241 protein-coding genes, 3 tRNA genes, 3 rRNA genes and 2 pseudogenes (2 of these 249 cut by a window edge) are annotated in these 230,686 nt (G+C 27.6%); 99 read left to right on the top strand and 150 right to left on the bottom strand.

The annotated features are described in order from the left end of the window. From AELL_RS05325 to AELL_RS05310, 4 genes are all read right to left on the bottom strand, one after another. Nucleotides 1–559, bottom strand: partial view of a pentapeptide repeat-containing protein gene (locus tag AELL_RS05325; protein WP_118916951.1) — the 5' portion only. The gene continues 8 nt to the left of window position 1, outside the view; only the first 559 of its 567 coding nucleotides appear in the window; the start codon lies at nucleotides 557–559; the stop codon falls past the left edge of the window. Next, entirely contained in the window at nucleotides 552–1,238 is a 687-nt protein-coding gene (locus tag AELL_RS05320) for a 3'-5' exonuclease (protein ID WP_118916950.1), read from the bottom strand. Before AELL_RS05320 ends, AELL_RS05325 begins: the two co-directional genes overlap by 8 nt. Before the next feature lie 166 nt (nucleotides 1,239–1,404). After that, nucleotides 1,405–1,770, bottom strand: a complete 366-nt coding sequence (locus AELL_RS05315) for a RidA family protein (protein ID WP_118916949.1) — start codon at nucleotides 1,768–1,770, stop codon at nucleotides 1,405–1,407. 20 nt (nucleotides 1,771–1,790) lie between these two features. Continuing rightward, nucleotides 1,791–2,075: a putative quinol monooxygenase gene (locus AELL_RS05310; protein ID WP_118916948.1), complete on the bottom strand. Its 285-nt coding sequence runs from the start codon at nucleotides 2,073–2,075 to the stop codon at nucleotides 1,791–1,793. Between the two features lie 119 nt (nucleotides 2,076–2,194). Between AELL_RS05310 and AELL_RS05305 the strand changes: the two genes are divergently transcribed. Beyond that, entirely contained in the window at nucleotides 2,195–3,886 is a 1,692-nt protein-coding gene (locus AELL_RS05305) for a protein adenylyltransferase SelO family protein (protein ID WP_118916947.1), read from the top strand. A 215-nt stretch (nucleotides 3,887–4,101) separates the two neighbouring features. On the opposite strand, the gene AELL_RS05300 is transcribed toward AELL_RS05305, so the two are convergent. From AELL_RS05300 to nadB, 4 genes are all read right to left on the bottom strand, one after another. Next, on the bottom strand, nucleotides 4,102–4,563 hold the full coding sequence (locus AELL_RS05300) for a hypothetical protein (protein ID WP_118916946.1): 462 nt from the start codon (nucleotides 4,561–4,563) through the stop codon (nucleotides 4,102–4,104). Nucleotides 4,564–4,810: 247 nt separating this feature from the next. After that, entirely contained in the window at nucleotides 4,811–6,346 is a 1,536-nt protein-coding gene (guaA, locus tag AELL_RS05295) for a glutamine-hydrolyzing GMP synthase (protein WP_118916945.1), read from the bottom strand. A 133-nt stretch (nucleotides 6,347–6,479) separates the two neighbouring features. Beyond that, nucleotides 6,480–7,865: a sodium:proton antiporter NhaD gene (gene nhaD, locus AELL_RS05290; protein WP_118916944.1), complete on the bottom strand. Its 1,386-nt coding sequence runs from the start codon at nucleotides 7,863–7,865 to the stop codon at nucleotides 6,480–6,482. Beyond that, the gene (nadB, locus tag AELL_RS05285) at nucleotides 7,862–9,319 is read right to left on the bottom strand and encodes an L-aspartate oxidase (protein ID WP_118916943.1); all 1,458 of its coding nucleotides are present in this window, start codon (nucleotides 9,317–9,319) and stop codon (nucleotides 7,862–7,864) included. The genes nhaD and nadB overlap by 4 nt, the downstream gene beginning before the upstream one ends. 113 nt (nucleotides 9,320–9,432) lie before the next feature. Here nadB and AELL_RS05280 point away from each other — a divergent pair, with 113 nt between their 5' ends. Further along, the gene (locus AELL_RS05280) at nucleotides 9,433–9,849 is read left to right on the top strand and encodes a DciA family protein (protein WP_118916942.1); all 417 of its coding nucleotides are present in this window, start codon (nucleotides 9,433–9,435) and stop codon (nucleotides 9,847–9,849) included. Here the strand turns inward: AELL_RS05280 and AELL_RS05275 are convergent. After that, the gene (locus AELL_RS05275; protein WP_118916941.1) at nucleotides 9,833–10,426 is read right to left on the bottom strand and encodes a M48 family metallopeptidase; all 594 of its coding nucleotides are present in this window, start codon (nucleotides 10,424–10,426) and stop codon (nucleotides 9,833–9,835) included. The two genes, AELL_RS05280 and AELL_RS05275, sit on opposite strands and share 17 nt — an antisense overlap. An 86-nt stretch (nucleotides 10,427–10,512) precedes the next feature. Here AELL_RS05275 and AELL_RS05270 point away from each other — a divergent pair, with 86 nt between their 5' ends. After that, entirely contained in the window at nucleotides 10,513–11,682 is a 1,170-nt protein-coding gene (locus AELL_RS05270; RefSeq protein ID WP_118916940.1) for a pyridoxal phosphate-dependent aminotransferase, read from the top strand. Beyond that, nucleotides 11,682–12,569 carry a cation diffusion facilitator family transporter gene (locus AELL_RS05265; RefSeq protein WP_164967230.1) on the top strand — a complete coding sequence of 296 codons (888 nt, stop codon included), beginning with the start codon at nucleotides 11,682–11,684 and terminating at the stop codon, nucleotides 12,567–12,569. The genes AELL_RS05270 and AELL_RS05265 overlap by 1 nt, the downstream gene beginning before the upstream one ends. A gap of 21 nt (nucleotides 12,570–12,590) precedes the next feature. On the opposite strand, the gene AELL_RS05260 is transcribed toward AELL_RS05265, so the two are convergent. Continuing rightward, nucleotides 12,591–13,184, bottom strand: coding sequence for a hypothetical protein (locus AELL_RS05260; RefSeq protein ID WP_118916938.1), 594 nt, complete (start codon nucleotides 13,182–13,184; stop codon nucleotides 12,591–12,593). Nucleotides 13,185–13,353: 169 nt separating this feature from the next. Here AELL_RS05260 and abc-f point away from each other — a divergent pair, with 169 nt between their 5' ends. Genes abc-f through AELL_RS05245 form a run of 3 tightly spaced genes read left to right on the top strand, consistent with a single transcriptional unit; the run spans nucleotide 13,354 to nucleotide 16,945 of the window. Beyond that, nucleotides 13,354–15,303 (top strand): ribosomal protection-like ABC-F family protein, encoded by a 1,950-nt coding sequence (gene abc-f, locus AELL_RS05255; RefSeq protein WP_118916937.1) that lies wholly within the window; start codon nucleotides 13,354–13,356, stop codon nucleotides 15,301–15,303. A 45-nt stretch (nucleotides 15,304–15,348) separates the two neighbouring features. Beyond that, nucleotides 15,349–15,792: a GatB/YqeY domain-containing protein gene (locus tag AELL_RS05250; protein ID WP_118916936.1), complete on the top strand. Its 444-nt coding sequence runs from the start codon at nucleotides 15,349–15,351 to the stop codon at nucleotides 15,790–15,792. Nucleotides 15,793–15,823: 31 nt separating this feature from the next. Continuing rightward, entirely contained in the window at nucleotides 15,824–16,945 is a 1,122-nt protein-coding gene (locus tag AELL_RS05245) for a GGDEF domain-containing protein (RefSeq protein WP_118916935.1), read from the top strand. 13 nt (nucleotides 16,946–16,958) lie between these two features. On the opposite strand, the gene AELL_RS05240 is transcribed toward AELL_RS05245, so the two are convergent. From AELL_RS05240 to AELL_RS05210, 7 genes are all read right to left on the bottom strand, one after another. Further along, entirely contained in the window at nucleotides 16,959–17,522 is a 564-nt protein-coding gene (locus AELL_RS05240; protein ID WP_118916934.1) for a hypothetical protein, read from the bottom strand. Between the two features lie 74 nt (nucleotides 17,523–17,596). Then, entirely contained in the window at nucleotides 17,597–18,736 is a 1,140-nt protein-coding gene (locus tag AELL_RS05235; protein ID WP_118916933.1) for a sensor histidine kinase, read from the bottom strand. Next, nucleotides 18,726–19,385: a response regulator transcription factor gene (locus tag AELL_RS05230; protein ID WP_118916932.1), complete on the bottom strand. Its 660-nt coding sequence runs from the start codon at nucleotides 19,383–19,385 to the stop codon at nucleotides 18,726–18,728. The genes AELL_RS05235 and AELL_RS05230 overlap by 11 nt, the downstream gene beginning before the upstream one ends. After that, nucleotides 19,382–20,317 carry a cache domain-containing protein gene (locus tag AELL_RS05225; RefSeq protein WP_118916931.1) on the bottom strand — a complete coding sequence of 312 codons (936 nt, stop codon included), beginning with the start codon at nucleotides 20,315–20,317 and terminating at the stop codon, nucleotides 19,382–19,384. The genes AELL_RS05230 and AELL_RS05225 overlap by 4 nt, the downstream gene beginning before the upstream one ends. A 26-nt stretch (nucleotides 20,318–20,343) precedes the next feature. Then, nucleotides 20,344–21,342 (bottom strand): c-type cytochrome, encoded by a 999-nt coding sequence (locus AELL_RS05220; protein ID WP_118916930.1) that lies wholly within the window; start codon nucleotides 21,340–21,342, stop codon nucleotides 20,344–20,346. A gap of 71 nt (nucleotides 21,343–21,413) precedes the next feature. Continuing rightward, entirely contained in the window at nucleotides 21,414–21,782 is a 369-nt protein-coding gene (locus tag AELL_RS05215; RefSeq protein ID WP_118916929.1) for a hypothetical protein, read from the bottom strand. A 72-nt stretch (nucleotides 21,783–21,854) separates the two neighbouring features. Beyond that, entirely contained in the window at nucleotides 21,855–22,634 is a 780-nt protein-coding gene (locus tag AELL_RS05210; protein ID WP_118916928.1) for a TIGR02757 family protein, read from the bottom strand. 69 nt (nucleotides 22,635–22,703) lie between these two features. Here AELL_RS05210 and AELL_RS05205 point away from each other — a divergent pair, with 69 nt between their 5' ends. After that, complete coding sequence (locus AELL_RS05205; protein ID WP_118916927.1) at nucleotides 22,704–23,525, top strand: SDR family NAD(P)-dependent oxidoreductase; 822 nt, start codon at nucleotides 22,704–22,706, stop codon at nucleotides 23,523–23,525. Here AELL_RS05205 and AELL_RS05200 read toward each other — a convergent pair. From AELL_RS05200 to AELL_RS05180, 5 genes are read right to left on the bottom strand one after another with little or no spacing between them, the layout of a single operon-like run. After that, a complete protein-coding gene (locus tag AELL_RS05200) occupies nucleotides 23,522–24,163 on the bottom strand; it encodes a hypothetical protein (protein ID WP_118916926.1) in 642 nt (213 codons plus the stop codon). The two genes, AELL_RS05205 and AELL_RS05200, sit on opposite strands and share 4 nt — an antisense overlap. A 12-nt stretch (nucleotides 24,164–24,175) precedes the next feature. Then, nucleotides 24,176–24,976: an ABC transporter permease gene (locus tag AELL_RS05195; protein WP_118916925.1), complete on the bottom strand. Its 801-nt coding sequence runs from the start codon at nucleotides 24,974–24,976 to the stop codon at nucleotides 24,176–24,178. Nucleotides 24,977–24,980: 4 nt separating this feature from the next. Continuing rightward, nucleotides 24,981–25,574, bottom strand: coding sequence for a 16S rRNA (guanine(966)-N(2))-methyltransferase RsmD (rsmD, locus tag AELL_RS05190; protein WP_118916924.1), 594 nt, complete (start codon nucleotides 25,572–25,574; stop codon nucleotides 24,981–24,983). A gap of 20 nt (nucleotides 25,575–25,594) precedes the next feature. After that, the gene (gene rny, locus AELL_RS05185) at nucleotides 25,595–27,139 is read right to left on the bottom strand and encodes a ribonuclease Y (protein ID WP_118916923.1); all 1,545 of its coding nucleotides are present in this window, start codon (nucleotides 27,137–27,139) and stop codon (nucleotides 25,595–25,597) included. Between the two features lie 10 nt (nucleotides 27,140–27,149). Further along, on the bottom strand, nucleotides 27,150–27,689 hold the full coding sequence (locus AELL_RS05180; RefSeq protein ID WP_118916922.1) for a 5-formyltetrahydrofolate cyclo-ligase: 540 nt from the start codon (nucleotides 27,687–27,689) through the stop codon (nucleotides 27,150–27,152). 61 nt (nucleotides 27,690–27,750) lie between these two features. On the opposite strand from AELL_RS05180, the gene AELL_RS05175 reads away from it, so the two are divergent. Genes AELL_RS05175 through AELL_RS05165 form a run of 3 tightly spaced genes read left to right on the top strand, consistent with a single transcriptional unit; the run spans nucleotide 27,751 to nucleotide 30,121 of the window. Continuing rightward, nucleotides 27,751–28,308, top strand: coding sequence for a TlpA family protein disulfide reductase (locus AELL_RS05175; RefSeq protein ID WP_118916921.1), 558 nt, complete (start codon nucleotides 27,751–27,753; stop codon nucleotides 28,306–28,308). 8 nt (nucleotides 28,309–28,316) lie between these two features. Then, entirely contained in the window at nucleotides 28,317–29,372 is a 1,056-nt protein-coding gene (ftsY, locus tag AELL_RS05170) for a signal recognition particle-docking protein FtsY (RefSeq protein WP_118916920.1), read from the top strand. Nucleotides 29,373–29,386: 14 nt separating this feature from the next. Then, nucleotides 29,387–30,121 carry a hypothetical protein gene (locus AELL_RS05165; RefSeq protein WP_118916919.1) on the top strand — a complete coding sequence of 245 codons (735 nt, stop codon included), beginning with the start codon at nucleotides 29,387–29,389 and terminating at the stop codon, nucleotides 30,119–30,121. 31 nt (nucleotides 30,122–30,152) lie between these two features. Here the strand turns inward: AELL_RS05165 and AELL_RS05160 are convergent, their stop codons facing one another. The 6 genes from AELL_RS05160 to AELL_RS05135 all read right to left on the bottom strand — a co-directional run bounded on the left by AELL_RS05160 (nucleotide 30,153) and on the right by AELL_RS05135 (nucleotide 41,760). Continuing rightward, complete coding sequence (locus tag AELL_RS05160) at nucleotides 30,153–31,877, bottom strand: diguanylate cyclase domain-containing protein (protein WP_118916918.1); 1,725 nt, start codon at nucleotides 31,875–31,877, stop codon at nucleotides 30,153–30,155. Continuing rightward, entirely contained in the window at nucleotides 31,870–32,733 is an 864-nt protein-coding gene (locus AELL_RS05155) for a cytochrome-c peroxidase (protein WP_429698172.1), read from the bottom strand. The genes AELL_RS05160 and AELL_RS05155 overlap by 8 nt, the downstream gene beginning before the upstream one ends. Nucleotides 32,734–32,860: 127 nt before the next feature. Next, nucleotides 32,861–33,682 carry an alpha/beta fold hydrolase gene (locus AELL_RS05150; protein WP_118916917.1) on the bottom strand — a complete coding sequence of 274 codons (822 nt, stop codon included), beginning with the start codon at nucleotides 33,680–33,682 and terminating at the stop codon, nucleotides 32,861–32,863. Between the two features lie 3 nt (nucleotides 33,683–33,685). Next, on the bottom strand, nucleotides 33,686–34,411 hold the full coding sequence (locus AELL_RS05145) for a peptidylprolyl isomerase (protein WP_118916916.1): 726 nt from the start codon (nucleotides 34,409–34,411) through the stop codon (nucleotides 33,686–33,688). A 22-nt stretch (nucleotides 34,412–34,433) separates the two neighbouring features. Beyond that, a complete protein-coding gene (locus tag AELL_RS05140; protein ID WP_118916915.1) occupies nucleotides 34,434–41,102 on the bottom strand; it encodes an autotransporter domain-containing protein in 6,669 nt (2,222 codons plus the stop codon). Between the two features lie 94 nt (nucleotides 41,103–41,196). Then, nucleotides 41,197–41,760 (bottom strand): YqiA/YcfP family alpha/beta fold hydrolase, encoded by a 564-nt coding sequence (locus tag AELL_RS05135; protein ID WP_118916914.1) that lies wholly within the window; start codon nucleotides 41,758–41,760, stop codon nucleotides 41,197–41,199. 62 nt (nucleotides 41,761–41,822) lie between these two features. Between AELL_RS05135 and AELL_RS05130 the strand changes: the two genes are divergently transcribed. Continuing rightward, on the top strand, nucleotides 41,823–42,809 hold the full coding sequence (locus AELL_RS05130) for a lipid A deacylase LpxR family protein (protein WP_118916913.1): 987 nt from the start codon (nucleotides 41,823–41,825) through the stop codon (nucleotides 42,807–42,809). Between the two features lie 5 nt (nucleotides 42,810–42,814). Here the strand turns inward: AELL_RS05130 and AELL_RS05125 are convergent, their stop codons facing one another. Then, the gene (locus AELL_RS05125; protein WP_118916912.1) at nucleotides 42,815–43,291 is read right to left on the bottom strand and encodes a ribonuclease HI; all 477 of its coding nucleotides are present in this window, start codon (nucleotides 43,289–43,291) and stop codon (nucleotides 42,815–42,817) included. A gap of 97 nt (nucleotides 43,292–43,388) precedes the next feature. On the opposite strand from AELL_RS05125, the gene radA reads away from it, so the two are divergent. After that, complete coding sequence (gene radA, locus AELL_RS05120) at nucleotides 43,389–44,738, top strand: DNA repair protein RadA (protein ID WP_118916911.1); 1,350 nt, start codon at nucleotides 43,389–43,391, stop codon at nucleotides 44,736–44,738. Nucleotides 44,739–44,783: 45 nt separating this feature from the next. After that, nucleotides 44,784–45,203 carry an rRNA maturation RNase YbeY gene (ybeY, locus tag AELL_RS05115; protein ID WP_118916910.1) on the top strand — a complete coding sequence of 140 codons (420 nt, stop codon included), beginning with the start codon at nucleotides 44,784–44,786 and terminating at the stop codon, nucleotides 45,201–45,203. 24 nt (nucleotides 45,204–45,227) lie between these two features. Here ybeY and AELL_RS05110 read toward each other — a convergent pair whose 3' ends face one another. Next, a complete protein-coding gene (locus AELL_RS05110; RefSeq protein ID WP_118916909.1) occupies nucleotides 45,228–45,632 on the bottom strand; it encodes a Fur family transcriptional regulator in 405 nt (134 codons plus the stop codon). A 253-nt stretch (nucleotides 45,633–45,885) separates the two neighbouring features. Between AELL_RS05110 and AELL_RS05105 the strand changes: the two genes are divergently transcribed. From AELL_RS05105 to AELL_RS05040, 14 genes and pseudogenes are all read left to right on the top strand, one after another. Beyond that, nucleotides 45,886–46,545 (top strand): ferritin family protein, encoded by a 660-nt coding sequence (locus AELL_RS05105; protein ID WP_118916908.1) that lies wholly within the window; start codon nucleotides 45,886–45,888, stop codon nucleotides 46,543–46,545. A gap of 88 nt (nucleotides 46,546–46,633) precedes the next feature. After that, nucleotides 46,634–48,208 (top strand): endonuclease/exonuclease/phosphatase family protein, encoded by a 1,575-nt coding sequence (locus AELL_RS05100; RefSeq protein ID WP_118916907.1) that lies wholly within the window; start codon nucleotides 46,634–46,636, stop codon nucleotides 48,206–48,208. Continuing rightward, entirely contained in the window at nucleotides 48,208–49,509 is a 1,302-nt protein-coding gene (murJ, locus tag AELL_RS05095; protein ID WP_118916906.1) for a murein biosynthesis integral membrane protein MurJ, read from the top strand. Before AELL_RS05100 ends, murJ begins: the two co-directional genes overlap by 1 nt. 55 nt (nucleotides 49,510–49,564) lie before the next feature. Beyond that, nucleotides 49,565–51,274, top strand: coding sequence for an ABC transporter ATP-binding protein (locus AELL_RS05090; RefSeq protein WP_118916905.1), 1,710 nt, complete (start codon nucleotides 49,565–49,567; stop codon nucleotides 51,272–51,274). A gap of 44 nt (nucleotides 51,275–51,318) precedes the next feature. Next, nucleotides 51,319–52,383, top strand: a complete 1,065-nt coding sequence (locus tag AELL_RS05085; RefSeq protein ID WP_118916904.1) for a quinone-dependent dihydroorotate dehydrogenase — start codon at nucleotides 51,319–51,321, stop codon at nucleotides 52,381–52,383. After that, nucleotides 52,383–53,726, top strand: a complete 1,344-nt coding sequence (locus AELL_RS05080; RefSeq protein ID WP_118916903.1) for a M16 family metallopeptidase — start codon at nucleotides 52,383–52,385, stop codon at nucleotides 53,724–53,726. The genes AELL_RS05085 and AELL_RS05080 overlap by 1 nt, the downstream gene beginning before the upstream one ends. Beyond that, nucleotides 53,726–54,193, top strand: coding sequence for a globin domain-containing protein (locus tag AELL_RS05075; protein ID WP_118916902.1), 468 nt, complete (start codon nucleotides 53,726–53,728; stop codon nucleotides 54,191–54,193). Before AELL_RS05080 ends, AELL_RS05075 begins: the two co-directional genes overlap by 1 nt. Nucleotides 54,194–54,195: 2 nt before the next feature. Beyond that, a complete protein-coding gene (gene dapA / locus AELL_RS05070) occupies nucleotides 54,196–55,083 on the top strand; it encodes a 4-hydroxy-tetrahydrodipicolinate synthase (RefSeq protein WP_118916901.1) in 888 nt (295 codons plus the stop codon). After that, nucleotides 55,083–55,859 (top strand): enoyl-ACP reductase, encoded by a 777-nt coding sequence (locus AELL_RS05065; RefSeq protein ID WP_118916900.1) that lies wholly within the window; start codon nucleotides 55,083–55,085, stop codon nucleotides 55,857–55,859. Before dapA ends, AELL_RS05065 begins: the two co-directional genes overlap by 1 nt. Further along, nucleotides 55,859–56,401 carry a CDP-diacylglycerol--glycerol-3-phosphate 3-phosphatidyltransferase gene (pgsA, locus tag AELL_RS05060; protein ID WP_118916899.1) on the top strand — a complete coding sequence of 181 codons (543 nt, stop codon included), beginning with the start codon at nucleotides 55,859–55,861 and terminating at the stop codon, nucleotides 56,399–56,401. The genes AELL_RS05065 and pgsA overlap by 1 nt, the downstream gene beginning before the upstream one ends. A 9-nt stretch (nucleotides 56,402–56,410) precedes the next feature. Beyond that, a complete protein-coding gene (rseP, locus tag AELL_RS05055) occupies nucleotides 56,411–57,469 on the top strand; it encodes an RIP metalloprotease RseP (RefSeq protein ID WP_118916898.1) in 1,059 nt (352 codons plus the stop codon). Between the two features lie 11 nt (nucleotides 57,470–57,480). Then, the gene (locus AELL_RS05050; RefSeq protein WP_118916897.1) at nucleotides 57,481–58,164 is read left to right on the top strand and encodes a YggS family pyridoxal phosphate-dependent enzyme; all 684 of its coding nucleotides are present in this window, start codon (nucleotides 57,481–57,483) and stop codon (nucleotides 58,162–58,164) included. A gap of 802 nt (nucleotides 58,165–58,966) precedes the next feature. Beyond that, nucleotides 58,967–59,719: pseudogene (locus AELL_RS14470) on the top strand (methyl-accepting chemotaxis protein); the annotation flags it as partial. A gap of 9 nt (nucleotides 59,720–59,728) precedes the next feature. Beyond that, on the top strand, nucleotides 59,729–60,124 hold the full coding sequence (locus AELL_RS05040) for a PAS domain-containing protein (RefSeq protein WP_118916895.1): 396 nt from the start codon (nucleotides 59,729–59,731) through the stop codon (nucleotides 60,122–60,124). Between the two features lie 21 nt (nucleotides 60,125–60,145). Here AELL_RS05040 and AELL_RS05035 read toward each other — a convergent pair whose 3' ends face one another. Further along, nucleotides 60,146–60,358, bottom strand: coding sequence for a tautomerase family protein (locus AELL_RS05035; protein WP_118916894.1), 213 nt, complete (start codon nucleotides 60,356–60,358; stop codon nucleotides 60,146–60,148). Between the two features lie 93 nt (nucleotides 60,359–60,451). Here AELL_RS05035 and AELL_RS05030 point away from each other — a divergent pair. Then, a pseudogene (locus AELL_RS05030) lies at nucleotides 60,452–61,278 on the top strand (LysR family transcriptional regulator). 12 nt (nucleotides 61,279–61,290) lie between these two features. Here the strand turns inward: AELL_RS05030 and trpC are convergent. The 4 genes from trpC to AELL_RS05010 all read right to left on the bottom strand — a co-directional run bounded on the left by trpC (nucleotide 61,291) and on the right by AELL_RS05010 (nucleotide 64,463). Continuing rightward, nucleotides 61,291–62,082 carry an indole-3-glycerol phosphate synthase TrpC gene (trpC, locus tag AELL_RS05025; protein ID WP_118916893.1) on the bottom strand — a complete coding sequence of 264 codons (792 nt, stop codon included), beginning with the start codon at nucleotides 62,080–62,082 and terminating at the stop codon, nucleotides 61,291–61,293. Further along, a complete protein-coding gene (locus tag AELL_RS05020) occupies nucleotides 62,079–63,239 on the bottom strand; it encodes a tetratricopeptide repeat protein (RefSeq protein WP_192941214.1) in 1,161 nt (386 codons plus the stop codon). Before AELL_RS05020 ends, trpC begins: the two co-directional genes overlap by 4 nt. 131 nt (nucleotides 63,240–63,370) lie before the next feature. Next, entirely contained in the window at nucleotides 63,371–63,754 is a 384-nt protein-coding gene (locus AELL_RS05015) for a YkgJ family cysteine cluster protein (RefSeq protein WP_118916891.1), read from the bottom strand. Then, the gene (locus AELL_RS05010; RefSeq protein ID WP_118916890.1) at nucleotides 63,747–64,463 is read right to left on the bottom strand and encodes a tRNA1(Val) (adenine(37)-N6)-methyltransferase; all 717 of its coding nucleotides are present in this window, start codon (nucleotides 64,461–64,463) and stop codon (nucleotides 63,747–63,749) included. The genes AELL_RS05015 and AELL_RS05010 overlap by 8 nt, the downstream gene beginning before the upstream one ends. 296 nt (nucleotides 64,464–64,759) lie before the next feature. On the opposite strand from AELL_RS05010, the gene AELL_RS05005 reads away from it, so the two are divergent. The 4 genes from AELL_RS05005 to AELL_RS04990 are packed head-to-tail and all read left to right on the top strand — an operon-like array spanning nucleotide 64,760 to nucleotide 67,642. Further along, entirely contained in the window at nucleotides 64,760–65,083 is a 324-nt protein-coding gene (locus AELL_RS05005; RefSeq protein WP_118916889.1) for a 4Fe-4S dicluster domain-containing protein, read from the top strand. Nucleotides 65,084–65,092: 9 nt separating this feature from the next. After that, nucleotides 65,093–66,223 (top strand): 2-oxoglutarate synthase subunit alpha, encoded by a 1,131-nt coding sequence (locus AELL_RS05000; RefSeq protein WP_118916888.1) that lies wholly within the window; start codon nucleotides 65,093–65,095, stop codon nucleotides 66,221–66,223. 2 nt (nucleotides 66,224–66,225) lie between these two features. After that, nucleotides 66,226–67,059 (top strand): 2-oxoglutarate ferredoxin oxidoreductase subunit beta, encoded by an 834-nt coding sequence (locus AELL_RS04995; protein ID WP_118916887.1) that lies wholly within the window; start codon nucleotides 66,226–66,228, stop codon nucleotides 67,057–67,059. A 10-nt stretch (nucleotides 67,060–67,069) separates the two neighbouring features. Beyond that, nucleotides 67,070–67,642, top strand: coding sequence for a 2-oxoglutarate:acceptor oxidoreductase subunit OorC (locus tag AELL_RS04990; RefSeq protein ID WP_118916886.1), 573 nt, complete (start codon nucleotides 67,070–67,072; stop codon nucleotides 67,640–67,642). A gap of 27 nt (nucleotides 67,643–67,669) precedes the next feature. On the opposite strand, the gene AELL_RS04985 is transcribed toward AELL_RS04990, so the two are convergent. The 4 genes from AELL_RS04985 to rpe are packed head-to-tail and all read right to left on the bottom strand — an operon-like array spanning nucleotide 67,670 to nucleotide 70,264. Next, on the bottom strand, nucleotides 67,670–68,215 hold the full coding sequence (locus AELL_RS04985; protein ID WP_118916885.1) for an HD domain-containing protein: 546 nt from the start codon (nucleotides 68,213–68,215) through the stop codon (nucleotides 67,670–67,672). Nucleotides 68,216–68,219: 4 nt separating this feature from the next. Further along, nucleotides 68,220–69,038 carry a 3'-5' exonuclease gene (locus AELL_RS04980; RefSeq protein ID WP_118916884.1) on the bottom strand — a complete coding sequence of 273 codons (819 nt, stop codon included), beginning with the start codon at nucleotides 69,036–69,038 and terminating at the stop codon, nucleotides 68,220–68,222. Next, nucleotides 69,025–69,621 (bottom strand): phosphoribosylanthranilate isomerase, encoded by a 597-nt coding sequence (locus tag AELL_RS04975; protein ID WP_118916883.1) that lies wholly within the window; start codon nucleotides 69,619–69,621, stop codon nucleotides 69,025–69,027. The genes AELL_RS04980 and AELL_RS04975 overlap by 14 nt, the downstream gene beginning before the upstream one ends. A 1-nt stretch (nucleotide 69,622) precedes the next feature. After that, the gene (gene rpe / locus AELL_RS04970; protein ID WP_118916882.1) at nucleotides 69,623–70,264 is read right to left on the bottom strand and encodes a ribulose-phosphate 3-epimerase; all 642 of its coding nucleotides are present in this window, start codon (nucleotides 70,262–70,264) and stop codon (nucleotides 69,623–69,625) included. Nucleotides 70,265–70,385: 121 nt separating this feature from the next. On the opposite strand from rpe, the gene AELL_RS04965 reads away from it, so the two are divergent. Further along, a complete protein-coding gene (locus tag AELL_RS04965) occupies nucleotides 70,386–71,396 on the top strand; it encodes a phospholipase A (RefSeq protein WP_118916881.1) in 1,011 nt (336 codons plus the stop codon). Between the two features lie 4 nt (nucleotides 71,397–71,400). On the opposite strand, the gene AELL_RS04960 is transcribed toward AELL_RS04965, so the two are convergent. The 7 genes from AELL_RS04960 to AELL_RS04930 all read right to left on the bottom strand — a co-directional run bounded on the left by AELL_RS04960 (nucleotide 71,401) and on the right by AELL_RS04930 (nucleotide 77,013). Further along, on the bottom strand, nucleotides 71,401–71,850 hold the full coding sequence (locus AELL_RS04960) for a cytochrome c family protein (RefSeq protein WP_118916880.1): 450 nt from the start codon (nucleotides 71,848–71,850) through the stop codon (nucleotides 71,401–71,403). Continuing rightward, the gene (locus tag AELL_RS04955) at nucleotides 71,851–72,432 is read right to left on the bottom strand and encodes an NUDIX domain-containing protein (protein WP_118916879.1); all 582 of its coding nucleotides are present in this window, start codon (nucleotides 72,430–72,432) and stop codon (nucleotides 71,851–71,853) included. A gap of 50 nt (nucleotides 72,433–72,482) precedes the next feature. Then, complete coding sequence (locus AELL_RS04950; RefSeq protein WP_118916878.1) at nucleotides 72,483–73,667, bottom strand: sensor histidine kinase; 1,185 nt, start codon at nucleotides 73,665–73,667, stop codon at nucleotides 72,483–72,485. After that, the gene (locus AELL_RS04945) at nucleotides 73,660–74,319 is read right to left on the bottom strand and encodes a response regulator transcription factor (protein ID WP_118916877.1); all 660 of its coding nucleotides are present in this window, start codon (nucleotides 74,317–74,319) and stop codon (nucleotides 73,660–73,662) included. The genes AELL_RS04950 and AELL_RS04945 overlap by 8 nt, the downstream gene beginning before the upstream one ends. A gap of 62 nt (nucleotides 74,320–74,381) precedes the next feature. Further along, nucleotides 74,382–74,960, bottom strand: a complete 579-nt coding sequence (locus tag AELL_RS04940) for a hypothetical protein (RefSeq protein ID WP_226806019.1) — start codon at nucleotides 74,958–74,960, stop codon at nucleotides 74,382–74,384. Between the two features lie 278 nt (nucleotides 74,961–75,238). Beyond that, nucleotides 75,239–75,739, bottom strand: a complete 501-nt coding sequence (locus AELL_RS04935) for a YajQ family cyclic di-GMP-binding protein (protein ID WP_118916875.1) — start codon at nucleotides 75,737–75,739, stop codon at nucleotides 75,239–75,241. Nucleotides 75,740–75,780: 41 nt separating this feature from the next. Next, nucleotides 75,781–77,013 carry a uracil-xanthine permease family protein gene (locus AELL_RS04930; RefSeq protein ID WP_118916874.1) on the bottom strand — a complete coding sequence of 411 codons (1,233 nt, stop codon included), beginning with the start codon at nucleotides 77,011–77,013 and terminating at the stop codon, nucleotides 75,781–75,783. Nucleotides 77,014–77,133: 120 nt separating this feature from the next. Between AELL_RS04930 and upp the strand changes: the two genes are divergently transcribed. Continuing rightward, on the top strand, nucleotides 77,134–77,754 hold the full coding sequence (upp, locus tag AELL_RS04925; RefSeq protein WP_118916873.1) for a uracil phosphoribosyltransferase: 621 nt from the start codon (nucleotides 77,134–77,136) through the stop codon (nucleotides 77,752–77,754). On the opposite strand, the gene AELL_RS04920 is transcribed toward upp, so the two are convergent. From AELL_RS04920 to AELL_RS04870, 11 genes are all read right to left on the bottom strand, one after another. Further along, nucleotides 77,751–78,512, bottom strand: a complete 762-nt coding sequence (locus AELL_RS04920) for a Rossmann-fold NAD(P)-binding domain-containing protein (RefSeq protein WP_118916872.1) — start codon at nucleotides 78,510–78,512, stop codon at nucleotides 77,751–77,753. The two genes, upp and AELL_RS04920, sit on opposite strands and share 4 nt — an antisense overlap. Beyond that, nucleotides 78,513–78,896: a DUF423 domain-containing protein gene (locus tag AELL_RS04915; protein ID WP_118916871.1), complete on the bottom strand. Its 384-nt coding sequence runs from the start codon at nucleotides 78,894–78,896 to the stop codon at nucleotides 78,513–78,515. Nucleotides 78,897–78,911: 15 nt separating this feature from the next. Next, nucleotides 78,912–79,190, bottom strand: a complete 279-nt coding sequence (locus AELL_RS04910; protein ID WP_118916870.1) for a hypothetical protein — start codon at nucleotides 79,188–79,190, stop codon at nucleotides 78,912–78,914. A gap of 12 nt (nucleotides 79,191–79,202) precedes the next feature. Further along, on the bottom strand, nucleotides 79,203–79,649 hold the full coding sequence (locus AELL_RS04905) for a phosphoribosyltransferase (RefSeq protein WP_118916869.1): 447 nt from the start codon (nucleotides 79,647–79,649) through the stop codon (nucleotides 79,203–79,205). 13 nt (nucleotides 79,650–79,662) lie between these two features. Then, nucleotides 79,663–80,955, bottom strand: a complete 1,293-nt coding sequence (locus AELL_RS04900) for an NCS2 family permease (protein ID WP_118916868.1) — start codon at nucleotides 80,953–80,955, stop codon at nucleotides 79,663–79,665. A gap of 63 nt (nucleotides 80,956–81,018) precedes the next feature. Continuing rightward, nucleotides 81,019–81,094 (bottom strand) — tRNA-Thr (locus AELL_RS04895). Nucleotides 81,095–81,267: 173 nt separating this feature from the next. Then, nucleotides 81,268–81,383 (bottom strand): 5S ribosomal RNA (gene rrf, locus AELL_RS04890). A 204-nt stretch (nucleotides 81,384–81,587) separates the two neighbouring features. After that, nucleotides 81,588–84,500 (bottom strand): 23S ribosomal RNA (locus AELL_RS04885). A 319-nt stretch (nucleotides 84,501–84,819) separates the two neighbouring features. After that, nucleotides 84,820–84,895 (bottom strand) — tRNA-Ala (locus tag AELL_RS04880). A gap of 31 nt (nucleotides 84,896–84,926) precedes the next feature. Next, a tRNA-Ile gene (locus AELL_RS04875) sits at nucleotides 84,927–85,003 on the bottom strand. 81 nt (nucleotides 85,004–85,084) lie between these two features. After that, a 16S ribosomal RNA gene (locus AELL_RS04870) occupies nucleotides 85,085–86,602 on the bottom strand. Together the 16S, 23S and 5S rRNA genes with 3 tRNA genes alongside form the textbook arrangement of a ribosomal RNA operon. 538 nt (nucleotides 86,603–87,140) lie before the next feature. Here AELL_RS04870 and AELL_RS04865 point away from each other — a divergent pair. The 5 genes from AELL_RS04865 to AELL_RS04845 are packed head-to-tail and all read left to right on the top strand — an operon-like array spanning nucleotide 87,141 to nucleotide 92,035. Then, on the top strand, nucleotides 87,141–88,517 hold the full coding sequence (locus AELL_RS04865) for a phosphomannomutase/phosphoglucomutase (RefSeq protein ID WP_118916867.1): 1,377 nt from the start codon (nucleotides 87,141–87,143) through the stop codon (nucleotides 88,515–88,517). Nucleotides 88,518–88,519: 2 nt separating this feature from the next. Further along, a complete protein-coding gene (gene galU, locus AELL_RS04860; protein ID WP_118916866.1) occupies nucleotides 88,520–89,392 on the top strand; it encodes a UTP--glucose-1-phosphate uridylyltransferase GalU in 873 nt (290 codons plus the stop codon). After that, the gene (locus AELL_RS04855) at nucleotides 89,393–90,625 is read left to right on the top strand and encodes a glucose-6-phosphate isomerase (protein WP_118916865.1); all 1,233 of its coding nucleotides are present in this window, start codon (nucleotides 89,393–89,395) and stop codon (nucleotides 90,623–90,625) included. It abuts the gene before it with no gap. An 8-nt stretch (nucleotides 90,626–90,633) separates the two neighbouring features. Further along, nucleotides 90,634–91,122, top strand: a complete 489-nt coding sequence (locus AELL_RS04850; RefSeq protein ID WP_118916864.1) for a NanQ anomerase/TabA/YiaL family protein — start codon at nucleotides 90,634–90,636, stop codon at nucleotides 91,120–91,122. A 1-nt stretch (nucleotide 91,123) separates the two neighbouring features. Beyond that, a complete protein-coding gene (locus AELL_RS04845) occupies nucleotides 91,124–92,035 on the top strand; it encodes an AEC family transporter (protein WP_118916863.1) in 912 nt (303 codons plus the stop codon). On the opposite strand, the gene AELL_RS04840 is transcribed toward AELL_RS04845, so the two are convergent. Together AELL_RS04840 and AELL_RS04835 are read right to left on the bottom strand one after the other, a co-directional pair. Next, nucleotides 92,024–92,476 carry a GNAT family N-acetyltransferase gene (locus tag AELL_RS04840; RefSeq protein WP_118916862.1) on the bottom strand — a complete coding sequence of 151 codons (453 nt, stop codon included), beginning with the start codon at nucleotides 92,474–92,476 and terminating at the stop codon, nucleotides 92,024–92,026. The two genes, AELL_RS04845 and AELL_RS04840, sit on opposite strands and share 12 nt — an antisense overlap. Continuing rightward, entirely contained in the window at nucleotides 92,463–93,176 is a 714-nt protein-coding gene (locus AELL_RS04835; protein WP_118916861.1) for a sulfite exporter TauE/SafE family protein, read from the bottom strand. Before AELL_RS04835 ends, AELL_RS04840 begins: the two co-directional genes overlap by 14 nt. Nucleotides 93,177–93,272: 96 nt before the next feature. On the opposite strand from AELL_RS04835, the gene AELL_RS04830 reads away from it, so the two are divergent. Beyond that, nucleotides 93,273–93,521: a hypothetical protein gene (locus AELL_RS04830; protein ID WP_118916860.1), complete on the top strand. Its 249-nt coding sequence runs from the start codon at nucleotides 93,273–93,275 to the stop codon at nucleotides 93,519–93,521. After that, the gene (locus AELL_RS04825; protein ID WP_118916859.1) at nucleotides 93,521–94,309 is read left to right on the top strand and encodes an exodeoxyribonuclease III; all 789 of its coding nucleotides are present in this window, start codon (nucleotides 93,521–93,523) and stop codon (nucleotides 94,307–94,309) included. The genes AELL_RS04830 and AELL_RS04825 overlap by 1 nt, the downstream gene beginning before the upstream one ends. Here AELL_RS04825 and AELL_RS04820 read toward each other — a convergent pair. After that, on the bottom strand, nucleotides 94,306–95,961 hold the full coding sequence (locus tag AELL_RS04820; RefSeq protein ID WP_118916858.1) for a sensor domain-containing diguanylate cyclase: 1,656 nt from the start codon (nucleotides 95,959–95,961) through the stop codon (nucleotides 94,306–94,308). The two genes, AELL_RS04825 and AELL_RS04820, sit on opposite strands and share 4 nt — an antisense overlap. A gap of 90 nt (nucleotides 95,962–96,051) precedes the next feature. Here AELL_RS04820 and AELL_RS04815 point away from each other — a divergent pair, with 90 nt between their 5' ends. Beyond that, nucleotides 96,052–96,594: a hypothetical protein gene (locus tag AELL_RS04815; RefSeq protein WP_118916857.1), complete on the top strand. Its 543-nt coding sequence runs from the start codon at nucleotides 96,052–96,054 to the stop codon at nucleotides 96,592–96,594. Here AELL_RS04815 and AELL_RS04810 read toward each other — a convergent pair. After that, nucleotides 96,591–97,073 carry a MarR family winged helix-turn-helix transcriptional regulator gene (locus AELL_RS04810; RefSeq protein ID WP_118916856.1) on the bottom strand — a complete coding sequence of 161 codons (483 nt, stop codon included), beginning with the start codon at nucleotides 97,071–97,073 and terminating at the stop codon, nucleotides 96,591–96,593. The genes AELL_RS04815 and AELL_RS04810 overlap by 4 nt on opposite strands. A 101-nt stretch (nucleotides 97,074–97,174) precedes the next feature. Here AELL_RS04810 and AELL_RS04805 point away from each other — a divergent pair, with 101 nt between their 5' ends. From AELL_RS04805 to AELL_RS04795, 3 genes are read left to right on the top strand one after another with little or no spacing between them, the layout of a single operon-like run. After that, nucleotides 97,175–98,407, top strand: coding sequence for a TolC family protein (locus AELL_RS04805; RefSeq protein ID WP_118916855.1), 1,233 nt, complete (start codon nucleotides 97,175–97,177; stop codon nucleotides 98,405–98,407). Then, complete coding sequence (locus tag AELL_RS04800) at nucleotides 98,404–99,462, top strand: efflux RND transporter periplasmic adaptor subunit (RefSeq protein WP_118916854.1); 1,059 nt, start codon at nucleotides 98,404–98,406, stop codon at nucleotides 99,460–99,462. Before AELL_RS04805 ends, AELL_RS04800 begins: the two co-directional genes overlap by 4 nt. Before the next feature lie 2 nt (nucleotides 99,463–99,464). Then, the gene (locus AELL_RS04795) at nucleotides 99,465–102,593 is read left to right on the top strand and encodes an efflux RND transporter permease subunit (protein WP_118916853.1); all 3,129 of its coding nucleotides are present in this window, start codon (nucleotides 99,465–99,467) and stop codon (nucleotides 102,591–102,593) included. Between the two features lie 9 nt (nucleotides 102,594–102,602). Here the strand turns inward: AELL_RS04795 and ureG are convergent, their stop codons facing one another. The 12 genes from ureG to AELL_RS14235 all read right to left on the bottom strand — a co-directional run bounded on the left by ureG (nucleotide 102,603) and on the right by AELL_RS14235 (nucleotide 113,467). Continuing rightward, nucleotides 102,603–103,190, bottom strand: coding sequence for an urease accessory protein UreG (gene ureG / locus AELL_RS04790; RefSeq protein WP_118916852.1), 588 nt, complete (start codon nucleotides 103,188–103,190; stop codon nucleotides 102,603–102,605). Between the two features lie 9 nt (nucleotides 103,191–103,199). Continuing rightward, entirely contained in the window at nucleotides 103,200–103,886 is a 687-nt protein-coding gene (locus AELL_RS04785) for an urease accessory protein UreF (RefSeq protein WP_118916851.1), read from the bottom strand. A 1-nt stretch (nucleotide 103,887) separates the two neighbouring features. Continuing rightward, nucleotides 103,888–104,334 (bottom strand): urease accessory protein UreE, encoded by a 447-nt coding sequence (locus AELL_RS04780; RefSeq protein WP_118916850.1) that lies wholly within the window; start codon nucleotides 104,332–104,334, stop codon nucleotides 103,888–103,890. Nucleotides 104,335–104,343: 9 nt separating this feature from the next. Further along, entirely contained in the window at nucleotides 104,344–106,044 is a 1,701-nt protein-coding gene (gene ureC, locus AELL_RS04775; RefSeq protein WP_118916849.1) for an urease subunit alpha, read from the bottom strand. A gap of 1 nt (nucleotide 106,045) precedes the next feature. After that, a complete protein-coding gene (locus AELL_RS04770; protein WP_118916848.1) occupies nucleotides 106,046–106,723 on the bottom strand; it encodes an urease subunit gamma in 678 nt (225 codons plus the stop codon). 9 nt (nucleotides 106,724–106,732) lie between these two features. Continuing rightward, nucleotides 106,733–107,485: an urease accessory protein UreD gene (locus AELL_RS04765; RefSeq protein WP_118916847.1), complete on the bottom strand. Its 753-nt coding sequence runs from the start codon at nucleotides 107,483–107,485 to the stop codon at nucleotides 106,733–106,735. A 139-nt stretch (nucleotides 107,486–107,624) separates the two neighbouring features. Next, entirely contained in the window at nucleotides 107,625–108,323 is a 699-nt protein-coding gene (gene urtE / locus AELL_RS04760) for an urea ABC transporter ATP-binding subunit UrtE (RefSeq protein WP_226806018.1), read from the bottom strand. Further along, complete coding sequence (gene urtD / locus AELL_RS04755) at nucleotides 108,323–109,111, bottom strand: urea ABC transporter ATP-binding protein UrtD (protein WP_118916846.1); 789 nt, start codon at nucleotides 109,109–109,111, stop codon at nucleotides 108,323–108,325. Before urtD ends, urtE begins: the two co-directional genes overlap by 1 nt. Before the next feature lies 1 nt (nucleotide 109,112). Further along, on the bottom strand, nucleotides 109,113–110,222 hold the full coding sequence (gene urtC, locus AELL_RS04750) for an urea ABC transporter permease subunit UrtC (protein ID WP_118916845.1): 1,110 nt from the start codon (nucleotides 110,220–110,222) through the stop codon (nucleotides 109,113–109,115). A gap of 3 nt (nucleotides 110,223–110,225) precedes the next feature. Then, entirely contained in the window at nucleotides 110,226–111,803 is a 1,578-nt protein-coding gene (urtB, locus tag AELL_RS04745) for an urea ABC transporter permease subunit UrtB (RefSeq protein ID WP_118916844.1), read from the bottom strand. 50 nt (nucleotides 111,804–111,853) lie between these two features. Beyond that, a complete protein-coding gene (urtA, locus tag AELL_RS04740; RefSeq protein ID WP_226806017.1) occupies nucleotides 111,854–113,128 on the bottom strand; it encodes an urea ABC transporter substrate-binding protein in 1,275 nt (424 codons plus the stop codon). Between the two features lie 192 nt (nucleotides 113,129–113,320). Further along, the gene (locus AELL_RS14235; protein WP_164967259.1) at nucleotides 113,321–113,467 is read right to left on the bottom strand and encodes a hypothetical protein; all 147 of its coding nucleotides are present in this window, start codon (nucleotides 113,465–113,467) and stop codon (nucleotides 113,321–113,323) included. Nucleotides 113,468–113,571: 104 nt separating this feature from the next. Between AELL_RS14235 and AELL_RS04735 the strand changes: the two genes are divergently transcribed. Genes AELL_RS04735 through AELL_RS04725 form a run of 3 tightly spaced genes read left to right on the top strand, consistent with a single transcriptional unit; the run spans nucleotide 113,572 to nucleotide 114,549 of the window. Next, nucleotides 113,572–113,814, top strand: a complete 243-nt coding sequence (locus AELL_RS04735) for a type II toxin-antitoxin system CcdA family antitoxin (protein ID WP_046997876.1) — start codon at nucleotides 113,572–113,574, stop codon at nucleotides 113,812–113,814. After that, a complete protein-coding gene (locus AELL_RS04730) occupies nucleotides 113,814–114,119 on the top strand; it encodes a CcdB family protein (protein ID WP_118916842.1) in 306 nt (101 codons plus the stop codon). Before AELL_RS04735 ends, AELL_RS04730 begins: the two co-directional genes overlap by 1 nt. Nucleotides 114,120–114,132: 13 nt before the next feature. Then, complete coding sequence (locus AELL_RS04725; RefSeq protein ID WP_118918614.1) at nucleotides 114,133–114,549, top strand: NUDIX domain-containing protein; 417 nt, start codon at nucleotides 114,133–114,135, stop codon at nucleotides 114,547–114,549. Between the two features lie 140 nt (nucleotides 114,550–114,689). Here the strand turns inward: AELL_RS04725 and AELL_RS04720 are convergent, their stop codons facing one another. Both AELL_RS04720 and AELL_RS04715 read right to left on the bottom strand, forming a co-directional pair. After that, nucleotides 114,690–114,968, bottom strand: coding sequence for a DUF2721 domain-containing protein (locus AELL_RS04720; RefSeq protein WP_226806016.1), 279 nt, complete (start codon nucleotides 114,966–114,968; stop codon nucleotides 114,690–114,692). A gap of 55 nt (nucleotides 114,969–115,023) precedes the next feature. After that, the gene (locus tag AELL_RS04715; protein ID WP_118916841.1) at nucleotides 115,024–117,300 is read right to left on the bottom strand and encodes a response regulator; all 2,277 of its coding nucleotides are present in this window, start codon (nucleotides 117,298–117,300) and stop codon (nucleotides 115,024–115,026) included. 65 nt (nucleotides 117,301–117,365) lie between these two features. On the opposite strand from AELL_RS04715, the gene AELL_RS04710 reads away from it, so the two are divergent. Both AELL_RS04710 and AELL_RS04705 read left to right on the top strand, forming a co-directional pair. Then, on the top strand, nucleotides 117,366–118,424 hold the full coding sequence (locus tag AELL_RS04710; protein WP_118916840.1) for an ATP-binding response regulator: 1,059 nt from the start codon (nucleotides 117,366–117,368) through the stop codon (nucleotides 118,422–118,424). A 3-nt stretch (nucleotides 118,425–118,427) separates the two neighbouring features. Continuing rightward, nucleotides 118,428–119,090 carry a response regulator transcription factor gene (locus AELL_RS04705; protein WP_118916839.1) on the top strand — a complete coding sequence of 221 codons (663 nt, stop codon included), beginning with the start codon at nucleotides 118,428–118,430 and terminating at the stop codon, nucleotides 119,088–119,090. A 12-nt stretch (nucleotides 119,091–119,102) separates the two neighbouring features. On the opposite strand, the gene AELL_RS04700 is transcribed toward AELL_RS04705, so the two are convergent. Then, nucleotides 119,103–119,798: a SapC family protein gene (locus tag AELL_RS04700; protein WP_164967258.1), complete on the bottom strand. Its 696-nt coding sequence runs from the start codon at nucleotides 119,796–119,798 to the stop codon at nucleotides 119,103–119,105. 111 nt (nucleotides 119,799–119,909) lie between these two features. Continuing rightward, complete coding sequence (locus tag AELL_RS04695) at nucleotides 119,910–121,925, bottom strand: methyl-accepting chemotaxis protein (RefSeq protein ID WP_118916837.1); 2,016 nt, start codon at nucleotides 121,923–121,925, stop codon at nucleotides 119,910–119,912. Nucleotides 121,926–122,172: 247 nt separating this feature from the next. Between AELL_RS04695 and AELL_RS04690 the strand changes: the two genes are divergently transcribed. Genes AELL_RS04690 through AELL_RS04680 form a run of 3 tightly spaced genes read left to right on the top strand, consistent with a single transcriptional unit; the run spans nucleotide 122,173 to nucleotide 124,020 of the window. Next, nucleotides 122,173–122,649, top strand: coding sequence for a glutathione peroxidase (locus tag AELL_RS04690; protein WP_118918613.1), 477 nt, complete (start codon nucleotides 122,173–122,175; stop codon nucleotides 122,647–122,649). 53 nt (nucleotides 122,650–122,702) lie between these two features. Further along, nucleotides 122,703–123,275, top strand: a complete 573-nt coding sequence (pnuC, locus tag AELL_RS04685; RefSeq protein WP_118916836.1) for a nicotinamide riboside transporter PnuC — start codon at nucleotides 122,703–122,705, stop codon at nucleotides 123,273–123,275. Beyond that, on the top strand, nucleotides 123,265–124,020 hold the full coding sequence (locus AELL_RS04680; RefSeq protein ID WP_118916835.1) for a choline/ethanolamine kinase family protein: 756 nt from the start codon (nucleotides 123,265–123,267) through the stop codon (nucleotides 124,018–124,020). Before pnuC ends, AELL_RS04680 begins: the two co-directional genes overlap by 11 nt. Here the strand turns inward: AELL_RS04680 and AELL_RS04675 are convergent. After that, on the bottom strand, nucleotides 123,993–125,084 hold the full coding sequence (locus tag AELL_RS04675) for a response regulator (RefSeq protein ID WP_118916834.1): 1,092 nt from the start codon (nucleotides 125,082–125,084) through the stop codon (nucleotides 123,993–123,995). The two genes, AELL_RS04680 and AELL_RS04675, sit on opposite strands and share 28 nt — an antisense overlap. Before the next feature lie 232 nt (nucleotides 125,085–125,316). Here AELL_RS04675 and AELL_RS04670 point away from each other — a divergent pair, with 232 nt between their 5' ends. After that, nucleotides 125,317–126,615: a diguanylate cyclase gene (locus tag AELL_RS04670; RefSeq protein ID WP_164967257.1), complete on the top strand. Its 1,299-nt coding sequence runs from the start codon at nucleotides 125,317–125,319 to the stop codon at nucleotides 126,613–126,615. Here the strand turns inward: AELL_RS04670 and AELL_RS04665 are convergent. After that, entirely contained in the window at nucleotides 126,599–127,240 is a 642-nt protein-coding gene (locus AELL_RS04665; protein WP_118916832.1) for a GNAT family N-acetyltransferase, read from the bottom strand. The genes AELL_RS04670 and AELL_RS04665 overlap by 17 nt on opposite strands. 106 nt (nucleotides 127,241–127,346) lie before the next feature. Between AELL_RS04665 and uvrC the strand changes: the two genes are divergently transcribed. From uvrC to AELL_RS04650, 3 genes are read left to right on the top strand one after another with little or no spacing between them, the layout of a single operon-like run. After that, nucleotides 127,347–129,197, top strand: coding sequence for an excinuclease ABC subunit UvrC (gene uvrC, locus AELL_RS04660; protein ID WP_118916831.1), 1,851 nt, complete (start codon nucleotides 127,347–127,349; stop codon nucleotides 129,195–129,197). A 2-nt stretch (nucleotides 129,198–129,199) separates the two neighbouring features. Further along, nucleotides 129,200–130,222 (top strand): alanine racemase, encoded by a 1,023-nt coding sequence (locus AELL_RS04655; RefSeq protein WP_118916830.1) that lies wholly within the window; start codon nucleotides 129,200–129,202, stop codon nucleotides 130,220–130,222. Continuing rightward, nucleotides 130,219–130,887, top strand: coding sequence for a tetratricopeptide repeat protein (locus AELL_RS04650; protein ID WP_118916829.1), 669 nt, complete (start codon nucleotides 130,219–130,221; stop codon nucleotides 130,885–130,887). The genes AELL_RS04655 and AELL_RS04650 overlap by 4 nt, the downstream gene beginning before the upstream one ends. A gap of 1 nt (nucleotide 130,888) precedes the next feature. On the opposite strand, the gene AELL_RS04645 is transcribed toward AELL_RS04650, so the two are convergent. Beyond that, on the bottom strand, nucleotides 130,889–131,647 hold the full coding sequence (locus tag AELL_RS04645) for a competence/damage-inducible protein A (RefSeq protein WP_429698086.1): 759 nt from the start codon (nucleotides 131,645–131,647) through the stop codon (nucleotides 130,889–130,891). Between the two features lie 3 nt (nucleotides 131,648–131,650). Then, complete coding sequence (locus AELL_RS04640; RefSeq protein WP_118916827.1) at nucleotides 131,651–132,220, bottom strand: adenylate kinase; 570 nt, start codon at nucleotides 132,218–132,220, stop codon at nucleotides 131,651–131,653. Nucleotides 132,221–132,348: 128 nt separating this feature from the next. Between AELL_RS04640 and AELL_RS04635 the strand changes: the two genes are divergently transcribed. Continuing rightward, nucleotides 132,349–132,990, top strand: a complete 642-nt coding sequence (locus AELL_RS04635; protein ID WP_118916826.1) for an adenylate kinase — start codon at nucleotides 132,349–132,351, stop codon at nucleotides 132,988–132,990. A gap of 67 nt (nucleotides 132,991–133,057) precedes the next feature. Here the strand turns inward: AELL_RS04635 and AELL_RS04630 are convergent, their stop codons facing one another. The 6 genes from AELL_RS04630 to AELL_RS04605 all read right to left on the bottom strand — a co-directional run bounded on the left by AELL_RS04630 (nucleotide 133,058) and on the right by AELL_RS04605 (nucleotide 142,072). Further along, nucleotides 133,058–134,827 carry a YgiQ family radical SAM protein gene (locus tag AELL_RS04630; RefSeq protein WP_192941213.1) on the bottom strand — a complete coding sequence of 590 codons (1,770 nt, stop codon included), beginning with the start codon at nucleotides 134,825–134,827 and terminating at the stop codon, nucleotides 133,058–133,060. A gap of 71 nt (nucleotides 134,828–134,898) precedes the next feature. Next, on the bottom strand, nucleotides 134,899–137,484 hold the full coding sequence (locus AELL_RS04625; protein WP_118916825.1) for a chemotaxis protein CheW: 2,586 nt from the start codon (nucleotides 137,482–137,484) through the stop codon (nucleotides 134,899–134,901). Between the two features lie 105 nt (nucleotides 137,485–137,589). Then, a complete protein-coding gene (locus AELL_RS04620; protein WP_118916824.1) occupies nucleotides 137,590–138,369 on the bottom strand; it encodes a metal ABC transporter substrate-binding protein in 780 nt (259 codons plus the stop codon). 21 nt (nucleotides 138,370–138,390) lie between these two features. Continuing rightward, nucleotides 138,391–140,160, bottom strand: a complete 1,770-nt coding sequence (aspS, locus tag AELL_RS04615) for an aspartate--tRNA ligase (RefSeq protein WP_118916823.1) — start codon at nucleotides 140,158–140,160, stop codon at nucleotides 138,391–138,393. Nucleotides 140,161–140,204: 44 nt separating this feature from the next. After that, a complete protein-coding gene (locus AELL_RS04610) occupies nucleotides 140,205–141,407 on the bottom strand; it encodes a hypothetical protein (RefSeq protein ID WP_118916822.1) in 1,203 nt (400 codons plus the stop codon). Then, entirely contained in the window at nucleotides 141,404–142,072 is a 669-nt protein-coding gene (locus AELL_RS04605) for a uracil-DNA glycosylase (protein WP_118916821.1), read from the bottom strand. Before AELL_RS04605 ends, AELL_RS04610 begins: the two co-directional genes overlap by 4 nt. 127 nt (nucleotides 142,073–142,199) lie before the next feature. Here AELL_RS04605 and AELL_RS04600 point away from each other — a divergent pair, with 127 nt between their 5' ends. Next, a complete protein-coding gene (locus AELL_RS04600; RefSeq protein ID WP_118916820.1) occupies nucleotides 142,200–142,412 on the top strand; it encodes a hypothetical protein in 213 nt (70 codons plus the stop codon). A 162-nt stretch (nucleotides 142,413–142,574) separates the two neighbouring features. On the opposite strand, the gene infA is transcribed toward AELL_RS04600, so the two are convergent. From infA to rpsJ, 23 genes are read right to left on the bottom strand one after another with little or no spacing between them, the layout of a single operon-like run. Further along, a complete protein-coding gene (infA, locus tag AELL_RS04595) occupies nucleotides 142,575–142,793 on the bottom strand; it encodes a translation initiation factor IF-1 (protein ID WP_014473706.1) in 219 nt (72 codons plus the stop codon). Nucleotides 142,794–142,804: 11 nt separating this feature from the next. Then, on the bottom strand, nucleotides 142,805–143,569 hold the full coding sequence (gene map / locus AELL_RS04590) for a type I methionyl aminopeptidase (RefSeq protein WP_118916819.1): 765 nt from the start codon (nucleotides 143,567–143,569) through the stop codon (nucleotides 142,805–142,807). 2 nt (nucleotides 143,570–143,571) lie between these two features. Continuing rightward, entirely contained in the window at nucleotides 143,572–144,834 is a 1,263-nt protein-coding gene (gene secY / locus AELL_RS04585) for a preprotein translocase subunit SecY (RefSeq protein ID WP_118916818.1), read from the bottom strand. Between the two features lie 2 nt (nucleotides 144,835–144,836). Then, a complete protein-coding gene (gene rplO / locus AELL_RS04580; protein WP_118916817.1) occupies nucleotides 144,837–145,235 on the bottom strand; it encodes a 50S ribosomal protein L15 in 399 nt (132 codons plus the stop codon). A gap of 4 nt (nucleotides 145,236–145,239) precedes the next feature. Beyond that, the gene (rpsE, locus tag AELL_RS04575; RefSeq protein ID WP_118916816.1) at nucleotides 145,240–145,683 is read right to left on the bottom strand and encodes a 30S ribosomal protein S5; all 444 of its coding nucleotides are present in this window, start codon (nucleotides 145,681–145,683) and stop codon (nucleotides 145,240–145,242) included. Nucleotides 145,684–145,692: 9 nt separating this feature from the next. Further along, on the bottom strand, nucleotides 145,693–146,052 hold the full coding sequence (gene rplR / locus AELL_RS04570) for a 50S ribosomal protein L18 (protein ID WP_118916815.1): 360 nt from the start codon (nucleotides 146,050–146,052) through the stop codon (nucleotides 145,693–145,695). Between the two features lie 9 nt (nucleotides 146,053–146,061). After that, a complete protein-coding gene (rplF, locus tag AELL_RS04565) occupies nucleotides 146,062–146,598 on the bottom strand; it encodes a 50S ribosomal protein L6 (protein ID WP_118916814.1) in 537 nt (178 codons plus the stop codon). A 9-nt stretch (nucleotides 146,599–146,607) separates the two neighbouring features. Further along, the gene (rpsH, locus tag AELL_RS04560; RefSeq protein WP_118916813.1) at nucleotides 146,608–147,006 is read right to left on the bottom strand and encodes a 30S ribosomal protein S8; all 399 of its coding nucleotides are present in this window, start codon (nucleotides 147,004–147,006) and stop codon (nucleotides 146,608–146,610) included. Between the two features lie 12 nt (nucleotides 147,007–147,018). Further along, nucleotides 147,019–147,204 (bottom strand): type Z 30S ribosomal protein S14, encoded by a 186-nt coding sequence (locus tag AELL_RS04555; RefSeq protein WP_118916812.1) that lies wholly within the window; start codon nucleotides 147,202–147,204, stop codon nucleotides 147,019–147,021. Continuing rightward, nucleotides 147,204–147,752: a 50S ribosomal protein L5 gene (gene rplE / locus AELL_RS04550; RefSeq protein WP_034226929.1), complete on the bottom strand. Its 549-nt coding sequence runs from the start codon at nucleotides 147,750–147,752 to the stop codon at nucleotides 147,204–147,206. The genes AELL_RS04555 and rplE overlap by 1 nt, the downstream gene beginning before the upstream one ends. Before the next feature lies 1 nt (nucleotide 147,753). Beyond that, complete coding sequence (rplX, locus tag AELL_RS04545; RefSeq protein ID WP_014473697.1) at nucleotides 147,754–147,993, bottom strand: 50S ribosomal protein L24; 240 nt, start codon at nucleotides 147,991–147,993, stop codon at nucleotides 147,754–147,756. 1 nt (nucleotide 147,994) lies between these two features. After that, nucleotides 147,995–148,363 (bottom strand): 50S ribosomal protein L14, encoded by a 369-nt coding sequence (gene rplN, locus AELL_RS04540; RefSeq protein ID WP_014473696.1) that lies wholly within the window; start codon nucleotides 148,361–148,363, stop codon nucleotides 147,995–147,997. After that, complete coding sequence (gene rpsQ, locus AELL_RS04535) at nucleotides 148,363–148,614, bottom strand: 30S ribosomal protein S17 (RefSeq protein ID WP_118916811.1); 252 nt, start codon at nucleotides 148,612–148,614, stop codon at nucleotides 148,363–148,365. The genes rplN and rpsQ overlap by 1 nt, the downstream gene beginning before the upstream one ends. A gap of 10 nt (nucleotides 148,615–148,624) precedes the next feature. Then, nucleotides 148,625–148,816, bottom strand: coding sequence for a 50S ribosomal protein L29 (rpmC, locus tag AELL_RS04530; protein ID WP_118916810.1), 192 nt, complete (start codon nucleotides 148,814–148,816; stop codon nucleotides 148,625–148,627). Continuing rightward, complete coding sequence (gene rplP / locus AELL_RS04525; RefSeq protein ID WP_014473693.1) at nucleotides 148,803–149,228, bottom strand: 50S ribosomal protein L16; 426 nt, start codon at nucleotides 149,226–149,228, stop codon at nucleotides 148,803–148,805. The genes rpmC and rplP overlap by 14 nt, the downstream gene beginning before the upstream one ends. Nucleotides 149,229–149,230: 2 nt before the next feature. Further along, nucleotides 149,231–149,935 (bottom strand): 30S ribosomal protein S3, encoded by a 705-nt coding sequence (rpsC, locus tag AELL_RS04520; RefSeq protein ID WP_118916809.1) that lies wholly within the window; start codon nucleotides 149,933–149,935, stop codon nucleotides 149,231–149,233. Then, nucleotides 149,935–150,267 carry a 50S ribosomal protein L22 gene (rplV, locus tag AELL_RS04515; RefSeq protein ID WP_014473691.1) on the bottom strand — a complete coding sequence of 111 codons (333 nt, stop codon included), beginning with the start codon at nucleotides 150,265–150,267 and terminating at the stop codon, nucleotides 149,935–149,937. Before rplV ends, rpsC begins: the two co-directional genes overlap by 1 nt. A gap of 2 nt (nucleotides 150,268–150,269) precedes the next feature. Further along, nucleotides 150,270–150,545, bottom strand: coding sequence for a 30S ribosomal protein S19 (rpsS, locus tag AELL_RS04510; protein WP_118916808.1), 276 nt, complete (start codon nucleotides 150,543–150,545; stop codon nucleotides 150,270–150,272). 9 nt (nucleotides 150,546–150,554) lie between these two features. Further along, nucleotides 150,555–151,382: a 50S ribosomal protein L2 gene (gene rplB / locus AELL_RS04505; protein ID WP_118916807.1), complete on the bottom strand. Its 828-nt coding sequence runs from the start codon at nucleotides 151,380–151,382 to the stop codon at nucleotides 150,555–150,557. Nucleotides 151,383–151,394: 12 nt separating this feature from the next. Next, entirely contained in the window at nucleotides 151,395–151,676 is a 282-nt protein-coding gene (locus AELL_RS04500; RefSeq protein ID WP_118916806.1) for a 50S ribosomal protein L23, read from the bottom strand. Nucleotide 151,677: 1 nt separating this feature from the next. Next, nucleotides 151,678–152,289, bottom strand: coding sequence for a 50S ribosomal protein L4 (gene rplD / locus AELL_RS04495; RefSeq protein ID WP_118916805.1), 612 nt, complete (start codon nucleotides 152,287–152,289; stop codon nucleotides 151,678–151,680). Next, nucleotides 152,286–152,861, bottom strand: coding sequence for a 50S ribosomal protein L3 (gene rplC, locus AELL_RS04490; protein WP_118916804.1), 576 nt, complete (start codon nucleotides 152,859–152,861; stop codon nucleotides 152,286–152,288). Before rplC ends, rplD begins: the two co-directional genes overlap by 4 nt. Before the next feature lie 16 nt (nucleotides 152,862–152,877). Next, complete coding sequence (rpsJ, locus tag AELL_RS04485) at nucleotides 152,878–153,192, bottom strand: 30S ribosomal protein S10 (RefSeq protein WP_014473685.1); 315 nt, start codon at nucleotides 153,190–153,192, stop codon at nucleotides 152,878–152,880. A 308-nt stretch (nucleotides 153,193–153,500) separates the two neighbouring features. On the opposite strand from rpsJ, the gene AELL_RS04480 reads away from it, so the two are divergent. Continuing rightward, nucleotides 153,501–154,751, top strand: coding sequence for an NAD(P)/FAD-dependent oxidoreductase (locus AELL_RS04480; protein ID WP_118916803.1), 1,251 nt, complete (start codon nucleotides 153,501–153,503; stop codon nucleotides 154,749–154,751). Between the two features lie 23 nt (nucleotides 154,752–154,774). Here the strand turns inward: AELL_RS04480 and AELL_RS04475 are convergent, their stop codons facing one another. From AELL_RS04475 to ruvA, 6 genes are all read right to left on the bottom strand, one after another. Further along, nucleotides 154,775–155,992, bottom strand: a complete 1,218-nt coding sequence (locus AELL_RS04475) for an ABC transporter permease (protein ID WP_118916802.1) — start codon at nucleotides 155,990–155,992, stop codon at nucleotides 154,775–154,777. Nucleotides 155,993–156,082: 90 nt separating this feature from the next. Further along, a complete protein-coding gene (locus tag AELL_RS04470; protein WP_118916801.1) occupies nucleotides 156,083–156,571 on the bottom strand; it encodes an HIT family protein in 489 nt (162 codons plus the stop codon). An 18-nt stretch (nucleotides 156,572–156,589) separates the two neighbouring features. Continuing rightward, nucleotides 156,590–158,026 carry a Mur ligase family protein gene (locus tag AELL_RS04465; protein WP_118916800.1) on the bottom strand — a complete coding sequence of 479 codons (1,437 nt, stop codon included), beginning with the start codon at nucleotides 158,024–158,026 and terminating at the stop codon, nucleotides 156,590–156,592. Further along, nucleotides 158,013–158,732 (bottom strand): alpha/beta fold hydrolase, encoded by a 720-nt coding sequence (locus AELL_RS04460; RefSeq protein WP_118916799.1) that lies wholly within the window; start codon nucleotides 158,730–158,732, stop codon nucleotides 158,013–158,015. Before AELL_RS04460 ends, AELL_RS04465 begins: the two co-directional genes overlap by 14 nt. Before the next feature lie 3 nt (nucleotides 158,733–158,735). Next, complete coding sequence (locus tag AELL_RS04455) at nucleotides 158,736–159,776, bottom strand: D-alanine--D-alanine ligase (protein WP_118916798.1); 1,041 nt, start codon at nucleotides 159,774–159,776, stop codon at nucleotides 158,736–158,738. A 21-nt stretch (nucleotides 159,777–159,797) separates the two neighbouring features. Continuing rightward, nucleotides 159,798–160,361, bottom strand: coding sequence for a Holliday junction branch migration protein RuvA (gene ruvA, locus AELL_RS04450; protein WP_118916797.1), 564 nt, complete (start codon nucleotides 160,359–160,361; stop codon nucleotides 159,798–159,800). A gap of 96 nt (nucleotides 160,362–160,457) precedes the next feature. On the opposite strand from ruvA, the gene AELL_RS04445 reads away from it, so the two are divergent. Then, entirely contained in the window at nucleotides 160,458–162,647 is a 2,190-nt protein-coding gene (locus tag AELL_RS04445; protein ID WP_118916796.1) for a methyl-accepting chemotaxis protein, read from the top strand. A 24-nt stretch (nucleotides 162,648–162,671) separates the two neighbouring features. Here AELL_RS04445 and AELL_RS04440 read toward each other — a convergent pair whose 3' ends face one another. From AELL_RS04440 to AELL_RS04430, 3 genes are all read right to left on the bottom strand, one after another. Next, entirely contained in the window at nucleotides 162,672–163,025 is a 354-nt protein-coding gene (locus AELL_RS04440) for a hypothetical protein (protein WP_118916795.1), read from the bottom strand. A gap of 76 nt (nucleotides 163,026–163,101) precedes the next feature. Next, nucleotides 163,102–164,166 (bottom strand): tRNA pseudouridine(13) synthase TruD, encoded by a 1,065-nt coding sequence (gene truD, locus AELL_RS04435; RefSeq protein ID WP_118916794.1) that lies wholly within the window; start codon nucleotides 164,164–164,166, stop codon nucleotides 163,102–163,104. Between the two features lie 21 nt (nucleotides 164,167–164,187). Beyond that, nucleotides 164,188–165,009, bottom strand: a complete 822-nt coding sequence (locus tag AELL_RS04430) for a thiamine-phosphate kinase (RefSeq protein WP_118916793.1) — start codon at nucleotides 165,007–165,009, stop codon at nucleotides 164,188–164,190. Between the two features lie 143 nt (nucleotides 165,010–165,152). Between AELL_RS04430 and AELL_RS04425 the strand changes: the two genes are divergently transcribed. From AELL_RS04425 to AELL_RS04415, 3 genes are all read left to right on the top strand, one after another. Next, nucleotides 165,153–165,539: a class II SORL domain-containing protein gene (locus AELL_RS04425; RefSeq protein ID WP_118916792.1), complete on the top strand. Its 387-nt coding sequence runs from the start codon at nucleotides 165,153–165,155 to the stop codon at nucleotides 165,537–165,539. Between the two features lie 159 nt (nucleotides 165,540–165,698). Next, complete coding sequence (locus AELL_RS04420) at nucleotides 165,699–167,078, top strand: sensor domain-containing diguanylate cyclase (protein ID WP_118916791.1); 1,380 nt, start codon at nucleotides 165,699–165,701, stop codon at nucleotides 167,076–167,078. A gap of 63 nt (nucleotides 167,079–167,141) precedes the next feature. Then, nucleotides 167,142–168,239, top strand: a complete 1,098-nt coding sequence (locus AELL_RS04415) for a nitrous oxide reductase accessory protein NosL (protein WP_118916790.1) — start codon at nucleotides 167,142–167,144, stop codon at nucleotides 168,237–168,239. Nucleotides 168,240–168,291: 52 nt separating this feature from the next. Here AELL_RS04415 and ppnP read toward each other — a convergent pair whose 3' ends face one another. Beyond that, a complete protein-coding gene (ppnP, locus tag AELL_RS04410) occupies nucleotides 168,292–168,606 on the bottom strand; it encodes a pyrimidine/purine nucleoside phosphorylase (protein WP_118916789.1) in 315 nt (104 codons plus the stop codon). Nucleotides 168,607–168,722: 116 nt separating this feature from the next. Here ppnP and AELL_RS04405 point away from each other — a divergent pair, with 116 nt between their 5' ends. Next, on the top strand, nucleotides 168,723–168,986 hold the full coding sequence (locus AELL_RS04405; RefSeq protein WP_118916788.1) for a hypothetical protein: 264 nt from the start codon (nucleotides 168,723–168,725) through the stop codon (nucleotides 168,984–168,986). An 8-nt stretch (nucleotides 168,987–168,994) separates the two neighbouring features. Next, entirely contained in the window at nucleotides 168,995–169,609 is a 615-nt protein-coding gene (gene recO / locus AELL_RS04400) for a recombination protein RecO (RefSeq protein WP_118916787.1), read from the top strand. 1 nt (nucleotide 169,610) lies between these two features. Here recO and AELL_RS04395 read toward each other — a convergent pair whose 3' ends face one another. The 5 genes from AELL_RS04395 to AELL_RS04375 all read right to left on the bottom strand — a co-directional run bounded on the left by AELL_RS04395 (nucleotide 169,611) and on the right by AELL_RS04375 (nucleotide 175,736). After that, nucleotides 169,611–170,435, bottom strand: a complete 825-nt coding sequence (locus tag AELL_RS04395) for an HDOD domain-containing protein (protein WP_118916786.1) — start codon at nucleotides 170,433–170,435, stop codon at nucleotides 169,611–169,613. Nucleotides 170,436–170,506: 71 nt separating this feature from the next. Next, a complete protein-coding gene (gene ychF, locus AELL_RS04390; RefSeq protein ID WP_118916785.1) occupies nucleotides 170,507–171,610 on the bottom strand; it encodes a redox-regulated ATPase YchF in 1,104 nt (367 codons plus the stop codon). 121 nt (nucleotides 171,611–171,731) lie between these two features. After that, entirely contained in the window at nucleotides 171,732–172,952 is a 1,221-nt protein-coding gene (locus AELL_RS04385; protein ID WP_118916784.1) for a PepSY-associated TM helix domain-containing protein, read from the bottom strand. Between the two features lie 10 nt (nucleotides 172,953–172,962). Next, the gene (locus AELL_RS04380; protein WP_118916783.1) at nucleotides 172,963–173,628 is read right to left on the bottom strand and encodes a DUF4198 domain-containing protein; all 666 of its coding nucleotides are present in this window, start codon (nucleotides 173,626–173,628) and stop codon (nucleotides 172,963–172,965) included. 113 nt (nucleotides 173,629–173,741) lie between these two features. Beyond that, the gene (locus tag AELL_RS04375) at nucleotides 173,742–175,736 is read right to left on the bottom strand and encodes a TonB-dependent receptor domain-containing protein (RefSeq protein ID WP_118916782.1); all 1,995 of its coding nucleotides are present in this window, start codon (nucleotides 175,734–175,736) and stop codon (nucleotides 173,742–173,744) included. A 209-nt stretch (nucleotides 175,737–175,945) separates the two neighbouring features. Between AELL_RS04375 and AELL_RS04370 the strand changes: the two genes are divergently transcribed. Together AELL_RS04370 and AELL_RS04365 are read left to right on the top strand one after the other, a co-directional pair. Further along, on the top strand, nucleotides 175,946–176,686 hold the full coding sequence (locus AELL_RS04370) for a response regulator (protein WP_118916781.1): 741 nt from the start codon (nucleotides 175,946–175,948) through the stop codon (nucleotides 176,684–176,686). After that, the gene (locus tag AELL_RS04365) at nucleotides 176,673–177,836 is read left to right on the top strand and encodes a sensor histidine kinase (RefSeq protein WP_226806015.1); all 1,164 of its coding nucleotides are present in this window, start codon (nucleotides 176,673–176,675) and stop codon (nucleotides 177,834–177,836) included. The genes AELL_RS04370 and AELL_RS04365 overlap by 14 nt, the downstream gene beginning before the upstream one ends. Here the strand turns inward: AELL_RS04365 and AELL_RS04360 are convergent. From AELL_RS04360 to AELL_RS04320, 9 genes are all read right to left on the bottom strand, one after another. Beyond that, on the bottom strand, nucleotides 177,826–178,902 hold the full coding sequence (locus AELL_RS04360) for an alpha-hydroxy acid oxidase (RefSeq protein WP_118916779.1): 1,077 nt from the start codon (nucleotides 178,900–178,902) through the stop codon (nucleotides 177,826–177,828). The genes AELL_RS04365 and AELL_RS04360 overlap by 11 nt on opposite strands. Beyond that, nucleotides 178,899–179,579 carry a Fe2+-dependent dioxygenase gene (locus tag AELL_RS04355; protein WP_118916778.1) on the bottom strand — a complete coding sequence of 227 codons (681 nt, stop codon included), beginning with the start codon at nucleotides 179,577–179,579 and terminating at the stop codon, nucleotides 178,899–178,901. The genes AELL_RS04360 and AELL_RS04355 overlap by 4 nt, the downstream gene beginning before the upstream one ends. A gap of 80 nt (nucleotides 179,580–179,659) precedes the next feature. After that, nucleotides 179,660–181,819: a TonB-dependent siderophore receptor gene (locus tag AELL_RS04350; protein WP_118916777.1), complete on the bottom strand. Its 2,160-nt coding sequence runs from the start codon at nucleotides 181,817–181,819 to the stop codon at nucleotides 179,660–179,662. A gap of 107 nt (nucleotides 181,820–181,926) precedes the next feature. Next, the gene (hemP, locus tag AELL_RS04345) at nucleotides 181,927–182,061 is read right to left on the bottom strand and encodes a hemin uptake protein HemP (protein WP_118916776.1); all 135 of its coding nucleotides are present in this window, start codon (nucleotides 182,059–182,061) and stop codon (nucleotides 181,927–181,929) included. A 120-nt stretch (nucleotides 182,062–182,181) separates the two neighbouring features. Then, on the bottom strand, nucleotides 182,182–182,661 hold the full coding sequence (locus AELL_RS04340) for a hypothetical protein (RefSeq protein ID WP_118918611.1): 480 nt from the start codon (nucleotides 182,659–182,661) through the stop codon (nucleotides 182,182–182,184). 14 nt (nucleotides 182,662–182,675) lie between these two features. Further along, complete coding sequence (locus AELL_RS04335; RefSeq protein ID WP_118916775.1) at nucleotides 182,676–184,229, bottom strand: PepSY-associated TM helix domain-containing protein; 1,554 nt, start codon at nucleotides 184,227–184,229, stop codon at nucleotides 182,676–182,678. A 9-nt stretch (nucleotides 184,230–184,238) separates the two neighbouring features. Then, the gene (locus AELL_RS04330) at nucleotides 184,239–184,544 is read right to left on the bottom strand and encodes a hypothetical protein (RefSeq protein WP_118916774.1); all 306 of its coding nucleotides are present in this window, start codon (nucleotides 184,542–184,544) and stop codon (nucleotides 184,239–184,241) included. A 41-nt stretch (nucleotides 184,545–184,585) separates the two neighbouring features. Continuing rightward, the gene (locus AELL_RS04325) at nucleotides 184,586–186,712 is read right to left on the bottom strand and encodes a TonB-dependent siderophore receptor (protein ID WP_118916773.1); all 2,127 of its coding nucleotides are present in this window, start codon (nucleotides 186,710–186,712) and stop codon (nucleotides 184,586–184,588) included. A gap of 258 nt (nucleotides 186,713–186,970) precedes the next feature. Beyond that, nucleotides 186,971–187,657, bottom strand: coding sequence for a response regulator transcription factor (locus AELL_RS04320; protein ID WP_118916772.1), 687 nt, complete (start codon nucleotides 187,655–187,657; stop codon nucleotides 186,971–186,973). Nucleotides 187,658–187,726: 69 nt separating this feature from the next. On the opposite strand from AELL_RS04320, the gene AELL_RS04315 reads away from it, so the two are divergent. Beyond that, a complete protein-coding gene (locus AELL_RS04315) occupies nucleotides 187,727–189,421 on the top strand; it encodes a 7TM diverse intracellular signaling domain-containing protein (RefSeq protein WP_118916771.1) in 1,695 nt (564 codons plus the stop codon). A gap of 16 nt (nucleotides 189,422–189,437) precedes the next feature. On the opposite strand, the gene AELL_RS04310 is transcribed toward AELL_RS04315, so the two are convergent. Together AELL_RS04310 and AELL_RS04305 are read right to left on the bottom strand one after the other, a co-directional pair. Continuing rightward, entirely contained in the window at nucleotides 189,438–189,623 is a 186-nt protein-coding gene (locus AELL_RS04310) for a hypothetical protein (protein WP_118916770.1), read from the bottom strand. Between the two features lie 114 nt (nucleotides 189,624–189,737). After that, nucleotides 189,738–190,130, bottom strand: coding sequence for a hypothetical protein (locus AELL_RS04305; RefSeq protein WP_118916769.1), 393 nt, complete (start codon nucleotides 190,128–190,130; stop codon nucleotides 189,738–189,740). A 127-nt stretch (nucleotides 190,131–190,257) separates the two neighbouring features. On the opposite strand from AELL_RS04305, the gene AELL_RS14230 reads away from it, so the two are divergent. From AELL_RS14230 to AELL_RS04260, 10 genes are all read left to right on the top strand, one after another. Then, complete coding sequence (locus AELL_RS14230) at nucleotides 190,258–190,407, top strand: hypothetical protein (protein WP_164967266.1); 150 nt, start codon at nucleotides 190,258–190,260, stop codon at nucleotides 190,405–190,407. Beyond that, entirely contained in the window at nucleotides 190,407–190,856 is a 450-nt protein-coding gene (locus AELL_RS04300; protein WP_118916768.1) for a Fur family transcriptional regulator, read from the top strand. The genes AELL_RS14230 and AELL_RS04300 overlap by 1 nt, the downstream gene beginning before the upstream one ends. Nucleotides 190,857–190,937: 81 nt before the next feature. Then, the gene (locus AELL_RS04295) at nucleotides 190,938–191,252 is read left to right on the top strand and encodes a hypothetical protein (RefSeq protein WP_118916767.1); all 315 of its coding nucleotides are present in this window, start codon (nucleotides 190,938–190,940) and stop codon (nucleotides 191,250–191,252) included. After that, complete coding sequence (locus AELL_RS04290; RefSeq protein WP_118916766.1) at nucleotides 191,252–191,935, top strand: ferritin-like domain-containing protein; 684 nt, start codon at nucleotides 191,252–191,254, stop codon at nucleotides 191,933–191,935. Before AELL_RS04295 ends, AELL_RS04290 begins: the two co-directional genes overlap by 1 nt. A gap of 3 nt (nucleotides 191,936–191,938) precedes the next feature. Next, nucleotides 191,939–192,139: a hypothetical protein gene (locus AELL_RS04285; protein ID WP_118916765.1), complete on the top strand. Its 201-nt coding sequence runs from the start codon at nucleotides 191,939–191,941 to the stop codon at nucleotides 192,137–192,139. Beyond that, entirely contained in the window at nucleotides 192,136–192,498 is a 363-nt protein-coding gene (locus AELL_RS04280) for a magnetosome protein MamC family protein (protein ID WP_118916764.1), read from the top strand. The genes AELL_RS04285 and AELL_RS04280 overlap by 4 nt, the downstream gene beginning before the upstream one ends. Then, nucleotides 192,491–192,838: a YtxH domain-containing protein gene (locus AELL_RS04275; protein WP_118916763.1), complete on the top strand. Its 348-nt coding sequence runs from the start codon at nucleotides 192,491–192,493 to the stop codon at nucleotides 192,836–192,838. Before AELL_RS04280 ends, AELL_RS04275 begins: the two co-directional genes overlap by 8 nt. Before the next feature lie 2 nt (nucleotides 192,839–192,840). Further along, entirely contained in the window at nucleotides 192,841–194,949 is a 2,109-nt protein-coding gene (locus AELL_RS04270) for a heavy metal translocating P-type ATPase (protein WP_118916762.1), read from the top strand. Nucleotides 194,950–195,131: 182 nt separating this feature from the next. Beyond that, nucleotides 195,132–195,362 (top strand): hypothetical protein, encoded by a 231-nt coding sequence (locus AELL_RS04265; RefSeq protein ID WP_118916761.1) that lies wholly within the window; start codon nucleotides 195,132–195,134, stop codon nucleotides 195,360–195,362. A 66-nt stretch (nucleotides 195,363–195,428) separates the two neighbouring features. Then, a complete protein-coding gene (locus AELL_RS04260) occupies nucleotides 195,429–195,938 on the top strand; it encodes an ankyrin repeat domain-containing protein (protein WP_118916760.1) in 510 nt (169 codons plus the stop codon). 18 nt (nucleotides 195,939–195,956) lie between these two features. Here AELL_RS04260 and AELL_RS04255 read toward each other — a convergent pair whose 3' ends face one another. Genes AELL_RS04255 through AELL_RS04240 form a run of 4 tightly spaced genes read right to left on the bottom strand, consistent with a single transcriptional unit; the run spans nucleotide 195,957 to nucleotide 200,333 of the window. Beyond that, nucleotides 195,957–197,168: an ABC transporter permease gene (locus AELL_RS04255; protein WP_118916759.1), complete on the bottom strand. Its 1,212-nt coding sequence runs from the start codon at nucleotides 197,166–197,168 to the stop codon at nucleotides 195,957–195,959. Then, nucleotides 197,168–197,872: an ABC transporter ATP-binding protein gene (locus tag AELL_RS04250; RefSeq protein WP_118916758.1), complete on the bottom strand. Its 705-nt coding sequence runs from the start codon at nucleotides 197,870–197,872 to the stop codon at nucleotides 197,168–197,170. Before AELL_RS04250 ends, AELL_RS04255 begins: the two co-directional genes overlap by 1 nt. Beyond that, nucleotides 197,862–199,133: an efflux RND transporter periplasmic adaptor subunit gene (locus AELL_RS04245; RefSeq protein ID WP_118916757.1), complete on the bottom strand. Its 1,272-nt coding sequence runs from the start codon at nucleotides 199,131–199,133 to the stop codon at nucleotides 197,862–197,864. The genes AELL_RS04250 and AELL_RS04245 overlap by 11 nt, the downstream gene beginning before the upstream one ends. A 9-nt stretch (nucleotides 199,134–199,142) precedes the next feature. Continuing rightward, a complete protein-coding gene (locus AELL_RS04240; RefSeq protein WP_118916756.1) occupies nucleotides 199,143–200,333 on the bottom strand; it encodes a TolC family protein in 1,191 nt (396 codons plus the stop codon). A gap of 147 nt (nucleotides 200,334–200,480) precedes the next feature. Here AELL_RS04240 and exbB point away from each other — a divergent pair, with 147 nt between their 5' ends. From exbB to AELL_RS04225, 3 genes are read left to right on the top strand one after another with little or no spacing between them, the layout of a single operon-like run. Further along, the gene (exbB, locus tag AELL_RS04235) at nucleotides 200,481–200,915 is read left to right on the top strand and encodes a TonB-system energizer ExbB (RefSeq protein ID WP_118916755.1); all 435 of its coding nucleotides are present in this window, start codon (nucleotides 200,481–200,483) and stop codon (nucleotides 200,913–200,915) included. Next, on the top strand, nucleotides 200,896–201,273 hold the full coding sequence (gene exbD / locus AELL_RS04230; RefSeq protein ID WP_118916754.1) for a TonB system transport protein ExbD: 378 nt from the start codon (nucleotides 200,896–200,898) through the stop codon (nucleotides 201,271–201,273). The genes exbB and exbD overlap by 20 nt, the downstream gene beginning before the upstream one ends. Further along, nucleotides 201,270–201,998, top strand: a complete 729-nt coding sequence (locus tag AELL_RS04225; protein ID WP_118916753.1) for an energy transducer TonB — start codon at nucleotides 201,270–201,272, stop codon at nucleotides 201,996–201,998. The genes exbD and AELL_RS04225 overlap by 4 nt, the downstream gene beginning before the upstream one ends. Nucleotides 201,999–202,023: 25 nt before the next feature. Here the strand turns inward: AELL_RS04225 and AELL_RS04220 are convergent, their stop codons facing one another. The 4 genes from AELL_RS04220 to AELL_RS04205 are packed head-to-tail and all read right to left on the bottom strand — an operon-like array spanning nucleotide 202,024 to nucleotide 205,927. Next, nucleotides 202,024–203,442 (bottom strand): leucyl aminopeptidase, encoded by a 1,419-nt coding sequence (locus AELL_RS04220; RefSeq protein WP_118916752.1) that lies wholly within the window; start codon nucleotides 203,440–203,442, stop codon nucleotides 202,024–202,026. Then, nucleotides 203,432–204,133, bottom strand: coding sequence for a DedA family protein (locus AELL_RS04215; RefSeq protein WP_118916751.1), 702 nt, complete (start codon nucleotides 204,131–204,133; stop codon nucleotides 203,432–203,434). Before AELL_RS04215 ends, AELL_RS04220 begins: the two co-directional genes overlap by 11 nt. Nucleotides 204,134–204,144: 11 nt before the next feature. Further along, nucleotides 204,145–205,353, bottom strand: a complete 1,209-nt coding sequence (trpB, locus tag AELL_RS04210) for a tryptophan synthase subunit beta (RefSeq protein ID WP_118916750.1) — start codon at nucleotides 205,351–205,353, stop codon at nucleotides 204,145–204,147. Between the two features lie 16 nt (nucleotides 205,354–205,369). After that, nucleotides 205,370–205,927, bottom strand: a complete 558-nt coding sequence (locus AELL_RS04205) for an adenine phosphoribosyltransferase (protein ID WP_118916749.1) — start codon at nucleotides 205,925–205,927, stop codon at nucleotides 205,370–205,372. Nucleotides 205,928–206,062: 135 nt separating this feature from the next. Between AELL_RS04205 and AELL_RS04200 the strand changes: the two genes are divergently transcribed. Beyond that, complete coding sequence (locus AELL_RS04200) at nucleotides 206,063–206,866, top strand: DNA ligase (protein ID WP_118916748.1); 804 nt, start codon at nucleotides 206,063–206,065, stop codon at nucleotides 206,864–206,866. 3 nt (nucleotides 206,867–206,869) lie between these two features. Here the strand turns inward: AELL_RS04200 and AELL_RS04195 are convergent, their stop codons facing one another. The 4 genes from AELL_RS04195 to ispG all read right to left on the bottom strand — a co-directional run bounded on the left by AELL_RS04195 (nucleotide 206,870) and on the right by ispG (nucleotide 211,181). Continuing rightward, nucleotides 206,870–207,268 carry a type II secretion system protein gene (locus tag AELL_RS04195; RefSeq protein WP_118916747.1) on the bottom strand — a complete coding sequence of 133 codons (399 nt, stop codon included), beginning with the start codon at nucleotides 207,266–207,268 and terminating at the stop codon, nucleotides 206,870–206,872. A 68-nt stretch (nucleotides 207,269–207,336) separates the two neighbouring features. Then, on the bottom strand, nucleotides 207,337–208,581 hold the full coding sequence (locus tag AELL_RS04190; protein ID WP_118916746.1) for a nucleotide sugar dehydrogenase: 1,245 nt from the start codon (nucleotides 208,579–208,581) through the stop codon (nucleotides 207,337–207,339). A 96-nt stretch (nucleotides 208,582–208,677) separates the two neighbouring features. Beyond that, entirely contained in the window at nucleotides 208,678–210,120 is a 1,443-nt protein-coding gene (locus AELL_RS04185; RefSeq protein ID WP_118916745.1) for a replicative DNA helicase, read from the bottom strand. After that, nucleotides 210,120–211,181, bottom strand: a complete 1,062-nt coding sequence (gene ispG / locus AELL_RS04180; RefSeq protein WP_118916744.1) for a flavodoxin-dependent (E)-4-hydroxy-3-methylbut-2-enyl-diphosphate synthase — start codon at nucleotides 211,179–211,181, stop codon at nucleotides 210,120–210,122. Before ispG ends, AELL_RS04185 begins: the two co-directional genes overlap by 1 nt. Before the next feature lie 113 nt (nucleotides 211,182–211,294). Between ispG and AELL_RS04175 the strand changes: the two genes are divergently transcribed. From AELL_RS04175 to AELL_RS04105, 15 genes are all read left to right on the top strand, one after another. After that, a complete protein-coding gene (locus tag AELL_RS04175) occupies nucleotides 211,295–213,370 on the top strand; it encodes a sensor histidine kinase (RefSeq protein ID WP_118916743.1) in 2,076 nt (691 codons plus the stop codon). A gap of 56 nt (nucleotides 213,371–213,426) precedes the next feature. Next, the gene (locus AELL_RS04170; protein WP_118916742.1) at nucleotides 213,427–214,161 is read left to right on the top strand and encodes a CvpA family protein; all 735 of its coding nucleotides are present in this window, start codon (nucleotides 213,427–213,429) and stop codon (nucleotides 214,159–214,161) included. Between the two features lie 9 nt (nucleotides 214,162–214,170). Continuing rightward, nucleotides 214,171–215,691, top strand: a complete 1,521-nt coding sequence (gene lysS / locus AELL_RS04165; RefSeq protein WP_118916741.1) for a lysine--tRNA ligase — start codon at nucleotides 214,171–214,173, stop codon at nucleotides 215,689–215,691. A 22-nt stretch (nucleotides 215,692–215,713) separates the two neighbouring features. Next, nucleotides 215,714–216,976, top strand: a complete 1,263-nt coding sequence (locus AELL_RS04160; protein WP_118916740.1) for a serine hydroxymethyltransferase — start codon at nucleotides 215,714–215,716, stop codon at nucleotides 216,974–216,976. Between the two features lie 27 nt (nucleotides 216,977–217,003). After that, nucleotides 217,004–218,014, top strand: a complete 1,011-nt coding sequence (locus AELL_RS04155) for an SPOR domain-containing protein (RefSeq protein WP_118916739.1) — start codon at nucleotides 217,004–217,006, stop codon at nucleotides 218,012–218,014. Nucleotides 218,015–218,026: 12 nt separating this feature from the next. After that, nucleotides 218,027–219,436, top strand: a complete 1,410-nt coding sequence (locus AELL_RS04150) for an anthranilate synthase component I family protein (protein ID WP_118916738.1) — start codon at nucleotides 218,027–218,029, stop codon at nucleotides 219,434–219,436. A gap of 60 nt (nucleotides 219,437–219,496) precedes the next feature. Then, nucleotides 219,497–220,282, top strand: a complete 786-nt coding sequence (locus tag AELL_RS04145; protein ID WP_118916737.1) for a pyridoxine 5'-phosphate synthase — start codon at nucleotides 219,497–219,499, stop codon at nucleotides 220,280–220,282. Continuing rightward, on the top strand, nucleotides 220,275–221,213 hold the full coding sequence (gene pdxA / locus AELL_RS04140) for a 4-hydroxythreonine-4-phosphate dehydrogenase (RefSeq protein ID WP_118916736.1): 939 nt from the start codon (nucleotides 220,275–220,277) through the stop codon (nucleotides 221,211–221,213). The genes AELL_RS04145 and pdxA overlap by 8 nt, the downstream gene beginning before the upstream one ends. Next, on the top strand, nucleotides 221,210–222,277 hold the full coding sequence (locus tag AELL_RS04135; protein WP_118916735.1) for an ATP-binding protein: 1,068 nt from the start codon (nucleotides 221,210–221,212) through the stop codon (nucleotides 222,275–222,277). The genes pdxA and AELL_RS04135 overlap by 4 nt, the downstream gene beginning before the upstream one ends. A 56-nt stretch (nucleotides 222,278–222,333) precedes the next feature. Further along, a complete protein-coding gene (pyrH, locus tag AELL_RS04130) occupies nucleotides 222,334–223,041 on the top strand; it encodes a UMP kinase (protein ID WP_118916734.1) in 708 nt (235 codons plus the stop codon). A gap of 19 nt (nucleotides 223,042–223,060) precedes the next feature. Next, complete coding sequence (locus AELL_RS04125) at nucleotides 223,061–223,279, top strand: DNA-directed RNA polymerase subunit omega (protein ID WP_118916733.1); 219 nt, start codon at nucleotides 223,061–223,063, stop codon at nucleotides 223,277–223,279. 38 nt (nucleotides 223,280–223,317) lie between these two features. Next, the gene (locus AELL_RS04120) at nucleotides 223,318–225,462 is read left to right on the top strand and encodes a RelA/SpoT family protein (protein ID WP_118916732.1); all 2,145 of its coding nucleotides are present in this window, start codon (nucleotides 223,318–223,320) and stop codon (nucleotides 225,460–225,462) included. A gap of 19 nt (nucleotides 225,463–225,481) precedes the next feature. Then, nucleotides 225,482–226,690 (top strand): tyrosine--tRNA ligase, encoded by a 1,209-nt coding sequence (gene tyrS, locus AELL_RS04115; protein WP_118916731.1) that lies wholly within the window; start codon nucleotides 225,482–225,484, stop codon nucleotides 226,688–226,690. An 11-nt stretch (nucleotides 226,691–226,701) separates the two neighbouring features. Next, complete coding sequence (locus AELL_RS04110) at nucleotides 226,702–227,781, top strand: nitronate monooxygenase (RefSeq protein ID WP_118916730.1); 1,080 nt, start codon at nucleotides 226,702–226,704, stop codon at nucleotides 227,779–227,781. Nucleotides 227,782–227,942: 161 nt separating this feature from the next. Continuing rightward, entirely contained in the window at nucleotides 227,943–229,553 is a 1,611-nt protein-coding gene (locus tag AELL_RS04105) for an N-acetylmuramoyl-L-alanine amidase family protein (RefSeq protein ID WP_226806014.1), read from the top strand. Here AELL_RS04105 and AELL_RS04100 read toward each other — a convergent pair. Both AELL_RS04100 and AELL_RS04095 read right to left on the bottom strand, forming a co-directional pair. Continuing rightward, a complete protein-coding gene (locus AELL_RS04100; RefSeq protein WP_118916729.1) occupies nucleotides 229,516–229,962 on the bottom strand; it encodes an NUDIX domain-containing protein in 447 nt (148 codons plus the stop codon). The genes AELL_RS04105 and AELL_RS04100 overlap by 38 nt on opposite strands. 17 nt (nucleotides 229,963–229,979) lie before the next feature. Next, nucleotides 229,980–230,686, bottom strand: the 3' portion of a protein-coding gene (locus AELL_RS04095) for an LptF/LptG family permease (protein ID WP_118916728.1). Its footprint extends 361 nt past the window's final position; the window shows 707 of its 1,068 coding nt (coding positions 362–1,068); its start codon lies beyond the right edge, outside the window — the gene reads right to left on this strand; its stop codon occupies nucleotides 229,980–229,982.

Here is a 230,686-nt window from a genome sequence, read left to right as displayed (position 1 = left end):
TTTCAATAGGAAGTAATGAAAGAAAACTCAAAGCTTCAGGAAGAGAAAATGATGCTTTTGTCAAATCATTTTGTTTTGGGTCAATTAAATAGTTTTTTGATGTTACAAAGTTTGCTTTTTTTAGATTGTTTTTTATAAAAGATGATAACTGTAAATCACAATTATCAAAAAGAGTTTTTTCCATATTACACTCTTCAAAACCACTATCTTTTATAAGAGAATTAATAAATTTCATTTGTCGCAAATCCATAAGATGAAAAGAGTTTTGAGAAATATTACAAGATTCAAACTTCACATCAAAAGGCTCTTGACAAGAACTCCAAGAAATCCCAATAAGTTTACAATTTTCAAATATAACATCATTAAAAGTACAGGATTTTAATATAGATAAAGATAAATCACAATTTACAAATTTACACTCTGTAAACTTACAATTTTGCATAAGACTTTTTGAAAAGTCACATTTTATAAAAGTACAATCATCAAAATAGATAGAATCTAAGTTTTTATCTTCATACTCAAAAAACTCTTCTTCCCAATAATCGTTTGTTTTAAACATTTTTTTTCTTTTTTATTTCTTCTGATTTGTTGTTTGCTTCTTGAAAAAACTCAGGCATCATTTTCATCACAAAAGGGTATTGTTTTAAAATCTCATTCATCACATCATATACAACTGTTGCGTCTTCTGAAGCATATTTTATTTGTCCAGCTGTTAACTCTTTATTTTCCCAATTTGACCTTGAGATATTTTTTGATTTCTGTAATTTTTCATTTAAAATTATTGAAGCTGCTTTTTTAGCTCCAATTTGATTTTTAGAGGACAATTCTTTAAATATATCTTCAAGGTCAATCATTGATTTTACTCTTAGATTAAATTGTTTAAAAAGTGCGACACTATCGCCTTTTAAACCTGTGCCTATTTTTATTATTTTATCATCTTCTAAAAAATCAATAAGAGGTTTTAAATTTTTGATTTGTTTAATTTGAATAAGATAACACTTCTGTTTTGTCGCCAATTGAATAAGACAAACACCATTATCTGCTTGTCCTTTTTTAAATGTTGGCTTTTGTTCACTATCAAAACCTATAAAAGGAGTTAATAAAATTGTGTTCATAACTTTTTGCAATTGTTCGGAAGTATTGATAATTTCAATTGTTCTATTACCAATAGAATAAGGAGTTTGCAAATCACTATCAACACTACTTGAATTATCCATTAAATCGAAAAGTTTTATCATTGATTTTAAAGATGTAGAGCCATTTTCTAAAATATTTTTTAAGACATTTTCAACTTCATTTTCTAAATCATCTTCACAAAAATTTCGAATTAGTTTTAATCTATCTTGATTGGAAATTACATTTATTATTTTGATTTTAAACTCCTGTTTTGTATTAACTGATTAATTATGATTGAAATTTTTCACCAGCAGCAGCTGTAAAGGTCATTTCAACCAATAAATTTGGGTCTACTAATTCTGCTTTTACACAAGCACGACTAGGTGCACAATTTTCAGGGAACCAACTATCCCAAATTTCATTTAAACCATCGAAATTTGCAAAATCTGTAATATAAATCGTAACTGCTAAAATTCTTGATTTATCACTATCAACTAAAGCTAAACTAGCTTCTACTTGGTCAAATATCTGTTTTACTTGCCCTTTTATATCTGCACTTGTATCTGTGTCTGCAACTTCTGTAAAAGTTGCAATTCCATTAAAAACTGTAACATCTGACCATCTTTTGTTTGGGTTAATTCTGTGAATTTTCACTTTCTATCCTTTTTTTATTTTTATAAAACTTCAAGTTCAAAAGGTTCAATATGAGCATTGTATTGTTTGAAATTATTTATAAAATGTGAATAATGAGGAGTTTCATAATGTTTGTTTAAAGCTTCTTCACTTTCCCATGAATCAATCACGATAAATTCTACTGGATTAGTTTTTGTTTGGAAAACTTCATACATCAAACAACCTTCTTCTTTTTTTGTATCTTCAATTGTTGATTTTAGTAGTGCTTTTAGTTCTTCGATACAATCTCTTTTTGCTAAAAATATTATTTGTCTTGTTATTGCCATAATTATCACTTTAATTTCTGTTTTTTGTATTCTAATTAATAGTAGCTTTAGTTTCTATATTTAAGTACAAATTTACTATATTAAAATCTTAATAAATAAATTTATGGATAAATACAATAATGAATAAAAATAATATAGAAACATTTAATGAACTTAGCAATTTATGTGATTACTCTTTTGTGGACAAACTAAATAGTGACCCAGATGCAAAATATAGTGGAGATAATAAATCTCCAAGAGAGGTTTTTAGTGGACATTATGTGCCTGTAAAGCCGACTCCTATCAAAGACCCGATATATATTTCTCATAGCATTAACTTTTTTAAAGAGTTAGGCTTTAGTGAAAACTTACTAAAATCAGATGATTTTATCAAACTATTTTCAGGTGATATGTCAAATATTTCAAAACCTATGCAAAATATAGGTTGGGCAACTGGATATGCCTTATCTATTTATGGAACAGAATATTATGCCCAATGTCCTTTTCAAACTGGAAATGGTTATGGAGATGGTAGAGCAATCTCAGTTTTAGAAGCAGTGATAAATGGTAAAAGATGGGAGTTTCAACTAAAAGGTGGAGGGAAAACGCCTTATTGTAGAGGTGCAGATGGAAGAGCAGTTTTAAGATCAAGTGTAAGGGAGTTTTTAGCACAAGAGCATATGCACGCACTTGGGATTCCAACATCAAGGTCTTTGACTCTATTTACCTCTAAAAAAGAGCAAGTAACTAGACCTTGGTTTAGAGATAATTCATACTCAAAAGACCCCGAAGTTATGATAGAAGAAGATGTTGCAATTACTACTAGAGTTGCCTCTTCTTTTTTAAGAGTTGGGCAAATAGAACTTTTTGGAAGACGAGCTAGAAAAAATGAACATAAAAATGCTTTAAAAGAGTTAGAAATGATTGTTTTACATCTAATTGATAGAGAGTATAGTGAAGCAATCAATCAAGATTTAACTTTAGAAGAAAAGATAATACAACTAGCAAATGAGTTTCAAAATCGTCTTACTTCACTAGTTGCAAACTGGATAAGAGTTGGATATTGTCAAGGTAACTTCAATAGCGATAACTGCGCAGCTGGTGGTTTTACTCTGGATTATGGACCATTTGGATTTATCGAAATGTTTGACCCAAAATATCAATCTTGGACTGGTGGAGGAAATCACTTTTCATTTTTCAATCAGCCAACGGCAGCTTTTAAAAATTTTAAATCATTTTGTAGTGCATTAAAACCATTGCTTACTTTAAATAAAGAGACTTTAGAAGAACTAGAAAAAATCGAAAATAACTTTAGTAAAGTTATGCAAGAAAAAATGGAAAAGATGTGGACTAATAAACTTGGACTTGATAAGTTTGATGTTGAGTTGTTTGAAGAACTAATAAATCTTATGATTGATACAAAAGTTGACTATACTATATTTTTTAGAGAATTATCAAATATTCCTGATGAGATAAGTAGTCTTGAAAAAAGTTTTTATGGAACTCTAAAAGATGAGAATATCAAATTAAGATGGAATAATTGGCTTGAAATTTGGAAATTACAAATAAATGTAAATGATGAAAGCTCTAAAGAAAAACTTTCAAATCAAATGAAACTTACCAATCCAAAATACACTTTAAGAGAATGGCATTTAGTTTGGGCATATCAAGAAGCACAAAATGGAAACTATCAACCGGTGCAAGAGTTACAAAAAATCATGACAAATCCATACAATGAGCAAACAAAAGAAATAGAAGAGAAATATTATATTAAAAAACCTTCAGATTTTTTTGGAATAGCTGGAATATCGCATGTTAGTTGCTCATCGTAAATTTTAGATAATAATTAAGGGACAAGCTATAAACAAAGTTTTGTTCCCTTTTTCTTTTTCATTTATGAAAAATATATATTTCCTGCAACAGCGATAATTGTCAATACTTTTAATATCAAAATTTGTGCAATTTTACTCTCTTTTATTTTATCTATCAAAGTCTATCCTTTTATATTTTTAATTATTTACATCAAATAATTAGAATTATCTAATATTTATTTTAATGAATAATTAACCATAAACTCTTTTATCCCTGATGTTTTAATAGGAAATTGTTTTGAATATTTAATGATTTCTTCATCAAGGGTAGAAACACCTGCTTTTGTTTGAATTAAATAGATATTAAAAGTATCATTTTCTATGGTAAATTTAACATGGTTAAAATAAACCTTTGCCTCTTTGAAAATTTTATCCAAACATAAAGTATCTTTTCTAAAAAATGGAAAAGCTTGTCTTGCTTCTCCTAAAACTTCAGTTATAAGATAATAACCAAAAGTATCAATGCTTATATTATTTGTACAAACTCTTTTTTCTTCTTTACTAAAATATTCATCTATGAGCCTTATAAAAAATGAATAAGACATCACACCTATATCTTTTAGTATTTCACTATTGATATATTGATAAATTAAAGATGAGTTTTCTTTTATAAAAGCTTTTAGTTCATTTTCTTGCATTTAATATCCTATAAATTTAAAAGAGATAATCTTAACGAATATGTGGTTAAAAGTTAAATTTTAATCTTTTGAGAAATTGAAATAAACTAAATCATAAGATTAAAGTTTTGATAATATTAAATAAAGTTGTAGATTTTAGCTTCAGACAAGGAAAAGAAGAAAATCAACGATTGAGCATACAAAAGGTATGTGATTGAGTTGATTTTCTTATTTGACGCAGTATCAAGTTAAAAGATACTGCTTTATTTTATTCCCACTCGATAGTTGCTGGTGGTTTTGAGCTTATATCATAAACTACTCTATTGATTCCATCAACTTCGTTGATGATTCTTCTAGAGATAGTTTCTAAGATATCATGTGGAATATGAGCAAATGTAGCTGTCATACCATCTGTTGCTTCTACGATTCTAACACAAACAGTGTTATCATAAGTTCTGTTATCACCCATAACACCTACAGATTTTACGTTTAATAATACTGTAAATGCTTGCCATGTTTTATCATAATATCCAGTTGCATGTAACACATCTAACATGATAGTATCAGCTTTTCTTAATAGTTCTAAATCAGGTTTATTTACATCTCCCATGATTCTAATAGCAAGTCCTGGTCCAGGGAAAGGATGACGTCCAATCATAGATGCTGGAAGTCCAAGTTCTAATCCTAAAGCTCTAACTTCATCTTTAAAGATTTCTCTTAAAGGCTCAACTAATTCAAATTTCATCCAATCAGGTAATCCACCAACATTGTGGTGAGATTTGATAGTTTTTGAAGGACCTTTTACAGAAACTGATTCAATAACGTCTGTATATAAAGTTCCTTGTGCTAAAAACTCAATACCTTGGTGTTTTTTTGCTTCTTTATCAAATACTTCGATAAATGTTTCACCAATGATTTTTCTTTTTGTTTCAGGGTCTGTAACACCTGCTAATTTAGTTAAAAACTCTTCACTTGCATCAACAGTGATTAATTTTACACCTCTTGCTTTGAACATAGCTTCAACTTGTTCTCTCTCATTTGCTCTTAATAATCCATTATCAACAAATACTGGAATTACATTTTCACCAATTGCTTCAGCTAAAAGTGTTGCTACAACAGAGCTATCAACTCCACCTGAAACTCCACAAAGAACTTTTTTATTTCCAACTTGCTCTTGAATTCTTTTGATTTGCTCTTTAGCAAATGAACCCATATTCCAAGTTGATTCACAACCACAAATATGTTTTGCAAAGTTTTTTAATAATTTGCTTCCCTCAACTGAGTGATAAACTTCTGGGTGAAATTGGAATGCATAGATATTTCTATCAGTATTTGCAATAGCTGCAAATGGAGAGTTTTCACTTGTTGCAATTTTTTCAAATCCAGCTGGAATATGTTCAACTCTATCACCATGTGACATCCAAACAATTTGACCATCTGTTGTATCTTTAAAAATTGGATTTTCAACTTCAAATTTTAATTTAGCTTTTCCATATTCATGATGACTTGCAGGAATTACACTTCCACCAAAGTGTTGAGAAATTAACTGCATTCCATAACAAATACCTAAAATTGGAAGACCAAGTTCAAATATTGTAGTATCAGGATGATAAGCATCATCAGCATAAACAGAAGCAGGACCTCCTGAAAGAATAATTCCTTTTGGAGTTCTAGCCATAATATCTTCAATAGATTCACTATAAGGAACTATTTCAGAGTAAACACCAGCTTCTCTAAGTTTTCTAGCAATGATTTGAGTGTATTGACTACCAAAATCTAATACTACTATTGGTACATGTTTCATATATTGTTTTCCTTCATATTTCGCACAAAAGTGCTTGAATATTACAAATTTAAGTTAAATATTTTATCTAAAATAGAGTTAAAAAAGGATTAGTGAGAAAAAAGAAAAAGAAAAGGTGCAATTGCACCTTTTCTTAACCTATGTGATAGAAACCTAAAATTTCGTATTGAACATACCAAATTGAAACAGAAACAACATATCCTATGAATACAGTCCATGCAAATTTCATATGTGAACCAAAAGTATAAATTCCATGTAATTTACCCATTACTCCAACACCAGCAGCACTTCCAAAAGAGATTAAAGAACCACCAACACCAGCTGTTAAAGTAACTAACATCCATTGGTCAAGTCCCATATTTGGATTAGCTTTTAAAATCGCAGACATAACAGGAACGTTATCAACAATAGCAGATAAGAAACCTACTCCAATATTTGCCCATGTTGGTCCTAATATTTCAGGGTCATACACAACTGCTGCTAAAGCTAACCAACCAATAAAGTATAAAGCTCCAACTGCTGCTAAAATACCAAAGAAGAACATTAGAGTATTATTCTCTATTTTTGCCATTGAATGGAAGATATTAAAGTGTTCTTTTCCATATTTTTTACCTAAACCATAAGAATAAACTTTAAGTAAAGCAAGTCCAAACATCATACCCCACATAGCTGGTAAATGTAATACTTGATGAGACATTACGGCACAAAATATTGTAAATACTCCAAGGAACATTACCATTTTAGCACCTTCTGCCATTTTTGGTTTTACTTCTTTTGAAGCATCAAAATCAGGTTTTGTATTTGGAACAAATCTTGAAAGTAAAAACGCTGTTATCATATATCCACCAATAGAAGCTGGGAATAAGAATAAGAAGTCTGTAAATGTTCCTTTTCCTGCTGTCCATGCCATAAGTGTAGTAATATCACCAAATGGAGACCAAGCACCACCTGCATTTGCAGCTACAACGATATTTATAGCACCTGGTACTAAGAAATCTTTTCTTGTTTTTTCAATAGTAATTAAAACTGTAGATAAAATAAGTGCTGTTGTTAAGTTATCAGCAATTGGAGAGATAAAAAATGCTAAAAATCCAGTTACCCAAAATAGTTTTCTATATGTATAACCTTTTGAGATTAGATTATATTTTAATCTATCAAATACTCCCATATGGATTAATGACTCGATATATGTCATTGCTACAAATAAGAAAAAGAAAATTCCAGCTATTTCTAAAATTAAATGATTAGCTTCTGTATGAACTAGATTCAAATCTAAATCATTTAACACATAATATAGTGCAACTAAAATAAACATAAATGTACCTATAAATAAAGCAGGTTTTGCTTTATCTATTGTATATTTTTCCTCTGCAGCTACAAAATAGTAACCAACAACAAATATAAACAGACATGCAAAACCAACCCATGTCATAGTTAAATCAGGATTTTCTCCAGTACTTGCAGCACTTGCAAATAGTGATAAAGACCCAAAGATTAAAGTCATTAAAACTTTTATCATTCATTCTCCTTAATATAATGTGCACCAAGTGATTTTTTACGCTCTAATGCAGATTTTAGAATAGATTTTGCCGTAAGTAGCCTTAAAAATAGCAATCTACCGACATTTTGCTTTAAGTAGCCTTCTATTATTTCAAGAGATTTTTCTAAATTTTTTGGTTCTCGCACTATTCCTGCATGAGTCCACATAATCTCTCTTAAATTATCTTTTATATCTTTATCAATCTCTTTATTTCTAACATAAGTAATAATAGGTTTATCATAATTTTCAGGGTTGATTTTAAAATTTTCTTTTAGAGATGTTTCAACTGCAATTTCTGAAAAAACCAATCCTTCAAGTAAAGAGTTTGAAGCTAATCTATTTGCTCCATGAACTCCTGTACAAGCTACTTCTCCTATTGCATAAAGATTTTTCATTCCTTTAACTTTTGCTTCAAGTGTTGTCTCTATTCCACCCATTGAATAGTGGAAAGCAGGACTTATTGGAACTCTTTCAAAAGGTAATTCGTATCCTAACTCTTTTAAATTTGAATAAATATTAGGAAATCTTTTTTTAAAAGCTTTTTTCTCAAATGTTTCAAATGATAAAAAGACTCCTAAACCTGTTTTTTTATTGTAATCAAAAATTGACCTACTAACTACATCTCTTGGGGCTAATTCACCATCTTTATGATAATCAAATAAAAATCTATAACCATTTTCATCAACAATATAAGCGCCCTCACCTCTTAATGCTTCACTTAAAAGTGGTTTTCTAGCAAAATTTGTACCTCTTACAACTGTTGGGTGAAACTGCATCATCTCCATATCTTTTAAAGGAAGTCCCTTTTCTGCAATAATTCCTTGAACTTCCCCTGCATTTGCAGTTGAATTTGTGTGGTATCTATAAATAGAACCAACTCCACCACTTGCAATTATTGTATTATGTGCATAAACAACTTTTTGTTCTGTTTCACTTGTAAAATATTGAACACCATAACAAATATCATCTTTTATAAGTAAATCACAAACAACTGATTGAGTAAGAATAACGTGTTCACAATGTTCTAGTAAAAACACATGCATCATTCTTCCAGTTGCATCACCATCTGCATGTAAAATTCTGTTTCTACTGTGAGCTGCTTCTTTTGTATAAGCTAATTCACCCTTTTCATTTACATCAAATTTCATTCCAGCAGCTATTAAATTTTTAATAGTTGAAATTGATTTTTTACTTAAAAGTTCAACAGTTTTTTTATCATTATAATTTACACCGGCTGTTAAAGTGTCATTTATATGAATTGGAATATCATTTTCATCAACAGCACTTGCTATTCCACCTTGAGCCCAAAATGTATTACAATTCCATGTTGACATTTTGCATAAAATCAACACTTTTTTATCTTTTGGAATTAATCTTGCTGCATTAAGACCAGCAACACCTGTCCCAATTATCACATAATCATAAATTTTCATTTTGAAACTTCGTCTTTTGTTTGAGAAACACTTGAATCAGATTGTAGATAAATAGGATCACCTTTGTAACCACAACCATTAAAAGATAATATAAAACCTGCTATAATTAGCGTATGAAAAAAATTAATGAAATACTTAGTCATCTTAAAAATAATCCTGAATTTAGAAAGATTAATACCTCTTTTTTAATAATGAAGTTCATTGATGTACTTCCTTTAAAATTAAAAAAAGGTGTAAAATTTGGATATATCAAAAACCAAACTTTATACTTTGTATTAACTCATCCTGTATATAAAATGGAATTTGAGTATAACAAAGCAGATATAAAATCATTATTAAAAAATTTTAAGATTGCAAATGTTGAAGATATAGGATTTTTCGTTACAAACATAATTGAAAAAAAAGAAGATAAAGAAGAAGAAAAACCTTTATATATTGAACGTTCTTATGGAATTTTTGAAAACAGAGCAAAAGATGAAAAGATTTTTAAAAAATTTGAAAAGATAAGAGAGATTATAAAAAATTCTTAAAATTTCTCTCTATTTCTTTATAATTTGGACAATAAACTGCAACTAAACTCCAAAAATCCCTAGAATGATTTTTATGTTTTATGTGAGCTAACTCATGAACAATCACATATTTCATCACTTCAATTGGAAATTTCATAAGTAAAATATTAAAATTTAATCCATTTTTATAATTACACGAACCCCACGTTCTTTTATTTTTTCTAAAACTCAAAGATGTTGGAAATAGTTGCATTTTTGATGAAAATTCTTCAAGAAAAATTGGCAAAATTTTTTGAATCTCTTTTTTGTAAAAAAGGTCTAAATTTTTTATTTTAAAATCATCAAGTTTTCTTATCTCACCTAAATATAAAAACTCATCTTCTTTTATCAAATTCTTTGATAATTTTTTTATTGAAGCTTCAATCCAATCTAGTTTTTTTTCAACTAATTTTTTAGCATCATAGATAGTAAAATAGGCATTTGCTCGAATTTGTATCAAATCATCTTTTAAAATTCTCATATAACAATGTTTCATATTTTTTCTATTTTCTAATTTTACTGTTACAATTTTTTCATTTATTTCTATTTGAAAACTCAAACTATTAATTCCTTAAGTATTTATTTGATAAAATCCCGCACTATTATATCAAAAGTATAATTTTAATTTTATTGAGGAACATGCTAATGAAAATTGCAAACAGAATGGAGAACCTATCTCCATCGGTTACTATGGCAATAACTGCCCTAGCAAGAGAGCTTAAAGCTCAAGGTAAAGATATACTAAGTTTTAGTGCAGGTGAACCTGACTTTGATACTCCTGAATTAATTAAACAAGCTGCAATCAAAGCTATTAATGAAGGACATACTAAATATACAGCCGTAGAAGGTATTATCGCTACCAAGCAAGCAATTATTAATAAATTAAAAAAAGACCACAATTTAGATTATAAATTAGAAGGTATCGTAATTAGCAACGGTGCAAAACACTCATTATTTAACCTATTCCAAGTTCTTGTTGAAGAGGGTGATGAAGTGATTATTCCAGCACCTTATTGGGTTACATATCCAGAGCAAGTTAAATTCTCAGGTGGAGTTCCTGTATTTATTGAAACAGATGACTCAACAGAATTCAAAATTACACCAGAGCAATTAAAAGCTGCTATTACACCTAAAACAAAAATTTTACTTTTAAATACTCCATCTAACCCAACTGGTTCAGTATATTCTAAAGAAGAATTACTTGCACTTGGAGAAGTTTTAAAAGGAACAGATATTATCGTATTATCAGATGAAATGTATGAAAAAATCATGTACAACGGTAAAAAATTTACTGCATGTGCTGAAGTTTCTGAAGATATGTACAAAAGAACAGTAACTATCAACGGTTTAAGTAAAGCTGTTGCTATGACTGGATGGAGATTTGGATATATTGCAACTCCAGATGTTGCACTTGCAAAAGCTTTAACAAAACTTCAAGGTCAAGTTACTTCAAATATCAACACTATGACTCAATATGCTGCTATTCCTGCACTTGAAGGTGAAGCAGACGAAACTATTGAGATGATGAGAGTTGAGTTTGAAAAAAGAAAAAATTATGCTGTTAAAGCATTTAATGAGATCAAAGGTTTATCTTGTGTTGAGCCTGATGGTGCATTCTACTTATTTGTAAACATTAAAAATGTTACACCAGATTCTATGAAATTCTGCGCAGATTTATTAGAAGAAAAAGGTGTAGCTTTAGTTCCTGGTCTTGCTTTTGGAACAGAAGGTTATGTTAGATTCTCTTTTGCTACAGATTTAGCAACCATTCAAGAGGGAATCAAAAGAATTAAAGAGTTTGTAGAAAGTAAATAATGACTTCTCAAAAGAAAGCTACCGTTGTTTCATCTAGTGTTGCAGCGGTACTTACTCTAATAAAACTTGTTATTGGATTTGCTAGTGGTTCAGTAGCAGTTTTAGCTTCCGCTGTTGATTCTGTTTTAGATATGTTTGTATCTATTTTTAACTATTTTGCTATTTCAAAATCTGAAAAACCTGCTGATAAAACTTTTAATTATGGTCGAGGAAAAATTGAAGCTTTAGCTTCTGTAATTGAAGGTACAATTATTACTATTTCTGGACTTTTTCTTCTTTATCAAGCAGTTAAAAAAGCTATTTTAGGGGAAGTTTCACAATATTTAGATATCTCTATTTATGTGATGATTATCTCTATAATAATAACTATTTCTTTAGTAACTTATCTAAATATAATTGCAAAAAAAACTAACTCGATGGTAATAAAAGCTGATGCACTTCACTATAAAACTGACGTTTTTAGTAATCTTGCTGTTTTAATCTCTCTTTTATTGGTAACATTTACTGGTTATGAAATCATTGATGTTTTTGTAGGTGGAGGAATTGCAATTTATATTATATATTCTGCTTATGAATTAATTCATGAAGGTGTACTTGTTTTATTAGATAGAGCTGTTGATGAAAATTTAGTAGAAAAAATAGAAGAGATAATAAAAGCAAATGACAAAGTAAACACTTATCATTTATTAAAAACAAGAGAAGCATCAAATCAAACTTTTGTTGAAGTTCATTTAGTTTTTGATTGTTTAATAACTCTAATGGATGCCCATAGAGCAAGTGATTCTATTGAAAATAAAATAAAAAAATTAGATGAAAAAAGAGAATGGATTATAAATATTCATATGGATCCGTATGATGATTTCAAAATGAATGATTTACATCACTAAAGATTATAAAGAAGAGTAAAACTACTCTCCTTTTAATGAATTTATTTTTTCATCAATCAAAGCTAAAGTTCTTTCTTGTGTTTTATATGAAATTTCAGGAAGTTCTCCTCCAAACATTTTTTTTGCCTCTTCAAATCCTTGAACAATTCCTTCTCTTCCTTTTTGTAATAACTCTAAATCATCACCTGCAAAACTAAATACAAAATTTGAAACCCTATCAGAAGTTTGTGTTACACCAAAAAAACCATCATCACTAATAAGTTCTTTTGCTTCATCTTGAGTTAGTTCAGTTATAGGTTTTCCTTCATAACCAATATTTTTAAGACTCATCCCACTTGAAGTCTCTTTTCCACTTAAAAAATCCAAAACTTCTTGTTGATTTGTACTTAAACCAGCTTGTGTTAGAGTATTTCCTTCTGCTAAAGAAGAGGCGTTCATAGCAAAAAGAATATATTGAGCATTCATTGAAATACTAACTTTTACAGCTGATTCATTTATAGTTTCTTCAAGAGATTTTTCACTAACTTTTTCTTGTTTATTTTGAATATTTGCATTTACATTTTGATTTTCTTTAAATGCATTTAGAGCTACATTTGTACTATTTTGAACTTGCATGGGAAACTCCTTGTTTTTTTAAATTATACATTTCTTAAAATTAAGTTAAACTTTATTTTTTATTAATAGTTAAAAATTAATTAAAAGTAAGTTTTAACCGAGTTTTAGATATATTATTACTTAAATTAATAAAAACAAATTTCGATTTTATGGGAAAGAAGAATAGAATATGGCTTTAATAGACCTACAAAACATTTCAAAACAATATGACACAAAAGTTATTTTAAAAGATGCAAATTTTACTCTAAATCAAGGGCAAAGAATAGCCGTGATTGGACAAAATGGACAAGGAAAATCTACACTTTTTAAAATAATTATGAGACAAACTGAGCCAGATAGTGGTGATATGGCTATTGATAAATCTTTGAAAATAGAGATGCTTGACCAACAACCAAAATTTAAAGCAAATCTAAATGTAAGAGATGCCATAGAAAATCAGTTGGTTGAATTAAAATCAGCAAAAAATGAGTATGAAAAAATCACAAATCAATTAATGACAGATTATGAAAATGAAGAGCTTATTAGAAGACAAAGTGAACTTGCTTCTTTTTTAGAGTTTCATAATGCTTGGGATTTGGATAATATGATTGAACGAGTTTTAGTAGAATTTCAACTAAAACAATATGAACATAAAGATGTAAACCTTTTAAGTGGAGGAGAACAAAGAAGAGTTAGTCTTGCTGGATTAATTTTAAAAAAACCTGATGTTTTACTACTTGATGAGCCTACAAACCACCTTGATGTTTATATGGTTGAGTTTTTAGAGCAATTACTTTTAAAAAATAACTTTACCCTACTTTTTATCTCACACGATAGATATTTTATTGATAATATTGCAACTTCTGTTGTTGAAGTTGATGGTGGAGTTTTACGAAAATTCAACGGTGGATACTCTTCTTATTTAGAACAAAAATCTCAAATATTAGAAAATATGCAAAAAGAGCATGAAAACTTACTGAGAATGGTAAAACGTGAAGCTCATTGGATGCAACATGGAATTACTGCAAGAAGAAAAAGAAATGAAAGAAGAAAAGCAGAATATTTTGATTTAAAACAAAAAGCACGTTCAAATCCAGCAGCTATTAGAAAAATGTCTTTAGAGTTACAAAGAGAACAAAAAGCTTTTAATACAGAAGAGAAACAACAAAATAAAAGAAAAATGCTTTATGAGTTAGATAATGTGTGTAAGACTTTAGGAGATAAAGAGTTAATCAAAGATTTTACAACTAGAATCCTACAAAAAGATACTATTGCAATAGTTGGACCAAATGGAAGTGGAAAATCTACACTTTTAAAAATCTTTATGGAAAAAATGAAAATTGATAAAGGAACATTTAAAAAAGGTGATTTCCAAATAGGATATTTTGACCAACAAAGGGATACTTTAGATGATAATAAAAATCTAATGGAAACATTTTGTCCAAATGGAGGAGATAGAGTTATTCTTGATGATGGAAGAAATATGCATGTTTATGGATATTTGAAAAACTTTTTATTTCCAAGAGAATATTTAGATAAAAAAGTTGGTGTTTTAAGTGGTGGAGAAAAAAATAGAGTTGCCCTAGCTTTACTTTTTACTAGAAAAGTTGATTGTTTAATCCTTGATGAGCCAACAAATGATTTAGATATTCCAACAATTAATATTTTAGAAGAGTATTTACAAAACTTCCAAGGTGCATTGATATTTGTATCTCACGATAGATATTTTGTAGATAAAATTGCTAAAAAACTTTTTGTATTCCAAGGAAATGGAAAAATTATGGAAAGTTTCCAACCATATACAGAATATTTAGAGATTGAAAAAGAGTTAAAAGAATTAGATTCTCTTGAAAGCGAAATAGCAAAAGAACAAACAACTCCAAAGCCAACTACAACGGTTAAAAAACAGACTAAATTATCATATAAAGACCAAAGAGAATATGATAATTTACCAAAAGAGATTGAAGATTTAGAGTTAAAACTTGAAGAGATAAATGCTTGTTTGATGAATCCAAAATGTTATGAACAAAAAGGTATTGTTTCTATGTCAAAAGAGTTGGAAGAGACAAAAGATATTTATGAACAAAAAGTTGAAAGATTTTTAGAATTAGAAGAGTTAATAGAAAGCTTTAATTCTTAAAAAGATATAATTTAGTAAATTAATAACTATAAACAAGGACTTTATATGAGTTTAAAAGAGCAATTAAACGAAGATTTAAAAACTGCAATGAGAAACAAAGAAGTTGTAAAAAGAGATTCAATTAGAGCAATCAATACAATGATTAAACAAATTGAAGTTGATGAAAGAAAAGAGTTAACTGACGAAGACGTTATAAAACTTATTCAAAGAGGTATAAAACAAAGAGAAGAAGCTATTGCTCAATATAAAGCTGCTTCAAGAGATGATTTAGTTCAAAAAGAGCAAGAACAAGTTGATGTATTTATGTTATATCTTCCAGCTCAATTAAGTGATGAAGAGTTAGAAGCTGGAATGAAAGAAATCATTGCCAAAACTGGTGCTAGTTCTATGAAAGATATGGGAAAAGTTATGGGAGCTGCTACTAAAACTTTTGCAGGTGTTGCAGATGGAAAAAGAATTAATGAAATGGTAAAAAAACTGTTAGCATAAAACATAAATATAACTTAGGACTACCAAAAATATGGAATTTAACAATATTTTAAATCAACTAAATGAACAAGAAAGAAGTATAGTAAAATCAAATAATATTGATTCACCTATTCAATTAATTCCGCTTTTATTAAAAAGAGTTCATCCTTCAAATGTAGATGTTTTAGCAATGATTATTAAACAATCTTTGCTTCCATCAATTTGTGAAAAAACAAATGAAGAGATAGATAAACTTTTTGCCAAAATAGATAAAGAGCCTAATCTTTTATTTGATAAAGATGTTCAACAAAAAATTGAAGAGTTCACTACAAAAAGATTTGAAAGAGATAAACAAGTAGTTATTGAAAGAACTTCTGATATTTCAAAACTTGTTATACTTATGGAGGATTACTTAAATGAAGCTATATCAAGTAGTGGTTCTGGAAGTAAAAATGTTTTAAATATAAAAGGAAAAATTGAAGCCATTAAAATCAATGAAAATGGGTTAGAAGCACTTACAAAATTACAAAATGAATTAATAAATGCTGCTAATTCAATTGAAAAAGAGATGGATAATGTATCTAGCAAATTAGAATCTGGAAAATCAAAAATCCAAGAACTAGAAGAAAAAGTTAAAACATTAGAAGATGAATTAACAAGAACAAAAACTGAAAATATGAAAGACCATTTAACTGGTCTTTTAACAAGAAAAGCATTTAGTGATGAAGTAAAAAGAATAGAGAGTTCTTATGTAAGAATAAATACTCAATATGCAGTTGTTTTCTTTGATTTAGACCATTTTAAAACTTTAAATGATACTTATGGTCATGAGTGTGGAGATGTTGTACTTTCTACTTTTGGAAAAATTCTAAATAAAAGTGTTAGAGATATAGATATTGTTGGAAGATATGGTGGAGAAGAGTTTATTGCTATTATTCATTTCAATCTAAATAGAGAACTTTTACAATTTTTAAAAAGAATAAAAACTATTGTTACTGAAAATAGTTTTTTATACAAAGATAAAAAAATCAAAGTGACTTTTTCAGCTGGTGTAGCTATAAGAAGTAGTTATCCAACGTATGAAAACACTCTACAAAAAGCTGATATGCTTTTATATCAAGCAAAAGAATCAGGTAGAAATAAAATCATTTTAGAAAATGGAATGGAAATCTAAATAAAATAATCTCTTACGCTCTATAAGCTATATTAGCGTAAGAGAAATCTATTTTGTTTATATATTTTGTGTTACTTATTTTTCTTAAAGAGTTTTTTTCAATCTCTTTTCTATTTTTACAAATATATTCTAATAAACTTAAATCTTGTTTTTGAATTAAATTTAATAGTGCTAATTTCATAGAAGTAACTACTTCAAGATTTCTATCTTTTTCACTTTTTTCAAATAATTCTTTATCTGATTTATAAATCGCTTCTGCAATTTTTTCAATAACTATTTTGTTACTATTCTCTTTATATATTCGTTCTAATATATATAACAAATTTTTTGCTATTTTAAAATTTGTTATATGTTTTACTGTTTTATAAAATTTAATTGCTAATTCAAAAAAATGAGTTTGATTACCTAATTCTTCTATTTTATTTATTTTTCCCGTTTTAATAAACTCTTCTAATTCATTATTTGTAAAGGCATAATTTAATAAATCAAAGATTTTTCTTTTATCTTGTTTTGTCCATTTATAGTATGTTGGTGATGAGAACTCAAAAAGTTCAGTCATAATCTTTTCTCGTGTCATTACACTTTTCCTTAAAATTTATTTTAAAGATATCATTATATACACAAATATATAACGATAAGCTAAAAAAATTATTAAAATATATACATAAAAGAACTTCCTTTATTTATTTGTGAATCTACTTCTATTTTAATTCCATTTTTTTCACAAATATTTTTTACTATACTAAGCCCTATTCCAAAACCACCTGTTATTTTATCACCTCTAAAATATCTTTCAAAAATTTTTGAAGTATCTTTTATACCAACTCCTTCATCTTTAAAACATAGTTTTATAGAGTTTTGCTCTTTTTGCAAAGAGATAGTTATATTTGAGCTATCTTTTGAATATTTTATTGCATTTGAAAGATTATTATCTATGATTCTATAAAGTTCGATTTCATTAAAATTTATAATGATATTTTGTTCTATAAATTTGTGAAATGTAATATTTTTTGAAATTGCTAAATCATTAAAAAACTCAACTCTTTTTTCTAAAAATCCAGAAAAATCTATATCTCTTTTTTCATCTTTTACAGCATTTTGTTGCATATAATATTCTAAATCTTCATATATAACTGTCATATTTTTTAGTGCTGATTTTATTCTTAGAATATTTTTATCATTTTTAAGTCTTAGTTGTAACATATCAACATTTATTCTTGCTACACCAATTGGAGTTTTTAGTTCGTGCATCGCATCTTTTAAAAACTCATCTAAATATTGATTTAGTTTTTTATATGGTTCAATACTTTGTTTAATCACAAAAAAAGAGGATAAAAAGATAAAAAAACTAATTGTTAGAAGTAAAATTATAGCGTTGTAAATAACTTGTGAATTATCAATATCTTTACACACAATTAGAGTTCTAGCTTTTAAAATATTTTCTAATAAATACTCTTTATAACAAATCTCATTTTGACTTTTTTTAAACTCTTCATCAAAATAAAAATTTTTATTTTTTAAAAGTGAAAAAATCTCTTTATTGTTTTTATCAAAAATAGCTGAACTAAAGATATTTGACCTTGGATAATAAAAAACTTCGCTATTCTCTTTTTCAAAATTCTCTATTTTTGAAACAATAGAATTTGCATAATTTTTCAAATCCATTTTATCTTTTATAGATTGATTTTCAAAAGAAGCATCCAAATAAAAATATATTGGAATAAAAGCAATAAGTAGAGTTAAAATAACTTGTATTAAAATATATTTTATTTCATATTTATTATTTATCAATCTTATATCCTACAAATCTCTTTGTTTTTATAAAATCTTTGCCTGTTTTTTCTCTAATTCTTTTTATACACATTCTAATATCTGAATATGAAATCTCTTTATTTTCCCAAATTCTTTCATGTAAAGTTTCAATAGAGACAAAAAAACCTCTATTTAATACCAATAAAGCAACCAATTCACTCTCTTTTTGAGTTAAATCAATAAGAGTATCATTTTTATAAAGGAGTAATTTTTTTACATCAAATCTAAAAGAATAAGGTAAATTTATACTATCTTCATTTGTTTTAAAAGAGGTTTTAATAAGTTGTTCAATTCTAAATTTTAGTTCAATCATATCAAAAGGTTTTCTAATATAATCATTACAACCAAGTTCATAACCTCTACTTAAATCTGAAATATCAGTTAAAGAAGTTAAAATAATAATTGGAACATCAAGTTTTTCTTTTCTTACATATTCAACTAAAGAAAAACCATCCATTCCAGGAACTCGTATATCTAAAAGCAACAAATCATAAGAGTTTTCAAATATAGCATCAAGTGCAAAATCGCCATTTTCAAAATCATCAACAACAAAATCAAGTTCTTCTAAAAACTCTTTTATAGAGATTTTGTACAAATAATCATCTTCTAAAAGTAAAATCTTTATCACTTTATTATAATCTCTCTTTTTTCTTTTTCTTCAATATTTTTCAAATTTGATTTTATATTTATTTCGCCCAAATACTCATATTTTGGTAGATAATTAAAATTTTGTTCATTTTTATCAAAACAAATAACCATCACACCAACACTTTGTTCATCAATATTTCCAAGAGGAATTTGAGTGATGATTCTATTTTTATTTTCATAATAGAATTTTTCATTTGACAAATACTCTTTATGTGTAAACAAAAAATCATATAATTTTTTATCATATTGTTGTTGAATTACGACAAAATCACCTAAAGTTAAACTCTCTTTATAGGATTGTGCTATATCTAAATATTTTTTTTCCAAAAGTGGAATTATCTCTATTCCTAAATATTTTAATCTATTTTTTAAATCACTATAATCCATTATAACTTCAATAGTTCCAATATATTCATCATTATTATTAAAAATTGGAGAAATAGCTTTTATATTAAATCTTTTTCCTAACTCATTTGATACATATGGCTCTTTTGTCTCTTTTACTTTTACCAAACCTTTTCTAAAACTCTCTAAGTTTAATCCACTATCTTTATCTTCCCAACTTCGTACAAAAACTTTTAAATCTTTTGTATGAATTTGTACTTGAATACTGTTTTGATTTGTATATGTTTTTATATTGTTTATTAGTTTTAAAAGCTCATCTTTAAGCTCTTTTGCTCTATTTTGTTCTAAATTATTTATTATATTTTGATTTTTTGAAAATAAAATTGCCAAAGACAAGGCTTGATTTTTTTGATTTGTTAATTCATTTTGTACTATTTCAACTTTGTTTGAAACTAAAATATCTATTTGATTTTGATGAATGATATTATTATATTTATTTAGAAAATATAGAAGAGTGATTATAACTATTATAAAAAGTAAAATGAAGTTTTTATATGTTTTATTCATAAGAGTATCCTTTTAGATACTCTTTCTTATTTATTAGATTTAATAAATGGTCCAAATGGTCCAACTTGTTTTTCAATTGGGTCTTTTCCTTCAATATATGTATCAGGAGCTTTTACAGCTGCATCTGGGAAATCTTTTTCTCTATTAACTTTTTCTGGTCTTTTATGCTCATTCATATTCATAAAAGCAGCAACATTATAAGCTTCTTCATCTGTTAAAATAGGATTTTCATGTGTTGCACCTAAAGGCATATTTGCTTTAATAAAATCCATAGCTTTTAAAGTTCTGTACATTCCAGCACCTTTATTATAGCTATCATCTCCCCAAAGTGGTGGATAAATATATCCATTTGCCTTACCTTCATTTTTAACACCTTCACCATTTGAACCATGACAAGATGCACATTGTGTATCATATACAACTTTCCCTTTAGTTGTATCGGCTTTAGTTGTTTGTATCATTTTTCTATTAACTTCAGCTAAACTTGAACCTTCTACCTTAGCACCCACTGGAACACCCTGACTTAACCAGTACATATAAGCTTCAAAAGCTTTCATCTCTTTACTATCAAGAGGAAGAGGCTTTCCGTTCATACTTCTTTCCATACAACCATTGATTCTATCTGCTAAAGTTCCAATTGTATTTTCTCTTGGTCTATATTGTGGAAAATTAGCAAATACTCCAATAAATCCAGCTGAATATGCTTTTGTTCCAGCATCTAAGTGACAACTTTGACATGAAAGATTATTTCCTGCATATCTCATATTTTTATCTTCAACTTCAGGTCCTATGTATTTGTACGTATGAGTTACCAACTCTTTTCCATATTTGATTAAATCACCAAATTGGTTATTTGGAATAGTATTCTCATCTGGAACTTTCCACTCTATTTTTGGTCCCTCATATTTGTATCCAATATTGTTTCTCTCTTTGATAAGACTTTTATCAAATTTAACAACTTCATCAGCAAATAATGAACTTACTGCCAATAGGCTTAATGTTGCAATAGTTACAATCTTTTTCATAAATAATTTTCCCCCTACTATTTAGATAAAAAATTATAACATTTATATATAACTTGAAAGTAACAAAATTATTACTTTAAATCGCATTTTGATGCATCACCTTGTGCATCTAGATATCCCCAAGTTGTAAAACCAATTCCTGAACTATATTTTACATTTCTAACAACATTTGCATTGAGTTTTTTTGCTTTTTCAGATAATAAAAAATCTGCTTGTTCTTTAGTTGGATCTTTATGAAAAACTGTTAATTTTTTTACACTAACATCAACATGTTCTATTGTTTTACAATTCTTATCATTATAACTTTGTTCTGTAATCAAAATATCTGATTTTAAATTTATACTCTCTGGTAAACTTTCCCCTGATTCACTTCTATATGCACATCCTGTTAATCCTAATCCTAAAATTAAGATAACGGAAAAATTAAATATTTTTTTCATGTTATTCCTTTTATTTATATAAACGATTATTATACATATGAAATAACTCTCAAATTACTCTTTTTATAATTTTTACATTATTTTCTCTTGACCAATTCTATAAAGCGAAAAATCGTACTTTATTGGGTCAAACTTATCAAACTCTTTTAATTTATTAGTTATCATCAATGCTGATTTTAAATCATAATTTTTTCTATCCAATAAACCTAATTTTTGAGAAACTTTGAAAGTATGAGTATCAAGTGGAAGTATCAAGTCTTTTTTATCTATATTTTTCCAAAGACCTAAATCAAGATTATCATCTCTTACCATCCATCTAAGATACATATTCCATCTTTTATATGGAGCATTTCCATTTTCTTTTATAAGTCCAGCTTTATCTCTTTTAAAAGGGCTTGAAATTAAAAAAGTAAAACCTTGAGAGTTATAGTTTGATATATTATGAATCTTTTGAATTAGAGCATCTATTCCTTCTAAAATAGAGTTCTCTTTTTTATATGCATTTACAAAGATATTATTTAAACTATCTTCATTTTTCATTCGTTTAAAAGTTTTAAATATCATTTTTATATCTTGTGCATTTTGAAATCTATAATAAAATTTATCTAACTCTTTATCTATTATCTCATCACTTTTCTCTAATAATGAAAAATCTAAACTATCCAAAAACTTTACTATCAGTTTTGCATTTCCATAAGCAAACAAAGCACATAAAAGTATTATAAACTCGTCATCGTATCTTCTTGCAATCAAAAGTGGGTCAGGTTTATCATAGTTTATTTCATCATTTTTATTTCTATTTTCTACTTCATTATCTAAAAGTTGTTTTATCTCTTTATCTTTTTTTGTCATTTTTATCCAAAGTGCTTTTATATTTATAAAGTTATAATACCATTTCAAAAATTTAGATGGATTAAAAATATGCAAAATATACTAATAACTGGTTGTTCCTCTGGAATTGGACTTGAAACTGCACTTATATTGAAAAAAAATGGTATCAAAGTTTATGCAAGTGCAAGAAAAGATAAAGATGTTGAAATGTTAAAAGATTTAGGTTTTGAAACTTTTAAAATAGATGTAAGAAATAAAGATGAAATAAAATATGCCCTAGAAACTATTTTAAAAAATGATTTAAAACTTGATGCAGTTTTTAATAATGCTGGTTTTGGACAACCAGGAGCTGTTGAAGATTTGAGTGTAAAGGTTTTAAAAAAACAGTTTAATACAAACTTTTTTGGTCTTCATGAATTAACAATTCAAGCTATGAAAATATTTAGAGTTCAAGGATATGGAAAGATTATTCAACACAGTTCAGTTTTAGGAATAATCTCTTTAAAATTTAGAGGTGCATACAATGCAAGTAAATATGCAATAGAAGGAATAAATGACACTTTAAGACAAGAAGTTCTTGGTAGTCAAATATATATAAGTACTATAAATACTGGACCTGTAACTTCAAAGTTTAGAGAAAATGCCCTAAAAAAATTCAATAAAAATATCACAGTTGAAGGAAGTTTTTGGGAAGAAACTTATAAAAAAGAGTTAAAAGCAAGACTTGAAACAACAGAAGATAAAGCACCTTTTAATCTTCCTGCTTCAAGTGTGGCAAACACTGTTTTAAAAATAATGAATACAAAAAAACCAAAACCAAGATATTATGTTACAACAGCAACGCATCTTCTTGGATTTTTCAAAAGAATTTTAACTACTTCTTTACTAGATAAACTATTAAATAAAATCTAATTCTTTTTCATATCCAAAATCAATCTTGCAACAACTTGTCTAATTGCAAGATTTGATGCTTTTATCAAAGCATCTTTAGAATAAAAAATTTCACTCTCATTATAAATATAATTATCAGAAAACAAAATATTGTCTTTTTTATCTTCATAAATAATCTTTCCAAATTTATCAATAACTTTTAATTCAATAGTCATTTTTATCTGAACTTTTGAAGAAAAAGTTGCATTTTCTAAACTATATTTTGGAACATATAAATAGATTGTGTAATCACTTCCAAAAGGAGTAAATTTGTTTTTAAATACTTCATCATTTTTCATTTGAAATTTAAATTCATTTTCAATCATATTCGATAATAAAATATTGTTTTTATAATATGAATCTTGAAGTCTTAAATCTTCATTGTTTGAAAATTCAGGAGTAAAAAAAGTATTTATTCCAATTCCTACATGACCAGTAAATCCACCGATTCCCAATCCAACAGAAACTGGGCTTCTATAAGTTTGTGGAACACCTGCAACTATAATTTGATTGTTTAAAGAGATAGAATTTATTTCATTTAGATTTAATTCTTGTTTAGAACTACATGCTGTAAAAAAAGTCACTATACAAATCAATAAGATTTGGTAAATATATTTCATAAGAGACTCCTTTTAGTTTTGAATAATCTCTTTTTTGTTCGCTAAATTTTGTAGATAATCACTAATTTGTATCAAACAAAATGTAATTATAAATATCATAAGACCAGGGAAAAAACTAACCCACCATGCTATATCAATAACAGCTTTCCCATCACTTAATAAACTTCCCCAAGACATCAAAGGAGGATTGATTCCAAGTCCTAAAAATGAAAGTCCAGATTCTGCTAAAATTGAACCACCAACTCCAAATGTGAATGAAATTAGGAATATTGGTGCAAGTAAAGGAGCAAAATATTTAAAAATGATTTTAAATGTTGAAACATTTGATAATTTCAAGATTTTTATAAATGGTCTATTACTTATAGCAAAACTCTCACTTCTTATCATTCTTGACATTCCCATCCAACCAGTTATTGAAATAACAATAATCAAAATAACAGACGAAGCTTGAATATAAGAAACTAAAGCTAAAAGTAAGAAGAATGTAGGAAAAGTTAAAAATAAATCAATCATTATTGTAATTGTTCTATCAATATTTCCTTTAAAATAGCCTGCTGTTATTCCAATAAATAAGCCAATAATTGAAGAGATAGAAGCAGCTAAAAATCCAATAATAAGTGAAGTTTGTCCACCTTCAAGAACTCTTGCTAAAACATCTCGCCCTAATCTATCTGTTCCAAAAAGATGTTCAAAAGATGGAGCTTGTAAAATTTTTAATGGATTTAACTCATAAGGTGATACCGTATAAAAAAACGGCAATAAAAAAATAGCTAAAATAACTAAGATTAATAGATATAAAGCTATTTTGAACATTTAATTACTTTGTATAAGTGTAATAAGATAGTGAACTTTTACCAAATTTTCTAGTTTTATCTAAAGAGAATTTTCCTAAAACTTCTGGTACTTTTAAACTTGAAACGTGTTCTATTATAATCATAAAAATATTTGTTGAATCAATATTTTCAATCATATAAAAAGATTTTTCATATATCTCTTCCATTCCTTCTCTATAATCAAAAGGAGGATCAACATATAAAATAACTTCATCTTTTGAATTTTTTAAAAACTCCAACATCAAAGGAGTTTGAACAAAAGTATTCCCTTGAATTGTTTGACATTTTTCAATATCAACTAATTTACAATTTTTTAATAAAATTTGATATGAATTTTTATCAAGTTCAATAAAATAAGCTCTTTTAGCTCCCCTACTAATAGCTTCAAGACCTATTGAGCCACTTCCAGCAAATGATTCAATAAAAACCTTATCAATGATATCAAACTGTAAAACATTAAATAAAGACTCTTTTAAAACAGATTTTGAACTTCTTGTTACATCTAAAGATGGAAGTTCTAATACTTTCCCTTTGTGAACACCTGCAATTATTTTTGTAGTTGGTCTATCTGTTTTCATCTATGTTTCCCTTTTTTAGATTATCTTGCGTAACTTTCTGCTCTTAATTCTCTGATAACATTTACTTTGATTTCACCAGGATATTGTACCTTTTCTTCTATCTCTTTTGCAATCTCTGTAGCTAATAAAACTGCTTCATCATCATTTACAAGTTCAGCTTTAACGATAACTCTTACTTCACGTCCAGCGTTTATTGCATAAGCATTTAAAACACCAAGTTTACTTGTTGAAATATTTTCAACCTCTTCTACTCTTTTTAGGAAACTCTCAAGAACTTCTCTTCTAGCTCCTGGTCTTGCAGCACTTAAAGCATCAGCAGCACAAACAGAAGCTGATTCAACATTTATAGGCTCTTCATGTCCATGATGAGCATAAATTGCATTTATAACCGTATCACACTCATCATATCTTTTACAGATTTCAGCACCTAAATGTACATGACTTCCTGGTGCTTCGTGAGTTAAAGCTTTTCCAATATCATGTAATAGTCCAGCTCGTCTAGCTAAAATTGCATCTCCACCCATTTGTGCAGCTAATAATCCAGATAAGTGAGCAACTTCAAGTGTATGAGCTAATGCATTTTGACCATAACTTGCTCTATATCTTAATCTTCCAACAAGCTTAATAAGTTCTGGATGCATAGATTTTATTCCAAGCTCCATAATTACATCTTCACCCTCTTTTTGAATATTTTTATCAAATTCAGATTTTACTTTTTTGTAAATTTCTTCAATTCTTGCTGGTTGAATTCTTCCATCTTCAAGAAGTTCTTGAATTGTTTTTGTTGCAACTGCACGTCTGTATAAATTAAATGATGAAATAGTAATTGTATTTGGAGTATCATCAATAATAATATCAACTCCTAAAAGCATTTCAAGGGCTTTTATATTTCTTCCTTCTTTACCAATAATTTTACCTTTTGTCTCTTCATCACTTAAAGGAATATTATTGATTAGTCTTTCAGCTGCGAACTCTCCTGCATATCTTGTAACTGCTTGAGAAAGCATATTATTGATTTCATTTTTTGAATTTTGTTCAGCAAGTTTATATTTTTTTCTAAAAATAGATGAAATTTCAGCTCTTGAGTCCTCTTTTACTTTTTTAAGCATTAACTCTTTTGCTTCAATTTGTGTTAGACCAGATGCATTTTCTAAAATTTTAATTGCTTCTAAAGTCTTCTCTTCATAAGTTTTCTTTTGTTGTTCTAATCCCTCTTTTAAAGTAGTGATTTGTCTATTTTTTTCGACTATATCTTCTTTTTCAAGTTTTATAATTTTAAGTTCAGATTCTAAATGTTCGTTTAACTCTCTCTCTTTCTTTTCGATTTTTGAAAGCATGATTTCATAATCTCTTCTGGCATTTTTAAACTCTCTATCACACTCCATTTTTGCTTTTAATTGGGCATCTTTTAAAGCAACTTCCGCCTCATGTTCAATAACTTTTGCTTTTGCCTTTGCTTGTTCGATAAAAATTTGGAATTTTGCCTTATCCAATTTTTTAACAACAAATATACTAATTGTCGAGCTTAGAACTGCGACAACTGCTGTAAATATCATAAATTCCATATTCAAAACCTTAATTTGTAATTATATAATCAGCTTGAATATCGTAATTATCAGATAGAACTTCTTTGCTTTTGCAAAGTATTAATTGAGTAAAAATTATTGTAGGTTTGTAAGATAATCTATCAAAAAATCTATCATACATACCTTTTCCGTAACCTATTCTTTTATTTAAAGAATCTATTCCCACAACAGGAACAACTGCTACATCTATTTTATTTGGCTTTAAAAAAGAGTTGTTTGGCTCTAAAATATTAAATTTTTTCCTATTTAAAGGCAATCTATATTTAACTATTTTAAAACTATCAGCTTCCATAAATGGAACATAAACATTTATGTTTTTTTTCTTTCTTAAAGTCTTTATCAAAGGTCTAACATCTACTTCTATACCCAAAGGTATATACAATAAAATATTTTTTGATTCACTTTCTTTTATAAATTTTTCTAATTTTTTTACAATAATTTTGTTTTTATAATACTTCGAAAAAAGGCTAATAAATTCTAATTTCTTTATACACGATTTTCTAAAATCACCTTTGTGATTATTTTTCATATTTAAGCCTCACTTGGGTAAAATTTCTACCCAACAAATAATTTTACCCAAAGGACTTAAAATGCAGTTTAAAACTTTAGCATTTTTATCTATTTTATCTATTTTATTTTTCACGGGGTGCGATTCTAAAGATAAAAATGAGAATAATAATGAAACAAAAATTGAAAAAAGTGATAGAAAAACAGAATTTCAATTAAAAACTACCAATAATACGGTTGTTGATATAAAATTAGAAAATGATAAAATCATTTTAAAAGATTATCCAAACAAAATAGTTTTATTGAATTTTTTTGCAACTTGGTGTCCACCTTGTAAAGCTGAAATTCCAAATCTAATAAAACTTCAAGATGATTACAAAAACGATTTTGTGGTAATTTCAGTTTTACTTGAAGAGATGAAAACAAATGAAGAGATTGTAGATTTTATAAAAAGTTTCAATATTAATTATACTGTTACAAACTCTCCTGAGAATTTTGATTTAGCAAAAAGTTTAGGAGGAATAAAATCTATTCCAACAATGTTTTTAATTGATAAAAACTCAAAAATCTTCCAAAAATATGTAGGTTTAGTTCCAAGTGAAATGATGGAAATTGATATTAAAAAAGTATTAGAAAAATAAGGGTAAAAATGTTTAGTTTTTTTAAAAAGAAAAAAGAGGATGATATCCAACAAACAGAAGTTCAAGAAGAAAACTCTTTAGAAAAATCTGTTTTAGATGATGAAGCCTACGCAAATCCAGTAGAAATAAAAGATAAAGAGATTTCTTTATTAGAAGAACAAAAAGTAATAAAAGAGGAAGAAAAAAAAGGTTTCTTTTCAAGAGCCTTAGAAAAAACATTTGCAACTATAAAAACTGTAGTTCCACAAAAACAAGAAAAAATCTCTTTTGAAGATATTGAAGAACTTTTAATCGAAGCTGACGTTGAATATGAAATCATAGAAAAAGCTATGAATGGTCTTCCTGAAGAGATTACAAGAAAACAGTTACGTCATAGGCTTGTAATGCTTTTTGAACATGCACCAAAAGTTGATTTATCAAACTTACCAAAACCTTATGTAAGACTTATCATTGGAGTAAATGGAGCAGGAAAAACAACAACTATTGCAAAACTTGCTAATAAATCAAAAAAAGAGGGAAAATCAGTAATTTTAGGAGCTGGTGATACTTTTAGAGCAGCTGCAATTGAACAACTTTCAACTTGGGCAAATAAACTTGATGTTCCAATAATTAAAACAAAACAAGGTCATGATTCAAGTGCAGTTGCATTTGATACAATAAGTGCTGCAATTGCTAGAAATATTGATAATGTTATTATTGATACAGCAGGACGTTTACAAACACAAACAAACTTAAATAATGAATTAAAGAAAATTGTAAAAGTTTGTTCTAAAGCGATGCCTGATGCTCCACATCAAAAACTTATGATATTAGATGGAACTCAAGGTAATGCAGCAATTGCTCAAGCAAAAGCTTTCCATGAAATGATTGGAATTGATGGAATTATTGTAACAAAACTTGATGGAACAGCAAAAGGTGGAGCTTTATTTTCTATTTCAAACCAATTAGAACTTCCAATATTTTATGTGGGAATTGGTGAAAAACAAGATGATTTAGTTGAATTTTCACCTGATGAATTTGTTGATAGCTTACTTGATGAAATTTATACACCTGAAGAAAAATAGATAAGGAAAATATATTGAGAACAAAAACAAAAACTTTCTTTGAAGATTTATTAGTACTATGTGTACTAGGAGTTATTATTTATGCAGCTTATAGTTTCATCTTTAGTGAAGAGGAAGAGAATACATTTTCTGAAAATAAAAAAGTTATAGAAAAAAGTGTTGAAAATATAAACTTTTCAAAACAAGTAGATGAAATAAAAGAAGAGATAGAAAAAAAAGTTGAAGAGACTATTACTAATACTCAAAAAGAAGCTACTGTAATAGTTGAACAGACTTCAAATCAAGAGTCTGCAAATTCAGAACTTGTAGAAGAAAGAGTTGTAAATAAACCTGAAACGGAAATTGCAAAAATAGTTGAAGAAAAACCCGAAGAAAAAGCGGTTTTAAAAGAAGTAGAAAAAAAAGAGTTAACACCAGAAGTTCAAGAAAAACCTGTAGTTTCACAAACAATAGAAAAACAACCTGAACAAATAGATGATGAAAAAGCAAAAATTGAAACATTTTATCAAACAATCAGAGAAAAAATAAACTCAAATATTGATAAAACTAATCTAAAAACTGGTGAATATGTAAATATAAGATTAACAATTTTAAAAGATGGAAGATATGAACAATTAACTTTTATGGATGGAAATAAAGAGTATTTTGAATTAGTTAAACCTTCAATTTATAAAGCTTTTCCTGTTCAAATAGAAACATCTATGAAAAACAACTTTCCTAGATATTTTAGAATGAAAATAGAGTTCTAAAAAATTAAGTAAACCTAATTTTTTAGGTTTACTAACTTAAATCACTACTATAAAACTCAAATCTATTTTTACCATTTTGTTTTGCTTTATACATTGCTGTATCTGAATATTTTAATAAGCTTTGTAAATCTGTTGCGTCTTGTGGAAATTTTGATATACCTATACTACAACCAACATTTAAAGAGTGATTTTTTATTGTAATTGTTTTATTTATATTTTCTATAATTTTATTTGCAATTAGTTCGATAATTTTTTCATCATTTGAAAACTTGATAATAACAGCAAATTCATCACCACCAATTCTAAAAACACAATCTCTTTCTCGCAGAGTTGCTTTAAATATTTTTGCTACTTCTTTTAATAATAAATCACCAAAATCGTGTCCTAAATTATCATTTACCAATTTGAAACCATCTAAATCAATAAATAAAAGTGCAAAATTATTCTCTTTTTTTGCTCCAATAGAAATAAGTTCATTTACTTTTTTTTCTAAACTTCTTCTGTTTGGAAGTTGTGTTAAATTATCATGATAAGCTATAAATTCTACTTTTTCTTGTTGTCTTACATAATCTGTAACATTTAATTTAATAGCCAAATAGCCTGTTAACTTATCATCATTTATAATTGGTGTTATTGAAGCAGTTTCATAATAAATATCTCCAAATTTATTTACATTTATAAACTCACCTGACCACTTTTCTCCTCTATCAAGGATTTCATTCATCTGTTTATAAAATTCACTTGGTAATTTTCCTGATTTTAAAATATGTGGATTTTTTCCTAAAGCATCCTCTCTTTTATAACCTGTAACTTTTTCAAATGACTCATTTACATAAGTAATTTTTCTCTCTTTATCTGTCATAACAATAGAGTTATCACTATTTTCAACTGCATATTTAAAGGCGATTAACTCTTTTTTTATTTTTATAGATTTAATATAAGCAAAAATTGAGATAATCAAAAATATGATAGAGATTACAAATAATAAAAGAGCGATATTTTGCTGATTATTTATACTTTCTTCAAACTCTTCATGTAATTTATACTCAATTTGGTCTAATAAATTTTTTATATTTATTTCAATATAAGCCTCTCTTATACTATTTATTTTTAGTAAATCATTTATCGTTGAATTATATTTTTTGAAAAGAAATTTAAACTCTGAATTGTCATATTTTAAAGATAAAGAGAATAATTCATCTAAACTCTTTTCTATAACTTCTTTATCAACTTCTAAATTTATGAAAAGTTTGAACAATGTTGAAAGTGAATTATCAAGAAAAAGAATATCTTTTTCCTCATTAATATTTTGAGTTGTTTTAATATTTCTTATTAGTTCAGTAATATAATTAAAAGAACCAATAATTGCAGAATTATTTGATTTAAAACGCTCTATATAATCATGTTTATTTAACCATTTTGTATTTAATTCTTCAACTACTGGTTTTAATTTTATTCCAAACTCATCATAAAAATCTTTATTATCTATTTTTTTTAGTAACTCATATTTTTGATTGATTTTATTTACAATATCATCATAATTAATAAAAGTTGCATTATTTTGGATTAGAGCATTAAACTCACTATCTAATATTTTGACACTATTTATAGTAATCAAATAGTAGTTAAATTTTTTTATTTTTGAATTTATTTGAGTTAAATTATATATAAATAAAAAAAGTACAACTATAAACAAAAATAGAAAAATCAAACCTAAATCAATATATTTAGAAACTCTTTTTATAAATTTATTCATAGTTTTTTATTTCACCTGTTAAAGATTTTAAGAATAAGACTATTTTATTTACATCATCTTGACTTAAAGATTTTCCCAACTGATAATGTGCCATAAATTTTACAACTTCTTCTAAATTATCAATTCTTCCATCATGTAAATAAGGAGCAGTTAATTCTATATTTCTTAAAGTTGGAACTTTAAAATAGTATTTATCTAATTCGTTTTTAGTTACTTCAAATCTTCCTTTTGAATCACTTTGAAGTTGTGAGATAACTCCAAACTTAGCATATAAATTACCTCCAACATTTATTCCATGATGACAAGCTATACAACCTTGATTTTTAAAGAGTTCATACCCCTCTTTTGTCTCTTTTGAGATAACATTCTTTTCACCTCTTAAATATCTGTCAAAAGGAGCATTTGGAGTAATAAGAGTTTTTTCATATTCAGCTATTGCATCTGTTATATTAAAGGATGTAATTCCATCTTTATAGATTGAATTAAATTTATCTTTGTATTTTGTTTTTTCTAATTTTGTAATAAGTTCTTCAAAACTATGTCCCATTTCAATTGGATTTGTAATTGGTCCGAGTGCTTGTTCTTGAAGATTTTTTGCTCTTCCATTCCAAAATAAAACAAAATTAAAAGTTGAATTTAAAACAGTAGGAGCATTTATATTTCCTCTTTTATTATCTATTCCTAAAGAGAATTGTGAATTATCATCTCCACCTTGATTTAGTAAATGACAGCTATGACAAGAGATAGTATCATCTTTTGATAAGATAGTATCAAAAAATAATTCTTTTCCTAAATTGGCTTTTTTTGTATCAACCTTAACTTCCAAAGGAATAGGAGTTATAGGCTCTTTAGCCATAATAAATGATGAAATTAGAATAAAATAGATTATTTTTAACAAAGTTATTACCTAAAAAAGAATTAATAATTATAATATAATAACATTTAATTATTATAAAAGTTTATAATAATTCTGCAAATAAAAACTATTTTGTTTCAAATAATAACTTTTTAAAGGGATTTTCCCAACAACAATTATGATTCTCTTCAAAATATAAAAAATGAACTTTATCTTTATTCTTGAATTTTGAAAGATATGATAAAAAGACCTCTTTTGGAACAATTTTATCATTATTACCTATTAAATGATATTGTTTTGTATTTTCAAGCTTGTTTGTAAAATCAGCAGGATTTAAAGAGCCTTCTAATTTAGAAAGATTATACATAGAAGTCCATTTCTCAATATCCATATTTCCAGCAATTGTTACAAACATATCTATATCTTTTCTATTTGAAGCAAGAAGTGCAACAACAGCTCCACCACCTGAATGACCTATCAAAGTAAAACTTTTATTTTTATACTCTTTTTTTAAGTTATTTAAACTCTCATCAAAACTTTTGATAACTTCAGGACTAAATCTATGACTTGTCCAATATTTTTTATCACAAATATCTGAATTTATAAATTGGCAAGGACGTGCAAGATAAACTTTACATTCAGTTGTATCTTCATACATAAGTTTTAAAATAGTAGAATTTACAGGTGTTGGGTCTTTTGAAATAGTTCTTCTTGTAATCCAAGATAAACCATCACCTTCTACATAAACTCTTAGATTTTTATTTTTACAATTATTGTTTTGTTTTTGTAAAGAAAAAAGAGTAAAAGTAGAAGTTTCTATATCAACTTCTTGAAAATTATTCCCTGAAGCTGTTTGTAAAACACTACTTTTTCTCTCTAAAGGTGTTGGAATATTATTTAAACATCCACTTAAAATAAAAATTATAAATAGTATGTTTAAATATTTCATTTTTTATTTTGATAATAACTCTATCTCTTTTGTTAAAGCTTTTCTTTTAGCAAGATTTATTAAAGCATCTTTTGCCTCTTCAAATGTTGCAATTTTTTCTGGAATATATTTTTCTATATATAAAATTTGAGTTCCAACATCTTTTAGATTTACTTTTACAATTTCTCCCTCTTTTTTACCTTTTAAAGCCTCTTTTATTTGAGGATTTAATTTATTTTCATCAACTAAAGGAGTTAAACCATTATTTTGTTTTGAAGCTACATCGTTTGAAACTGAACGAACATATTTGATAAATGACTCTTTTTTATCTTGTTTATTTTTTATTTCATTTAACATTTCAATAATTCTATCTGCATTTTTTTCATAAGAAACTAGAATATTTCTTAATTCATATTTACCAACTGTTCTTGGTTTTTCTGTTTTATATAACTCATTTAATTCAGCTTCACTTGGTTTATAACTTTGCATAAATTTATTTGACCAAATTTCTATTATGGCTAAATTTTTAGCAACTTCAACATCTGTATCATTTTTCATTACAGTTGCTTCTAAAGTTTTTGATAATCTTTTTATTTTTTGATACTCTTTTTGTAAAGATTCTTGTGATTTGGGATTTTGTTTTTCATAATTTACATGATATTTTATAGCAGTATATGAAGCTATTTCATCTGCATATAAATTCATACTTAAAAAAGTTGCCAATATACAAAAAGATATTTTTCTAACCATTTTTTATCCTCAATTAAATATTTTAAAAACTAATTCCAAATGTTACACTTCCAGAATATCCTTGAAATTTACCATCTTTACTTCTATCATAATCCATATCAAATATTACACTTGTTGAATCAGAAATTTTTGTTTCAAGTCCTAATCCAACGTTATACATTGTTTTATTTAACTCACTAACAGGTGTAACAAACTCTTTTCCACCACCAATATATTGTGCTTTTATATCTGCACTATTATCTCCAAATGAGTTATAAGCACTAACAGATAATTGAGGAATAATTAAAGTTTCTTCCAATTCTATATTTGAAGTAAGTTTTGCTCCAAGTTCAACTGTACCACGATTTAGTTTTAAACTATCAACTTTTAAAGCATCATTTTGATATGCTGTTCCTTTTTCAGTATAACCTTTTTGATTTAGTAAACTATATTCTAAAGAAGCAAACGGAGTTAATGATACACCATCATTAACAGGAATTGTATAACCAGTTTCAACTTTTGCAGAGATTTGTTCAGCATCAACACTTGAAGTTAATTTACCAGAATTTGCAGTTCTTGTTCCATCTGTTTTATGTTTTGCATAAGATAAATAAGTATCAACATAAGCATTTTCATATGCTAAAGATGAATAAATAGTCCCTTGAATACTTGTTGTATCTGAACTATCTGATGCAGCATTTTCTTGATTTGTTTTTGTTGTAGAATAAGCAAGTGCTGCTCCAAAAATTGTTCCATCTCCTGAAATTTTATCCATACCACCTACAAAACCATAAGTTGAAGTATCAAATCCATAATACTCATCAACTTGATCTTGTGTCGCTTTTCCAGCCATTCCTTTTAACCAAAATGAGGTATCAAAACTATAATAATCTCCAGATGATAATCCTGTTCTATATAAAGTTGGAGTAAAATTATTCATTTCCCCTGTTCTAATATCAGATAATCTTCCTTTTATAGTAGTCATTGCTAAATTTGATGCTGTAATTGATGTTTGCATATTTGAACTGTTTGCAATAGGAGCAAGTTTTCTTTGTGTTTCAATCATCTCTTGTTTTTTAGCTTCACTTAAAACTGTTCCACCTTCTAAATACTCTAATTCATTGATAATTTGAGCTAATGCCCCTGCTCTATCAACTCCATTTGCATAATCTGCAAGTGCTTGAGAAGCTGCATTTGAATAATCTTCTCCTATTTCAGATTTTTCAATATATAAATCTTCTGGATTAAATGAACCATTATTTGTTCTATCAGCAACTAAAACTAAATTATTATCTTTTAATATAACCTTACTATCTATAATACTGTTATCTGATACTTTTCCATTAGCTTCAGTTCCTTCTGTATATGTTCCCGTTGAACTATTTGCATCAATTAAACTATATTCATATTTACCTGCTAAAGTTCCGTTATAATCTATATGAACTTTTATATCATCTTGAATATTTAAACTATTTGCATCAATACTTCCTGATGTATCATTTGCAACAGCTTGTCCAGCTATTAAATCAGAGGTATCAATTTCAAATTTAAGTGTAGAGTTTGAAGCTAAAACTATTTCATCTTCAACTGTAATATCATTATTATTAACATCTAAAACCGAATTACTACTTAAATTTAAGTTTCCATAGAACGTCATATCTGATGTTAAATTTGCAGTTGTTTTATTTGAGCTATTTCCTATAGTTATATCATTTGCATAAATATCTTTATTTATATTTTGAGTATATGAATTTGAAGCTGTACCAACTGTTCCAAAATTCACCTCTTTTAATCTAAATAAATCTTCTCCGATATCTGTATATAGAGTTGTTGTACCTTCAAAGTTTATAGTTCCTTGTCCATTATTAGCAGTTGTAATTGCAAGAGGAGTAGATGAAACTATTATAGATTTTGTATTTGCAACATTTACTGTTCCATCATTTTCAAAAACTAAATCCCCATATAAATTACCTTCAAAATTTACAACTCCATCTTCACTAACATGAAAAGTACTCTCTTTTACATAAACATCATTTTTAAAGGTAACTGTTTCTGCTGTAACTCCTGCATAAATACTTTCAAATGTAGAGTTTCCAGCTGTATTTCCACCTAAAACTCCATATATAGTTGAAGTTCCATTAAATGTAAGTATCGCATTATTTGCATTTGCAAATTGAATTCCTGATGTTCCAGTTGTTAAGTTTACATCATCTCCAATTTCAAGAGTTCCTGCAAATGAGTCAAAATCAACTGTTCCTTTCATTCCTTCTACATTAGAACCATTATCTCCATTTAAAATTACTGTTCCATTATCTGTATATTTTAAATTTGTTGCATAAACCATACCATCAAAAGTTACTGTTTCACCACTAACACCAGCCGTTATACTTTCTAAATTATTAGTGCTAGTTCCTACATCTCCTGATACAGTAGAACTACCTTGGAATACTACATTTCCTGTATTTGATGTCATTGTTGCAATAATTAGACTATCACTTGTATCAGTATTTGTTACATTTGTATTATCAGCTAATGTCAAAGTTGCATTATTATATAAATTTATAATATCTGCAAAAATTTCTCTTCTTGCTAATAAACCATTTGAAGTTACTGTACCACTTCCATCTTTATCTTGTTCATCATTTGTATTTACATTTAATTCATTTATACCTAAACCTGAACTTCCAATAATACCATCAATTACACCATCACCTTTATAATTTAATATTCCTGTATTATTTGCTAAAGTTTGTACAGAACCAAGAAGTCCCCCTCCTGAATCTAAAATTCCTTTTCCATCAGCTATATTTATTATTGCATCTATTCCTGAGAAGTTGATATTCCCAGTTAAATTTCCATCTAAATTTGCAGTTCCATCACTTTCAAACACTATATTAGAAACATAAACATCATTTCCAAAAGTTACAACTTCTCCTGATGAACCTTGTAATGTTATCTCTTTTAATAAAGCTCCACTCGTTCCTATTTGTCCAGACACATTTGAAGTTCCTTCAAATGTTAAAGTTCCTTCATTATTTGTAGTTGTAGTTACTGGTGCATTTAGGTTAGAATTATCAGCTAATATTACTTCTCCATCACCTAAAATATTCAAATTATTACTATTTATTGAAGAATTAAAAGTAACAGTTTTACCAGTATTTGCTACATTAATTTGTTCTAATTTTTCAGTATTTGTTCCTATTGTTCCATTTACAGTTGAATTACCTAAGAAAGTTAAAACTCCTTGTCCATTTTGTGCAGTTTTTATAGTTGAAGTTATATTTGAACCATCTGATAAAATTAAAGTTGAACTACTTGTCCCATTATCTAAAACAGTATTTGTTGCATAAACATTACCAGTAATTGTTGTTGTTGAATAATTAGCTGTTCCACTTTCACCAATATTTAAAGTATTTATTAAAGAACCTGCTGTTCCAATATCTCCAGTAAATGCCTGTGATTTACCACTAACATCTCCAACAAAAGTTACGACTCCTTCTGTAGTTGATAAAGCAACAATATCAGTTGAGACATCAGATACAAATTTTATCTCACCTGCTCCAATATTTGTAGTTGTTGCATAAACATCACTACTAAACGTTGAACTTGATCCATTCGCTCCTGCGTTTATCTCTTTTAGTAATGCTCCACTTGATCCTACACTTCCACTTACTGTTGAACTTCCATTTAACGTCAATGTTCCTGTATTTGTTGTTGCTGTTGTTATTGCTGAGTTTACATCACTCCCATTTGCTAATACTACTGTTCCATCTGCGTTATATCTTATTGCTGTCCCTGTATAATCCCCATTTAGATTTACTGTTCCAGTCCCCTCTACATCTAAGTTTGTTGCGTAAACATCACTACTAAACGTTGAACTTGATCCATTCGCTCCTGCGTTTATCTCTTTTAGTAATGCTCCACTTGATCCTACACTTCCACTTACTGTTGAACTTCCATTTAACGTCAATGTTCCTGTATTTGTTGTTGCTGTTGTTATTGCTGAGTTTACATCACTCCCATTTGCTAATACTACTGTTCCATCTGCGTTATATCTTATTGCTGTCCCTGTATAATCTCCATTTAGATTTACTGTTCCAGTCCCCTCTACATCTAAGTTTGTTGCATAAACATCACTACTAAACGTTGAACTTGATCCATTCGCTCCTGCGTTTATCTCTTTTAGTAATGCTCCACTTGCTCCTACACTTCCACTTACTGTTGAACTTCCATTTAACGTCAATGTTCCTGTATTTGTTGTTGCTGTTGTTATTGCTGAGTTTACATCACTCCCATTTGCTAATACTACTGTTCCATCTGCGTTATATCTTATTGCTGTCCCTGTATAATCTCCATTTAGATTTACTGTTCCAGTCCCCTCTACATCTAAGTTTGTTGCATAAACATCACTACTAAACGTTGAACTTGATCCATTCGCTCCTGCGTTTATCTCTTTTAGTAATGCTCCACTTGATCCTACACTTCCACTTACTGTTGAACTTCCATTTAACGTCAATGTTCCTGTATTTGTTGTTGCTGTTGTTATTGCTGAGTTTACATCACTCCCATTTGCTAATACTACTGTTCCATCTGCGTTATATCTTATTGCTGTCCCTGTATAATCTCCATTTAGATTTACTGTTCCAGTCCCCTCTACATCTAAGTTTGTTGCATAAACATCACTACTAAACGTTGAACTTGATCCATTCACTCCTGCGTTTATCTCTTTTAGTAATGCTCCACTTGATCCTACACTTCCACTTACTGTTGAACTTCCATTTAACGTCAATGTTCCTGTATTTGTTGTTGCTGTTGTTATTGCTGAGTTTACATCACTCCCATTTGCTAATACTACTGTTCCATCTGCGTTATATCTTATTGCTGTCCCTGTATAATCCCCATTTAGATTTACTGTTCCAGTCCCCTCTACATCTAAGTTTGTTGCGTAAACATCACTACTAAACGTTGAACTTGATCCATTCGCTCCTGCGTTTATCTCTTTTAGTAATGCTCCACTTGCTCCTACACTTCCACTTACTGTTGAACTTCCATTTAACGTCAATGTTCCTGTATTTGTTGTTGCTGTTGTTATTGCTGAGTTTACATCACTCCCATTTGCTAATACTACTGTTCCATCTGCGTTATATCTTATTGCTGTCCCTGTATAATCCCCATTTAGATTTACTGTTCCAGTCCCCTCTACATCTAAGTTTGTTGCGTAAACATCACTACTAAACGTTGAACTTGATCCATTCGCTCCTGCGTTTATCTCTTTTAGTAATGCTCCACTTGATCCTACACTTCCACTTACTGTTGAACTTCCATTTAACGTCAATGTTCCTGTATTTGTTGTTGCTGTTGTTATTGCTGAGTTTACATCACTCCCATTTGCTAATACTACTGTTCCATCTGCGTTATATCTTATTGCTGTCCCTGTATAATCCCCATTTAGATTTACTGTTCCAGTCCCCTCTACATCTAAGTTTGTTGCGTAAACATCACTACTAAACGTTGAACTTGATCCATTCGCTCCTGCGTTTATCTCTTTTAGTAATGCTCCACTTGATCCTACACTTCCACTTACTGTTGAACTTCCATCTAAAGTAATTATTCCCATGTTTGCATCTGCAGTTGTAATAGTTGATGTAATATTACTTCCATCAGCTAAAACTAATGTTGAACTATTTGTTGTTCCATTATTATTTAAAACTGTACTATTTGCATAAACATCACCATAAATTACAGTTCTTGAATAATTTGAATCAATAGTATCACTTCCAATATTTAAAATACCTATATCAGAAGAAGTTGAAGTCCCTATATTTCCAGTAATTATTTGTTCTTTTCCTGTTCCATTACCAACAATAGTTACAGTACCTAAATTATCTCCACCTGATGTGATATTACCTGTAAAATCTTCATTAAGTAAAACTTCTCCATCTACTGAAAAATTCATAGCATCTGTTGTTCCAGCTGTTAAATCAACATCTGAATTAAAAATAATAGTATTTGTTGTATCAACAGAAATAGAACCAGCATCAACTGTTCCTGTAAAAGTTACACTATCATTTAGTTTAATATTTCCATCATCAATATTAGTTGTTCCATAAACTGTATTTGAACCACTGAATACAATATTTGCAACATAGGCATCACTTGAGGATGTATAGCCTGTTGTACTATCTACATAATAATAAGTTGAAGTCTCTTTAACTATATTATTAACTGTTGAACCAGAAGTTAAAGTAACTGTAAAGTCTGTATCTGGATTAAGAGATTGATAAAATGCTCTATCATTATTAGTTGCAGTTCCACCACCACCATCAATATATGTTCCATCAGCAATTAAATTAGTACCTGTTCCCGTTGTTCCATCACTTGCAACTGAAACACTATTAGTTCCAAAAACTTCAAAATCTGAAACACCTGTATAAGATTGTGCTACTCTATCAGGTCTAAAAATTATATTTTCTGTTGTTGATATTTGATTATAAGTACCCGTATTTGTACCAGTATTGCTTCTTGCAGTTGCTGTTACATCAGGAGTAGTAAAAGTTGTACCTGTAGTCCATTCATTATCAAAAAATGTTTCAGCATGAGCAGATTGATTTAAAATTAATGAACTAACTACTAAAGAGATAGATAATGATAATCCAATCTTTCCACCTTTTAGAATACGAAATTTAGCATTAACAACTCTAAATGATTTCATTTATTAGAGTTCTCCCCTTTATTATTTTTGTACAACTTATTAAATAGCATATATAATAGCTAAATATTCTAAAATATTCGATAAATCAGTGCTTTTAATTATAAAAAAAACTATTTATTTTTCTAAAATATCTTTCAATTCCATCAAAAGAGTGACTTCCTCCCTCTTCAATTATCAAATCTGTCTCTTCAAGTTTTAAAGCTGCTTCACTAAAATCTAAAACCTCATCCTCTTCTTGTAATAAAGTTATAAAATTTGAAGGATTTTTTATAAATTGTACCTCATAATTTTTTAATGATTTTATATGATTTGAAGTAAATTCAAATCTTGAATTATCATAATAGTTTGTAACAAACTCCACACCTTCATATCTATGTAAAGTTCCCCAAGGATTAACTGCTGGATTTATTAAAACTGCTTTTAAATCATATTTATTTGCTAAATAAAGTGCGTAAAATCCACCTAAAGAGGAACCAACAAGATAGATAGGTTCTTCTTTATTTAAAGAAAACTCTATTATTTGTTCTAAAGTATCAATTGCTAAATTTGGAATAGTTGAAAGTGAAATTGTTATTATTTCTTCTTCAAAATACTCTTTAAATTTTTGTGGTTTTGAACCAAAGCCTGAACTTGCAAATCCATGAATATATATTATCATTTTATTTTCTTCCAATGTTTTTGTTATTATAATTACAAAATGTTACAATAAAAGGCTTAATAATGAAATTATTTTCAAAAATCATTTTTACTTCATCTTTTCTAGTTTTAAATCTAAATGCGGAAGTTTTTTCAGTTTTTTTGGAAAATGATGTTATAAATGGAGATGACAAACACTATACAAATGGAACTTATTTATCTTACTTAAGTGATAAGGATACAAACGACAGTTCAAAATACAATAATAGTTTTTTTGACTTTATCTCAAAAATTCCAACTTTTAATAATGATACAAAATACCAAACTTTAGGAATAACTTATTCCCATTATGCTTTTACTCCAACAAACTTGGATAAAAAAGAAAAAATTATAGGTGATTTACCTTATGCGGGAGTTGCAACTCTTGATTTTATTTTATTTAAGTGGGATGAAGATTTTTTCCATGAATATGCTATTACTTTAGGAGCAGTTGGACCTAGTACAAATACAGATACATTTCAAAAATCTTTCCACGATGCAATAGGAAGTAATGACCCACAAGGATGGGATAATCAATTAGAAGATGATTTTTTATATAACTTCTCTTACTCTTATGGTTATAGAGCATTTAAACATGAGTTTTCTTATGGAAAAATGGATTTAGTAAATACAGTTAGAGCAAATGTTGGAAATTATAATAGGTCTTTAATGGCTGGGTCGATGATTAGATATGGGAATAATTTTCCAAATAATTTTAATAGTGTAGGAAAATTTATAGGTGTAAATGAAAACAAACTTTTAAATCTTGATTCTAAAACAAATAAAAATTTAGGTTGGTCATTATCTTACGGTTTAGCTTACTCTTATACAGATTATTTTTATGTAAATAACCATGATAAATCTTATGAATTAGATGAATTAAAAGATAGTTTAGTTCATGTTATTTCTTGGGATACTTATCTTGATAAATTTGTTTTATCATTTAGTTTTAAAACTTCAAAAATAAATTTATCAAATGACTACAACGAATATGAAAATTGGGGTGGAATAAATATAGCTTATCTATTTTAGATAAGTTATATTTCATTTCTTAAAGCACTTCTTGAAGCCTTATCCACAAGATTAAAAATAGTATCAATATCATCTTTTAAACTATTTTTTTTATGCCCTTTTACTTTTATAAAAATTAAATTTAATTTATCTGTTTTTTCAAAAAATTCTTTATATAACTCATGATTATTCATAAGTTTTCCACTTGATGAATAAAAATTATTTTTTTCCAATTTCTCTTTTCTATCTTGTAAACCTATAATATTTTGGCAATCAGTATAAACTTCAATAATTACATCTTTATTTTTTATTTCTTCCAAACTCCAAAGAAAAGTTTGAAGTTCAAGTTTTGTAGAACTTGTATTTTCAAATCTTTTTATTTTTATATTTTTTTTTAAATTTTCTAAAGTTAAGTTTTCATCTTCAATAATTAAAAAACTACCAAAACCTATTTTTTCTTGTGGATTTACACTTGAGTCAGTAAATAATTTTATTTTTTTCATAAAAGATTGTATTATCTTTTATATTACAAAGTGTCATATTTTAGAAAGCCTATAAAAAATTTGATTATAATTGCGCTTATGTTTAGAAGGATTACAAATGGCTAAGAAAAAAATAACACTTTTTGAATGTCAACACTGTGGAGAACAATCTACAAAATGGCTTGGAAAATGTCCAAATTGTGGCTCTTGGGATAGTTTTATTGAACTTAATCAAGAGCAACAAGAAGTTTTAAAAAATAGTTCAAAAATTATAAATACAACTTCAAAAGCAAAACCAATAACTCAAATTGAACAAGATGACGTTACAAGATTTTCTTCATACAATTATGAATTTGACTTAGTTTTAGGAGGAGGAATAGTTCCTGGAAGTTTAACTTTAATCGGTGGAAGTCCAGGAGTTGGGAAATCAACACTTTTACTTAAAGTTGCTGGAAGTATTGCAAAATCTGGTAAAAAAGTGCTTTATGTTTCAGGAGAAGAGAGTGCTGGACAAATAAAACTACGAGCCAATAGACTTGATGCAAACCATGATGACCTATTCTTATTAAGTGAAATAAAACTTGAAGAGATTCAAGATGAACTTTTAAGAGAAAATTATGAAATTTGTATAATTGACTCTATACAAACTATCTATTCTTCAAATCTAACATCAGCTCCAGGAAGTGTTTCACAGGTGAGAGAAATTACCTTTGAACTAATGAGAAAAGCAAAAGAGTCAAATATCGCTATGTTTATAATTGGACATATCACAAAAGATGGAAGTATTGCAGGTCCTAGAGTCTTAGAACATATGGTTGATACTGTTTTATATTTTGAGGGAGAAGCAAGCAGGGAACTGCGAATGCTAAGAGGTTTTAAAAACCGATTTGGAAGTACAAGTGAAATTGGTATTTTTGAAATGACGCAAGAGGGATTAATTAGTGCAAAAGATATAGCTTCAAAATTTTTTGATAAAAGTAAATCTCAAAGTGGCTCAGCTTTAACAGTAACAATGGAAGGAAGTCGTGCAATCATCCTTGAAGTTCAAGCACTTGTAACTGAAAGCACTTATCCAAATCCAAAAAGAAGTGCAACTGGTTTTGATGCAAATAGACTTACTATGCTTTTAGCTTTACTTGAAAAAAAGATAGATTTGCCACTAAATAATTATGATGTTTTTATAAATATAAGTGGTGGAATAAAAATCAAAGAGAGTTCAGCAGATTTAGCTGTAATTGCTGCAATAATATCTTCTTATAGAGATAGACCTATTTCAAAAGAGTCAGCTTTTATTGGTGAAGTTTCCCTAACAGGTGAAATAAAAGATGTTTATTCTATTGATTTAAGATTAAAAGAAGCACAAGCTCAAGGTATAAAAAAAGCGGTGATTGCTCAAAAAACAAATCTGAAACTTGACATTAAAACTTTTGCGGTTGATGAAGTCTCTAAAATGATAGAATTATTTTAGAATTTATGTGTCTCAAAAATGATAGAACTATTTTAAAGGAAAAAAATGATTGATATAGATAATAGCACTGAATTTGAAATTAATATTTCAACAATTGAAAAGATAACAGATTCACTTACAAATAAAGATATTGAACTTCTTGTAGTAAAAAATGATGAAATTCAAGCTTTAAATAAAGTGCATAGAAATATAGACAAAGCTACTGATGTTTTAAGTTTTCCACTTGATTATGATTTTCCTGATGCACCGTTAGGTTCAATTGTAATTTCAACTGATTTTGTGGAAGAAAAAGCAAAAGAGTATGGACATAGTTTTGATGAGGAATTTACACTTTTATTTATTCATGGAATTTTACATCTTTTAGGTTATGACCATGAAGTTGATAATGGTGAACATAGAAATAAAGAAGAAGAGTTAATAAAAGAGTTTAACTTACCAAATAGTTTAATAGTAAGAAACTCTTAAAAAATAGCCTAGTTATAAACTAGACTATTTTGAACAGTGAGGACATAAACCACTTAAAACGATACTTGTTGAATCAATTTTAAATGAGCTTAAGTTATTTGCTTGTTCTTGAATAGATGAAGCATCTAATATGATATCTTCAATATATCCACAAGAAGAACATACTAAATGTGCATGTTCAGTTTTTACCAATTCATACACTGATTTAGAATTTGGCAACTTAACTTCTGAAAGAAAAACTTTTTCAACCATTGCATTAATATTTTTATAAATAGTTGCTAATGATACTGAAGGGAACTTAGATAATAGTTTTTTGTATAAATCATCAATGTTCATATGACCATTTTTATAAAGTTCTTCAACAATCGCTACTCTTTGTGGAGTAACTTTTAAATCATATTCTTTTAATAAATTTGTATAATTTGTCATAAATTCTTCCTTTCGCGGAATGATACTACTTTAATATTTATTTCCACATAAATTATATAGCTTTTTAGATATTTTTTCTAAAAAACTCTACTTGTGTTATTATAACATAAAAATTTGCATTGGAAAATAATTTTCTTTTAAGTTTTAATATTTTACAATTAAAATAATAAAATTTATCCTTTAATAAAATTAATTATTAAAGTTTAGTTTATTTAATGATATAATAAAAGAATTTAAAATAAAAGGGAAAAAAATGAAACAATACGAAACTTATAAATGTAATAAATGTGGAAATGAAGTAGAAGTACAAAACGTTGGTGGTGGAACTTTACACTGCTGTGGTCAAGAGATGGAAATGATTACAACAAATTTAACTGCTGTTAATTTGATGAAAGCATTTGCAGGTGAATCAATGGCAAGAAATAAATATGATTTATATGGTGATATTGCTTACGAACAAGGGTATCATAGAATTGCAAAGTTTTTCCATGAAGCTGCAGTTAATGAAAAATATCACGCACGTGCAGAATACAAAGCTTACAACAAATTAGTAAATGATTATGAACTTGATTCAACTGCTAAAAATATTGTAACTGCAGCAGATGGAGAGCAATATGAACATGAAGAAATGTATCCAAATTTTGAAGCAATTGCAAAAGAAGAAGGATTAAAAGAGATTGCAAGATTATTTAAAGCAATTGGAAAAGTTGAAGTTGAACATGAAAAAGAGTATAGAGAACTTTTACAAGCTTTAGAAGATGAAGGTTTCTTTGAATCTGAAGAGGAAGAAGAGTGGGTATGTGAAGTTTGTGGACATGTGCATAGAGGTAAAAAACCACCAAAAGAGTGTCCATTATGTAGAGTAGAAAAAGAGTACTTCAAGAAAAAATGTGATGATGTAACAAGAGGATAAACTCCAAATTAGGTAAAACTTTTAAAGTTTTACCTCTTAAAAATAATATCTTCGATAAGATTACAAAAAAATTGTCGGAGATTCTTTTTTGTATAAATTTTTAATCTTTTTTCTTTTATTTATATATTCAAATGCAAACAATTTAAAAATTGCAACATACAATGTTGAAAATTTATTTGACTTAAAAACAGACAAAGATGAATATACTGAATTTATACCAAACAGTAAATCTTTATGGAATGAAAAAAACTTCAATATAAAACTAAATCATGTAATTGAAGTTTTAGAAAATCTTGATGCAGATATTATTGCTTTACAAGAGATTGAAAATAGAGATTTAATGATTCTTTTGCAAAAAAAACTTCCAAAATATAAATATTATTCTTATATTAAATATTCAGATTCTGCAATTGGTTTAGGATTTTTATCAAAAGTAGAAATTAAAAGCACAAATCATATAGATGTAAAATTTAGAACAAGAGTTTTTAGACCTATTCTTGAAACTACTTTTATATATGATGATGTTGAATTTAAAGTTTTTAATAACCATTGGCCTTCAAAAGCTGTAGGAGAAAGTTATAGAGTTAAATATGCAAAAGTTTTACAAGATAGAGTAAAAGAGATAACAAAAGATTATGATTATATTTTAATTGGTGATTTTAATTCTGATTATAACGAATTTGAAACATTTAAAAAAAGTCAAAAATTAAATAATACCTCAGGAGTTACAGGAATTAATCAAATTTTAAATACAACAATAGATGAAAAATTTGTAACTTATGAAAATATTTTAAAAGAGGAAAAAAGAGTTCATTATAATTTATGGTTAGATATAAATTCAAGTGAAAGATTTTCAACAAAATTTAAAAATCAAAACAATACCCCAGATAGCATTTTAATTCCCCCTGCTCTTTTTGATAATAAAAATCTATCATATATTCCAAATTCTTTTAAAATTTTTAAACCTAATTATTTATATGAAAATGGAAAAATAATTAGATGGGAAATGAGCAAAAATGGCTTTAATAAAATCCATAAAGGGGAAGGTTTTTCAGACCATCTTCCAATTTTTGCAGAATTTTCAATAAAAGAAAAAGATAGAAATAGTATAAAACAAATTGAACAAAATAAAGAAGAAATCAAAACTATTAGTGATTTATATAAAGAAGAAAAGTTATCAAAACCGATTTTTATAAATGATGTTATTGTTATTTACAAAGATGATGACAAAGCTATAATAAAAAGAGAAAATGACAGAGCAATTTTTATTTATAAAAATGCTCAACATCTAAAACTTGGTTTTTCTTACAATATTCAAGTTAATCAAATTTATACTCATTATGGTTTAAAAGAGATTAGAGATTTTGTAATTGAAGAAGAAAAAGATTTAAAAAATTATAAAGATTTATTTTTAGATGGATCAAATATTAATATTTTTGATTTTAAATATGAAAATGAAGTAATAACAAATCTAAAAGGTAAAGTAAAAAATTCAAAATTATTTATAAATGAAAAACAATACATAAAACTTTATGCAAAAGATAGAAATATACTTCCAAAAAATGGAGAGGATATTACTATTTTAAATGGTCATTTATCTTCTTTTAGAGGAAATATGCAAATTCATATTCATAATACAACAGATTACAAAGTAGGAAATTAATGTTAATTAAATCAATTTTTACAAATAGCTCAGGTATTTTAGTTTCAAGGATTTTAGGTTTTGTAAGAGATTTACTAACAGCCTCAATTTTAGGGGCAAATATCTATTCTGATATTTTCTTTATCGCTTTTAAATTACCAAATTTATTTAGAAGTATTTTTGCTGATGGAGCTTTTACACAAGCTTTTATTCCCTCATATGCAAAATCAAAACATAAAATCAGATTCTCATCAGTTGTTTTTTTACAACTATTTGGATTTTTGATTATTTTATCTTTGATTGTAACTATGTTTTCTCATATTGTAGCAAAAGCCTTTGCAATAGGATTTAGCCAAGAAACAGTTGATTTAGCAGCTCCACTTTTTGCAATAAATTTTTATTATTTGCCTATTATTTTTACTGTTACATTTATGGCTGCACTTTTACAATATAAACACCATTTTGCAACGAGTGCTTATTCAACAGCTCTTTTAAATCTTGGAATGATTGCTGCTCTTTTAATTTCAAAAAATATGGATAAATATGAAATTACATTTTATTTATCTTATGGGGTTATTTTTGGAGGAATTTTACAAATTATTGTTCATTTAATTGCTGTTAAAAAAGCAAATTTATGTAAAATTTTTCATTTCAAAAAACATAAGAAAAAAGAAGAGACAAAATTTTATAAAAACTTTTTTTCTGCAACTTTAGGTTCATCAACTATGCATTTATCAGCATTTATAGATACTTGGTTAGCTTCATTTTTAATAAGTGGTTCTATCTCTTATCTATATTACGCAAATAGAGTTTTCCAACTGCCTCTTGCTATTTTTGCAATTGCAACATCAATCGCCCTATTTCCAATGGTAGCAAAGGCAATAAAAAATAAAGATGAAAATAGAGCTTTACATTTGATGAAAAAATCTTCATTTATTTTATTTGCTGTTTTATCTATTTCTATGTTAATTGGAATAGTTTTTAATGAATTTATAATAAAACTTCTTTTTGAAAGAGGTGCTTTTACAAGTGAAGATACACAAAATACAGCTTTAATTTTAACTATGTATTTAATTGGTCTTTTACCTTTTGGATTAGCAAAAATCTTCTCACTTTGGTTATATTCAAATGAACAACAATTTTTAACTGCAAAAATTTCTATGAAAAGTTTAGCTTGGAATATTGTTTTTTCTTTAATATTAATCAAACCTTACGGAGCAGCGGGACTTGCATTTGCAAGTACATTAAGTGGGTTTATTCTTTTTTATCTAACAATCAAAGCTTTTGGTTTTGATAAATTTATAAAAATGTTCAAAAACTAAATTTAGAAAGATTAAGCTATAATACACGCTTTACATATAATTTATTAGGATATTTATGAAAGATTTTTTTAAACAGTATATTCCATATTACAAAAACTATAAACTACAATTTTTTTATTCATTAATTGGAATTATTTTAGTTGCAAGTTCAACTGCTGGAACTGCTTATGCAATTCAACCTCTTTTAGATGAAATTTTTATAAATAAAGACCAAGAAATGCTTTATTTAATGCCTTTATTTGTTGTAATTTTATATACAGCAAAAGGTTTTGGAAGATATATTCAAGCATACTATATCTCTTTTATTGGTCAAGATATAACAAGAATTGTAAGAGATAAACTTTTTTCTCATATTTTAACTTTGGATATGGATTTTTTCCAAAAAATTCATGGTGGAGAACTTGTAAGTAGAATTACAAATGATATAAATAGAATTCAAAGAGCTGTTTCAAATAGTATTGCAGAATTTTTAAGGGAGTGTTTAACAATTATTGGACTTATAGGACTTGTTATTTATCACTCTCCTGAACTTGCTTTTTATGGATTAGTTGTATTACCACTTGCTATTTATCCATTATCTGTTCTTGCAAAAAAGATGAAAAAATTATCTTTTAAATCTCAAGAGAGTAACTCAGATATTACAACAAGCCTAAATGAATCATTTAATAATATAGAAATAATAAAAGCAAATTCAACTGAAAAAATAGAGATGACTAAATTTTCAGTTCATAATATGATATTTTTCAAATACAATATGAAATCTGTTAAAACAAATGAATTAACTTCACCTGTTATGGAAATAATAGGAGCATTTGCATTTGCTGCTGTTATTTTAGTTGGTGGTTCGAAAGTAATTTCAGGAGAGATTACAACTGGAACTTTTAGTTCATTTGTAGCTGCACTTTTTATGCTTTACACACCAATTAAAAAAATATCAAGTCTTTACAATAGTATGCAAGATGCCATTGCAGCAAATGAAAGAATCAATGATATGTTCTCTAAAAAACCTACAATTATATCAGGAACAATTGAAGCACCAAAAGATATCAATGAGATTAAATTTGAAAATGTAGAACTAAAATATGAAGATTTTACAGCTTTAAAAAATATAAATCTAAATGCAAAAAAAGGTGAAATTGTTGCCCTTGTTGGAGATAGTGGTGGAGGAAAATCATCTCTTATAAATCTAATAATAAGATTTTATGATACAACAAAAGGAAATTTATTTATAAATAACAACTCAATAAAAGATTTTGAAATAAAATCTTTAAGAGAAAATATTTCAATAGTAACTCAAAGGGTTTATATCTTTAATGACACAATTGCAGCTAATATTGCTTATGGGCATGAAATTGATGAAATTAGAGTTATTGAAGTTTTAAAACAAGCTCACGCTTACGATTTTGTAATGAATATGAAAAAAGGAATTCACACTATTTTAGATGAATTTGGAACAAATTTAAGTGGTGGACAACGTCAAAGAATAGCAATTGCAAGAGCTTTATATAAAAATCCAAAGATTTTGATTTTAGATGAAGCAACTTCAGCTCTTGATAATAAAAGTGAGTCAATTATCAGTGAAGTTATACAAGAAGTAAGCCAAGATAAAATTACTTTTATAATAGCTCATAGATTAAGCACAATTAAAAATGCAAATAAAATTGCTGTATTTAAAAATGGAGAAATTGTTTCTATTGGAACTGAAAATGAACTATTAAATTCTTGTGGTGAATATCAAAGATTATATAATTCAGCGAATATTTGATGATTATTGGATAAAATATCCAAATTTTAAAAAAGGGATTAATTTTGTTTAGCTACGACACACTAAAAAAAATCTTATTCAAATTTGAGCCAGAAACTGCACATCACATAGCAGAATTTGGACTTAAAGCTTTAGGTAATTGTAGAATTGCTAAAGCTTATATGGAAAAGAAAAACTATATATCTAATACTAAATTAACACAAGATGTTTTTGGTGTAAAATTTGAAAATCCTGTTGGACTTGCTGCTGGTTTTGATAAAAATGCAACAATGATAAAAGCTATGAAATCTTTAGGATTTGGATTTACAGAGATTGGAACTATGACTCCAAGACCTCAAGATGGAAATCCAAAACCAAGAATGTTTAGATATCCTGAACAAAAATCTGTTCAAAATGCAATGGGATTTAATAATCTTGGAGCTCATACAGTTTTAAAAAACTTAAAAAAAGTTTATCCATTTTCTATACCAATTGGTGCAAATATTGGAAAAAACAAAACAACTCCTGAAGAGTATGCATTAAGTGATTATAAAACTTTAATTAACAAATTTAAAGATAGTTGTGATTATTTAGTAATAAATATTTCAAGTCCAAATACACCAAATTTAAGAGATTTACAAAATGAAAAGTTTATTACTGAACTTTTTGTTATGGCAAAAGAGTTAACAAGTAAACCAATTTTATTAAAAATTGCTCCTGATATGGAAGCAAAGGTTGCTATTGATTTATGTAAATGTGCTGTAAATGCAGGTGCAGATGGAATTATTGCTACAAATACAACAATTGATTATAGTTTAGTTCCAAATTGCCAAAATTTTGGTGGTTTAAGTGGTGCTTGTTTAACGCAAAAATCTGGAAATTTATTTAAAGAGTTAGCACGTGAGTTATTTGGGAAAACTATTTTAATCTCTGTTGGTGGAATTTCAAATGGTGCACAGGCTTATGAAAGAATAAAAAATGGAGCAACTTTAGTACAAGCTTACTCTGGGTTAATTTTTGAAGGTCCTTCAATGGTTAGAAAAATAAATGAAGAAATTTTAGAACTTCTTCAAAAAGATGGCTTTGAAAATATAAAAGATGCTATTGGAGCAAATTTAAAGGAAAAATAATGAATAGGATTAAAATATCTAAACTATTAAAACTATTTGCTATTCAATTTTTTTTATTAATAATGATTTCGGGAGAATCTATGGGAAGTAATTTACCAAAATATTATACAAAAACACTAGAAAATGGTCTACAAATCGTAGCAATTCCTATGGAAAATGGTTCAAATGTTATTTCAACTGATATTTTTTATAAAGTTGGAAGTCGAGATGAAAAAATGGGAAAAAGTGGAATTGCTCATATGTTAGAACATCTAAACTTCAAATCTACAAAAAATCTAAAAGCTGGTGAGTTTGATGAGATAGTAAAAGGTTTTGGAGGAGTAAATAATGCTTCTACATCTTTTGATTATACACACTATTTTATCAAATCAAGTTCTAAAAATATGGATAAATCTTTAGAGTTATTTGCTGATTTAATGGAAAATCTAACTTTAAAAGATGAAGAGTTTCAACCAGAACGAGATGTTGTAGCTGAAGAGAGACGTTGGAGAACAGATAATAATCCAATGGGATATTTACAATTTAGATTATTCAATAATGCTTATATTTATCATCCATATCACTGGACTCCAATTGGATTTATGAGTGATATTCAAAACTGGACAATTGAAGATATAAGAGATTTTCATAGTACATATTATCAACCAAAAAATGCAATTGTTGTAGTTGCTGGGGATATTAGTAAAGATGAAATTTTTGAATCTGTTGAAAAACATTTCAAAAATATTAAAAATACAAAAGAGATTCCTTCAAAACTTCATACGGTTGAGCCAAAACAAGATGGAGAAAAAAGAGTTACAATTTATAAAGAATCTGCTGTTCAAATGATAGCAATTACTTATCATATTCCAAATTTTGAACATGAAGACCAAGTTGCACTTTCAGCATTAAGTGAGTTTTTAAGTTCAGGGAAAAGTTCAATTTTACAAAAAAGATTAGTCGATGAAAAAAGATTAGTAAATACAATTTATGCCTATAATATGGATTTAAAAGACCCTGGATTGTTTATGTTTATAGCAGTTGCAAATGAAGGAATTTCTGCTTTAGAAATTGAAAAAGAAATTTTAGATACAATTGCGCAAATCAAAAAAGGTGAAATCTCGCAAAAAGATATAGATAAAATAAAAATCAATACAAAAGCAGATTTTATTTTTTCTTTAGAAAGTTCAAGTGAAGTTGCTTCTTTATATGGTTCTTATTTTGTAAGAGATAATATTCAACCTCTTTTAGATTATGAAAAAAATGTAGAAAAACTAACAAAAGAAGATTTAATTAATGTTGCTAATAAATACTTAAATCAAAACAATTCTACAACTGTTATTTTGAAACAAGAGGAAAAATAATGGATTTTACGATTACTAAAACAAATTTTGGTGAAAAGCCAGAATTTGAATACCCTAAACCACTTTTTTTAGAAGAAATGGGTGAAGAGGGATTAAAAAAACTTTTTAGTGATTTTTATGATTTAGTTGTTGAAAGTGATATAGGAAACTTTTTTCCTCAAAATGAAGAAGAGTTAGAAAAAGTAAAAGCTCATAATGTTAAGTTTTTTATTGAAGCTTGTGGTGGAGAAAAACACTATTCAAAGGCTGTTGGGCATTTTGATATGTTAAAAACTCACAAACAATTTTCAATAACAGAAAAAGCAAGACGAGAGTGGCTTGGATGTATGGAAGAAGTTTTAAGAAAAGTTAACATTTCACCTGAAGCAAAACAAAGTTTTTGGAATTTTTTAGAGACTTTTTCAAAACATACAGTAAATGTTGATGAAAGACAAGAATTAGAAGATTTAGTAGTAAAAAAAGGATAAATATGGATATTATTACCGGTTCAATGACCGCACTAATTACACCATTTAAAAATGGTAAAGTTGATTTACAAAAATATGAGTCTTTAATAAAAAGACAAATAGCGCAAGGAATTGATGCAGTTGTTCCAGTTGGAACAACAGGAGAAAGTGCAACATTATCACATAGTGAACATAAAGAGTGTATTGAAGTTGCGGTTGCAGTTTGTAAAGGAAGTGGTGTAAAGGTTATTGCGGGAGCTGGTTCAAATGCTACACATGAGGCATGTGATATTGCAAAACATGCACAAGAAGTAGGAGCAGATGGATTATTATCAGTAACACCTTATTATAATAAACCAACTCAAGAAGGACTATATCAACACTATAAAGCGATTGCAAATTCTGTTGAGATTCCTTTTATGTTATATAATGTTCCAGGACGTACAGGTGTTGATTTAGAAGCACAAACTGCAATTAGACTATTTGATGATGTAAAAAATATTTATGCTATAAAAGAAGCAACTGGAAGTTTAGAAAGAGCAATTTCATTGATTTCTCAAAGAAAAGATTTTTTAGTAATCTCAGGAGATGACTCAATTGACTATCCAATGTTAGCAAGTGGAGCCAAAGGAATAATTTCTGTAACGGCAAATTTATTGCCTAATTTAAAATCTAAATTAGTAAAAGATGCCTTAAATGGTAATTTTGATAGTGCAAGAAAATTACATGAAGATTTGTATGACATAAATAATGTATTATTTTGTGAAAGCAATCCTATTCCAATAAAAGCTGCAATGTATATTGCTGGATTACTTGATACATTAGAATACAGACTTCCATTAACAAGTCCAAGTAATGAGACAATGAAAAAATTAGAAAAAACTTTAGAAAAATATGAGGTAATTAAATAATGAATAATATGCAAGGAAAAACTTTAGTAATTTCTGGGGGAACAAAAGGAATTGGTAAAGAGTGTGTTTACAAATTTGCTAGTAATGGTGTAAATGTAGCATTTACATACAATTCAAATGGTGAAATAGCAGAAGAGATTTGTAAAGATGTTGAAACTAAATTTGGTGTTAAATGTAAAGCTTACCCATTTAATATTTTAGAACCTGAAAAATATGCTGAATTATTTGAAGAGATAGATAAAGATTTTGATAGAGTTGATTTCTTTATATCAAATGCTATGATTTATGGAAGAGCTGTTGTTGGTGGATATGGTAAATTTATGAAATTAAAACCAAGAGGATTAAATAACATCTATACTGCAACTGTTAATGCATTTGTTTGTGGAGCACAACAAGCTGCAAAAAGAATGCAAAAAGTTGGTGGTGGAGCAATCGTTTCTTTATCTTCAACTGGAAACTTAGTTTACATTGAAAACTATGCAGGTCATGGTACAAATAAAGCTGCTGTTGAAGCTATGGTTAGATATGCTGCAACTGAACTTGGCGAGTTTAATATTAGAGTAAATGCTGTTTCAGGTGGTCCAATTGATACTGATGCATTAAAAGCATTTACAAACTATGAAGAAGTAAAAGCAAAAACAGCTGAATACTCTCCATTAAATAGAATTGGTCAACCAGAAGATTTAGCACAATCTTGTTATTTCTTATGTACAAATGACGCTTCTTGGATTACAGGTCATACATTAATCGTTGATGGTGGGACAACATTTAAGTAATGTCAAAAGCACTAAATCTTCCAAATATACTGGCACTTTTTAGAATAGCATTAGCTCCGCTAATGCTATGGTTTTTTATAGATAGAAACAATCCAATTTTCTCTTCTTGGCATCCTTCTTGGTTTGATTATTTTGCTGGGCTAATTTTTGTTATTGCATCTGTTACAGATTTTTTTGATGGTTTCATAGCAAGAAGTTGGAATCAAATGACAAAATTAGGTGGTATTTTAGATCCACTAGCTGATAAAATGCTTGTACTTGCAGGTTTTTTAGGACTTATGGTAATTGATAGAGCTTCTGCTTGGGCTGTTTTTTTGATACTTTCAAGGGAGTTTTTTATAACAGGGCTTAGAGTTGTTGCTGTTAGTGAAGGTAAAGATGTAGCTTCAACTATGGCAGGAAAAGTAAAAACTGTTGTGCAAATGATAGCTATAGGATTTTTAACGATGAATTGGCCTTTTGCAACAGAAATTTTATGGTTAGCAGTTATTTTAACAATATATTCAGGATATGAATATACAAGAGATTATTTCAAAAATTAAGGGATTTTTTTGGGTACTATTACTTTTTTATTAGTTTTATCATTTTTAGTTTTTTTCCATGAATTAGGACACTTTTTAGCAGCTCGTTATTTTGGGGTTAAAGTTCATGTTTTTTCAATTGGTTTTGGTAAACAACTATATGCAAAAGAGTGGATGGGTACAACTTGGCAATTTGCATTAGTTCCACTTGGTGGATATGTAAAAATGAAAGGACAAGATGATTCAAATCCTTCGTTAATCGAAGAAGGTAATGATTCATATAATACAAAAAAACCTTGGCAAAGAATTATAATTTTATTTGCTGGTCCTTTTGCAAACTTTTTACTTGCTGCTGTTTTATATTTTACAATCGCGATGATGGGAGCAACTACTTGGGCTGCACAAGTTGGTAAAGTTCAAGAAAATTCTCCAGCATTTCATGCAGGGATTTTACCAAATGATGAAATATTAAGAATCAATGATACTGATATAACATCTTGGGAAGATATTGGAAAAACTATTGTAAATACAGATGGAGCTTTAAAATTTTTTATTAAGAGAGATGGTGAGATTATTGCAAAAACAATAAATCCACATATTGCTGATAGTGAAAATATGTTTAAAGAGAAAATCAAAAAAAGAATGATTGGAATTTCTCCTTCAGGGAAAATAATCACTTTAGATTTAACTTTTTCTCAATCTTTAATTTATGCCTATGAAAAAACAATTTTTGCTTCAACTATGATTTTCCAAGGTGTACAAAAACTAATTTCTGGTGTTGTTCCAACAAGTGAAGTTGGTGGAGTTATCTCAATTGGAAAGGTTATTTCAGATGCAAGCGAAAGCTCAATAATTGCATTATTTACAATAACTGCACTTATTTCAGTAAATCTTGGAGTATTAAATCTTCTTCCAATTCCTGCACTTGATGGTGGACATATAATGTTTAATTTGTATGAGATGATTACAAGAAGAAAACCAAGTGATCAGGTTTTTATGTTTTTGACAATTATGGGATGGGTGATTTTAGGAAGTTTAATGCTTCTTGGAATTTATAATGACATAAATAGAATTTTTTTAAATGATTAAAAGAGAATAAAATGAATAAAGAAACAGCAACAAAAAATTTAGATAATGTTATAACAAAAGTTGAAGGTGCAAGACTTAGAATTTCAGAGCATCATATAGTTAAAATTATTGGTATTTCAAAATACTCAACAAGCCAAGATATAAAGACTCTTTATGAAGCAGGTCAGCGAGCTTTTGGAGAAAACAAAGTTCAAGATTTAAAACAAAAAATGGAAGAATTAGATGATTTACCAATTGAGTGGCATTTTGTTGGAACTTTACAAAAAAATAAAATCAATAATTTAATAGACTTAAATCCTACATTAATTCATTCTTTAGACTCTTTAGAATTAGCAGTAGAATTAAATAAAAAACTTGAAGCTAAAAACAAAAAATTATCTGCCCTACTTCAAATAAACTCAGCTTATGAAGAAACTAAATCTGGTGTTCTTCCTGAAATCGCAGTTGAAGTTTATAAACAAATACTAGAACTTTGTCCAAATATAGTTTTAAAAGGTGTAATGAGTATTGGTGCTCATGTAGAAGATGAAAAAATCATCAAAGAATCATTTAAAACTACAAAGAAAATCTATGATGAATTAGTTCCATTTGGAGCAAAATATTGTTCTATGGGAATGAGTTCTGATTTTGAACTTGCAATTACATGTGGTTCAAATATGATAAGAGTTGGTTCTACTTTATTTAAAGAAAAATAACTCTTTTCTTAAGCTAAATAATATAATAAATAAAAACAAATATTAATAATTTTTTATTTTATAAATTCTCTTCTTAATGCCCTATTCCTCGCATTTATTGTAATCAATATTGTTATATAATTTTTAATACATTAAAAAAGGGAAAAGGGTTTTAATGCTAGTTAATCTAGAAACGAAAAAAAGAATACTTCTTAACATGTTGTTAAGTCAATTAGGATTTGCAATAATTAGTGTCGTTGCAATATTTAGTAACTCAAAAATCATTGCAATTATAACTGTAAATATTGTATTTGCAATGATTGTTGCTTACGTTAGTTTTTATTCTATGAAAAGAATTGTTGGAGGAATTGATAGAATAAAAAAATATATTGATGATTTAATGGATTTTGCTTTTTATAGAACAAATCGAATAAAAAAAGCTCAATATATAAAAAATGACGACATTGGTTTTATACTTAAAGAATTAAATGAATACGTAGATAAATTTGATGATATGAGAAAAAACGATATGCATGTACTAGGAGAGGTAGTTATTGCATTAAATAAAGTTTCTCAAGGAATTTATACAACAAAAATTCATACTGACTCAAATAATTTTATGATTACAACTTTGAAAAAAATTGTTAATGAGATGCTTACAACTACAAATGCAAATATGGAAGAACTTGTAAATATTATGGATAAATTTACCCATCAAGATTATCGTTATCAGATTAACATAAATCCTATTTTAAAAGGAAAAATGCTTATAACTATGCAACAAATCAATAAATTGGGGCAAGAATTAAATGATAATGCAAAACAAAATTTAGAAAACGGTTTTCTTTTAGAAAAAAATTCAATTTATATGCAAAAATCAATGAAACATCTTGCCCTTAGAGCAAATGAACAAGCTGCTTCTTTAGAACAAACTGCTGCTGCACTAGAAGAGATAACATCAATTACAAAAAACAATACCATAAATGCTACAAAAATGTCTGAATTAAGTAAAGATTTAAAAGATTCTGTAACAACAGGTGGAACACTTGCAAATAAAACTGCTTTAGCTATGGATGAAATCAACCAAAAAGTTCAAGCTATTAGTGAAGCAATTAGTATTATTGATCAAATTGCATTTCAAACAAATATTTTATCTTTAAATGCAGCTGTTGAAGCTGCAACTGCTGGAGAAGCTGGAAGAGGATTTGCTGTTGTTGCTGCTGAAGTAAGAAATTTAGCAAGTAGAAGTGCAGAAGCAGCTAGAGAGATTAAAGATTTAGTTGAAAATGCAACTACAAAAACCCATGAAGGAAAAGAGATATCAAATGAGATGAGTAATGGTTACAACAATCTAAATCAACTCATTTCTCAAACTATAAATATAATACAAGATGTAAGTTCAGCATCGAAAGAACAACTAACAGGAATTGAACAAATAAACAACGCAATATCAATGTTAGATAAAGTAACTCAAGAAAATGCCAATGAATCAAATAGTGTTTCAAATATTGCAAATGAAACTCTTTCAATGGCTCTGTTATTAGTTGAAGATGCAAAAAGCAAAAAAGTAAATTAAGGGAAAACGATGAGTAAAGAAATAGTTTTAGATGATTCTGCTTTTTTAGTAAGTGAAACAGATGAACGAGGTATTATTATTTTCGCAAATGATGATTTTTGTAAGATTGCAGAATATGGTGTTGATGAATTAATTGGTAAACCACATAATATTGTAAGACATAAAGATATGCCAAAAGCTGCATTTAAAGATTTATGGGATTGTGTAAAACAGGGAAAAGTTTGGACTGGATATGTGAAAAATGCAACAAAATCAGGAAATTATTATTGGGTTTTTGCAACTGTTTTTCCAACAACTACAAGTGAAGGAAATAAAGGTTTTTTATCATGTAGAAGAAAAGCTAGTCAAGAAGAGATAAATGAGTCTGTTGAACTATATGAAAGGTTAAATAGAAAAGAACAATAAGCACTTTAGAAAAGAGAAATACTATTTTTTCTCTTTTCTAATATTTGTTATTGTTTTTCCGCCAATTGCATAATTATCTGTATTTACTTCTTCTATAATCACAACTGCACTTGAAGCACCTCTTCCATTAAAAACTTTTGCAAAAAGTTCTGTTATTCCTTTTGCTAATTCTTCTTTTTGTTCTTTTGTAGCTCCACCATCTTCATGTGTCATTTTTACATTTATTACAGGCATATTTTTCCCTTTAATTTTTTTCAGTTATAATATCACTAAAAGTGATATTAAGTCAAATATAAAATAATGATAATTGATATAAAGAAAAGTGATATGGATTCAAATTTATTAAAAGTTTTTGTTGAAGTGGCAAATCAAAAAAGTATTTCAAAAGCAGCAATAAATCTTCAATTTGCACAATCAAATGTTACTTCAAGAATAAAACAGTTAGAAAAATCTATTGGAAGTAGCCTATTTCATAGAGTGCCTAAAGGTGTAATTTTAAGTCAAGAAGGTGAAAGACTATATCCATATGCACTTGAAATAATAAAAAAAATTGAACTTGCAAATTATGAAATGAAAAATATAAATCAACAAAAACATTTATTAATTGGTTCAACAGAATCAAATGCAAGTACAAGAATTATCCCTTTTTTGTTAGAACTAAATAAAGATTTTCCTAATATGACTTTAGAATTAATCACAAATACAACAAAAGAAATTACAAAAAAAATTCTTGATTATAAACTTGACATAGCATTTATTAGTGGTCTTCCAAAGAATGATGAACTAATGATTTTAAATAAGATTGAAGAAACAATTGTTTTAGTTGAACCAAAAGATATCAAAGCTCAAAATATTTATTTATCATTTAAAAATGGCTGTGCATATAATGAATTTGGTCAAACATATTTAAAGAAATAACAAATTATGAACACAAAAATCTAGAATTTGGAAATTATGAAACTATTTTAGGTTGTATAAAAGCTGGTATGGGGAAAAGTATTTTACCACTTAGTATTATTAAAAAGTTAAATTATGAAAAAGATTTAGAAATTACAAAATTGTCAAAAAAGATTGTAAATCTTCCAACGTGTATGGTTTGTAGAAAAGATAATTTACCTAGAATAAAAAATTATTTAGAAAAGTTTAAATTCTAGGATTTGAGTTTTTTAATTTAAAGCGTTTTTGAATTTTTTTAATTCTTCTTCAATTGATGGAACTCTCATAAAATGTTCACCAATCAAAAATGCATCTGCCCCAATAGAGTTTAATCTTTTGATAACTTCAGTATCAGAAACTCCAGATTCTGCAACTATAATTTTTCCATTTGGAATAAGTGGGATTAATTTATCACATAAACTCATATCCATCTCAAATGTATCAAGATTTCTATGATTAATTCCAATAATTGTTGCTCCACATTTAATAGCTTTTGTTAAATCTTCTTTGTCATGAATTTCAACTAAAACTTCAAGTCCTAAGTGAATTGCATAATCATATAACTCTTTTAACTCTTTTGAACTTAGCGCTTTTGCAATTAATAAAATAAAATCAGCTCCATAAACTAAAGCTTCAACAATTTGATATTTATCAACAATAAAATCTTTTCTTAAAAGTGGAGTTGGAACATATCTTCTAATTTGAGTTAAATACTCTAAATTTCCTTTAAAATAGTGAGGTTCAGTTAAAACTGAAATTGCGTTTGCACCACTATTACTATAAGCTTGTGCTATAACTAAAGGGTCAAAATCCTCTTTTATAATCCCTTTACTTGGACTTGCTTTTTTAACTTCTGCAATAATTCTAATTGGTTCTTCTTTTGTTGAAGTTAAATATGGTTTTACATCTCTTGGTGTATATGGATTTGAAGAAAGTGTTCTTCCTAATAAATCTAAACTTATCTCTTTTTTTCTAATCTCTAAATCTTGTTTCGTTTTTTCTATAATCTCATCTAAAATCACTCTTTACACTCCTTAATTTTTTCCCAATGTAATTTTATCTCTTCATCATCTAAGCCTACTTCGTCAACAACTTGTTTCATATAAGTATAAGCTTCTTTACAATTTTTTACTTTATATTCTCCCCAAGCTAAGGTATCAAGAAAAGCAACATTTGATGGATCTTTTTCTAAAGCTTTTTTAACTAAATAAATCCCTCTATTTATATTCAAATCATAATCAATCAAAATATATGCTAAATAATTTTGATATATTGGATTATCCAAAGTTTCTAAAACTTTTTCAAACTTATTTATTACACTACTTAAAATCAATTTTTTATCTTTTGCCATTTCAAATTCTAATATTGCTTGTTGAGCTAAGAAATCCATATTATTAGAATTTTTATAAAATTTATTTAACAAATTATAGGCTTTTTGTGATTGATTTGTCATTCTATATAAGTTTAATAAAATTTCGTCTTCTTCACCATTTTGTTCCCAAAAATCAATAACAGTTTTTACATCATTATTTACTACATATTTTAAGAAAAGTGCTTTTGTTTTATTTAACAATAATTGATTATCATTTTGTTTATAATGAAAATACATATTTTTTAAAAATGAAACTAATCTATCTTGAGCTTTTATATTTTCATAAAAAGCTAATAACTGTAAAGATACATTAAAATTGTAGTCATTTTTATGAATATAATTTTCAAGTCTTTTAATAGCCTCTTCTTTTTGATTCAAATTCATAAATTGAATATTTGTCAAAGTTAATAAAGTATTACTTGCATCATTTAATAGAAAAGCATTATTAAAAGCTTCATAAGATTTCAAATATTGTTTATCTTCAAGATATATACTTCCTAATAACTCATAATTAACTGCATTTTTATATGTAAATATCAATTTTTCAGCATTTAAAATAGCTGCTTCTTTTTCTTGTAGTTTAAACAACGCATAAGCATATAATCTTAAAATAACTTCTTCTTCTTTTATATTTTCAAGCATATATTTTGAAGCATTTTCTTTAACTAAAGCATACTCTTTTAGCTGAGTTGTAATTGTTAAATATTTAACTAAATATTCATAATTATTAGTATTTTCAAATAGTTTTAAATATATATCTCTTGCATTAAAATACATTCTTTGATTTTCAGTCTCTAATGCGTACATTATATAGAAATCTTCCAAATCAAAAGATTTTGTTTTTACTGTTTTAAAATTAGTTTTTTTTACTTCTTTATTCTCTAAATTAACATCTTTTGTGCTACATCCACAAAAAATTAATATTAATGAATAAATAACTAAAGATTTTTTATAGCTGGACACTCTTTATAAACCTCTTCTTCATTTTCTTTAAAATAGTCCCAAAAAGGGAAAGTTCTACATTGCATCGGTCTTACGGGATAAATTGAACACTGTCTTTTTTCTAAATTAAAAAAACAACAGGCAAAATTATTTGAAGCTAATTTTACCTCTTTTATGCTATATTTATATCCAATTTTTGTTAAATATCTAAATTTTGTCTCTTCTAAAGTTAAATTCAAGTGAAAAGCTAATGCTTGCATCTCTTGTGCATTAATCCAAATATATCCACTTTCCCCTATACAGCAATTACCTTTACAAGAATCACAACCTTTTGGATCAAATGCAAAATTAAAACCATCTTTTTTTAATAAATTACTCAATATCAGCCTTTATACTATATGTTGAAGATTTTTTATATATATTTTCAACCTCATTTGTAAACTTATTATCTTCATCAAAAACAACTAAAGGATTAAATATTTTTGTCAAAGATTTTGAATTTTTTCTTGCATAAACTAAAATTAATGTTGCATCTTTTGATACTTTAGGATGAACAAACTGCAAAGCTTCTATATTAAATTTATATTTATTCAATAATAATAATATTTCATTTATCTGTTTACAATCATAACAAAAAAAGAATTTTCCATCATTTTTTAAAATTTCTGAGGTCTTTTTTATAAATTTTTCCAAAGGTAAAGAGTCATTATATCTTGCAATTTTTAAAGATTCATTTTCACTTTTTATAACTTCACAATGATAAAAGGGAGGATTTGAAACACAAATATCAAATTTTTTATCAAATTCAATTTTTTCAAATGAACCTTCGTACAAATTTGTATTTATTTTGTTTGTTAAAGCATTTTTTGTTGAGAAAAATTGAAACATTTTTTGAATCTCACACTGATTTAAGTTCAATTTTTTATACTCATTTGAAACTAATAAACCAAGAATTCCGCTTCCACTCCCAATATCTAAAATTTCGCCTTTTATATTTTTATATTTTTTAAAATTTTCACAAATAAAATAAAATAAAAAATGTGTATCACTATTATAACAATATCCATTTTTAGGTTGATATAAAACCAAAAATCTTCCTTCTCTAATTTATTATAATTATATCTAAGTTTCATAAATATGTCTTTTAAACTAATTATTAATTAACTCTTTTAATATAAAATTAGATTGATATTTTAAGCTTAAATATATATTATAGACTCTTTTATATACATCAGATTTTTTCTTGTAGCAAAATGTAACAAGAGTAAAATTCACCCGAGAAAATCATAAATTTTATTCATCTTTGGAATGTTTATTGCTATTATTCAAGGATAATATATTGAGTTTGTTCAAGTATTGATTTTAAAATAATTTAAGGAGAGATTATGTCTAATATGGAAGCTCCTGCAAATACTCCTGTATGGGTAAATGAGGCTAGATGTAAGGCATGTGATAAGTGCGTTTCTGTTTGTCCTGCTGGCGTACTTGCAATGAGACAAGAAGTTCATTCTACTTTAGGTTCAATGATTAAAGTTGTTCATCCTGAATCATGTATTGGTTGTACAGACTGTGAGTTAGCATGTCCAGATTTTGCAATTTATGTTGCTGATAAAAAAGAGTTTAAATTTGCAAAGTTATCAAGTGATGCAAAAGAGAGAAAAGAAAAAATAGTTAAAAATAACTATAGAATATTAGATGAAGATTTGTAAGGAGAATTGATGTCAAGAGAAGTGATTTCAACAGGAAATGAACTTGCAGCAAAAGCTGCAATTGATTCAGGTTGTGAGTTTTTTGGTGGTTATCCAATTACTCCTTCAAGTGAAATAATGCATGTACTTTCTTCAGCTTTACCAGCTAGAGGTCATGCTTGTATTCAAATGGAAGATGAAATAGCAGGTATTTGTACAGCTTTAGGTGCTGCTATGTCTGGGAAAAGATCTATGACTGCTACTTCAGGACCTGGTATTTCTTTAAAAGCAGAAAACTTAGGTGTTGGATATATTTCTGAAGTTCCTTTAGTTGTTGTAAACGTTATGAGAGGTGGTCCATCAACTGGTCTTCCAACAAGAGTTGCTCAAGGGGATTTATTACAAGCTAAAAACCCAACTCATGGAGATGTTAAATCAATTACATTAGTTCCAGGTAACTTAAATGAGTGTTATACTGAAGTTGTAAGAGCATTTAACTTAGCTGACAGATTTATGCAACCAGTATTTGTTTTATTAGATGAAACAATCGGTCACATGAGTGGAAAAGCAATTTTACCTGATTTAGAAGAAGTTGAAAAAAACAAAATTGTAAGAAAAAGATTTGATGGTGATAAAAAAGATTATAAACCTTACGGAGTTGGAGCTGATGAACCAGCAGTATTAAATCCAATGTTTGAAGGATATAGATATCACTTTACTGGACTTCACCATGGACCAACAGGACACCCAACTGAAGATGCAGAAGTTTGTGATGCTTTAATGAAAAGATTATTCAAAAAAGTTGATGCTCATTTAGATGAATTAGAATTAAATGAAGAGTATATGTTAGAAGATGCTGAAATTATGATTATTGCTTATGGTTCTGTATCTTTAGGTGTTACTGAAGCTATCAACAGAATGAGAAAAGAAGGTATCAAAGTAGGTATGTTCAGACCAAAAACAATTTGGCCAAGTCCTGCAAAAAGAATTAATGAATTAATGAAAAAATTTGACAAAGTATTAGTTACTGAGTTAAATATGGGTCAATTTGCTGATGAAGTACAAAGAGTATCTGGAAGATCTGATTTTGATACTTTATTTAAAGTAAATGGAAGACCTTTATCTCCACTAGAAATTATTGAAAAAGTGAAAGGAATGTAATCATGGCTTTTAATTACGATGAATATTTAAGAACAGACAAAATGCCAACACTATGGTGTTGGGGATGTGGTGATGGAGTTATTTTAAAATCTGTTATTAGAGCTATTGAAAAACTTGAATGGAATATGGACGACGTTTGTGTTGTTTCTGGTATTGGATGTTCAGGAAGATTCTCTTCATACATCAACTGTAACACTGTTCACACAACTCACGGAAGAACTTTAGCTTATGCAACTGGAATTAAATTAGCAAATCCAACTAAAAAAGTTATCGTTGTTGGTGGAGATGGTGACGGTCTTGCAATTGGTGGAAATCACACAATTCACGCTTCAAGAAGAAATATTGACCTAAATTATATTATTATCAATAACTTCATTTATGGATTAACAAACTCTCAAACATCTCCAACTACTCCTCAAGGTATGTGGACTGTAACAATGAGTAGAGGAAATATTGACCCTACTTTTGATGCTTGTAAATTAGTTGAAGCAGCAGGAGCTTCTTTTGTTGCAAGAGAGACTATGTTAGATCCTAAAAAATTAGAAAAAACTTTAGTTAAAGCTTTTGAACATAAAGGTTTCTCATTTATTGAAGTATTCTCTAACTGTCACGTTAACTTAGGAAGAAAAAACAAAATGGCTACTGCTATGGCTAACTTAGAGTGGATTGATTCTATTTCTATGTCAAAAACTAAGTTTGATAAATTAGAGCCAGAAGAACAAAAAGGAATATTCCCTACAGGTATCTTAAAACAAGATACAGAAGCTATGGAATATTGTGAAGCTTATGAAAAAGTAAAAGAGGCTCACAAAAATAAAACTATGGTTCAATTATAAGGAGTTACACATGGCAGCAAATAGAACATTAATGAGATTTACAGGTGTTGGTGGACAAGGTGTACTTCTTGCAGGTGCGATTTTCGCAGCTGCAAAAATCAATAATGGTGGATATGGATTAAAAACAGCTACTTATACTTCTCAAGTAAGAGGTGGTCCAACTGTTGTTGATATTACTTTACAAGATGAACCAATTTTATATCCTTATGCAAATGATGGTGAAATTGATTTCATGTTATCAGTTGCTCAAGTTTCTTATAATCAATTCAAAAATGGTGTAAAAGAAGGTGGCGTTATCGTTGTTGAGCCAAATCTTGTAACACCTACAGAAGAAGATAGAAAAAAATGGAAAATCTATGAGATTCCAATTATTACTATTGCAAAAGAAGAAGTTGGAAATGTTATTACTCAATCAGTTTTAGCTTTAGCAATGGCTAACTATTTTACTGGAGAAACTGTTCCAAATGAAGTATTAAGAAAAACAATGCTTTCAAAAGTACCTGAAAAAGTACATGAAATCAATAATAAAGCATTTGATTTAGGTTTAAAATACGCTTCTGAAGCACAACAAGCTAACGCTTAATAATAAAAAGCCTTCGGGCTTTTTATTTTATTCTTTAATAAAGTTATTATAATTCTCTATTTTTTCTTTTAATCTATTTGATAAATATATATTTGAATTTCCAAGACATGATAAAATAAAACTTGCTTCTTTTTGATAATCTTTAATTTTTTTATTATCCCAATGTTTTGGTGGAGTTCCTAAATTTGTAATTCTATCAGCAAGTTTTACCATTTGAACTTCATAAGGTTGAGTAAGTAATCTTTCTATACTATCTCTCATTTGTTCTTGTTTTGAACTTAAAGTTTTATCTTTTGTTAATGCCTCAACTCCATTTGCAACATCTTCTCCAAATTTTACATACAACTCATCATAAGTAATGTTTGTATCTTCTATTACATCGTGTAATAATGCACAACTTATTGCTAAATCTGCTTTTTTTTCATCTAAATTTGATTTTTCACAAGCATTTATAACTTCCATTGCAACGCTTGTTATATGTGCAAGATAAGGATAACCTTTTGGTGTTTTTTGTTCACCATGAGCGATTGTTGCAAATTCCAGAACTTCAATATAATTTTCTTGAGAAAACATAATACTAATCCTTTTTTTGTTGATTATTAATCACATTATCACTTTTTGAAAAATTTATTAAATCTTCTACTGTTTTTATTTTATTAAAATCTAAATTTTCTAAACATTTTTTAAAAACTATTGCTGTTGTTAAAGCATCATAATATGCTCTATGATGATTACTCACATCAATATTTAGTAACTCTTTTAAAGAACTTAAACCATATTTTTCAGCCTCAATTGTTCTTTTAGCTAAATCAATTGTACATAATTTTCTATTTAATAATTTACCTAAATTATATTTTTCAAAAGAGTCAGAAATAAAAGTATAATCAAACTTTATATCATGTGCAACAAAAACATCATCTCCTAAAAAAATTTTAAAATCTTGTAAAACTTTTTCTAATCTTGGAGCATTTTCAAGCATTTTGAGATTTATTTTTGTAACTTCTTGAACATAAGGAGGTATCTCTTTTGCAAAAACTAAAGACTCAAACTTATCTATTATTTCTCCATTTTTGTATTTTACTGCACCCAACTCAATGATTTGATAACCTTTTTTGGGACTTCCACCATTTGTTTCAATATCTACAATACAAAAAACTTGTTCATTTATAGGTGTTTTTAGAGTTTTTAAACATACATATTCACTTTCAAAATCTAAAGGCAAACCATTTGAAATAAGTAACTCAAATTCAAGTTCAGGATCTTCATAAATTGTATCATTTGCTTTTTCTAATAACTCAAAAAATTCACTATATAAAATTGGCTCTTTTAATAGTCTTTGTAAAATATTTTGTAATTTTATTTGAGCTTTAGGAGTAATCCTTTTATTTGATTTCATTTGCCTCTTTTACAAAATCAATCATTTTTTGTCTATCTTTTATCCCTTTAACTTCTGATTCAACTCCAGAACTAACATCAACTCCATAAAAACCAAAACCGTTTATCTCTTTTAAATTTTTTGTTGTTAAGCCACCAGCAAGTATAAATTTAGAACAATCAATACTTTCAAACCAATCAAGGGCAATTCTTTTACCTTCTCCACCAAAACTATCAACAAATGCATCAACTAAATAATACTCTTTATTCAAATTTAGTAAATCTTTTTTCTCTTTTGCTCTGATTACTTTTATATATTTAAAAGAAATCTTTTCATAATTTAAAACATCAAAATCATCTATTATTTGAGCTAATTGCATTTTTGCATCAAAACAAATTTGATTAATAAACTCTTCATTTTCATTTACAAAAAGTCCAACTGTTTGAACAAAAGGAGGAAGTTTTTCAGCAATCTCTTTTGCTTTTAAAGGTTCTATATATCTTGGCGATTTTTTATAAAATACAAAACCTAATGCATTTGCACCTGCATTTACAGCTTCAAGTGCATCTTGCAGATTTGTTATTCCACAAATTTTTACTCTCATTTTACACCTGAAGACTTTTTATAGCTTTACTATAATCAGAGTTTCCAAATACATAAGAACCAGCAACAACAACATCAACACCAGCTTCTTTTAGTTCATGGATATTTTTGTCATTTACTCCACCATCAACCTCAATTAGACAATTTGGATTTTTTTTATTAATTAACTCTTTTAATTTTTTAGTTTTTTCAATCACACTTGGAATGAATTTTTGCCCACCAAAACCAGGATTTACAGACATCAATAAAACCATATCTAAATCTTCTAATAAATACTCAATAGCTTCTGGTGGAGTATGAGGATTTAAAACAATAGCTGGTTTAATTCCATAATCTCTAATTTTTTGAATAAGTCTATGTGGGTGTTTTTCACTTTCAATATGAAAAGAGATATATTCTGGTTTACAAGGAGCAAACAACTCTACAAAAAATGTATTATTTTCAACCATTAGGTGAATATCAAGTGGTTTTGTTGCAACTTTTGCAACAGGGTTTACAACAACTGGTCCAATTGTCATATTTGGAACAAAATGTCCATCCATTACATCAACATGAATTAAATCACATCCAGCATCACAAATAGCTTTTATTTCATTTGCTAAGTTCCCAAAATCTGCTGATAATATAGAAGGTGCAACAAGCATCTTTTCTAACCTTTTTTCTAATTTTGGGCGATTATATCATTAAAACTCTTTTATAAAGTATAAAAATTTATATATAATAATTATTGATGTAAAATAAAATAAAAAAATAAAATGGTAATTTATGAAAAAAATCTTCTCCTTAATTATTTGTACTTTTTCCTTTGCTGAAGATATAAATAGCATATATCAAGAAGCACAAAATCAAGAAAATCTTGGAAATTATAAAGAGGCTATGCTTTTGTATAAAAAAGTTGCAGATACAAATATTTCAAAAGAAGATAGATATATTCTAGACTTAGCTAAAAATCAAGAACATAGAGTCGAAACTTTTACAACAATGAAAAAAGAGTTTTATCAAAAACAGATTGATAAAATAAAAGATAAAGAGACTGATGAAAGTTTAGAACAACTAATTACAAAAGATTTTAGTTTATATCCATATAAAAAAAATTATCTATTACCTGTAAATTATAATTTTAATGATATTGAAAATAGAAATAATGTAGAAACAACATTTCAAATAAGTGTTGAAAAACCTATTTCATATAATTTTTTAGGTTTAAATGAATCTATTAGTGCTGCATATACACAAAAATCTTTTTGGCAAACTACAGAGGATTCTTCTCCCTTTAGAGAAACAAATTATGAACCAGAAATCTTTATACAATTTCCATACAAAGAAAACTCTGTTTTAAAAGCTTATAAAGTATCAATAATGCACTCTTCAAATGGAAGAAATGATGAAAATTCGAGGTCTTGGAATAAAGTTTATTTAGAAGGTTATTACCAATTTGCAAATCTTTTTTTAGTTCCAAAAATTTGGTATAGAATCCCTGATGATAAAGGAAGTGATGATAATCCTGATATTGAAGATTATTATGGATATGGAGATTTAACTTTATTATATGCTTATAAAAAACATACCTTTGAATTACTCTTAAGAAATAATCTAAAGTTTAGTGAATCAAATAAAGGAGCAGTTGAACTAAACTGGACTTTCCCTCTTCCAGAATTTTTATCAACAAAAAATACCTATGGAATGTTACAACTATTTTCAGGATATGGAAACAGTTTAATTGATTATGATAGAGAAATAAATAAGATTGGTCTTGGAATAGCTTTTTCTAGATAAAAAGCTATTTTTTTAGATTTTTAATATAGTAATAAATAGCTTCTATCTCTTCTTCAACTAAAAAGTATGTAGGCATTACGTTTGCATAATAAATCAATTTATCACAAACTTGTTCTTTATCAAATTTGAAATTTGGATTCTTTTTTGAATTAACTTTTACAGAAAATATCTCATACTCTATATCTTTAATATCAGGAGCAACTAAACTACAATTATAGATTTTTTTATCATGTTCTTGTTTAAACTCAACAATTTTTTTACCCCTTGCATCATCACCATGACACTTATTACACCCTATTCCTCTTGGGTTATTATAAAGCATTTTTCCATACTCATATTTTGTAATAAAAGAGTTATTAATATCTAATTGTTCCGGAGTTGGAGCAGGTGTAATTTGTTCTTCTGCATTTAAAATTAAAAAAAATATTGTAAGAAAAAAAATTAATTTTCTCATTTATAGTCCTAACTCTTGTCTATTTTTTAAAAACCAATAGAAACTAAACATCAATCCAGGTGTTTTAGCTTTTTCTTCATCAAAAAGAAAATTATCACATTCACTTAAAGGTAAAAAATGTAACTCTATTTGTTCATCATTTACTCCACCACCATTGTGAATTTTCATTGATTCATCAATTGAAGCAAAATATAAATGTTGTCTTCCACCACTAATTCCTACATTTGTATAAAAAGAGCTGATTTTCAAAATATTATCAATATGAACTTTATATCCACACTCTTCATCTATCTCTTCTATAACAATCTCTTCAATAGATTTATTTTTATCAATCAATCCAGCACATAACTCATAAGTAAAAGTTTTTGTTTTATCATTTAGATAAACTGGTGCTCTAAATTGTTTAACTAATAAAAAAGCCTCTTTTTCTTTGTGGTATAAAAGTATTGCTACACTATCATGGCTTCTTACCGCTTCCCAAGTTTTTGCTTTTCCATTTTGAGAAAATGTAACTTTTACAGGGTGAATAAACTTTGTATCTTTTAATTCAGAAATCTTAAAATCTTCAATTATATTTATCATAAATAATCTTTTATAAATTTTTTCGTATTCTAACAAAAAAAATATTCATTTTACTTTTGTAAAAAATCTTTAATAACAATTGAAGAAAAATCTATACTAAAAGTGGTTTCTTTATCAATTTGTGACTTTAAATCCAATATTAAATCATATTCATCACAAACTCTTTTTACTATATCTAAACCTATTCCAAAACCACCTTCAATATTATTTCCTCTTTTATACCTTTTAAAAATCTCTTTTTGTTCTTCCTGACTTATTCCTATTCCAAAATCTTTTACTTTTAAAATATTTTTTTCTAAAACAACTTCTATAATAGAATCTTTTTTACTATACTTTATAGCATTTGAAAGAAGATTATTTACAATTTTTTGGGTTTTTGTTTTATCCATTTTTATAAAACAATCTTGTAAATTTGAACTTATTGTTATATTTTTTGTAATAGAAATATCATTAAAAAACTCTACACTTTCACTTACTAAATCTTTTAGATTAAACTCTTCAAATACATCTTCATTTAACTCATTAAAAGCTGAGAAATGAATATCATTATAAATTTGTGAAATCTGTTTAGAACTGCTTAAAATATATTTCATCATTTTTTGAGGATTTTTTCCATTTTTAAGCATCGAAACTGAAGTCATCAAAACTGAAATTGGTGTATTTAATTCATGGGCTGAATCTTTTATAAACTTATCCATAGCTTCAACTCTTTGTCTAACAGGATTTAATAAAATTTTTGATAATAAATATCCTATACAACCAATAAAAATTGCACTTAAAAATAAAATTACTAAAATAAAAATCTGTAATTTATTTTTATTTTGAACCTCTTGACAAGTCTCTAAAACAATATATTTTATAGGAATATTCTCTTCATCTAAAGTTGTAATAAAATAGTTATAAAACTCATTTACATAACTATTTTTTGAAAAATCAACATCAAATTTTTCATCTAAATAAGAAAAAATTACTTTTTTATCTTTATCAAAAAGTCCATATTTTATATTTATATTTGAAAGTTTATTTGGATTAAATTTTTGATTTTTCATATGTCTATTTATAATTTCATTTTTTATATGCATTGAAGCATTATGTAATTCCATAGAACAACTCTCTTCAAGCATTTTTGTTTCATTTTTGTAATAAATGTACAAAATAACACCTATTAATAAAATTGCTGAAACTATATAAATAGTTAAAAAGCTAATTAATGCTTTTTTTTCATCTCTATTCAAATCTATATCCTATAGCTCTTATTGTTGTAATTTTTTCTTTACCAATAATTTCTCTTAAATTTTTTATATAAACTCTAATTGTGGCATCAGTTGGCATTTCATCATATACCCAAATATTTTGAAGTAACTCCTCATTTGAAATTACTCTACTTTTATGTGTACAAAAATATTTTAAAATATCTCTTTCTTTTTGAGCAAGACTTATTACCTTATTTTCTTTAAAAATTTGACAAGTTTGAGGTTCAAAAAATATATTTTCATCTATTTTAATTTTACTATTCTGCTCTATTAAAAAATGTCTACAGAGTTTTAAAATTCTTTGGTCTAACTCTTCTAAATCAAAAGGTTTTTTAATGTAATCATCAACGCCATTTTCAAAAGACTCTTTTAGGTGTTTTGTATCTTGATAAGCTGTTAAAATTATTATTGGAATATTATTTTTATACTCTTTTCTAACTCTTTTTAAAACTTCTATTCCTGTTATACTTGGTGTATTTATATCAAGTAAAGCAATATCAAACTTATTATCAATTAAAGCTTCTAAGGCTTCTTGACCATTTGTACATAAAACAACTTCATAACCTAAATCTAACAAATGTTCGTTTAATAAATCACTTAAAGCAATATCATCTTCTAATAACAAAACTTTCATATAAAAATCCTCATATATAATTTTTATTATATTAAAGTTTTGTTTATTTAGTGTGTATGTGCTTATTTAATTAATTTAAAAAATCTTAAAACTTTACCTTGAATAATTACATATAAAACTGAACAAATAAGGGCAATTATTGTTCCAAAAACTATTCCTATTTTTTCGTAGGCAAAATAAACAACCAAAGAGTAAATAACAACTGAACTTAGCCCATAAGGTGTGTTTTTTATAATAGTTCTTGCTTGAAACCTACTATGTCTAAAATGAATTATTAACATCAAAGGTAAAAGAATCGTAGGGAAAGATGAAAAAATTCCAGCTATATTTGATGGTACATATTTTGGTAAACTTGAGATTATTAAAAATATCGAAATAGTCAAAAGTGACCTAAAAAATATATCACTTATTGAAGTTTTAATTTTTTTATCAATAGCAAAGTTCTCTTTTTTTGCAAAATATATAGTTGCAATTAACATTAAAGTTATTACAATAACTGGCGTTAAAACCACGTGCGGTGGAATATTTGATAAAATAAATGCAATAAGTAAATATGAAATAAAAGAGATTAATAAAGATAAAAATATCTCAAATTTTCCTTTATAAAAAGTACTTATATAATAACCAATAGAAAAAGCCAAAGCTGCAAAAAGTCCATGAATATTATATAAAGCAACTTTTGTTACATAATCAACACCATTTTCTATTGCAAAAAATAAAAGAGTAATAGCACTTCCAACAGGAAGTCCAGATAAAATCCCTGAAATTCTAGGACTTACTTTTTCAGCAATATAACTTAAACTTAAAACAAGTGATACAACTGCGATTGATTTTATTATTAATAGTTCTATAATTCATCCTTTAAAATAAAGAATGAATTATATATTAATTACACATAAATTATATATAAGTGAGATTTTTATTTGAAGTTATCAAAAACTAAAGGAGCTTTTAGTTCTAAACTTCTTAGGTGTTTCATAATTGTTTGTAAATCATCAATGTTTTTCCCAGTAACTCTTATTTCATCACCTTGATTTACAGCTGTTACTTTTAATTTTAAATTTTTAATTTCTGTTTGAATTTTTTTTGCTTCATCTTTTTCTATACTATCAACTATTTTAAAAGTATATTTTCTATTTCCACCACTTGAGTCCTCTTTTTTTATCTCTTCTAAAGAGTTAATAGAGATTCCTCTTTTATTCATTTTTGAAATTAAAATGTCCATCATTGCATCGATTTTATTATCACTTGAAGAGACTAATATTAAAGTTTTTGCTCCAATATTCAAATCAATCTCTTTACTTATTCCTTTAAAATCATATCTGTTATCAATCTCTTTTTGAGCTTGAATCACTGCATTTTTCATCTCTTGCATATCTAATTTTGCTGAAATATCAAATTGATGTTCTTTTGCTGCCATTATTATCCTTTTCAATTATTTCATTAAATTCTAACATTATTTTATAAAGCTTTCGGTAAAACAAGATTTAAGAAAATTCCAACCATTGCTCCAAGACCAATTCCAGCAAAAGGAACTCCACCAAAATTAAAAGTCATTCCACCAATTGAAAACACTAAAATCATAGAAACAATTGCCATATTTCTAGGACAAGAAAAATCAATATTAGCCTTTGATAATGTACTAATTCCTAAAGTTGCAATTATTCCAAAAAGTAACAACATGATTCCTCCCATAACTGGAACTGGAATAGTTGCAAGAATTGCTCCAAGTTTTCCAACAAATGCTAATAAAATTGCACAAATTGCTGCCCAAGTCATAATTGCAGGATTGTAAGCTTTTGTAACTGTTACTGCACCTGTTACTTCTGAATAGGTTGTATTTGGTGGTCCACCAAAAAGTGAAGCAACTGAAGTTGCTAATCCATCACCTAAAAGTGTATTTTTTAAACCTGGTTTTTTTAAATAATCATGTTTTGTTACACTTGAAATCGCTAACATATCACCAATATGTTCAATTGCAGGAGCAATAGCAATTGGTAAAATATAAATTATTGCTTGCCAATTAAACTCTGGTGCTACAAAATTTGGCATAGAAAACCAAGCAGCTGTTGAAACTTTTGAGAAATCAATCAATCCAAAATATAAAGAAATAATATAACCTGAGACAATTCCCATCAAAATAGGAACTAATTTAAAAATTCCTTTTCCAAGTAAAGAGACTAAAATAGTAACAATTAATGCAATCATTGAAATAACTATTGCTTGGTCAAATGGTACTAATTGAACTGCACCATCACCAGTTTTCCCCATCGCCATATTAACTGCAACTGGAGATAAAATAAGACCAATTGAGATAATTACAGGTCCAACAACAACAGAAGGAAGAAGTTTGTGTAAAAATTCATCACCTTTTAATCTAATTAAAAAACTTAAAAACACATATAAAAATCCAGCAGCAACAAGTCCTGACATGGTTGCAGGAATTCCCCAAGTAGCAACACCATAAGAAATAGGTGCAATAAAAGCAAATGAAGAAGCTAAAAAAATTGGTGGAACACAATTTCTATTTACAAATTGAAAAACCAAAGTTCCAATCCCAGCTGTAAAAAGTGCAACATTTGGGTCAAGTCCCGTTAAAATTGGCACTAAAACAAGTGCACCAAAAGCTACAAATAAAAATTGTAAGCCCAAAATTGAATCTTTAACTCTAAAGTTATAGTCTGTAGGTTTCATTTATACCTCTATTTTTTTTATGGCGTTTATAGTAGCAAATTATCTGTATGAGCAACTTTAAATTTATGTATAACTTATAAGCAATTTTTTTGTAATATAAAATTTTTAAAAGGAATTAAAATGTATAAAGAAAGCACTAATGTAGTAGTTAAACATTTAGTTAATAGATTAAGAGATGTAAGAACAACTTCAAATGAATTTAGATTAACAATTGAAGAGATTTCAAGAATTTTAGCGTCAGAAGCTTTAAATGATTTCCCAACAATAACTCAAAATATAAATACTTGGCAAGGTCCACTTGATGTTGAAGTTATTGAAGTTCAAAAACTTGTTCTTATTCCAATTTTAAGAGCGGGTGAACCAATGCTTACAGGAATTTTAAGAACCCTACCTTATGCAAAAAGTGGATTTTTAGCAATGAAAAGAGATGAAGAGACATCTTTAAGTAAACTTTTTTATGAAAATATCCCAAATTTAGAAAATAAAACTGTAATTTTACTTGATCCAATGGTTGCAACTGGTGGTTCTTTAATTGATGGAATAGAATACTTAAAAAGTAAAAATGCTAAAAAAATTATAACTTTAAATATAATTGGTTCACCATATGGTGTAAAAAAAGTTACAGAAGCTCATCCTGATGTTGATATGTTTATAGCACAAATTGATGAAAGATTAGATGAAAATAACTACATAAGACCAGGTCTTGGAGATGCAGGAGATAGAGCTTTTAACACTCACTAAAACTCAAAAGGATTTTCATATTTATATGTAAATCCTTCTTTTTCTATTTTAGTTCCATCTATTAATCTATTTAAAAATTTTTCACTTTCTAAAAAAATGGGTTTTTCAAAACCATACTTTTTTGAATTAAAACTATAAATTTCCTCTTTTGTTGGATGTGTATTTGAACAAAGATTAAAAATTCCAGAAATATTTTTATCAATTACAAATTTTGTAGCATTTATAACATCATTTCTATGAACAAAATTTATTGGTGTTTTGGGAAACTCTATAACTTTATTTGCACTTCTTTTTCCAAAATATCTACTTCCACCAACAAGCCCTGCAACTCTAAAAATTACATCACTTTTATCTTTTATCAAATTTTCAGCTTCAAAAACTATTTTTGAACTAGGCTCATTTATTTCATAATCTTCAGCAAATAAACCTTCAATATTTGGATAAATTGAGGTTGAACTTATAAATATGATTTTTTCTATCTCTTTTATTTTTTTAGAAGAATAAATTTTATTTAAAAAAGATAAATAATCTTCAAATTTTGAGGGAGGAAAATTTATAAATAGATAGTTTGTATCAAGTAATTCATCTAAAAAAGTAAGATTTTCTTCATTTAAAATATATGAATCAAACCCCTCTTCTTCATATATTTTTAGTTTATCTTTGGTTCTTGAACTAACTTTTATTTTAAAATCATTTTTTAAAACATTAGCTAGTTCAAATCCTAACCAACCTGCTCCTAAAATAGTTAAAGTTTTCATCTAATCTTTTAAAATTCCATAGCATAAAGTTAACCATGCAATAATAAGTAAAGTTCCACCAATTGGAGTAATTGCACCAATTATAGGCATATTTAAAATTGTTAAAAAATATAATGAAAATGAAAAAATTATCATTCCAATTAAAATAAGCCATAATGAAATATAAATTCTTTTTTCAGGTTTTAAACTATAAATAAATATTCCAGCAAATAATCCTAAAGTATTGTAAAATTGATACTCTACTCCTGTGTGATAAATATTCATCATATGTTCATCTAAAATTGATTTTAAACCATGAGCACCAAAAGCTCCCAACGCAATTCCTAAAGCCATCATAAAAGAGGCAATTGCTAAAAATTTTTTAATTCTGTTATTAAGTATCATCTTTAATCCATAAATCTATTTTTTTGTTTTTTCTTTTATTGATTTTTTCTTTGAAAAACCTGCACCTTTTTTCTCTTTTTTTTCCAACTCTAAATCATTTATTAATGTTTTAAAATCTATCTCTTCTTTGTTCATTTTTGCAAAACAAGTTGCAATAACAGCAATTGTATTTGGTACACGTTTTTTCTTTTTGTATGCTTGAATATTTTTTTCACTAACTTTAATAAGTTCTGTAAACTTTGGAATACTCATTTCAGCATCTAAAAGTAATTTTTTAAAATCAATAAAAGTCATAATATTTCCTATTTATTTAACATCGACTTCCCAAAAGAAATCAATCCATTCATTTGCTTCTCTTACACAAAAATCAGGTTGCAAAACAGCAGTTTTTTTGTAAAACAACGTTGCTAATTTAAACTCAACTGTTGGGAACCTCTCTTTTAAAACTTTTAAAATTTCTCTCATAGTTTCACCAGAATCAACTATATCATCAACAATCAAAACCTTTTTTGCGTGTGATACATCAGGAATATTAAAAATATTAAATGTATCAAGTTTTAATTCACCTTCATAATGAATAGAATTTAATGTATATAAATTTCTCATGTCAAGTGCTTGTGCCATCAAATGAGAAAGAGTTAATCCTCCCCTTGCAACTGCAAGTAAAATTTCTGGTTCAAAATCTCTACACTTATCAACTAAAATTTGTGTATCTTTTTTAAATAACTCATAACTATAATATAATTTTTCCAAATAAAAATCCTTTTTAAAAAATAAATGCTAATGCACTAATAAATGTAATAACTAAAATACCAATATTCAAATCTTTATACTCTTTTTTTACTAATTTAATAATAGTAAAAATCAAAAATCCAGCTGCAATTCCATTTGTAATTGAAAAAGTTAAAGGCATTAAAATAACTATTAAAAAAGCTGCTGCACTTGTGGCTAAATCTGTCTCTTCAAAATTTATTTTTCCAAGTTCAGTAAACATTAAAACTCCAACTACAACTAATACTGGATAAATTGCATTTGAGGGAATTGATTTAAAAAGTGGTAACATAAATAGTGTTGTTATAAATAATAAAGCTGTAAAAACTGCTGTTAATCCAGTTCTTCCACCCTCTTCTACACCACTTGCACTTTCTATAAATGCAGTTGTTGTAGAAACTCCTAATAAACTTCCTCCAACTGTTGCAATAGCATCTGCTTCTAGTGTTTTTTGTAATGATTTATCATTTTTATTATTCTCTTGAAATAGATTTGCTCTTGTTCCAACACCAGTTAAAGTTCCTAAAGTATCAAACATATCAGTAATTAAAAATGTAATAATAACAGGTAATAAAGATAAAGATAAGGCACTTAAAATATCTAATTTTAAAAATATTGGAGAAATTGAAGAAGGAACTGAAAAGAAATCAGTTGGTGTAGTATTAAGTGAAAAACTCCAAGCAACAATTGAAGTTATTGCAATAGATAAAATAAATGCACCTCTTAGTTTATAGGCATAAAAACTAAAAGATAAAATTAAACCTAAAACTCCTAATAAAACATTTGAATTTGAAAAATCTCCAAGAGTAACTAAAGTTGCTTCATTTGAAACTATCATTCCCATTTGTTTTAAACCAATAAAGGCAATAAATGAACCAATTCCAGCACTAATTGCACGTCTAAGACTCATTGGAATTGAAGTCATAATCCAAATTCTAAAATTAGTTAAAGATAATAATACAAATAAAATACCAGATAAAAAAACAATACCTAAAGCTGTTTCCCAAGGTATTTTCATACCCAAAACAAGCCCATAAGAAAAATAAGCATTTAAACCCATTCCAACACTCATTGCAATTGGTGTGTTTGACCATAATGCAGAAAATAGAGTTGCAAGTATTGTTATCAAAGCTGTTGCAGTTATTACAGCATCAAGAGGAAGACCTGCATCTGATAAAATAAAACCATTAACAGGAACAATATACAACATTGTTAAAAATGTAGTAAAGCCTGCATAAAATTCTTTTGAAATTGAGGTATTATGTTCTTTTAATCTAAAAAAATTCATAAAGATCCTTTTAATAAAATTCTTATATAAAAATATTTTGGAAATAAATTTAAAAAAGTCAAATGGTGCTTACAATCGGAGTTGAACCGATAACCTCTTCCTTACCATGGAATTGCTCTACCATTGGAGCTATGTAAGCAAAAAAAGAAAGAATAATATCAAAAGAAAGTAAAAATAGTGATAAAAAGAAAAAGCAAATAATTAAATGGGGAAAAGGCTAGGTGTTTAGGGGGTGTAAAAAAAAAAGCTTCTTCCAAGAAGAACTTGAGTAAGGAGTTCAAATTGGAAAAAGCTTTGTGTGTAAAACTCAAGAGCTGGCAGCGGCCTACGTTTCCACCAGGGGACCCGGCAGTATTATCGGCGATGAAGTGCTTGACTTCCAGGTTCGGAATGGGACTGGGTATTTCCACTTCTCTATAGCCACCAGCAAAGTTGAGTGAAAAAAGTAAGAAGAAACATAAAGAAAAATTCAATATGTAAATACTCTTTACACTCAACTCGTTTAGGAGTTAAGAAAAAATAATGTTAAAGTCTTTGCTTCTTAAAAAAATTGACATTTTTTCAAGGTAACGCTAAACACAATATATTAAATATAAGAAATATATTTAATAAGATAGTAAACCAAAGAATTTGTAAATAAGCCAAACGTTCTATTAGTACTGGTCAGCTAAACGCCTTACAACGCTTACACATCCAGCCTATCAACCAGCTAGTCTTGCTGGGAACTTCAGGGAAAGTTAATCTTAGAGTTGGCTTCGAGCTTAGATGCTTTCAGCTCTTATCACATCCGTACGTAGCTACCCAACGATGCTCTTGGCAGAACAATTGGTACACCAGTGGTACGTTCATCCCGGTCCTCTCGTACTAGGGACAAATCTCTTCAACTTTCCTACGCCCACGGAAGATAGGGACCGAACTGTCTCACGACGTTCTGAACCCAGCTCGCGTACCGCTTTAAATGGCGAACAGCCATACCCTTGGGACCTACTTCAGCCCCAGGATGCGATGAGCCGACATCGAGGTGCCAAACCTCCCCGTCGATGTGAGCTCTTGGGGGAGATCAGCCTGTTATCCCCGGCGTACCTTTTATCCTTTGAGCGATGGCCCTTCCACACAGAACCACCGGATCACTATGACCGACTTTCGTCTCTGTTCGACTTGTATGTCTCACAGTCAAGCTAGTTTATGCCATTATACTCAACTGGCGATTTCCATCCGCCATGAACTAACCTTTGTAAGCCTCCGTTACTTTTTAGGAGGCGACCGCCCCAGTCAAACTACCCACCAGACATTGTCCTGATACAAGATAATTGTACGCAGTTAGTAACTCAAATATTCAAGGGTGGTATCTCAAGGATGGCTCCGACTCTACTTGCGTCTAGTCATCATAGCCTCCCACCTATCCTGCACATGAATATCCAAGCTACAGTGTCAAGCTGTAGTAAAGGTGCACGGGGTCTTTCCGTCTTTCCGCGGGTAGGAGGAATTTTCACCTCCACTACAATTTCACTGGATCCCTGGTTGAGACAGCTCCCATCTCGTTACGCCATTCATGCAGGTCGGTATTTAACCGACAAGGAATTTCGCTACCTTAGGACCGTTATAGTTACGGCCGCCGTTTACTCGGGCTTCAATCAAATGCTTCGCTTGCGCTGACATCATCAGTTAACCTTCGAGCACCGGGCAGGCGTCACACCTTATACATCCACTTACGTGTTAGCAAAGTGCTGTGTTTTTGGTAAACAGTCGGGAGGGACTCTTTGTTGCAACCTCTTTCGCTTTTTGAAGCAAGTTCATATACAAAAGTAGGCACACCTTATACCGAAGATACGGTGCTAGTTTGCAGAGTTCCTTAACCAGGGTTCTTCCACGCGCCTTAGAATACTCATCCCACCCACCTGTGTCGGTTTACGGTACGGGCAACATATAATATACTTAGTGGCTTTTCTTGGCACGACAGTATCATCGATTCTCCATCTCCTCCGAAGAGTGTCAAGAGCCTGTAAGATCTCGGCCTAACGTTACCCGGATTTGCCTAAGTAACAGCCTACGTCCTTCGAGCCACTATTCCATCAGTGACCTCGATTAACTCTATGCGTCCCCACATCGCGCTTATATGTTGGTATTGAAATATTAATCAATTTGCCATCGTCTACCCCTTTCGGACTCGACTTAGGACCCGACTAACCCTACGATGACGAGCATCGCGTAGGAAACCTTGGGTTTTCGGCGTTGAGGATTCTCACCTCAATTATCGCTACTCATGCCTGCATGCTCACTTCTATCCGCTCCAACGCTCCTTACCGGTACATCTTCTACGCTGAATAGAACGCTCTCCTACCACTCAATTAAAATTGAATCTAAAGCTTCGGTGTACATCTTAGCCCCGTTATATTTTCCGCGCAGAATCACTAGACCAGTGAGCTGTTACGCTTTCTTTAAAGGATGGCTGCTTCTAAGCCAACCTCCTGGTTGTCACAGTAACTCCACATCGTTTTCCACTTAGATGTAACTTAGGGACCTTAGCTGTTAGTCTGGGTTGTTCCCCTCTCGACGATTGATTTTATCACCCACCGCCTGACTCCTGTGATTCCACATATGGTATTCATAGTTTGATAGGGTTTGGTACCGCGGTAAGCAGCCCTAGCCCATTCAGTGCTCTACCCCCATATGCTACAACACAAGGCTATACCTAAATATATTTCGGAGAGAACCAGCTATCACGAAGTTTGATTGGCCTTTCACCCCTATCCACAAGTCATCCGGAGACTTTTCAACGCCTATCGGTTCGGTCCTCCACTGGCTCTTACACCAGCTTCAACCTGCTCATGGATAGATCACTTCGTTTCGGGTCTGCAGCATCTGACTAAATCGCCCTATTAAGACTCGCTTTCGCTACGGCTTCGTACTTGACTTAACCTTGCCAGATACCACAACTCGCAGGCTCATTATGCAAAAGGCAGTCCATCACCCTGATAAATCATAGGGCTCTGAATGATTGTAAGCTAATGGTTTCAGGTTCTATTTCACTCTCCTCGCTGGAGTACTTTTCACCTTTCCCTCACGGTACTTGTTCACTATCGATCTGTAAGTAGTATTTAGGATTGGAGGGTGGTCCCCCCGGTTTCAGTCAAAATATCACGTGTTCCGACCTACTCAGGATACCATTAGAGCTATTGAGAATTTAAATTACAGGAGTTTCACCTTCTATGCTACACTTTTCCAAGTATTTCATCTATCCTCTTTAGTCTCACGTTATGGTCCTACAACCCCCAATGCAAGCATTGGGTTTGTCCTAATCCGCTTTCGCTCGCCGCTACTGACGGAATCTCGTTTGATTTCTCTTCCTCTGGCTACTGAGATGTTTCACTTCACCAGGTTAGCTCCCCGTAGGGTAACATATATCTCTATATGCTGGGTTGCCCCATTCAGAAATCCCCGGATCAAAGCTCTTTGGCAGCTCCCCGAGGCTTATCGCAGCCTAATACGTCTTTCATCGCCTCTTACAGTCTAGGCATCCACCATTAGCCCTTAATAGCTTATTAATAAATAGAGTTAAACTCTATCGCATTTTTGATAATATTCTTTGGCTACTATCTTATTAAACATATTATTTAAAATATATCCAATAAAATAATGTTGTGTTCTATCTAATTTCTTAGATATGAAATTTTTTTTGTTTTAAATTATTTAATCTATATAAAAATCTCTTTTTATATCTATTATTTAATTCTTACGAAAAAATTAAAGACTTTAACATTATATTTTTAAATATCGTTTTGATTTTGAAAATCAAATATAAATTCAATCTCTTATTGAACTTATATTTAACTTCTTAAATCTGATGAACTTATTAGTTATAGGTGGTGGAGAATAGCGGGATCGAACCGCTGACCTCCTGCGTGCAAAGCAGGCGCTCTCCCAGCTGAGCTAATTCCCCAACCTAAATTAATCTTTACTAGATTATTTAATGGTGGGCCTATCAGGACTTGAACCTGAGACCTCACGATTATCAGTCGAGCGCTCTAGCCAGCTGAGCTATAGGCCCCTTTACTACCTATTTAAATAATCTTTATAAACCGAATATAAAATCTCTGGAAGTAAGAAACGAATCTTACTTCTCTCTCTGAAAGGAGGTGATCCAACCGCAGGTTCTCCTACGGTTACCTTGTTACGACTTCACCCCAGTCGCTGAATCCACTGTGGAAGGTAGCTACTTTAGCATCCCCGCTTCGAATGAGTTCAACTCCCATGGTGTGACGGGCGGTGAGTACAAGACCCGGGAACGTATTCACCGTAGCATAGCTGATCTACGATTACTAGCGATTCCAACTTCATGTAGTCGAGTTGCAGACTACAATCCGAACTGGGAGATATTTTTGAGATTTGCTCCACGTCACCGTATTGCTGCTCTTTGTATACCCCATTGTAGCACGTGTGTAGCCCTGGACGTAAGGGCCATGATGACTTGACGTCGTCCTCACCTTCCTCCTACTTGCGTAGGCAGTCTCCTTAGAGTTCTCAGCCGAACTGTTAGCAACTAAGGACGAGGGTTGCGCTCGTTGCGGGACTTAACCCAACATCTCACGACACGAGCTGACGACAGCCGTGCAGCACCTGTATATAAGTTTCTGCAAGCAGACACCAATCTATCTCTAGAAAGTTCTTACTATGTCAAGTCCAGGTAAGGTTCTTCGTGTATCGTCGAATTAAACCACATGCTCCACCGCTTGTGCGGGTCCCCGTCTATTCCTTTGAGTTTTAATCTTGCGACCGTACTCCCCAGGCGGTACACTTAATGTGTTAACTGCATTACTGCAAGGTCGAGCCTCACAACAACTAGTGTACATCGTTTAGGGCGTGGACTACCAGGGTATCTAATCCTGTTTGCTCCCCACGCTTTCGCGTCTCAGCGTCAATAATGTTCCAGTAGATCGCCTTCGCAATCGGTATTCCTTCTGATCTCTACGGATTTTACCCCTACACCAGAAATTCCATCTACCTCTCCCACATTCTAGGTATACAGTTTCAAAAGCAGTTCAATAGTTGAGCTATTGGATTTCACTTCTGACTTATATACCCGCCTACACGCTCTTTACGCCCAGTGATTCCGAGTAACGCTTGCACCCTCCGTATTACCGCGGCTGCTGGCACGGAGTTAGCCGGTGCTTATTCATATAGTACCGTCATTATCTTCCTATATAAAAGGAGTTTACGCACCGAAATGTGTCATCCTCCACGCGGCGTTGCTGCATCAGACTTTCGTCCATTGTGCAATATTCCCCACTGCTGCCTCCCGTAGGAGTCTGGACCGTGTCTCAGTTCCAGTGTGACTGATCATCCTCTCAAACCAGTTAGGCGTCATAGCCTTGGTGAGCCATTACCTCACCAACAAGCTGATACCATACAGACCCATCCTTAAGCACTAAAGCGTTTCCCTTGCATACTTATGTATTAAAGGCATATAGGGCATTAGCAGTCGTTTCCAACTGTTATTCCTTTCTTAAGGGCAGGTTATCTATACATTACTCACCCGTGCGCCACTTAGCTGACAATTATAGCAAGCTATAATCCGTTCTCGTTCGACTTGCATGTGTTAAGCACGCCGCCAGCGTTCACTCTGAGCCAGGATCAAACTCTCCATAAATTATAGAGTTTTTGAAACTGACAAATTTTATAACTCTTCAATTACAAAATTATCACTCAAATTTTATAGACAAGTATTTGTTTTACCAAATTTTCTTGTTTTTATATTTTTTAATATTTATTCTTATTTTTAATCTAAATAAACATAGATTTTTTATAAGAGTTCTATATTCGGTTTATAAAGATTACTTTACAAACTTTCATTCATTTTTAAAGATCATTCCAGACTCGATTGAATCGTTTCTCTTCAAGCTTTTCGTTTGAAGCGTTCCAGTCAAATTGGACGGGAATTATAATAGATTTTTATTTACTTGTCAAGAGCTTGCACCTAAAATGTAGCTTAAATTTTTAAATTTATGGTTTTTTATCTCTTTTTTTGGTTTTTGCTAGGTTTTACTTGTGGATTTTCAAAAATTTATACTTATTTCTTTTCTTTTTACTTTTTTTCCACAATTTTTATTAAAAATGCCATATAATAACAGTCCTAAATTTGTAAAATACAAAATTTGACTATATATAACAATGGAGAAATACATATAATGAGCGCATCTATTTTTAGAGAATATGATATAAGAGGAATATTCAAAAAAGAATTGAATGAAGATGTTGTAAAGAAAATTGGTTTTTACTTAGCTAAAGCTTTACAAAAAAAAGTTCCAACTGCACAATATATTGCTGTTGGTTATGATGCAAGACTTCATTCTCCTACTTTAAAAAATTGGCTTACTTCAGGGATAAAGAAAGCTGGTTTAGAAGTTCTTGATATGGGACTTGTACCAACACCTGCAAATTATTTTGCAAATTTTACAGATTTTGACAGTTTGAAATGTGATGGTTCTGTAATGATTACAGGTTCTCATAATCCACCAGAATATAATGGATTTAAAATTACTTTAGATAAAGATCCATTTTTTGGTGAAGAAATTTATGCACTTGGAAGAGAAATCCTTGCAGACAATTCAACTATACCAAATGATGAAACTACAATTTCAATAGATTCAAAAAATAGATATATTGATTATATAGTTAAAAATTTCTCTCATTTAAAACTTGAAAACAAAAGATTTGTTTTTGATTGTGGAAATGGAGTTGCTGGTGTAGTATTAAGAGAAATTCTTGATAGATTAAATATCAAACATAAAATTTTATTTGAAGAACCAGATGGAAATTTCCCAAATCACCATCCAGATCCAAGTGATGAACATACACTTGAAGATATAAAGAAAGAGTTAGCAACTGGTGAATTTGATTTTGGTTTTGCTTATGATGGTGATGCAGATAGAATTGCCCTACTTTCTCCAAAATATAACTTTAAAGGAGATATCTTAGCTATATTCTTCTCTAAATTTATAAAAAATCCAACTGTTATTGGTGAAGTTAAATGTACTCAAGTTATGTATGATACAATTAATACATATGGAAAAGCTATTATGTATAAAACTGGTCACTCAAATTTAAAAGTTAAAATAAAAGAAACAAATGCAGATTTTGCAGCTGAAGTTTCAGGGCATTTATTCTTTAATGATAGATATTTTGGATATGACGATGCAATTTATGCAACATTTAGAGCTTTAGAATTAATTGACCAAAATTTTGATTTTGATAAAGAGTATGAAGCTTTACCAAAAGTTTATTCAACTCCAGAAATCAATATCACTGTTACAGAAGAAACAAAATTTAAAATCATTGATGATTTAAAAAATGCTTTAACAAATCCGCCTGCATATTTCCCAAAAATCAAAGATATAATCACTGTTGATGGGATAAGAGTTATATTTGAAAAAGGTTGGGGATTAGTGCGAGCTAGTAACACTACACCAAAATTAGTAACTAGATTTGAAGCAGATACACAAGAAAATGCTAAAATATACGAAAATGTTTTAATTAAACTATTTGAAGAAATAAAAGGAAAATAAAAATGAGTAAAGAAAATCCAATCAAAAAATGTCTATTCCCAGCTGCTGGGTATGGTACAAGATTTTTACCTGCAACTAAAGCAACACCTAAAGAGATGTTACCAGTTTTAACTAAACCACTTATTCAGTATGGAGTTGAAGAAGCACTTGCTGCTGGTATGGATACAATGGCTGTTGTAACAGGTAGAGGTAAAAGAGCAATTGAAGATCATTTTGATATTTCTTATGAACTTGAACATCAAATTAAAGGTACAAGTAAAGAACATTATTTAACAGAAATTAGATCTGTTATTACTAAATGTACTTTCTCTTATACTAGACAAATTGAGATGAAAGGTTTAGGTCATGCTATTTTATGTGGAGAAACTTTAATTGGTGACCAACCTTTTGCTGTTTTACTTGCAGATGACTTATGTGATGCTCCAAATAAAGGTGTTTTAGCACAAATGGTTGATTTATATAAAAAATATCACTGTTCAATCGTAGCTATTGAAGAAGTTCCAAAAGAAGAAACAAATAAATATGGTGTTATTGCTGGGAATGAAATTGAACCTGGAATTTTTATGGTAAAAGATATGGTTGAAAAACCTGAACCAGAAGTTGCACCTTCAAATCTTGCAATTATTGGAAGATATATTTTAACTCCAGATATTTTTAATATTATTAGAGAAACAAAACCAGGTAAAGGTGGAGAAATCCAAATTACTGATGCTTTATTAACTCAAGCAAAAAAAGGTATGGTTTTAGCTTTCAAATTTGAAGGACAAAGATTTGACTGTGGAAGTATTGATGGATTTGTAAAAGCTACAAACTATTTTTACGATAAAGAAACAAAAAAAGAAGCAGCAGCAAAAAAAGAGACTGGAGCAAAATAAGTGAAAAATAACCTATATTATCCGCAAGTATCATTAAGTGATGAAGAAATCTTTGCAGAAATAAAAAAAGAAAGAGAGCATATAGGTTATTACTCTCTTCCTTATGAAGATACTACTTTTTTAAAAGCTAAATTAGATAGTCTGAATTTTACTCAAAAACAAATAGCTATCATTGGAATTGGGGGAAGTACTTTAGGAACTTATGCTATTTATAATTTTATGAAATATAATAAGCAACATAATAAAACTCTAAAAAAAGAGCTTTTTTTCTTTGAAAGTACAGACCCTGTTAACTTAAATGGAACATTAAGCCAAATTAATTTAGAAGATACATTATTTATCGTAATTTCAAAATCTGGGACTACAATAGAGACTATTTCTATTTTTAAATATTTAATGTCAATTACAAAAATTGATAAATCAAACTTATTAATAATTACAGAAGATGATAGTAAGTTAAATACTTTTGCAAAAGCAAATGATATTAACTCTTTTGATATTCCTAAAAATGTTGGTGGAAGATTTTCTGTATTATCTAATGTTGGATTAGTGCCTTTATATTTAGCTGGATTTAATATTGATGAATTATTAAAAGGTGCAAAAAAAATATCAACATCTTTTTTTGAACAAAATGATTTATATGACCATTTAATCAAAAAAGCAAGAACATATTATGAATATAAAGATATTTACAATGTAAATGCGATTTTTTCATATTCTCAATTATTAGAAGGATTTAATAAATGGTATATTCAACTTTGGGGTGAAAGTCTTGGAAAAATTGATGTAAATAATACCAATCAAGGTTTAACTCCAATTGGACTTTTAGGACCAGTTGACCAACACTCTTTCTTACAATTAATTGTTGAAGGGAAAAGAGATAAAACTGTAACATTTATAAAAATCAAGGATTTTAAAGATAATACAAAAATTGCTCCAATTACTTTAGAAGGATTGGAAGATTTAGATTACATAAATAATCTTGATTTTAAAGAACTTATCAATCTTCAAGCAGATGCTACAATTGCTTCTGTTAAAGAGTATAAAAAAGATATTCCAATAGATTTAATTGAAATTGAAGAGATTAGTGAATATGAAATTGGGAAACTATTATTCTATTATGAATTATTAACTTCAATTGTTGGAAAATTCTTAAGAATAAATACTTACGACCAGCCAGGTGTTGAAGGTGGTAAAATTATTTTAAAAGAGATGTTAAAAACAAAAAATTAGGAAATATCATGGCAATTTTTGGAAATTTAGAAACTGTAAAAGCTCAAGTTGATAATACAAAGTTTGAAAAAGCTTTTTTATATATCCAAAAATTGCAAGATAAAAACTCTTTTGAATATAAATCAATTTGTAATATAGGTCTTGACGAATGTAATAAAATTGTTTTAGATGAAAACTCTTTTATTTTAGAACAAGCTTATATTACAAAAGATAAAAAAGATTGTTTATTTGAATCTCATAAAAAATATATTGATATTCAGTATATGTTTGAAGGGGATGAGATTATGGAAGTTGAAAATGTAAACAATCTTCTTATTCAAACTCCTTATAAAGAGGATTTAGATTATGCGAAATATGCCCAATCTTTGAACTCTTCATCTTTAGTTATTAGAAAAAATGAACTAGCTATTTTTTATCCAAATGATGCACATATGCCTTGCATTAAAGTAAATGAAAACAAAAAAATAATAAAAGCTGTTTTTAAAATAGCTGTTTGATATGGAATATATTTTTACAAGTTTAGTTCCTGTTTTTGGACTAATATTAATTGGTTATTTTTTTAAAAGAATAAGTTTTCCATCACATGAATTTTGGCCAATGGCTGATAAACTCACTTATTTTGTATTAATGCCTGCACTTTTAATATTTAAACTTTCAAATGCAAAGTTTGATGCAAATAGTATAAATTTTGTTTTAGTTTCACTTATTGCAATATTTTTTACAATGATTATTTTAATAATCTTTAACAAAATAAGCCCTACAAAAAATAGTTCTTTTACTTCAATAATTCAAGGTGGAATAAGATTTAATACTTATGTTTTTTTAGCTTTAAGTGGTTCTATTTTTGGAGATGAAGGTTTAGTTTTAAGTGCTATTATTTTAACTTTTGCAATTCCATTTATAAATATTTTATGTGTAACTATCTTTGCTCTTTATTCAGATAATAACAAACTTGATTTTATATATTTAGTAAAATCTATAGTAAAAAATCCATTGATTATTGGATGTGTTATTGGAGGTGCAATCAATTTTTTATCAGTTCCAATTCCAGTTAGTATAGAAAATTTACTTGAGATTTTAAGTAAAGCTGCACTTCCACTTGGACTTTTATCTATTGGATATGCTTTAGTATTAAAAGAATTAAATAGTGCAAAAAAAGATTTAATAATTAGCTGTATTGGAAAGTTTATAATCTTACCACTGTTTATTTATAGTTTTGGAATGATGTTTGGATTAAATGAAATAATGATTTCAATTTTAGTTTTATTTTCTGTTTTACCAACAGCTCCAAGTTCATTTATCCTTGCAAGGCAACTTGGAGGAGATATAACACTTATGACAAGTATTATTACAGTACAAACTTTAGCATCTGCTCTTTTTATAATACTATTTTTAAAACTATTCGTTTAAAAAAGTTCTAAAAACAACCATTGAGGATTTTTTAAAACCATTCTTTTCATAAAATTTATGGGCTTTAAAATTATCATCATCAGTTAAAAGAGTTATTCTTTCTATACCTTTTGATTTTGCAAACTCTTTTGCAAATTCTAATAATTTTGAACCTATATTTTTATCTCTATATTTATTTGAAACAATCATATCTTCTAAAATAACTACCCTACTTCCTAATGCTGTTGAAAAAGAGTATAAAAGATTTACCATCGCAACAACTCTATTTTCATAGGTACAAAGTAAAATATTTCCTATTTTTTCATCATTTATAATTGTTTCAAAAGCTTTTTTTTGTAAAGTTTCATTTGGAATGAACTCTTTTTCTAGAGAAAAAAGTTCATTTAAAAGTTTAGATAAATTTGGTATATCTAAACTATTTGCAACTCTAAATGAATACATCAACTATCACTTTTATAGCTAAAGCTGTTAATAAAACTTTTAAGATAATTGTAAATTTTTTTCCATCAATTTTATCTCTTAATTGAGTTCCAGCCCAACTTCCAGCAACTGCACCAATAATCATTGCAACTATAATTCCAATATAATCAAAAAATACGAAACCAAAATACATAAAAACAAAAACTTTTAGAATATGAGTTATACTCATAAGTGCAGCACCAGTTGCCACAACTTTGTCTTTATCTTTGTAATCTTTTAATAATATAGTCATAGTAAGTGGTCCTGTTGCCCCAACAACTATTGATAATCCTGTTTGAAAGAAACCTATAATGTAGTAATTTTCAAACTTTTTAATTTTGTCATTAAATTTTTGCGACCAAAGAGAGAGTAAAATATAAGCTCCAATAAATAAAGGAACATACTCTAAAGAGATAAAATTAATAATTGCAGCAAATATCCCAATACCAACTATTGAACCTAATAAAAACTTTGGAATTACCTCATATTGAACATCTTTATATCCAAAAACTGCACGGCTAAAATTACTTGACATTTGAGTTAAACCATGAACAGGAATAAGAGCATTTAATGGTAAAAATGAAGGTAAAATTGCAATTAACATCATCCCTCCACCAATTCCAACAACTCCTGCAACAGTTGAAGTTAAAAAAGTTAAAACTCCTAGAATTAATTCTGTCATATAAAAATCCTACTAAAAAAATTAACGTAAAATACCCAATAAACCCTTTATTATCAAAAAAGGGTTATAATCGAATCTAAAAAAATAGGAGAAATTATGAAAACATTACTATTAGTTACTATATTTTTATCAAATATTTTATTTGCAAATTACACTTTTAGTGGTCAAAATAGTGGACAAATTGATATGCATGGTGGAAAAAGTGAATCACTTTTAAATCAAAAAAATGGTTTATCAAATTCTAATTTTAAGGAAATTGGTATTTCAAAACCAATTGCTCCAGTTGCACCTGAAAAATTAATCAAAGATGAAAAAAAAGAAGATAAAAAGGAAATTACTAAATAATGGGGAAATTATATAAATTTATTTCATGGAATGTAAATGGAATTAGAGCTGTTGATAAGAAAGAGGCTTTAAAATGGGTAGATGAGAATGATATTCATCTTCTTGGTGTTCAAGAAACAAAATCTATGAAAAACCAAATCCCAAAAACAATTTTTAATAAAGAGTTTAAAAAAATAATGGCAAGCGAGTCAAAAATCAAAGGTAGAAGTGGAACAGCTATTTTTACAGATATAGAAACTACATTTGAATGTACTTGTCCTAGTGTTGATATTCTTGATGAAGGAAGAATAAATGAGGTTCATTTTAATTTAGGAGATAAAAATATTGCATTTTTTAATGTATATTTCCCTAATGGACAAAGTAAAGAAGAGAGACTTGATTATAAAATGGAGTTTTATGATAGATTTTTAAATCATTGTGAAAATCTAAAAAAAGATGGAAAATCTATTATTGTTTGTGGTGATGTAAATACAGCTCACACTGAAATTGATATTGCTAGACCAAAAGCAAATGAAAATACAAGTGGATTTTTGCAAATGGAAAGAGATTGGATAACAAAGTTTTTATCACATGGATATATTGATACTTTTAGACTTATAAATGGTGATATAAAAGATAAATACTCTTGGTGGAGTTATAGAGCAAATGCAAGAGCAAATAATGTTGGCTGGAGAATTGACTACTTTTATATTAGTTCTGATTTAAAAGATTATGTAAAAGATGCTTATATTTTAGATAATATTGAGGGAAGTGACCACTGTCCAATTGGTCTTGAAATGGAGTTTTAAACTTCCATTTCTACTCTATTTTTTCCTTTTAATTTTGCAAGATATAAAGCATCATCAACTCTTGATAAGAGTTCTGTTATTGTGTCATTTTCTCTAAAAGTTGTAACACCTATACTAGCTGTTTTTGTACCAACTATACCAAAGTTATGTGAAGCAATTTTTTCTCTTAATTTTTGAGCCAAAATTAAAGTTTCTTCTAAATTTGTTTTTGGACAAATAATAATAAACTCTTCTCCTCCCCAACGTCCTACAATATCTGTTTGTCTTGTGTATTTTGTCAAAATTTTGGCAAACTCAATAAGCACATTATCTCCAACTAAATGTCCATAATTATCATTAACTTTTTTAAAATCATCAATATCTAATAATATTACTGAAAAATTATCTTTATATCTTTTATACATATTTTCATTTATTTTCAAAACAGAATCGATATTTTTACGATTGTCTAATTTTGTTAAATAATCAGTTGAAGATAAAATAGTTAATTCAGCTTTTGCCTCTTCTAACTCTTGAGTATAGTTTAATTTATTTACCATCGAATAAGATAAAAGTAATAAACAAATAAATACTGCAATATCACTTGGATACTCTTCCCAAGGCACAAGCGCAGCTGCAATTAAAGAAGAGTAAAGCCAATAAATAGAGATAATAAAAAAACTAAAGGTAATAATTTTTGTCTCTTTATTACCTTTAAAAAAGAAATAAATCATAAAAAAAGTCAAAATAGGAAGAGTTATAAAATTGTAAAAAATATCGAAACATTCATAAGTTGAAGGAAGAGAAAAAAATCCTAAAAGAGAACCAAAGATTGCACCAATTAGATATATTAAATGTATTTGCCAAATTCTTTTTATAAGATTAAAAGGTACTTTCCCATTTATAGTTTTATCCATAAAAAGAGCCATTCCAATAGGGAAAAAGAAAAATGCAATTGCTAAAATATATTGTTTAAAAAGAGGATAATGAAAATAGATTTCAAGTATTTTTGCTGAAAAAAGTACATTTAATCCTTGAGTTAAAAACATTAACCCTAAAATTGATAACTCTAATCTTTTAAATTTTGATAAAAATGTTAATAAAAATAGAACTGAAACAAAAATAGAAACAGAACCAACCATAATTTTTGGAATATCAAACTGTAACATTTGCTCATATAAGTCACCTTTTGAAGATATTTTTATCTCTCCAAAAAATCCAATATCCCCATAATCTGAAAATATTCTAAAATAGATATATTTTCCTGCACTATCATTTGGAAGTTTTATTAAATGCCAAGGCCAACCTTTATATTCACCTTTTCCTTCATTATTAAATTCTCCAAAATGATATATTTGTCTATTTTCAAAATAAACTTGAGTAATTAAATCAATACTAACTATGTATAAATTAGGGTCATTTGGTAAAACATCAGGAAGTTTTACTCTATACCAAACATTTGTTTGATTATTTCTATTTTCTGGATTGCTAGGAAAATCTATTTTTTGCCAAGAAGAGTCGTTTTCTTTATCATTTGTCCAAAGAGGAATATCATTTTCAAAAGGAGAATCACCCCATTTATATTCCCATTTTGCTTGGGTTAAATCAATTTGTTTTATTTCATTAGCAAAAGAAAAGGTAATTAAAAGAAATAATACTAGAAACTTTTGCATATAAAATACTTTCAATAGAATAATTTATTATTAACATTAAATCATAATTATCTATAATATCCTATAAAATAATAAAAAGAGAAATAAACTATGAAAGATAGTATTATTGAAAGATATGAAAAAAATCTAAATGATGAAATAATTATAAAAATATATACTTCAAAAATTGAAGATTTATATGAGGATTATGATAAAAAATCTACTTTTATAAAAAAAGATTTAAAAGATGATTTAGAAAACTATCTTATTGAAAGTGTCGAAGAGATTGGAAATCATCCTTTTACTATAAATTTTAGTTTTGATGAAAAAACTGATTTTTCTTCAAATGCAAGATTAAAAAATAGTATTAAAGAGTATTTTGAATATTTACAATTATTAGAACATAAAAAAATGAAAACTCAATTAAAAAACTCTTTGATTTTTTTACTTATTGGTTTCATTTTTGTTTCAATATCTTTTAATATTTCTGAAAATGAGAATTTCTTTTATCGACTTATTTCAGAAGGAGCAATGGTAGGAGGTTGGGTTTCACTATGGGAAGCCTTAGCTACTATTTTAATAAAATGGCTTCCTTTAAAAAATAAATTAAAAATTTTTAGAAAAATATCAAATGCAAATATAACTTGTATTTAATTTAAAGAATAAAGAACTTTTGAAAGAATATTTTTTAAATTTTCTTTCTCTTTTTTATCTAAAACAGAAAAAGATTTTTCAACCATTAAAGCCTTATTATCCATAATCTCTTCTGTTAATTCTATACCTTTTTGAGTTAAACAGACTAAATTTTTTCTTTTATCATTTGTTACTGAATCTCTTTTTATCAGTCCCCTATCTTGAAGTTTTTTCAAAACTTTTGTCATTCCACCTGAAGATAGTATTAAGGCATCATATAATTCAGTTGGAGACATAATATAATCTTTACCGTTGAAATATAACGATGCCAAAACATCTATATCTGTGTGTAACAAATCATAATTTGTTTTTAAAAAATTCTCTGACTTAACCATCAAATCTTTATTTATCAAAAACAATGGCAAAGATAATGCAAATATTTCACATTTTTTATCTTCTGAAACTCTATTGTAAAAATCATCTATATATTTTTTATTCATGGTCGTATTTTAACCAATAAAATATTAAATTTATCTTTCTAGCAAGATTTATTTAAGAAAATTTATGTTATCTTTCTAGCAAGATATTAAAAGGAGTTATTTTGAAAAAGATATATTATATTTTTTTAACGCCGCTTTTTTTATATGGTCAAAATTTGGAGGAATTAGTTGATTTATCTATTCAAAATAGATTAATTAATGCATCTGAACAAAATTTGGAATCTGTAAAAGATGAATATAAAAGTGTAAAAAGTGGTTATTTACCTAGTTTAGATCTTGGTGGAAAATATGGAATAGCTGAAAAAGAGACACAAAGTTTAGCTAAAAAAGCAGGAAGTGTTAATGCTAGTTTAAATTATACACTTTATGATGGTGGGAAAAAACCTAATGTTTATGATAGTTATGAATCAACTATAAAAAGTGGTGAAGAGTCTTTAGAATCTTTAAAAAATGAAATCTCTTTAACAGTAATAAACTACTATTTTAATTATTTATCATTAATCTCTCAAAAAGAGGCAAAATTAAAAGAGATTGAACAACTTGAATCTCAACTTGAAAGATTAAGTAGATTTTTAAATGCAGGAACAACAACAGAAGATGAAGTTCAAAAACTTGTTTCGAGTGTTGAAAATTCTAAAGTTACTTTACAAGAAATTGAACTTGAAATTATTACAATCTTACATAATTTAGAATATATAACAGGAAATAAAGTTGATATAACAGCTGGTTCTAATATAAAAGAGTTAGAAGATATTTCTAAAAATGCCCAAAGATTTGACATTAAATCTTTAGAATTTGATGTGCAAACAAAATTAAGTAATGCAAAGGCTCAAAAAAGTGGTTATTTACCTACAATAACACTTGATAATACTTATTCATATTATGATAATAACTTTGATAATAAAGCTTATGAAAACAATGCTTTAGACCATCAAAATATTACATCAGCAAATTTATCTTGGAATATTTTTTCATTTGGTGAAACAAAATATAAATATGAATCTGCTTACAAATCATATTTAGCCTCAAAATTAAATTATGAATATGAAAAAAATAAAGCTAATGTTGATTTGCAACTTGCACTAAAAGCTTATGATATTGCAAAAGCAAAAATAAAATCTGCTGAGGCAAATCTAAAAGCTAGTGAAAGTGCTTATGAAGTAATCAAATCAAAATTTGAAAATGGTTTAGTTGATAATGTTGCATATTTACAAAGTCTTAGTGAAAAATTTGATGCACTAAGTCAATTAAAAACGTCAATAAATGATTTAGAAATAAAAAAAGCAAATATCATTTATAACAGTGGAAAAAAATTAGAGGAGTATATAAAATGATAAAAAAATCTTTAGTTGCAATATCTTTCCTTTTTTTAGGATTTAATGGTTTAATTGCAAATGAGACAAAAACAGCAAGTGAAGCACCTGCTTTACCTGTACAAACTTTTACAATAACAAAACAAGATAATACAACAAATAAAACTTATCCAACTATTTTAAAAGCTTATGAACAAGTTAATGTTATGGCAAGAGTTCAAGGAACTTTAATTGAGAAACATTTTAAAGAGGGAGATTTTGTAAAAAAAGGAACTTTACTTTATAAAATTGAGCCTGATACTTATTTAGCAAATTTTAATATGAAAAAAGCTGAATTTACAAAAGCTAAAAAAGATTATGAAAGAGCTAAATCTTTAATAACTTCAAAATCTATTAGTCCTCAAGCTTACGATGATTATATATATCAATATGAGAGTTCAAAAGCTGCACTTGAAGAAGCACAAATTAGTTTAAATTATACAAATGTAACAGCTCCAATTGATGGAATTGTTGGGATTAAAAAATTTGATATTGGTGATTTAGTTGGAAAAAATGATTATACTTCATTACTTCTTACAATTACAAATACAAATCCAATTCATGCAGAATTTTCTTTACCAAAAAATGATATGAATGAATTTTTATCTCAAATAAAAAGTAAAAATATAAAAATTAAATTAATTGCCGATAATAAAACTTATGAAAATGGAGAGATAGATTTTATTGCTCCAACAATAGACACAAATACAGATACTTTACTTTTAAGAGCAAAATTTGAGAATCCAAATAATGAATTAATTGTTGGAAACTTTACAAAAATAGAGATTTCAAATCTATCTTTAGGTGATGTTTTTGTTGTTCCTGAAAATGCTGTATTAAAAACTGCACAAGCAAATATTGTTTTTGTTGTTGATGAAAATAATATAGCAAAACCAAGACCAGTAGTTACGGGAAATTTGGTAAAAGATGGAATAGTAATAAAAAGTGGTTTAAAACCTAACGAACAAATTGTAACTAGTAATTTTGCAAAATTAAGACCAGATACAAAAGTTCAAATTGTAAATAAAGAGAAATAATTATGATTTCATCATTTTTTATAAAAAGACCAGTATTTGCTGGTGTTTTATCAATTATAATATTTTTGACAGGGATAATTGCGATGTTCAATTTACCAATTGAACAATATCCAAGAGTATTACCTCCTCAAATTATTGTAAGTACTTCATATCCAGGAGCTAGTGCAGATACTATTGCAAAAACTGTTGCTGCTCCCCTTGAAGAGCAGATAAATGGTGCAAAAAATATGCTTTATATGAACTCTATTGCTGAAGATAGTGGAAGATTAAGTATAAATATATTTTTTGAAATTGGAACTGATCCTGATAGTGCTAAAATTGATGTAAATAATAGAGTTCAAGCAGCCCTATCAAAAATGCCTGAACAAGTACAAAGACAAGGTGTTGTTGTAGGTGAAAGAAGTCCAAGTATTTTGATGTTTGCAATGCTTCAATCTCCAAATAATACTTATGATTCAATATATTTATCAAATTATGCGCTATTAAACTTAGTTGAGTCATTAAAAAGGGTTAAAGGTGTTGGGGATGCGATGATTTTTGGTGCTAAAGATTACTCTATTAGAATCTGGATGGACCCTTTAAAATTATCAAAATATTCACTTGCTACAACTGATGTAATTAGTGCAATTAAAGAGCAAAATAATCAATATGCAGCTGGAAAAATTGCAGCTGAACCAATTGCTCAAAAACAAATGTATACATATACAATAAAAACTCCTCAAAGATTTGAAAATCCTTCACAATTTGGAAATATTGTAATTAGAGCAAATGAAGATGGAAGTACTTTAAAATTAAAAGATATTGCAACTATTGAACTAGGAGCTAGTGATTATAGTGTTCAAACAAGATTAAATAGCTCACCATCTATTCCTATTGGAGTATTTTTACAAAGTGGTGCAAACTCTTTAGAAACTGCTGATGCGATAAAAAAAGCTTTAGAAGATGCAAGTAAAAATTTCCCTGAAGATATGACATACAGTATTCCTTATGATAGTACTGATTTTATTTCTGCTTCTATTAATGATGTTGTTAAAACTTTTGTTGAAGCTTTAATATTAGTTATTTTAATTATTTTCTTATTCTTACAAAGCTGGAGAGCAACTATTATTCCATTTATTGCTGTTCCTGTATCAATTGTTGGTGCATTCGCTGGAATGTATGCTTTAGGATTTAGTATTAACTTACTAACTCTATTTGGTCTTGTTTTAGCAATTGGTATTGTTGTTGATGATGCTATTATTGTTATTGAAAATATTGAAAGACATATGGAAGAGGGAAAAACTCCAAAAGAAGCAGCTTATATTGCTATGAAGGAAGTTACAGGAGCTTTAATTGCTATTATTTTAGTTTTAGGTGCTGTATTTATTCCTGTTGCATTTATGGGTGGATTAAGTGGAGAGATGTATAGACAATTTGCTATTACAATTGTTATTTCTGTTATTATCTCTGGATTTGTTGCTTTAACTCTAACTCCAGCACTTTGTGTAAAAATATTAAAAAATAAAAAACATGAACCAAAAGGTTTTTTCAAATGGTTTAATGACTCTTTTGCAAAAGCTACAAAAGGTTATTCAGTAATAGTTAAAAAAAGTATTAGATTCTCTTTAATCTCTGTTTTATTATATGCTGGATTATTATTTGTATCATGGGATATGTTTAAATCAATGAAAACTGGACTTCTTCCTGATGAAGACCAAGGAACAATTTTCGTATTTGGATTTAATCCTCCTGGATATTCAATGTCAAAATCTTTAGAGTTAAGTGAAGAGATAAATAAAATTATTGCAAATGACCCAAGTGTAAACAATATTATTACTCTTGCTGGATATGACTTTACAACTTCTGCTCAAAGAAGCCATACAGTTGCAACAATTATTAAACTAAAAAACTGGAGTGAAAGACCAAATCCAGAGCAAGAAGCAAAAGCACTTTTAGCTAAGTTTAGTAAACAATTAATGGGAACAAGTGAAGGTTTCTCATTTGCCGTTGTTCCACCTCCAATTATGGGAATGAGTGTTACTGGTGGATTTGATATGTATGTTCAAGATAGAAAAGGTGGAACTATTGAAGATTTAGGAAATGTTGTAAATCAAATAATAGAAAAAGCTAAAACTAAACCTGAATTAATGGGAGTTAGAACAGCACTTGCTGCAAATATTCCTCAATATAAAATTGAAGTAGATACTGAAAAAGCAAAAGCAAAAGGTGTTAATTTAGATGATATTTATAGCACTATAAATGCTACTTTTGGAAGTTATTATGTAAATGATTTTTCACTTTATGGAAGAACTTATAAGGTAAATTTACAAGCAAAAGATGAGTTTAGAAATAATGTTGATGATTTCCAATATGTTTACGTAAGATCATCAACTGGAGAACTTTTACCAATCAATTCATTTATAAATTATAAAAAAGTTGTTGGTGCTGATATCGTAGAAAGATTTAACCTTTTCCAAGCTGCAAAAGTTTCAGGACAACCTGCACCTGGATATAGTTCAGGAGATTCTTTAAAAGCTATTGAAGAAGTTGCAAAAGAGGTTTTACCTGAGGGTTATACTATTAGCTGGACAGGAACTGCATATCAAGAAAAACAAGTTGGTGGAAGTTCTGCACAAGCGTTTATTTTTGGTATTGTATTCTTATTCTTAATTCTTTGTGCACTTTATGAAAGATGGTTATTACCAATTTCTGTTGTTTTAGCTGTACCATTTGCGATTTTTGGAGCAATACTTGCTACAAATTTAAGAAGTTTAGATAACAATATCTATTTCCAAATTGGACTTCTAGTTCTAGCAGGACTTGCAGCTAAAAATGCAATTTTAATTATTGAATTCGCTTTACAAAAACAAAAAGAGGGAATCAAACTTGTTGATGCTGCACTAGAAGCTGCAAAAGTAAGACTTAGACCAATTATTATGACTTCATTAGCATTTACAGTTGGAGTTATGCCACTTGCTATTAGTAGTGGAGCTGGAGCTGCTAGTAAACACTCAATTGGAACTGGAGTTGTTGGAGGAATGTTAACTGCTACATTTATAGCAATTTTATTTATTCCACTATTCTTTGTTTTAATCTCAAGACTTACTGGTCATAAAGATGACGAAGTTCTAACAAATAAAGAAGAGGAATAATCCTCTTTTTTACATCAAAGCCTCAATCCAAGAAATTACTTGATTTAAAGTTTCGGGCTCTTTTTTTGAAATAAATACATAAGGTTTATTTTTTCTATTTTCTTTTACATCTTTTTCCATATCAACTAAATCTATATCAACATACGGCGCTAAATCTATTTTATTTACAATTAAAAGGTCAGAAAAAAGTAGCCCTGCTCCTTTTTTTCTAGGAATATCAGCACCTTGCGCAACATCAATTACATAAATATAATAATCAATTAACTCATAAGAAAAAGTAGCACTTAAATTATCTCCACCACTTTCCACAAATACAATGTCTGGATTGAATTTTTCTTCAAGTTCAATAACTGCTTTTTGATTCATAGATATATCATCTCTTATAGCTGTGTGTGGACATCCACCTGTTTCAACACCTATAATTCTTTCATTATCCAAATCAAGAGTTTTTTTTAGATAATTTGCATCTTCTGTTGTATAAATATCGTTTGTTACAATTCCCAAACTATATTTGTCTTTTAATAAATTTGTTAAAGACTCAATAAGTGAAGTTTTTCCACTTCCAACTGGTCCTGCTATTCCTATTTTTAAACTCATTTTTTTCCTTTACGTTGTAAACATCTTTGGTTCTAAATTTTTATGTGAGAAGATAATCTCTTCAAAAAGTGGATTAAAATTTGTGATTTTATTTTTTATATTTTTATAATCAAACTTTTCTAAAATCTCATCAATTTCAAAAAGTATTTTTTGTATTTCACTTGGTTTTATTCTTGAGATTTTTAAAGTTGTAACTGCTATGTTTATAAGATTTTTTTTAGTCCACATAACAATAAAATCTTCTAAACAAATATCCATATCAAAAGCAATAACACTTAATACTATTATTTCATTTCCAACACAAGATTTATTTTCAATCAAAGAGAAATACTCTTTTACAATATCTTTTGAAGCTAGATTTTTGATTTGTGCAAAATAGTTTTGCCCAATATCACGTGAAGCTTTTGCAAACTCAAAAGTCAAATAAGTTCCAAGAGAATTATCAAGTTTTTTTACTAAATTTAATTTCTCTTTTTCTAAAGCTTCATAAACTTTTTTAACATAAACAAACTCTATTTTAGAGTATTGGTCGATAATTAGATTTTCTAAATAGATTTTTAAACTATTTATATCTTTTACTTTTTCTTTTAAAACATGAGGCTCTAAACCAAAAGAGTGAACAAAAACACCTGAGGGAAAACTTCCATCAAGTATTTGTATAAATCGGCTTAGGCTTTTTAGATTTGTTTTTTGCATTTTAGTGACTATGATGTGCTTTTCCATTTGGTTTGAAATAACCTTTTGTTTTTTCACACTTTATTTTTTCATTTGTATAACAATCTTTGATAATATCACTTAAAGAGATATCATCTAAAACTATGATTTTAAACTCTTCAATAATAACTGGCTGATGTCTGTTTCCTATTTCATAAGCAGTTTTTGCAAAAGTTAAAGCATCACTAAACTCTAAAACAAAAATCTCATCAACACTTCTTTTAACTTTTATTCCCATTCCATCTTCACAAACTAAAATATCATTTTCATGAAGATGAGTAAACTTAGCTTTTACTACTAAATTTACTCCTTTTTTAGTAACAGCTGTTAAATTTGGCTTTTGCATATCAAACCAAGAGAGTTCAACCTCATCACTAAATGGGATATTTTTTTTAATTTCAACTACTTTTTTTATCACACTAAATTGCAAAATCTTTTCCTAAAACATAAAATATCGTCTTGCCATTGGCACTTTTTCAACGTAATTTGATTCTATTAGTTCTCCATTGATTTTTACATCATATGTTTCACTATCTATTTCAATATCACCTATAAAATCATTTAGTTTCATATTGGCTTTTCCAATATTTCTAACATTTTTTACAGGCAATACCTCTTTTGAAATTCCTAATTTATCCTTTAGATTTGAACTTGCTATTTTTGAAGTAAAAATAACACTTGTAGCACCACTTGCACGTCCAAGACTTCCAAACATAGGTCTATACATATTTGGTTCTGGCGTTGGAATTGAAGCATTTGAATCACCCATCATAGCTAAGGCTATAAATCCACCTTTTATGATGATTTCTGGTTTTACTCCAAAAAATGCCCTATTCCATAAAACTAAATCTGCCATTTTCCCGACTTCAACACTTCCAACATAATCATCAATTCCTGAAGCAATTGCAGGATTTATAGTATATTTTGCAATATATCTCTTAATTCTATTGTTATCACTTTTTTCATCATCACCTTCAAGTGTTCCTCTTTGTTGTTTCATAGAGTCTGCAACTTGCCAAGTTCGTATGATTACTTCTCCAACTCTTCCCATAGCTTGTGAATCGCTACTAGTTATTGAAATAGCTCCTAAATCATGTAACACATCTTCAGCAGCTATTGTTTTTCCTCTGATTCTACTCTCAGCAAAACTAACATCTTCAGGAATTTTTGGGCTTAAATGGTGACAAACCATAAGCATATCAAGATGCTCTTCAATAGTGTTTTTTGTATATGGTAAAGTTGGATTTGTACTTGATGGAAGTACATTTGCTAAGCCTGCAACTTTCATAATATCAGGTGCATGACCACCACCTGCTCCTTCACTATGGAAAGTATGAATTGTTCTATTTTTAAATGCTCCAACCGTTGCTTCAACAAATCCTGATTCATTTAAAGTATCTGTATGAATTGCAACTTGTACATCAAAATCATCTGCAACACTTAAACAAGTATCAATAGCATTTGGTGTACTTCCCCAATCTTCATGAAGTTTTAATCCCATAGCGCCAGCTTCTATTTGCACTTTTAGAGCTTCATAAGAAGAACTATTTCCTTTTCCCATAAATCCAAAGTTTAAAGGTAAATCATCAACACTTTGAATCATCTTACTTATATTCCACTCTCCTGGAGTACAAGTTGTAGCATTTGTTCCAGTATTTGGACCAGTTCCTCCACCTATCATAGTAGTTACACCACTACTTAATGCTTCATCGATTTGTCCTGGACTTATAAAGTGAATATGTGTATCTATTCCACCAGCAGTTATGATTTTTCCCTCAGCTGATAGGATTTCAGTATTTGCTCCAATTTCTAAACCATGAGTAATACCATCACAAAGATTTGGATTTCCTGATTTTCCAATAGCTAAGATTTTTCCATCTTTGATTCCAATATCTGTTTTATAAATTCCTGTATAATCAATAATAATTGCATTTGTAATAATCAAATCAGCAACATCAACAGCAGTTGGACTCTGAGCCATACCATCACGTACAGTTTTCCCACCACCAAACTTACTCTCTTCACCATAAATTGTGTAATCTTTTTCTATTTTAGCAATAAGTGTTGTATCAGCAAGTCTAAATCTATCACCAACAGTTGGTCCATACATAGAAGCATATTTTTCTTTTGATATTTTCATACTATTCTCCTAAAAACTTTGAAAGATTTTGCATAGCTTTTACTTTTGTAGCCTCATCATCTAAAAAACCTTCAACCAAACCATTAAATCCACTCATATATCTACGTCCTGCAAAATCAATCAAGTTTACACTTTTTTTACTTCCTGGCTCAAATCTTACAGATGTTCCTGCTGGAATATCTATTCTTTTTCCATAAGCTTTAACTCTTTCAAAACTAAGTTCTTTATTTACTTCAAAAAAGTGATAGTGTGAACCCACTTGAATAGGTCTATCACCTTTGTTTTCTATTTCAATTGTAATAATATCTTTTGAAGCGTTTAGTTCTATTTCTCCCTCATCTACAAGATATTCTCCAGGAATTAGTTTATTTTTATCATAAGAAATTGGATTGTGTACTGTAACCAACTTTGTTCCATCTTCAAATGTTGCTTCAACTTGAACCATATACATCATAGATGCAACACCTTCAAGTACATCATCCTCTTTTAGAATTTTTGTAGCATCAACCATAAGTTGTGCAACACTTTTTCCATCTCTAGCACCCTCAATTATATATGAACTAATAATTGCCACAGCTTCTGGATAGTTTAGTTTTAAACCTCTTTCTTTTCGCTCTAAGGCTAATTTTGAAGCTGTATAAATCAATAACTTTTCTTGTTCCCTATTTGTTAAAAACATCTTTCCTCCTTATTGTTTACCTAAATTAAATTTATTTTTATTTAACTCTTTTCTATAAAGTTCCCAAATCTTAAAAATTTGATTTTTTAACTCAAACATATTGTTTGAACTGATTACTCCAAGAATGATTTTTTTATTTTTAGTGTATGTAAAACTCTCAAACTTTTCCAAATAAATCTTATTTAAAAACTCTTCATTGTTTTTTGTTTTTATATAAATCTTCGCAAAAATAAAATTATTACTGCTTTTTCTAATGATATAATCTTTTAGTTCAACACCTTTTACATCAAATTTTTCCATATATTCCATACTTTTTTCACAATAAAATGAATTTTTAATAAGCATATTTGAAAAATCAAAATTCTCAAAACTTCTTCCACGACTTAAAATATCTGTATAAAAAAAAGTTGAATTTTCATCACTTTTTAGATTAAAAAACTGAATATAACGTGACTCTTTGTACAAAATCAACTCATCATTTATAAACTCTAAATTTGAGTTGTTTTTCAAAACAATGTCAATTTTTTGGATTCCAAACTCTTTTTTGCTAGGATATATTTTTGTAGCTGATTCAGTTGTAAGGATTAAGTTTGAATTATCAAGGCTTAAAGATGTTCTTATTTTATCCTTTGGAAAAATCCCCTCACCAATATTTAATAACTTTATATAGTTTTCATTATCGTTAAAATGATAGTGTCTTGAAGGAAGTTGTAATTTATCTAAAGAAAATTTATCATCTTTAAAAGTAAATTTAATACTCATTTTTCTCCTAAAAATCGCTCTTTTGTCTATAAATATTTTATCAAAAAAAGATAGATTACTTTTTCTTCACCTGTATAAATAATATATAGTTTTAGGGTCTTCATTTTCCAGTTTAAAAATACTTTTTATATAAAAACCCCTAAACTGACATATACTTCCTAATAATCTCATCACTAAGTTGCCCTATTTCTCCATTTGCAACTACACTTCCTCTATCAATTACATAAAAATCATCCCCATGTCGTCTAGCAAAGGGTAGTTTTTGCTCTACTAGCAATACTGTAATTTGTTCTTCTTTTGTGAGATAATCGATAACTTGCCCTATTTGAGCTACGATATTTGGTTGGATTCCTTCACTTGGTTCATCTAGGATTAAAAAGTTTGGGTCGATACATAAAGCTCTTCCGATTGCCAACTGCTGTTGTTGCCCTCCACTTAAATCTCCGCCTTTTCTATTTGCCATATCTTTTAAAACTGGAAATAAATCGTAGATTTTATCTGGGATTTTTTTGATTTTATTTCGATTTGTCATTACTCCGATTTCAAGATTTTCTTTTACTGTTAGTTGTGAAAAAATCTCTCTTCCTTGTGGAACATAACCTATTGCTATTCCTGCTCTTTGGAAGTCTGAAAGTTTTGAAATATCATTTCCCTCATAAATAATTTTTCCATCTTTTACAGGAAGTAAACCCATGATTACTTTACTAATCGTAGTTTTTCCAACTCCATTTCTTCCCATAAGACAAGTACATCTTCCTTTTTTTATCTCTAAATTCAAATCCCATAAAGTATGGCTTTGTCCGTAATATTGATTTATTTTTTCTAGTTTTAACATCATTATTCTCCTAGGTATACTTTTCGCACTTTTTCATTGTTTTGTATTGAGTCCATACTACCCTCAGCCAAAACAGAACCCTCATGTAAAACCGTCACTTTTTTTGCGATACTTCTTATAAACTCCATATCATGTTCTACAACTACAACTGCATTATTTTTTGCTAAACTTGTCAAAATCTCTGCTGTTTTTTCCACTTCTTGTGGTGTCATTCCTGCAACTGGTTCATCTACAAGCAGAAGTTTTGGCTCTTGCATGATTAACATTCCAATTTCTAACCACTGTTTTTGACCGTGTGATAAAATTCCTGCATCTTGGTTGTATAACTCTTTTAGACCTATTAGTTTCATAGTTTCTTCGATTTTATCTTTTTGCTCAGCTCTTAATTTTGAAAAAAGTGTTTTGAAAAATCTTTTATCATCTTTCATGGCAAGTTCTAGGTTTTCAAAAACTGTATGGTTTTGAAATACTGTTGGTTTTTGAAACTTTCTTCCTATTCCAATTTGAGCAATAGTTGGTTCGTCTAAACTCAATAAATCAACAGCTTCTCCAAAAACTACATGCCCCTCATCTGGTTTTGTTTTACCTGTTACAACATCCATCATTGTTGATTTTCCAGCTCCATTTGCTCCAATAATACATCTTAGTTCACCATAATCTATGGAAAAACTAAGATTATTTAAAGCCTTAAATCCATCAAAACTAACGCTTACACCATCAACAAGAAGTATTCTATTTCCAATTTTTAGCTCACCGATATTTTGTTCATTATTGTGTTTTAATGTTTTCATCTTAAGCCTTTTTCATTTTTAAATTCATAGTTTCCATCAAACCAACTATTCCTTTTGGTAAATATAAAGTAACCAATACAAACAATCCACCTAAAGCATATAACCAAACTTCAGGAAGTGCCGATGTAAAATATGTACTTGCAAAACTAACTACAAATGCTCCTATAATTGCCCCATACAGAGTTCCACGACCTCCAATAGCAACCCAAATTACTAACTCAATAGAAAAAAGTGGAGAAAATACATTTGGATTTATGATTGCAACTTGTGGCACATATAAAGCCCCTGCAATTCCAGCTAATACAGCTGAAACCACAAAAATAAAAAGTTTATATTGCTCTACTTTGTAACCCAAAAACCTCACTCTACTTTCTGCATCTCTTATAGAGATTACAACTCTTCCTAGTCTTGAATTTATAATAAATCTACAAATGAAATATCCAAAAACCAAAGCAAAAAAAGTGATTATCAATAAAGCAACTCTTGTTGTATTTGCTGATAAATCAAATCCTAAAATATCTTTGAAGTCCGTCAAACCATTGTTTCCACCAAATCCCATATCATTTCTAAAAAATGCCAACATCAAAGCATAAGTTAAAGCTTGAGTTATGATAGATAAATAAACTCCCGTTACCCTACTTCTAAAAGCAAACCAACCAAACACAAAAGCCAAAATTGCTGGAACAAACATCACCATAAAAAATGCAAATACTGGATTATCAAACCCATACCAAAACCAAGGAAGTTCTTTTAGGTTCATAAATACCATAAAATCTGGAAGTTCAGCATTTCCATAAACTCCCCTATCACCAATTTGAAGCATCAAATACATGGCAAAAGCATATCCACCAAGAGCAAAAAATGCCCCATGACCCAAAGATAAAATTCCCAAATATCCCCAAACTAAATCTAAAGCCAATGCCAAAAGTGCAAAAGCTAAATATTTTCCCAAAATCGTAACTGTAAAAGTTGAGATATGAAAAATAGAGCTTTCAGGAATAAACAAATTACAAAAAGCAACCACAAACACCACAACAGCTAAAGATGATAAAACTATTTTTCCACCTTTGTCGTTTTCTAAAATTTTTAAAATTATTGATTTTCTTTCCATCTTCTAATCCTGTGCATCTCGACCTTTTTGAGGAAACAATCCTCTAGGTCTTTTTTGTATAAATAAAATGATAAATATCAATATAATAACTTTCGCTAACACAGCCCCTGCAAGTGGCTCGATAAATTTATTTATCTCTCCAAGTGTAAATGAAGCGATTAGTGTTCCCCATAGATTTCCAACTCCACCAAAAACAACAACCATAAATGAATCAACAATATAAGCTTGTCCAAGATTTGGTCCTACATTTGTTAGCTGTGAAAGTGCAACTCCAGCAACTCCAGCTATTCCTGAACCAATTCCAAAAGTTATTGCATCAATCTTACTTGATTGAATTCCCATAGCCCTTGCTATTGGTCTATTTTGTGAAACAGCTCTAACTTTTAATCCTAAGCTTGTTTTTTTCATCACATATAAAATGGCAAAAAATACAATAAAAGCAAAAATCACAACATAAAGTCTATTGTAAGTCAAAGATAAAGCACTATTTATCTCTAAGGCTCCACTCATCCAAGAGGGAGTTTTTACCTCTTGATTTAGTGGAGAAAATATTGTTCTCACCACTTGTTGTAAAATTAAACTTATTCCAAAAGTTGCCAATAATGTCTCAAGAGGTCTTCCATAAAGATGTCTTATAACCAATCTTTCTATCAAAATACCAACTATTCCACTTACGATAAACGCAGCAGGAATTGCGATGATTATTGAGTATTCAATCAAATTTGGCATCAATTGTTGAATCGTATAAGTTGTATATGCCCCAATCATAATCAACTCACCATGAGCCATATTTATAACTTTCATAACCCCAAAAGTAATAGCCAAACCAATAGCAGCTAAAAGTAAAACTGAACCTTGAGAAAGCCCAAAAAATGCCGTTTCTATAAACGAATAAAAAGTTTTACTACTCTCTATTTGCTTTAAAGCTTTTGATACAGCTATTTTTATTTTTTCATCGTTTGACTCTTTTAGACTATTTAGAGTTTCAAGTGATTTTGAAGATAAAAAACCTCCAAGCTCTTCTATTGCTTTTAGTTGTTCTTCACCTGTTTCAAACTTTGCATTTAGATTTGTATTTGCTTCAAGTAAAATATCTTTTATTGAAGATTTTTTTTCACTTTTTAAAGCCTCTAAAATAATCTCTTTATCTTGAACTTCTAGATTTTCCAAGATATTTTTTGCAGCTTTTAATCTTTTGTTTTCATCACTTGAAAAAAGATTTATTTTTGCAAGTGAAGCTTTTATAACACTTCTTAATTTATTATTTATTTTTACTTTTGAAAAATCATCTTGATTAGCATTTGAAATAGTATTATTTGTAAATAGAGATTTAAAACTATCTTTCTCTAAAAATAGGATTTCATTGCTTTGATTTTGAAAATATAGATTTCCTAAAAGCATATTTTGTAATAAAACTTCTAATCTTTGTTCATCTTTATAATTTATTATTAACTCATTTAAAACATCTTCTTTTACTTTGAAACTATTGTCTGATAATTTGCTAGATAACTCCTCAAAAGTTGAAGAGTATGAAAATGAGAAAATCAATAAATTAAGGAGTATTATTTTTAAAATATTCATTTTTATTTCCTTGAGAAATATGGAAGAAAACTCCTCCATATTTTGATTTATTATTTAGTACCTACACATTTTTTAGTAACTGTGTTGTATGTTCCACAATTAACTGGTTTTGTCCAATCTGCGATTAAATCTTTACTTTCTGGTAAAAAGTCAGACCAAGCATCACCTGCAATCTCTTTTGTTGAAAATACAGTTTCAAATTGTCCATCTTCTTGAATTTCTCCAATTAATACTGGTTTTGTGATATGATGATTTGGTAGCATTTTTGCACTTCCACCTGTTAAGTTTGGAACTTCTAATCCAATAATCGCATCACTAACTTTATTTACATCAGTAGTTCCAGCTTTTTCAACAGCTTTTACCCATAAATTAAACCCGATATATGTAGCTTCCATTGGGTCATTTGTAACTCTTTTTTCATCTTTGATATATGTTTTCCAAGTTTTGATAAAGTCACTATTTACTTTTGATTCAGCACTTTGGAAATAATTCCACGCAGCTAAATGCCCAACTAAAGGTTTTGTATCAATTCCTGAAAGTTCTTCTTCACCAACACTAAATGCAACAACTGGAATATCTTCAGATTTAATACCTTGATTTCCTAACTCTTTATAAAATGGAACATTTGCATCACCATTGATTGTAGATACAACAGCAGTTTTAACACCAGTTGAACCAAATTTTTTGATATCACTTACAATTGATTGCCAATCAGAGTGACCAAATGGCGTATAATTAATCATAATATCTTCTTTTTTAACACCTTTTGAGATTAAATAAGCTTCTAAAATTTTGTTTGTAGTTCTAGGATATACATAGTCAGTTCCTGCTAAAACAAATCTTTTTACTCCCATATCTTTCATAAGATAATCAACTGCAGGAATTGCTTGTTGGTTTGGCGCAGCACCTGTATAGAATACATTTTTAGAAGACTCTTCACCTTCATATTGAACTGGATAGAATAATAATCCATTTAATTCTTCAACAACTGGAAGAACAGATTTTCTTGAAACTGATGTCCAACAACCAAAAGTTACATCAACTTTATCTTTTGTTAAAAGTCCTCTCATTTTTTCAGCAAATAATGGCCAGTTTGAAGCTGGGTCAACAACAACTGGTTCTAGTTTTTTACCTAAAACTCCACCTTTTTTGTTTTGCTCTTCAATTAACATTAAAACTGTATCTTTTAGTGTTGTTTCACTAATTGCCATAGTTCCTGAAAGAGAGTGTAAAACTCCAACTTTGATAGTATCAGCAGCGTGAACTAACATTCCACCTAATAACGCTGATGTAACGATTGCTTTTGCAAATATTTTTCTCATCATAAGTCTCCTTTTTTTATTTCTAAACGAAGTATAAAAAAGAAGTGTTGTTTTAGTGTTGTTTTTGGTGTGGGTTGGAAATGGTTGGTGTATAGAATTTAGACAACAAAGATAAATGAGATTATCTTTGATTTTATTTAAAAGAAGAAATTAAATCAATGCTTCAGGATGGGTTTCATTTAATATTTTAATATTTTATTCATTATTATAAATAGTTAAAGGCGTATCATCTTCAAATTTAACATCTATATAATTTCCATTAATTTCAGCATTTATTATCACATGTTCTCTTCCATTACATATAAAAATAGCTTTATTATTCTCATCTAATTTTAAATTCATAATTTTTTTCCTTTTAAAATTTTAAGCCCAATTATACAAAATTCAATTTTAAACTTTTTGATATTATTTAAAAAAGTATGGTAAAATATGGCAAAGGAGTTATTATGACTAGAAAAATGACTATAACTTTAGAAGATGAGATTCTCACAAATCTTGATGAATTTGCCCTAAAAAATGGGAAAAAGAAAACTCAAATCATAAGAGAAGCTTTAACAAACTACTTAAATATCTCTTCAAAAGATGATAAAAAAAAGCAATGGGAAGAGGAAAATAAAGAAGCAATAAACTCTTATAACAAAATGGTTGATGAAGATGGACTAATCCTAAAACATAGTAGGATGTTTTAATGGCACAATTTGATGTTTATAAAAATGAAAATGACCAAACAAATCAAAAAGTGCCATATCTTTTAGATATTCAAAATGATATTTTAGACTCTATAAACACAAGAGTTGTGATACCTCTTGTAAAAGATAAAAATGATTTTAAAGGTTTAACAAAAGAATTTATCATAGAAAATCAAAAAGTTTATCTTACAACTTCTCAAATGGGTGCTGTTCATAAAAATGAATTAAAAACAAAAATTACTACTTTGACAAATCAAAAAGAAGAGATAAAAAACTCTATTGATTTTTTAATTTATGGATTTTAAAAAAGGAAAACAAATGATAAAAACACCATTTCTAGCTGTTGATGGAATAATAAAACTTTATGATGAAAATGAAAATTTCCAAGGAATTGTTTTAATCGAACGATTAAATAGACCTTTGGGTGTTGCAATTCCTGGGGGATTTGTGGATATTGGTGAAACTGTTGAAAATGCAGTTGTTCGAGAGATGAAAGAAGAAACTTCTTTAGATGTAACAATCCAATCACTTCTTGGTGTTTATTCAGACCCCGCAAGAGATGAAAGATTTCATACAGCATCTATCGTTTATATTTGTAAAGCTTATGGAAAACCTATTGCACAAGATGATGCAAAAGAGGTTTATGTTTATAAAAAAGATGAAATACCCCTTGAAAAATTGGTTTTTGACCATAAACAAATTATTTTGGATTTTTTAAAAAAAGAGAATTTATAAATAAACTAAAAATTTTTAGTTTATTTACACTTCTCATGTAAATCTTTTAACTCTAAATTCAATGCATTTGAAGAGATATAAACTTCCCATAAAGAGATAAACAAAGACAAACACATAGTTACTAAACTCAATCCAAATATTTATTTCCCAAAATTATGAAAGCCTAAAAATAGTGCAAACATCGAGATTGTACACATAAGCATCGATACTACTCCAAAAAATTGCATCCATTTTGTAAGTTCAAGTCTTTTTTTAAGATTTTCAATTTGTCCTGATAATTCTTGTCCACCATGTTCTCTTGCTTGATGAGAGATTGAACGTATTAGTTGTCCTGTTGTTAAAAATCTATTTGTATATGCTAAAAGAAGTAATGAAATAGCTGGGAATAATAAAGCAGGTGTTGAAATCTCTATTTCCATTTTAAATAACCTTTTGTATTTTTGTGTATTGTAACAAAAAGATAAAAAAAGGAAATTAAACTAAATTTACCAACTCTTGATACTTAAATTCATCAACTAAACTTTTGATATAAATTTTTAAATCACTTGATAAATCGTACTCTTTTAGTAGTTCAAAAATTCCATCATTATCCATAAGAAGCGCTTTTTGTTTTAATTTTTCTACGAACTCTTTTGGTAAAATCTCTAACTCTTTTTTAAAATCTATACTTTTTTCTTTATTTTCATACTCTAATTCTATATGTAAATATTTTTCTAAAATCAATAAAATCTCTTTTTCTTCCACTGGTTTTGCTAAAAAATCATTTGCTCCATTTTTTAAAGCTTCCATTTTATCCTCTTCAAAAACATTTGCAGAAAGTGCAATAATTGGAATATCTTTACCACTTTTTGAAGCTCTTATATTTTGCATAGTTTCTAAACCATCCATTCCTTCCATCAAAATATCCATAAAAATCAAATCAAGTTTTTCATTTTCAAAGACATCTAAAGCTTCTTTTCCACTTGTTGCTTGTAAAGTTTTAAAACCATAAGAGTTTAAAAGTAAAGTTATCAAATCTCTATTTTCTTTTATATCATCTACTACTAAAATAGTTTTAGTGAAATTTTCATTTTTAATTCCAACTATGTTTTTTGTATTATTCTCTTTTGAAAGTTCTTCTTCATTTGCTTTTTCATAATTGATACTAAAATAAAACTCACTTCCAACTCCAACTTGACTTTTTAAATAGATATTTCCACCCATCAAAGAAATCAACTCTTTTGTAATAGATAACCCTAGTCCCGTACCTTGTTGTGTATAATTATCTTGTTTTACTTGTTCAAAGGGTTTAAAAACTTTTTCAATATTAAACTTATCTATTCCAATTCCACTATCTTTTACTTCAAAAAATAGTTTTTTATTTAATTCATAAATATACAGTGAAATTTCACCTTCATTTGTAAACTTTAAGGAATTTCCTAAAAGATTAATCAAAATTTGTCTTAATCTTTGTTCATCAGCTTTTATATATTTTGGAAGATTTAAAGTCTCTATTTTAAATTTTAAGCCTTTATTTTCACATCTAAAAGCAAAAATATCTTCTATCTCTTTAATTAATTCAAATAAATTAAAATTTTTAAGACTCAACTCCATCTTTCCTGCTTCTATTTTTGATAATTCTAAAATCTCATTTATGATATTTAAAAGATGGTCAGCACTTCTTTTTATGATGTTTAAGTTCTCTTTTTCACTAATCGTTGCATTCATTGATTTTTTTAAAATATTTGAAAACCCTAATATGGCATTTAAAGGAGTTCGTAGTTCATGACTCATACGTGCAAGAAAGATTGATTTTGCCTTATTTGCTGTTGTTGCTTCTTGCATAGCTTGTTTTATTTGATGTTCACTAGTAAGAAGTTTTTGAGTATTTTCTTTAAAAATCTCAACTGCTCCTATCATATCCCCTACTTCATCATCAAACTTATTTTTATCAATTTCTACACTCATATCATTTTGTGAAAGTTTTAACATCACTCGTCTTAATAAATCAATTGGATAAACAATTCTAAATAAAATAATAAAAAATGACATCAAAAAGAAAATTATTGAAAATAAAACTATAACATTTACATAAAACTCCAACTCTTTTACTGTTGCTCTTGCTTCATCAACTTTTTGTTTTGTTCTATTTTCAAAAGCTCTGTAAAATCTATCTAAAGGTTCCATAATCCTAATTTTTGCTTCGTGATACTCTTTTGAATGCATCAATTCTCTAGCAAGGGCAAAATCTGGTTCACCTTTTATAGTGTAATTTCCATCTTTATCTAAAAATTTACCCTTTATTGCATTCATTGCTTTATGTTCAAGTTTTGTTAAATCATCAGATTCATTTTGGGAAGTAAAAAGCATATTTAACTCTGAATCTGGGAAATTTGCATTTCTCATCAAATCTCTAAGAGGTATTTTTTCTCCATCTAATTTTGGTTTATTTCCTTGTAAAGTTAAAAAATCCCAAAAAATTCCATTATATCTTTTAGGTCTTGGTAACTCTCCATTTCTTATAGCTAAAACTGTTTTATATTGCTCTTCAAACATAGGATTTCCAGTTATTACATAAGTTCGTGCCATTCTTGTCAAATCATCACTACTTTGTCTTAACTCATCTGCTAAAATCAAGGATTTGTATTGCATATTATAGGCATCTTCAAGATTTATAGTTGATTTTTGATATTTATTTATCACAACTGCAACACTTATAAACGAAAGTGTATTTAAAATAAACAGCAACATAAAAAGTTTTTTTAATTTCAAACAAAATCCTAAAGAGTTTTTTCCTATAATCTTAACAAATATGAATTTGTAAAAAGAATAACTAAATGGATAAAAACTATACAATACTTATAATAGATGATAAAAGTGAAAATTTGCACTACTTAAGCAATATTTTAAAAGAGGAAAATTTTTTAATAAGAGCAACAACTGATGCAAGTTTTGCCATAAACTCTTCAAAACTAAATCCACCTGATTTGATACTTTTAGATATTAAAATGCCAAATATGAGTGGTTTTGAAGTTTGTAAAATATTAAAAAAAGATGAAACTTTAAAAGATATTCCAATTATTTTTATAAGTGCTTTAGATGACACACAAAGTAAGGTAAAGGCTCTAAATGAAGGGGGAGTTGATTATATAACTAAACCCTTTGAAAAAGAGGAAGTAATCGCAAGGGTTAAAACCCAACTAAAAATTTTTGAAAGCAAAAATACAATATCAAAACTACTTGAACTTCAAGATTTTTTCCTAAAAAAAATAATACACGAAATGAACACTCCACTTAGTATTATTAGTTTAAATATCGATAATTTAGAATCAACTTTAGGATATAAAGAACAATTTGAAGCTATAAAAGCCTCTTCAAAATCTCTATCCTCAATCTACAATGATTTATATTATCTAATCAAAAAAGAGAAAAGAATAACTGAAGAAAAAAGTATAAATTTAGTGAGGTTTTTATCCTCAAGAGTTGCTTTTTTTGATGAGATGGCGAATATAAAAAATATTGATATAACTTTAGATATAAATGAAGAGTTTGAAGTTTTTATGGATAGTAATGAACTTGAAAGAGTTGTAGATAATACAATCTCAAATGCTATAAAATACTCTTTTGAAAACTCAACTATAGAGATAACTTTGGATAAAGAAGATGAAAACTATATCCTTTTTATAAAAGATGAAGGAATAGGAATAACTGATACAAAAGCCGTTTTTCAAGCCTACTATCAACAAAAAGATAAAAATATTGGTTTAGGATTAGGACTTAGTATTGTAAAAGAGATTTGTGACAAAAATGAGATAAAAATAGAACTAAGTTCAGAAAAAAACAACACTGTTTTTAAATATATTTTTCCACAAAACAGAGTTATAAAAGGAGATTAATTTATGAAAATATTTTTACTTGAAGATGATTTTGCTTTAAATAAAATCATAAAACAATCTCTACAAAATCGAGGTTTTTATGTGGATAGTTTTACAGATGGTTATAAAGCAATAGAATTTATCTCTAATAGTAAATATGATTTATATATTTTAGACCTAAATGTTTTGGGATTTGATGGGCTAAAAGTTTTGGAATTTATTAGAAAGGAGGATATGAATGTTCCAATTATTATGATAAGTGCTGAAATTGATATAGAAAATATCAAAAAATCTTACACTTTAGGTTGTAATGATTACATAAAAAAACCTTTTGATTTTGAAGAACTATTTTTGCGTATCCAATATCACTTAAGTCACATAAAAAAAGAGGAAAATAGTGATTTTATAGTTGATTTAGGATACGATTTTTCATTTAATCTAATTGAGCAAACCCTTTTTAAATCAAACTTTGAAATAGAACTAACTATAAAAGAGAAACTTCTTTTAACACTTTTAGTAAAACATATAAATAACACTGTAACAAATGAAATGATTCACGAATATGTTTGGGATAGTAAAGAGATGGAAACTGTTAGTATGAGAACTATTATTCATAAGCTGAAAAAAAAGCTAAAAAATGGAATGATTTTAAATTTACGAGGAGTTGGCTATAAACTTATAAAATAGCCAACTTTTCTTTTATTTAATTGCACCTAATTTTTGAAGATTTGAAAGTGAAATTAGATGAGCTGTGATTAATGAATAGGCATTTTTTGCACAAATATCATCTTTTTTCTTTTTACTTAAATGTTTTAATTTTTCTTCATTTACTACAAAAAAACCATTTAAACTAAATTTTTCACCTTTAGTATTTACAACTGTTGCTATTTTTTCTTCTAAAAGTTCCCAATCTTCAAGCTGTTTTATAAATTGAGTTGTTGAAAGAGAATCAGCATAATATTGATTTAAAAAGTTTAAAGCACTATTTAAAAACTCACTATTATTTCCTTCTTCATCAAATAATTTTTTAGCACCCTCTTTTTGAGTTAAATACTCACCTTCAATAGCAATTACTAAATCTTTTTGATTCTCTTTATTTACTAAAACAAATGGATAACTTCTTACAAATGCTGGAATATAATGTAACTCTTTCCAGTTTCCTTTTTTATCTAAAAATAGATTTTCCCCTTGTTTATATCCAAGTAAAATAGATGCAAACCAATTATTATCTTTATCTTTTGCAAAAAATATAGGATAGTTTTTACAAGCTTCAAAAAATTCTGATATTGCAATAGGAGCATTCATCAATTCTTTAGAATAAGAAAAATTTGTAACCTCTTCTATTCCTTTATTTTTATGTTGAGTTTTATTTAATACTTCTAACTTCTTAAACACTTTTTTCCCTTTTTTTGATTTGATTTTATTCTAGCAAATTATTGAAAAAGATTTATATAAGAAGTGTATAAAAATAGATTAAATTAAAAAAATGTTAGATAGAAGGAAAGCCTAGAAGCTTTCCCACTCATCATCATTTGATTTTGTTGATGTTATTACTTTTGTATCTTTTTTTGTTGATACTGTTTGTGTATGTTGTTTTGGTGCTGTTTTTTTAACTGGTGTGATATGCACCTCTTTTTTTACATTTAAGTTCATATCTTTAGCTTTTACTTCATTTTTACCTACAAACTCTTTTGCATTTGCATCATTGATTATTAGTTTTGCTATTTCATCTGTTACTACTGCTACAGTTTGTGTTTGATTTGCTACTGCTGCGTTTTGTTGTGTTTGTTGGTCTAATTGATTTACTGCATCATTTATTTGTTCTATTCCTGATAGTTGCTCTTTACTTGACATCTCTATATCTTGTATCAAGTTTATTGTATTTGAAATATTCTCATTTAACTGTTTATATCCACTTATCATATTTGAAGCAATATCTTTTCCTTGATTTGCTTTACTTGTTGCATTTTCTACTATTGATTTTATCTCTTTTGCTGCTTCTGCACTTCTTGCTGCTAGGTTTCGCACCTCTTGTGCTACTACTGCAAATCCTTTTCCTGCTTCTCCTGCTGTTGCTGCTTCTACTGCTGCATTTAAAGAAAGAATATTTGTTTGGAATGCAATTTGGTCAATCACACTTATTGCTTCATTAATAAGATTTACTTGATTATTTATTTCATCCATTGCTTGAGTTGTTTGGTTTGCTAATTTCTCACCATCATTTGCTGATTTTGTTACTTCATTTGAGTACGTTGCCATTTTTTGAATATTTTGCGTATTATTTCTTATATTTGACGTTATCTCTTCTAATGCTGCTGCTGTCTCTTCTAAGCTTGCTGCTGCTTCATTTGAACTCATATTTAACTTATCTACATTTGACAACAATATATTTGAACTCTCATTTAACGTCAATCCATTTGTTTTATTCTCTACTAGCATTTGATTGATTATTTCAGCTAGATTATTTATTCCAACTGCAATATTACCTTTATCATCAATTCTAGTTCTAAAATCAAGTTTTGAAAAATTATCTAAAGCATTTACCAATTTATTTATATCTTCACATACACTATTTTTCGTAACTTCAAGCATTTCATTAAAAATATTTTTTAACTCTTCAAGATTTGTATTTTCTGTATTTTTTTCAATTTTTTTATTAAATTTTCCCTCTTTTACTTCATTTACAACTCTTTTTACATCTTCTATTAAAATATTATCTTGAATGATTAAATTCTCTGTTTTTTTAATATTTTGATTAATAAATTCACCAATATGAGCAATCTCATCTTTTGAAGAAGTGTCTATTAAACTTGCATTTTTTGTCTCTTTATTTATAAAACTAAAGAATTCAAGTAAGCCGTTTTGTAATTTCTGAATTGAATTATTAAATGCTTTACTAATAACAAAAGAGAAAAATAGAGTTAATACAATCGTTAATATTGTAATTATTACAAATGTATATAATGAAGATGAAATAGAGTTATTTACTTCTAATTTATTTCTTTCAACAAGTTTATAAGTCTCTTCACTAAAGAAATCTATTAAATCTCTCATAGATTCATAATCTTTCAAATAAGTTGAAAAATAGAAGTTTTTAGCTTCTTCATTGTTATCTTCTTTAAAATATTTTATCAAAGTAGCTGTATTACTTTTTGTTAATTGGTAAAATTTATCAAACTCTTGAAACTCTTTTGTTTTAGAAGATAAATCATCTTTTAAAAAATCTCTAAATTTATCAAATCTCTGTCCTATTTGTGATAAATTATCATTTACACCTTTACTTATCAACTTCTCAATTTTTTCTTTATCTTTTAAATTGATTATTTGACTTAATGCTAAGTTTGATTGATAAGAATCTCTATCTGCTTCCAATAAAACCGCAATACCTGCAAAATTTTTATCTGCAAGATTAGTAACATTATTATTTATATTTTTAATGTTAAAAGAAACGAGTAAACTACTCACAAGTGAAACAACAACTAAAATTAAGAATGAACCAATTATCTTATTTTTTATACTCATACAAAACTCCCTCCTCTACTTTTATATCTACTAATTAAATTATAGTAGATTTTTATATAAGTGTATACTTTTAATACTAATTTTATAAGTTTACTTTTATATATAAATATCCTTCTATTAAATAAAGATAAATAGGATAAAATTTCTCTTAGATAAGATAAAATTACAAAAAGGAACTATAATGATAAAAAAAATACTACTTTTAATTTTACTAATTTTAAGTTCATCATTTTCAAAGGAGAACAATATGAGTATTTATGATTTTAATGTTAAAACAATTGAAGGCGAAGAGATTTCTATGTCGAAATATAAAGGAAAAGTGCTTTTAATTGTAAATGTTGCAAGTAAATGTGGTTTTACAAGTCAATATGAAGGATTAGAAAAACTATTTGAAAAATATAAAGATAAAGATTTTATGGTTTTAGGATTTCCTTCAAATCAATTTGCAAATCAAGAACCTGAATCAAATGAAAAAATCAAAGAGTTTTGTAGTTTAACTTATGATGTAAAATTTGATATGTTTGCAAAAATAGATGTAAATGGTAAAAATGAATCTCCTTTATATACTTTTTTAAAAAATGAACAAAAAGGTATTTTAGGAACAAAAGATATCAAATGGAATTTTACAAAATTTTTAGTTGATAAAAATGGAAATATCATAAATAGATATGGAAGTTCAACAACTCCTGAATCAATAGAAAAAGATATATTAAATCTTTTATAAAAGGATAAAAAATAGAAAATTTTTTAAATAATATCCAAGAAGCCATATCTTATATGACTTCTTGGGAAGTATTAGCAGTTTTTTTATCAATTGCCTATTTAATACTTGCAATAAAACAAAATCTTTGGTGTTGGGCTGCTGCATTTTTTAGTACCTTGATTTATAGTATTTTGTTTTTTGATGCTTCACTTTTGATGGATAGTTTTTTAAATATTTTTTATCTAATAATGGCAGTTTATGGTTGGTATTCGTGGAAATATGGAAATTATCAAGAGATAGAAAAAGAGCTTGAAATAAGTAGTTATAGTTTTTCTAAAAATATAAGAATTATATTTTATTTGACTATTATCTCTTTATGTTTGGGATATTATATGGCAAATTACACAAGAGCTGATTTTGCATATTTAGATACATTTACAACGGTTTTTGCAGTTTTTGCAACATATATGCTTACAAAAAAAGTGTTAGAAAATTGGCTTTATTGGGTTGTTATTGACGCTGTTTCAATTTATATTTATATAAATAAAGGTTTTTATTTAACAGCAGTTTTATTTTTTATTTATACTATTATTGCATTGATTGCATATAGACAATGGAAAAAAGAGTATTTAAGTTTTGAATATTGAAGAATTAGAAAAATATAATATTTTTGAAGAAAAACTATTAAGCCTTGAGTTACTAAAAAATCAAGGTTTTAATAATATAAGTTATCTTTTAAAAACATCAGAAAACTCTTACGTAATCAGAGTTTTTAAATCAAATAGTAGTGTAAATATTAGTAGAGAATTTGAGTTTCAAATCCAAAAACTCGCCTACAAAAAAGATATTTGTTCAAAACCAATTTTTCTAAATGATAAATTTATGGTTTATGAATACAAAAAAGGTTCGCATAAAACAAAATTAAACCCTTATGAACTAAAAGCTCTTACTTGCAAAATAAAAAAATTACATCAAATCAAAATAAAAACAAAACCTTATGATATAAAAAAAGATTTATTAAACTACAAAAAAGTTCTTGAAAATGAAAAATTAATTCAAGAAACCTTTAAAAATCTAAATCTTCTAAAAAAATACAAAAAAGAGTTAGTTTTAAGCCATCACGACTTAAATCCAAAAAATATAATTTTTAACAACAAAGATATAAAAATCATAGATTGGGAATATGTGGGAACAAATGATAGATTTTTTGATTTAGCTTCTATTTGTATTGAGTTTTCATTAAATAAAAAAGAGGAAGAATTTTTGTTAAAAACTTATTTTAAATTTATAAAAAAAACTCATCTAAAAAAATTAGAATCTTATAAAATAGTTTATAAAAACCTTTGTTCTTTGTGGTTTATAAACTATCTTCGTCCGATAACTGCTGATTGAAACTCTTCAAATCTTTTTTCTTGAACATATAATTTTTCCAATAAAACACTATTTTGTTTTCTTAAATTATATATTTCCATCAAAAGTTTTTGATTATTTACAACATTTTCATCTAACTCTTTTTGTAAAGATTTTGATAAATTAACCTCTTGTTGCAGATTTCCTACTAACTCTATATTTGATTGATTCTCTTTTTTTAACTCTTGATAAGCTTTAAAATTTTCTGATTTGAGTATTAAAATATGTTTTTTTAAAGCTAATATCTCATTTTCATATTTTGAAATCAAAGTTGCAAATTCAATAAATTTTTTTATTTTCCCATTATTGTGATAAATTGGCAAAATAGTTGAATGGGTATAATAAAAATTTCCCTCTTTTGAAACTTTTTTACTAAGTCCAACCCAAGTATTTCCTCTTAGTAAACTATCTTGTATTTTCATTCCTTGTGTTTCATGGGAACATAACATACTTTTATCACTTATATTTTTACCAATAACTTCATTTAATTCATAACCTGAATTTGATAAAAAAGCATCATTTGCAGAAGTGATATTAAACTCTAAATCAAGTTCACAAATTATGTTATATGAGTCTAAAATAGAAATAAATTGTTTTAATTCATTATCTTTTCTTGCTAATTCTCTTTTTTGTTCTTTTACTTCCATAAGTTGTGAAATAATTTTAAGTGTTGTGTTTAGTTGCATTGGTTTTACAATATAGTTTGTAATATTGAATTTGATAGATTTTAATAAAGATTCAACTTCTGTAAAAGCAGCTACTATTAAAATTGGAATATCCCAATCAACTTTTCTAATCTCTTCTAATAATTCAATTCCTGTTGAATTTGGTAAGTTTATATCTAATAAAATAATATCTATTTCAGACCTATTTTCAAGAAAAACATTAATTCCTTCTTCTTTATCTCTAGCGATTAAAACCTTTTTAAAAAAAACTGCGAAAATTTCAGTAGCTTCTTTTCTTGATACTTCTTCATTTTCAATATACAAAAGCCTAGCTCTTTCTAAAAAAGCTTTATCAAAACTACATTTTAACGATTGAGACATTCTCTTACTCCTTGCACCCGAACAAAATTCTATATAAAAATAATTTAATTAGAACTTATAAAAATTAGTTTTAATAATCTTTATCATTAATATTTTTTGATTAAAATAACTAAATAATCTAGTTATTTATAATTAAAAATAAATAAAATAATTTTCAATTTTTACATATTTTATAGTACAAAAAATTATTTTTTTGATATAATAATTTAATTTAATAATAAAAAAGATGACTATGAAAAATAAAAATTTTCTTATCTATTTTACTGTTGCAGTAGTTTTTTGTTTTACGTTATTTATTATTAAATATATCAATGATACAAGAAATGATTATCAAAAAATTTCAGAAAAAATCTTATTCCAACAAGCATCAACACTTTTTAATAATATTGTTACTATTAGAAAATGGAGTTCTGACCATGGAGCAATTTATGTTAAAGCACATGAAGGAATAAAACCAAATCCATATTTACCAGATAATCATACTTATACAAAAGATGATGAACTTCTAATCAAAATAAATCCAGCTTGGATGACAAGACAAATCTCTGAAATCTCAAATGCAAAAGAAAAATACTATTTTAAAATAACAAGTTTAAATCCTATAAATCCAAAAAATATTCCTGATGAATTTGAAAAAAGGGCTCTTAAACATTTACAAAAAAATAAAAATGATTTATATTACACAAGTCTTGGAAATGAAAAATATGATTTTATGGGTTCTTTAAAAATTGAACCTTCATGTTTAAACTGTCATACAAATCAAAACTATGTTGTCGGAGATGTTATTGGAGGATTAAGAGTTAGTATTCCAATAGACCATTACAAAGAAAATGTTGAAATAGTTGATTCAAAAACAAATATTTTATATTTTGTAACTTTTTTTACTTCCATTGTATTTATTGTAATTATTACTTTTACAATACACTCTATTTATACAAGAGAATTAAATATTATGAAACTAAATAAAACTCTTGAAAATAAAGTAAATCAAAGAACAAAAGAGTTAAGAGAAGCCAATAAAAAATTATTAGAGATTTCAACAACTGATTATTTAACTAATTTATCAAATAGAAGATACTTTTTTGAAATGGGAAATAAAACTTTTCATTTAGCAAAAAGGGAAAAATCAAAATTCTCAATAATTTGTATTGATATAGATTTTTTTAAACATATCAATGACACCTATGGGCATAATATAGGCGATGAAGTTTTAAAATATATAGCAAATAAAATGTCAAAAAGTATTAGAAAGTCTGATATTGTAGCAAGAACAGGTGGAGAAGAGTTTACAATATTATTAAATAATACAGATGAAAATAGTGCTTTTATTTTGGCTGAAAAACTAAGAACATCTGTAGAAAACTCTGTTTATAAAACTGATGATTTGATGATACAAGTTACAATTAGTTTAGGAATTTCTGAATTAAGGCAAGAAGATGAGGATTTAGATTCAATTATTTCAAGAGCAGATAGAGCCCTTTATATTGCAAAAAAAGATAATAGAAATAGAACTGTTATATATCGTTTTTAATTTTTTCTACTCTTTTTAAAAGTAAATCAAAGTGATATCTTCCTTTTAATTTATCTTTTGACTCTTCAAATTTTTCGCTCATTTTTTCATCTAAAGTTGTTCCATTATCTTTTAAAGAATCAAATATCTTTAATATTCTTTCATCACTTATTTCATCTAAATGTGAATTTTTTACTATTAAAGGAATTTCTTTAATATCTAAAAGAGGCATTTTAAAATCACAATAATATTGTGATAATTCATTTATTCCCCAATATTCTAAACCTAACTTATTATAAAAATCCAAAGAAGAACTCACACAATTTAGCTTAAATCTTTTTATATTTTGATTTGAGAAATGACTAAATAAATATTCCAAAAGTTGATAAGCATAACCTTTTGCTCTATATTTATTTGGTGTAAAAATATTATGAATTGTTAGATATTCATTATCTTTTGAAATATTATAAAAAAGATAACAAAAATGCTTTTTTTTATCTGATAAACATAAAGGAGGAAATTTTTCCCAACTATAATAGTTATCCCACCATTCAAGCGCACTTTTTGAAAAATTTAAAGTCTTAAAATCTTCTATTTTTTTTACTGACTCTAAATACTCTTCCCTATTTAGTTCTATTACATTCATCTTAAATCCTTTATTGATTCATTGTAGTCTTATTTTCTAATAACTAATTACTCTAACTGGTTATATTCTATTCATTAATTAAAATCTTTTTAGATACAATCCCAAAATGAATTTACAAGACAAACTTAAACAACTTCCTAATGATGCTGGGGTTTATCAGTATTTTGATAAAGATGGTCACTTACTTTATGTTGGAAAAGCAAAAGTTCTAAAAAATAGAGTTAAATCTTATTTCAAATTCACGCCAAAACTTCTTCCTGCTGATAAATTAGGTCCAAGAATTTATAAAATGATTAGTGAAGTTGTAAGTCTTGAATGGATTGTTGTTCCTAATGAACATGATGCTTTGATTTTGGAAAACTCTTTAATCAAACAACTAAAACCAAAATACAATATTTTACTTCGTGATGATAAAACTTATCCATATATTTTTATCGATTACAACGAAGATTTTCCAAGACTTGAAATCACAAGAAAAATCCATAAAGGCAAAAATATCAAATATTTTGGACCATATTCGACTGGTGCAAAAGATATGCTTGATAGCATTTATGAAATAGTTCCATTAGTGCAAAAAAAATCTTGTGTAAAAGGAAAAACTGCTTGTTTATTCCATCAAATACAAAAATGCCTAGCCCCTTGTGAAAATAAAATTTCAAAGGAAGAGTACGCAAAAATCGTAGAAAATGCCCTAGAATATATCTATAATAAAACAAAACTTCTCTCAAAACTAAATGAAAAAATGATTCAATACTCAAATGATTTTAGATTTGAAGAAGCTATGACTTTAAGAGATAGAATAAAAACAATAGAAAAATCTCAAATAAAATCAGGAATAGATTTAGCAACAAATGAAGATATAGATATTTTTGCAATCACTTCAACAAATAAAAAAGCTGTTGTTGTACGAATGTTTTTAAGAGATGGAAAATTAACCTCTTCAAGCCATGATTTTTTAAAGGTTGATAATTTTGATGAAGAGTTTGAGTTTGATTATGAAGAGGCTTATAAAAGAGCAATTATTAACTATTATGATAATGAAATCCCACTTTTACCAAAAGAGATTTTAGTGGGAATTGAACTAAATGATACAAGTGAACTTGAAGAGTTTTTACAAATAAGATTTAATAAAAAAATCAAAATCATAAATCCAAAAAAAGATAAGAAAAAAGATATTGTTCAAATCGCTCTTAGTAACTGCCATGAACTTTTACGAATAGATTCAAGTAAAAATGAGACAAATATTTATGAAGAGTTAAAAGAGTTATTTAATCTTCAAACTCTTCCCTTTAGAATAGAGAGTTTCGATAACTCTCACATGATGGGACAAGCAACTGTTGGAGCTATGATTGTTTGGGATGAAAATCTAAACTCATTTGATAAAAAAGCTTTTAGACACTATAACCTTGAATCAAAAGATGAATACTCTCAAATGAGAGAGATGTTAATACGAAGAGTTGAAAGTTTTGAAAAAAATCCTGCTCCTGATTTATGGATTATTGATGGTGGCGAGACTCTTTTGAAATTAGCCTATGATATTGTTTTATCAGTTGGAGTAAATCTTGATATAATTGCAATCGCGAAAGAAAAAGTAGATGCAAAAGCTCACAGAGCAAAAGGTGCAGCAAAAGATATTATTCATTATAAAAATAAAAACAATGAATTTAAAAATTTTAAATTATCTACAAGTGATAGAAGACTACAATTCGTTCAAAGACAAAGAGACGAAGCCCATAGATTTGTAATCAATTTCCACAAAAAACAAAAAAGAGCAGAAGATAAACAAATATCTTTATTGCAAATAAAAGGAATTGGTGAAGCAAAAATCAAAAAACTTCTTTTATATTTTGGAGAATTTGAGAAAATCAAAAACGCATCTTTAGAAGAGTTAAAAAATGTTTTAAATGAAAAAGATGCAAATTTACTAAAAAATTATTTTATTATTCCAAAGGATTAATTTTGGCAAAAATTTTACTAAACAAAGAAAATCTATTTTACAATTTTGATGTTATTTCAAATAAAACAGGTTCAAAAGAAAAGGTTGCTGTTGTATTAAAAGATAACGCATATGGACATGGATTAATTGAAATTGGAACACTTGCAAGTGAATATGGAATTAAAAAAGCAGTTGTTAGAACAATAGATGATGCACTAAAAATTGAAAAATTATTTGACTATATTGTAATACTTGCCGAAAAAACTTTTCACACTTATTCACATACTTTTCACATAGCTTTAAACAGCCTTGAGGATATAAACAAACTTCCAAAAAATTCAAATGTCCACATAAAAGTTGATACAGGAATGCATCGAAATGGAATTTTGCCTGAACAAATAGAAGAGGCTTTTTTAGGGCTTTCTAAAAGAGAAATCAATGTTACAGGTGTATTCACACACCATAAAGGAGCAGATGAATTATCTACTAATTTCTTCTGGCAAAAAGCCGTTTTTTCTAGTGTTAAAGAGAATGTGAAAAGAATATGTGAACAACTTTCTTTACCTCTTCCAGCTTTCCATTCTTGTAATTCAGCAGCACTTTTTAGAACATCAAATTTCGATGAAAGTTTTGCTAGAGTTGGAATTGCAACTTATGGATATTTAGATAATGCAGATATTTTTAAATTTCCAAAATTAAAACCTGTAATGTCACTTTGGGCAAATAAATTATCAAGTAGAATTTTGAAAAAAGGACAAAGCACTGGTTATGGTGGGAAATATATAGCCGAAGAAAATATCGTTATTTCTACATATGATATTGGTTATGGAGATGGTTTTTTAAGATTAAATGAGAGAAAATCTTACACTACTCCAAAAGGTTATAAAGTTTTAGGAAGAGTATCTATGGATAATTTATGTTTAAATACAGATGATGAAAAAGTTTGTATTTTTGATGATGTAAATGCATTAGCTCAAGTTCATGATACAATTACTTATGAAATCACAACAACACTAAATCCAAATATAGAAAAAGAGATAGTATGAAAAAATTAGTTCTTTCACTTTTTGTTTTAGTAACTCTTTCAAATGCAATGACATTTGAAGAGGTTTATACTATTCATAAAGTGCAAGGAACTATGAAAGCTCTTAGTTACTACAAAGATTTAGAAAATGAAAATAATCCAAAAGCTATTCACGAATTAGGTTTGATTTATTTAAAAGGTGATGGAATTGCAAAAAATATCAATAAAGCAGTGGAATATTTCACAAAAGCCTCTGAATTAGGAAATTTAGAATCTACTTATATTTTAGGGAAAATTCATCTTTCAAAATCAACTCATCATTATAATTTAGTAAAAGCCTATAACAATTTTGTAGAAGCAGCAAATAAAGGTCACGCAAAATCTCAAATGATGATAGGAAGATTTTTGCTGATGGGGGAAATTGTAGATAAAGATTATGAAAAAGCCCTACACTATTTTAAACTTGCTTCAAAACAAAAAGAGTATGAAGCAAATTGTTATATTGCCTATATGTATGCAGCAGGAATGGGAGTATTCCCAAATTTTGGAAGAGCTCATATTTTTGCAAAAGATGGATTTGAAAAAAAAGATAAACTTTGTGTAAAAGTTTGGAATGATTATAATCTAGGAAAATATCCAAAAGATGATGGTTTTAGAATTGGTGATTATAATGAACCAGTTAAATAAACTACAAACTTATATCTTTTAAAATAAACTCTTTTTCATTTTTTTCACAATAATCAACAAACATACCAAAATACTTTTCAACCTCATCCTTATCATATCCAGCCAAAGAAATCACCACTTTTCTTTTATCTCCTATTATTTTAGGAAGTGAAGAGAGTTCAATATGTGAAGGGATTTTTTTCATAGTATCTATTAGGTCATTTTCACTTGTTTCTATTGTCATAACAAGTCTGTATTTTTTAAGGTTTGATTTTGGATATAACTTATCTAAAGCTTCTATAACCATAGCTTGGCTCATCGATGGAAAACCTGGGGTAAAGAAAAATCTATCTTCTAGGTAAAATCCTGCTACATTATTTACTACATTTTTAAGAAGTTTTGCATTTATTGGCAGATATGCCATATTTATTCTATGTGGATAAGCTTCATCACCAAATTGATTTATAATTCTATTTTTTGCCTCTTCGTGAAATTCCATAGCTCCAGAAGTGAAGACTTTTCCTGCAATCTCTCTTGTATAATCATCAGGCGTTGCACCAATTCCACCAAAACAGAACATTACAGAGTTTGGGTCATTTTTTATTAGATTAAAGATATTTTCCATAAGATTTATGTCATCTGTTATGACAAAAGAGGCTTTATGTTCCCAACCTCGGCTTAAAAGTTGTTGGTTTAAAAATGCAAAATGGGCATCAATTCTACGCCCATTTAAAAGTTCAGTTCCAATTATTACACTATAAAAATTTGGTTTTTCTAACATAATTTAGATTCTTAATTGGATAAACTTATCCATTTCATCAACTATCTCTTTGATAGTTCCCTCACCACTAATTACTTTTAATATACTCTTTTTTGTATAAAAAGCTCTGATTTGTTCTAAAGGTTCTATATAAACTTTCATTCTATTATTAAATACTTCAACATTATCATCACTTCCCCTTGCACGCCCTAAAACTCTATCACGTGCAACTTGTTCACTAACTTCAACCTCAATACAGTTTACCAACTCTACTTCATCTTCATTTGCTAAGTATTTATCTAACTCAACCATTTGCTCAATACTTCTTGGATATCCATCAATAATTACAATATCTGTTGAAGCATTTTTAATAGCTTTTACAATAGTTTCAATAGCAATATCAATTGGCACGATATTTCCAGCACTAATATATTTCTCAATTATTTGACCTCTTTGCGAACCACTTGCAACTTCAGCTCTAAACATATCTCCAGTTGAATAATGAGTTATATTATCGTGATTTACAGCAATAAGTTCAGCATCTGTAGTTTTACCACTTCCAGGTGCTCCGATAATTAAAAATAATTTTTTCATATATACCCTTTAAATTTAAGAGGGATAATTGTATCAAAAAACTTTTAAATTCTTTATGTATTATTATAACCTTATCTTTTATTAAAACCTTTTTCTATACAATACGTAAAAAACTAAGGAAACGAAATATGAATTTAATGCTATTTGGAGCACCTGGTGCTGGTAAAGGGACACAAGCAAAGTTTTTAATTGAAAAATACAATATTCCACAAATCTCAACAGGTGATATTTTAAGAGCTGCAATTGCTGATAAAACTGATATGGGAATGGAAGCAAAAAAATTTATGGATGAAGGAAAATTAGTTCCTGATTCAACTATTATTGGTATTATCAAAGATAGACTTGCTGAGTCTGACTGTAAAAATGGTTTTATTCTTGATGGATTTCCAAGAACTCTAGCTCAAGCAGAAGCTTTAAGTGAATTAATGAATAATATGGGAATTTCTTTAGATAAAGTTATCTCTTTAAATGTTCCTGATGAATTAATTGTTGGAAGAATTACAGGAAGAAGAGTATGTTCAAAATGTGGAGCATCTTTCCATGTTGAATTTAACCCATCTAAAAAAGAGGATGAGTGTGACTACTGCGGTGGTGAACTAATTATCAGAAAAGATGATAATGCTGAAACTGTTATTAGCAGACTTGATGCATACCATACACAAACTGCACCATTAATCGATTTTTATACAAAAATGGGTGTATTTATGGAACTTGATGGAACAAAAGATGTTTCAGAAGTTACAGCAGATATGTTTAACGCATTAGCTTAATCATGTTTTCAGTTCAATAAAAAAGGGAAGCTAAAAATAGCTTCCCTTTTTTTATATTAGTTAAAATCTAACCTTGCATTCCTGAACTTGAACTTTTTTTCTTATTTGAACTTGCAAAAGCATTTTTTGCAACAACAATCTCTTTTTGTCGCTCTTTTCTTCTTTGGTCTTTTTCAACAAAAATCTTTTTCTTTGTAAATGGATCCATTTCTGTATAATACATAACAGCTGAATAAGTTCCAGGAGTTGGTGTAAATACTTGAGCTTGTTCAGGATTCATTTTAAGTTCGTGAGTTGTAAATTGTTTTAGTTCGTGCATATGTTTTTCTTCACAACCTGGATGTGCTGCTATTAAATAATATGTCAAAAACTGTTTTTTCCCTGATTCTTTGTTTAAATCATCATACATCTTTTTAAAATCAATTAGTGTTTGTTTTCCTGGTTTTCCCATATGATGTAAAACTTCATCATTTGTATGTTCAGGAGCTACTTTCATTTGACCTGAAATATGATGGTCTATCATCTCTTTTAAATACTCTTTTCCATGCTTTTTATCAGCTGTGATTAAATCATACCTAACACCTGATGCTACAAAGGCTTTTTTAATACCTGGAACTTTTCTAATATCTTTTAAAAGTTGTATATTTCTACTATGGTCAACTTTCATAGTTCGACAAAGTCTGTGGGCATCTACACATCTTTTATTATCTGTACAAGTTCCTAAATTCATCTTTTTAACACACTCATAACCATACATATTTGCTGTTGGTCCTCCAACATCTGAAATAATTCCTTTAAAATCTTTCATTGTTGTAAAATGTTTTGCTTCAGCTAAGATATTTTTTTCGCTTCTTGTTCGTATAGTTCGACCTTGATGAGCTGCAATTGCACAGAAATTACACTCCCCCCAACATCCGTGATGTGTCATAATTGAAAATTTAATAGTTTCAAGACACTTTACTTTTCCATCTTTTGCATTGTATGGATGGGCATCTCTTTGGTATGGGAAAGAGGCAATTTTATCCATCTCTTCTTCTTCCATATGACGGCTAGGTGGATTTTGAATCAAATATCTTCCATCAACCTCTTGGCATAAACCTTTTGAATAAACTGGGTCATTATTGTCATAAAAAGCTTTGAAAAGGTCTATATATTTCTCTTTAAAATCCAAACACTCTTGATGTGATGGTATTCTTAAATACTCTTCAACTGGCTCTTTTGAAATATAACAAAGCCCTCTTATACTCCTTGGGTCTTTTCCTTCTTTTAGGTAATTTCCCAAATCAATAATGGCTTGTTCACCCATTCCATAAACCATATAATCAGCTTTTGTATCAAATAATATTGGTTTTCTAAGCTTATTTGTCCAATAATCATAATGAGTAAGTCTTCTAAGACTTGCTTCAATTCCACCAAGAACAATAGGAACAGTATTTTTGAAGTATCTTCTTATTAGATTTGTATAAACTAAAGTAGCTCTATCTGGTCTTTTATTGTTTTTTCCACCTGGAGTGTAATCATCATCATTTCTAAACTTTTTAGTTGCTGTGTAATTTGAAACCATTGAATCAATACTTCCACCACTTACTCCCCAAAAAAGTTTAGGTTCACCCATTCTTTTTATATCAACATCACTATTAACATCAGGTTGTCCAATTATTCCAACCCTTAATCCTATATCTTCAAGGATTCGCCCAACAACTGCAATTCCCATAAATGGTGAATCTATGTAAGCATCTCCTGTGATTAGGACAACATCAAGTTCATCCCAACCTCTTTGTTTCATCTCTTCTTTAGTTGTAGGTAAAAATTTATTTGGTTTATTAATATTACTCATTTTTCTTCTTTAAAATATATTAGTTTTTTCGTATTATGCCCAAATAGATTTTAACCCCTACTATAAAAAAATTAGATTCTTTTTGTTAAATTATTATCCAATTTTTTAATATCCAATAACATTGCTATTTTTGATTCTTCTAAATCTTTGATTTCAACCAAACTCTCTATTAATGTTCCTGTTCCTAAAAAATGATTTTGAATATGTTGAATTGATTTTTCTTCCACAACACTTACAGTTTCAAGTGATGAAACCATAATTCCAACACAATGTTGAATATTATCTTTATCATATTCAACCAAAATTATATTTGTCAGTTTTTCATTTGTAATTTCTTCATTTACAAAATCTCTTATATCTAAAACTGAAATTAATTTATCTTTATGTAAAACCATTCCTTTAAAGTGATTCTTTTTATCCATATCAATTGATTCTTGTAACTCTTCTATTCCTATTGATTCTATTACATTTTTTGCATCAACTGCAAGTAATTTTTTACCTAAATAGAAAGTTGCCAATTCTACACTTGAAGATGTAAATTTTGTTTTTGATGAAGTTAAGAATTTTGATTTTGTATTTTCAAGGAATGTATAACAATTTATACTTCCTATACAAATAAATACAAAAGACAATACATCATTTTTATAATCATCTACCCTACTTTTATACTCTCTATATCCATTTGAGCATTTTACTCCAACAGCATAGTAACTTCCTTCAAATTCAATAATCTTACTTACATTTTGTGAATTTTTTAAATTAAAAAATGAATCATCAATATTTAAATAAGAATCAACTTCAAATTTATCATTTGTTGAAGCTATAATTTGTTTATTTTTATCTGTAAATAAAGTAAATATTCCTGGTAATTTTTCACCATCAGTATTTTTTGGCAATGTTTCTTCAAGCATTGCATAAAATTGTGGAGTTGAATCAAATACAACAGCAATTCCACCAGTGATTACTTTTTCATCTTTTAAAGACCTAATTGCACTACTATAAATATATGTTGATTCATTATTATATAAATTTGTTTTTTCAAATTTTGAAACAGTATATTTAGAAGTATCCTTTAACATCAAAGTCTTTTCAACCCAATCTTGAGTTAAAATTTTTCCTACTAAATGGTCTTCTTTTTCATTTGAAACTGCAATTATTTTTCCATCTTTATCAAAAATTATAAGATTTGTATAAACTGTATATAAATCATTTATATATTTTAAAATAGATGTGATTTCATTTTTTTTATTATTCAAACTGAAATTATCATCTAAAGCTTCTCTAAAATATGAATTTAAAGCCCACCACCTACAATCATTTGCTCTTTCATATAAATTTCTATCCATAATATCAATAGTAAGTGAAGATAAAAATTCACTATCTTTTAAAATTGATGAAATGATAGTTTGATTTAGATTTTCTAATGATGAATTTGCTTTATTTCCAGTAATTCCAATCTCATTTAAAAGAGATTTAGAAAACTCTCTGTTTACAGAATTTAACTTACTTTGAGCAATATTACCATTCCAGATAACTCTAATTAGATTATCTTGAATGGTTTTACTTTTATTAAATACCTCTTTTAGCTCTTTTGAAAAATGTTGTTCATTTTCCATCATTGCATTTATGATTTTATTATCAACATTAATAGAATTTAATTCATCACTTAAAAAAGCGTACTCAAGTGGAATCATAATATGTCCATACCATTTTAGACCATAAAAACCTTGATAACCATTTGTTTCACATGTTTTTGCTATATAATCACGTCCTGCGTAAGAAATGATTTTATAATTTTCATTCAAAATAATTGGAAGTTTTGCACCTAAACCAATATGTTCTTTATCACTACTTGCAATTACATATCCGTCTTCATCCAAAATTGTAAGACACTCTTTGTTATTTGTATCAACAAGATTATTAAAAATTCCATTCATCTCATCTGTAAATCTAAAACAAAGTGCTAAAACACCTAAACTTTCACTACTTGAATCATTTGTTTTATTCACTTTATATGAATAAACTAATGATTTTTTATATTGAGGTACAAAGTCATGAAATTTATAAGTTTCTACATAATCTTCATTTGAATTTAAAATTTTTTGAACAAAAGAAGAGTCAACTTTTTCAACTTTTATATCATCATTAAGTCTAACAAGAACTTTTCCATGAGTATCAAGTAATACAATATCAAAATAAACAGAATATTTAGAAACATACTCTTTAAATCTTTTTTGTAAATTTTGTCTTAAAATTAAACTATCTTCATTATATTTTGATACATAATTTTTAATAAAAATTCTAATATCATCATCAGTAGCTAAAAATCCAATATCTGCTGTTCTTTCAAAAAGATTTCTAATTAATACATCAATAGCAACTTGAGCTTTAAACTTCATCTCTTGAGTTACTTTTTTTATTTGTTGTTCACTTAAATGATTTAATAACGTAGAAGTTAAATTTAAAAAATTTTCTTTTGTTTTACCAATATCTATATTTATATCACCTAATTGTCCTAAAAGAGCTAACATATCCCAAGAAGAACTTAATCTTCCAAGTTCATCTTTATATTTATCTACATCTTCAATATGCTTTATAATCGGATATAACTCTTTTTTTACATTTATACCTTTATAATTAATAATATTATCTGACATCTCTATTCCTAATTTATTTACATGTAGAAATTATATATAGAAAAGGAATTTTTGTGTTTATACAGTTGTATATAAATTAGACTTTATTAAAAAATAATTTTTTAATTACTTTAAAAGATTATCAGTCAAATTCAAAAGATTGATTTGCCAATTATCCTCAAATATGTTATCTTCAACAAATTTTATATTTAAGTTTGAGCCTAAAGAAAGAGCTATATTATAATCATGGTCATCTAAAAATAATACTTTTTTAACATCCATTTTTTGTGTATAATCCATTAGTTGAGGGATTTCATTTATATTTAAAAATCGTTTCTCTCTTTTGATTGTTTTTATTCTAAATCTTCTTGCAAAGTATTCCCAATAATCATCAAATACATAAACAGTGTTAATTTCACTACTATTTAATTTATTTTTGATTCGTAAAAAAGTATTATCAATCTCATCTAAAAAAATTTCATAATTTCTTTTATAAAACTCTGCTTTGTATTTATCTATTAAAATTAGAGATTCATAAACATTTTTTGCAATTTCTCTAATTGCTAAAATATCCATCCAAATATAGGGATTATTATCAATTTTTTCAATATTTGAAGATAAATCAACAACAATCAGTTCTGGATTTTCAGCTTTTAAAAGTTTTGCATAGTTATTTTCAATATCTAAACCAAAATGGAAATAGACTTTTGCATTTGATAATTTTGAGATTTCTGAATATGGAAGTTTTTGTTCTTTTTGTGTAAATCTATGTGTTATTTCTCTGATTTTTACTTCATCTTGAGCTATTTTTCTAACAATACTAGATTCTAAAGGAAAATAAGTTACAACTTGGTATTTTGAAAATAAATATAGAGGAACAAGTAAAAAAATTAAAAATCTAATCATTGTTCCTCTTATTTGTCAGTATTAAATATCTGCTACTGTTTTTCTTAGTCTAATATTTAACTCTTTTAATTGCTCTTCATCAACGCTTGATGGAGCTTGTGTTAATAAACATTGAGCTTTTTGTGTTTTAGGGAAGGCTATTACATCTCTGATTGAATCAGTTCCTGCTAATAACATAATCATTCTATCAAGCCCCATTGCAAATCCACCATGACTTGGTGCTCCATAAGAAAGTGCATCAAGTAAGAATCCAAATTTATCTTTTGCTTCTTCTTCACTAATTCCCATTAGTTTAAATACTTTTGATTGGATTTCTTCTTTGTGAATTCTTATACTTCCACCACCAAGTTCTGTTCCATTTAAAACAATATCATAAGCAATTGATTCAATCTCTTCTAAATCTTCAATATTGTCTAAATCAAATTTTTCAACATTTGGCATTGTAAATGGATGGTGAAGTGCTTTTGTTCTTCCATCTTCAACTTCAAACATTGGGAAATCTACAACCCATAAGAACTCATAAGCATCTTGTGGAACAATATTCATCTCAGATGCAAGAAATAATCTAAATCTTCCCATATAATCCCAAACTACTTTTTTAGCCCCTGCTCCAAAGAATACAACGTCACCAACTTCAAGTTCAGTTACTTTTACAATCTCTTCTAAATCAGCATCACTAAAGAATTTAGTTAATGGACCTTTTAATCCATCTTCTTTCATTTGGAAATAACCTAAACCTTTAGCTCCAAATTTTCTAACATAATCTTCAAAACCTTTCATTTGTCTTTTAGAGAAGATGTTATCTCCATTTTTACATTTTAAAGCTTTGATTCTATTATTTTTTTTGTCTTTTGCAATTTCTGCAAAAATTTCATTTGTTGAGTTAGCAAAAATATCAATAACATCAACAAGTGGCATATCAAATCTTAAATCTGGTTTATCGCTACCATATTTTTCCATAGCTTCTGAGTATTTCATTCTTCTAAATGTTGAAGGAATATTTTTCCCACATTTTGTAAATACATCATAAATTAATCTCTCTGCAACTGCAATTACATCATCTTGTGTACAAAATGACATTTCAACGTCGATTTGAGTAAATTCAGGTTGTCTATCAGCTCTTAAATCTTCATCTCTAAAACATTTTGCAATTTGGAAATATCTATCAAACCCTGCAACCATTAAAAGTTGTTTAAATAATTGTGGAGATTGTGGTAATGCATAAAATTCACCTGGATGAACTCTTGATGGAACTAAATAATCCCTTGCACCTTCTGGTGTAGATTTTGTTAAAATTGGAGTTTCAACATCTAAGAAACCTAATTCATCTAAAGTATTTCTAACTTGAATAGTAGCTTTACTTCTTAATTGGAAAATTTCAAATGATTTTCTACTTCTTAATTCTAAAAATCTATTTCTTAGTTTAATCTCATCATTTACTTTTTCATCATTGATATCAAATGGCATTGGTTTAGATCTATTTTCAATTACTAAATTTTCTAAAATAATCTCTATTTTTCCAGTAACTAAATTTGGATTTTCTAATCCCTCACCTCTTGCTCTTACTTTTCCAGTTGCAATTAAAACAAATTCATCTCTTACCGTTTCAGCAACTTTTAAAGCATCTTTACAATCTTGAGGATCTGCTACAAGTTGAACTAATCCACTTTTATCTCTTAAATCAATAAATATAATTCCACCATGGTCACGTCTGCTGTTTACCCAACCAGCAACAGTAACAGTTTCACCAATCTTTTGTTCAGTTACATCTGTACAATAATGTGTTCTCAATTCTAATCTCCATTCACATAAATATTCGCGATTTTATCTAAACTTTACTTAATTTCTAAAAAGCCAACTTCTGTACTTTTAAATAATCTAGGAGTATAAATTACCTCATTATTTGCTACTTGTGTTGGTATTAAAGATGAATTTCCATTGTTAAATAAATAATTTACTCCAACAAGTGTAGAATAATCAACCCATTCATAAGTAATGTTTCCACCAAAAGTTGTAATTTCATCTTTTAATTTTGTATCAACATTATCAATTGAATTTGCAATTACAAGTTTTTCTCTATCTTTATCTTGAGTTAAAACCATTAACATTGGGTCATAATTTAACTGAGTAGAAAAAATAATTTTTGGGAAAACATCATAAGCTCTTAATTGAGATAAAATTAAAGATGTTTTTACTAAATCTGTATTTAAAAATAAAGATGAATTTCTTAATCTATAATCATTTACAATACTTTTAAAATTTCTTTCATTTTTTCCGATTTCTTTTCTAACTACTGCATCGCCAATTATTGAATCATAACTTCTTTTTAGTTTTAAACCTAAATATGTGTCTTGATAAAACATTGCATTATTTCCAGCAGAATAATAACTTAATTTTTTAAGTTGCTCATCATACGAAATAGAACCAAAAATTAAACCATCATTGCTTTCTAAAGAATCCTTTTTTTCAATTAATGGAAGATAAACTTTTAAATCACTTGAAACTACTTTATTTAAAGTTGAAATAGCATTTGGAGTAAATAATGCAACAACATTAGTTATACCTTCTTGTTGAACTTTTGAAAAAGCAGAACTGATTTTATCGTAACTTTCATTTTCACAATCAATTACAAGTAAATTATAATCAGCTTTTTGATATGACAAATATCCAGATATTGTATTTAATGAACTTCTTGCATATTTTGAAACAGAAGATGGATAAATAAATGCTAATTGCATTTTAGCTTTTGTTTTATCAATTTGAATATCAATTTTATTTTCTACAAATGATTCAGAAGAGTTCATCTCTTCTGTATCATTCATAGTTCCACTTGGAATAGTTTCTTCTTTAATTTTATCTTCTTTAATCTCTATAGGAACAAATTCCTCAACAACTGTAACAGTATCTTCTTCAACAGCTTTTTGTGGAACTTTTTTCTCTATTTTATTTTTACCTGGCAGTTTTAACTCAACAACTTGTTTTTGAGTACAACCAAAGAAAACAAAAACTACTACAAACAAGGCTAATATTTGTTTCAATTTAATTCCTCCATGAAATTTTTTATTTTTAACATATCATAATATGCATCTTTTTTAAAAGAAGGATTTCTTAATAAAAAAGTTGGTGAAAATGTTGCAATTAAAGGTATATTATTAAAACTCAACTCTTTTCCTCTATTTTGAGAAAAATTATCATCATTTTTTAATAAAAATGAATAAGCTTTTTCACCTAAAACTACAAGTAATTTAGGTTTAATCAACTCAATTTGTTTTAATAAATAGTCATTACAAACTTCCATATTAGAATTTGTTGCCCCATTTAAACTTTTGCATTTTACCAAAGTTGTTATATAAATCTCTTCTTTTTTAATATTTAAAACATTTTCTATCATTTTAGATAATAATTCACCACTATTTCCAACATAAAAAGAACCTATTTCATCTTCACTTTTACTAGGTTCATCATTTATAAATAGAACCTTTGAATTAAAATTTCCATATCCAAAAAGGACGTTTTTACGACATTTTGATAGTTCACATAAATAACAGTGTTCAACACTATTTTTTAACTCAATTAAACTATTTGGTAATTTTACATTTTTAACTTCTGCTTGGAAAAACTCCAAAGGTTCGTGATATTCATATCCAAATGATTTCAAATTATATAAATATTTTAATACTCTATTTTTAACTGATTTTGTCATGTGAAATTGTACAAAAATCTTTCTTGAACAAATATTTGTTCCAATTATTTAATTATATTCGAAAAATATCTTGACTTTTGTTCCAATATTTTGTAAAATCACAAATGAAATTTGAATAGGAATTAAAATGAACACTCCTAGTTTAAGAAGACTAGAATCAGATTTAGAAGTAAATAAAACAACATTACATAATTGGAAAAAAAATAGACCAAAACTCTTTGAGTTTATTATGGAGTCATATAAGAATAAAGATATTTTAAAAAAGCATTTAGATTTATTAATTGAACAAAAACAGATTATTGAAAAAGAGATAGATTTAACAAAAAATAGGATAAATTAGTATGAAAAGTTATGGAGCTATAATAAAATAATATAACTTTTTTAAAGTGTGCGAAGTATTATTTTTTTTGGCTTCATAGTTTTTTATATTTTGTGAGTTTTTTTTGAATAATTTGTGAGATATAAATAAGGAAAAAATTCCTTATTTAATTTTTATAGATAATTATTTATATCTATGTGTGATTCTTCCCTTATCCAATGAATAAGGTGTTATTTCTACTTTTACAGTATCATTAGGTAATATTTTTATATAGTGCATTCTCATTTTACCTGAAATATGACACAATACAACATGTCCATTATCTAATTCAACTCTAAACATAGCATTTGGTAAAGCTTCAATTACTTTTCCATCAATTACTATTACATCATCTTTTGCCACTTTTTTTCCCCTCAATTTTCCGAATTACTTAAAATAACTGCTCTCCCATTGATAACAGCAACTGTATGTTCATAATGACTACCATTTAATCCATCAGCAGATACGACATCCCAACCATTTTTTAAAATAACAGGATTTCTATCTTTTTGACAAATCATTGGCTCTATACAAAAAACCATTCCATTTTTGATTTTTGGTCCAGATTTTGTATCTCCATTTTCTAAATAATTTGGAATTTCTGGTTCTTCATGTGGTCGTTTACCAATTCCATGACCACAAAATCTAACAAGTGGCTGATATCCTCTAGCTACAATAAAATCTTCAATCAATTTTGATAACTCTTTAAATCTCATACCTTCTCTTATAATATCAATTGCATAATATAAAGAGTCTTTAGCACAAGCAATTAAATCCTCATCCTCTTTTGAAATTTTTCCTATAGGCATTGTAATAGCTGAATCACCATACCATCCATCAATTTCTGTTCCAATATCAAGACCTAGAATATCACCCTCTTTAAGAACAACATCGCTAGGAATTCCGTGTATAATAACCTCGTTTAAAGAAGTACAAATTGCATTTGGAAAACCATATAATCCTTTAAATGAAGGTCTAGCTCCTAAATCATTTAAGAACTTTTCCCCCATTGCATCAACTTCTTTTAAAGTCATACCAGCTTTTACATTATCTCTTAAATAATTTAAGGTTTTTGCAACAGCCTCATTTGCTATACGAAGTTTTTCAATTTCATTTGGTTTTCTTAGTGAAATTGCCATTTTTACAATCCAACCGCACTAAGTGTTTGATATTTATTCATATATTGCTGAGCTTCAATCTTTCTCATAGTATCAATTGCAACTTGAACAACGATTAATACAGCAACCCCTCCAAAATAAAATGGAACTCCCATAGCTTTTACAATAAGCCAAGGTAAAGTTGATATTAATCCCATATAAATTGCACCCCAGAAAGTTAATCTACTTGCAACTTCATTTAAGAAATCTGCTGTACTTGCTCCTGGTCTAACACCTGGAATAAATCCACCTTGCTTTTTTAAGTTTTCAGAAATATCTTTTGCATTAAATGTAATTGATGCATAAAAGAATGCAAAGAAAACTACAAATAAAAACATAAATAAATTAAAAGTGTATGAACTAGGATTTAAGTAATCAGCAATTGCAACTAAGTATTTATTTTGTGAACCTTGTAACACTGTTGCAGGGAACATTAAAATAGCACTCGCGAAAATTGCTGGAATAACTCCACTTAAATTAACTTTAATTGGAATATAGTTCATAACTCTTCTTTTCTGATTTTGCATCATAACTTTTCTAGAATATGATACAGGAACTCTTCTCTCACCTAACTCAACATAAATAATTGCTCCAACAGTTGCAATAATTACAACTAAAATACCAATTACAGTTAAGAAATTCATTTGGCCATTATTTACAAGTTCAACTGTTCCACCAATAGCACTTGGAATTGCTGAAACGATACCTGCGAAAATAATTAATGAAATTCCATTACCAATACCTTTTTGTGTGATTTGTTCACCAATCCACATTAAAAGCATAGTACCTGTTAACATTGATATTGCAGAAACAGCAATAAATGTATTCATATCAATTGAGATTGCACCTTGTCCATTTTGACCAGTTAATGAATTAAGACCAACTGAAACACCAATAGATTGAATTAATGTAATAACAATTGTAGTATATCTGATGATTTGCATATATTTTTGCATCCCATCTCTCTCTTTTTTCATTTTACCAAGTGCGGGGAAAGTTGCTGCTAGAAGTTCCATAATAATAGAAGCAGTAATGTAAGGCATAATTCCTAGTGAAATAATACTTAGTCTTTCAACTGCATTACCACTAAACATATTAACAAGACCTAACGCATTATTTGCATTTGAGTCGAAAAATTCTTTAACTACATCTATATTAACTCCAGGTACTGGCACGTATGCCAGTAATCTGTAAAGAAAAATAAAGCCTAATGTAATAAGAATCTTATTTATTAGATCTTTACTCATAATTATTTTCCAGTAGTTGTAACGTTTTCGTCTTTAATCTTAGCTACTAAATCTTTTGCAGTTGAACCAATTAATTTAACTTTTTCAACTGATTTTGATAATTTATACACAGATTTGATTGAATCTAATGTAATTTCTTCAAGAGTTGCAATTTGTGATACTTTATCAACATTGATTGAATAAGGTTTTACAGTTCTTGAAAAGAATCCAACTTTAGGAAGTCTTTTGTAAAGTGGTTGTTGACCACCTTCAAATCCTCTTTTCATTTTGTAACCAGATCTAGCTTTTTGACCTTTGTTACCTTTTCCTGCAGTTTTACCTGTACCACTTCCTTGACCTCTACCAATTCTTTTAGTATTTTTCGTACTACCTGGTGCTGGTTGTAAATTTTCTAATACCATATTCTTATCCTTTTATCTTAGCTAATGCTTCAACAGTAGCTTGTACAAGGTTGTTTGGATTATTTGAACCTAAAGATTTTGCAATAATATCTTTAACTCCAGAAAGCTCAAGAACAGGTCTTGCAGCTCCTCCAGCGATTAGCCCAGTACCCTCAGATGCTGGTTTTAATAATATTTTACTTGCATTATATTTGTGTTCAATATCATGTGCTATTGTAGTTCCTTTAATAGAAACAGTAACTAAGCTTTTGAATGCATCATCTAATGCTTTTTTAATTGCATCAGGAACCTCTTTAGCTTTACCAGTTCCGAAACCTACTGTACCGTTTTTATCACCAACAACAACTAAAGCTGTAAATCTGAATCTTCTTCCACCTTTTACAACTTTTGTTACTCTTCCGATTTTAACGATTGCTTCTTGAAAATCTTCTCTATTTACCGCTGCCATCATTAACCCTTATAATTTGATACCGTTATCTCTTAGTGCATCAGCAAAAGCTGCAACTACACCATGGTAAAGATAACCATTTCTATCGTAAACTACTGTTTCAATTCCAGCAGCTTTTAAATTTTCAGCAAGTTGTGCTGCTACTTTTACTGCATTTTCTTTATTAATGTTTAGACCCATAGCTTGTGAGCTAACAGCCGCTAAAGTTACACCTTCAACATCATTAATAGCCTGTGCACTAACGTATTTGTTAGATTTAAAAATTGATACTCTTGGTTTTTCAGCAGTACCAAAAATGTTACTTCTAACTCTTTTTTTTCTTTTAATTCTTAAAGCATTTTTTTTAGCTAAGTCTTTTATTCTACTCATAGTTACACCTTACTTCTTAGAAGTTTTTCCGGCTTTTCTAATGATTTTCTCATCAGTATATTTAACACCTTTACCTTTGTATGGTTCTGGTTTTCTAAAGCCTCTAATAATTGCAGCAGCTTGACCAACTTGTTGTTTGTCAGCACCTTTTACATTAATAATATTTTTTTCAACAGTAACTTCTAATCCTTTTGGGATTTCGTAGTTAATTGGGTGAGAATATCCTAATAGTAGTTCTAAAACGTCACCTTTTACGGCAGCTCTGTATCCAACTCCGTTGATTTCTAATGATTTAGTAAATCCAACGTTTAGACCATTAATTGCATTTGCAGTTAACGCTCTATAAGTTCCCCAGAAAGCAGAAGATTCTTTTGATTCACCATTTCTAGTTAAAACCACTTGACCATCAACAACTTCGATTCCCACTCTTCCATGAGTTTCAACTGTAGAAACATTGTTTCCTTTTTTTACGCTAATTACTGTACCATTTACTGTAACTTCAATTCCAGCTGGAATTGCGATAGGTTTTTTACCAATTCTTGACATTACACTCTCCTACCATACAGTACAAAGTACTTCACCACCAACATTAGCTGCATATGCTTCATCATTAGCAATTACACCTTTGTTAGTTGAAACGATAATAGTACCGTACCCATTTTTAAAGTTTTTAATTTCAGAAGCGTTTTTATAAACTCTTCTTCCTGGTTTAGAAACTCTAGTAATTTCGTTGATTACTGATTTCTCATTATCATCATATTTTAATTCAACTTGAATAGTTTTCTTGTTGTTTTGTCCATCAATAACTTTGAATCCAGCAATATACTCTTTTTGTAATAATACGTTTAAAACACCTACTACAGTATTTGAGTGTAATAATGTTGCAACTTCTAATTTTCTCATTGCAGCATTTCTAATTCTAGTTAAAGCATCTGCGATTATATCATTCATCATAGCTTTTTTCTCCTACCAACTAGCTTTTCTAACACCAGGTAATAAACCTTCGTTAGCCATTTTTCTTAAACAAACTCTACATAAACCAAAATCTCTATAAACAGAGTGAGGTCTTCCACAAACAGAACATCTTGTGTATGCTCTTACAGCAAACTTAGGTGTTCTTTTTTGTTTAGCGATCATAGATTTCTTTGCCATTACGCTCTTCCTTTTGTAAATGGAATTCCTACTAATTCTAATAATCTGTAAGCTTCAGCATCATTAGTTGCACTAGTAGCAATTGAAATATTCATACCGTGTGTTTTAATGATGTTATCATAAACTACTTCTGGGAACATTAATTGCTCATCTAGTCCAAAGTTGAAGTTTCCTCTACCATCAAAACCATTTTTATTAAGACCTCTAAAGTCTTTTACCCTTGGTAATGCAACGTTACATAATTTGTCTAAGAAATGATACATTTGCTCACCTCTTAAAGTAACTTTAACACCTACAGGCATACCTTCTCTAACTTTGAATCCAGCTACTGATTTTTTAGCAATAACTTTAACAGCTTTTTGACCAGCAATTAAAGAAATTGTATCTTCAATATTTTGAATTAATTTAGAATCTTTCATTGCTTCACCAGCACCAACTGAGATAACAACTTTCTCTAACTTTGCAGTTAAAGTTTTGTTTTTTGGGAACTCAGTTTCTAATACTGGTTTGATTTCTGATTTATATTTTTCAAATAATCTTGATGCCATATTAGTTACCCTCTACTTTTGCTACATTTGAAATGTCAATTGGCATTTCTTTGTTTACAAATCCACCTTCTGGATTTTTTTCTTGATCAGGTTTAACTGTTTTTTTAGCAACTTTGCAATCTTTTACGATTACTTTTCTTTCTTTTGGTAATACAGCTAAAACTTCTCCAGTTTTACCTTTATCATCACCAGCGATGATTTTTACAGTATCACCTTTTTTGATTTTTAATTTAATTGCCATATTATAATACCTCCGGTGCAAGTGAAACGATTTTCATGAAACCTGAATATCTTACTTCCCTAGCAACTGGTCCAAAGATTCTTGTTCCAACTGGCTCTCTTTTTGCATCTAGAATAACCGCTGCATTATCATCAAATCTAATTAATGAACCATTTTCTCTATGAACTTCTTTATGAGTTCTAACAACAACAGCTTTTACAACTTGACCTTTTTTAATTTTTCCAGTTGGTAAAGCTTTTTTAACTGAAGCAACAATAACATCACCAACAGTTGCGTATCTTCTTTTAGAACCACCTAAAACTTTGATACACATAATCTCTTTAGCACCTGTGTTGTCAGCTACGTTTAATCTTGTAAAACTTTGAATCATTATTTAACTCCTGTAGCTACTATCGTCTTTAATCTAAAAGATTTAGTTTTTGACAATGGTCTACACTCAATTGCGATAACACTATCACCAACATTTAATTCGTTTCTTTCGTCATGAATTAAATATTTTTTAAATCTCTTTACAGTTTTGTGATATTTTGGGTGTAAAACTGATCTTGTAACTAAGATAGAAGCTGTTTTATCACCTGATCTTTTTACCACTACACCTTGAATCTCTCTTTTATGTGTCATACTTAGATCCTTAGTTAGCTTTTGCAGCAGTCATAGCTGTTTGAATTTTAGCGATGTCTTTTTTAGCAACTCTTAATTCAGATGTGTTTGTTAACTGCATTGTTTTTAGCTTAGCTTTTAATTCAAAAAGAAGCACCTTTTTCTCTTTTAATAATACTTGAAGTTCGCTCAAGTTTTTGTCTTTTAAATCAGTATAGTTCATTTTCGCTATCTCTTGTTACAATTTTAGTTTTAAACGGTAATTTATGCATAGCTAAAGTTAAAGCTTCTCTTGCTAATTCTTCAGATACTCCAGCCATTTCAAAACAAATTCTTCCAGGCTTAATGTTCATAACCCATTTATCAACTGAACCTTTACCTTTACCCATTCTCGTTTCTAATGGTTTTGCAGTAAGTGGTTTATCAGGGAATACCATAATCCAAACTTTTGCTTGTCTTTTTACTTTTCTTGTCATTGCAATTCTTGACGCTTCAATTTGTCTAGAATCAATTCTTCCGTGTTCAACTGCTTTGATACCGATATCTCCGTATGCTAAAGAGTTTCCTCTATGAGCCATACCTCTATTTCGGCCTTTCATCATTTTTCTGAACTTAGTTCTTTTAGGCATTAACATAATTATTTACCTCTTTTCTTTGTTGGTCTTCTTTTAGGTTTAGAAGTTGACTCTTCAGCTTTTTCAGTTGGAATACCTTTTGCTAATACTTCACCTTTGAAAATCCAAACTTTAATACCGATACAACCATAAGTTGTATGAGCTTCAGCAAAACCATAATCGATTCTTGCTCTTAAAGTATGTAATGGAACTCTACCTTCTAAATACCACTCAGTTCTTGCCATTTCAGCTCCACCAAGTCTACCAGAAACAGATACTTTAATACCTTTTGCTCCACCTTTTAATGCATTTTGCATAACTCTTTTCATAGCTCTTCTAAATGCAACTCTTCTTTCTAATTGTTGAGCAACATTCTCAGCAGATAATTGAGCAGAGATTTGTGGTTTTCTTTCTTCTTTGATATTAACAGCGATTTCTTTACCAACTAATTTTGAAAGTGCATCTTTTAGTTTTTCAACGTCAGCACCTTTTTTACCAATAATTATACCTGGTCTAGCAGCTACAACAGTAACTCTAACTTTTTTTGCTGTTCTTTCAACTACAGTTTGAGCAATTCCAGCATAGTATAATTCTTTTTTAACATACTTTCTGATTTTGTCATCTTCTGCAACGTTTGCTGGCATTGTTTCAAATTTAGGAAACCATCTTGATTCCCAATTTCTATTAATACCTAATCTTAAACCTATTGGATTAACTTTTTGACCCATTACTTATCTCCTTTAGTTGCAGCAGCTACTTCAATCATAATATGTGCAGTTGGTTTATGCTTAGGTGAAGCTGAACCTCTTGCTCTTGGAGTAAATCTTTTTAAAACTGGACCTTTATCAACTCTAGCTGATGTGATAACTGCATCAACTGGATCTAAACCTGCATTTGCAACTGCAGATGCGATAACTTTTGAAATAATTCCAGCAGCTTTATTTGGAGTAAATTGTAAAGATGCGATTGCATACTCTGCATTCATTCCTTGAACTTCTCTAGCAATTAATCTTGCTTTGATTGGAGAAAGTCTAATAAATTTTAATATTGCTTTAGCCATTCTTATGCCTTTCTTTGAACAGAACCTTTATGGCCCTTAAATGTTCTAGTTGGTGCAAACTCACCTAATTTATATCCAACGTGATTTTCTGTAATATTTACAGGAACGAAATTTCTTCCATTGTGCACATTGAAAGTTAATCCAATCATATCTGGTAATACAGTTGATCTTCTTGACCAAGTTTTAATTGGTTTTTTATCATTAGCACTATTTGCACTAATAACTTTTTTCATTAGGTGTGCGTCTACAAATGGACCTTTTTTTACCGATCTTGCCATCTTAAACCCTTACTTCTTTCTTTTTGAAATGATTAGTTTATCACTAGCTTTTTTCTTTCTAGTTTTATAACCTTTAGTTGGCATACCCCATGGAGTAACAGGATGTCTACCAGAGTTAGTTTTACCTTCCCCTCCACCGTGTGGGTGATCAATAGGGTTCATAGCAGATCCTCTAGTTTGAGGTCTAATACCTAAGTGTCTACTTCTACCAGCTTTACCAACAACCATATTTGTAAAATCTTCATTTCCAACTACACCAATTGTAGCCATACAAACACCAAGAATTTTTCTCATTTCACCTGAAGGTAATCTCATGATTACATATTTATCTTCTCTACCCATGATTTGAGCATATCCACCAGCAGATCTAGCGATTTGACCACCTTTTCCTGGTTTCATTTCAATATTGTGAACCATTGTCCCTACTGGAATGTTCATTAAATTCATAGCGTTACCTGGTAAAATATCAAGTCCAGCTTCAGCAGCAGCAACTTTATCACCAACTTTTAATCCAGAAGGTTGAATAATATATCTTTTATCACCATCTAAATATGTAACTAAACAAATTCTACAGTTTCTGTATGGATCGTACTCAACAGTAGATACAGTACCTTCAACACCGAATTTATTTCTTTTGAAATCAATAATTCTATATAATTTTTTAGCACCTGCTTCTTTGTGTCTTGAAGTAATTCTACCGTTATTATTTCTACCAGCTTTAGCACTTACTCTTACAAGTAATGATCTAACTGTTGGTTTAGAAGTAATATCAGAACTATCCATAACTGACATAAATCTTCTTGCAGGAGTTATTGGTCTAAATTTTTTAATTGCCATTTTCTATACTCCTTAAGCTGATAAATTCGCAATTTGTGCGTCTTCAGGTAATGTTACATAAAACTTTTTGAAATCTGCTCTTTTTCCAGGTTTTCCTCTAAATCTCTTAACTTTACCATCTTGTCTTAAAGAATTAACTTTTAATGGTGTAACACCAAAATACTCTTTAAATACTTCTTTTAAACCAGTTTTCGTCATTCTTGGACTAGTTTGAACAACGATTACACCATTTTCTTGAAGCTCAATTGTTTTTTCTGTATATAATATTGCTTTAATATCTGTAATATCTGCCATCTTAAGCCTCTTTTGTTAATGCATCAAGTACTGATTTTTCAATTAGTACTGAGTGGTAAACTGCAAGTAAATAAGCGTTAACTTCTTGCTTTTCAACCATATAACAGTTTTTAATATTTCTAAATGCTAAATAAGTTTTTTCATCAATAACATCACATACTATTAATGTATCTCTCTTATTTATTTTACTTAAAACTGCAACTGCTTCTTTTGTTTTACCTGATTCAATTTTTACTGAATCAACAACAAATAACGAACCATTGTTAGCTTGTGCATTAATAGCATATTTTAATGCTAAAGCTTTTTGTTTTTTATTTACTTTTTGGTTATAGTTTCTTTTAGTAGGTCCAAATGCTTGTCCCCCACCAACGAATAATGGTGATCTTTTAGAACCCCATCTAGCTGCACCAGAACCTTTTTGAGCTTTAGGTTTTTTACCACCACCGCTTACTTCTGCTCTTGTTTTAGCTCTTGCTGTATTTGCTCTTAATGATGCTAAATATGATTTAACATATAAGTATAAGTTGTGAGAATTAATTTCTTCATAACTTGCAGGTAAAACTACTTCACCATTGTTTTCAAATTTTTCGTTTAATACTATAGCTTTGCTCATTTAGCAACCTTTACTTTTCCTAATGAACCATTTGCACCAGATACTGAACCTTTTAATACTAAGATTCCTGTTTCAGCATCAAATGAAATTACTTCATTTTTTACAGATACATTTGTATTTCCGTATTGCCCTGGCATTTTTTTACCTGGCTGAACTCTTCCTGGCCATTCGCAGTTACCGATTGATCCAGTTCTTTTACCCATTCTGTGACCGTGAGATGCTCTTCCACCAGCAAAATTCCATCTTTTAACCGCACCAGAGAAACCTCTACCTTTAGTTTTAAAAGTTGATTTTACTACTTTACCTTCACATAATCCAGAAACATCTAAATCACCAGCTTCAGTATTTGCTACAGTTAATGTTGCAAATCTGTTAAACTCTTTAGATAAGTTGAATTTTTTTTGTTGACCTTCTATAGCTTTGTTAAATTTTTTACCATTGCTATAAGAAACTAGTGCTACACCATCAGTTACTTCACATACTTTCGCATCAAGAACTTTTAAAAGTGTAACAGCTGTACTTGGAACAGAAACTGTTCTACTCATACCGATTTTTTGAACTATAAATTCCATCTTGTCACCCTTTCTCTTATTCTTGACCCATAGATCTTACTTCAACATCAACTTCAGGAGCTAAGTCAAGTTTCATTAGTGAATCTACAGTATCAGGAGTCGCTGCAATGATATCAATAATTCTTGAGTGAACTCTGATTTCAAATTGCTCTCTTGAATCCTTATTTACGTGAGGACCTTTAATAACTGTATATCTTCTGATTTTTGTAGGAAGAGGGATTGGACCTCTCAAATCAGCACCAGTTCTTTTTACAGCTTCAACAATTGAAGCAACACTTCTGTCTAAAACTCTGTGATCATAAGCTTTAAGCTTTAATCTGATTTTTTCCATTAATTTTCCTTTAAAGAACTCGTTAGATGTGCAAAAATGCACCCTAACCACATTTAGTGGACGCGGATTATAACTTAATTGAAGTTAAATGTCAAGTATTATGGGCTTTATCAAATAAATTTATTAATTTTATTTCCTTTTTAAAAGGAATATATTATCAATTATGATACTATGGTAAGTTTTTTTTAAGAAATAGAATTATCTATGAAATAGACTAATTTAAAATTTTATTATGATTTACATTATCACTATTTAGGAATAAATATTGTATATTATTTTTTAGTTTTTCTTCAATAAGGAGTTGATAAATGAAACGAGATATTATAATAATTGGTGCAGGAATTATGGGTTTAACTACTGCATACGAACTTCTTAAAGCAGGTAGAAAAGTTACAATTATAGATGAAAATGATATTACAGATTCAACCTCTTTTGGAAATGCTGGTTTATTATCTGCGTTTGATAAAGGACCACTTGCCAATCCAGGGATTGTTTTTAATACATTAAAACTCATGATAAAAGGTGAATCACCTGTAAATATACATCCTACTTTAGATACAAAAATATATAAATGGTTATGGAAATTTGTAAATAGTGCAAATAAAGATAGACTAAAAAGAACTTTAGCTTTATTTGAGAAATATGGTCACATATCAAATGATGCTTATGAAAAAATGCAAAATATTGATGGTTTAGATTTAGATTTTCAAAGACGTGGAATGTTGTCTGTTTTTACTGAACAAAAAAGTTATGATAAAAAATTACTTGATTATGCAATAAAAAATGATGATGTTTTTGAAATAATAGAAAAAAACAAAATAAAAGAATTTATACCTTGTATTACAAATGATGTGAAAGGAGCTATTCATTTTAAAAGAAATACTCACTTTGACCCAAAAAGAACAATGTTAGAACTAAAAAGATATTTAAAAGAAAATGGTGCTGAATTTATTTTAAATGAAAGAATTTCACATATCAAATATTCAGATTCAAAAATTGAATCTATTAGTTCAGCTCTAAATACTTATGAAGCAGATACATATGTAATATCAACAGGGTATCAAACACTTTTAGCAGATAAAGTAAATCAAAATCTAGTGATGACGCCTGCAAAAGGATATAGTATTACTTTTAAAATGCCTAAAGAATTGCAACCAGTTACATCTACACTATTTTCTGATTTATTTATTGTTATGACACCAAGACGTGATGATGTAAGAATTACATCAAAATTAGAAATTGGTTCAACAAATCATCAAATAGTAAAAAAACAAATAGAAAGTATAAAAGAAAACTTCAAAAAATATACTGTTCCTTTTATAATGGAAGATATTGTTGAATGGACTGGATTTAGACCTTTAACACCTAATGATATGCCACTTATTGGAAGAGATGAAAAATATAAAAACTTGATTTATGGTATGGGATTAGGTTGGCTAGGAATGACTTTTGGTCCAGCACTAGCTTCTATATTAAAAGATTTGATTGTAAATGATTTAGAGAATAAAAATAGTGATGATATTTTATTATTTTCTGGTTTTTATCAAGGAAAATATTAATAAATGTAGGTTATTTCCTACATTTATTCTTTTATATTTGAACCACAATTAGAGCAAAAATCTAAGCTTTTTATAGTATTTGTATGGCAATTTTTACACTCAATTTTTAGTTGATTTTGACAACAAGGACAATAATTCATAATATTAAAATCTACTCTATTTCCACACTTTATACAAATATTTTTATTATAGGCATCAACTATTGATATATTGTTATTTTTTAATTTTTCATTATCTTCTTTAAATCTTTTTTGTATTTTGATTATTATAAAAATAAATATCAAAATAGCAATTGCAATAGCTAAATAATAAACTATAAAAGGTATTTCTAAACTATAAAAAAACATCAAAACTTTTTCAATAAATATTTTTGGAATAAAAATATTTATTAAACTAAGAAAAGAGATTACTGTTGGGATTAATGTTACAACTAATATATTCTTAAAAATAATATATAAAATATATCTATCTTTTTGTAAATAATTTCTCATCAAATAAAAGAATACAACTACTAATGGAACTAAAAATAATAATATTACTAATTCATACTTTATAGAATAAAACTTTTCACTTTTTTTAATATCTTCAAGTATTGTTTCTTTATTGGTGTCTAAATAAGAAAGTAAATCTTTTACAAAATTTGATTCTTTAAATATATTCTCTAAATCAATTTTTTGTCTATTTATTTCTTCTAACTCTTTTTTAAATGTTTCATATTTTTCTTTTACATTTTCTGCTGTTAGTTCACCTTTTACAATAGACTTACTATTATTTTGGTTACTCATTTTTTCAAATAAAATTGTATTGTAGTTTTCTTCTAAATATGTTATTTGACTATTTATTTCATATAATTTATTATTTAATTCTTCATTTTGTTGTTTTAAACTTTTTATATCAATATTGTTTTTTATTATTTCAATTTTTTCTGTAATTAGATTACATCTTTTATCTACTTCTAAATCTTTAATATTTTGATATTTTGTATTATAGTTATAGTTATTATATAAATAGCTGTTAAAATCATCTATACTTGAAGTGTAATTTAATACATCTCTACAATCATAAGGAAACTTTGTATTTGGATTATTTAAAACTCTTGTTTGAAAATCTATTCCTTGATAAAGAGTTGAAAGAATAAAAATATTTAAAATTATAAGTGCAAAAATCGTTAATTTTGAAAGTTTTTCTTTACCTTTGTAGACAAAATTATTTGAGTAAAAATTTTTAATAAAATTTTTCAAGAGTTCTCCTAAATTATTTTTCGGTTATTTTACTCTTTTATTATAAAAATTTTTGTTATTTTATTGGATTGTAGCTTTTTTATTTATATTTTAAATAAAGTATTTAGGAGCATTCAATTTTAATTTATTAAAAATATTTTCAAAATTTGCTGGATAAACTCTTGTTCCACCTATAGAACTTATAAAATTTGTATCTCCAAGCCATCTTGGTAACATATGATAATGAACATGTTGTTCAATTCCAGCACCTGCTGCTTTACCTAAATTCATTCCAATATTCACACCTTCGCATGGCATAATATCTTTTAGAAGTTTAACACCTTGTCTAACTCTTTTACTCATTTGAGTCCAAACAACCTCTTCTAAATCTTCTAAATTTGAAGTATGAAAATATGGAACAACCATCATATGACCTGGACTATATGGAAATTTGTTCATAACTACATAACAATATTCATCTTTGAATAAAACTTGTAGTTTGTCATTTTCAATATTATTTGTTATGTGACAAAAAACGCAACCTTCAATTTTTTCTTCACTTACATAATCATATCGCCAAGGTGCATATAAATGTTCCATTTTATTTCCTATTTTTACTTATATAAAGTTTGGAGCATCATTAGCAAATAAAATCAAATCACCTACTCTAGTTGTTTTTGCTAAAGTTACTTCCATCTCTGATTTATCTTTTAAAATTAATACTTTTTCTTTATTTATGTTTGCTACAAATAAATGAGTATTTAAACTTCCTGTTAAAATTACAAAATCAAAATTTTCATTTATTGTTTTTGCTAAAAGAATATTTGCTTCATCTGTTGATTCAACAAGTCCAGGAGTGATAATAACTTTTCTTCCTTTATGGTTTGAACAAATATTTATAGCTTCTAACATTCCTTCTAAATTTCCATTGAACGAGTCATCAATAATAACTTTTCCATTTGCTTCTATTTTTTGAAGTCTATGTTCTACTTGAGGTAAACTCATCAGTGAAACTTTAATTTCAGGAATAGTCATACCTAAATAATGTGCTACTAAAATAACAGCCGTTAGATTTATAGCATTAAAACTTCCTAAAATTGGAGCATGGAAATTTTCTATTTTTCCAGCAACTTCAACATCAAACCAAATACCATCTAAATTGCTTTTTGTAATTTTTAAATTATTTGGAAATTTTGTAATTGTTGGATAATCTTTAATAGGAACACTTTCGTGAACAAATCCCATTTTCATTTTTGGTGATTTTAAAAGTTCCATTTTAGTATGAATAATATTGTCTAAAGTTTTAAAATACTCAATATGTTGTTCTCCAACACTTCCTATAATACAAATTTGAGGTTCTAAAAACATTGCAATTTCTTCAATATCCCCTTTTACTCTAGCACCTGCTTCTGCTATATATATTTGTGTATCTAGTGGAATATCTCTATTTACATCTAAAACTATTCCAGCTATTGTGTTTACACTTCTTGGTGTTTTATAAACTTTATATTTGTTTTTTAAAACATGATAAAGATAGTTTTTGATTGATGTTTTTCCAAAAGATGCTGTAATTGCTATTGTTTTAAGAGCTGGAATACTTTGAAGTCTTTGTTTCCCTTTATGCTTAAAAGAGATAAAAAAGATTTTTTCTAAAACTGTTGAAATTGCATATGCTAAAAGCAATGGAACAAAAATAAATGTATTTGTACATTCAGGATTTGATAAACAAAGAGCTGTTGTAGCAAATGTTGTAAATAGTAAAATTGCTAAAAATCTCTTAACTCGTGCAGTTAAAACTAAAGGTTTATCAAGCTTTTTATTCCATAATACAAAACTTGTCATATATACAAGTACAAAATAAATAGCAAAATAAGGTTCAGGAATTATATAAAATAGAACAATTGGAGAGACAAAATAAGTTATATGCCATTGCCATTTATGGTGTTTTAAAACAACTCTTTCTAACTTATAGTTATACCATTGAAGATTAGTAATTAAATACCAACCTAAAGCCATAATCAATATTATGTGTGTAATTATATTAACATATTCCATTTTCTATTCTCTCACAAATATCTTTTGCATTTTTAGCAAAGAAGTAATGGTCGCCATCATAAGATATAAATGTTGATTTTTTTATTAAATTTGATATTTTTTTACCTGATTCCAAAGATGTAGCACTATCTTTATCTCCCCAAAATATTAATGCATTATTTTGAAAGTTTGAAAAGTTTGATGAAAAATCTTCATTTACAACATTTTTAAATGTTGCATACATATTTTCACTCATAGTATCTACATCTTTACTTCTAAATCTTTTAGTAATATTTTTTAATCCTAAAAAATTAAAAATTTTTGCAAAAAGAATTTTTATTTTAACATCTAAAGATTTTTCTTCTAAAATTCCTGCACTACTTAAAAGTACAAGATTTTTTGGATTAAGTAAAGTAGCAACTTTACCTCCATAAGAGTGTCCAACTATAATATCTTTTGAAGAGTTTAAAAGCTTTAATAACTCTTCTGTAATTTTTACATAATCATTTGTAGTTAAAACATATTCATTTTTACTTTTACCAAATCCTGGCAAATCTATATAAACATGTCTAAAATTTTTAAGATACGATGAAAAAACATTTTTCATTATATCTTTATTTGAGCCCCAACCATGCAAAAAAACTATATCTTTTGTTGCCATTGGATTTACAATTTCATATGAAATTTCAAAAAATTTATTATTTATAGTTAAACTTTTTGTTGCCAAAGTTTATTTTCCCTTGCTCGCATGAATTTTATTTACATATTCATAAGTTATTGGAATATGTTTTTTTCTTGGTAAATTATTTGCAACTTGATTAAATAAAGTAGCAAAATCTTCAAATAAATAATTTGCCATTGATCCTGGAATTGAATTTATTTCATTTAAATAAACTGTATCATTTACAACAAAAAAATCACATCTAATGATTGAGCCTTCAAATAAATTATTATAAAGTCTTCTAAATGATTCTTTTATCTCTTCATTTAATTTTTCACCTAAATCAACCTCTTTTGCTTTTGAAGTTCTTGAAAAATCTAAATATTTTTTATCAAAATCTAAAAATTCTGCTTTTTGTGGTTCTTCAATAATTGAGAATTTAAATTCTCCATTTACTTTTGTTCCAGCTAAATTATACTCTTTAACTCCACTAATAAACGGCTCAATAATAACTGCATTGTCAAATTCATAAGCAACATCAAGTGCATATTCTAACTCTTCTTGAGATTTAACAATTGAAACACCAATTGAACTTCCAAGTTTTACAGGTTTTAAGATAACTGGAAAACTTTCAACTACAACCTTATCACCTTTTGTGTAATATTTGTAATCTAAAGTATTAACTCCAACACTTGAAGCATAACCTTTTGTTAAAAATTTATTTGAACTAATAACACAAGCTTCTGTTCTTGGTGCAATAAAAGGAATTGAGTAAAAATCTAAAACTGAAGATAAAATTCCATCTTCACCATCTCCACCATGTGAAAGATTTAAAACAACATCAAAATCAATAGTTTTATCTTTTGAGAATAGTCCACCTTTTTTATAAAAACCACCCTTTTGGAAATAAACTTTTTCAAATTTTTTATAATCACCTGAACTAAATAGTTTTGATTTAATAATATCTGTTGGAATATGGTACATATCTCTTGAAGAATCTAAAAATAAATAAATTAACTCATCTTTTAAAACATCTTTCATTGCAATTGAACTTACGATTGAAATTTCGTGCTCAAAACTTACACCACCAAAAACTATAGCTACTTTCATTAAATTCCTTTTAATAGATTATTATTTTTGTAATTTTTTTAACGCTTCTTTTACTAAATCACTTGTATTTCCACTTACACAAGTTTTTAAAACTTTTGAAATAACATCTTTTTTAAATCCTAATGATTCTAAAGCAAGAGCTGCTTCAAAAGATGAAGATAAAGTTGAGTCATCACTGTTTTCGTGATTATCAACAATAAATCCAGATAATTCAACTAAAATTCTACTTGCACCTTTAGGTCCAATTCCAGGAACTCTTTTTAACATTGAAACATCATTTTCATTCACTATTTGTGCAAATGAAGTTGGTGTAAAAGTAGAACAAATAGCAAGGGCAACTTTAGGACCAACTCCATTTATTTTAATCACTGTATCAAAAAGCTTTTTTTCATTTGAATCTAAAAAACCATATAAAGATTGAGAATCTTCTCTAATAATATGTGTTATTTCTAATTTAACATCATCAGAAATAATTTTTGAACTACAATTAACTGAAACAAAAACTTCATAAATAATTCCGTTTACATTTACATTTAATAACGTCGGTTCTTTCTTTATTATTTTTCCTATAAGCCCTACAATCATTATCTTACTCTTTGTATAAATAAAATTTTAAATTTTAATATTTAATAAATAAACTTCATTATATAATAATTACACTTAAACAAAAAGGCTAGTATTATGTTTGAAATAATAACAAAAAAGATAAGCAATAAAATTATAGTGGCGTTATTTCTACTTATGTCACTAAGTAGCTTAACAGTTATATTTGTAACAACTTCCAAAGTAACTGAAGATTCAATTGTAAAAACAAAAGAAAACTTAGAGATGTTAAATGCGGCAATGTTTCAAAGTCTTAGAAATGCAATGAACACAGGAGATCCAGTTCAAATTGCAAAAGCAGAAGAAGACGCTAGACAAATAAATGGTGTAAAAAACCTAACTGTTGCAAAAAGTAAAGCCTTAATGGAGCTTTATCCTTCAAACGTTCCTTATACAACTGATGAAAAAGTCCTTGCAACATTTGAATCTAAAAAACCTCTTTTATTACAAACTGATGATGAAAATGGTCATAATCTAAGAATGGTGAAACCAATGATTGCAACACAAGAGTGTTTAATGTGTCATGCAAATCAAAGTGAAGGTGATGTAATAGGAGTTATGGATTTAACTTTCTCATTGGAAGAATCAGATAGTAAAATAAAAAGTTTATTAACTGAAATCTCAATAATTTCAGTTATTTTGTCACTTATAACTATTGCCTTAATTTTATTTATAGTAAAAAAAGCAACAAATCCTATTGGAAAATTAAAAGAGGGATTTGAAAATTTACTTAATTCAAACGATACTAACATCACATTAAAAATTGATTCACAAGATGAAATTGGAGAAGTTGCAAATCTATTTAACTCTTATATGAATAAAGTAAGAGATGGTTTAAAACAAGATGAAAAAGTGATTGAAGAAGCAAGTGATGTTTTAGAAAAAACAGCAAATGGTTTCTTTGTTTATAAAGTAAATGGAACAGCTTCTAATCCTCATGTTGAAGATTTAAAAAATAAATTAAATTCAATGATTTTAAAAACAAATGAAACAGTTAATAAAATAAATGAAGCTTTAAGATATTACTCTGAATCAAAATATAATTTTGTAATCAATGATGATGGAATTTATGGAAACTTAGGTTCATTAACTTCAGGAATAAAACTTGTAGGAAATAATACTTCTGAAATTTTAGCAATGGTTATGAACACAGGAAATGCCTTAAATGAAAGTACAAAAACACTTTCTGGTGCTTCAAATAATCTTTCAACTTCTTCAAATCAACAAGCTGCTTCATTAGAAGAGACAGCTGCTGCTTTAGAAGAGATAACAGCAACAATTCAAGCAAATACACAAGCAACAGTTGAAATGGCTCAATTAGCACAAAATGTAACTAAGTCTGCTAAAAATGGACAAGAATTAGCAAATTTGACAGCTTCTTCAATGGATGAAATAAATAAAGAAGTAAGTTCAATCAATGAAGCAATTGAAGTAATTGACCAAATTGCATTCCAAACAAATATTCTATCTTTAAATGCAGCTGTTGAAGCAGCAACTGCTGGTGAAGCTGGAAAAGGATTTGCAGTTGTTGCTCAAGAGGTAAGAAACTTAGCAAATAGAAGTGCAGAAGCTGCAAGAGAAATTAAAAATATCGTTGAATTAGCAAGTAAAAAAGCTAAAGAAGGTAAAGATATCTCTGATAATATGATAAATGGTTATAAAGAGTTAAATGAAAATATCTCAAATACAATTGTAACAATAGATAAAGTAGCAAGTGCTTCAAAAGAACAAGAAAGAGGTATTATTCAAATTAATGATGCAATAAATATGCTTGACCAAGCAACACAAAAAAATGCACAAGTTGCTGATCAAATATCAACAATGGCATCAAATATTTCAGCTATGTCAAACTCATTAGTAACTGCAGCTGCAAGAGCATCATTCTTAGAAGACTCTTTAGATAAAGTTTGTGATGTAGATTTAGTTTATGATACAGCATTGTTAAAAGTTGACTTATTAAATACAAAAGATAAAGTTTATGGGAAACTTGGAGATTATAAATCATTTAAAATTGAAGAAAATCAAACATTAAAACAATGGAGTGAAAAACATATTAATTCAGGGAAAAGAGTTGATATGACTATTATGAAAAATATAGAAGAATTAAATAATAAATTCCATCATAATCTACAAGAATTAGTAAATGCGAATTCAAATAAAGAGAAAAATGAAGAGCTAAATAAAAGAGCTAAAGAGGTTGAAATGGATGCTTTAAGAATCTTCGGTAATCTAAATAACGTAAAAAGAGAAGCTTGTAAAAAGAAATAAAAGAAGAGAAACTCTTCTTTTATTTTATGCCTGCATTTGTTTAATCAATAATTCTAACTCATCTGCTGATAAAGTCTCATCAGAAGAATCAATATTTTTTGCACTTGGAGCTAAGTTATATTGGCTTTTATCAATATCATTTTTTTCACAAACAAAATTAACAACTCTTTCTATTTTTTGTCTATGTAAGTCTTGATTTTGTAATAATCCATAAATATTTGATATTACATCACTAATCTTATTTTTTTTATGTAAAGGTATATCTAATCCTTCAATAACATTATCAATCATCTCTGCATTATCATAAATCAATTGAGCGTTATTTTCTGACTCTTTTATCACTTCACATAATTGTGCAATTAACTCTTCATATTTCATCTACTTCCTTTGAGACTATTTAAATATGAAGAGTTTAGCTTATTTTAACTTAATAATTTTTACTTATTTTATATTATTAATGAATTATTTCAGCTATTACTTCTGTTGCGTAAGAACCTTTTGGAAGATAAAATTGTAATTCCATCCAGTTTTTTTCTTCTTTATAATTACTTCCTATTTCTTCAGGAAAAATCCAAGCAAATCTTCTTGCACCATCTTCTCCAGTTTTTTCTTCAAACTCTTTTTCAATTTCATAGGCTAAATCAACTGAATTTTTAACTCTTTTCCCTGATAATAAACCTGTTGGAACTCTATCTCTTTCATAAAATTTTTCTGATTCTGTTTCTAAATCTTCTATAGTAAAAATCTTTCCAAAAGGATAATGAGATAATAAATCTCCAGGAAGAAGTTTAAACGGATGTTTTTGTTTTTTCATTTGTTTAACAATATCAAGAGGAAGATTTAATTTTTGATAAATCTCTTTTGGTTCAAAAGCATCAATCAATTTTGAAATTTCAATTCTTTTTGAAAGCCAAGCATTAAATAAATAACTCTGATAAGCATTGATATACATTTGTTTTAAGTTTCTATTTCTCTCTTTTAACTTTCCATCAATAATATCTTTACCTTTTTTATAATTGTCACCCTCAATTCCAAATCTTTGAAAACCAAAATAGTTTGGAATTCCATAAGTTGCAATTTGTCCTAAAGCCTCTTCAATTTTTCTTTTTTCAACTAGACCAACTCTTTTTAGTCTAATAAAAAATTTATTACCTTTTAGATGTCCTACTTTGATTTTGTTATTATGATAAGTAGTTTCAAGTATTTTTAGATTATCATGTTGAAAAGATTTTAATTGCTCTTCAAATTTTCTATGAATAGAAATAGATTGAATTGTCATTGCATTTTTATCTTTAAGTCCAGCATATCCAAACTCTCTTGTACTACAATTTAGATATCTTGCTAAAATTTCTATTGCATCCCAAGTTGCTAAATCTTTTTTTCTAATTTTTAAAACTAAATGCTCACCTTCTCCTGAAAATTCATAAAGTGGTATTTCTGTAACCACAAAATCATCTTTATTTTGTTTAAAAAACACATCTATTTTTGAGTGATTTAAGTATCTTTGTAATTGTTCCAAATATTTTTCCTTGTTTGTTGTTTAAAAATGATGATTTTTACAATCTGTTCTGTATTTGCCTTTTACAGCTTTTGCAAAAATATTTAATTTTATTTTATGTTTTTTTGCAATTTTTTTTATTTTTTCTAAATTTTTTTGATTAAATGAAAAAAGAATTTCATACTCTTCTCCTGAAGTGCCAATATCATTACCAATTTCATCAAAAAATTCAAATCCAACTTGACTAGCTTTTGATAATCTTTCTAATTCAAAAAACAGTCCATCTGAAATATCCATTGATGCTGTTATATAAGGAGCTATTTCATAAAAAAATTTTTGATTTAAAACTGGTTTTATAAATTTTGATTTTTTAGAAATATCTTTATTTTGGAATAATCTTTCTAAATCTCTTTTTGATGTTCCAAGAGTTCCCGTATAACAAAGTAAATCATCTCTTTTTACACCTTTTCTAAAAATTGGTTTTGAAGTTTTAGAAATAATTGTAACTGAAATATCAAGTTTTTCATTTGAAATAGTATCACCACCAATTATCTCTATTCCAAACTCTTTGGCAGCTTTTTTAAAACCTTTTGATAATTCCTTTAAATCATCTTCTGTGTATGATTTAGGAATTGCTACACTTAAAAGTGCATATAAAGGAATTGCATTCATAACAATTGCATCTGAAATATTTACAATCATTGATTTGTAAGCAATTTGTTTTAAACTCATCCACTCTTTTTTGAAATGTACATTTTCAAAAAAAGCATCCATTGAGTAAACAAAACCATCAATAAAAGCACCATCATCACCAATAACTTTATTATTTGAAAACTGTTTTATAAAATACTCTTCTTTATTCATTCTTTATTATATCAAAGATGAACATATATAGTTGTTAAAACAGACTTTTTTTAAAATTTCACAAAGAGGATAAAATATATCTTATTTGTTTTATAAAAAATAGTGTATAATATTTCACTGAAATTATTTTATTAGGAGATACTATGCCAAAAATTAACAAATATGTTGATATTGATACTGTTGAAAGAGAAGCAAAAAAAGATTTAATTGATAGACACAGTCCATTTATTCACTGTGCATCAACTGCAAAAAAAGGTGAACCATTTGAAGTTACTGTAAAAATGGGTAATGAATATACTCATCCAGATGATTTTGATCACTACATTGAATCTGTTTCTTTATTTAATGGAGATGTATTATTAGCAAAAGCTACTTATGTTCCAGGAACATTAGGAAATGTAAAAGCACACAATACAACTACATTTACAATCATCCCAACTGGTTCAAAATTAAACTTAGTTGCTCACGGTTACTGTACAAAGCATGGAATTTGGGAAGGTACACCTGTAGAAGTAGCTGTAGCTGAATAAGCACTAACTACGATACAGTCCAAAAGGTAAGAGGTTTTTACTTCTTGCCTTTTTTTATTTCTATTTTTAATCTCTTATATTACGAAACACCAATTAATAACTTTTATTGTTTACATTATTTTAATTAGCTATAATACTACACTATTTTAAGGTTGAGTTATGAAAAAAATTATGCAATTAAAAGAATTTTCTTATATTTTAAAAAATAATAAAAATGAAATCGTTGATTATTGGCTTGAAAGACAAGATGTAAAAGATATTTTTTTAACAAATCAATTAATATTAACAAATGAAAGAAAAAAAATCTTTTACGATTTATTTGATTGTATTATAAGTATTATTCAATGGGAATTAACAATTTCTGAGTGCCCAATAAAAACAAAATTTTTACAACTAATAAATGAAAATTCTTTAAATATTTTGAATTTTTTTACTATTTTTGCATCTTTAAAAAATAGTATAAACTACTATTTTCACAAAGAAGAAGTTTTATCTTTTGCATTAAGTAATGATATAGAAAAACACTTCCAACGAATCACAAGTGAGTTGTATATCGAGTATGAAGAACTACAATCAAGTAAAACTAATTTAAAAGATAATTATTCAAATCTTTTAATTGAGTATAAAAAAGCTGTTGATTTAAGTAATATTGTTTCAAAAACTAATCCAAAGGGAATAATTACTTATGTAAATGATAAATTTTGTGAAATTTCTGGTTATAAAAAAGAGGAGCTAATTGGTAAACCTCACAATATTGTAAGACATCCAACTATGTCAAGTAGTGCATTCCAAGAGTTGTGGGATACAATAAAAAATAAAAAACCTTGGCAAGGACTTATTACAAATCTAAAAAAAGATGGAAGAAGTTACATAGTTCACTCAACTATTGTACCTATTTTAGATATTGACGGAGATATTGTTGAATATATTGCAATAAGAAATGATGTAACTGAATTTGAACAAGCAAAAGAACAATTAAGCACTTTAAACAAAGCTATGAAACATAAAGTTGATGAACTTTATTCAATGGCACAAATTTTTGAAAAACAAGCTTCTATAGATAACTTAACAGGTATTTTTAATAGAAGTAAATTTGAAGAATTTTTTGATTTGGAACTTGAAAAAGTAAAAATGCAAAGAAATAATCTAAGTATTATTTTATTGGATATTGATAATTTCAAAGAGATAAATGACAATTTTGGACATCATACAGGTGATGAAGTTTTAAAATCTATTTCAAAAATAATTTCACAAAATATAAGAGCAACAGATACTTTATGTAGATGGGGTGGAGAAGAGTTTATTATACTTCTTCCTGGAACTTCTTTAATGCAAGCTAAAGTTGTAGCAAATAATTTAAGAAAAATAATTGATGAATATGATTTTAGAGGAATAGAATATCCTATTACTTGTAGTTTTGGGGTTGCTATTTTTAATAATGATGATACAAAAGAAGTGCTCTTTAAAAGAGTTGATAATGTTTTATATAAAGCCAAAAATAGCGGTAAAAATATAGTTATCGGGGAAGATGAAATATAAAATTTAACAAAAAATTAACTTGCTTTTAATATAATCTTTTTATATTTACTATAAGGAAAGTTTATGAAAAAAAGTATAAGTTTACTTATGTTTTTATTTGCATTGATGTTTTCAAACCTAAATGCAAATGAAATGTTCCAAACAGTTGAGCCTAAAGATGCAACTTTAGTTAAAACTGATTCTTCTAAAGAGTTTTGTAATGTATGTGGAATGCATTTAACAAAATATTATAAAACAAATCATGTAACAGAGTTCAAAAATGGTCATAAAGAACAATATTGTTCTATTCATTGTCAAGCAGAAATTTATCGAGATTATAAAAATAAAATCAAAACTATTCAAGTTGTAGATACAAATTCTTTAAAATTGATTGATGCAACTAAAGCATTTTATGTTGTTGGTAGTTCAAAAGAAGGAACAATGAGTCCAATAAGTAAATATGCTTTTTTATCAAAAGATGAAGCAATTAAATTCCAAAAAGAGTTTGGTGGAACTATTCATAATTTTGAAGAAACAATGAATATTGCATTAAAAGATTTACCAAATGATAATAAAATCTTAGACGAAAAAAGAGTTCCAATGGCTAAAAAAGGGAAAAAGATTTTTGAATCAATGTGTGATATATCAAAGATGAAAGATTTTAACTCTATTGGTGAAGCAAAACAATATTTAATAGATAATAATGTTTGTAAAAATTTAGATTCACAAATGCTTCAAGCAGTTTCAATTTATTTATACAATCCATCAGCAGCAAGTGAAAAATCAAAAATGTTAAATGTTCCTCAAGATGCTAAATGTCCTGTTTGTGGGATGTTTGTATCAAAATATCCAAAATGGGCTGCACAAATCAAAACTAAAGATGGACATAATCACTATTTTGATGGGGTAAAAGATATGATGAAATTTTATTTTGAACCTTCAAAATATGGACATAATCATACAAAAGATGAATTAAATGATATTACTGTAACTGATTATTACTCTTTAGAATCAATAAATGGTAAAGATGCCTATTTTGTAATTGGTTCAAATGTATATGGACCAATGGGTGAAGAGCTAATTCCATTTAAAAATGAATCTCAAGCTAAAAAATTTATGGAAGACCATTTTGGAAAAAAAGTTTTAAAATTTGAAGAATTAAAAAAAGAGATGTTATTTTAACTTACATTACAATGCGATTTTATCGCATTGTTTGTAAGCAATAAATAACAATTTAGTTTTTAATAAAAGAACAACAATAATCTACTAAAGAGTGAACTCTTAATTTGAATTTTGAATTTGCTGGAATTTCAAAAGAAGCTGGACCTTCATATTTTGCCCAATCTTTAGCTGGTAACATAACTTCTAATACACCTCTTTGAATATCAATTACCTCTTTATGAACTGTATTTAATTCATATTCACCTGGTAACATTATCCCTAAAGTTTTTCTTGAACCATCTTCAAATGTGATAGTTCTACTTGTGATATTACCTTCAAAAAGAATATTTGCTGCTTTTGCAATAGAAACACCGTTAAACTCTGCCATTTACATTCCTTACGTTATTATTTGTGTTATTGTAACACAACTATTATATTATTATATTGAAGCAAAAGAGTAGTTCTTTTTTGTTATAATTCCAAAATTTAAAAAAAGGTGTAGAAATGACTATTCAAGAAGAATTAGAAGATTTAATAAAAAATGAAGTACTTGTAGAAATTGAAGATTATATTGATGAATTATTTGAAATTATTGCTGCAAAAAAAGATGATGAAAATACAAAAGAAGAACTAAAACAAGTTCAAGAAATGAAAAAAGATTTTGAAGAGATGTTAGCTGATTTAATTCATGGTGATATTGATGATGAAGAGTGTAGAGAAATCATAGAAGAAATTCATGAAATGAGAAAAGAAGATTTAGAGGACTAATAACTTTTATGCAAGGTTATATAATAGATATTAAACCTGTAAAAGATGATGATTTAATAGTAACTATTTTAAGTGAAAATGAATTAATAACTGCATATAGATTTTATGGAGCAAGGCATTCAAACATAAATATAGGCTATAAAATTGATTTTGAATTAGAAAGTACAAGGGCTAATATTCCAAGATTAAAAGATGTTATTCAACTTGGATTCCCTTGGATTTTAGACAATGAAAAAATGTATTGTTGGCAACGATATATAAAACTATTTTACCCTCACTTAAAAGAGATAGAAGAACTTGACCCATTTTATTTCTACTCTTTAGAAAATCTTATTCATATAATGACAAAACAAAATGTTTTAAGAGCAATCTGTGAATCTTATATAACATTACTTGAACATGAAGGAAGACTTCATACAGATTTTGAGTGTTTATTATGCGAAATACCTATAAATGATAATGTATCTTTAGTACGTGGATTTTTGCCAGTTCATGCACAATGTACTCACTCAAGAGTATTTGAATTTAAAAAGATAAAAGATTTTTTTGAGAAGAAAAAAATGATAGATTTAGATGATAGTGAAGTAGAATATTTATGGAATATTATACTTCAAGGTTTATAGACTAAAGTTCGTCTAACAATCTATCTTGCAAAGTTTGAATAGCATTTTTTAAGATTTTTGTATCAAAACCATAAGAAGTTGCTTTAGAAATAGCTTTTTCAATATTTTCATCACTTAATGGATTTTTTACATGAGCTGCTGTTTTTATTACATCCAAAATTTGTGATCTTTTTTTATATTCAGGAATTGCATTTGAAATATCATCTACATGTTCAATCATATTTATTAAGTTTTCACTAAGTTTCCAATGTCTAAAAATATTTGCAGTGATTTGTGAAGTTGTAACATCTAATAACTCTTTTTCAACTACTTCAATACTTGCACCTGAAGCTATTTTTGTTTTAAACAACTCAGTTTTTCCTTCGTTTGAAATAATATCAGCTAAAATAAACTTTCCTGTTTCTTGTAAAAGTGCAGGTAAAATAATATCTTCTTTTAAATCAACATCAATTTTTGAAAGCCATAAATTAGCCAATGTTGATGAAATATTTGATGCTCTCATAAAATCATCACTGTTTATTCCATATGGCTCTAAATTTGTCATTAAAAGGTTTTGTACTGTTCCACCAATTGCAATAGAAATTGTAAAATTTATTCCTAGCAGATTTATAGCACGACTAGGTGTTTCAACTTTTGAACGAAATCCAAACATTGCTGAATTTGAAATTTTCAATAAAGTAGAAATTATTAAAGCATCTTTTTCAATAATTTTTAATAAATCTACTGCTTCTTTATTTGGTTGTTTTCTAAACTCTTCAATTTCAATAATCGTTTTTGGTAATGGAGGAAGAGACTCTATTTTTTCAAGGATACTATTAGATAACAAATTTAAACTCCTACTATTCGTATATTATGTCAATTGTAACAAAAAACTAATCAATTAATAATAAATCTTAACTATACGTTAAATCTAAAATGCATAATATCACCGTCTTGAACAACGTAATCTTTTCCTTCAAGTCTTAATTTTCCAGATTCTTTACATTTAGTCTCACCACCTAAAGTAACAAAATCCTCATAAGAGATAACTTCAGCTTTAATAAATCCTTTTTCAAAGTCATTATGAATAACTGCTGCTGCTTGTGGTGCTTTTGTATTTTTTCTAATAGTCCAAGCTCTAACTTCAATTTTTCCAGCTGTAAAATAACTCATTAAACCTAATTTATCAAATGCTTTATGAATAATTTGCTCTAGTCCTGATTCTTGAACGCCTAAATCAGATAAAAACTCTGTTGCTTCTTCATCTGAAAGACCAACTAATTCCTCTTCAATTTTTGCACAAAGCATAATAACATCGGCATTTACATTTGCTGCATGTTCTTTTACTAAATCAACGTATTTATTTCCTCCATCTGCTAATGAATCTTCATCAACATTTGCACCATAAATTACATCTTTATTTGATAAAAATCTTAACTCTTTATCTAAAGCTTTAAATGCTTCATCTTCAAGTTTTTCAAAAGTTTTTACAGGTTGTAACTCTCCAACGTGAGCAAATAACTCTTCAGCAATTATAAGTTGAGAAGCAGCCTCTTTTGAAGCTTTTGCTTGTTTTTTAAGTCTTTCAATTTTTTTCTCTAGTTGAGAAATATCAGCATAAATAAGTTCTGTTTCAATGATTTCAATATCTCTTAAAGGATTTACATCTCCTTCAACGTGAGTGATATTTCCATCTTCAAAACATCTTACCATATGTAAAATAACTTCAACTTCTCTAATATTTGATAAAAATTGATTTCCTAAACCCTCACCTTTACTTGCACCTCTTACAAGTCCTGCAATATCAACAAAATCGATAGTTGAATGTTGAATTTTATTTGGATTAACAATCTTTGCTAACTCATCAAGTCTTTTATCAGGTACTGGAACAATCGCTTTATTTGGCTCAATTGTACAAAACGGATAATTTTGTGCCTCTGCATTTTGTGCTTTTGTTAAAGCATTAAAAGTTGTTGATTTACCTACGTTTGGAAGTCCTACTATTCCTACACCTAATCCCATTTTCTACCTTTTTTTTTGTTATTTTAATTTATTATGTTTATTAATATTATAGTAAAAGAAGGTAAAAAAAGAGATAAAATGAGGGAATTAAATTTTTATGAAGAAAAAGAGTAGTTTAAAACTACTCTTTTATTATTTTTGCTTTTTTCTTTTTATGTCTATTTATAAATAACATAAATCCAGTTATTACAAAAAGTGCCATAAGTGATGAAGCTAAAAACATACCAATTTGTCCAATAAGTCCAAAATATTCCCCAGTATGTAAAGGTAAAATACTTCTCATTAATTGTTCATTTAAAGGTTTGTTTTCAAATCTTTCATGTTTTACTAATTGCCAAGAATTTATATCTAATTCTAAATTATTTGATTCTCTAAAGTGTTTTGATTTATCATCTAAATATGAAAAACTATATAAAGTACCTTTTTGTGGTAGTTTAACAGTAAATGTATAATAATCTTTTTGAACAAAAATATTAAACATATTTACAGCTTTTTGTAAATCATCAAATTTTGCAGAGTTATCCCCTCCACGTTGACTTTCACCTCGTGCCTGAGCATCTTTTTGTGTTTTTTGTCCTTCTACTTTTGGCGATTTTGAAGCTTCTTCGTTTTTTTGTCCTTGTTGCATTTGAGGGGCTTGTTGTCTTTGTGGTTTTTCAACACCTGCTATTTTATAAAGCATTGTGTTATACCATTGATATGACCAGAAAAGTCCAGTTAAAGCAACTAATAAATAAAATGGAATTACCCACATCCCAACTGCACTGTGCATAGTTGATAAAAAAGCTCTACCTTTATGTTTAAACTTAAATGTAAAACTTTTAAAGAATGAGTGTTTTATTCTTCCCCAATAAATTATAATACCACTAATCGTAAGAATTATTAATGCAATTGTAGAAATAGCAACTATTTGTTTCCCTACTTCACCTAACATTAATCTTCTATGTAAATCTAATATCAAAGAGAAAAAAGCTTTTCCTTTTACTTCTGGTAAAACCTCAGCTGTATAAGGATTTATATAAATATTTATTCCTCTTTTAGCTTCTCTTCCTTCACCACTTCCAGCTATATTTATAACAGATGATTCACTAGCATCAGTTGAAACAGAAATACTATTTATTTTTGCTTTTGGATTAGTTATTTGATATTTTTCTAATAACTCTTTAGGAGTTAGTTTTTCTTGATTTAAAGGGGCAGTTACGTAAAAACTATCTTGATTTATAAACTTTGTTAACTCTTTTTCAAAAGATAATATAGCTCCTGTAATTCCAACTATAAAAAGGAAAACTCCCAAAAAGATTCCTAAAATCCAATGTATTTTAAACCATATTGTTTTATGCATATTTTACTTCTTATCTTTTAATTTCCCAAGGTAAACCTTGTTTTTCTTCTATTGTATAAACGATAGAATGAACTGTTCTATCATAAACTTTCCCATCAATTTCACCCTTTGTATCATCATGAATTTCAGCTTTTAATAAATATTTACCAATCCAAGGAGTGTGTATTGTAAACTCACCTTTATCACTACTCATAAATGTTTTTTCCCAACCTGTTGGAGAGATAACTGTAATTCTTGATTTTTTAATTGGTTCATTTTTAAAAAGAATTTTAAAACTATTACTATCTTTGTTAAGTGGCACAATATCAAAATCAACAAAAGATTGAGTATTTACTCTTCCAGTTTTTAAATAAGAAATTTTATTTTCAATAATTTCTAAATCTCTTGCTTTTTTAGGTTCTGCAGTTCTAATAACAACTACATCATCTTTTTTTGTTAGAGAATATGTAATATTATTATCATTTCTTTTAACTTCTTTTAATAATTCAGAAGGATATAAAATTCCCTCTTTTATCTTGGAAAATTTTTCACCACTTTCTAAATGTTTATCTTCAAATTCTCCAAAATATAATTTTACCTCATCTTTTTTATCATCAAATTCTAACCAAATGTCATGGGCACTAAGATTAATAATTGCAGTTGATGATATCAATATTGAATAAATAAGATTTTTCATGTAACTCCTTTATTTTTTAAAATTGGATTTTAACTTATGATTTTTAACGGTTTTTTAACGAAATTGATAATTGTTATTATTTATTAGATAAGTAGAAGCCTACTTATCTTTTTTTAGAATTTATAATTCATTCCAAAGCTATATTTTCTACCATCTACATATCCATTTACACTATTTGCAACTTCTTTGTTTGTAATATTATAAACACCAGCTTTAAATGTTATATCCTTTGAAATTTTATGAATAAACCCAGTATCAATAGTTGTATAACTAACTGATGCTGTTGTATCACTTATTCCTTCACCTATAAAAGCTAATTGTGACCATAAATTAGTTGCTTTAGTTATATCATAAACCAATCCCGTATTAAATACATGTTTTGGTAAATCATTTAAAGGTTCTCCTATATTAGAGCCAGATTTTTGTTCAGAATGAGTATAAGTATAATTTGATCTTGAATTTAAGTCCTCAGTTAATTCATAATCAAATGTAAATTCCACACCTTTAACCTCAGCTTCATCTACATTTACAGTTTCTCTATAACTATAAGCTGCTGCTGGATAAGTAACACCATTATATACACACTCTACACCTGCTGCACAAATAATATCACCTCTTGTAATTCTATCTTTGAAATCTGTTTGATAAACTGTTAAACTAGATTTTAATCCTAAATCATTGTTTTCATAATCAAGTCCACTTTCGTATGTTAAAGAAGTTTCAGGCGTTAATTCACTATTTGGTAAAGAGTATCCACCTCTTGATGTTGGAATAAATTCAGGTGCAGAATTTCTAAGTGATGGTGCTTTATAACCTGCTATCACTCCACCTTTTAGGCTTAAATTATCAGTTAAATGATAAACTAGATAGGCTTTTGGACTTATTTGATCTCCAAATTGTTCATTATTATCATATCTTCCACTTAAAGTTAATGCTAAATCATCAGTTAACATCCACTCATCTTCTAAAAATAAAGAGTTTTGATATCTCTCTAAAGTAATATATCCTGTTGGATTATATACATAAGTTAAACCAGTTGCTCCATCACTTAGTTGTTCATTTTTATATGTTGCACCTGCTGAAAGAGTATGTGTATCAAACATATAAGTTGCTTGTGTATTAAGGGTTACTGTTTCAAACTGAACTCCATTTCCAGTTCCCCTTGTAGTATTATTTTTTGCATAATCATAATTGATATATGAACTTAAAATTAATCTATCATAAGTACCATCATGGCTTAAAAAATAGTTGTTTTTTAATGAACCTTGTCTTGATGCAGTTGCTGTTGTTGCTAAAGATTCACCTGGTGTTCTTTTATTTAAAGTATCTGTATGAGTTTGTCCTGTTGTAATTGTATTTGAATCATCAACTTTCCAAGTAAATTTTGTTCCAATATTTTTATTTATATAATCTCCATCAGATGTTGTAGAATCTCCAAATGCTGTTTGACTTCCCTCTTGTGTTCCTCTAATTCCACCTGATAATTGAAAACCTAAAACATCTTTTATTAGTGGTCCATTTAATACAAAACTTGTGTTATATCCATTTCCATTTACATCATTGTTTTTATCAGCAACTATATATTCAGTAGAAACACTTCCAGCCCATTTATTCATCACTTTTTTTGTAATAATATTTATAACTCCACCCATTGCATCAGAACCATAAAGTCCTGAAGCTGGACCTCTTACAACTTCAATTCTTTCAATCATTTCAAGTGGTGGCATAAGTGCAAGTTGTTGACCTTTTCCTCCACCATTAAATTCAAAAGTATCTCCACCTTGAGCTGGTCTTCCATCAATCAAAAATAGTGTATAAGAACTACTCATACCTCTAATAGAAATAGATTGTTCTGTTCCACTTCCTTGAACAATTACTCCTGGAACACTTTTTAAAACATCAGATAAATCTGTATATGATTTTTTAGCAATTTCTTCCCCTGAAATAACTGTGATACTTGCAGGAGCGTCTTTCAATTTTTGCTCATAACCAGAAGCTGTACTAACTGTCGTTACATTTATATCATCTAATGTTGTTGTATCTTCAGCTACTAATACAATATTTACTAATAATAAAGTTGCAGCTGTTTTTGCCATATTAATCTTCATATTTTTTCCTTGTAAGTAAAATATTTTGGCTGGCTATTTGTAGGAGAACTTACTTTTGCTGGCTATTTTGTTTTTTAGTAAAAACTTATGAAATTATATTGTTAAATAATGACTCAAAAATGATATTTTTGATAATAACTATTAAAATTAAAACTAATTTAAAGAACTTTACTTTATAATTAAGCACTTTAAAATAAGGGTTTTTAAATTTGTCGAGTAATTTATGTTCAAAAAAGAATTTTGATATTTTAATTGTTGAAGATGAATCAATCCTCGCTATGGCAATGGAATTAAAATTAAAAAAAATGGGATTTGAAATCAGTGGAATTGCTACAACAGCTGAAAATGCAATCCGACACACAATTAATTATTATCCTGATTTAGCTATTGTTGATATAAATTTAAACTCAACAAAAACAGGGATTGATGTAGCTACTTATATTTGGAAAAATTTTAATATTCCAATTATTTTTTTGACTTCATACTACAATGACAAAATATTAAATCAAGCAATGGAAGCAGAACCCTATGCATATTTGATAAAACCTTGCAGAAATGAAGAGTTAAAAGTTGCAATAAACACAACAATGCACAAACATCAATTTTTCTTCAAAAATAAAACACTTTTAAAACCAAATAAAACTAAATTTATCAACCTTACAAAAAATATAAAATTTGACACTATTCAGTTGGAACTTTTTATAGATGAAAAACCCTTTTATCTTACAAAAACAGAAAAAAAACTTTTTGAAATACTCTCATTAAATGCTGGTAAAGTCGTAAGTTTTAACACAATATTTAATTTTATTTATAGAGAAGATGTTTATGATTTATCAAAATTAAGATCTCTTATTTATCGATTGAAAAATAAGCTTGGATTTAATCCTTTTGAAAATTTATATGAAGAAGGCTATAGATTAAAATTAGAAAATGATAATGAAAATATTTAATTTAAAGAACTATTCTTTAATTACAAAAGTTTTAATTATTTTTTTTATCATAACTTTTTTTTCTATTTTTTTAAGAACAGCCCTTGCTCAACCAAAAATTGAAGAAAAAAATATAAAAGATGATGTTACACATATAACAAAAGCCCTTTTAGTAGCAAAAGATTTAGTAAATGAATCTACTTTAGAAATAGAGTTAAAAGAGATTTTAGAAAAAAATTTAGCTTTAAAAAGCTCAAAAGTTGAGTTTTTTAATTCTAATATCGATAAAGATTTTTTTACCTCAGAAGAAAAAATAGATAATAAAACTTTTATTGTTTGGTGTTTTAAATTAAATTTTAAAAATGAAAAAAATCGTTTTTTAAAATTTAGTCTTGATAAAAAAGAGCTTGAAGATAAAAACAATACAAGTTTTTTAGTAAAATTTTTACTTCCTGAAACTTTAATAGCTTTAGCAATTGGCATTTTTCTTATTTTAATACTTGTTAGAAAAATGTTAAAAGATATAGAGATATTAAATAAACAACTTACAAAATCTTTGGAAGAAAAAGATATTTTATTAAAAGAAATTCATCATAGAGTAAAAAATAATCTTGCTTTAACAATAAGTCTTATTGAGTTACAAGAAGAAGAAATAGATGATGTTAAAGCAAAAAAAGTCTTATTTAATATTCAAGAAAGACTCTACACTATGGAACTTCTTCACAGAAAACTTTATGAATCTACAAATTTGAGTGAAATTTCTTTAAAAAATTATATAAATGATTTAGTTCAAACCATTTCAAAAACATATAATTATCATGAAAAAATAGAGATAAAAATGAAAGTTGAAGATATAAATTTATCAATAGAAACAGCAATGCCTTATGGCTTAATTTTAAATGAACTACTAACAAATGCTTTTAAATATGCCTTTATAAACCAAAAAAATCCTAAACTTGAAATTTATATTTTGAAAAACAATAATGAAGAAATAGAACTAATAGTTAAAGATAATGGAAAAGGTTTACAAAAAGAGTTCTCTAAAATTTCAAATGAAACTTTGGGATTAAGACTTATAAATATGATTGTAAAATTTCAACTTATGGGAACTATAACTTATAGCTACGAAAATGGAGCAAAATTTTTAATAAAGAGTAATTTTAAAAAATAATCTCTTTATTTTTTATCTGCTTTATATCTTTACAACCTGTAAAAATCATAGAAACTTCTAATTCTTCTTTTAAGATTTTAAGTGTATGTGCAACACCTAAAGCACCTGCTGTTGCTAAACCATACATAATTGGACGACCAATTAAAACTGCACTTGCACCTAAAGCTATAGCTTTTATAATATCTGTTCCTCTTTTTATTCCACCATCAAATAAAATTGGAATTTTCTTATCAACAGCTTTTGTTATTTTTGGCAAAATTTCTATAGTTGATGGAAGTGTATCTAAAGTTCTTCCCCCATGATTTGAAACAATAATTCCATCAATTCCTAAATCTATTGCTTTTTTTGCGTAAGAAGTGTTTGTTATTCCTTTTAAAATAACTGGAAGTTTTGTATTATTTTTAATAAATTCTATATCTTTCCAAGTAGGAAGTATTTTTGCCATTTCTAAAATATTTTCAAAATTACTTATAGTTTGAATTGGATTATTTATGTTTACTGCACTAATATTTTCAGGTAAAGAAAATCCATATCTTTGTTCTACGTTTCTAATTCCTGAAATTGGTGCATCAATAGTTATGACTATTGCTTTAAAACCTAAGATTTCAGCTTTTTGTATTAGTTCTAAATTTGTTTTCATATCAGGTTGAATGTATAATTGAAACCATAATGGTGATTTTGTAGATTCTGAAATCTCCTCTAAAGTACAACTTGAAAAAGAACTAACACACATACAAGTATTTGTAACATTTGCAGCTTGTGCAGTTGCTATTTCACCATTTATATCCACTAATTTTTGATAAGCAACTGGTGCTAAGATTATTGGAGAGTCATAAGTTTGTCCAAAAAGTTCTATTTTTGTATTTGCTTCACTTAAATCTTCTAAAGTATTAGCTTCTAAATATATTTCTTGAAATGCCTCTTCATTTCTTTTAAAAGTTATTTCATCTCCTGCTCCACTACAAACATAAGCTAAAGAGTTAATACTCATTCGCTCTTTTGCATATCGTTCATAGTCTTTTAAAGAGACTAAATCATTTGGAATAAAAGTTAATTTTTCTTTCAAAGTTCAGCCCACTCTTGAAGAAGTTTATGATAATGAATTGATAAATTTACAGCTTCACTTGTTTCACCATATTTTGCTCTTATACTTTGAATAGTATTATCAAGTTCAAATAACATACTTCTTTTCCAAGCACTTCTTATCATACTTTGAACCCACATAAAACTAACCATTCTAGCTCCACTTGTAACAGGTTCAACTCTATGTAAAGAAGTTGATGGATAAAGAATCATATCTCCTGCTGGAAGTTTTACTTCATGTGTTCCAAAAGTATCTTCAATAACCATTTCTCCACCTTCATACTCTTCTGGGTCTGTAAAAAATAATGAACAAGAGATATCTGTACGATAATTTTTTTTCATTTTTTTATCAAACATTATTGAGTTATCAACATGATTTCCATAGTTTCCACCATTTTCATATCTGTTAAAAAATGGTGAAATAATATGATTTGGTAAAGCTGCACTTATAAACAAAGGATTACAACTCAAAGCATTTGTTATAACTTCTCTTAAATATGCAGTTAGTTCATCATTTTCTGATAATTGAAAATTATTTTTTACATTAACAGCTTGACTTCCAGCAGTTAATTTTCCATCTATCCAATTGGCATTATCTAATAATCTTCTACACTCAATTAACTGCTCTTTAGTTAAAACATTTGGAATATGTAAAATCATCTTTTTTCCTTTTATTACTTTATAAATAAAACAAAATTTCATCTATAAAATAATAATTCAATCCCGAAGGATTGAATTAATTAAAATTTATATGCAAAAGTTAATAATCCACTTCTTGAAGCACCTGGTGTGTATCTTCTTCCAGAATTATTCATATTTGCAACATACTCTTCATCAGTTAAATTATAAACATTTAATTGATAAGTAATATTTTTGTTATATTTGTATGAAGCCATAGCATCATAAACAACATACTCTTCAATTTTTGAAATAGGAGCTGTTGAAGTTGTACTTATTTTAACTTCTTGAGTTCCTACATATCTTGCACCTGCTCCTAGATTAAACGCTGGTGTAAATTTATATGTTGTCCATAAAGTTGCTGTATGTTCAGGAGCAAATCTTAGACTTAATCCTTCATTTGTTGATGTTGAGTTAGTATATTCAGTATCCATTTTTGCAAGTCCTGCACTCATACTCCATTTATCAGTGATATCACCTACAATACCAAACTCAATTCCTTTTACTTCTTTTTCACCATTTTGAGAAGTAGTTCCGTCTGCTTCTGTCATAGTTTCATTTTCAACTACTGTTTTATAAATAGCTGTTGTTAAAGAAATTCTATTATTTAATAAATCCCATTTTGTACCAATTTCATCAGTAGTTGATTTTTGTGGTTCCATATCTGGATTATTTGCATTTGTAGTTGTTGCACTTAAAGTAAAGTTGGCTCCACCTGGAGGTAATTGTGTAGTTGCTCTTGAGATGTAAACACTTCCATTATCAAGTGGTTTGTAAACTAACCCTGCTTTATAACTATTTAAGTGCCCATCATCTTCTAATGTTGAAGCAACTAAAGTACTTGAAACTACATCATTTGTTGTTTCATATCTATCAAATCTTCCACCACCTGTTAGGATAAATTTCTCACCAATACTAATTGAATCAAATAAATATGCTCCAATTGTAGTTGTTTCTCCATCACTTTTTTGACCAGAGAAAGTTAAGTCATTCCAAGAAATAGCTGTTGGATTATATAAATCTGTTATTTGAGCTGTTTGAGAAGCATAATTTTTTGTTAATTGATTCTCTTTTGTAATTTCTACACCTGTACTTACATTATGAATTAACATACCTGTTTTAAATTCAGTTTTTATATTTGATTGATTTGTTAATAATTCATTCTCTTGCCATCTAGCATGTAATCTTCTATCAACTGTATTTGCTGTTGAGTCATAATTAAATGGAGAAGTTAATAACATCTCTTGTCTAGTTTTACCATATCTCATAGTATTTGAGAATGTTGAATTTGAAGCGAAATCTTGTTCAAATTTAACTGTAAAAGTATCACTTTTAGATTCTTCAAAATCATTTACGCTTCCGTAAAATGTTGAAGAATCAACTTTTTGATTTAAACCATCAAGTCCAACAGTTGGAATTCCTCCATCTGGAACATCATCTTGAATAGTATGTTCATAATTAATTGTAGTTCTTGAAGCTGTCCCAATTCCAAATGCAACAGAAGCAGCAATTCCAGTTCTATCTATTTCAACTTCATCTCGCCCAGCTACTTCACCTTTTTGTTTCATAACATTTAATCTAACACCTGTTGTTTCATTTAGTGCTTTGTTTAAATCAGCTGTTAATCTTGCATTTTTTGCAGTGCTATACCCTACTGTTCCAGAAACTTCATCAACATTTTTTGCTGTTTTTGTAACTTGATTTATATATCCAGAAGAAACACCTCTTCCATTATCAGAACCAACTGCACCTTTTGTAACTTCAACAGCTTCAGTGTTGTACATATCTTTTGCTGCATTTGTTAAATCTCTAATTCCATCTTTGAAAATACTTCCTTGAACATCAAAACCTCTCATATTGATATTATCTTTTGAGTTTGTGTTTCCATTTTCACCAAGATTTAAAGTAATACCAGGAGTATTTCTTAAAGCTTCTTGTAAAGTAGTTGCTTGTTGTTCATCCATTACTTTTTTTGTAATAACTTGTATTGTTTGAGGAGTATCAACTAATTCTTGTGTAACTTTAGATGAAGATGATTTATCCACTTTATATTTTTCTGTATAATCATTTTTTTCAACTTCAACAACATCGATTTTGTCTAATACAGTTGTTGCTTCAGCATTAAGCATCATAGGAGTTGTTAATAATACTGCTGCTGTTACAACAGATGCACCTAGATAATTTGTAGTTTTGTGTTTTTTACTTACGATATGATTTCTCAATTTTATTTCCCTCCAAGAAAATTAAATATTTTTTATGTTTGATTTTAATTTTTGGCTGGCTACTTTTTAGGAGAACTTTTTATTTTTTGGCTAGCTATTTAATATAATTATTTTGTTAGGATTAGTTTATTTGCTTTTGTGATTCTTAAGTGATATTCTTGTCCATCATGAACAATTGTTATGATATTTGTCTGATTGAAAATCTCTTTACTATCAATTTTTTTATCTTTTTTTTCTTTCATTATCACTCTCGTAAAATTTTTAACTAATTATTAACAAAATGTAAACGGGATATTAACGCAAGAAATCTTAAAAATAAATAAAATTGATAATTGCTATCAATATTATAAAGAGGAGCCTCTTTATAATTGTGTATTTTTTAATTGTTTTAAAATTTTATTACTATTTTTATTACTAAAATAGATTGTTAAAATTAATAAAACCATAATAATTAGAAAAAATGTTAAAGTAAAACTATCCCATTCATGTACTTCATGTTCTGGTTTTGTTAATTTTTCTTTTATTTCTGGTTTTACTTTTATTTCATCATCTCTTTTTTCAAAAATTCCTGTTTTAATAACTTTTTCACCTGGACCTCCATCAAGAACAATCTGATAAGGTTCATTTGGTATTGAAACAGTAATTTCACTCTCTTTTGGTAATCTTTGTTTAAAAATCACTTCTCCTGTTTGTAATGATTCAAATCTAATCATAGCACCAGGAATTGTTTCTCCACCAATTAAAGTAACTGTTTTATCCCTATTTTCTATAACATTTAACATCAATTCATGTGAATAAATATATGAAGTTAAAAAAAGAAAAATATACATAATTTTTTTCATATTTGTAAATCCTTTTAAATTTTTTTTGTCCAAAAAGCTTGGATTTCTTCTCTTTTTGTAGGAAGTTTATAAGCAACAAAAAACAATATCGCACCAAACAAAAATAAACCAATATCAACGTTTAAAATAGTAAACATCTCTTCATTTAAAAGTCTAATTGGTGAAAAACCACTATTAATAAAATGCACAATTGGACTTAACATAAATAAAATTCCACCTAAGAAAAGAAACTCTTTTGCTGTTTGATAAGAGTTTAATCTGTAAAAAGACCAAGTTAAAGTTCCTACCCATAATATTGCAAAAAGTTCTTTTTGTATTAAAACTCTATTTTGCATATCAAAAGGTAATAACCACTGTAAAAAAAACAGTAAACCTGTTGCAGGAATAACTCCAATCATTACTGCTAAAGAAAGTTTTCCCATTCCTTGATATACTGGTATTCCTTCAGGGAATTTTCTTGCTCTTTTTTCAAGCCATAATAAAACTCCAAAACCAATTGCAAAAGTTGAAATTGTCATAATTATTGCTACTAAAAATCTAGTAAAAGTATCAACACCAAACAAAAAATGTAAGAAAAAAACACTATCATAAAATAGTCCAGACCAATGTTTATCCATTACTGTTTGTTGTGTTATCAAACTTCCATCAACTCCACTTAAAGTCACACTTGGTTTGTTTGAAATTCCATTTAAAAATGGCATATATGGATTATATCCTTCAAGTTTTGCAGTTGCACTTGAATCTTGCCAATTTGTGAGTTCTATTTCTTGAATATCAATATTTGGATTAATTTCTTTTGCTTTTTTGATTAATTCATTCATTGTTATCATTTGAACATTATCATTTTTCTTTTCTATCTCTTTTTCAAGTGGATATAAAATTGGATAAGTTAGTTGTAAAACATTTGTTGCTTCGCCTTTTGATGCAAGATAAGCCATTGGAGCTGAACCTGTAAATCCTATATTCATCAATGCCCCTGTTAAAGTTATAATAATAAAAGGAGGAAAGACAAATGTAAATATTTTTCTATGCCATTTTGAAAATCTGCTAGTTGCTGTTTTTGAACTATTTTTATATTTTATTTTTGTTATAAGTATTACTCCACCAATAACTAAAAACATAACACCTACTGCCATAAGACCAAATAAAATATATCCAAAATCCTTAAAAGGTCTCCCATAATGCATATGATTTAAAAACTTTGCAAGTTCTGATGCTTTGTCTTCATTTTCAACTTCTTGATTTGTATTTGGATTAAAAACTCGTGTTTTAGTAAAATCTGTACTTATTCTTAATGCTGGATCACCCATATATCCAGGAAGTATTATATGAATTCCATTTATTTTTGGATAATCAGAATCTGCTAAAACTGGATCAATCATAGCTCCATAATCAATTGTTGAAATATCAGCTAATTTAAAATGTCGTGATGGTTTTTCCCATACTTGAATATAAGGAAGTAATATTGCAAAGATTCCAAAAAATACAGCAATATACATAAGTAATGAAAGGGAAATTCCAGTTGCTACATGAACCCTTTGAAGTCTTTGATTAAATTGTTTACTCATTTATTTACCTCAAATATTATATAAAATTATTATCAAAATAGAAAAAATAGAAGATGGAACAATAACTTTTAATAAAGCATTTAATTTTGTAGAAGATAAACTAATCCATAAAGCACAAACTGCCCAAACAAAAGTATTTAAAAGTAAAGGAATTATTATTGATTCTCCAACACTAGCTGGAATTAAAAATATTAGTAAAGTCATTGAAAGATAAGCAACTAACAAACCACCAAATATTGCACAAATTGTTCTAAATAAACCTATCTTTTTTCCACTTGATTCAGGAATAGATAAAGATTTTATTAATTTTTTCATTTTTCTCCTAAAATAAAAAAGAGACTTTAAAAGTCTCTTTTTTAGAATTTATATCTCATTGTAAGTGTTGTATTTCTTGGATCACCATAAACCATTGAATTTGCTCCAATTCCAGTGTAATACTCTTTATCAAAAATATTATTTATATTTAATTGTAAATCTGTATTTTTTGATAATTCATAACCTAACATTAAATCAGTAGTTATATAAGCGTCTTGTGTAATTTCAGATAAACCTGTTCCAGTATAAATTTTACTTTTATAATTTAATCCAAGACCTGCTCTATATTCATTTACTTTATATTTCGCAAAAATATTGGCTGTTGTTCTTGAAGCCTTTGTATTAAACTTTTCTCCATTTGCATCTTCAGCTTCAAAATTTGCTAATCCAAAATCCATACTGAAGTTATCAGTTATTTGTCCTGCTATATCAAATTCAAATCCTTTACTTGTTACTCCATCAGCTGATACACTTGCTACTGTTGTTGTTCCAGGAACAAAAGTTCCAGAAGGATCATCTTCTGCTACATTATCTTGTTCTATTCTAAATAGTGCTAAAGATGTATTTAATCTATTATCAAAATATTCTCCTTTAATTCCTATTTCATAATTATTCCCTTCAATTGGGTCTAAATACTCCCCACTAACTGTTTTTTTATCTTGTGGTTTAAAAATACTTGTATAACTTGTATAGATTGAATGATTTTTGTCTAAATCATAAACTAATCCAACATAAGGTGTTAATTCATTATCAAATTTTCTACTCTGTTTTGTTGAATTTTTACTTGTATATTCCCAGTTACTAACTCTTGCTCCTACAATAAATTTTAAATCATCCATCAATAAAATATTATTTGCTAAATAAATTGCTTTTTGTTCAATTTGTTCTGGCTGTAAAATATAAGGTGCATCAGAACTTGAAGCACTTGGAAGTGTTAAATTATAATCATAAAAATTGTTTAGTGTAGAGTAATATCCATTTGGATATCTTCCTTCATATTTTGTTGTTTTATCTAAATTATAAGAAGTTCCAATCACTAATTCATGTTCTTTTTTAGCAAGTTTATAAGGTATGTTCATAGATAAATCAATATTATGTTGTTTATTCTGAGTTTGAGCTTCCCAATCCATATATTGTAACCCACTACCATCTACTTTATTAACTTTACCAGAAAAATATAATAAAGCTGTATCAGTATTTATTTCATCATAAGCATAAGATAAATTTAAAGTCATATCTTTTGGTAAATATTGTTTTAAATCAGCAAATACAGATTTTATTTCACTATTCCAATAAGTCCAATCATCACTTACAGTTTTTGACCTACTAAAATCAGTTCTTGTTCCATCACTATAAAAAGCAGGTAAACCACCCCATCTAACACCATCTCTATCTAAATTTTGATATGAAACTCCCGTTGATAAATAAGTAGTATCACTTAAATCTGAATCTATTACTCCATAAAATAAATTATTTTCTCTTTTATAATTATCCATATATGAATCTTGTTCTTCATGTTTTAAAACAACTCTTCCTCTTACACTTCCACTTTCATTTAAAGCAGAACCCACATCTGCTGCTATTCCATAAGAGTCCCAAGAACCAGCAGTTGCTGAAATATCTCCTGTTAATTCTTTACTATTTGCTCTTTTTCTAACAAGATTAATACTCATTGAAGGATTACCATAACCAGTTGTTAATCCATTTGCTCCTTTTACTAATTCAACTCTATCATATACAGATAAATCAAAATCTCTTTCATTATAAGTTGAATAAGTGGGCATTCCATCAATTTTGTAATAGTCAATATCAAATCCTCTTGCACTTGCATTAACTCTTTCATCCCATCTATTTAAAGTAACTCCAGGTATTTTTTCAAGTACATCTTGATAAGAACTTATATTTGTATCTTTTAAATATTGGTTCGTCAATACTTTTACAGATTGTGGGGTATCTTTAACAGATAAATTTAATTTTGTTGCTGTTCCCATACTTTTTGTTGTATATGAATCTACCCCTTCTGTTGTACCTTCACTAATATAATATCCAAGCTCTTCAGATACTTTAATCTCTTCCAGAATAGTTTTTTCTTCTGCTTTTGCATTTGCAGATAATGCTAATGACAAACAAAGTGATAATGGAATTATTTTTCTTTCAATATTTTTCATATGTTTCCTTTTTTCATTATAATTATGATAATTACTCTCAATTAATTATGGAATTAAATCAATTGTTTTCTTAATTATTCCTTAGTAGAAAAGTAATTTTTGCCTATAAAAATAATTTTTTAACAAAGACATTTTTAGGACATTTTTTTAATATAATTGATTTTAAATTACTATTTTATGGTAAATTTAGTTTTTTATTTTATGATTTTATAAAGATATTTTTATTTTTTTTGTTAGATAAAAATAATTATTAATTTTTTAAAAAATTGTAATTATTTTATATCCAACTTTTGAGAAATTTTCTAAAGAATTCTTTGGAAGTTTACTTCTTAATTTTCTTGCAACTGAACGAATTGCATCTTCACTCATAAAAGATTCATTCCAAACAACTGCTTGAATTGTTTCATAAGTTACTAAATTGTTGTTATTTTCACAAAGTAAAGTCAAAAAATCTGTCTCTTTATTTGTTAGTTTCACTTGTTCATTATTTACAAATAAGGATTTACTCAAAAGATTAAAATAAGAATCTTTTGAAAAATATTTTAGATTTTTGTTATTGTTTCTTATTTTATTTACACATTGATTTAATATTGGAAATATTGTTTCATGTCGAATTGGTTTGACTAAATATTTTTCAAGTCCCAACTCAACAGCTTCTAACAAATAATCAGTTTTTGTATATGCACTTAATACTATAATTTTTGTATCTAAATTTTTTTGCCTAATCTTTTTCACCATCTCTAAACCATTTGTTTTAGGCAAATTTATATCAGTTATAATAATATGAGGTTTTTTAACTTCAATAATCTCAAATGCTTCATTTACATCTTTTGCTTCATAAACCTCATCAAACAATCTTTTTAAATATGAAGTTGCATTAATTCTAATATTATCTTCATCTTCAACAAATAAAATCTTTATATTTTTAAATTCATTTCTACTCATTTCATATTATACAAAATATTTTCTAAATTATGATAACTATTATTAATATTAATTAAGTATAATTTCAAAATGAAATATTTATTACTTTTAATCCTATTTATATCAAACCTACAAGCACACTATTTTATCAAAGATTATATATCTGAAGATAATATAAATTTTAAAGAAGCCTCTTTTACAGAATATAAAACAAAAAAGATAAAAGAGTTTACAATCAAATTTAAAATTGATTTAGAAAAACTAAAAAATAGAATAAATTATTTGACAATTGTTTCTGATAAAAATTCATTAATTTATACAAATGCAAATTATGAAATAATAAATAATACAATGGTAATAAAACTAGATTCTAATCAAAAAAATGAACTATTTTTTCACTATAAATATGAAAAACCAAAACGAGCTGAATTTAGATGGAATACAATTACAAATTTTGAATATACCTATTTATTAAAATTTGAAGGTATTTTATATGGTATCTCTTATGGAATAATATTTTGTGCTTTTTTATACTATATCATTATCTATTTTTCAACAAAAATGAGATGTTTTTTATATTACTCCTTAATGCAATTTTTTGTTTTATTATCTTTGATTGGTTTTGTATATTTTAGTTATAAACCATATCCTGACTCAATTCCCCAAGCAATAGTTGATTTTTGTGAAACTCTTAGTTTTTTATTTACACTTTTATTTACACAAACTATTTTAAATACAAAAGAAAAAATACCAAAAGTTCATAATTTTTTTAACTTTTTTATTCTATTAAATATCTTTGATTTAGTAGCTATATGTATTTATAAATACTCGATTCTTTATGAGTATTTACCTTTTTATATAGGTTTTCTAATTCCAACTATTGCTGGATTTATAGCTATTTTAAAAGGTGATAAATATGCAATTATTTATACTTTTGGTTGGTTAGTTGTATCTATATTTATTTATATTGCTGAAAATAGAATATTTCCTATTAGTAATATTTATATAATTCATATAGGAGCTCCTTTAGAATCTTTAATTTTTAGTTTTGCATTAGGATATATGTTAAAGATTTTAGTAAAAGAAAAAAATGAAAAAGAAAAACTTTTAATTCATAAAAGTAAACTAGCTTCCATGGGAGAGATGATTAATAATATTGCCCATCAATGGAGACAACCATTAACTCATCTTGGTTTTATAAATATGAATTTGCAACTTGCATTTGAAGATAACCCAATAAATAAAAAATATCTAAATGAAAAAATTGAGGAATCAAATTCACAATTAGATTTTATGTCAAAAACGATTGATAATTTTATGGATTTTTATAAATTAAATAAAGAAAAAGAGCTTTTTTATATTAGTAATGCTGTAAAAAAGGCTCTTGATATAATGGAACCTATTTTTGAAAGTCATGAAATAGAATTTGATTTTAATGTAATAAAAGATAAACAAATCTATGCTTATGAAAATGAGTATTCCCAAGTTATATTAAATCTTTTAACAAACTCAAAAGATGCAATTATTTCAAGAAATATAAAAAAACCTAAAATAAAAATTGCAATTGATACAAAAAATAATATTTCAAAAACTACTATTTCAGATAATGCAGGAGGAATAGAAGATAAATTTATTAATATGATATTTGAACCATATTTTACAACTAAACAAAAAGGAAATGGAATAGGACTTTATATGTCAAAAATGATTATTGAAAGCCATTTTAGAGGTAAAATAAATGTTGTAAATGATAAATATGGTGTTTCTTTTTCAATAATAATCTAAAACTAAAAAAGAATTTCTATTTAATCTCTTTTTCTTGTAAATTTGTTTTACCACATCTAGGGCAAGGATTACCAGGATTTGCATGACAGGCATAACAAAATCTGGTATTACAACCCTCACATGTGTATTTACAATGTTTACAAACAAAAGTTTTTTCTCTTTTGAATTTTTTCTCTTTTTTACCAAAAATAAAACCAAACATCAAAATCCTTTTATGATTAATAAAAAAGTGTATCTAAGAATTTATCAGTTTAAAATGATTTTAGTCAATCTTTAGTATAAAAGTGAAAGAAAATATTCAATTATAAAGTTTCCTCTATAATCGAATATTTTTTTGTAAATAAGAAATCATATCTTTATTTACTAAAGATAAGGCATTTCTCTCAATTTTTTCATTTTGAGAAAATCTGTTTAATCTATTTATATAATCTTCAATTTTCTCTTCTAATTTTCTATCATTTACCAAAAGTATGATTTTTGCTGAAATTCTTTTTATTTCTCTAATTTGTGTTTGAAAATTTTCATCATCAATTAACATAATCTCTTCTGTTAATTTAGAATATAAATCCAATTTTGTATCTCTAAGCCATTTATTTTGTTCAATTTTATTATTTATTTTTGAAGAGACTAATGTATCAACCAATTTTGTCGCAACTGCCCCAACTAAGGCACTTTTTGCAACTGATGTTAAAAGAGTAACATTTAACATAAAAATCCTTTTTATTTTTTTTGATTATATTTATGAAATACTTAATTTTCATTTAAAATGATAATTACAATCAATATTCTTTTAAGAAATTTAATGTTAAAGTTTCATTTAATAAAAGGAGTTTAATATGAAAAACTTTATGGATGTTAATAATGAAAAAATCTCAAATTCATCTTTGTACAAAACAAATGTAAAAATTCATAAAAATTTATGGAAATTATATGGACTAACTCTTGGTTTTAGTGTAATATTTATCTTAATAAAAGGTATAAACTAATGGAAAATAATCAAGAAGTAGCATTTAATATATTTTTAAAAAATTTTAAAAAACAAGTTTCAAAAATTGGTTTAAAAAATTCAATACAAAAAGATTATATTTTAAAAGTTTTATACTTTTCAAAAAAACATCTAACAGCTGAAGATATATCAAATGAGATAAAAACAATTTATAATGTATCTATCGGTATTGCAACAGTTTATAGAGCTATGAAATTTTTTCATGATATGAAACTTGTAAATCAGTTAGATATTGGAGATGGGATTTTAAGATATGAACTTAATCTTTCAGATCATCATGACCACCTTATTTGTACTTCTTGTGGCACAATTATTGAGTTTACTGATGATTTAATTGAATTAAATCAAATTAAAATTGCAAGTAAAAACAATTTTATTTTAAAAGAACATGTAATGACAATTTATGGCTTATGTGAAAGATGTCAATAATCTTTTGATAATAATTATTAGTTTATAATAAGTTTACTTTAATATTTAAAAAGAAAAAATACATCTAAGAAAGGATTATTTTTGATAAGTACAGATGATATTATAAAAATTGCTAGTTATTTTTCTATTATTGCACATACTCCTGGAAGGCTAAGAGTAAGAGTTAATCCAAAAATTACACAAAATGCTGGAAATATCTCTTTAAGTGATATAGAAGATTTACCAAAAAAAATAGATGGAATAATAAATATTAAAATAAATAAAATTATTGCATCTGTTACAATTACTTACGACCCAAATATTTTTAAACCAAAACTTTGGGAAGATTTAGTTAAAAATGAAAATTTAGAAGAGTTATCAATACTCATAAACAAACTTGCAAAGGAGGTAATTTAATGGAAGAAAATATTGATGAATCCTTATTAATAAAAGCAAGAGTTGATATAAATAGTGACATTCCTGTTCAAACTCAGATTTTAAGAATTGCTGTATATGATGAGTTCAAAGCTTATGAAACATATACAAAAATAATTGAAAAATTTGGTTTAGTTCAACCTTTTGTAAATATTAAAGAGGCAGAAGCTATTCACTATGCTACACTTATTCAACTAATGCAAAAATATAATATTGAAGTTCCAATAAATAATTGGGCTTCAAGAATTGAAATTCCAAACACTTTAATTGAGTGTTGTGAAATGGGAGTTGCAGGAGAAATAGCAAATATTGCTATGTATAACAATTTATTAGGTTATGCAGTTGAAGATGATATAAAAGATACTCTTTTCAAACTACAAGCTGCTTCATATAATAATCATCTACCTGCATTTAGAAATTGTGTAATAAATCACTATTCAAATGGAAATAATACAAATATAAATCAAGAAAATATTATGGAAAAACTTGGAGAATATCAAGTTATTTTAGATGATATTATGTCTGGAAATATTGATGAAAGTTCAATATCTAAAATCTTTTCAAAATTAAATCTATCTATGGTTAGTGGTGCTGTTTTAGGTGGTGCTATTATTGCACTTTTAAATAACTATATTTCAAAAAAAAATATTGAAGAAGAGGAGTAAAAAATGGCTTTACCATTTATATTAGGATTGGCTGTAGGTGCTGGTGCTGTTATTGCTTTTAGTAATAAAGACAAACTAAAAGAAAAAACTTCAAAACTATTTGAAAAAACAAAAGAAAATGTAAATGAAATAAAAGAGACTATTTGTGCTACAAAAGAGTGCATAGAAGAGAAGAAAAAAGAAAAAGCTAAGGAAGAAGAATGAAAGATATTACTATCAATACCGGAACACCAAGAAATGTTTTAGGTCATGTTATTAGTGGAGCTGTTGCTAGTGCTGTTATTAGTGGAGCAATTAATTATAAAAAAGCACAATCAAGACAAATAACAAAAAAAGAGGCAATTAAAGATACTATTAAAAGAACTTCTCAAGGAGCAATTGCTACAGGAAGTGCAATTGCAACTGCAAATTATTTAGGTCAAGAAGGTGGATTATTCAAAGCATTAACAGCTGCAAGTATTGGAATGATGGGAATTTATGCAATTGAAGTAATTGAAGAAAAACTTGACCAAAAATATTTAACAAATCAAAATATCCCTGTTGAGGAGGAAGATTATGAATAATCAATATGATTTTAATATTGAAAACAGTAGACCTAAAAATACTCAAAATGGAATAAATATTAATCAAAATCCTTATATTAATCAAAATATAAATTCATTACAAACTCCTACTCAAAATCAAATGCCAGTAGCTAATTCTAATGGATTTATAAATAATGATTTTGTAAAAGGTGCACTTTTAGGTGCTGCTGTTACTTATCTTCTTACAAATAAAAATGCTCAAGAGACTATTTTAAAAGCCTTTGGAAAAGGAAGTGAACTTTTTCAAGCTGGAATTGAAGAGTTAAAAGAGAGATACGAAGACGCAAAAGCTCAAATGCAAGCACAACAAGAACAGTAAAAATGAAAAACAAATTTGTAAAAGTACATCAAACTGCTTTTAGAGTAAGATATAAACTCTTCTTATTAAAAGAAAAATATATTGATGAAGAGATTTTAAAAAATTACTTTAGAAAAATAAAAGAGATAGAAAGTGTAAGAATTAATAAAAAAGCTTACAGTATTATCTTTGAATTAAAAAGTGATATAACTTCAAAAATTGAAGAGATTTTAAATAATTTAACAATTGAAGAGTTATTAAAATCTTGTGAAGAAGAAGTTGCAGCTGTTTGTGTATCTTGTGTAAGTAGTGAAGAACCTTCTATAAAAGGAATAATTAGAGCTAGTTCAGCCTTAGTAACAGAAAGATTTATTACAAATAATGCTTTAAAAGCAACTCTTACTACTGCTGCTTGTGTTCCTTTATTGGTTGAAGGTTCAAAAGAGTTGTTAAATGAAGGTTTAACTTCAAAAGTATTAGAAAGTGCAGCAGTTGCAATTTCAATATACAGAAAAGATTATTTGGCTGCAAACTCAACAAATGCTATGCTTGAACTTGGTGAATATATTGAAGAGACGACTGTTCATAAAAGTGATGATTTATTAAAAGAGTTATCAAAACCAAATGTTGAAGAGGCTTGGATAGAAAAAAAGATTGATGATAAAATCACTGAAATCTTAGTAAAAAGTGAAAACATTCAAGTTGGAGATATAGTTGTCGTTGGAATTGGAAATACAATTCCAGTTGATGGACATATTATTGAAGGAAGTGGTAGTGTAAATCAAGTTTCAATGACAGGAGAAGCACAACCAGTTGTAAAATATAGAGGTGATAGAGTTATTTCTGGAACAATTGTTGAAGAAGGAAGATTTAGAATTTGGGCTGAACATGTTGGAGCAAATACAGCAACTCAAAGAATAAAACACTATATAGAAAACTCTTTAAATGAAAAATCATCAGTTCAATTAAAAGCAAATAAACTTGCAAATAAATTAGTTCCTGTAACTTTAGGCTTAGCTGGAGTTTCATATATATTTGCAAAAGATTTTGAAAGAGTAGCTTCTATTTTACAAGCTGATTATTCTTGTGCTTTAAAACTTGCAACTCCTGTAGCGTTTAAATCAACTATTTCAAAAGCTGGACATAATGGAATTATGATAAAAGGTGCGAAATCTATTGAGGCTTTAAATAGTGCTGATACTTTTGTTTTTGATAAAACAGGAACTTTAACAGCTGGTGAACTTGAAGTTATAAGTGTTGAATCTTATAGTGATAAATGGAGTGAAGATGAAATTTTAAATCTAACTGCTTCAACTGAAGAACACTATTTTCATCCAGTGGCTGAAGCTGTTGTAAAGGCTGCAAAACAAAGAGGTTTTGTACATATGCACCATGAAGAAGTTGAATTTATAGTGGCTCATGGAGTAAAAACAGAAGTAAATGGAAAATCTGTAGTTATTGGAAGTAGACATTTTTTAGAAGATGATGAAAAAATAGATTTTGGAGAACATAAAGAGAAAATTGAAAACTCTTTAAAAAATGGAAAAACTCTATTATATGTTGGTTACGATGGGAAATTACTTGGAACAATTGGTTTAAGTGATGAGTTAAGAAGTAATGCAAAAGAATCAATAAAAAAACTAAAGAAATTAGGTGTTAAAAATATTATAATGTTAACTGGCGATACAAAAGAAAAAGCTTTAAAAATTGCTAGTGAATTAGGGATTGATGAAGTAAGAGCTGAACTTTTACCTCAAGATAAAGCAAATATAGTAAAAGAGTTAATGGCTGAAGGTAAAAAAGTAGCTTTTGTTGGAGATGGAATAAATGATGCTCCTGCACTTATTTCTGCACATGTTGGAATTTCAATGAGTAGAGGTGCAGATATAGCAAAAGCAACTGCTGATATATCTTTACTGAAAGATGATATTGCTGCTGTTGTTGAAGCAAAAGAGTATGCAAATAAAACTATGAATTTAATAAACAATAACTTTAATGCGACAGTTGGAATAAACTCTTGTATTTTAGCAGGTGCTACTTTTGGGGTATTTTCTCCAATTGTAACAGCAGTTTTACATAATGGTACAACTATTGGATTACTGTTTAATTCAATAAAAGGTGTAAAAATCTAATTATATGATAATAGTTATCAGTTTTATTTAAGTATATACTGATAGAATTATGATAATTATTATCAAAAGGATTTTTGTGCCAATATTATTTCTTGCAACAGCTTTAACAGCCGTTTTAACAGTTAAAACAGTAAACAAAACAGTAAAAACTATGGAAAGAAGAAAAAAAAGGAAAATAAATAATGAAATTTGATTTAGAACTTCAAAGAGAAGCTGCAAAAATTGGAATGACAGCAACGTTAGGTGCTACAGTAGTAACATCAATGTTTATGAAAAACTCTATTGCTAAAAAAACTCACGTTGTTGCAGGAGTTGCATTTTGTGGCTTCGCATTATGGCACCATATGCTTTACCAACCAAAAAAAAATAATCAAATTAAAAAAACAAAAGAAGAAAAACCTCAGCTTAATTAATATTTTCAACTTCAGTTAAGATTCTTTATATTATGATAACAATTATCATTTTTATAAAGGATTAGTATGTCTAATAATCATCTTCTTGAAAAAAATCTAAATGAAAAAATTGTTGCAAATATCTTTTCTTCTCTTGTAGATGGAGAAAAATGGGAAATGTTAATAGAGATGTTTAGACTGCAGGTTCTAAATATAAATGCAAGGGATTATAAAGGAAGAAATGCATTATATTGGGCAATTTGTAAAAATAAAACTGATGTAATAAAAAAACTACTTGAACTAAATATAAGTACAGAAGTATCTACAAATCTATCTGCTATAAATTATGCTGTTTATATGGATAACATAAAAGTCATTAAATGCCTAAAAAATTGTGGCATTGATATTAATGAAACAGATGATATAAACTCTACTCCTTTAATTTATGCAATCTTATATAATAAACAAAATAGTATTAAGTACCTTTTAGAAAATGGTGCAAATATAGAACATGAAGATTTTTTAGGAAATAGTGCTCTTAATTTAGCAAAAAATCTGAAAATTGATTTTTTAATGGAAAAGTTAAATATTAAGTAGAAAATTTCTACTTAATATTTATTCATATCGTAAAGCTTCAATTGGATTTAATCTTGCAGCTTTTCTAGCTGGAAAATATCCAAAAACAACTCCAATCAGTGTAGAAAAGAAAAATGAAATCATAATTATTTGCTTATTAATAATAAACAATAAATCCATTGAATTAACAACTATGTAACCAATACACATCCCAAAAACAATTCCTATAATTCCCCCAAACATTGATAAAACAACTGCTTCAACTAAAAATTGAAGTAAAACTTCACTCTCCATTGCTCCAATAGCAAGTCTAGTTCCTATTTCTCTTGTTCTTTCAGTTACAGAAACTAACATTATATTCATAATTCCAATTCCTCCAACAAGTAAAGAAATTGCTGCAATTGAACCAAGTAAATATGTAAGCATTTTAGTTGTAGATGTCATAGTTGATAATAAATCTTCCATATCACGTATGTGGAAATTATCAGCTTCACCAACTTTTATAGCTCTTCTTTCTTGCATCAATAAAGTTATATCTGTTTTTGCACCTTCAATATATTTTCCTTCAGTTATAGAAATTAAAATTGAAGATATATCTTTATTACCTTTTATTTTACTTTGATACATTTTAAGAGGAACAATAATAATCTCATCTTGGTCATTACCAAAAGCTGCTGCACCTTTTGATTTTAAAACTCCAATAATATTACAAGAGATATTTTTAAGTCTTATATTTGCTCCAATAGGACTTTCTGCATCAAATAACTGTTTTACTATTGTTGTTCCTACAATACAAGAAGATTTTCCACTATTTAACTCACTCTCTTCAAAAGTTCTTCCTTCAAGTAACTCCCAATCTTTAATAATAAAATAGTCATTAGAAGTACCAATTACAGAGGAACTTGTACTTTTATTTCCATAAACTATATTCATTTTTGTTGAGTTTTCAGCTGCAACTGCTTTTATATTTTGAATATCATTTTTTATTGCAACTATATCATCTTGTGTAAATGGTTTTGCACTATTATCATCTCTTGGAGCTCCTCGTCTTTCTTGCCCTACTCTTAAAGTTAGCATATTTGTTCCAAGTTTAGAAATACTTTGTTTTACATTTGCAGTTGTTCCATCTCCAATCATAACCATTGCTATTACAGAAGCAACTCCAATTACAATTCCAAGGATTGTTAAAAAAGATCTTAAAAGATTTCTTCTAATCTCTTTTAAGGCTATTAATAAGGCATTAGTTAACATTATTTATATCCTTTTTTTAAACTATCATCAATATGCCCATCTCTAAAATATATGATTCTATTTGCATACTTAGCCATCTCTTCTTCGTGCGTTACCATAATAATCGTAATACCTGACTCTTCGTTTAACTCTTTTAATAAATTCATTATCTCAACACTTTTTATACTATCAAGATTTCCCGTTGGTTCATCTGCAAGTAACACCAAAGGATTTGTTACAATCGCCCTTGCAATTGCCACACGCTGTTGCTGACCTCCACTAAGTTCAGCTGGAGTGTGATGACTTACACTTCCAAGTCCAACTTTTTCCAAAGCTTTTAGAGCTAATATTTTTCTTTGTGCCAAAGGAACTTTTCTATAAATCAAAGGTAATTCAACATTTTCTAAAGCAGATGTTCTTCCAAGCAAATTAAACCCTTGAAACACAAAACCTAAATAGTTTCTTCGTAAAATTGCCATTTGATTTCTATTTAGTTTTTCTACATTTATTCCATTAAATAAATATTCACCACTACTTGGTTTATCTAAACATCCTATCATATTCATAGAAGTTGATTTACCACTTCCACTTGCTCCCATAATAGCGATAAATTCACCTTGTTTAATTGTAAAACTAACACCATTTAGAGCATAAGTTTTAGCTTCACCTAAACCATAGGTTTTTACTATATTTTTAAACTCTATGATAGTCTTATTAGTTTGCATTTTCACTCTTTTGTGAAATAATTACTACATCATCTACTTTTAAATCATTTGATTCAATAGTTGTTGATTTTCCATCACTGTCTAAAACTTTAACCATTACACGTTTAGGTTGATTATTTTCTAAAATAAATATAGGAGAAAACTCTCTTTTTCCTAACTCTTTTGGAGCATTTTCACCTAAAGGACGTCTTGGAGGTCCTACAAAAGTCATCGTTCCTTTTTTCTCATCAGTTTGAGGCATTTTTGGTTTAAATCTTAATGCACTATTTGGAATAATCAATTTATCAAGACTCTGTTTTGTAACAATATTTGCAGTTGCAGTCATTCCAGGTCTTAAAAGTAACTCTTCATTATCAACTGAAACAACTGTTTCATAAGTTACTACTCCATTTGTATCAGTTGGATTAAGTCTTACTTGTTTAATTTTTCCTTTAAAAGTTCTATTTGGATAAGCATCAACTGTAAAAGTAACAGGTAAATCTTTTTTAATATCTGCAACATCTGATTCATCAATACTTACAATTAAATCCATATTTCTTAAATCTTTTGCAATAACAAAAAGTTTTGGAGCATTCATAGAAGCTGCAAGTGTTTGTCCAACTTCAACGGCTCTATCTAAAACTATACCTTTTATTGATGATTTAACTTCTGCTTTATCTAAATTTTGCATTGCAGTTTTTAAAGTAAATGAAGCTTGTTCAACTTTAGATTTTGCAGCTTGTAAAGATGATAGAGCTGCTTCATAACCAAATTTAGCTTGGTCTAACTCATTTTTTGATGGATATTTTCCACCTGAACTATTAAACATTTTTAAAGTTCTATCATAAACTAATTTTTTATTTTTTAAATCAACTTCACTTTCAAGTTGATTTGCTTTTGCAATTGCTAAAGCTGCTGTTTGTCCATCAACTTCAGATTGTAATTTTCTTGTATCAAGTCTTGCTAAAACTTGTCCAACTTCAACTTCATCATTAAAATCAACATAAATCTCTTTTAAAGTTCCAGATACTTCAACTCCAACTTCAACACTATTTGTAGGATTTAAAGTTCCTGTTGCACTAACAACTACTGATAAATCACCTCGTGTTACATTTTTTGTTACATATTCAACAACTTCACTTTTATTTGTTTTATTAAAAATTAAAAAATAATAGGCTAAAACAGCACCTACAACTAAAAATAGTATTACAAAAATATAGAATTTTTTTGATTTTTTATTACTATGACTCTCTAACTCTTCCAATAACTTTTTATCTTCCATCTATCTACCTTAGCCTTTTATTTTAAAATATAATTTTGAGAATTGTAATTTGATATTTATCTCATTGATTTGTAAATCATACTCATTTACTTTTTTTGTATTTTCTAAAACCTCTAAATCATAAGCAGAAGTCATTCCAGCATCATTTGAAACTCTATTTGCAGTTATCAAATCATCATATAATTTGATATTATCTTCAATAATTTTATTTTGTTTTTTATATGTATCAATTTGATTTATAATTTGTTCATACTCATAAGCTAACTCATTTTTTAAATCATTTGCCGAACTTTTTTGTTTTAAATACTCTAATTTTGCATCTTCTAATTTACTTGTTTTATTATAATCATATAAAGGAACACTCAAAGTTAAAGAAGCACTTCCTGAAGTTTCATCTTCATTTTTTGTATTTTTTATCAAATCATCAATATTTGAATAAGAACCATTTAATCCTAAAGAGACTTTTGGAAGATAGTTAGTTTTTGTTTTTTTATAGTTAGTATTTAACATTTCAACTCTTGCGTCTTCTACTAAATACTCTATATTTTTACTTACATAATCCTCTTTTGAAACATTATTAAAATCTATTATCTCAATTTCATCATATTTTAAATCTGTATATTTTGATAACTCAAAAATTTTATCTTTTAAAGAATTTTCCAAAGAGATATTCTCTTTAATTTGAGTGTTTTTACTCATTAAAGCATTATTTAATTCAACAATATCAGTATTCCCTGCTTCATATTGAATCTTTTTAATATTTAGTTCTATCTCTTTACTTGCAAGTTTATAAATGCCCTGCTCTATCTGAATTTTTATCTTTCTAATCTCTAATAAAGTATCATAAATAGATTCTAAAAGTTGAGCATTTTCATTTTCCCAAGTTAATAAATCATAATTTAATTGGTCTTTTGCATATTGAATAGTAAACTCAATTCCACCTGATTGATAAATACTTTGAGTAAAACCTATAGAAACACTTTTTGAGAACTTATCACTTTCAGTAGAAAAAGAGTGATTTCTACTTAATCCTGAGCTTAGATTAATTGGTGAAATCCAATCATTTTTGTTACTCTCATAATTTGATTCTATTGATTTTTTATCTAATTGCCTTAACTCTTTTTTATCCTTTTGCAAAATTTCTAAATTATTTGCAAAGGCTAAACTACAAAACAATGAACACACTATTATTTTACGCAACTTATTTCCTTTCATTTTTTTCAATCGAAATTGTATATCAGCTTTTTTAATCATTTTTTAACAAAAAGTTAATTTATATTTCAATTAAGATAATTATTATCAATATTGTAATAAAATTCACATTAGAAAACATGGAAAGGAAAAATTATGGAAAACATGGACATTGAAACTCTTAAACATTTAGTGGATTATGGGGTGATTTCACTATTAATATTTATGAGTTTTATTGCTGTATGGTTTTTTATTGAAAGAATAATTTTTTATAAAAAAATCAATATAAAACAATATAAAAACAAAAAACAACTTGATGTAGCATTAACAAAACATCTAACTGTTATAGGAACAATTGCATCAAATTCACCATATATTGGATTGCTTGGAACTGTATTAGCGATTATGCTTACTTTTATGACTATGGGAAGTGGAGATATTGATGCAGCAAAAATTATGGAATCTTTAGCATTAGCATTAAAAGCAACTGCTGTTGGACTTGTTGTAGCTATCATCTCTATGGTGTTTTATAATATTTTAGGAAGATACGCAGAAGTTTTGGAGAGTTTATATGAAACTGAAGAAATATGATTCAATAAATGTAATTCCATTTATTGATGTTTTACTTGTTCTTTTAGCAATTGTTTTATTAACTTCAACTTTTATTACAAGAGGAATTATTCCAATATCTTTACCAAATGCTTCAAATGCAGACCAATTAAAACCAGATAAAGAGATTATTTTGGTAATTCAAGAGAGTGGAGAATTGTTTTTTGAAGATAGAATTGAAACTTTAGAGAATATTGAAAAAATTATTTTAGAATCTTCAAAAGAGACTCCAATACATATTAATACAGATAAAAACACAAAATTTGAATCTTTTGTAGAAGTACTTGATATGTTAAAAAAGAATCATTATTCTAATGTATCGATAGTGACAAAAAAATGAATAGTTACAGATATTTAAACTCATTCTTTATGGCAATTAGTATATATTTAATTGCCTCTTTTTTTCTATTTTATGTTTTTGCAGATACTTTAATCATGCCTGAAAAAAAAGTTGAAGAGGTTAAAACAATATCTTTACAACATGTAGATTTAAAACCTGAACCTGTTGTTGAATCTCAACCTGAACAAACTTTAGTTGAACCAGAACCAATTCCTGAACCTGTTGTTGAAACACCAAAACCTATTAAGAAAAAAGTAGAAAAACCTGTTCAAAAACCTAAAAAAATAGTTGAAAAAAAACAAGTAGAAAAACCTATTGAGAAACCAATAGAAAAAGTTGAACAAAAAACAGAAGTTATTCCTGTTCAAGAAGCAAAACCAGTTGAAGCACTTCCTTCAAAACCAATGATGAGTGCAAGTGAAATAGAAAGTATAGAATCTGAATATTTATCAAAAGTAAGATTTCATATTGAAAAAAATAAAATTTACCCTAAAACAGCAAAAAGATTAAATCAAACTGGAAAAGTTCATGTTACATTTTTTATTTTAAAAGATGGGAAAATAAAACATTGTAAAATTCATAAAAGTTCAAATTTTGATAGTTTAGATAATGCAGCTCTTGAAATTTTTGAAAAAATTGCTAGCTTTGAGCCTATTCCAGAAAAACTTGATAAAAACTCTTGGGAAATTACTGTTCCTATTGTTTATCAAATAAGTAGAAATTAAATAATGGGATTTTTATCCCATTATTTTAATCTTCCAATAAATCTTTTAAAAATCCTATAGTAGTTCTAACACCAGCACCACTTGCACCATGGGCATTATAGCCCCAAGCTTTTTCAACATATGCAGGTCCAGCTATATCAAAATGTATCCATTTGTTTTTATTTTCATCATAAATAAAATTATCTAAAAACATTCCAGCTGTTATTGCTCCACCATATCTTGTATTTGCAACATTACAAACATCTGCAATTTCTGATTTAATTGTTTTTTTCAGAAATCTGTTAAAATCTAAAGAAGTAGCATATTCACCGGCTTTTAAAGCACTAGCAACTGCATTTCTTTTTAAAACTTCATTATTTCCCATAATTCCAGTTGTATATTCACCAACTCCAACTACACAAGCACCCGTTAGTGTTGCATAATCAAAAATATAATCAATATCTTTAATCTCATCTTGGGCATAACATAAACAATCTGCTAAAACTAATCTTCCTTCAGCATCTGTATTTCTTACTTCTATAGTTTTTCCATTTTTTGCAGTTAAAATATCATCAGGTTTATAAGCATTTCCACCTATCATATTTTCAACAGCTCCAACAATTCCATGAACTTCAAATGGAAGTTCAAGTTTTGCAATTGCCCACATAGTTGAAAGAACGGCACAACCACCTGATTTATCAGCTTTCATAGTTACCATAAAATCAGCAGGTTTTAAAGATAATCCACCAGAATCATAAGTTAAACCTTTTCCAACTAAAACAATTTTAAATTTTGGATTTTTTGGTTTATATGTTAAATGAATTAGTTTTGACTCATGAATTGAAGCTCTTCCAACACTATGCATTGCCATCATTTTATGTTTTTCTAAATAACTTTCACCATGAATTTCACATTTTATTTCAACATCTTTTGCAATTTCTTGTGCCATTTTTGCCATAACTTCAGGATAAAAATCAGCTGGAGCTGTATTTACCATATTTCTAGCTTTATTTACAGCTTTTGCAATAATTTTTGATTCATTTAAAATTGATTCTAATTTTTTTGTTTTTTCATCTACTATAATATCTAATTCAATTTTTTTCTTATCTTTTTCTGATTTGTAATCAACAAATTTATATTGTCCTAAAGCTGCACCTTCAACTAAAGCTTTAAAATTTTCTTCTAAAACTTCATTTAATTCAATTTTTGCATTTTTGAAATTTGTAGTTTGAAGTTTTTTAATAGCTGTTGCTGTTGCTATTGCTATACACTCATAAGAATTATCTTCAAATCCCACATAAATTTTTTTAGATTCAGCTAATAAAACGCAAGATTCATCTTTTGCTTTAAAATCAAGAATTTCTAAAACTTCTTTGTCATTTGTTAAGTTTTCTAAATCTTTAACAAAAATTATTTCAACTTCTGAACTAATTTTTTCACTTTTTTCAACTAAATTAATCTTCATTTAAACTCCTTTTCTCTACTTTTTTTGTAGCCTTATTGATGTAGTATATAATACCTCCACCAAATATTGCAGCAATTGGAATTGCTAAATACCAATGTTCCTTTGCCCACTCTAAAACAACTAATATTTCATTCCCAAAATACCAAACAGGTACAATGGTAATCGCAGCCCAACACCAAGCTGATATTAAATTTATAAACGCAAACATTTTAGCACTATATCTTGTAAGACCAATTGAAATAGGGATTACAGTTCTCATTCCATACATATATCTTTGTACAAAAATAATTGGCCAACCATGTTTTTTCAATAAAATATGTGCTAAAGCAAATTTCCTTCTTTGACTTTTGAAGTTTCTATGTACATAAGCTTTATTAAATCTTCCTATATAAAAATAGACTTGGTCACCTGCAAAACCACCAAGACCTGCTACAAATATTGCAAGATACAAATTCATATCACCCGTATGAGATAATAATCCAGCCATTACAAGACCAGCTTCACCTTCTAGCATACCCCATGCAAAAAGTATGATATATCCATATTTTTTAAGTAAATAAATAAATTTTTCATCAAAACCATCAACTGGCGCATTATATAAATTGTACGCTAGAAAGGAAAAGAATAAAACTAATCCTATTGCAAATATTTTTCCCGAATAAGGCTGAATTTTTCTAAAAAGTTCTTTCACATTTTTCCCTACTATTTAAAATCTAATAAACTTTTTGCTTGAACCATATCTTTATCTCCACGTCCTGATAAATTTACGATTACTATCTTCCCTTTTAATTTTTCTTTTGCTTTCTTTAAATATGCAATTGCATGAGATGATTCAAAAGCTGGAATAATTCCCTCTGCTCTACTCAACCATACAAAAGCATCTAAAGCTTCTTGGTCTGTAATTGAATCATAACTTACTGATTTATTATCTTTATGAAAAGCATGTTCTGGGCCAATTCCAGGATAATCAAGTCCTGCACTAATTGAGTGAGCCTCTAAAACTTGCCCATCTTCATCTTGAAGTAAATATGAACATTGACCATGTAAAACACCAGGTGTTCCTTTTTCTAAAGAACAGCCATGTTTATCAGTATCAATTCCTAATCCACCTGCTTCAATTCCAACACATTTAACTTCTTTGTCCTCTAAAAAATGAGAGAACATACCAATAGCGTTTGATCCACCACCAATACAAGCAACCACATAATCAGGAAGTTTTCCCTCTTTTTCTAAAATTTGTTTTCTGGCTTCATAACCAATAACTGCTTGAAAATCTCTTACCATCATAGGATAAGGATGAGGACCTGCAACAGTTCCAATTATATAAAATGTATCACGTGCGTTTGTAACCCAATATCTAATTGCATCATTCATAGCATCTTTTAAAGTTTTACTTCCACTTTCAACAGCAACAACTTTTGCTCCTAAAAGTTTCATTCTAAATACATTTAACTCTTGTCTTTCAACATCTTTTGCACCCATAAAAACAGTACATTCAAGTCCCATAAGTGCTGCAATTGTAGCAGTTGCAACACCATGTTGTCCTGCTCCTGTTTCAGCAATCACCTTCGTTTTTCCCATTTTTTTTGCAAGTAAACCTTGAGCAATTACATTATTTACTTTATGAGCTCCTGTATGATTTAAGTCTTCTCTTTTTAAATAAATCTTTGCACCGATTTCATCACTTATATTTTTTGCAAAATATAAAGGATTTTCACGTCCTACATAATCTTTTAATAAAGCATTAACTTCTGCCCAAAACTCTTTATCAAATCTATATTTTTTATATTGTGTTTCTAATTCTTTTAAAATTGGCATTAATGTTTCAGGAACATATTGTCCCCCAAAAATACCAAATTGACCCTTTTCATCCGGATCAAAAATACTTGGTTTTGGAATATAATTACTCATTTATTTTCTCTTTTTATTAAATTTCTAATACAGAATAAACAGGTGCAACTTCACTTAATTTTTTAGCACCGTTTAAAATATGAATATTCATCAAAAAACACATCTCTACTAAATTTACATCAAGTTTTTTGATTAAATTTGCAGCTGCGTACGCTGTTCCACCACTTACAATAATATCATCTATTAATAAAACATTTAAATTTTTTTGATTATTAAAAGCATCAAGATGTAGTTCAACTTCATCAAAACCATACTCTAATTCATATTTCTCACAAACTGTTGTACTTGGAAGTTTTCCTTTTTTTCGTACAGGAACAAATCCAACTCCTAATCTATCAGCAAGTGCTGCTCCAAAGATAAAACCACGAGAGTCAATTCCAGCTATATAATCTAAATTATATGATTTATATCTATCTTCTAAATGATTCATCAATAATTGAAAAGCCTCTTTATTATTTAACAAAGTTGTAATATCTTTAAATATAATTCCATGTTTTGGAAAATCTTTTATACTTCTAATTGAATCTAATATTACTTTTTTACTATTTTCATCTAATATTTTATTTTCACCCAATTCAAGTCCTTTTATATCTATTTTCTTGTGAAAAGTGGTTTATTTTAGCTAAATAATTATTATGATTTTATGATGTTTTTAAAATATTTAAGAATATTGTAAATATAATATTTTAAATTATTTAAAGGCTTTTTTATGAGATTTTTACTTATTTTTTTACTTTCTACTTCACTTTTTTGTTTTGATTTACAAAAAGCAACTATATATGATGAAAAAAAGCATAAAATCGAAAATTGGTATATGAGTGAAAAGTTAGATGGAATAAGAGCATACTGGAATGGAAAAGAATTTTTAAGTAAAAATGGAAATAAAATTTATGCTCCATCTTGGTTTATAAAAGATTTTCCACCATTTGAACTCGATGGAGAGTTATATACAAAAAAAGATAACTTTGAAAATATACAAAATATAGTTTTAGATTCAAAACCTTCTAAAAACTGGGAACAAATTACGTATAATATTTTTGAAGTTCCAAATACAAAAGGTATTTTTCCAAAAAGATTAGAAAAACTACAAGATTGGCTAAATAAAAATCCAAATAACAATATAAAAATTATTCCCCAAATAATTTGTAAAGATAAAACTCACTTAAATAATTATCTAAAAGAACTAATAAACAAAAAAGCTGAAGGGATTATAATAAAAAATCCAAATTTAGAGTATCAAACTGGAAGAAATGATAATCTTTTAAAAGTAAAAACTTTTTTTGATGATGAAGCTGTTGTTATATCACATAATTTTAATAAAGATAAAAAATTCAAAAGTTTAGTTGTGAAGTTAAAAAATGGAATAATTTTTAATTTAGGTGGAGGTTTTTCAAATAAAGAGAGATTAAATCCTCCCAAAATTGGAGAAACAATAACTTTTAAATATTATGATTTAACAAAAAATGGAAAACCAAAATTTGCTTCTTTTTTAAGAGTTAGAAAAAAGGAATAAAATTTAATATAACTCATAAGTTTTTGAAATCAAACCAGCATCTCTTAATTTTTTACAAATAGTAATCTCTTTTGTATCATCAACTGTTAATTCAATTGTTTTATTTCCAAGATCTGATGTTTTTACTTCTAAAGATAAACAACTATTTCTATCTTGCATTTTCAAATCGCTTATAATCCAATTTGTATCATTTATATTCATTGTATCACTTATTTTTTCTATCTTTTGATTAAGTAAATAGTAACTTTGAATAGAATTTATTGAAGTATTTATATCTCTTTTTATAGTTGAAATCAACGCACTATCTTTTGTGTCCATAAGTTTTGGTACTGCAAATGATGCAATAATTCCTAAAATCACAATTGCGAAAATTAACTCAAGTAAAGAAAATGCAGATTTCATAAAAAATCCTTTAAATAATAATTTAAAGGATTATATTTTTTTGTTTCTTAAAATAATATTATTAGTTATTATAGTCTTGCATCAGCTTTTGGTAAAATAGATTTTATATCAAATACTACTTTATTATCTGTTGATATCTCTAATCCTCTATATTTCTCATGTCCTACTGCTACTATTATTGCTTTATAATCATTTAGGTCATAATTCTCTATTAAATCTAAATCATATTCATGTTTTACTTCATTTTTATCTGCCCAATAATCTGCAACTTCTACAACACATCCATACTCTTTCATCTCATTTATTATATCTACTACTTTTGTATTTCTTACATCTGGGCAATTTTCTTTAAATGTCATTCCTAAAACCAATACTTTTGAGTCTTTTATTTGAAGACCTTTTTTTATCATCAGTTTTATTGTTTTTTCTGCTATATATTTAGCCATTCCATTATTTATTTGTCTTGCGCCTAAAATCAAGTTTGGTTTATATCCTAATTCTTCAGCTTTATAAGTTAGGTAATATGGGTCAACACCAATACAATGACCACCAACAAGTCCTGGAGTTAATTTTATAAAGTTCCATTTAGTTGCTGCTGCTTCTATTACTTCATTAGTATTTATATTCATTGTATTAAAGATTAGTGCTAATTCATTAATTAATGCAATATTTACATCTCTTTGAGTATTTTCAATAACTTTTGAAGCTTCTGCTACTTTTATAGAGCTTGCTTTATGAGTTCCTGCTGTAATTATTGATTTATAAAGTTCATCAACAACAGTTGCAATTTGTGGGGTACTTCCAGAAGTTACTTTTAGAATTTTAGTTACAGTATGTTCTTTATCACCTGGGTTTATTCTTTCAGGAGAATAACCACAAAAAAAGTCAACATTAAATTTTAATCCACTAACTTTTTCTAATTCAGGAACACAAACTTCTTCTGTTACACCTGGATATACTGTAGATTCATAGATTACTATATCATCTTTTTTTAGAACACGTCCTACAGTTTGAGATGATTTGATTAAAGGTGTAAGATCAGGTCTATTATTTTTATCAATAGGAGTTGGAACAGTTACTATAAATACATTACAATCTTTTATATCATTTATATCTAAAGAAAATTTCATTCCATTTTTAATAGCTTCATTTACTTGAGTTTCATTTAATTCTTCTGTTCTATCAAATCCATTATTAAGCTCTTCTATTCTTTTTGTATTTATATCAAATCCTACTACTTGATATTTTGAAGAAAAGGCATGAGCTAATGGCAAGCCTACATATCCTAATCCTATTACACAAATCTTTTTCATCTTTTTTCCTATTAAAATTTACGTTCTTAAGTTTATATTTTTAAAATTGTTTAGTGATTATACAACTATTATTCTATTAATGAGTTTATAACTTTTTTACAAAATATCAGGAATATCGATATTTGTCTCTTTTTCCACATCAGCAACATTTTCAAAAATAACTTCTATTGGTGCAGCACTATTTTCATTCTCTTTATCCATAAATCTAGTAAGTGCTTTATGAAAATCAAGTTTTACAGTACCTATTGGTCCATTTCTTTGTTTTCCAATAATTACTTCTGCTTCTTCAACTGGTTTATTTATAAATTTCGATTTATAATCTTCACCTTTATCTTTAGCCTCTTTCTCTTTTTTTGCTTCTTCTCTTTCTTTATAAACGTCATCTCTATAAACAAACATTATAATATCGGCATCTTGCTCAATAGCTCCAGACTCTCTTAAATCACTTAACATTGGTCTTTTATCTGGTCTATTTTCAAGTCCCCTATTCAGCTGAGAAAGTGCAATAATTGGGATTTTCATCTCTCTTGCAAGCATTTTTAATCCCCTTGAAATATCAGAAACCTCTTGGTGTCTATCTTTATTTCCAGTTCCTTGCATTAGTTGAAGATAATCGATAATTACAAGTTTTATATTATTTGCTTCATTTTGAGCAAGTTTTCGCACCCTTGCTCTTAGTTGATTAATATTTATACTTCCACCATCATCAACAAAAAGTTTTTTTGAATTTAGATCATCAAAAGCTTTACTCAAATTTGACCATTGAGAATCATCCATATCACCTTTTCTTAGATTTTGTAATGGAATTGAAGTTTTTGCAGAAAGCATCCTTAACATCAATTGTTCAGCGGGCATCTCTAAAGAGAAAAATATTACACCTTTTCCTCTTTCTACATTTTTAAGAGCCATATTTAAAACAAGTGCTGTTTTTCCCATTGCTGGACGTGCTGCAATAATTATTAAATCACCTTCGTTAAAACCAGTTGTTCTTTTATCAAGAGCATCAAAACCTGTTGTTTCTCCAATTAGATGTTTATTCCCAAGTTTTTTCATCTTTTCAATATATGAAAGGGTATCGTGGGTGATTGTATGCATATCTTTTAATTCAGAAGTTGCACTATCAGTAGAAATTTTATAAAGTTCCCCTTGAATTGTATCAAGGGCTTCATTTGCACTAACTTCCTCTTCAATTGCAACTTTTTTTATGGTAGTTGCTAGTGAGGCTAACTCTCTTTTTACAGCACCATCTTTAATTTCTCTCACATAAGCTAAAGTGTTTGTAATTGGATTTGCTGAAAGTATTTCTAATAAAATAGAGTCATCTACATCTTTTGAATCAAGTCTTTTTCTTATAAACTCTTCATCAATTGGCATATCATCATTATGAAGTTTAACCATTACTTCAAAGATTTTTTTGTGAGCAGGAAGATAAAAATCTTTAGGTTTTAAAACACCTAAAACATCTTCCAATTCTTCTGGATTAAATAAAATTGAACTTAATACAGCTCTTTCAATGTTTATACTATATACGCTATCCATTATTTTCTTTTTTCTGCTTCAATTTCAACTTCTTGGATGAATCTATTTATAAGTGCATCTCCACTTAATTTTTCAATAATTTCACCTTTTTTCATTACAAGTCCGCTACCTTTTCCAAAAGCAATTGCAACATCAGCACTTTTTGCTTCTCCGATTGCATTTACTACACATCCCATAACTGAAACATCAAGAGGTGTTTTTATATGAGCAGTTCTTTTTTCTATTTCAGCAACTGCACTTACTAAATCAGCTTCAATTCTTCCACAAGTTGGACAAGAAACGATATTTAAGCCTTCTTTTGCAATTCCAACATCTTTTAAAATTGCTTTTCCTACTTTTATCTCTTCTTCAAGTTCCCCTGTCATAGAAACTCTTAAAGTATCTCCAATTCCATCAAGAAGCAAACTTCCTAATGCAATTGATGATTTAATTGTTGAGTGAAATTGTGTTCCAGCTTCTGTTACACCTAAATGGAATGGATAATTATTTTTAGGTCTTAATAATCTATAAGCTTCTACAGTTCTTTGAACATCACTAGCTTTTAGGGAAACCTTTAAATTTGTAAATCCTAAATCTTCAAGATATTTGATATTGTACTCAGCTGAAGCTACCATACCTTCAGGTGTTTGACCATATTTATCTTCAAATTGTTTTTCTAGTGAACCTGAATTTACACCAATTCTAATTGGAATATTTCTTTGTTCACAAGCTTTAACAATCTCTTTAACCCTACTTTTTTCTCCAATATTTCCTGGGTTAATTCTAATACAATCCACAACTTCAGCAGCAATTAAAGCAAGCTTATATTTAAAATGAATATCTGCAACAAGTGGTAAATCTATTTGAGATTTTATCTCTTTTAGTGCATTAGCTGCATCCATATCAGGAACAGCAACTCTTACTATATCAGCACCAGCAAAATGTAATCTTGTTATTTGTTCTACTGTTGCTTTAACATCTGATGTTTTTGAAAAAGTCATTGATTGTACTGGAATTGGTGCATCACCACCAATAGGAACATTTCCTACGAATATTTGTTTTGTTGGGTATCTTTTTATCATAATTGGGATTTTATCACAAAAATATTAATTTAATATGAAAAATATTTAATAAAACTACAAGAAGTTATTTCCTATAATCATTTAAAATTAATACACAAATAAGTTACTGTTTTATGGAAATCAAAAAAAATATTTTTATCATGATTCTGTTATTTTTAATAATAGCTTTTTTTATAACATTTGGAAGCTATTTTTACATTTTAAATAAACAGACTAAACTTTTAGACTCTCTTTATTTTTCAACACATGAAAATATTACAAAAACTACACAAAATCTTATAAAAGATAAACAAAATGCAACTTTAGCAATTGCATTAGCTTTAGCAAAAGATGATAATTTATATGAATGTATGAAAAATGAAAATTATGAAAAATTAAATTATAAAAATATTATTGAAGAGATTAAAAACTATTCTAAATACAAAAATGTCTGGATTCAAATAGTTGATAAAAATGGAAATAGTGTTTATCGTTCTTGGACTGATAAAAAAGGTGATAATTTGCTTTTTAGAAAAGATTTAAAAAACACATTAACAAATCAAAATATTTCAACTTCAATAAGTGTTGCTTTATTTAGTATTACATTAAAAGCTAGAACTCCAATTTATGATAAAGAGAATAACTTTCAAGGAGCATTAGAAGTTATAACTCATTTTAATTCAATCACAAATGATCTAAAAGAGAACAATATTGATTCTTTAGTAATCACAGATAAAAAATTTAAAAACACTTTAAAATTTCCATACACAAATATTTTTATTGATGATTATTATATAGCAAATGAAAATGCAAATGTTGATTTATTAAATTATGTAAAAAATAATAAAATTGATAGATATATAAATATTCCAAACTATATAATTGAAAATAATTATCTAATCTCAAACTATATCTTATATGATAAAAATGGTGAAAAATTAGCATATATATTAAATTTTATTGATTTAAAAAATATTGATACACAAATTATAAAATCATTTAAAGTTCAAATTATTATGATTTGTGTAATTGCTTTGATTATTCTATTTTTCTCTTTTTTAATCTATCTTTACTCTACATATTTAAAAGAATTAAAACAACAAGAGAATAAAAAACAATCTATTTTAGATTCACAATCAAGTATTATTGTTATTACAAATGGTACAGAAATTATTGATGCAAATAAACAATTATTTGAATTTTTCACATCTGTTTCCAATTTAACTGAATTTAAAAATAAATATAGATGTATTTGTAGTAAATTTTTAGATTTAAAAGATCCTATTTATATTTTAGAAAAAGATTATGATGGCAAAAATTGGGCTCAATATGTTTTTGAAAATAAAAATAAAAATTTTAGAGTTGCTATGAAAAACTCTTTAGATGAAATTAGACATTTTTCACTAAATGCCTCTAAAATAAAATCTGAAAACTATATCATCACTACATTTACAGATATAACAAAAGAGATTGAAGAAGTTGAAAAAGATAAAGAAAAAGATAGATTACTTTATCAACAATCAAAAATTGCTGCAATTGCTGATATTTTAAAAAATATTGCCCATCAATGGAGACAACCTTTAAGTGTTATTAGTACAATTACAAGTGGAATGAAACTTAAAAAAGAGTTAGATAATCTTCCAAATGATGAGTTTTATAACTCATGTGAAGTGATTATTGACAATACACAAAAACTTTCAAATACAATTGAAAATTTTACAAATTTCTTCTCAAAAGATGAAGTAGTATCAAATTTTTCGATTATAGAAACTGTAAAAAATACCCTTGCATTTTTTGATTCAATTTTTGAAAAAAACAACATAAAATGTAGTTTTAATTATGATACAGATTTTATCTTAACTTGTAATAGAAATGAATTTTCTGAAGCAATTTTAAACATATTAGATAATTCAGTTTATGCACTAATTGAGAATAAAAAAGAAGAAGATAGATTTATTTTTATTGATTTTAAAGATAAAGTTTTACAAATAAAAGATAGTGCAAATGGAATAGATGAACAAATTATTGCTAAAATTGTAGAACCATATTTTACAACAAAACATCAATCATTTGGTGTTGGTCTTGGTCTTTTTGTAGTACATGAATTTTTTGTAAAAAATTTAGGTTACAAAATTGACATCAAAAATGTAACATTTGAACATGAAAACAAGAAATATTCAGGAACAAATTTTATAATTAATTTCAATTAAACTTCTATTTTGTAAAGATTGGATAAAATACCCGCATTAATAAGAAAAGGATTTTTATGCAAGATTTTGCTATTTTTGATTTAATAATAATATCTATTACTCTTATTTTAGGACTAAAAGGTCTTTTTAGAGGTCTAATTAAAGAGGTTTTTGGAATTATTGGAATCATTGGTGCAATTTTTGTAGCTTCAAGAATTTCAACAGAAACAGGTGAATTATTAGCTCCTGTATTAGTTTTAGAAAATCAAGCAACAATAAAATTAATCGGTTTTGTGGTAGCTTTAGTTGGTGTTTGGCTTGTAGTTTATAGTGCAGGATTAGTTGTTAGTAAAATATTTTCAGCAAGTGGTTTAGGTGTTATAGATAGAATATTTGGATTTGTTTTTGGTGCTTCAAAAATATTTTTAATTTTTTCTGTTATTGCATATGCGCTTTATCAAGTTAATTCATTTAAAAAAGTTATGGATGAAAAATTTGCTACTTCTGCTGTAATGCCTCACTTAATTAGCGTTGGTTCTTACATAATAAAACTAGATACAGATTCATTAACAAATAGTTTTGATAAAGCTGTAAAAACTGTAAAAGATACACAAATTGTAAAAGATGCAACTTCTAATCTTAAAGAAGAAGTTAATTCAACTGTAGATGGAGTACAAGAAGCTATAAAAGAAGAAGTAGTTCAAAAAGTTGAAGAGAAAATTGAAGATACTACAAATACAACTTCTGAACAAGTTGATGCAGTAAAAGAAAAACTTAAAAATATTGCAAATAAACCAGAAGAAAATAAATAAAGGGATTTAATATTGTTTGAAAATAAATATATACAACAAAGAATTGAAAAAGCTGAAAAATTAAGAGAAGTGGGAATTAATCCTTACTCAAATGAAAGTTTGAGAAATTGTACAATTGCAAAATTTTTAAATGTAAATAGTGATATTTTACATAGTGAAGAAAAAAGAGATGAAAACAGAACTTATACAGTTGCTGGAAGAATTAAATTTTTCAGACTTATGGGAAAAGCAGCTTTCTTAAAAATTGAAGATGAAAGTGGAATGCTTCAAATATATGTGGCAAGAGATAATTTACCAGAAGGTTTTTATAACGATATTTTCAAAAAGAATATTGAAGTTGGTGATATTATTGAAGTTTCTGGTTATCCATTTGTTACAGGTCAAGGTGAACTTTCACTTCATGCAGATGATTTAAGAATACTTACAAAAGCTATCTCTCCACTTCCTGAAAAATATCATGGTATTCAAGATAAAGAATTAAGATATAGACAAAGATATTTAGACTTAATTATGAATTCAGAAGTGCGAAAAACTTTTCAAATTAGAAGTAAAGTTATAAGTTTAACAAGAAGATTTTTTGAAAACAAAGGTTTCTTAGAAGTTGAAACTCCAATGATGCATCCAATTGCAGGTGGAGCAAATGCAAAACCATTTGTAACTCATCATAATGCTTTAGGAATTGATAGATTTTTAAGAATTGCACCGGAACTTTATTTAAAAAGACTAATTGTTGGTGGATTTGAAGCAGTATTTGAAATAAATAGAAACTTTAGAAACGAAGGAATGGATGCAACTCACAATCCTGAATTTACATCTATTGAATTTTATTGGGCATATAAAACTTATAAAGATTTAATTGTTATTACTAAAGAGTATTTTGAATATTTATTTGAACACTTAAATTTACCAACTGTTTTACCTTATGGTAATTTAAAAATTGACTTTAGTAAATTTACTGAGATTCCATTAATTCAATCTTTATATGAAATTGGTGGAGTTCCACAAGATATAGTTGAAGATAAAGAAAAAATCATAACATTTATGAAAGAAAAAAATTTAGATGTTAATGTAAATATGAATTTAGGTCAACTTCAAGGTGAGTTATTTGATGAATATGTTGAAGCTAAATTAATTAATCCAACATTTATCACTGAATATCCAGTTGAAATTTCACCACTTGCAAGAAGAAATGATGAAAAACCACATTTAACAGATAGATTTGAATTATTTATTGCTGGTAAAGAGATTGCTAATGCCTTTAGTGAGTTAAATGACCCACTAGACCAACTTCAAAGATTTGAATCTCAAATCGCTGCAAAAGAAGCAGGAGATGATGAAGCTCACGAAATGGATGAAGATTTTGTAAATGCTTTATCTTATGGTATGGCACCAACAGCAGGTCAAGGTATTGGTATTGATAGATTAGTAATGATGCTTACAAATGAACACTCTATTAGAGATGTTTTATTATTCCCAGCTATGAAACCAATAAAACAAGAAATTGATTTATATGAAGATCAAGAAAATTAATAAAAAGAATTAAGGAAAAAACATGAGTTATATAACAAACGCGAATTTAGAACAAGCAGATAATGAAGTATTTTCAATAATAGAAAATGAATTAAAAAGACAAACTAATCATCTTGAAATGATTGCATCTGAGAACTTTACTTCTCCTGCTGTTATGCAAGCTATGGGTTCTGTTTTTACTAACAAATATGCAGAAGGTTATCCTTACAAAAGATATTATGGTGGTTGTGAGTTTGCTGATGCTGTTGAGCAATTAGCAATTGACAGAGCTTGTAAAATCTTTGGTTGTTCTTATGCTAATGTTCAACCTCATTCAGGGAGCCAAGCTAATGGTGCTGTTTATGCTGCATTATTAAGTGCTGGTGATAAAATCTTAGGTATGGATTTATCTCATGGTGGACATTTAACTCATGGTTCAAAACCAAGTTTTTCTGGTAAAAACTATTCTGCATTTTATTATGGTGTAGAACTTGATGGAAGAATCAATTATGATAAAGTTATGGAAATAGCTAAAATTTGTCAACCAAAAATTATTGTTTGTGGTGCAAGTGCTTATGCTAGAGAAATTGACTTTAAAAAATTCAGAGAAATAGCTGATGCAGTTGGTGCTATTTTATTTGCTGATATTGCACATATTGCTGGTCTTGTTGCTGCTGGTGAACATCCAAGTCCATTCCCTTATGCTGATGTTGTAACAACTACTACTCATAAGACTTTAAGAGGTCCAAGAGGTGGTATGATTATGACAAATGATGAAGAGATTGCTAAAAAAATTAATAGTGCAATTTTCCCAGGATTACAAGGTGGACCACTTGTTCATGTAATTGCTGCAAAAGCAGTAGCATTTAAAGAAATTTTAGATCCATCATGGAAAGATTATGCAAAACAAGTAAAAGCGAATGCAAAAGTATTAGCCCAAGTTCTTACAAAAAGAGGATATGATATTGTTTCAGGTGGAACAGATAATCACTTAGTATTAGTAAGTTTTTTAAATAAACCATTTTCAGGAAAAGATGCAGATGCAGCTTTAGGAAATGCAGGGATTACAGTAAATAAAAACACAGTTCCAGGTGAAACAAGAAGTCCATTTATAACTTCAGGAATTAGAATAGGAAGCCCAGCATTAACAGCTAGAGGTATGAAAGAAAAAGAGTTTGAAATAATAGCAAACAAAATTTGTGATGTATTAGATAACATTGAAGATACAAATTTACATGCTAAAATCAACAAAGAGTTAGAAGAACTTGCTTCAAACTTTGTGATTTACAATCAATCTACTTTTTAGGGTTTAGAGATAAAATAAGGATAAGTTATGCAAATAAAAGGTGAAGAGTTCATAAAAAAAGTTCAACTTCAACAAGAAAGAGAAGAACTTGAAAGAAAACTAAGTGAACTTGAAGAAGTTGAAGTATCAATAGGTAATATAAATCTTAATAATAATTTGAATATGAATAATGATTCAATAAATTTAAACAGAAATACTCAATTTGAACCAAATGAACATGAACTTGATAATATTATGTTGGGTACCTCTTCAATTGGAAGTAATGAAGAAAATAAGAAAAAATACCTAATTTTAGGTATTGTTCTTGTTGTATTATTTTTATTAACTATTATAATTATAAGACTTCTAACTAATGATCCAGCAAAAGAAGATCAATTTACATCTAATAATGCTAACTCTTCTGAAATAAAGAAATTATCTGAAAATAGTAATATTGAAGAAAACTTTCAAAAAATCATTAATGAGAGAGTTAAAAAAGATACAAATGAACCTATGATTCCAGAAAATGCAATTCAAGCAGATCAAAGACTTCAAAATTTACAACAAACAAATGATAATACAACTCAAGAAGAGAGAGAAACTATTCAAGAGGAAGCACCTGCTAATATCTCTAATGAAACATTAGATGAAACAATCAAAAAAATTGAAGAGAAAAAAGCTACACAAAAAGAAAAAGTTGTACAAACAACAGAGAAAAAAGCTCCTCAGACAAAAGAAGTGACTCAAAATGTTGAACAAAAAAAATCTGTTAGAGATTTAATGGATTCACCAAGTTCTTCTTCAACAACTTCATCAACATCAATGTCTTCAGGATATTTTGTACAAATTGGAGCTTTTACGAAAAAACCAACTGATGGTTATATAAATACTATTAGAAATGCAAAATTTAAGTATAAAATATATCAACAAGAGATAAAAGGTGTAACTTATAATAAAGTTTTAATTGGTCCTTATTCATCAAAAGCTGCTGCTAGTGAAAGCGTTGAAGATATAAAAGAAAAATTAAATGTTACAAGTGCATTTGTTGTTAAATTTTAAAAAGAGAGTATTATGAATTTTTACAGCAAAGAAATTTTATTAGATCAATTTACACCTGTTTCAATTTATGAAAAAGTGAAATCATTATATCAACATGAAATCACTTTTTTATTTGAAAGTACAATTAATTCAAGTGATGGAAATTACTCTTATATAATTGTTGGGGCAAGAGAAAGAGTTTGGTATGACAAAGATACTTGTTATTACAAAAATGAAGAAGGTGAAGTAACAATAGTTGATTCAAATCCTCTGCTTTTTTTAAAAAAATATTATAAAAATTTTGACAAACAATTATATAAAGAGAAAGCTCTTGAATTAGGTATTGGTCTAATTGATGGATTTATTGGAAATGTAGGTTATGATATTGGAAAAGAGTTTGAACCTAAACTAAAAGAGTCAATGAATAATTTAGTTGACCAATTAGATATGCCTGATTTAGACCTAATTAGACCAAACATCATTTTAGGATTTTCACATAAAACTTCTAAACTTGTTATGGTTACGTCTGTTGAATCAAAAAAAGATGAACTAAAAACTATTGAAGATATTCTTTATACAACATACTCTTATGCTCCATTAAAAAAAGCTACTATTTTAAATGAAGGAAAATTCAATTTTACAAAAGAAGAATTTTTTGAAATGGTTGCTCGTTCTAAAGAGATGATAAAATCAGGAGATGTGTTTCAGATTTTAATGTCTAATAGATTTATTCAAAAAGCTGTTGTGGATCACTTGAGTTTTTATAGAGCATTAAGAAGTAAAAATCCAAGTCCTTATCTATTTTTATTAGAGTTTGAAAGATTTACAATTGCAGGAAGTAGCCCTGAAGTAATGATTAGACTTGTTGATGGACATTTACTGTTAAGACCAATTGCTGGAACTAGAAAAAGAGGAAAAAACCTAGATAGGGATTTAGAATTAGAAGCTGAAATGTTAAATGATACTAAAGAAAAAGCTGAACATATAATGCTTGTTGATTTAGGAAGAAATGACGTTGGTCGTGTTGCACGTCCTGGAACTGTAAAAGTTACAGATTTAATGAGAGTAGAAAGATACTCACATGTTATGCATATGGTTTCAGATGTTGAAGCAATAATTGATGACAAATATGATATGTTTGATTTATTTATGGCTACATTTACAGCTGGAACAATGACAGGAGCTCCTAAAATTAGAGCTATGGAATTAATTGCTCAATTTGAAGGAATAAAAAGAAATTTCTATTCTGGAAGTATCGCATATTTTGGTTTTGATGGAAATATGGATAGTGCAATTACAATTAGAACAACTCTATTAACAGAAGATACAGTTGTATTCCAAGCAGGAGCTGGAGTTGTTGCTGATTCAAATCCTGAACTTGAATATCTTGAAGTTCAAAATAAACTAGCTGCTAATATCTCTACTTTAAAAGACTTATCTTAATTTATTAATTTAATATTGGCTATTATTTCAAACATAAAAGCCAATATTAAAGGATACAAATTGTTACTTGGTGTAAATATTGACCACATTGCAGTTTTAAGAGAAGCTCGAAAAATTAATGACCCAAATCCCCTTGATGCACTTGGTATTTGTAAACTAAGTGGTGCAGATCAAATTACAATCCACTTAAGAGAAGATAGACGACACATCCACGATAATGATGCAAAAGCAATCATAGAACAATCAGCATTACCAGTAAACTTAGAATGTTCAATCAATAGTGATATTATTGATATAGTTTGTAAACTAAAACCAAGTCGTGCAACACTTGTACCTGAAAATAGAAATGAAGTTACAACAGAAGGTGGACTTGATATTAAAGGAAACTTTGAAAAACTTCAAAAAGTAATAGACAAACTTCATGCAAATGAGATTGAAGTTTCACTTTTTATTGACCCAAATGAAGAAATTATTGAATTATCAAAAGAGTTAGAAGTTGAATGGATTGAACTTCATACAGGAACATTTGCAAATATTTATGCGATGTTAAACACAAATTTATCAAACACTCATCATTCAATAAAAGAGTTAGAATTAAGTAAACAAGAATTAAAAACAAAACTTTTAAAATCTGTAAAAGAGATAGAAAACTCTTCAAAACTTGCAAAAAAACTTGGACTTAAAATTGCAGCAGGTCATGGATTAAATTATCAAAATGTAACAATGATTTCAAAAATTCCTGAAATTGAAGAGTTAAATATTGGTCAAAGTATAATTGCACGTTCTGTTTTTACTGGACTTAATAAAGCAATAATTGATATGAAAGAATTAGTTAAAAATGATTGAAAACAATAAACCTAAAATTGCTATTAGTATTGGTGACCTAAATGGTATTGGAATTGAAATAGCCTTTAAATGTCATGAAGAAATTTCAAAAATTTGCCAACCAATATATTGTATAAATAACAAAATGCTAAAAAGAGCAGCAAATGAACTTAAAATTGAAATTCCAGAAGATTTTGAGATATTTAAAACAAAAGGTGAATTTGATTTAAAACCAGGAACAGTTTCTAAAAAATCAGGTAAATATTCATTTAACTCTTTTATGGATGCAATAAATCTTGCAAATTTAAAAGAGGTAGATGCAATTTGTACACTTCCAATAAATAAAGAGTCTTGGAATAAAGCAGATATAAAATATAAAGGGCATACAGAAGTTTTAAGAGACTATTTTGGAAAACATGCAATTATGATGTTAGGATGTTCAGAAATGTTTGTTGCACTTTTTACTGAACATATTCCCCTTAGAAAAGTTGCAAAAAAAATAAATGAAGAGGATTTAACTCAATTTTTAATTGATTTTTATAACAATGTAAAAAGCGAAAATATTGGTGTTCTTGGTTTAAATCCACACGCAAGTGATAATGGCGTTTTAGGTGATGAAGAAGTTCAGATTTTCAAAGCTATAAAAAAAGCAAATAAACATTTTGAAAAAAATATTTTCAAAGGTCCACTTGTTCCTGATACTGCATTTTCTCCTCTTTCAAGAAAAAATTTCAAATACTTTGTTGCAATGTATCATGACCAAGGTTTAGCTCCATTAAAAGCTTTATATTTTGAAGAAAGTATAAATGTAAGTCTAAATTTACCAATAATAAGAACTTCAGTTGACCATGGGACTGCTTTTAATATCGCATATAAAAATGAAAATATAAATACTCAAAGTTATATAAATGCAATAAAAGAAGCTATAAATCTAATCTCTATGAAAAAATGAAAAGCCTAGAAACTTGTTATGAAATTAATTTCTCAAAAATTAATTTCATAGAAAGAAAAGTAAAAATAACAAATCCAAAAACCATAATAAGTGGTGCTTCCAAAACTGGAAAAACCTATTTAATTTATGATTTCTTATCTAATTTCAAATCAAATGAATATCTTTATATTGATTTTTCTGATTTAAGAAATGATTTAATTGAAATTGCTAAAAATTTAGAAGAATTTATCAAAAAAAATGAAATTATTGTTTTAATTTTAGAAAATTTTGAATTTCAATTTTCAATACCTTCATGTGAAAATATAATCATTTCTACATCAAGTAATGAAATTATAGAAGGTTTTGAACATATAAACCTAAATGCTTTAGATTTTGAAGAGTATTTATTACATGATAATAAACATCAAAATATTACTCAAAGTTTTAATAGTTTTTTAAAATTTGGAAATCTTCCAGAAATTATAAATTTAGAAGAACATAAAAAAATTCAACGTTTACAAGAGATAATTAGACTAATTTGTAAAGATGAAACTCAATATGAAATACTTAAAATCATGATTGAAAATATTGATGAAAAAAAATCTCTTTTTCAACTATTTAACTCATTAAAAACAAAAATAAAACTCTCAAAAGATAAATTTTATGAAGTATGTAAAATTTTAGAAAATAGCAGAATTATCTATTTTTTACCAAAATATAATCAAGAAAAATCAACAAAAAAAATTTTCTGTTATAACTACTCTTTTTTAAATGCAATAACCTATACAAAAAAATTTAAAAATGAATTTTCTAACATGGTTTTTTTAGAATTAATCAATAAATATGAAGATATTTATTACTATGAACAAATTGATTTTTATATAAAATCAAAAAATATAGCTGTTGTTTCCATACCATTTTTTAATACTTTTTTGAACAATAATTTAATAAAAAAAATTATTAAAAATGCACTTGAACTAAATATTAAAGAGATAAATATCATAACAATTTCAAATAATGAAAAAATTCAAGACCCAAAAATCAAAATAAATGTTCTTCCTTTTTATGAATGGGCATTAAGCTAAGAATTTGTTAATGATTTTTTAGATAAAATCCAAAAATTATTGAAGGAAAAAAACATATGAACAAAAGGGTACTTGTTAAGTTTTCTGGGGAGGCACTTGCTGGTGCTGAAGGTTATGGTATTGATACTCAAATACTAGATTATATAGCTGAAGAGATAAAAAGTTTAGTAGAAAACAACATTGAAGTTGGTATTGTAATTGGTGGGGGAAATATCATTAGAGGTGTTACTGCTGCTGCTGACGGAGTTATAAAAAGAACAAGTGCTGATTATATGGGAATGTTAGGTACGGTAATAAATGGTATTGCAATGCAAGAAGCTTTAGAATATAAAGGTTTAAGTGCAAGACTTCAAACTGCAATTAAAATGGAACAAATTGCAGAACCATTTATCGTAAGAAAAGCAATGAGACATTTAGAAAAAGGAAGAGTTGTAATATTTGGAGCAGGAACTGGAAATCCATATTTTACAACAGATACTGGAGCTACTTTAAGAGCTACAGAAATTGGTGCATCAATGTTAATAAAAGCTACAAAAGTTGATGGTGTTTATGACAGAGACCCAATGAAATATCCTGATGCTAAAAAATTAGAAACTTTATCATATGATAGAGCTTTAGAAGATCATATAAAAGTTATGGATGATACAGCAATTGCTTTAGCAAAAGACAATAAACTTCCAATAGTTGTAGCAAACATGAATGAAAAAGGTAATTTACTTAAAATCATTAAAGGTGATTACAGTAGATGCTCAATAGTTAAATAAATATCAAAAGGAAAGATTTATGATAAGATTAGAAGAAAGAATTTCAAAAGCATTAAAACAAGTTGATAATGATAGATATATTTTAGCAATTGCAGTTGGTCAAAGAGCAGATGAATTAAGTAAAGGTGCAAAACCATTATTAGAATTAAATACTCAAAAAATGAAATATACTGATATTGCTATTGATGAAATTGCAGCAGGTCTTCTAAAAATTGAAGGATTTGTAGATAAAAAATAGAGATAAGTTAATAAACTTACCTCTAGGTTTTAGATAATATGGATCAATTTTTCAAAGAAATTCAACATATAAACAATGTTGATGATGCTATTAATAAATTAAAAACTCAAATTGACATTTCTCCAAAATTATATGAAATTATAAATTTTATTATTGAAGCCCATGAAGGTCAATTTAGAAAAAGTGGTGAGCCATATTGTGTTCACCCAATTTTAGTTGCCACAATAACTGCAAGTTTTTCAAAAGATGAAGCTGTTATTGCAACTGCTTTACTTCACGATGTTGTTGAAGATACTCCTTATACTTTAGAATATGTAAAAAATACTTGGGGCAGTGATATTGCTCATATGGTTGATGGACTTACAAAAATTGTTGAAATAAGAGAACATGAATTTGTTACTTCTAAAGATTCAAGTGATTCTAAAATTATTTCATCAGCTTTAACATTTAGAAAAATGCTTATTGCCTCAATTGATGATGTTAGAGTTTTAGTTGTAAAACTTTGTGATAGACTTCACAATATGTTAACACTTCATGTTTTACCAGCAAATAAACAAAAAAGAATTGCAGAAGAGACTTTAGTTGTTTATGTTCCAATCGCAAATAGATTAGGTATTTCTACTTTAAAAAACACTCTTGAAGATTTAGCATTTTTTTATATTTATCCAAATGAATATAAAAAAATTGATGCATTTTTAAAAGAACATGAACACTCAATGCAATTAAGTTTTAATAACTTTATTACAACTACAAAAACTTTACTAGAAAAAAATGATTTTGATTTAAACAAAATTAAAATTTATTCAAGAATCAAACATCATTACTCAATTTATCTAAAAATGCAAAGAAAAGGTATTTCAATTGATGAAGTTTTAGATTTATTTGCAATTAGAATTTTAGTTGAAAATGATATTGATTGTTACAAAGTTTTAGGTTTTATTCATTTAGAGTATAAACCACTAATTTCTAGATTTAAAGATTATGTAGCAACTCCAAAAGAGAATGGTTATCAAACTATTCATACAACTGTATTTTATAACTCAAAAATATATGAGATTCAAATTCGTTCATTTGAAATGAATAAAATTGCAGAATATGGAATAGCTGCCCATTGGATGTATAAAACTGGTGTTAAAAATACAACAAATCTTAACTGGTTAAAATCATTAGAGTTTTCAAATGAAAATGTTGAAGAGTTTTATCAAGAAACAAAAGCTGATTTATATGGTGAAGAGATTATTGTATATTCACCAAAAGGGGAAGTTTTCACTCTTCCTGTTGGTTCAACAGCTTATGATTTTGCTTTTGCAGTTCATACAAATATTGGTAAACGTGCTGTTGCTTGTTATATCAATAAGATTAAAAAACCTCTTTTAACTGTTTTAAAAAGTACAGATATTGTATCAATTGAAATAGGTGATGAAACAGTAGTTAGATGTTCATGGATAGAGATGGTAAAAACATCTCGTGCAAAAAAACAGATAAAACTACTCTGTACCCATAGACAAAAAGAGATTGATGAATTATCAGGTAAAAATATAATCAATACTATATTTTCAAGATATTATGAAGATATTACAAAAATTTATCCTATTGAATCTTTGTATAAAATACCTCAAATCTTAGACTATTTAAAACATACAAAACTAACTATTGAAAAAAATATACTTAGAGATAAAGGTTTGATGACTAGATTTAAAATTTTAACTAGTAAAATAAAAGAATTTAGATTTGATAACATCTTAATATATTCAAATTTTAGTATAAGTTCTGTATCATTTGACCATTGCTGTCATCCAAAATTTGGTGATGATATTGTTGCTTTTAAAAATGGAAATGAAGCAATAATACATCATAAAATGTGTGATAAAGCCTACAGTAAAATTAAAAACAATCAAGAAATGCTTTTTTGTAAATGGACTCAAAATAGTGTTTATCAATATAAAATGGTAATAAGTATTCCAAATACAAGAGGTGAATTAGCAAAAGTCTTAACCTATTTAGCAGAATATGAATTTTATATTTTAGGTGTGGATTTTGGAAGACAAAAACATTCTTATATCCAATATTGTGATATTGAATTTGAAACAAACAAAGCTAATATTGATGAAGTTAGAAAAATAGTAGAAAAAAAAGTAAAAGTTATTGAGTTCTTTTCAAAAAAAGATGCTTATAACAAATAATTAAAGGGTTAAAAAATTAATGGAAAATAGAGTTCAAGAAGCGTTAAATGAGATAAAAAGAGGAATTGCTGAAATTATCGATATAGAAGCAATTGAAAAATTAATAAAAAAATATTTTGAAACAGGTGAAAATTTTTATGTAAAAGCTGGATTTGATCCAACAGCTCCTGATTTACATTTAGGACATACTGTATTAATCCAAAAACTTGCAACTTTCCAAAAATTTGGAGGAATTGTACAGTTCTTAATTGGAGACTTTACAGCAACAATTGGTGATCCAACAGGAAAAAGTGAAACAAGAAAAGTTTTAAGTAGTGAGCAAGTTTTACAAAATGCTGAAACTTATAAAGAACAAGTATTTAAAATATTAAATCCTGAAAAAACAGAAGTTATGTTTAATAGTACTTGGTTAAAAGAGTTAGGAACTGGTGGATTAATTGCATTAGCTTCAAATTTAACAGTAGCAAGAATGTTAGAAAGAGATGATTTTTCAAAAAGATATGCTTCTAATACTCCAATTGCTGTAAGTGAATTTATGTACCCTTTACTTCAAGGTTATGATTCAGTTGCAATGAACACTGATATTGAACTTGGTGGAACTGACCAAAAATTCAATCTTTTAATGGGAAGAACTCTACAAAAAGCTTATAACTGTAAAAAACAACAAGCAGTTTTAATGATGCCAATTCTTGAAGGTCTTGATGGAGTTCAAAAAATGTCAAAATCATTAGGAAATTATATTGGTGTTACTGATGAGCCATTTGATATGTTTGGAAAAGTTTTATCAATTTCTGATGAACTAATGTGGAGATATTATGAATTATTATCAGCTAAATCATTAGTTGAAATTAACGCTTTAAAAGAAGGTGTTGAAAATGGTTCAAAACATCCTAAAAAAGTAAAAGAAGAACTTGCAATGGAAATTGTAGATAGATTCCATGGTATTGGTTTTGGAGAAAAAGCAAAAGAAGAGTTTGAAAAAGTTTTTGCAAAAAAAGATATTCCAACTGATATGCCTGAATTTACTTTTGAAGCTCCAGTTTGGATTTGTCAAGCTTTAGTTGATGCAAAGTTAGTTGACTCAACTTCTCAAGCTAGACGTGATATAAAAGCAAATGCTGTATCAATAAATCAGGAAAAAATAAGTGACGATAAGTTAAATTTAGAAAAAGGTGAATACATTTTACAAAAAGGTAAAAAAAGTTTCGCTAAGATAGTAATAAAATAGAAAGGCTAATTTTGAAAATAGGAAAGTATGAAATAAAACATCCAATTATCCAAGGTGGAATGGGTGTAGGTATTAGTTGGGATCAATTAGCTGGAAACGTAAGTTTAGAAGGTGGTCTTGGAGTAATCTCTGCTGTTGGAACTGGTTATTATAAAAATTTAAGTGAAAATGTTCATATCATTACAAAAAAAGATAAACCAAAAGATGTTTTAAATTTTTATAGTGAAGATGCATTAAAAGAGATATTTGTAAATGCAAGAAAAATATGTGGAGATGCTCCACTTGCTTGTAACGTTTTATATGCAATAAACGATTATGGAAGAGTTGTAATAGATGCTTGTAAAGCAGGTGCTAATATTATAATCACAGGAGCTGGAATTCCTACAAATATGCCTGAATTTACAAAAGATTTTCCAGATGTTGCATTAGTTCCAATTGTTTCAAGTGCAAGAGCTTTAAAACTTATTTGTAAGAAATGGCAAAGATATAACAAAATTCCTGATGCAGTTATTGTTGAAGGTCCTTTAAGTGGTGGACACCAAGGATTCAAATATGAAGATTGTTATAAAGAAGAGTTCCAATTAGAAAATATTGTTCCTCCTGTTATTGAAGAAGCAAAAAATTGGGGAGATATTCCAATTATTGCAGCTGGTGGGATTTGGGATAAAAAAGACATTGATAAATTTTTAGCAATGGGATGTGCTGGTGTTCAAATGGCTACTAGATTTATTGGTACTTTTGAATGTGATGCAGATGCTAAATTTAAAGATGTTTTATTAAATGCAAAAGCTGAAGATATTCAACTAATGAAATCTCCTGTTGGCCTTCCTGCACGTGGTGTAAGAACAAATTTACAGTTTTCAATAGAAAATCATACAGCACCAAAAGTTCAATGTATTTCTAACTGTGTTGCTCCTTGCAATAGAGGACATGAGGCTAAACTTGTTGGATATTGTATTGCAGATAGATTAGGTGCAGCATATAAAGGTGATGTTGAGACAGGTTTATTCTTCTCTGGTTCAAATGGTTATAAAATAGATAAAATCATCTCTGTAAAAGAATTAATGCAAAAATTAACAATTGGAGAATAGAAATTTTTAAAAACTTTTTTATTCTAATTTTTTCATTTAATATATTATTTGCAAACGTAAGTGTTGATGTTTTAGAACAACAATACAGATCTGCAAAAATAGAGTTTTTAAAAGCTGCTCTCAAAAAAGATGAGCAGCTAAAAATTGATGAACTTAAAAAAGTGATAGAATTAGGTGAAAAACTAAATAAAGATACAAGACCTGATAGAAAAAAGTTAGAAATACTTTTATCTAAACAAAATGAAAATGTTGCAAAAACAACTAATTCTACTTCAATAAAAAATACAGAAAATACAGAGACTGAAAAAAGTAGTTCATCTTCAAATATTATCTACTCGATAAAATCTGTTTCAACTTTAAATAATACTATTGTTATTGATTTTAATGTTGATATTACTAAAAATGACATCAAATTTTTTAGATTAAACCAAGCTTCTGTTTATAAGAGTATATTTGATATTAATGGTTATTTTAAAGATGCAATTCCAACAAAATTATCTATTAAGGGAGTTGATAATATTACTTTAGGGCAATTTAAACCAAATGTATTAAGAATTGTTTTATCTAATTCGAAAAATTTAGAATTCTCATATAGTATGAGTAAAAGACAAATTATAATTAAGATTAATAATCTGCCTTCTAATATAGAAAAAAATGAACCTGTAATTAATAAAGAAGTTGAAAAAGTTGTGACTACACCTACTGATAAAGAAGAAGAACCAACTAATAAAGAGTATATTGACTCAGAAAATTCAATTAGGTCTATTTCTAGTGAAAACAATAAAATTATTGTTAAATTTAATAAAAACTATTTCAAAAATAATGTTAAATTTAGAACTTTAAAACAAAATGGAAATTATGAAAATATATTTGATATAACAGGAAAATATAAATATATTGACCCAACAAAACTCGAGATTGATGGAATTGACAAAATTATTACAACAGCAAATGGGAATAATTCTGTAAGAATTAGATTAATTAATAAATCAAAATCAAAAGTTAATTACACTTTAAATAAAAGAGAATTGATTATTTCGGCTGAAGCAACTTCAGATGCAATTAGTCAACAAAATACTCCAAAAAGAACTATTAATAAAATTATTGTAATAGATGCTGGACATGGAGCGGATGATGTTGGTGCTGTTGGACCAAATAAAAGATATGAAAAAGTTGTTAATCTTAATGTATCTAAATATTTAGCTTCTATTTTAAAACAAAGAGGTTATACAGTTTATCTTACAAGAAATAGTGATACATTTATTAAAGTTATGGATAGAACTATCCTTGCAAATGAGAAAAAAGCTGATTTATTTATTTCAATTCACACAAATGCTGTTCCAAAAGAAAGAGCAAATGAAGTTTCAGGAATAGAAACATTTTTCTTAAGTCCTGCAAGAAGTGAAAGAGCAAAACGTGTAGCAGCACTTGAAAATAAATCTGATATAAGAGAGATGAGTGACTCTTCAAAAGATGTATTTTTAGAGTCTTTAAATCGTCCAAGAATCACAGCTTCACATAAGTTTGCAATTGATGTTCAAGCAGGATTATTACAGGCAGCTAGAACAAAATATAAAGATACAAATGACTCAGGAGTTAGAGAAGGACCATTTTGGGTTCTTGTTGGAGCTCAAATGCCATCAATTTTAGTAGAGTTAGGATATATTTCTCACAAAGAAGAGAGTAGAAGATTGTATGATAAATCTTATCAACAACTATTAGCAAATGGAATTGCTAATGGTGTAGATTCTTACTTTTCAAAAAATCCTTGATTTCATTTATTAAATCAACTTGTTTATTTTTAATTCGTGGAAGATTATCTAAAGAAAAGAATTTTACTTTAGAATTTTCCCAAGATAAGTAATTATTTTTTAAAGTATCATTAGTAAAATACTTATCTAAATCTTCAATATTTTTACTATTAACCAACCAAATACCAATATCTTTATCAATATTTATTTGTTCAAAATAGTCTTCAAATAAAGCTATATCAACGTTTATTGAACTCTCTTCTAAAAACTCTCTTTTAGCACATTCATATGCAGTTTCATTTTTATTTTTTGTTCCTTTTAAACATCCCCATTTATCTTTACTTGCAACAGAACGACAAAGAAGTATTTTTATAACATCATCTTTTACAGTATAAGGCACTAAGCCATAAGCTTTTACATGAGGTTTCATTATTTTTTAAGCCTTTATTATGAATTTATTTTTTTATTGTAAATGTATGTTGAAAGAATTAACCAAATCAACATTGGTAAAAGTAAAGAGAATTCTGGAACTATACTACCAGAACTTGTTAGTTTAAATAACATAAAGAAAAATCCCCAAACAATAAGTGTTCCAAAAATTGAAAGGGACGTAAATTTACCTAAATTAAAAAATCTACTATTTAAAGAAGCGTATGCATACACTAATAATATCATCGGAAGTACAAAAAATGGAATAATAATTTGATTATAAATCACTCCTCTAATTTTTTGAGTATTTATTCCTTGTTCTTTTAATAAAATCAGAGCTGAAACTGCATCAAAAATAGAAAAATCTGTTTTACTTTCATAAACATTATCTAAAATTTTAGGTTTAAAGCCATCAAGTGTATGCAAAAATTTTTCATATCTAATATCTAATTTTGAATTATCAACATTAATATTTTCTGGTTTATTTATAATTTTAACATCTACAACATACCATTTATTATTTTGGAAATATGCTTTCTCACCAATAATAGTCTCAACAACATCACTATTATTTACTTTGAAAATATGAATATTTTCAGCTTTTTTTTCTAATGGTAATAACTTTTTAAAATATACATAATAATCATTATATTTTAAAAAAATATCACTTTTTGTACTTGTAAAATATTCATTATTTAAAATTTTTCTTTTTTGTTCATAAGAAT

This window comes from Arcobacter ellisii, assembly GCF_003544915.1.
Classification (GTDB): domain Bacteria; phylum Campylobacterota; class Campylobacteria; order Campylobacterales; family Arcobacteraceae; genus Aliarcobacter; species Aliarcobacter ellisii.
This window is presented reverse-complemented; position numbering and strand designations above follow the sequence as displayed.

Coding starts and splice junctions, on each gene's coding strand:
- ftsY (WP_118916920.1), top strand. CDS start 28,317: ATGTTTAGTTTTTTTAAAAAGAAAAAAGAGGATGATATCCAACAAACA.
- AELL_RS04120 (WP_118916732.1), top strand. CDS start 223,318: ATGGATCAATTTTTCAAAGAAATTCAACATATAAACAATGTTGATGAT.
- upp (WP_118916873.1), top strand. CDS start 77,134: ATGTATAAAGAAAGCACTAATGTAGTAGTTAAACATTTAGTTAATAGA.
- ybeY (WP_118916910.1), top strand. CDS start 44,784: ATGATTGATATAGATAATAGCACTGAATTTGAAATTAATATTTCAACA.
- AELL_RS05210 (WP_118916928.1), bottom strand. CDS start 22,634: ATGACAAAAAAAGATAAAGAGATAAAACAACTTTTAGATAATGAAGTA.
- AELL_RS05155 (WP_429698172.1), bottom strand. CDS start 32,733: ATGGCTAAAGAGCCTATAACTCCTATTCCTTTGGAAGTTAAGGTTGAT.
- AELL_RS04915 (WP_118916871.1), bottom strand. CDS start 78,896: ATGATACTTAATAACAGAATTAAAAAATTTTTAGCAATTGCCTCTTTT.
- AELL_RS04155 (WP_118916739.1), top strand. CDS start 217,004: ATGCAAATAAAAGGTGAAGAGTTCATAAAAAAAGTTCAACTTCAACAA.
- rplE (WP_034226929.1), bottom strand. CDS start 147,752: ATGGCATCAAGATTATTTGAAAAATATAAATCAGAAATCAAACCAGTA.
- tyrS (WP_118916731.1), top strand. CDS start 225,482: ATGGAAAATAGAGTTCAAGAAGCGTTAAATGAGATAAAAAGAGGAATT.
- urtA (WP_226806017.1), bottom strand. CDS start 113,128: ATGATGAGAAAAATATTTGCAAAAGCAATCGTTACATCAGCGTTATTA.
- urtD (WP_118916846.1), bottom strand. CDS start 109,111: ATGAAAACATTAAAACACAATAATGAACAAAATATCGGTGAGCTAAAA.
- AELL_RS04810 (WP_118916856.1), bottom strand. CDS start 97,073: ATGAATAAAAAATATATAGATGATTTTTACAATAGAGTTTCAGAAGAT.
- AELL_RS04900 (WP_118916868.1), bottom strand. CDS start 80,955: ATGAATTTTTTTAGATTAAAAGAACATAATACCTCAATTTCAAAAGAA.
- rplN (WP_014473696.1), bottom strand. CDS start 148,363: ATGATTCAAAGTTTTACAAGATTAAACGTAGCTGACAACACAGGTGCT.
- AELL_RS04820 (WP_118916858.1), bottom strand. CDS start 95,961: ATGCAAAAGTTTCTAGTATTATTTCTTTTAATTACCTTTTCTTTTGCT.
- AELL_RS04150 (WP_118916738.1), top strand. CDS start 218,027: ATGAATTTTTACAGCAAAGAAATTTTATTAGATCAATTTACACCTGTT.
- AELL_RS04445 (WP_118916796.1), top strand. CDS start 160,458: ATGTTTGAAATAATAACAAAAAAGATAAGCAATAAAATTATAGTGGCG.
- AELL_RS04190 (WP_118916746.1), bottom strand. CDS start 208,581: ATGAAAAAGATTTGTGTAATAGGATTAGGATATGTAGGCTTGCCATTA.
- AELL_RS04220 (WP_118916752.1), bottom strand. CDS start 203,442: ATGAAGATTAATTTAGTTGAAAAAAGTGAAAAAATTAGTTCAGAAGTT.
- rpsH (WP_118916813.1), bottom strand. CDS start 147,006: ATGATGAATGATATAATCGCAGATGCTTTAACTAGAATTAGAAATGCT.
- ispG (WP_118916744.1), bottom strand. CDS start 211,181: ATGATAAAAAGATACCCAACAAAACAAATATTCGTAGGAAATGTTCCT.
- AELL_RS04125 (WP_118916733.1), top strand. CDS start 223,061: ATGATAAGATTAGAAGAAAGAATTTCAAAAGCATTAAAACAAGTTGAT.
- rplP (WP_014473693.1), bottom strand. CDS start 149,228: ATGTTAATGCCTAAAAGAACTAAGTTCAGAAAAATGATGAAAGGCCGA.
- pgsA (WP_118916899.1), top strand. CDS start 55,859: ATGTCAAAAGCACTAAATCTTCCAAATATACTGGCACTTTTTAGAATA.
- rpsJ (WP_014473685.1), bottom strand. CDS start 153,192: ATGGAAAAAATCAGATTAAAGCTTAAAGCTTATGATCACAGAGTTTTA.
- hemP (WP_118916776.1), bottom strand. CDS start 182,061: ATGAAAGAAAAAAAAGATAAAAAAATTGATAGTAAAGAGATTTTCAAT.
- AELL_RS04840 (WP_118916862.1), bottom strand. CDS start 92,476: ATGTATTCATTTAGAGTTGCAAATAGTTTAGATATACCAAATTTATCT.
- AELL_RS04795 (WP_118916853.1), top strand. CDS start 99,465: ATGATTTCATCATTTTTTATAAAAAGACCAGTATTTGCTGGTGTTTTA.
- AELL_RS04325 (WP_118916773.1), bottom strand. CDS start 186,712: ATGAAAAATATTGAAAGAAAAATAATTCCATTATCACTTTGTTTGTCA.
- nhaD (WP_118916944.1), bottom strand. CDS start 7,865: ATGATAAAAGTTTTAATGACTTTAATCTTTGGGTCTTTATCACTATTT.
- AELL_RS05300 (WP_118916946.1), bottom strand. CDS start 4,563: ATGCAAGAAAATGAACTAAAAGCTTTTATAAAAGAAAACTCATCTTTA.
- AELL_RS05225 (WP_118916931.1), bottom strand. CDS start 20,317: ATGAATAAAACATATAAAAACTTCATTTTACTTTTTATAATAGTTATA.
- AELL_RS04935 (WP_118916875.1), bottom strand. CDS start 75,739: ATGGCAGCAAAAGAACATCAATTTGATATTTCAGCAAAATTAGATATG.
- AELL_RS04645 (WP_429698086.1), bottom strand. CDS start 131,647: ATGTTAGAAAAACCAAATTTTTATAGTGTAATAATTGGAACTGAACTT.
- trpB (WP_118916750.1), bottom strand. CDS start 205,353: ATGAGTAATTATATTCCAAAACCAAGTATTTTTGATCCGGATGAAAAG.
- AELL_RS04340 (WP_118918611.1), bottom strand. CDS start 182,661: ATGAAAAAAATTATGTATATTTTTCTTTTTTTAACTTCATATATTTAT.
- AELL_RS04195 (WP_118916747.1), bottom strand. CDS start 207,268: ATGAAATCTGCATTTTCTTTACTTGAGTTAATTTTCGCAATTGTGATT.
- AELL_RS04200 (WP_118916748.1), top strand. CDS start 206,063: ATGAGATTTTTACTTATTTTTTTACTTTCTACTTCACTTTTTTGTTTT.
- AELL_RS04650 (WP_118916829.1), top strand. CDS start 130,219: ATGAAAAAATTAGTTCTTTCACTTTTTGTTTTAGTAACTCTTTCAAAT.
- AELL_RS04960 (WP_118916880.1), bottom strand. CDS start 71,850: ATGAGAAAATTAATTTTTTTTCTTACAATATTTTTTTTAATTTTAAAT.
- ruvA (WP_118916797.1), bottom strand. CDS start 160,361: ATGATTGTAGGGCTTATAGGAAAAATAATAAAGAAAGAACCGACGTTA.
- radA (WP_118916911.1), top strand. CDS start 43,389: ATGGCTAAGAAAAAAATAACACTTTTTGAATGTCAACACTGTGGAGAA.
- AELL_RS05220 (WP_118916930.1), bottom strand. CDS start 21,342: ATGAAAAAGATTGTAACTATTGCAACATTAAGCCTATTGGCAGTAAGT.
- AELL_RS04600 (WP_118916820.1), top strand. CDS start 142,200: ATGAACACTCCTAGTTTAAGAAGACTAGAATCAGATTTAGAAGTAAAT.
- ychF (WP_118916785.1), bottom strand. CDS start 171,610: ATGGGATTAGGTGTAGGAATAGTAGGACTTCCAAACGTAGGTAAATCA.
- AELL_RS04335 (WP_118916775.1), bottom strand. CDS start 184,229: ATGAGTAAACAATTTAATCAAAGACTTCAAAGGGTTCATGTAGCAACT.
- AELL_RS04605 (WP_118916821.1), bottom strand. CDS start 142,072: ATGACAAAATCAGTTAAAAATAGAGTATTAAAATATTTATATAATTTG.
- AELL_RS04225 (WP_118916753.1), top strand. CDS start 201,270: ATGAATAGTTACAGATATTTAAACTCATTCTTTATGGCAATTAGTATA.
- rsmD (WP_118916924.1), bottom strand. CDS start 25,574: ATGAAAACAGATAGACCAACTACAAAAATAATTGCAGGTGTTCACAAA.
- AELL_RS04315 (WP_118916771.1), top strand. CDS start 187,727: ATGAAATATTTATTACTTTTAATCCTATTTATATCAAACCTACAAGCA.
- AELL_RS04365 (WP_226806015.1), top strand. CDS start 176,673: ATGAAAATATTTAATTTAAAGAACTATTCTTTAATTACAAAAGTTTTA.
- AELL_RS05125 (WP_118916912.1), bottom strand. CDS start 43,291: ATGAAAAAAATAAAATTATTTACTGACTCAAGTGTAAATCCACAAGAA.
- AELL_RS05320 (WP_118916950.1), bottom strand. CDS start 1,238: ATGATAAAACTTTTCGATTTAATGGATAATTCAAGTAGTGTTGATAGT.
- AELL_RS04955 (WP_118916879.1), bottom strand. CDS start 72,432: ATGATAAATATAATTGAAGATTTTAAGATTTCTGAATTAAAAGATACA.
- exbB (WP_118916755.1), top strand. CDS start 200,481: ATGGAAAACATGGACATTGAAACTCTTAAACATTTAGTGGATTATGGG.
- AELL_RS04175 (WP_118916743.1), top strand. CDS start 211,295: ATGGAAATCAAAAAAAATATTTTTATCATGATTCTGTTATTTTTAATA.
- AELL_RS05050 (WP_118916897.1), top strand. CDS start 57,481: ATGAATAAAGAAACAGCAACAAAAAATTTAGATAATGTTATAACAAAA.
- AELL_RS04380 (WP_118916783.1), bottom strand. CDS start 173,628: ATGAAAAATCTTATTTATTCAATATTGATATCATCAACTGCAATTATT.
- AELL_RS04695 (WP_118916837.1), bottom strand. CDS start 121,925: ATGAGTATAAAAAATAAGATAATTGGTTCATTCTTAATTTTAGTTGTT.
- AELL_RS04920 (WP_118916872.1), bottom strand. CDS start 78,512: ATGAAAACTTTAACTATTTTAGGAGCAGGTTGGTTAGGATTTGAACTA.
- AELL_RS05270 (WP_118916940.1), top strand. CDS start 10,513: ATGAAAATTGCAAACAGAATGGAGAACCTATCTCCATCGGTTACTATG.
- rpsS (WP_118916808.1), bottom strand. CDS start 150,545: ATGGCAAGATCGGTAAAAAAAGGTCCATTTGTAGACGCACACCTAATG.
- AELL_RS04170 (WP_118916742.1), top strand. CDS start 213,427: ATGCAAGATTTTGCTATTTTTGATTTAATAATAATATCTATTACTCTT.
- AELL_RS04800 (WP_118916854.1), top strand. CDS start 98,404: ATGATAAAAAAATCTTTAGTTGCAATATCTTTCCTTTTTTTAGGATTT.
- AELL_RS04995 (WP_118916887.1), top strand. CDS start 66,226: ATGGCTTTTAATTACGATGAATATTTAAGAACAGACAAAATGCCAACA.
- rplV (WP_014473691.1), bottom strand. CDS start 150,267: ATGGCTAAAGCAATATTAAAATTTATTAGACTTTCTCCAATCAAAGCA.
- AELL_RS05240 (WP_118916934.1), bottom strand. CDS start 17,522: ATGACACGAGAAAAGATTATGACTGAACTTTTTGAGTTCTCATCACCA.
- urtB (WP_118916844.1), bottom strand. CDS start 111,803: ATGAATATTTTAAAAATAATACTCCTTAATTTATTGATTTTCTCATTT.
- AELL_RS05180 (WP_118916922.1), bottom strand. CDS start 27,689: ATGAAAAATAATCACAAAGGTGATTTTAGAAAATCGTGTATAAAGAAA.
- AELL_RS04735 (WP_046997876.1), top strand. CDS start 113,572: ATGACTAGAAAAATGACTATAACTTTAGAAGATGAGATTCTCACAAAT.
- map (WP_118916819.1), bottom strand. CDS start 143,569: ATGGCAATTTCACTAAGAAAACCAAATGAAATTGAAAAACTTCGTATA.
- AELL_RS04250 (WP_118916758.1), bottom strand. CDS start 197,872: ATGCAAACTAATAAGACTATCATAGAGTTTAAAAATATAGTAAAAACC.
- AELL_RS04720 (WP_226806016.1), bottom strand. CDS start 114,968: ATGGAAATAGAGATTTCAACACCTGCTTTATTATTCCCAGCTATTTCA.
- AELL_RS04280 (WP_118916764.1), top strand. CDS start 192,136: ATGAAAGATATTACTATCAATACCGGAACACCAAGAAATGTTTTAGGT.
- uvrC (WP_118916831.1), top strand. CDS start 127,347: ATGAATTTACAAGACAAACTTAAACAACTTCCTAATGATGCTGGGGTT.
- AELL_RS04910 (WP_118916870.1), bottom strand. CDS start 79,190: ATGACTTTTATTGATTTTAAAAAATTACTTTTAGATGCTGAAATGAGT.
- AELL_RS04265 (WP_118916761.1), top strand. CDS start 195,132: ATGAAATTTGATTTAGAACTTCAAAGAGAAGCTGCAAAAATTGGAATG.
- AELL_RS04630 (WP_192941213.1), bottom strand. CDS start 134,827: ATGAGTAATATTAATAAACCAAATAAATTTTTACCTACAACTAAAGAA.
- AELL_RS05020 (WP_192941214.1), bottom strand. CDS start 63,239: ATGTACGCATTAGAGACTGAAAATCAAAGAATGTATTTTAATGCAAGA.
- AELL_RS04405 (WP_118916788.1), top strand. CDS start 168,723: ATGACTATTCAAGAAGAATTAGAAGATTTAATAAAAAATGAAGTACTT.
- AELL_RS05105 (WP_118916908.1), top strand. CDS start 45,886: ATGAAACAATACGAAACTTATAAATGTAATAAATGTGGAAATGAAGTA.
- AELL_RS04830 (WP_118916860.1), top strand. CDS start 93,273: ATGAAAACATTACTATTAGTTACTATATTTTTATCAAATATTTTATTT.
- AELL_RS05140 (WP_118916915.1), bottom strand. CDS start 41,102: ATGAAATCATTTAGAGTTGTTAATGCTAAATTTCGTATTCTAAAAGGT.
- rplR (WP_118916815.1), bottom strand. CDS start 146,052: ATGAGTAGAATAAAAGACTTAGCTAAAAAAAATGCTTTAAGAATTAAA.
- rpsQ (WP_118916811.1), bottom strand. CDS start 148,614: ATGACACATAAAAGAGAGATTCAAGGTGTAGTGGTAAAAAGATCAGGT.
- AELL_RS04285 (WP_118916765.1), top strand. CDS start 191,939: ATGGCTTTACCATTTATATTAGGATTGGCTGTAGGTGCTGGTGCTGTT.
- ppnP (WP_118916789.1), bottom strand. CDS start 168,606: ATGGCAGAGTTTAACGGTGTTTCTATTGCAAAAGCAGCAAATATTCTT.
- AELL_RS14235 (WP_164967259.1), bottom strand. CDS start 113,467: ATGAATTTAAAATTAGATGAGAATAATAAAGCTATTTTTATATGTAAT.
- AELL_RS05305 (WP_118916947.1), top strand. CDS start 2,195: ATGAATAAAAATAATATAGAAACATTTAATGAACTTAGCAATTTATGT.
- galU (WP_118916866.1), top strand. CDS start 88,520: ATGAGTAAAGAAAATCCAATCAAAAAATGTCTATTCCCAGCTGCTGGG.
- AELL_RS05090 (WP_118916905.1), top strand. CDS start 49,565: ATGAAAGATTTTTTTAAACAGTATATTCCATATTACAAAAACTATAAA.
- AELL_RS04850 (WP_118916864.1), top strand. CDS start 90,634: ATGGCAATTTTTGGAAATTTAGAAACTGTAAAAGCTCAAGTTGATAAT.
- AELL_RS04270 (WP_118916762.1), top strand. CDS start 192,841: ATGAAAAACAAATTTGTAAAAGTACATCAAACTGCTTTTAGAGTAAGA.
- AELL_RS04725 (WP_118918614.1), top strand. CDS start 114,133: ATGATAAAAACACCATTTCTAGCTGTTGATGGAATAATAAAACTTTAT.
- ureC (WP_118916849.1), bottom strand. CDS start 106,044: ATGAAAATATCAAAAGAAAAATATGCTTCTATGTATGGACCAACTGTT.
- exbD (WP_118916754.1), top strand. CDS start 200,896: ATGAAACTGAAGAAATATGATTCAATAAATGTAATTCCATTTATTGAT.
- rpe (WP_118916882.1), bottom strand. CDS start 70,264: ATGCTTGTTGCACCTTCTATATTATCAGCAGATTTTGGGAACTTAGCA.
- AELL_RS05150 (WP_118916917.1), bottom strand. CDS start 33,682: ATGAAATATTTAAACATACTATTTATAATTTTTATTTTAAGTGGATGT.
- AELL_RS04290 (WP_118916766.1), top strand. CDS start 191,252: ATGGAAGAAAATATTGATGAATCCTTATTAATAAAAGCAAGAGTTGAT.
- AELL_RS04255 (WP_118916759.1), bottom strand. CDS start 197,168: ATGTTAACTAATGCCTTATTAATAGCCTTAAAAGAGATTAGAAGAAAT.
- AELL_RS04835 (WP_118916861.1), bottom strand. CDS start 93,176: ATGACAGAATTAATTCTAGGAGTTTTAACTTTTTTAACTTCAACTGTT.
- dapA (WP_118916901.1), top strand. CDS start 54,196: ATGGATATTATTACCGGTTCAATGACCGCACTAATTACACCATTTAAA.
- AELL_RS05160 (WP_118916918.1), bottom strand. CDS start 31,877: ATGAATAAATTTATAAAAAGAGTTTCTAAATATATTGATTTAGGTTTG.
- AELL_RS04990 (WP_118916886.1), top strand. CDS start 67,070: ATGGCAGCAAATAGAACATTAATGAGATTTACAGGTGTTGGTGGACAA.
- secY (WP_118916818.1), bottom strand. CDS start 144,834: ATGAGTAAAGATCTAATAAATAAGATTCTTATTACATTAGGCTTTATT.
- pnuC (WP_118916836.1), top strand. CDS start 122,703: ATGACTTCTTGGGAAGTATTAGCAGTTTTTTTATCAATTGCCTATTTA.
- AELL_RS04500 (WP_118916806.1), bottom strand. CDS start 151,676: ATGGCAGATATTACAGATATTAAAGCAATATTATATACAGAAAAAACA.
- rny (WP_118916923.1), bottom strand. CDS start 27,139: ATGGAATTTATGATATTTACAGCAGTTGTCGCAGTTCTAAGCTCGACA.
- AELL_RS05040 (WP_118916895.1), top strand. CDS start 59,729: ATGAGTAAAGAAATAGTTTTAGATGATTCTGCTTTTTTAGTAAGTGAA.
- AELL_RS04260 (WP_118916760.1), top strand. CDS start 195,429: ATGTCTAATAATCATCTTCTTGAAAAAAATCTAAATGAAAAAATTGTT.
- AELL_RS05205 (WP_118916927.1), top strand. CDS start 22,704: ATGCAAAATATACTAATAACTGGTTGTTCCTCTGGAATTGGACTTGAA.
- urtC (WP_118916845.1), bottom strand. CDS start 110,222: ATGGAAAGAAAATCAATAATTTTAAAAATTTTAGAAAACGACAAAGGT.
- AELL_RS04300 (WP_118916768.1), top strand. CDS start 190,407: ATGGAAAATAATCAAGAAGTAGCATTTAATATATTTTTAAAAAATTTT.
- rpsC (WP_118916809.1), bottom strand. CDS start 149,935: ATGGGTCAAAAAGTTAATCCAATAGGTTTAAGATTAGGTATTAATAGA.
- AELL_RS04770 (WP_118916848.1), bottom strand. CDS start 106,723: ATGTTTTTAACAAATAGGGAACAAGAAAAGTTATTGATTTATACAGCT.
- AELL_RS04635 (WP_118916826.1), top strand. CDS start 132,349: ATGAATTTAATGCTATTTGGAGCACCTGGTGCTGGTAAAGGGACACAA.
- AELL_RS04245 (WP_118916757.1), bottom strand. CDS start 199,133: ATGGAAGATAAAAAGTTATTGGAAGAGTTAGAGAGTCATAGTAATAAA.
- AELL_RS04690 (WP_118918613.1), top strand. CDS start 122,173: ATGAGTATTTATGATTTTAATGTTAAAACAATTGAAGGCGAAGAGATT.
- AELL_RS04160 (WP_118916740.1), top strand. CDS start 215,714: ATGAGTTATATAACAAACGCGAATTTAGAACAAGCAGATAATGAAGTA.
- rplC (WP_118916804.1), bottom strand. CDS start 152,861: ATGGAATTTATAGTTCAAAAAATCGGTATGAGTAGAACAGTTTCTGTT.
- AELL_RS05215 (WP_118916929.1), bottom strand. CDS start 21,782: ATGAAAAAAATATTTAATTTTTCCGTTATCTTAATTTTAGGATTAGGA.
- AELL_RS04100 (WP_118916729.1), bottom strand. CDS start 229,962: ATGAAACCTCATGTAAAAGCTTATGGCTTAGTGCCTTATACTGTAAAA.
- AELL_RS04420 (WP_118916791.1), top strand. CDS start 165,699: ATGAAAAAAATTATGCAATTAAAAGAATTTTCTTATATTTTAAAAAAT.
- urtE (WP_226806018.1), bottom strand. CDS start 108,323: ATGATGTTAAAACTAGAAAAAATAAATCAATATTACGGACAAAGCCAT.
- AELL_RS05145 (WP_118916916.1), bottom strand. CDS start 34,411: ATGGTTAGAAAAATATCTTTTTGTATATTGGCAACTTTTTTAAGTATG.
- ureG (WP_118916852.1), bottom strand. CDS start 103,190: ATGAGTTTAAAAATAGGAATAGCAGGACCAGTTGGAAGTGGAAAAACT.
- AELL_RS14230 (WP_164967266.1), top strand. CDS start 190,258: ATGAAAAACTTTATGGATGTTAATAATGAAAAAATCTCAAATTCATCT.
- AELL_RS04320 (WP_118916772.1), bottom strand. CDS start 187,657: ATGAGTAGAAATGAATTTAAAAATATAAAGATTTTATTTGTTGAAGAT.
- AELL_RS04355 (WP_118916778.1), bottom strand. CDS start 179,579: ATGATTTTACATATTCCAAATGTTTTAACTAAAGAGCAGTTAATTGAG.
- AELL_RS04705 (WP_118916839.1), top strand. CDS start 118,428: ATGAAAATATTTTTACTTGAAGATGATTTTGCTTTAAATAAAATCATA.
- AELL_RS04765 (WP_118916847.1), bottom strand. CDS start 107,485: ATGAGTATTAAATTTACTTTTAAAGATGATAAATTTTCTTTAGATAAA.
- AELL_RS05175 (WP_118916921.1), top strand. CDS start 27,751: ATGCAGTTTAAAACTTTAGCATTTTTATCTATTTTATCTATTTTATTT.
- AELL_RS04470 (WP_118916801.1), bottom strand. CDS start 156,571: ATGGAACATTTATATGCACCTTGGCGATATGATTATGTAAGTGAAGAA.
- rplO (WP_118916817.1), bottom strand. CDS start 145,235: ATGGTATTAGAAAATTTACAACCAGCACCAGGTAGTACGAAAAATACT.
- AELL_RS04275 (WP_118916763.1), top strand. CDS start 192,491: ATGAATAATCAATATGATTTTAATATTGAAAACAGTAGACCTAAAAAT.
- AELL_RS04815 (WP_118916857.1), top strand. CDS start 96,052: ATGAAAGATAGTATTATTGAAAGATATGAAAAAAATCTAAATGATGAA.
- AELL_RS04305 (WP_118916769.1), bottom strand. CDS start 190,130: ATGTTAAATGTTACTCTTTTAACATCAGTTGCAAAAAGTGCCTTAGTT.
- AELL_RS04640 (WP_118916827.1), bottom strand. CDS start 132,220: ATGAAAAAATTATTTTTAATTATCGGAGCACCTGGAAGTGGTAAAACT.
- murJ (WP_118916906.1), top strand. CDS start 48,208: ATGTTAATTAAATCAATTTTTACAAATAGCTCAGGTATTTTAGTTTCA.
- AELL_RS05310 (WP_118916948.1), bottom strand. CDS start 2,075: ATGGCAATAACAAGACAAATAATATTTTTAGCAAAAAGAGATTGTATC.
- AELL_RS05280 (WP_118916942.1), top strand. CDS start 9,433: ATGAAAAAAATTAATGAAATACTTAGTCATCTTAAAAATAATCCTGAA.
- nadB (WP_118916943.1), bottom strand. CDS start 9,319: ATGAAAATTTATGATTATGTGATAATTGGGACAGGTGTTGCTGGTCTT.
- pdxA (WP_118916736.1), top strand. CDS start 220,275: ATGATTGAAAACAATAAACCTAAAATTGCTATTAGTATTGGTGACCTA.
- AELL_RS05110 (WP_118916909.1), bottom strand. CDS start 45,632: ATGACAAATTATACAAATTTATTAAAAGAATATGATTTAAAAGTTACT.
- AELL_RS04730 (WP_118916842.1), top strand. CDS start 113,814: ATGGCACAATTTGATGTTTATAAAAATGAAAATGACCAAACAAATCAA.
- AELL_RS04975 (WP_118916883.1), bottom strand. CDS start 69,621: ATGAGAGTAAAAATTTGTGGAATAACAAATCTGCAAGATGCACTTGAA.
- AELL_RS04665 (WP_118916832.1), bottom strand. CDS start 127,240: ATGAATGTAATAGAACTAAATAGGGAAGAGTATTTAGAGTCAGTAAAA.
- AELL_RS05000 (WP_118916888.1), top strand. CDS start 65,093: ATGTCAAGAGAAGTGATTTCAACAGGAAATGAACTTGCAGCAAAAGCT.
- AELL_RS04375 (WP_118916782.1), bottom strand. CDS start 175,736: ATGAAGATTAATATGGCAAAAACAGCTGCAACTTTATTATTAGTAAAT.
- AELL_RS05265 (WP_164967230.1), top strand. CDS start 11,682: ATGACTTCTCAAAAGAAAGCTACCGTTGTTTCATCTAGTGTTGCAGCG.
- AELL_RS04980 (WP_118916884.1), bottom strand. CDS start 69,038: ATGAAATCAAATAAAAGGATTACTCCTAAAGCTCAAATAAAATTACAA.
- AELL_RS05200 (WP_118916926.1), bottom strand. CDS start 24,163: ATGAAATATATTTACCAAATCTTATTGATTTGTATAGTGACTTTTTTT.
- AELL_RS04930 (WP_118916874.1), bottom strand. CDS start 77,013: ATGAAACCTACAGACTATAACTTTAGAGTTAAAGATTCAATTTTGGGC.
- AELL_RS04455 (WP_118916798.1), bottom strand. CDS start 159,776: ATGAAAGTAGCTATAGTTTTTGGTGGTGTAAGTTTTGAGCACGAAATT.
- AELL_RS05195 (WP_118916925.1), bottom strand. CDS start 24,976: ATGTTCAAAATAGCTTTATATCTATTAATCTTAGTTATTTTAGCTATT.
- AELL_RS05080 (WP_118916903.1), top strand. CDS start 52,383: ATGAATAGGATTAAAATATCTAAACTATTAAAACTATTTGCTATTCAA.
- AELL_RS04465 (WP_118916800.1), bottom strand. CDS start 158,026: ATGGAATATGTTAATATAATTACACACATAATATTGATTATGGCTTTA.
- guaA (WP_118916945.1), bottom strand. CDS start 6,346: ATGAAACATGTACCAATAGTAGTATTAGATTTTGGTAGTCAATACACT.
- AELL_RS04185 (WP_118916745.1), bottom strand. CDS start 210,120: ATGGATAGCGTATATAGTATAAACATTGAAAGAGCTGTATTAAGTTCA.
- AELL_RS04385 (WP_118916784.1), bottom strand. CDS start 172,952: ATGCATAAAACAATATGGTTTAAAATACATTGGATTTTAGGAATCTTT.
- AELL_RS04865 (WP_118916867.1), top strand. CDS start 87,141: ATGAGCGCATCTATTTTTAGAGAATATGATATAAGAGGAATATTCAAA.
- abc-f (WP_118916937.1), top strand. CDS start 13,354: ATGGCTTTAATAGACCTACAAAACATTTCAAAACAATATGACACAAAA.
- AELL_RS05065 (WP_118916900.1), top strand. CDS start 55,083: ATGAATAATATGCAAGGAAAAACTTTAGTAATTTCTGGGGGAACAAAA.
- AELL_RS04620 (WP_118916824.1), bottom strand. CDS start 138,369: ATGATTAGATTTTTAATTTTTTTACTTGTTCCTCTATATTTATTTTCA.
- AELL_RS04945 (WP_118916877.1), bottom strand. CDS start 74,319: ATGAAAGTTTTGTTATTAGAAGATGATATTGCTTTAAGTGATTTATTA.
- AELL_RS04670 (WP_164967257.1), top strand. CDS start 125,317: ATGAAAAATAAAAATTTTCTTATCTATTTTACTGTTGCAGTAGTTTTT.
- AELL_RS04710 (WP_118916840.1), top strand. CDS start 117,366: ATGGATAAAAACTATACAATACTTATAATAGATGATAAAAGTGAAAAT.
- rpmC (WP_118916810.1), bottom strand. CDS start 148,816: ATGAACTATACTGATTTAAAAGACAAAAACTTGAGCGAACTTCAAGTA.
- AELL_RS05135 (WP_118916914.1), bottom strand. CDS start 41,760: ATGATAATATATATTCATGGATTTGCAAGTTCAGGCTTTGGTTCAAAA.
- rplX (WP_014473697.1), bottom strand. CDS start 147,993: ATGGCAATTAAATTAAAAATCAAAAAAGGTGATACTGTAAAAATCATC.
- AELL_RS04480 (WP_118916803.1), top strand. CDS start 153,501: ATGAAACGAGATATTATAATAATTGGTGCAGGAATTATGGGTTTAACT.
- rplF (WP_118916814.1), bottom strand. CDS start 146,598: ATGTCAAGAATTGGTAAAAAACCTATCGCAATTCCAGCTGGAATTGAA.
- AELL_RS04985 (WP_118916885.1), bottom strand. CDS start 68,215: ATGTTTTCTCAAGAAAATTATATTGAAGTTCTGGAATTTGCAACAATC.
- AELL_RS04310 (WP_118916770.1), bottom strand. CDS start 189,623: ATGTTTGGTTTTATTTTTGGTAAAAAAGAGAAAAAATTCAAAAGAGAA.
- AELL_RS04825 (WP_118916859.1), top strand. CDS start 93,521: ATGGGGAAATTATATAAATTTATTTCATGGAATGTAAATGGAATTAGA.
- AELL_RS04555 (WP_118916812.1), bottom strand. CDS start 147,204: ATGGCAAAGAAATCTATGATCGCTAAACAAAAAAGAACACCTAAGTTT.
- pyrH (WP_118916734.1), top strand. CDS start 222,334: ATGAACAAAAGGGTACTTGTTAAGTTTTCTGGGGAGGCACTTGCTGGT.
- AELL_RS04425 (WP_118916792.1), top strand. CDS start 165,153: ATGCCAAAAATTAACAAATATGTTGATATTGATACTGTTGAAAGAGAA.
- AELL_RS04845 (WP_118916863.1), top strand. CDS start 91,124: ATGGAATATATTTTTACAAGTTTAGTTCCTGTTTTTGGACTAATATTA.
- rplB (WP_118916807.1), bottom strand. CDS start 151,382: ATGGCAATTAAAAAATTTAGACCAATAACTCCTGCAAGAAGATTTATG.
- AELL_RS04430 (WP_118916793.1), bottom strand. CDS start 165,009: ATGAATAAAGAAGAGTATTTTATAAAACAGTTTTCAAATAATAAAGTT.
- AELL_RS04440 (WP_118916795.1), bottom strand. CDS start 163,025: ATGAAATATGAAGAGTTAATTGCACAATTATGTGAAGTGATAAAAGAG.
- AELL_RS04675 (WP_118916834.1), bottom strand. CDS start 125,084: ATGTCTCAATCGTTAAAATGTAGTTTTGATAAAGCTTTTTTAGAAAGA.
- AELL_RS04965 (WP_118916881.1), top strand. CDS start 70,386: ATGAAAAAAATCTTCTCCTTAATTATTTGTACTTTTTCCTTTGCTGAA.
- rplD (WP_118916805.1), bottom strand. CDS start 152,289: ATGAGCAAAGCTATAGTATTAAACGAAAAATTTGAAAACAATGGTGAA.
- AELL_RS04330 (WP_118916774.1), bottom strand. CDS start 184,544: ATGAAAAAATTAATAAAATCTTTATCTATTCCTGAATCAAGTGGAAAA.
- rpsE (WP_118916816.1), bottom strand. CDS start 145,683: ATGGCAGCGGTAAATAGAGAAGATTTTCAAGAAGCAATCGTTAAAATC.
- AELL_RS05130 (WP_118916913.1), top strand. CDS start 41,823: ATGAAATTATTTTCAAAAATCATTTTTACTTCATCTTTTCTAGTTTTA.
- AELL_RS04135 (WP_118916735.1), top strand. CDS start 221,210: ATGAAAAGCCTAGAAACTTGTTATGAAATTAATTTCTCAAAAATTAAT.
- AELL_RS05005 (WP_118916889.1), top strand. CDS start 64,760: ATGTCTAATATGGAAGCTCCTGCAAATACTCCTGTATGGGTAAATGAG.
- AELL_RS05245 (WP_118916935.1), top strand. CDS start 15,824: ATGGAATTTAACAATATTTTAAATCAACTAAATGAACAAGAAAGAAGT.
- AELL_RS05250 (WP_118916936.1), top strand. CDS start 15,349: ATGAGTTTAAAAGAGCAATTAAACGAAGATTTAAAAACTGCAATGAGA.
- AELL_RS04625 (WP_118916825.1), bottom strand. CDS start 137,484: ATGTCAGATAATATTATTAATTATAAAGGTATAAATGTAAAAAAAGAG.
- AELL_RS04785 (WP_118916851.1), bottom strand. CDS start 103,886: ATGCAAAAAACAAATCTAAAAAGCCTAAGCCGATTTATACAAATACTT.
- AELL_RS05075 (WP_118916902.1), top strand. CDS start 53,726: ATGGATTTTACGATTACTAAAACAAATTTTGGTGAAAAGCCAGAATTT.
- AELL_RS04415 (WP_118916790.1), top strand. CDS start 167,142: ATGAAAAAAAGTATAAGTTTACTTATGTTTTTATTTGCATTGATGTTT.
- AELL_RS05260 (WP_118916938.1), bottom strand. CDS start 13,184: ATGCAAGTTCAAAATAGTACAAATGTAGCTCTAAATGCATTTAAAGAA.
- recO (WP_118916787.1), top strand. CDS start 168,995: ATGCAAGGTTATATAATAGATATTAAACCTGTAAAAGATGATGATTTA.
- AELL_RS05035 (WP_118916894.1), bottom strand. CDS start 60,358: ATGCCTGTAATAAATGTAAAAATGACACATGAAGATGGTGGAGCTACA.